176 protein-coding genes, 21 pseudogenes and 3 CRISPR repeat arrays (2 of these 200 only partly in view) are annotated in these 230,686 nt (G+C 68.4%); of the genes and pseudogenes, 102 read left to right on the top strand and 95 right to left on the bottom strand.

Going from position 1 to position 230,686, the window contains the following annotated elements; genetic code table 11:
• A protein-coding gene (locus RI578_RS40340; protein ID WP_310869071.1) for a Twin-arginine translocation pathway signal crosses the window boundary here: on the top strand, positions 1–653 show its end. 769 nt of this gene lie to the left of the window's left edge; 653 of the gene's 1,422 nt are visible here — the last part of the coding sequence; its start codon lies off the left edge, out of view; the stop codon is at positions 651–653.
• Positions 654–784: 131 nt separating this feature from the next.
• On the opposite strand, the gene RI578_RS40335 is transcribed toward RI578_RS40340, so the two are convergent.
• Together RI578_RS40335 and RI578_RS40330 are read right to left on the bottom strand one after the other, a co-directional pair.
• The gene (locus tag RI578_RS40335) at positions 785–1,486 is read right to left on the bottom strand and encodes a restriction endonuclease (RefSeq protein WP_310869072.1); all 702 of its coding nucleotides are present in this window, start codon (positions 1,484–1,486) and stop codon (positions 785–787) included.
• Entirely contained in the window at positions 1,483–1,749 is a 267-nt protein-coding gene (locus RI578_RS40330; protein WP_310869073.1) for a hypothetical protein, read from the bottom strand. Before RI578_RS40330 ends, RI578_RS40335 begins: the two co-directional genes overlap by 4 nt.
• Positions 1,750–2,172: 423 nt before the next feature.
• Between RI578_RS40330 and RI578_RS40325 the strand changes: the two genes are divergently transcribed.
• The gene (locus tag RI578_RS40325) at positions 2,173–2,445 is read left to right on the top strand and encodes a hypothetical protein (protein ID WP_310869074.1); all 273 of its coding nucleotides are present in this window, start codon (positions 2,173–2,175) and stop codon (positions 2,443–2,445) included.
• A gap of 433 nt (positions 2,446–2,878) precedes the next feature.
• Here RI578_RS40325 and RI578_RS40315 read toward each other — a convergent pair whose 3' ends face one another.
• The 5 genes from RI578_RS40315 to RI578_RS40295 all read right to left on the bottom strand — a co-directional run bounded on the left by RI578_RS40315 (position 2,879) and on the right by RI578_RS40295 (position 12,825).
• Positions 2,879–5,131, bottom strand: coding sequence for a Helicase associated domain protein (locus tag RI578_RS40315; RefSeq protein ID WP_310869075.1), 2,253 nt, complete (start codon positions 5,129–5,131; stop codon positions 2,879–2,881).
• Positions 5,132–5,255: 124 nt separating this feature from the next.
• Positions 5,256–6,290 carry a hypothetical protein gene (locus RI578_RS40310; RefSeq protein WP_310869076.1) on the bottom strand — a complete coding sequence of 345 codons (1,035 nt, stop codon included), beginning with the start codon at positions 6,288–6,290 and terminating at the stop codon, positions 5,256–5,258.
• Positions 6,287–9,640, bottom strand: a complete 3,354-nt coding sequence (locus RI578_RS40305) for an SMC family ATPase (protein WP_310869077.1) — start codon at positions 9,638–9,640, stop codon at positions 6,287–6,289. Before RI578_RS40305 ends, RI578_RS40310 begins: the two co-directional genes overlap by 4 nt.
• Before the next feature lie 41 nt (positions 9,641–9,681).
• Entirely contained in the window at positions 9,682–10,851 is a 1,170-nt protein-coding gene (locus tag RI578_RS40300) for an exonuclease SbcCD subunit D (protein WP_310869078.1), read from the bottom strand.
• 72 nt (positions 10,852–10,923) lie between these two features.
• Positions 10,924–12,825, bottom strand: a complete 1,902-nt coding sequence (locus RI578_RS40295; RefSeq protein ID WP_310869079.1) for an ATP-binding protein — start codon at positions 12,823–12,825, stop codon at positions 10,924–10,926.
• Positions 12,826–13,389: 564 nt separating this feature from the next.
• Here RI578_RS40295 and RI578_RS40290 point away from each other — a divergent pair.
• From RI578_RS40290 to RI578_RS40255, 8 genes are all read left to right on the top strand, one after another.
• The gene (locus RI578_RS40290) at positions 13,390–14,562 is read left to right on the top strand and encodes an ImmA/IrrE family metallo-endopeptidase (protein ID WP_310869080.1); all 1,173 of its coding nucleotides are present in this window, start codon (positions 13,390–13,392) and stop codon (positions 14,560–14,562) included.
• Positions 14,559–15,098 carry a hypothetical protein gene (locus tag RI578_RS40285; protein ID WP_310869081.1) on the top strand — a complete coding sequence of 180 codons (540 nt, stop codon included), beginning with the start codon at positions 14,559–14,561 and terminating at the stop codon, positions 15,096–15,098. Before RI578_RS40290 ends, RI578_RS40285 begins: the two co-directional genes overlap by 4 nt.
• 222 nt (positions 15,099–15,320) lie before the next feature.
• A complete protein-coding gene (locus RI578_RS40280) occupies positions 15,321–16,898 on the top strand; it encodes a DUF2397 domain-containing protein (protein ID WP_310869082.1) in 1,578 nt (525 codons plus the stop codon).
• A gap of 2 nt (positions 16,899–16,900) precedes the next feature.
• On the top strand, positions 16,901–18,172 hold the full coding sequence (locus RI578_RS40275) for a TIGR02678 family protein (protein WP_310869083.1): 1,272 nt from the start codon (positions 16,901–16,903) through the stop codon (positions 18,170–18,172).
• The gene (locus tag RI578_RS40270; RefSeq protein WP_310869084.1) at positions 18,169–22,407 is read left to right on the top strand and encodes a TIGR02680 family protein; all 4,239 of its coding nucleotides are present in this window, start codon (positions 18,169–18,171) and stop codon (positions 22,405–22,407) included. Before RI578_RS40275 ends, RI578_RS40270 begins: the two co-directional genes overlap by 4 nt.
• Positions 22,404–23,723: a TIGR02679 family protein gene (locus RI578_RS40265; RefSeq protein ID WP_310869085.1), complete on the top strand. Its 1,320-nt coding sequence runs from the start codon at positions 22,404–22,406 to the stop codon at positions 23,721–23,723. The genes RI578_RS40270 and RI578_RS40265 overlap by 4 nt, the downstream gene beginning before the upstream one ends.
• Positions 23,724–23,821: 98 nt before the next feature.
• Positions 23,822–24,448 (top strand): chorismate mutase, encoded by a 627-nt coding sequence (locus RI578_RS40260; RefSeq protein WP_310869086.1) that lies wholly within the window; start codon positions 23,822–23,824, stop codon positions 24,446–24,448.
• A gap of 288 nt (positions 24,449–24,736) precedes the next feature.
• Complete coding sequence (locus RI578_RS40255; protein WP_310869087.1) at positions 24,737–24,910, top strand: hypothetical protein; 174 nt, start codon at positions 24,737–24,739, stop codon at positions 24,908–24,910.
• Positions 24,911–24,994: 84 nt separating this feature from the next.
• On the opposite strand, the gene RI578_RS40250 is transcribed toward RI578_RS40255, so the two are convergent.
• Together RI578_RS40250 and RI578_RS40245 are read right to left on the bottom strand one after the other, a co-directional pair.
• Entirely contained in the window at positions 24,995–25,762 is a 768-nt protein-coding gene (locus tag RI578_RS40250) for a transposase (RefSeq protein ID WP_310869088.1), read from the bottom strand.
• Between the two features lie 11 nt (positions 25,763–25,773).
• Positions 25,774–26,318, bottom strand: a pseudogene (locus RI578_RS40245) (transposase); the annotation flags it as partial.
• A gap of 296 nt (positions 26,319–26,614) precedes the next feature.
• On the opposite strand from RI578_RS40245, the gene RI578_RS40240 reads away from it, so the two are divergent.
• Both RI578_RS40240 and RI578_RS40235 read left to right on the top strand, forming a co-directional pair.
• On the top strand, positions 26,615–26,893 hold the full coding sequence (locus RI578_RS40240; protein WP_310869089.1) for a hypothetical protein: 279 nt from the start codon (positions 26,615–26,617) through the stop codon (positions 26,891–26,893).
• A gap of 724 nt (positions 26,894–27,617) precedes the next feature.
• Complete coding sequence (locus RI578_RS40235) at positions 27,618–28,049, top strand: tyrosine-type recombinase/integrase (protein WP_310869090.1); 432 nt, start codon at positions 27,618–27,620, stop codon at positions 28,047–28,049.
• Between the two features lie 177 nt (positions 28,050–28,226).
• Here the strand turns inward: RI578_RS40235 and RI578_RS40230 are convergent, their stop codons facing one another.
• Positions 28,227–28,691, bottom strand: coding sequence for a hypothetical protein (locus RI578_RS40230; RefSeq protein ID WP_310869091.1), 465 nt, complete (start codon positions 28,689–28,691; stop codon positions 28,227–28,229).
• A gap of 26 nt (positions 28,692–28,717) precedes the next feature.
• Entirely contained in the window at positions 28,718–35,776 is a 7,059-nt protein-coding gene (locus tag RI578_RS40225; protein WP_310869092.1) for a polymorphic toxin-type HINT domain-containing protein, read from the bottom strand.
• A gap of 610 nt (positions 35,777–36,386) precedes the next feature.
• Between RI578_RS40225 and RI578_RS40220 the strand changes: the two genes are divergently transcribed.
• A complete protein-coding gene (locus tag RI578_RS40220; protein WP_310869093.1) occupies positions 36,387–39,854 on the top strand; it encodes a DNRLRE domain-containing protein in 3,468 nt (1,155 codons plus the stop codon).
• 397 nt (positions 39,855–40,251) lie between these two features.
• Here RI578_RS40220 and RI578_RS40215 read toward each other — a convergent pair whose 3' ends face one another.
• Positions 40,252–41,628, bottom strand: coding sequence for a sporulation protein (locus tag RI578_RS40215; protein WP_310869094.1), 1,377 nt, complete (start codon positions 41,626–41,628; stop codon positions 40,252–40,254).
• A gap of 325 nt (positions 41,629–41,953) precedes the next feature.
• Between RI578_RS40215 and RI578_RS40210 the strand changes: the two genes are divergently transcribed.
• From RI578_RS40210 to RI578_RS40200, 3 genes are all read left to right on the top strand, one after another.
• Positions 41,954–43,720, top strand: coding sequence for an asparagine synthetase B (locus RI578_RS40210; protein ID WP_310869095.1), 1,767 nt, complete (start codon positions 41,954–41,956; stop codon positions 43,718–43,720).
• A 28-nt stretch (positions 43,721–43,748) separates the two neighbouring features.
• Positions 43,749–44,186, top strand: coding sequence for an NUDIX domain-containing protein (locus tag RI578_RS40205; protein ID WP_310869096.1), 438 nt, complete (start codon positions 43,749–43,751; stop codon positions 44,184–44,186).
• A 71-nt stretch (positions 44,187–44,257) separates the two neighbouring features.
• Complete coding sequence (locus tag RI578_RS40200; RefSeq protein ID WP_310869097.1) at positions 44,258–45,583, top strand: UDP-glucose/GDP-mannose dehydrogenase family protein; 1,326 nt, start codon at positions 44,258–44,260, stop codon at positions 45,581–45,583.
• A gap of 56 nt (positions 45,584–45,639) precedes the next feature.
• Here RI578_RS40200 and RI578_RS40195 read toward each other — a convergent pair whose 3' ends face one another.
• On the bottom strand, positions 45,640–45,822 hold the full coding sequence (locus tag RI578_RS40195; protein WP_310869098.1) for a hypothetical protein: 183 nt from the start codon (positions 45,820–45,822) through the stop codon (positions 45,640–45,642).
• 368 nt (positions 45,823–46,190) lie between these two features.
• Here RI578_RS40195 and RI578_RS40190 point away from each other — a divergent pair, with 368 nt between their 5' ends.
• The gene (locus tag RI578_RS40190; RefSeq protein WP_310869099.1) at positions 46,191–46,970 is read left to right on the top strand and encodes an alpha/beta hydrolase; all 780 of its coding nucleotides are present in this window, start codon (positions 46,191–46,193) and stop codon (positions 46,968–46,970) included.
• On the opposite strand, the pseudogene RI578_RS40185 reads toward RI578_RS40190, so the two are convergent.
• Positions 46,965–47,891: pseudogene (locus RI578_RS40185) on the bottom strand (IS5 family transposase). The gene RI578_RS40190 and the pseudogene RI578_RS40185 sit on opposite strands and share 6 nt — an antisense overlap.
• Before the next feature lie 97 nt (positions 47,892–47,988).
• On the opposite strand from RI578_RS40185, the gene RI578_RS40180 reads away from it, so the two are divergent.
• The 4 genes from RI578_RS40180 to RI578_RS40165 all read left to right on the top strand — a co-directional run bounded on the left by RI578_RS40180 (position 47,989) and on the right by RI578_RS40165 (position 51,770).
• Positions 47,989–48,920, top strand: a protein-coding gene (locus RI578_RS40180) for an IS5 family transposase (protein WP_399062982.1) whose coding sequence is annotated in 2 segments (ribosomal slippage) — positions 47,989–48,367 and positions 48,367–48,920 — 933 coding nt in all. Because the reading frame shifts where the segments join, the coding sequence is not laid out codon by codon here.
• 67 nt (positions 48,921–48,987) lie between these two features.
• Positions 48,988–49,320 carry a glyoxalase superfamily protein gene (locus tag RI578_RS40175; RefSeq protein WP_310869100.1) on the top strand — a complete coding sequence of 111 codons (333 nt, stop codon included), beginning with the start codon at positions 48,988–48,990 and terminating at the stop codon, positions 49,318–49,320.
• A 36-nt stretch (positions 49,321–49,356) separates the two neighbouring features.
• Positions 49,357–50,490, top strand: coding sequence for an IS630 family transposase (locus RI578_RS40170; RefSeq protein WP_310869101.1), 1,134 nt, complete (start codon positions 49,357–49,359; stop codon positions 50,488–50,490).
• A 164-nt stretch (positions 50,491–50,654) separates the two neighbouring features.
• Positions 50,655–51,770 (top strand): three-Cys-motif partner protein TcmP, encoded by a 1,116-nt coding sequence (locus tag RI578_RS40165; protein WP_310869102.1) that lies wholly within the window; start codon positions 50,655–50,657, stop codon positions 51,768–51,770.
• An 11-nt stretch (positions 51,771–51,781) separates the two neighbouring features.
• Here the strand turns inward: RI578_RS40165 and RI578_RS40160 are convergent, their stop codons facing one another.
• From RI578_RS40160 to RI578_RS40150, 3 genes and pseudogenes are all read right to left on the bottom strand, one after another.
• Entirely contained in the window at positions 51,782–52,549 is a 768-nt protein-coding gene (locus RI578_RS40160; protein ID WP_310869103.1) for a phage Gp37/Gp68 family protein, read from the bottom strand.
• A 422-nt stretch (positions 52,550–52,971) separates the two neighbouring features.
• A pseudogene (locus RI578_RS40155) lies at positions 52,972–53,575 on the bottom strand (helix-turn-helix domain-containing protein); the annotation flags it as partial.
• A gap of 348 nt (positions 53,576–53,923) precedes the next feature.
• The gene (locus RI578_RS40150) at positions 53,924–54,934 is read right to left on the bottom strand and encodes a LacI family DNA-binding transcriptional regulator (RefSeq protein WP_310869104.1); all 1,011 of its coding nucleotides are present in this window, start codon (positions 54,932–54,934) and stop codon (positions 53,924–53,926) included.
• Between the two features lie 275 nt (positions 54,935–55,209).
• On the opposite strand from RI578_RS40150, the gene RI578_RS42770 reads away from it, so the two are divergent.
• Together RI578_RS42770 and RI578_RS40145 are read left to right on the top strand one after the other, a co-directional pair.
• Entirely contained in the window at positions 55,210–55,368 is a 159-nt protein-coding gene (locus RI578_RS42770) for an adenylyltransferase/cytidyltransferase family protein (RefSeq protein ID WP_399062979.1), read from the top strand.
• Positions 55,365–55,652 carry a hypothetical protein gene (locus RI578_RS40145; protein ID WP_310869105.1) on the top strand — a complete coding sequence of 96 codons (288 nt, stop codon included), beginning with the start codon at positions 55,365–55,367 and terminating at the stop codon, positions 55,650–55,652. The genes RI578_RS42770 and RI578_RS40145 overlap by 4 nt, the downstream gene beginning before the upstream one ends.
• On the opposite strand, the pseudogene RI578_RS40140 reads toward RI578_RS40145, so the two are convergent.
• From RI578_RS40140 to RI578_RS40115, 6 genes and pseudogenes are all read right to left on the bottom strand, one after another.
• Positions 55,647–56,425 (bottom strand): annotated as a pseudogene (locus RI578_RS40140) (IS5 family transposase). The gene RI578_RS40145 and the pseudogene RI578_RS40140 sit on opposite strands and share 6 nt — an antisense overlap.
• A gap of 116 nt (positions 56,426–56,541) precedes the next feature.
• On the bottom strand, positions 56,542–56,964 hold the full coding sequence (locus tag RI578_RS40135) for a transposase family protein (RefSeq protein ID WP_310869106.1): 423 nt from the start codon (positions 56,962–56,964) through the stop codon (positions 56,542–56,544).
• Complete coding sequence (locus tag RI578_RS40130) at positions 56,901–57,341, bottom strand: transposase family protein (RefSeq protein WP_310875623.1); 441 nt, start codon at positions 57,339–57,341, stop codon at positions 56,901–56,903. The genes RI578_RS40135 and RI578_RS40130 overlap by 64 nt, the downstream gene beginning before the upstream one ends.
• Before the next feature lie 371 nt (positions 57,342–57,712).
• The gene (gene rfbB / locus RI578_RS40125; protein WP_310869108.1) at positions 57,713–58,747 is read right to left on the bottom strand and encodes a dTDP-glucose 4,6-dehydratase; all 1,035 of its coding nucleotides are present in this window, start codon (positions 58,745–58,747) and stop codon (positions 57,713–57,715) included.
• Positions 58,748–58,770: 23 nt separating this feature from the next.
• Entirely contained in the window at positions 58,771–59,655 is an 885-nt protein-coding gene (rfbA, locus tag RI578_RS40120; RefSeq protein WP_310869109.1) for a glucose-1-phosphate thymidylyltransferase RfbA, read from the bottom strand.
• Positions 59,652–59,813 (bottom strand): hypothetical protein, encoded by a 162-nt coding sequence (locus RI578_RS40115; protein WP_310869110.1) that lies wholly within the window; start codon positions 59,811–59,813, stop codon positions 59,652–59,654. The genes rfbA and RI578_RS40115 overlap by 4 nt, the downstream gene beginning before the upstream one ends.
• Positions 59,814–60,672: 859 nt before the next feature.
• On the opposite strand from RI578_RS40115, the gene RI578_RS40110 reads away from it, so the two are divergent.
• The 13 genes from RI578_RS40110 to RI578_RS40050 all read left to right on the top strand — a co-directional run bounded on the left by RI578_RS40110 (position 60,673) and on the right by RI578_RS40050 (position 74,161).
• The gene (locus tag RI578_RS40110; protein ID WP_310869111.1) at positions 60,673–61,068 is read left to right on the top strand and encodes a peptidase inhibitor family I36 protein; all 396 of its coding nucleotides are present in this window, start codon (positions 60,673–60,675) and stop codon (positions 61,066–61,068) included.
• A gap of 54 nt (positions 61,069–61,122) precedes the next feature.
• Positions 61,123–62,385: an MFS transporter gene (locus tag RI578_RS40105; RefSeq protein ID WP_310869112.1), complete on the top strand. Its 1,263-nt coding sequence runs from the start codon at positions 61,123–61,125 to the stop codon at positions 62,383–62,385.
• Positions 62,386–62,452: 67 nt separating this feature from the next.
• Positions 62,453–63,568, top strand: a complete 1,116-nt coding sequence (locus RI578_RS40100; protein ID WP_310869113.1) for a radical SAM protein — start codon at positions 62,453–62,455, stop codon at positions 63,566–63,568.
• 5 nt (positions 63,569–63,573) lie between these two features.
• Entirely contained in the window at positions 63,574–63,849 is a 276-nt protein-coding gene (locus tag RI578_RS40095; RefSeq protein ID WP_310869114.1) for an acyl carrier protein, read from the top strand.
• A gap of 107 nt (positions 63,850–63,956) precedes the next feature.
• Positions 63,957–65,153, top strand: coding sequence for a hypothetical protein (locus RI578_RS40090; protein WP_310869115.1), 1,197 nt, complete (start codon positions 63,957–63,959; stop codon positions 65,151–65,153).
• On the top strand, positions 65,150–66,172 hold the full coding sequence (locus RI578_RS40085) for a Gfo/Idh/MocA family oxidoreductase (protein ID WP_310869116.1): 1,023 nt from the start codon (positions 65,150–65,152) through the stop codon (positions 66,170–66,172). Before RI578_RS40090 ends, RI578_RS40085 begins: the two co-directional genes overlap by 4 nt.
• Positions 66,162–67,178, top strand: coding sequence for an aminoglycoside phosphotransferase family protein (locus tag RI578_RS40080; protein ID WP_310869117.1), 1,017 nt, complete (start codon positions 66,162–66,164; stop codon positions 67,176–67,178). The genes RI578_RS40085 and RI578_RS40080 overlap by 11 nt, the downstream gene beginning before the upstream one ends.
• The gene (locus tag RI578_RS40075) at positions 67,175–68,272 is read left to right on the top strand and encodes a hypothetical protein (protein WP_310869118.1); all 1,098 of its coding nucleotides are present in this window, start codon (positions 67,175–67,177) and stop codon (positions 68,270–68,272) included. The genes RI578_RS40080 and RI578_RS40075 overlap by 4 nt, the downstream gene beginning before the upstream one ends.
• The gene (locus tag RI578_RS40070) at positions 68,239–69,633 is read left to right on the top strand and encodes a condensation domain-containing protein (RefSeq protein ID WP_310869119.1); all 1,395 of its coding nucleotides are present in this window, start codon (positions 68,239–68,241) and stop codon (positions 69,631–69,633) included. The genes RI578_RS40075 and RI578_RS40070 overlap by 34 nt, the downstream gene beginning before the upstream one ends.
• Positions 69,634–69,694: 61 nt before the next feature.
• Positions 69,695–70,438, top strand: coding sequence for a deoxyribose-phosphate aldolase (gene deoC / locus RI578_RS40065; RefSeq protein ID WP_310869120.1), 744 nt, complete (start codon positions 69,695–69,697; stop codon positions 70,436–70,438).
• 316 nt (positions 70,439–70,754) lie between these two features.
• Entirely contained in the window at positions 70,755–71,957 is a 1,203-nt protein-coding gene (locus RI578_RS40060) for a Gfo/Idh/MocA family oxidoreductase (RefSeq protein ID WP_310875622.1), read from the top strand.
• 30 nt (positions 71,958–71,987) lie between these two features.
• Positions 71,988–72,935 carry a glycosyltransferase family 2 protein gene (locus RI578_RS40055; RefSeq protein WP_310869121.1) on the top strand — a complete coding sequence of 316 codons (948 nt, stop codon included), beginning with the start codon at positions 71,988–71,990 and terminating at the stop codon, positions 72,933–72,935.
• Positions 72,936–72,949: 14 nt separating this feature from the next.
• The gene (locus RI578_RS40050; protein ID WP_310869122.1) at positions 72,950–74,161 is read left to right on the top strand and encodes an MFS transporter; all 1,212 of its coding nucleotides are present in this window, start codon (positions 72,950–72,952) and stop codon (positions 74,159–74,161) included.
• 27 nt (positions 74,162–74,188) lie between these two features.
• Here the strand turns inward: RI578_RS40050 and RI578_RS40045 are convergent, their stop codons facing one another.
• On the bottom strand, positions 74,189–75,403 hold the full coding sequence (locus tag RI578_RS40045; RefSeq protein WP_310869123.1) for an MFS transporter: 1,215 nt from the start codon (positions 75,401–75,403) through the stop codon (positions 74,189–74,191).
• 499 nt (positions 75,404–75,902) lie between these two features.
• Here RI578_RS40045 and RI578_RS40040 point away from each other — a divergent pair, with 499 nt between their 5' ends.
• From RI578_RS40040 to RI578_RS39990, 11 genes are all read left to right on the top strand, one after another.
• Positions 75,903–76,205: an acyl carrier protein gene (locus tag RI578_RS40040; RefSeq protein ID WP_310869124.1), complete on the top strand. Its 303-nt coding sequence runs from the start codon at positions 75,903–75,905 to the stop codon at positions 76,203–76,205.
• Between the two features lie 49 nt (positions 76,206–76,254).
• On the top strand, positions 76,255–77,550 hold the full coding sequence (locus RI578_RS40035; RefSeq protein ID WP_310869125.1) for an aminotransferase class I/II-fold pyridoxal phosphate-dependent enzyme: 1,296 nt from the start codon (positions 76,255–76,257) through the stop codon (positions 77,548–77,550).
• A 25-nt stretch (positions 77,551–77,575) separates the two neighbouring features.
• Entirely contained in the window at positions 77,576–78,628 is a 1,053-nt protein-coding gene (locus tag RI578_RS40030) for a Gfo/Idh/MocA family oxidoreductase (RefSeq protein ID WP_310869126.1), read from the top strand.
• 27 nt (positions 78,629–78,655) lie between these two features.
• The gene (locus RI578_RS40025) at positions 78,656–79,789 is read left to right on the top strand and encodes a TauD/TfdA family dioxygenase (protein WP_310869127.1); all 1,134 of its coding nucleotides are present in this window, start codon (positions 78,656–78,658) and stop codon (positions 79,787–79,789) included.
• The gene (locus RI578_RS40020) at positions 79,743–81,026 is read left to right on the top strand and encodes an argininosuccinate synthase domain-containing protein (protein WP_310869128.1); all 1,284 of its coding nucleotides are present in this window, start codon (positions 79,743–79,745) and stop codon (positions 81,024–81,026) included. Before RI578_RS40025 ends, RI578_RS40020 begins: the two co-directional genes overlap by 47 nt.
• Positions 81,013–81,711, top strand: coding sequence for a cyclase family protein (locus RI578_RS40015; protein ID WP_310869129.1), 699 nt, complete (start codon positions 81,013–81,015; stop codon positions 81,709–81,711). Before RI578_RS40020 ends, RI578_RS40015 begins: the two co-directional genes overlap by 14 nt.
• A gap of 343 nt (positions 81,712–82,054) precedes the next feature.
• Positions 82,055–83,218, top strand: coding sequence for an AMP-binding protein (locus RI578_RS40010; RefSeq protein WP_310869130.1), 1,164 nt, complete (start codon positions 82,055–82,057; stop codon positions 83,216–83,218).
• Positions 83,219–83,301: 83 nt separating this feature from the next.
• Positions 83,302–85,404, top strand: a complete 2,103-nt coding sequence (locus RI578_RS40005; RefSeq protein WP_310869131.1) for a carbamoyltransferase C-terminal domain-containing protein — start codon at positions 83,302–83,304, stop codon at positions 85,402–85,404.
• A 19-nt stretch (positions 85,405–85,423) separates the two neighbouring features.
• On the top strand, positions 85,424–86,857 hold the full coding sequence (locus RI578_RS40000; protein ID WP_310869132.1) for a condensation domain-containing protein: 1,434 nt from the start codon (positions 85,424–85,426) through the stop codon (positions 86,855–86,857).
• Positions 86,858–86,923: 66 nt separating this feature from the next.
• A complete protein-coding gene (locus tag RI578_RS39995; protein ID WP_310875625.1) occupies positions 86,924–87,724 on the top strand; it encodes a glycosyltransferase in 801 nt (266 codons plus the stop codon).
• A gap of 982 nt (positions 87,725–88,706) precedes the next feature.
• Entirely contained in the window at positions 88,707–89,768 is a 1,062-nt protein-coding gene (locus RI578_RS39990; RefSeq protein WP_310869133.1) for a hypothetical protein, read from the top strand.
• A 4-nt stretch (positions 89,769–89,772) separates the two neighbouring features.
• Here the strand turns inward: RI578_RS39990 and RI578_RS39985 are convergent, their stop codons facing one another.
• Together RI578_RS39985 and RI578_RS39980 are read right to left on the bottom strand one after the other, a co-directional pair.
• The gene (locus RI578_RS39985) at positions 89,773–90,696 is read right to left on the bottom strand and encodes a histidinol-phosphatase (RefSeq protein ID WP_310869134.1); all 924 of its coding nucleotides are present in this window, start codon (positions 90,694–90,696) and stop codon (positions 89,773–89,775) included.
• Positions 90,689–91,048 carry a hypothetical protein gene (locus RI578_RS39980; RefSeq protein ID WP_310869135.1) on the bottom strand — a complete coding sequence of 120 codons (360 nt, stop codon included), beginning with the start codon at positions 91,046–91,048 and terminating at the stop codon, positions 90,689–90,691. The genes RI578_RS39985 and RI578_RS39980 overlap by 8 nt, the downstream gene beginning before the upstream one ends.
• A 202-nt stretch (positions 91,049–91,250) precedes the next feature.
• Here RI578_RS39980 and RI578_RS39975 point away from each other — a divergent pair, with 202 nt between their 5' ends.
• Positions 91,251–92,423, top strand: a complete 1,173-nt coding sequence (locus RI578_RS39975; RefSeq protein WP_310869136.1) for a glycosyltransferase family 4 protein — start codon at positions 91,251–91,253, stop codon at positions 92,421–92,423.
• Between the two features lie 5 nt (positions 92,424–92,428).
• On the opposite strand, the gene RI578_RS39970 is transcribed toward RI578_RS39975, so the two are convergent.
• A complete protein-coding gene (locus tag RI578_RS39970) occupies positions 92,429–93,397 on the bottom strand; it encodes an LLM class flavin-dependent oxidoreductase (protein ID WP_310869137.1) in 969 nt (322 codons plus the stop codon).
• A 93-nt stretch (positions 93,398–93,490) separates the two neighbouring features.
• Between RI578_RS39970 and RI578_RS39965 the strand changes: the two genes are divergently transcribed.
• Positions 93,491–94,393: a glycosyltransferase family 2 protein gene (locus tag RI578_RS39965; protein ID WP_310869138.1), complete on the top strand. Its 903-nt coding sequence runs from the start codon at positions 93,491–93,493 to the stop codon at positions 94,391–94,393.
• A 59-nt stretch (positions 94,394–94,452) separates the two neighbouring features.
• On the opposite strand, the gene RI578_RS39960 is transcribed toward RI578_RS39965, so the two are convergent.
• The 13 genes from RI578_RS39960 to RI578_RS39900 all read right to left on the bottom strand — a co-directional run bounded on the left by RI578_RS39960 (position 94,453) and on the right by RI578_RS39900 (position 110,861).
• On the bottom strand, positions 94,453–95,343 hold the full coding sequence (locus tag RI578_RS39960; RefSeq protein WP_310869139.1) for a fructosamine kinase family protein: 891 nt from the start codon (positions 95,341–95,343) through the stop codon (positions 94,453–94,455).
• Positions 95,344–95,397: 54 nt separating this feature from the next.
• Positions 95,398–97,191, bottom strand: a complete 1,794-nt coding sequence (locus RI578_RS39955; RefSeq protein WP_310869140.1) for an ABC transporter ATP-binding protein — start codon at positions 97,189–97,191, stop codon at positions 95,398–95,400.
• Positions 97,191–99,092 (bottom strand): ATP-binding cassette domain-containing protein, encoded by a 1,902-nt coding sequence (locus RI578_RS39950; protein WP_310869141.1) that lies wholly within the window; start codon positions 99,090–99,092, stop codon positions 97,191–97,193. Before RI578_RS39950 ends, RI578_RS39955 begins: the two co-directional genes overlap by 1 nt.
• An 18-nt stretch (positions 99,093–99,110) precedes the next feature.
• The gene (locus RI578_RS39945) at positions 99,111–100,469 is read right to left on the bottom strand and encodes a thymidine phosphorylase (protein ID WP_310869142.1); all 1,359 of its coding nucleotides are present in this window, start codon (positions 100,467–100,469) and stop codon (positions 99,111–99,113) included.
• Positions 100,466–101,743 (bottom strand): DegT/DnrJ/EryC1/StrS family aminotransferase, encoded by a 1,278-nt coding sequence (locus RI578_RS39940; protein WP_310869143.1) that lies wholly within the window; start codon positions 101,741–101,743, stop codon positions 100,466–100,468. Before RI578_RS39940 ends, RI578_RS39945 begins: the two co-directional genes overlap by 4 nt.
• Entirely contained in the window at positions 101,649–102,800 is a 1,152-nt protein-coding gene (locus RI578_RS39935; protein WP_310869144.1) for a Gfo/Idh/MocA family oxidoreductase, read from the bottom strand. Before RI578_RS39935 ends, RI578_RS39940 begins: the two co-directional genes overlap by 95 nt.
• Before the next feature lie 51 nt (positions 102,801–102,851).
• Positions 102,852–103,427, bottom strand: a complete 576-nt coding sequence (locus RI578_RS39930) for a disulfide bond formation protein DsbA (protein WP_310869145.1) — start codon at positions 103,425–103,427, stop codon at positions 102,852–102,854.
• A 55-nt stretch (positions 103,428–103,482) separates the two neighbouring features.
• Complete coding sequence (locus tag RI578_RS39925; RefSeq protein WP_310869146.1) at positions 103,483–104,790, bottom strand: glycosyltransferase; 1,308 nt, start codon at positions 104,788–104,790, stop codon at positions 103,483–103,485.
• On the bottom strand, positions 104,787–106,052 hold the full coding sequence (locus RI578_RS39920; RefSeq protein ID WP_310869147.1) for an MFS transporter: 1,266 nt from the start codon (positions 106,050–106,052) through the stop codon (positions 104,787–104,789). The genes RI578_RS39925 and RI578_RS39920 overlap by 4 nt, the downstream gene beginning before the upstream one ends.
• 11 nt (positions 106,053–106,063) lie before the next feature.
• Entirely contained in the window at positions 106,064–107,302 is a 1,239-nt protein-coding gene (locus RI578_RS39915; protein WP_399059182.1) for a glycosyltransferase, read from the bottom strand.
• Between the two features lie 64 nt (positions 107,303–107,366).
• Complete coding sequence (locus RI578_RS39910) at positions 107,367–108,746, bottom strand: FAD-dependent oxidoreductase (RefSeq protein WP_310869149.1); 1,380 nt, start codon at positions 108,744–108,746, stop codon at positions 107,367–107,369.
• Entirely contained in the window at positions 108,743–109,339 is a 597-nt protein-coding gene (gene ribA / locus RI578_RS39905) for a GTP cyclohydrolase II (protein ID WP_310869150.1), read from the bottom strand. Before ribA ends, RI578_RS39910 begins: the two co-directional genes overlap by 4 nt.
• A gap of 838 nt (positions 109,340–110,177) precedes the next feature.
• Positions 110,178–110,861, bottom strand: coding sequence for a histidine phosphatase family protein (locus RI578_RS39900; RefSeq protein WP_399059184.1), 684 nt, complete (start codon positions 110,859–110,861; stop codon positions 110,178–110,180).
• A 226-nt stretch (positions 110,862–111,087) separates the two neighbouring features.
• Here RI578_RS39900 and RI578_RS39895 point away from each other — a divergent pair, with 226 nt between their 5' ends.
• The 6 genes and pseudogenes from RI578_RS39895 (at position 111,088) to RI578_RS42765 (ending at position 116,127) form a co-directional block, all read left to right on the top strand.
• Positions 111,088–112,236: a dihydrofolate reductase family protein gene (locus RI578_RS39895; RefSeq protein WP_310869151.1), complete on the top strand. Its 1,149-nt coding sequence runs from the start codon at positions 111,088–111,090 to the stop codon at positions 112,234–112,236.
• 591 nt (positions 112,237–112,827) lie between these two features.
• On the top strand, positions 112,828–113,247 hold the full coding sequence (locus tag RI578_RS39890) for a peptidase inhibitor family I36 protein (protein ID WP_310869152.1): 420 nt from the start codon (positions 112,828–112,830) through the stop codon (positions 113,245–113,247).
• A gap of 70 nt (positions 113,248–113,317) precedes the next feature.
• Positions 113,318–113,626: a hypothetical protein gene (locus RI578_RS39885; protein WP_310869153.1), complete on the top strand. Its 309-nt coding sequence runs from the start codon at positions 113,318–113,320 to the stop codon at positions 113,624–113,626.
• On the top strand, positions 113,623–115,311 hold the full coding sequence (locus RI578_RS39880) for a WD40 repeat domain-containing protein (RefSeq protein WP_310869154.1): 1,689 nt from the start codon (positions 113,623–113,625) through the stop codon (positions 115,309–115,311). The genes RI578_RS39885 and RI578_RS39880 overlap by 4 nt, the downstream gene beginning before the upstream one ends.
• A 32-nt stretch (positions 115,312–115,343) precedes the next feature.
• Positions 115,344–115,469: a hypothetical protein gene (locus tag RI578_RS39875; protein ID WP_310869155.1), complete on the top strand. Its 126-nt coding sequence runs from the start codon at positions 115,344–115,346 to the stop codon at positions 115,467–115,469.
• Positions 115,470–115,559: 90 nt separating this feature from the next.
• Positions 115,560–116,127 (top strand): annotated as a pseudogene (locus RI578_RS42765) (formylglycine-generating enzyme family protein).
• Here the strand turns inward: RI578_RS42765 and RI578_RS39870 are convergent.
• A pseudogene (locus RI578_RS39870) lies at positions 116,099–116,399 on the bottom strand (transposase); the annotation flags it as partial. The pseudogenes RI578_RS42765 and RI578_RS39870 overlap by 29 nt on opposite strands.
• Before the next feature lie 54 nt (positions 116,400–116,453).
• Complete coding sequence (locus RI578_RS39865; RefSeq protein WP_310869156.1) at positions 116,454–116,726, bottom strand: hypothetical protein; 273 nt, start codon at positions 116,724–116,726, stop codon at positions 116,454–116,456.
• A gap of 42 nt (positions 116,727–116,768) precedes the next feature.
• Between RI578_RS39865 and RI578_RS39860 the strand changes: the two are divergent.
• From RI578_RS39860 to RI578_RS39845, 4 genes and pseudogenes are all read left to right on the top strand, one after another.
• A pseudogene (locus RI578_RS39860) lies at positions 116,769–117,338 on the top strand (hypothetical protein); the annotation flags it as partial.
• Positions 117,335–117,874, top strand: coding sequence for a GNAT family N-acetyltransferase (locus RI578_RS39855; protein ID WP_310869157.1), 540 nt, complete (start codon positions 117,335–117,337; stop codon positions 117,872–117,874). The pseudogene RI578_RS39860 and the gene RI578_RS39855, both read left to right, overlap by 4 nt.
• Positions 117,875–118,004: 130 nt before the next feature.
• A pseudogene (locus tag RI578_RS39850) lies at positions 118,005–119,904 on the top strand (SMI1/KNR4 family protein).
• A 357-nt stretch (positions 119,905–120,261) separates the two neighbouring features.
• Positions 120,262–120,771, top strand: a complete 510-nt coding sequence (locus RI578_RS39845; protein ID WP_310869158.1) for an SMI1/KNR4 family protein — start codon at positions 120,262–120,264, stop codon at positions 120,769–120,771.
• A 30-nt stretch (positions 120,772–120,801) separates the two neighbouring features.
• Here the strand turns inward: RI578_RS39845 and RI578_RS39840 are convergent.
• Together RI578_RS39840 and RI578_RS39835 are read right to left on the bottom strand one after the other, a co-directional pair.
• Positions 120,802–121,027 (bottom strand): annotated as a pseudogene (locus RI578_RS39840) (transposase); the annotation flags it as partial.
• A 143-nt stretch (positions 121,028–121,170) separates the two neighbouring features.
• A complete protein-coding gene (locus RI578_RS39835) occupies positions 121,171–121,494 on the bottom strand; it encodes a hypothetical protein (RefSeq protein WP_310869159.1) in 324 nt (107 codons plus the stop codon).
• A 194-nt stretch (positions 121,495–121,688) separates the two neighbouring features.
• Between RI578_RS39835 and RI578_RS39830 the strand changes: the two genes are divergently transcribed.
• On the top strand, positions 121,689–122,141 hold the full coding sequence (locus tag RI578_RS39830) for a TspO/MBR family protein (protein WP_310869160.1): 453 nt from the start codon (positions 121,689–121,691) through the stop codon (positions 122,139–122,141).
• Between the two features lie 36 nt (positions 122,142–122,177).
• On the opposite strand, the pseudogene RI578_RS39825 reads toward RI578_RS39830, so the two are convergent.
• Positions 122,178–122,537: pseudogene (locus RI578_RS39825) on the bottom strand (IS5/IS1182 family transposase); the annotation flags it as partial.
• A 73-nt stretch (positions 122,538–122,610) separates the two neighbouring features.
• Between RI578_RS39825 and RI578_RS39820 the strand changes: the two are divergent.
• A pseudogene (locus RI578_RS39820) lies at positions 122,611–122,945 on the top strand (ankyrin repeat domain-containing protein).
• On the opposite strand, the pseudogene RI578_RS39815 reads toward RI578_RS39820, so the two are convergent.
• From RI578_RS39815 to RI578_RS39805, 3 genes and pseudogenes are all read right to left on the bottom strand, one after another.
• Positions 122,917–123,143: pseudogene (locus tag RI578_RS39815) on the bottom strand (IS5/IS1182 family transposase); the annotation flags it as partial. The pseudogenes RI578_RS39820 and RI578_RS39815 sit on opposite strands and share 29 nt — an antisense overlap.
• A 61-nt stretch (positions 123,144–123,204) precedes the next feature.
• Positions 123,205–124,689 carry a UvrD-helicase domain-containing protein gene (locus RI578_RS39810; RefSeq protein WP_310875626.1) on the bottom strand — a complete coding sequence of 495 codons (1,485 nt, stop codon included), beginning with the start codon at positions 124,687–124,689 and terminating at the stop codon, positions 123,205–123,207.
• Complete coding sequence (locus tag RI578_RS39805) at positions 124,686–125,162, bottom strand: hypothetical protein (RefSeq protein WP_310869161.1); 477 nt, start codon at positions 125,160–125,162, stop codon at positions 124,686–124,688. Before RI578_RS39805 ends, RI578_RS39810 begins: the two co-directional genes overlap by 4 nt.
• Positions 125,163–125,209: 47 nt before the next feature.
• Here RI578_RS39805 and RI578_RS39800 point away from each other — a divergent pair, with 47 nt between their 5' ends.
• Positions 125,210–125,500, top strand: a complete 291-nt coding sequence (locus RI578_RS39800; RefSeq protein WP_310875991.1) for a hypothetical protein — start codon at positions 125,210–125,212, stop codon at positions 125,498–125,500.
• Between the two features lie 165 nt (positions 125,501–125,665).
• Here the strand turns inward: RI578_RS39800 and RI578_RS39795 are convergent.
• Both RI578_RS39795 and RI578_RS39790 read right to left on the bottom strand, forming a co-directional pair.
• A pseudogene (locus RI578_RS39795) lies at positions 125,666–125,998 on the bottom strand (DUF6083 domain-containing protein); the annotation flags it as partial.
• Between the two features lie 170 nt (positions 125,999–126,168).
• Positions 126,169–126,432 (bottom strand): helix-turn-helix transcriptional regulator, encoded by a 264-nt coding sequence (locus RI578_RS39790; protein WP_310869162.1) that lies wholly within the window; start codon positions 126,430–126,432, stop codon positions 126,169–126,171.
• Positions 126,433–126,866: 434 nt separating this feature from the next.
• On the opposite strand from RI578_RS39790, the gene RI578_RS39785 reads away from it, so the two are divergent.
• Entirely contained in the window at positions 126,867–127,670 is an 804-nt protein-coding gene (locus tag RI578_RS39785; protein WP_310869163.1) for a hypothetical protein, read from the top strand.
• 170 nt (positions 127,671–127,840) lie between these two features.
• A complete protein-coding gene (locus tag RI578_RS39780) occupies positions 127,841–128,494 on the top strand; it encodes a hypothetical protein (RefSeq protein ID WP_310869164.1) in 654 nt (217 codons plus the stop codon).
• Positions 128,495–129,476: 982 nt separating this feature from the next.
• Here the strand turns inward: RI578_RS39780 and RI578_RS39775 are convergent.
• From RI578_RS39775 to RI578_RS39760, 4 genes are all read right to left on the bottom strand, one after another.
• Positions 129,477–130,199 (bottom strand): helix-turn-helix domain containing protein, encoded by a 723-nt coding sequence (locus tag RI578_RS39775; RefSeq protein WP_310869165.1) that lies wholly within the window; start codon positions 130,197–130,199, stop codon positions 129,477–129,479.
• On the bottom strand, positions 130,199–132,301 hold the full coding sequence (locus tag RI578_RS39770) for a hypothetical protein (RefSeq protein WP_310869166.1): 2,103 nt from the start codon (positions 132,299–132,301) through the stop codon (positions 130,199–130,201). The genes RI578_RS39775 and RI578_RS39770 overlap by 1 nt, the downstream gene beginning before the upstream one ends.
• Positions 132,302–132,325: 24 nt before the next feature.
• Positions 132,326–132,922 carry a helix-turn-helix domain-containing protein gene (locus tag RI578_RS39765; protein ID WP_310869167.1) on the bottom strand — a complete coding sequence of 199 codons (597 nt, stop codon included), beginning with the start codon at positions 132,920–132,922 and terminating at the stop codon, positions 132,326–132,328.
• A gap of 180 nt (positions 132,923–133,102) precedes the next feature.
• Positions 133,103–134,212: a hypothetical protein gene (locus RI578_RS39760; protein WP_310869168.1), complete on the bottom strand. Its 1,110-nt coding sequence runs from the start codon at positions 134,210–134,212 to the stop codon at positions 133,103–133,105.
• A gap of 729 nt (positions 134,213–134,941) precedes the next feature.
• Here RI578_RS39760 and RI578_RS39755 point away from each other — a divergent pair.
• The 3 genes from RI578_RS39755 (at position 134,942) to RI578_RS39745 (ending at position 137,296) form a co-directional block, all read left to right on the top strand.
• A complete protein-coding gene (locus RI578_RS39755; protein ID WP_310869169.1) occupies positions 134,942–135,157 on the top strand; it encodes a hypothetical protein in 216 nt (71 codons plus the stop codon).
• 313 nt (positions 135,158–135,470) lie between these two features.
• The gene (locus RI578_RS39750) at positions 135,471–136,259 is read left to right on the top strand and encodes a hypothetical protein (RefSeq protein ID WP_310869170.1); all 789 of its coding nucleotides are present in this window, start codon (positions 135,471–135,473) and stop codon (positions 136,257–136,259) included.
• Positions 136,260–136,492: 233 nt separating this feature from the next.
• Positions 136,493–137,296 carry an SAM-dependent methyltransferase gene (locus RI578_RS39745; RefSeq protein WP_310869171.1) on the top strand — a complete coding sequence of 268 codons (804 nt, stop codon included), beginning with the start codon at positions 136,493–136,495 and terminating at the stop codon, positions 137,294–137,296.
• A gap of 109 nt (positions 137,297–137,405) precedes the next feature.
• Here RI578_RS39745 and RI578_RS39740 read toward each other — a convergent pair whose 3' ends face one another.
• Both RI578_RS39740 and RI578_RS39735 read right to left on the bottom strand, forming a co-directional pair.
• Positions 137,406–138,344: a helix-turn-helix transcriptional regulator gene (locus RI578_RS39740; protein ID WP_310869172.1), complete on the bottom strand. Its 939-nt coding sequence runs from the start codon at positions 138,342–138,344 to the stop codon at positions 137,406–137,408.
• Between the two features lie 84 nt (positions 138,345–138,428).
• Positions 138,429–138,665 (bottom strand): DUF397 domain-containing protein, encoded by a 237-nt coding sequence (locus RI578_RS39735; RefSeq protein WP_310869173.1) that lies wholly within the window; start codon positions 138,663–138,665, stop codon positions 138,429–138,431.
• Positions 138,666–140,102: 1,437 nt separating this feature from the next.
• Here RI578_RS39735 and RI578_RS39730 point away from each other — a divergent pair.
• Complete coding sequence (locus tag RI578_RS39730; protein WP_310869174.1) at positions 140,103–140,762, top strand: HNH endonuclease family protein; 660 nt, start codon at positions 140,103–140,105, stop codon at positions 140,760–140,762.
• Positions 140,763–140,853: 91 nt separating this feature from the next.
• On the opposite strand, the gene RI578_RS39725 is transcribed toward RI578_RS39730, so the two are convergent.
• Positions 140,854–141,357, bottom strand: coding sequence for a lamin tail domain-containing protein (locus RI578_RS39725; protein WP_310869175.1), 504 nt, complete (start codon positions 141,355–141,357; stop codon positions 140,854–140,856).
• Positions 141,358–141,565: 208 nt separating this feature from the next.
• Between RI578_RS39725 and RI578_RS39720 the strand changes: the two genes are divergently transcribed.
• Both RI578_RS39720 and RI578_RS39715 read left to right on the top strand, forming a co-directional pair.
• Entirely contained in the window at positions 141,566–141,835 is a 270-nt protein-coding gene (locus tag RI578_RS39720) for a DUF6207 family protein (RefSeq protein WP_310869176.1), read from the top strand.
• Between the two features lie 458 nt (positions 141,836–142,293).
• Positions 142,294–143,385 carry a hypothetical protein gene (locus RI578_RS39715; RefSeq protein WP_310869177.1) on the top strand — a complete coding sequence of 364 codons (1,092 nt, stop codon included), beginning with the start codon at positions 142,294–142,296 and terminating at the stop codon, positions 143,383–143,385.
• A 10-nt stretch (positions 143,386–143,395) separates the two neighbouring features.
• Here the strand turns inward: RI578_RS39715 and RI578_RS39710 are convergent, their stop codons facing one another.
• Positions 143,396–143,599 carry a hypothetical protein gene (locus RI578_RS39710; protein ID WP_310869178.1) on the bottom strand — a complete coding sequence of 68 codons (204 nt, stop codon included), beginning with the start codon at positions 143,597–143,599 and terminating at the stop codon, positions 143,396–143,398.
• A gap of 543 nt (positions 143,600–144,142) precedes the next feature.
• On the opposite strand from RI578_RS39710, the gene RI578_RS39705 reads away from it, so the two are divergent.
• Positions 144,143–144,307, top strand: a complete 165-nt coding sequence (locus RI578_RS39705; RefSeq protein WP_310869179.1) for a hypothetical protein — start codon at positions 144,143–144,145, stop codon at positions 144,305–144,307.
• Positions 144,308–144,480: 173 nt separating this feature from the next.
• Here the strand turns inward: RI578_RS39705 and RI578_RS39700 are convergent.
• Positions 144,481–145,326: pseudogene (locus tag RI578_RS39700) on the bottom strand (IS5 family transposase).
• Between the two features lie 526 nt (positions 145,327–145,852).
• Between RI578_RS39700 and RI578_RS39695 the strand changes: the two are divergent.
• A complete protein-coding gene (locus tag RI578_RS39695; RefSeq protein WP_310875621.1) occupies positions 145,853–147,079 on the top strand; it encodes a hypothetical protein in 1,227 nt (408 codons plus the stop codon).
• 422 nt (positions 147,080–147,501) lie between these two features.
• Here the strand turns inward: RI578_RS39695 and RI578_RS39690 are convergent, their stop codons facing one another.
• The 11 genes and pseudogenes from RI578_RS39690 to RI578_RS39640 form a co-directional block, all read right to left on the bottom strand.
• Complete coding sequence (locus RI578_RS39690) at positions 147,502–148,311, bottom strand: ATP-binding protein (RefSeq protein ID WP_310875620.1); 810 nt, start codon at positions 148,309–148,311, stop codon at positions 147,502–147,504.
• Positions 148,308–149,870, bottom strand: a complete 1,563-nt coding sequence (locus RI578_RS39685; RefSeq protein ID WP_310875619.1) for a Mu transposase C-terminal domain-containing protein — start codon at positions 149,868–149,870, stop codon at positions 148,308–148,310. The genes RI578_RS39690 and RI578_RS39685 overlap by 4 nt, the downstream gene beginning before the upstream one ends.
• Positions 149,871–149,894: 24 nt before the next feature.
• On the bottom strand, positions 149,895–150,539 hold the full coding sequence (gene cas6e, locus RI578_RS39680; RefSeq protein WP_310875618.1) for a type I-E CRISPR-associated protein Cas6/Cse3/CasE: 645 nt from the start codon (positions 150,537–150,539) through the stop codon (positions 149,895–149,897).
• Positions 150,536–151,345 (bottom strand): type I-E CRISPR-associated protein Cas5/CasD, encoded by an 810-nt coding sequence (cas5e, locus tag RI578_RS39675; protein WP_310875617.1) that lies wholly within the window; start codon positions 151,343–151,345, stop codon positions 150,536–150,538. Before cas5e (RI578_RS39675) ends, cas6e (RI578_RS39680) begins: the two co-directional genes overlap by 4 nt.
• Entirely contained in the window at positions 151,342–152,505 is a 1,164-nt protein-coding gene (gene cas7e, locus RI578_RS39670; RefSeq protein ID WP_310875616.1) for a type I-E CRISPR-associated protein Cas7/Cse4/CasC, read from the bottom strand. Before cas7e (RI578_RS39670) ends, cas5e (RI578_RS39675) begins: the two co-directional genes overlap by 4 nt.
• A 206-nt stretch (positions 152,506–152,711) precedes the next feature.
• Positions 152,712–153,341, bottom strand: a complete 630-nt coding sequence (casB, locus tag RI578_RS39665; protein ID WP_310875615.1) for a type I-E CRISPR-associated protein Cse2/CasB — start codon at positions 153,339–153,341, stop codon at positions 152,712–152,714.
• Positions 153,341–154,882 carry a type I-E CRISPR-associated protein Cse1/CasA gene (gene casA / locus RI578_RS39660; protein WP_310875614.1) on the bottom strand — a complete coding sequence of 514 codons (1,542 nt, stop codon included), beginning with the start codon at positions 154,880–154,882 and terminating at the stop codon, positions 153,341–153,343. Before casA (RI578_RS39660) ends, casB (RI578_RS39665) begins: the two co-directional genes overlap by 1 nt.
• A gap of 315 nt (positions 154,883–155,197) precedes the next feature.
• Positions 155,198–158,068 (bottom strand): CRISPR-associated endonuclease Cas3'', encoded by a 2,871-nt coding sequence (locus tag RI578_RS39655; RefSeq protein WP_310875613.1) that lies wholly within the window; start codon positions 158,066–158,068, stop codon positions 155,198–155,200.
• Between the two features lie 2,664 nt (positions 158,069–160,732).
• Positions 160,733–161,029 (bottom strand): DUF3732 domain-containing protein, encoded by a 297-nt coding sequence (locus RI578_RS39650; RefSeq protein ID WP_310875612.1) that lies wholly within the window; start codon positions 161,027–161,029, stop codon positions 160,733–160,735.
• Positions 161,030–161,619: 590 nt separating this feature from the next.
• Positions 161,620–162,252, bottom strand: coding sequence for a hypothetical protein (locus RI578_RS39645; protein WP_310875611.1), 633 nt, complete (start codon positions 162,250–162,252; stop codon positions 161,620–161,622).
• Positions 162,253–163,328: 1,076 nt separating this feature from the next.
• Positions 163,329–164,230: pseudogene (locus RI578_RS39640) on the bottom strand (IS5 family transposase); the annotation flags it as partial.
• Between the two features lie 5 nt (positions 164,231–164,235).
• On the opposite strand from RI578_RS39640, the gene RI578_RS39635 reads away from it, so the two are divergent.
• The 3 genes from RI578_RS39635 to RI578_RS39625 all read left to right on the top strand — a co-directional run bounded on the left by RI578_RS39635 (position 164,236) and on the right by RI578_RS39625 (position 166,774).
• On the top strand, positions 164,236–164,904 hold the full coding sequence (locus tag RI578_RS39635; RefSeq protein ID WP_310875610.1) for a hypothetical protein: 669 nt from the start codon (positions 164,236–164,238) through the stop codon (positions 164,902–164,904).
• 61 nt (positions 164,905–164,965) lie between these two features.
• Entirely contained in the window at positions 164,966–166,228 is a 1,263-nt protein-coding gene (locus tag RI578_RS39630) for a NucA/NucB deoxyribonuclease domain-containing protein (RefSeq protein WP_310875609.1), read from the top strand.
• Between the two features lie 15 nt (positions 166,229–166,243).
• Positions 166,244–166,774 (top strand): hypothetical protein, encoded by a 531-nt coding sequence (locus tag RI578_RS39625; RefSeq protein WP_310875608.1) that lies wholly within the window; start codon positions 166,244–166,246, stop codon positions 166,772–166,774.
• A 220-nt stretch (positions 166,775–166,994) separates the two neighbouring features.
• Here RI578_RS39625 and RI578_RS39620 read toward each other — a convergent pair whose 3' ends face one another.
• Positions 166,995–167,429: a hypothetical protein gene (locus RI578_RS39620; protein ID WP_310875607.1), complete on the bottom strand. Its 435-nt coding sequence runs from the start codon at positions 167,427–167,429 to the stop codon at positions 166,995–166,997.
• Positions 167,430–167,629: 200 nt separating this feature from the next.
• On the opposite strand from RI578_RS39620, the gene RI578_RS39615 reads away from it, so the two are divergent.
• From RI578_RS39615 to RI578_RS39605, 3 genes and pseudogenes are all read left to right on the top strand, one after another.
• Complete coding sequence (locus RI578_RS39615) at positions 167,630–168,892, top strand: hypothetical protein (protein WP_310875606.1); 1,263 nt, start codon at positions 167,630–167,632, stop codon at positions 168,890–168,892.
• 898 nt (positions 168,893–169,790) lie between these two features.
• Positions 169,791–170,189 (top strand): hypothetical protein, encoded by a 399-nt coding sequence (locus RI578_RS39610; protein WP_079159903.1) that lies wholly within the window; start codon positions 169,791–169,793, stop codon positions 170,187–170,189.
• A gap of 4 nt (positions 170,190–170,193) precedes the next feature.
• Positions 170,194–171,106: pseudogene (locus tag RI578_RS39605) on the top strand (IS5 family transposase).
• A 323-nt stretch (positions 171,107–171,429) separates the two neighbouring features.
• Here the strand turns inward: RI578_RS39605 and RI578_RS39600 are convergent.
• The 8 genes from RI578_RS39600 to RI578_RS39565 all read right to left on the bottom strand — a co-directional run bounded on the left by RI578_RS39600 (position 171,430) and on the right by RI578_RS39565 (position 180,926).
• Positions 171,430–171,993 (bottom strand): hypothetical protein, encoded by a 564-nt coding sequence (locus tag RI578_RS39600; protein ID WP_310875605.1) that lies wholly within the window; start codon positions 171,991–171,993, stop codon positions 171,430–171,432.
• Between the two features lie 814 nt (positions 171,994–172,807).
• The gene (cas6e, locus tag RI578_RS39595) at positions 172,808–173,455 is read right to left on the bottom strand and encodes a type I-E CRISPR-associated protein Cas6/Cse3/CasE (RefSeq protein ID WP_310875604.1); all 648 of its coding nucleotides are present in this window, start codon (positions 173,453–173,455) and stop codon (positions 172,808–172,810) included.
• Positions 173,452–173,640 carry a hypothetical protein gene (locus RI578_RS39590; protein ID WP_310875603.1) on the bottom strand — a complete coding sequence of 63 codons (189 nt, stop codon included), beginning with the start codon at positions 173,638–173,640 and terminating at the stop codon, positions 173,452–173,454. Before RI578_RS39590 ends, cas6e (RI578_RS39595) begins: the two co-directional genes overlap by 4 nt.
• A gap of 179 nt (positions 173,641–173,819) precedes the next feature.
• Positions 173,820–174,644, bottom strand: coding sequence for a type I-E CRISPR-associated protein Cas5/CasD (gene cas5e / locus RI578_RS39585; RefSeq protein ID WP_310875602.1), 825 nt, complete (start codon positions 174,642–174,644; stop codon positions 173,820–173,822).
• Complete coding sequence (gene cas7e, locus RI578_RS39580; RefSeq protein WP_310875601.1) at positions 174,641–175,816, bottom strand: type I-E CRISPR-associated protein Cas7/Cse4/CasC; 1,176 nt, start codon at positions 175,814–175,816, stop codon at positions 174,641–174,643. The genes cas5e (RI578_RS39585) and cas7e (RI578_RS39580) overlap by 4 nt, the downstream gene beginning before the upstream one ends.
• Positions 175,817–175,840: 24 nt before the next feature.
• Positions 175,841–176,515 (bottom strand): type I-E CRISPR-associated protein Cse2/CasB, encoded by a 675-nt coding sequence (gene casB, locus RI578_RS39575; protein WP_310875600.1) that lies wholly within the window; start codon positions 176,513–176,515, stop codon positions 175,841–175,843.
• A 28-nt stretch (positions 176,516–176,543) separates the two neighbouring features.
• Positions 176,544–178,154 carry a type I-E CRISPR-associated protein Cse1/CasA gene (gene casA / locus RI578_RS39570; RefSeq protein WP_310875599.1) on the bottom strand — a complete coding sequence of 537 codons (1,611 nt, stop codon included), beginning with the start codon at positions 178,152–178,154 and terminating at the stop codon, positions 176,544–176,546.
• 66 nt (positions 178,155–178,220) lie between these two features.
• Positions 178,221–180,926, bottom strand: coding sequence for a CRISPR-associated endonuclease Cas3'' (locus tag RI578_RS39565; protein WP_310875598.1), 2,706 nt, complete (start codon positions 180,924–180,926; stop codon positions 178,221–178,223).
• 571 nt (positions 180,927–181,497) lie between these two features.
• A CRISPR array of direct repeats spans positions 181,498–183,351; the repeat unit is 19 nt; unit sequence CTCCCCGCCGACGCGGGGG.
• Between the two features lie 591 nt (positions 183,352–183,942).
• A CRISPR array of direct repeats spans positions 183,943–184,825; the repeat unit is 22 nt; unit sequence CCCGCCGACGCGGGGGTGTTCC.
• Positions 184,826–185,704: 879 nt separating this feature from the next.
• Positions 185,705–187,928: a CRISPR direct-repeat array (repeat unit 29 nt; unit sequence GTCCTCCCCGCCGACGCGGGGGTGTTCCG).
• Positions 187,929–190,605: 2,677 nt separating this feature from the next.
• Here RI578_RS39565 and RI578_RS39560 point away from each other — a divergent pair.
• The 6 genes and pseudogenes from RI578_RS39560 (at position 190,606) to RI578_RS39535 (ending at position 197,022) form a co-directional block, all read left to right on the top strand.
• A complete protein-coding gene (locus RI578_RS39560) occupies positions 190,606–191,247 on the top strand; it encodes an HAD family hydrolase (RefSeq protein ID WP_310875597.1) in 642 nt (213 codons plus the stop codon).
• A gap of 104 nt (positions 191,248–191,351) precedes the next feature.
• Entirely contained in the window at positions 191,352–192,539 is a 1,188-nt protein-coding gene (locus RI578_RS39555; protein ID WP_310875596.1) for a helix-turn-helix transcriptional regulator, read from the top strand.
• A 744-nt stretch (positions 192,540–193,283) separates the two neighbouring features.
• Entirely contained in the window at positions 193,284–193,628 is a 345-nt protein-coding gene (locus RI578_RS39550; protein ID WP_310875990.1) for an ATP-binding protein, read from the top strand.
• Positions 193,625–194,029: a DUF6415 family natural product biosynthesis protein gene (locus RI578_RS39545; RefSeq protein WP_310875595.1), complete on the top strand. Its 405-nt coding sequence runs from the start codon at positions 193,625–193,627 to the stop codon at positions 194,027–194,029. The genes RI578_RS39550 and RI578_RS39545 overlap by 4 nt, the downstream gene beginning before the upstream one ends.
• A gap of 56 nt (positions 194,030–194,085) precedes the next feature.
• Positions 194,086–194,775, top strand: coding sequence for a hypothetical protein (locus RI578_RS39540; protein ID WP_310875594.1), 690 nt, complete (start codon positions 194,086–194,088; stop codon positions 194,773–194,775).
• 1,019 nt (positions 194,776–195,794) lie between these two features.
• Positions 195,795–197,022 (top strand): annotated as a pseudogene (locus RI578_RS39535) (IS110 family transposase).
• A gap of 120 nt (positions 197,023–197,142) precedes the next feature.
• On the opposite strand, the gene RI578_RS39530 reads toward RI578_RS39535, so the two are convergent.
• A complete protein-coding gene (locus RI578_RS39530) occupies positions 197,143–197,535 on the bottom strand; it encodes a hypothetical protein (protein ID WP_310875593.1) in 393 nt (130 codons plus the stop codon).
• 603 nt (positions 197,536–198,138) lie between these two features.
• On the opposite strand from RI578_RS39530, the pseudogene RI578_RS39525 reads away from it, so the two are divergent.
• A pseudogene (locus tag RI578_RS39525) lies at positions 198,139–198,878 on the top strand (IS110 family transposase); the annotation flags it as partial.
• A 43-nt stretch (positions 198,879–198,921) separates the two neighbouring features.
• Here the strand turns inward: RI578_RS39525 and RI578_RS39520 are convergent.
• On the bottom strand, positions 198,922–199,329 hold the full coding sequence (locus RI578_RS39520; RefSeq protein ID WP_310875989.1) for a hypothetical protein: 408 nt from the start codon (positions 199,327–199,329) through the stop codon (positions 198,922–198,924).
• Positions 199,330–199,352: 23 nt separating this feature from the next.
• Between RI578_RS39520 and RI578_RS39510 the strand changes: the two genes are divergently transcribed.
• A complete protein-coding gene (locus tag RI578_RS39510; RefSeq protein ID WP_399062956.1) occupies positions 199,353–199,811 on the top strand; it encodes a transposase in 459 nt (152 codons plus the stop codon).
• A 32-nt stretch (positions 199,812–199,843) separates the two neighbouring features.
• On the opposite strand, the gene RI578_RS39505 is transcribed toward RI578_RS39510, so the two are convergent.
• Positions 199,844–200,602 carry an SDR family oxidoreductase gene (locus tag RI578_RS39505; protein WP_310875592.1) on the bottom strand — a complete coding sequence of 253 codons (759 nt, stop codon included), beginning with the start codon at positions 200,600–200,602 and terminating at the stop codon, positions 199,844–199,846.
• Positions 200,603–200,753: 151 nt separating this feature from the next.
• Between RI578_RS39505 and RI578_RS39500 the strand changes: the two genes are divergently transcribed.
• From RI578_RS39500 to RI578_RS39480, 5 genes are all read left to right on the top strand, one after another.
• Entirely contained in the window at positions 200,754–201,389 is a 636-nt protein-coding gene (locus RI578_RS39500) for a TetR/AcrR family transcriptional regulator (protein ID WP_310875591.1), read from the top strand.
• Positions 201,390–202,011: 622 nt separating this feature from the next.
• Positions 202,012–203,571, top strand: coding sequence for a PH domain-containing protein (locus RI578_RS39495; protein WP_310875590.1), 1,560 nt, complete (start codon positions 202,012–202,014; stop codon positions 203,569–203,571).
• Between the two features lie 265 nt (positions 203,572–203,836).
• Positions 203,837–204,037: a hypothetical protein gene (locus tag RI578_RS39490; RefSeq protein ID WP_310875589.1), complete on the top strand. Its 201-nt coding sequence runs from the start codon at positions 203,837–203,839 to the stop codon at positions 204,035–204,037.
• Between the two features lie 538 nt (positions 204,038–204,575).
• A complete protein-coding gene (locus RI578_RS39485) occupies positions 204,576–207,263 on the top strand; it encodes a DNRLRE domain-containing protein (RefSeq protein WP_310875588.1) in 2,688 nt (895 codons plus the stop codon).
• A 13-nt stretch (positions 207,264–207,276) separates the two neighbouring features.
• On the top strand, positions 207,277–207,606 hold the full coding sequence (locus RI578_RS39480) for a hypothetical protein (protein ID WP_310875587.1): 330 nt from the start codon (positions 207,277–207,279) through the stop codon (positions 207,604–207,606).
• Between the two features lie 1,180 nt (positions 207,607–208,786).
• On the opposite strand, the gene RI578_RS39475 is transcribed toward RI578_RS39480, so the two are convergent.
• Complete coding sequence (locus tag RI578_RS39475) at positions 208,787–209,353, bottom strand: transposase (protein WP_310875988.1); 567 nt, start codon at positions 209,351–209,353, stop codon at positions 208,787–208,789.
• A 53-nt stretch (positions 209,354–209,406) separates the two neighbouring features.
• Positions 209,407–209,865 (bottom strand): transposase, encoded by a 459-nt coding sequence (locus RI578_RS39470; RefSeq protein ID WP_399062950.1) that lies wholly within the window; start codon positions 209,863–209,865, stop codon positions 209,407–209,409.
• 264 nt (positions 209,866–210,129) lie between these two features.
• Between RI578_RS39470 and RI578_RS39465 the strand changes: the two genes are divergently transcribed.
• Positions 210,130–210,450, top strand: coding sequence for a hypothetical protein (locus RI578_RS39465; RefSeq protein ID WP_310875586.1), 321 nt, complete (start codon positions 210,130–210,132; stop codon positions 210,448–210,450).
• A complete protein-coding gene (locus tag RI578_RS39460) occupies positions 210,447–210,665 on the top strand; it encodes a hypothetical protein (protein ID WP_310875585.1) in 219 nt (72 codons plus the stop codon). The genes RI578_RS39465 and RI578_RS39460 overlap by 4 nt, the downstream gene beginning before the upstream one ends.
• A 991-nt stretch (positions 210,666–211,656) precedes the next feature.
• Here RI578_RS39460 and RI578_RS39455 read toward each other — a convergent pair.
• The gene (locus tag RI578_RS39455) at positions 211,657–211,992 is read right to left on the bottom strand and encodes a helix-turn-helix transcriptional regulator (RefSeq protein WP_310875584.1); all 336 of its coding nucleotides are present in this window, start codon (positions 211,990–211,992) and stop codon (positions 211,657–211,659) included.
• A gap of 107 nt (positions 211,993–212,099) precedes the next feature.
• Between RI578_RS39455 and RI578_RS39450 the strand changes: the two genes are divergently transcribed.
• Complete coding sequence (locus tag RI578_RS39450) at positions 212,100–212,669, top strand: NUDIX domain-containing protein (protein ID WP_310875583.1); 570 nt, start codon at positions 212,100–212,102, stop codon at positions 212,667–212,669.
• Between the two features lie 196 nt (positions 212,670–212,865).
• On the opposite strand, the gene RI578_RS39445 is transcribed toward RI578_RS39450, so the two are convergent.
• The 8 genes and pseudogenes from RI578_RS39445 to RI578_RS39410 all read right to left on the bottom strand — a co-directional run bounded on the left by RI578_RS39445 (position 212,866) and on the right by RI578_RS39410 (position 219,818).
• The gene (locus RI578_RS39445) at positions 212,866–214,623 is read right to left on the bottom strand and encodes a site-specific integrase (protein ID WP_310875582.1); all 1,758 of its coding nucleotides are present in this window, start codon (positions 214,621–214,623) and stop codon (positions 212,866–212,868) included.
• Positions 214,624–214,912: 289 nt separating this feature from the next.
• Positions 214,913–215,098, bottom strand: coding sequence for a hypothetical protein (locus tag RI578_RS39440; RefSeq protein WP_310875581.1), 186 nt, complete (start codon positions 215,096–215,098; stop codon positions 214,913–214,915).
• Positions 215,095–215,445: a helix-turn-helix transcriptional regulator gene (locus RI578_RS39435; protein ID WP_310875580.1), complete on the bottom strand. Its 351-nt coding sequence runs from the start codon at positions 215,443–215,445 to the stop codon at positions 215,095–215,097. Before RI578_RS39435 ends, RI578_RS39440 begins: the two co-directional genes overlap by 4 nt.
• Before the next feature lie 16 nt (positions 215,446–215,461).
• Positions 215,462–216,178, bottom strand: coding sequence for a tyrosine-type recombinase/integrase (locus RI578_RS39430; protein WP_310875579.1), 717 nt, complete (start codon positions 216,176–216,178; stop codon positions 215,462–215,464).
• A gap of 24 nt (positions 216,179–216,202) precedes the next feature.
• Positions 216,203–216,562, bottom strand: coding sequence for a phage integrase N-terminal SAM-like domain-containing protein (locus tag RI578_RS39425; RefSeq protein ID WP_310875578.1), 360 nt, complete (start codon positions 216,560–216,562; stop codon positions 216,203–216,205).
• Positions 216,563–216,636: 74 nt separating this feature from the next.
• Positions 216,637–217,233: a site-specific integrase gene (locus tag RI578_RS39420; RefSeq protein WP_310875577.1), complete on the bottom strand. Its 597-nt coding sequence runs from the start codon at positions 217,231–217,233 to the stop codon at positions 216,637–216,639.
• 290 nt (positions 217,234–217,523) lie between these two features.
• A pseudogene (locus RI578_RS39415) lies at positions 217,524–217,799 on the bottom strand (IS701 family transposase); the annotation flags it as partial.
• A gap of 882 nt (positions 217,800–218,681) precedes the next feature.
• On the bottom strand, positions 218,682–219,818 hold the full coding sequence (locus RI578_RS39410) for an endo-1,4-beta-xylanase (RefSeq protein ID WP_310875576.1): 1,137 nt from the start codon (positions 219,816–219,818) through the stop codon (positions 218,682–218,684).
• A 458-nt stretch (positions 219,819–220,276) separates the two neighbouring features.
• On the opposite strand from RI578_RS39410, the gene RI578_RS39405 reads away from it, so the two are divergent.
• Positions 220,277–221,587 carry an SGNH/GDSL hydrolase family protein gene (locus RI578_RS39405; protein ID WP_310875575.1) on the top strand — a complete coding sequence of 437 codons (1,311 nt, stop codon included), beginning with the start codon at positions 220,277–220,279 and terminating at the stop codon, positions 221,585–221,587.
• Positions 221,588–221,681: 94 nt separating this feature from the next.
• Complete coding sequence (locus RI578_RS39400; RefSeq protein WP_310875574.1) at positions 221,682–224,921, top strand: glycosyl hydrolase 115 family protein; 3,240 nt, start codon at positions 221,682–221,684, stop codon at positions 224,919–224,921.
• Here the strand turns inward: RI578_RS39400 and RI578_RS39395 are convergent.
• Positions 224,879–225,307, bottom strand: a complete 429-nt coding sequence (locus RI578_RS39395) for a transposase (RefSeq protein ID WP_310875987.1) — start codon at positions 225,305–225,307, stop codon at positions 224,879–224,881. The two genes, RI578_RS39400 and RI578_RS39395, sit on opposite strands and share 43 nt — an antisense overlap.
• Before the next feature lie 110 nt (positions 225,308–225,417).
• Here RI578_RS39395 and RI578_RS39390 point away from each other — a divergent pair.
• Positions 225,418–226,004, top strand: a pseudogene (locus tag RI578_RS39390) (IS3 family transposase); the annotation flags it as partial.
• Here the strand turns inward: RI578_RS39390 and RI578_RS39385 are convergent.
• On the bottom strand, positions 225,923–226,585 hold the full coding sequence (locus RI578_RS39385) for a hemolysin III family protein (protein WP_399062941.1): 663 nt from the start codon (positions 226,583–226,585) through the stop codon (positions 225,923–225,925). The pseudogene RI578_RS39390 and the gene RI578_RS39385 sit on opposite strands and share 82 nt — an antisense overlap.
• 524 nt (positions 226,586–227,109) lie before the next feature.
• Here RI578_RS39385 and RI578_RS39380 point away from each other — a divergent pair.
• From RI578_RS39380 to RI578_RS39360, 5 genes and pseudogenes are all read left to right on the top strand, one after another.
• A complete protein-coding gene (locus RI578_RS39380; protein WP_310875573.1) occupies positions 227,110–227,823 on the top strand; it encodes a VOC family protein in 714 nt (237 codons plus the stop codon).
• 255 nt (positions 227,824–228,078) lie between these two features.
• Entirely contained in the window at positions 228,079–228,309 is a 231-nt protein-coding gene (locus RI578_RS39375) for a hypothetical protein (RefSeq protein ID WP_310875572.1), read from the top strand.
• Positions 228,310–228,332: 23 nt separating this feature from the next.
• Positions 228,333–228,593, top strand: coding sequence for an IS3 family transposase (locus tag RI578_RS39370; RefSeq protein WP_310875571.1), 261 nt, complete (start codon positions 228,333–228,335; stop codon positions 228,591–228,593).
• Positions 228,594–228,701: 108 nt separating this feature from the next.
• On the top strand, positions 228,702–229,424 hold the full coding sequence (locus tag RI578_RS39365; RefSeq protein WP_310875570.1) for a DDE-type integrase/transposase/recombinase: 723 nt from the start codon (positions 228,702–228,704) through the stop codon (positions 229,422–229,424).
• Positions 229,409–230,686, top strand: a pseudogene (locus RI578_RS39360) (NF041680 family putative transposase) (its annotated part continues 76 nt past the right edge of the window); the annotation flags it as partial. The gene RI578_RS39365 and the pseudogene RI578_RS39360, both read left to right, overlap by 16 nt.

Below are 230,686 nucleotides of genomic sequence, written 5' to 3'. Positions count from 1 at the left end.
CAGCGCACGGGGCGCGGACGGGCGACCGCAGGCTTGAGGCATGGGCGTGGGGCGCACAGAGCATGGTCACCCGTACTTCTGGGCGCGTGGAGGCAGCCGTCGAGCACGCCGAACGCGGAGCCGCCGCTGCTGCACCCGGGCGCGTCCGGGCGCAGCTGCATGCGTGGGCGCTGCTGCCCGCCTTCGCAGCCGCCGGCCGCGGTGACGACGCCGACCACGCCCTCGCCACGGCAATGAACGAACTCGACACCGCTGACGAGCCCGAGGCGCCGGGCCGGTTCGGCTTCGACGCTGCCGAACTCGCCCTGCACCAGGCAGAGGCCTACCTGGCGCTCGGCCGGCCCAACGACGCCCGCGCCTGTGCGGAATCCTCGCTCGCCGCATGCCCGAGCGGCACCCCCGGCTGGGCCGCAGCTTCCCTCGTCCTGGCCCAGGCCGAGACTTCCGGCACTGCCCGGGACGCGGCCCAGCGGGCGCACGACGTCCTCGACCGCGTCCCCGCCGCCCGGCTCCGCTCCACCGCCCGCGCCCGGCTCTCCCGCCTGACCGGCATGCTCACCAGCCATACCGGCGCAGACGCGAGCGCCCTGGCCGAACGGCTACGGACGCTTCCCCCACCTATCGACGCCCACGGGCAGGCTCTCACCAGCTGACGTGGACCAAAGCGTGCACACAACACCGCGACCGGGCCCGTAACTGCGTTTTGGGTTACGCCAGTTGGGCAGAGTTGCTGTTCTCGCGGATTCTGGCTGCGGGGATGGCCGACGGCAGGGACAGATGAGGTTCAGGAGAGCTGTGCGGGTTTACGGGGTGGGGGAAGCACGGGCAGCAGCTCCCACAACGGCCGCGAACCGGCAGCCCAGGAACCGAGCAGCTGGCGGTCGACGAGGTGCAGCCGCTGCTGCCGGGCAAAGACGCGGCCGGGTTGGGTGATCCTGCCGTTCGTCACCATCACCACGACATCCGCCTTGTGGACCGGGCGTCCCGTTCCGTTGAGGACCTGCAGCTCCGGGGTGCCCACAGCGGCGCCTCGCTCACCGTGTCGGCGATGCTTGCACTGGATCACCCAGCGCCGGCCCTGCGGGTCGGTCGCCTTCACATCTGCTCCCAGATCGCCCTGCCCGCCGACCTGGACGGCGTCGGTGCAGCCGTCCCGGTTCATCAGGTCGCGGATGGCGTATTCGAACTGGCGGTGGCCCAGCGCGTCCAGCTGGGCCAGCCCGTAGCGCAGGGCCCGCGCTCTGGCACGCGCCCACTGCACGCGCTGGGTCCGCTCCTGCCACCACCCGATGCCGCCCAGAACGGCGACGACGGCGACGATGAGCAGCAGCCACCAGTGCGCGAGCAGCCAGTTGACGACCATCACCACCAGGCCGGCCGCTGCGATCGCGACCACGGCCAGGACGGTGACGGGTAGGTCCTGCTGGCTGCGTCGGCGGCCGGGCCGCGGGGTCGCCTGTCGCCTGGCCGGTGGACGCCGGGTCATCGCCCACCTCCCAGGGCAGAGAGGTCGATCGGGTACGACACGCTGGGTGTAGGCGCCGCCTTCCGCGGCTCAGGGGTGTCGAACTTGATCGGGTACGACACCGTCGGACGTGGAACAGCTGCCCGTGAGGCGTCGGCGGTGACGTCGTCGAAGCGGACCGGGTAGATCGCCGACGGCGTGGGCGATCCGCTGTCTGTTCCGTTCGCGGTCGAGGTGTTGCCGAGTCCCAGTACGGCCAGGCCGAAGACAGCGAAGATGGTCATCTCCCGGCGGGCGCCCGGCGCCCATCGGGAGTGTCCGCGTACCGGCGTTCCGTCAGAGCGCACGTACGGCCGGACAAATGGCATGTGGTTCCCCCAAGGTGGTCGTGGTTTTTCCCGCAGCACCCCCATGCTGGCGGCGGCCACTGACAGTCGATCAACGGGACGCCCTCAACAGCACTGATTCTGAGGTGAGTTCAGGACAGACGAGGCGTGCTCCTCCCCGGCGGCCCGCACCTGCAGCTGCCGGGCCGTGTACGCACATCCGGTCGGCGGGCGCACCGGCAGTTGACCTCCGTACAAGGCGCTCACGAGGGCATTCAGGCCGGGCGCGGGCTCCGCGAGGCGAACAGGAATGTCTCGTGCAGGGTGGCCGACCTCACGGGCAGACAGTGACGGTTCGAGCCATTTCCGTAAGAAGCTGTGATGGCGGGGAAAATGGGGGCGCGGCACGAGCCGCTCCAGACGAGCGCCCGCGCGTATCTGTGCGGGATCGGCGACATGGCCTATCTCGATGAGGCTCCGTTCGCGGCCCAGGCCATCACCGTGACACCGTTCCGGCCACCGACAGCCCCTATCTGGTCCTCCGGCTGCCGCCTCAGTGCCCTGTGGGTCCTCTCGGCACTCAGCCCGCAGACCGTGGCCGCCCGCCTCCGAGCGCTCGCTGCCGACCACACCGTCCTGCAGTCCGCCGCCTGACCGCGGACGTCTCCCCTCCTCGAAAAGAGGAGACGTACCACTGAACGTCCTCAGTCGCGGACGACTCTGTCATGCACCACCCCGTACGGATATCTGTGCTCAGCCGCTTGTTCGACTCTCCCCGGGCCAGCAGGAAGCGAGATGACGTTGTCCGGGGTGCCAGGGGCCGAAGGCGGCAGTGGGCCCTGCTCATGAATGAGGACGGCGCTGGCGAGCGCCAGGTTGGTCACCATGGCGGAGCTCGTCGAGCTCCGCCTCCTTGTTGGCCAGGCCTTTCCTGAGCCTGGTGACGGTCTCCCGTAGCCGCTATTCAGTCTCCGGGACCTGCTGGGTCTCGACGCGGACATGCTCGTAGAACTCATTCTTCAGGTCCGCATGCTGCTTGAGGAGAGCCATGCGATGGACGCCGCCCCGGCCACGAGAGCGACGACGGTTACACACCCAGCTCTGCCAAGGCAGCCTGCCGCTGCGGGCTGAGGCTGGAGCGGCGGCGGCGCAGGTTGCTCAGCCACTGTCCCAGGCGTACGTGGTCGCCTTCGATCTCTTCGATGTGCCGCTGGGGAACGTTGAGATGGCCCTCCCGCTCACGGAAAGCTCGTGCGGCAGCCAGTCCGCGCTGGAACGCGCGCTCACGTGCCGACAACTGGCTGTCCTCACTGTAAGGAACGGGCGCATCCGGCAGGTCGAGTCCCAGGCCCTTGAGGAGGCGGCACTGCTCGGGGTGCAGGACGTCGGCCCGAGCCTGCTGGGCCGTGAGCCACTCTTGTACCGATGAGGCGGTCGTTTCCCTTTCCGCTTGCTGGCGGGCGGCGTGATAGGCGCGTTGCCAGGTGATCGGCCAGGGCGGGTTCCACCACTGGTCCAGGGAGGTGAGGGCGGCGGTGCGTTCGTCGCTGAGGTGGTCGGCGCGGGTGCGTTGCGTGGCCAGCCAGCGGCCGAGGGGGAAGTCGTCGTGGACATGGTCGATTGGAACCGCGAGGTGGCCGTGGTGGGCAGCGTATGCGGTGGCGTGGGCAAGGCCCCGGTCGAAGGCCTGTTGGCGGGGGTCCCAGATGATGCCGAGGCGTTCGAGTGCCTGGGTGCGAGCCGCATCGAGGCTGCCGGCGGTGTGGAGGTGGCGTTGCCAGGTGAGCCAGCGGCCCAGGGCGTACCCCGTGGAGTCTTCGTAGTTCTGGGGGACGTCGAGGTGGTGGTGGGTGCGGTGGTAGCGACGTGCCGCGGTGAGGCCGCGGCGCCATTCGGCGCTCTTGGGGGCCAGAACCCGTAGGGAGAGGGCGAGGGCGACTTCCTCGGCCTGGGTGGGGCGGTCGAAGTGCAGCCAGGCGTCGGGGTCGTGCGGGGGCATGGTGGGCCGGTGGGTGCGGGGGTCGGCCAGGCGCGCTTCGAGGCGGTCGTCGTGGGCGCGCAGGGCCTGGATGGTATGCCACAGCGGGGTGTAGGCGTCGGCGCCGAGGAGGTCGTCGGGGTCTTCGCCGGGGGTGAGGTAGACGGGGACCACGAGGGTGGCCTTCTTGCGGGCGCCGGGTTGCTGGCGCAGGGCGCGGCCAACGGCCTGGACGGTGTCGACGGGGCTGTTTTTGGGCTCGGCGAAGACGACGGCGTCGATGGCGGGCACGTCGATGCCCTCCCCCAGGACACGGGCGTTGGACAGCACGGAGGGGGCGTGGGGGCCAGTGTGGGCGGCGAACTCGAGCAGGAGGCGGCGGCGGACTTGAGGGGAATGGCTGCCGCTGACCCAGTCCGCCCATAGTCCTTGCGGACGCAGGTCGGCGGAGAGAGTGGCGGCTGTGTCGGCCAGTGTGGTGGCGAAGGCGCGGGCGTCGGCGACGCGGTGGTGGAAGGTCAGGATGCGGCGCAGCTGGTGGTCGTGGATGGCGCGCAGAGCGGCGACCTGGCGGCCTGCCAGGCGTAGTCCGTCGACGCCAGCGCCGGGTCCGGTGGCCAGCCAGTCGCGGAGGTCTTCGTCGGTGACCACGGGGACGAGGATTTGGTAGTCGGCGAGCAGACCGAGGTCGATGGCGTCGGAGAGGGTCAGCCGGTAGGCGACGGGGCCGAAGAGGGTCTCGTCGTCCATAGACGCCACTGCGTCAGTGTCGTCGTCTGGGTTTTCTGCGGGGTCCCAGATGCGGGGGGTGGCGGTCAGGTAGAGGCGGCGGGCGGCGGGGATCTGGTCGTCGTGGTGGACGGCGGCCCAGGCCTTGCCGAGGCGGCCGGCGGTGCGGTGGGCTTCGTCGACGACTACTAGGTCCCAGGGGGGCAGGTGGTGGTCGCGGTGGGCGGCGATCACGGCGGGCAAGGAAGCGTAGGTGGCGTATGCGGTGATCGGCCCCGGGCGGGGTGCGGCGATGAGGGTGGTGAGTTCGGCGGGGTCCGTGGTGAGGGGGATGTCGGCGCCGAGCGGCTCGTGGTCGAGGGCCTGGCGGGCCGAGCACACCGCCACGGTGGTGCCCTTGCGGCCGGCCATGTGCCAGGAGCGGATTGTCTGCGACAGCAGGTCCAGCGTCGGCAGCAGCACCAGAGCACGGCCGCGCCGGGCGATGCGGGCGGTCGTGCGGGCGGCGATGAGGGTCTTGCCGGTGCCGCATGCAGCGATCACGCTCGCGCGGGGGTGCTCGCCGAGGATGCGGGTGGTCGCGGAGACGGCTTCCCTTTGGTGGGGGCGTAGTTCGATGGGTGCTGTGGCCATGTGGGACGCCGCTCCGGGAGATGAAACTGGTGAGGCGGTCATTGGGGGCGTTGCAGGAAGATCTTTTCGACAGTGTGGGCGGGCTGGTGGTTTTGCGGACGTGGAGCTGGCGGGCGTCTGCGGCTCAGCCTGCCGATGCTATGCGGAGGGCGCGGCTGAGTAGGACGGGGTTGCCCAGGTGGCGGCGTAGTTCTCTCTCCAGTCCGGCGACTGGCACTAGGTTCTGCGGGGCCCGGGTGTCTTTGTACTCGATGCTGGCGTATCGCGGCAGGATGACCTGGGAGAGGTTTGCCATTTCGATCGCCTCGGTCGCAGAGATGTCGGCGGCGCATTCCAGCCGCACTACCCCGGCCCACGGGGCACCGGGTGTGCACGGCAGCCGGAGGTACCAGGCGTGGCGGTCCCAGGAAGTGCCCATCAGGAACACCGGGCTGCGCTCGCCGGGGGCCAGGGTGGAGATCATGGCGTGGAGGTCGGGCGGCAGGTAGGCGGTGCGGTGGGACTTGATGAATCCCAGTGCGCGCGGCAGGTGGGTGCGGCCGCGCAGCGGGCCGTCCACGACCAGTAGGTCCGAGCCTTCGGGGACGCCATGGTCGGACAGGGCGGTGCGGGCATGGGTGGCGACGAGGACCTCGAGATCGGCGAGTTGGCGTTGCAGCGCCGTCGAGAGCAGCACGGCGAGGTTCTGGTCCTGGTCGTCGGGGGTGATGTGGGCCTTGTAGGTTCCGGCTGCGGTGGGCACGTCGGCGGCGTTGGTGGCGGTGGTGAACAGACCACGTCGGTAGTCGATGGTCAGCAGATGGGCGCCGTGGCCGGGGCAGCAGCAGACAGTGCCCGCTGCGTAGGAGGCGCATAGCGCCATCAGGGCGTGCCGGGCTGTGTTGCTGGTGCTTGTGGCCGGTTCGGCGGATGGGGGCTGCTCGATCCAGATACGGGCTTCGACGCGGCGGACGCCGTCGATGAAAAGGACTGCGCCTGGGGCGGATACTTGTGAGGGCGAGATGGGCTTCCAGTCGGCTGGGGCGAGTTCGATGTGGGGGGTGACCTTGGCTGTCGAGTCTTCGATGCCGTTCTCGGCGTTCTCGACGCTGGAGCCGTAGGTGGGGTCCCAGCCGTCGACGTGGAACCGCAGGCGGGAGGCCTGTGCTGCGCTGGTCATGTGCCCTGCCGGGTGACGGTGGAGGTGCGGGTGTCACGCTGGACGTGGAACTGGACGGGGATCTGTTCGGCGAGTGCAGTGACGTGGGTGATCACTCCAACCATCCGCTCTCCCTGGGCAAGGTTTTCCAGGGTGTCGGCGACGGTCTGGAGCGAATCGGTGTCGAGGGTGCCGAACCCTTCGTCGAGGAAGATTGATTCTAGTTTCGTGGCGCCACCCAGTCCGGCCAGTTGGTCGGAGAGGGCCAGTGCGAGGGCCAGGCTGGCCTGGAAGGTTTCGCCGCCGGAAAGGGTGCGCACCGAGCGCGGCGAGTCGGCGTCGAAGTGGTCGATGACGTAGAACTCGCCCTTTTGGTGGCTGAAGTCGAAGCGGTCGCCTGACAGTTGGCGCAGCGACTTGGAGGCGCCGGCGACCAGGGTGTCGAGGGCTGAGTTGGCGAGCCACTGGGGGAACTTGTTGGACCGCATCAGCCGGGCGAGCTCGGCGGCCACCTGTTGCCGGGTGCGGGCGTCGTCGATCTTGTCTCGTATCGAGGCAGCGTCGGCACGGCTGCGTTGGATCGTTTCGACCTGGCTGCGGGCGCGTTCGGCGGTGACCGCGACTATCCGCGGGGCCTGTGCGGCACGCGCTGGGGCGTCGCCGAGGCCGTGGGGATCCAGGTCGTTGTCGCGCAGGAGTGTCTCCAGGCGGGCCAGGAACTGGTCGGCTTCGGCCTGGGCGGTCTGGGCGTCGGATTCTGCACACACGGTGGCGGCCTGACGGTCGCTGACCGACCGGCTGGCCCAGCCGGTCAGGGTGGACCAGGCGACGGCGAGGTCGTCGGTATCGAGACTCGGTGGATTCAGCGCCGCCACCGCATCACGGCTGGTGGTCAACACGGACCGGGCTTTCGCGGTGCGCTCTTGCCACTGCTCCTGTTCGGCCGCCGCTGCCTTGGCTGTCTCTCGTGTGTGGCCGGCATCAGCGGCGGCTGTCGTCACGGCCGCCTCGAGGCGGGCGCATTCCTCGAACAGGGCCGGCAGTTCGTCTTCCGCAGGCGCCTGGTCCAGAAACTTATCGAGTTCGCTCAGGCGGTCGGTCAGCTTCGTCTTTTCAAGGTTGGCGGTTACGGCGTTCCGAACGGCTGCGGTGAGAGCGCTTTGGGCGTCGGACTGCGCCCGGTCGGCTGCCTCCCGCGCAATGGTCGCGTCCGAGTGGGCCTTTTCGGCTTCGGTGGTTTTGGCTGCGGCGGCTTCAAGATCGCGTTCTGTGGTGGCGGTCTGGGTGCGGGCCCAGGCCTCCAGGCCAGCCCAGTCAGCGGTCAGGTCGTCGGTGTCGGCTGCTGGCGGATCGAGGGCGGCCACCGTGCCCAGTGTCGAGTGCAGGGCGTTGCGGGCCCGGTCGAGTTCTCGCTGCAGCGCGGTCGCCGCCGACGTGGCGGAATCCTGCGCGGTTTGGGCCGTCTGCAGCGCGTCGCGGGCCTGCTGCTCATCAGCGGTCAACTGGTCGCGGGATGCAGTGAGTTCGTCGAGTTGGCCGCGGTCGGCGGTGCAGTCACGGTCGGCACCGGCGGGGCGACCGGGCAGCAGCGTGGCCAGCCTCGTGTCGAGCAGGGAGCGCTGGGTGGTGAGTTGGTCGACGGTCCGCTGTTTGTCGGCAGCCTTCGTTTTGGCTTCCTCGTGTTGGGCCAGCAGGTCACGGTGTTCTTCTGCGGCCGCGGCCCGCGCCTCCTCGGCTGCGTGAAGCGCGGGGTCGGACAGCGGCGGCGGGAGGGTGGTGACGTTCTGCTCGCAGACCGGGCAGTCATGGCCCACCTGAAGCTGGGGTCGCAGCTGGGCGGCACCAGCGAGGGCTTGGGCCTGCTCGAGCGCGGACGTGGCCGCGTTCAGGCGCGCCTGCGCGCCGGCCACCGCCTCCGCGGTCCGGCTGGTCGCCTCGGCACAGGCGTCCAGTTCGCCGGTGGCGTCGGTGAGCATGCCGATGACGTCGATGAGTTGGTCGAGCGTCTGGTGCGCGTCCGTGAGACGGCTGCCATCGCCGGCGGCGGCCAGCGCACGGGCAGCCTGCTCGTGCCGGGCCCGGGCCGCGGCCAGCTGCCCGGCGGCGGCTTCGACTTCGTCGGCATGAGCGGCCGAGCGGCTGGTCAAGTCGGTGACGCCGTCCGGGGTGCGGACGGCCACCAGCAGTTGGTGGCGACGCTGCAGCTTTTCGTGCGTCTGTCGAGCGTGGTCGCGACGCTCACGGGTCTCCTCGGCGACGCGGCGTGCCTCGTCGACGGCGTCCTTCGACGCCTTCAGCTGCTCTTCGCGCTGCGTCACCTCCCCCTGGGCGCGCTCCGCATCGGCGATGACGCCGTCGCGGCGCCCCGCCAGGGCTGCCCTCTCGGCGTACCGGTCGCGGGCGGGGGTCAGGTCGGTGCGCTGGGGCCCGGACTGGGCCTCTTTGGTGGCGTCGGAGAGGGTCTGGGCGGCCGCGTCGGCGGCGTCACGGGCCTGCCGGGCCGCTGCATGTGCCTGGGTGGCCTGACGTTGCAGCTCTTCGATGCCGTCGGGGGTGCGGATGGAGGTCAGCAGAGTGGCCTCGTCGCGCAGCGTGTCGGCTCGGGCGGCGGCCTCGTGCGCGCGGGTGTGTGCTGCGGTGATCTGGGGCACGAGTTGGTCGACGGTGACGGCCAGCTGTTCAAGGGCCTCGACACGCGCCTGTGCGGCGGCCTCGGCTTCGGGGGTAGCGTCGGCGTGCCGGCTCAGCTGGTTGTTGAGGACCTCAGCTTCGTTGGCTGCTTGGTCGGCCTGGGCGCCGGCGCGCTTGCCGATGCCTTCGTACTGGGCGGCGCCGAGGAGTTTGAGGAGGATCTGCTGCCGTGCGCTGGCATTGGCGGACAGGAAGCGGGCGAAGTCGCCCTGGGGCAGGACGACGCACTGGCAGAAGTCGTCGAAGGACAGGCCGAGCAACTGCTCGATGGCGGGGTTGAGTTCCTTGATCTCCCCGGCCAGTACTTCGGGCTGCGGCCCGTCTGCCTCGACCGCGGTGACGGTGGGGTCGGTGAACTGCACCAGGCTGACGGACTTCTGCTGGATGGTCTGGCCGCTGCGGCGGACCTCGCGGGCGACCCGGTAGCGCTGCGAGCCGACGTCGAAGGTGAGCGAGACCGTGCACCGGTTGCTCGTGGGGGCGAGCGCGTAGGCGATGGCGTTGCTGCGTCCCCACCGGTACGCCGAGCCGTACAGGGCGAAGGTCAGCGCGTCGAGGATGGTGGACTTGCCTGAACCGGTGGGGCCCACGAGGGCGAAGTAGTCGGTGTCGGTGAAGTCGACCACGGTGGGTGCGCGGAAGCCGGCGAAGCCGTTGAGCTCCAGGCGAACGGGACGCATCTGTGGGACTCCTTTGCGCGGGCGGAGGCAGGCCTGTGGTGTCAGGAACGGGCGGTCGAGCGGGTCAGGTCATCGTGCAGCTGGTTGAACAAATCCGTGACCCGGTCGTCGCTGACGCCGACGCTGTGGCAGTAGTCGGCAAACAGCTGCGCAGGTGTCCTGACCGGCTGGTGAACGCCGATCCCCGCCGTGGCGCCGGTGCTCGCGTGATCGGGGTGGATGAGGATCTGCAAGGCGTTGGGGAGGGCTTCGTACAGGTCCTCCCGCATGCCGGCGTAGGCGGGCTGGGTGACCACGAGCCGCAGGTAGTCCTCGCCGTAGCCGGCGGGATCGGCGGTCAGCTGGGCGACGGTTCCCTCGACGGTTCGCAGTCCGCGGCCGGCCGTGACGGGGATGTCGGTGATCTGGGCGGGGGTGCCGGGGGTGGCCTCGACGAGGCAGACGACGTTGGTGTTGTTCTGCTCGCCGAAGTCGATGACGTAGGGAGAGCCGCTGTAGTGCACCGGGCAGGCTGCGGGGATCTGCTGTCGGCGGTGCAGGTGGCCCAGGGCCACGTAGTGGGCGTCGACGGGGAAGATGGCGGCCGGCACGTGGTATTCCATGATGGATTGGGCGGATCGCTCGCCCCCGCCGAAGGTGCCGCCGGTGCAGGTCAGGTGGGCCATGATGATGTTGACGGCGTCCGGGGTGAACGCCCCGGTCAGGTTGGCCAGGACGTCACGGACGAGCTGGTCGTAGGCGCCGACGTTCTGCGACGGGGTGTTGGCGATGATCTCCGCGGCCCGGACGGCGTAGCGCTGGGAGAGGAACGGCAGGACGGCGACATTGACGGGCTCGTTGGTGGACTTGGCGCGGAAGGTGTGCACGCCGCCCTTGGAGGCCGCTCTGGCCTGTCCGTAGACGTGGATGCCGGCGACGTTCATCAGCGGCCTGTAGGCCTCGAAGGTGGCGCCGTGGTCGTGGTTGCCGGCGATGACGATGACCTCGATGCCCTGCTTGGCCAGGTGCAGCAGGGTGTACACGATCAGCCTCTGGGCGTCCGCGGTCGGTGCGGCGTTTTCGTAGATGTCGCCGGCTATGAGGACGGCGTCGACGTCGTTGTCGATCGCGATCTTGGTGATTTCTCGCAGGACGCGTGACTGCTCCTCGAGCCGACTGCGACCCTTGAGGGTTTTGCCGATGTGCCAGTCGGAGGTGTGAAGGAACTTCACGAGGCGGGGTCCTTTTCGGGTGGCTGAAGCAGAGCAGCGTGGCGCGTTGGTGCGCCGAGGAGGTGGCAGACGTCAGTAGGGTGGCTCGTCGATGGCGCCGTCGTCGGTGTCGTCGGGCCACGGATCGCTCTCTGGCTGGGGCAACCTGCTGAACGGGTTCGGTCGTGTCGCGCTGCCGGTGGCCTGGCCGGCTGCGCGGGTGCCGGTGGTGAAGGTGGGGTCGGCGACCTCGGAGAGCCGGGTGGCCCAGGCGGGGAAGGGAAATTCGACGGCCAAGGGCACTGGGATCTCCGGTTGGGAGATGAACATGGTGCCGGGCCTGGCGAGCGTGGCCCGCTGGCGCTGCGAGGTGGGCAGGAAGCCGTACTCGGGGCGGCTGGCCTCGGCAGCGTCGAGCCGGCCGACGATCTTGATCGAGGAGTTCGACACGATGCGCCGTTCCACCTCGGAGGCAGTCTGCTGGGCGCCGATGAGGATGATGCCGAGTGAGCGGCCGCGTTCGGCGATGTCCAGCAGTACGTCCTTGATCGGGGAGGATCCCTCGCGAGGGGCGTACTTGTTGAGTTCGTCGACCATCGTGAACAGCAGCCCGCCCGGGCCGGCTTGCTCCTTGCGGGCGGTCTCCGCGGCCAGCACGACACCGACGACGAACCGCTGGGCCCGTTCCGGCAGGTTGTGCAGGTCCACCACGGTGACCTGCTGCTGCGAGGTGTCGATGGAGTGCGAAACGGGGTGTTCGGTGACCGTGCTCAGGTCGCCGCGCAGCAGGGGCCCGAGCGGCCGCTGGGACGACCGCAGACGCCGCACGAACGCGTTCACCGTGCCCAGGCCGATGGCCGGGCCCGCCCAGTCCGAGCGGGTGACGTCGTCGGTGACCTTGTTGCAGATGAAGTCGATCAGGTCCGGCCAGGTGCGGAGGATGTTCCCTTCGATGGTGACCGCGCCGTCGTTGCCTGCGGGCTGGGCGTCGCGGCGCAGCTGGCTGGTGACCTGGTGCACGACGACCGTGTACTGGTTCTTCTCGTCCTCGACGTCCGCGAACACGTAGGGCAGCAGTTCGCGTTCGCAGAACTCGGCCAGGGTCCACCAGAACGCGGTGACGCCGCTGGTCCTGCCGGTGACGTGGGGGCGGCCGGTGGTGTCACCTGGCAGCGGCGGAGCGTAGAAGCCGGCCGAGGCAAAAGGGCGGGCGGGCAGGCCGAGTTGGGCGTACGTGGCGCTCAGCTCGCCGTCGAGGCGGGTGTTGGGCTGGTCGATGAACAGCAGGTCCTCGCCCTTGACCGAGAAGATCAGGGCCTTGGCGTTGACCGCGCGGGCACCCAGGGCACCCGAGGTGAACAGCGAATGCATCAAGAACAGCGCGAAGCTGGTCTTGGTTGCCACCCCTGAGATACCCGAGATCGACACGTGGGCGCCGCGGGTGCCGTCAAGGAACTCAAGGTTGAGATAGATCGGTTCGCCGTCACGGCCGATGCCGGCGGGAACACGCGCGTCCATCCGGTCGAAATACAGCGCGGCGTCCCGGGCCGCGCCCGCGGCCCGGATGGCGACCTCGCCGGGACGGGGTGGGACATAGCACTCGGGGTCGACGCGAGTGGTGGTGACCTCGGCGATCTCCTGCACGTTCGCCGGCAGGATTCCATCGGCGATGAGGAACACGTCCGAGCCGAACGCGGCACCCTCGTGGCGGGCAACCACCTCGGTCACCACGCCCGACGTGACAACCGTGCCCCGCCCGGGGATCTCCCGGCGGGTGCTGACCACGTCGTCGAGCTGCAGATAGGCGTCAGAGGAAAGAGCAACGTGGAACTTCAAAGGAGTGGAGTCCTCGGTGCCGGCTACCTTCCCTACCTCCTCTGCGGCGTCGTCGCTGGCCAGGAGGCCTGCAGAGGACTGCCATCTGGTCGCGGGTGCGGAGACACGGCCGAATACGGTGCTGTCAGCGCCGTGGGGCTCGGAGTCGGAGTCGGTCATCGGCCGTTCCCTGGATCGGTCTTACGGTGCCGGGCACTGCCGACTGGCGGTGGACACCGGTCGGGGCACCGAAACATCGGGCGCTATCTAACAAGTACAGACCGTAACTAACGGGATGCCTGCTGCGTGAGGTTTTGTCGATAACGGAGAGAAATCGGAGCAGGCCGAGGACAGTGCGCGAGCGCGGCAGCGTCCGATCCCCTGGCCGTTGGCGGCAGCGCGTCCGGCACTGCGCCGGGTCCCAGAGCCAGGCGATCACGGTGCCGCGGTGGCGGGTGGGGCGCCGTTCGGAGAGGAAGGATCACGGAGGCCACCTGTAGCGGCGGTGCACGCGAGACCCGGACGAGGCAGGGAGGGACTTCGCCGAGGGCTTCCCTGGCGCGGGTCTTGCCGCAGACGCTTCAGGGGACCAACGGCGACGCCACGCGAACCGGCGCGGATCGTTCTCCACGCGACCACTTCGCCATCCGATGCCTTGGAGCACCGCCGTGACCGCACTCCCCCCGCCGGACAGGCCATGATCAAATCATTGCGATTTTCGCAACCCCTGCTTACGGTGGAGTAATGACGGAATCGTTGAACGCGCGAGTGCGCCAGGTACTCGACGGCGTCGGCGACCACCAGGCGGAGTTCGCCCGGCGCATAGGAATGTCCGCCGACAAACTCAACAAATCCCTCCACGGCACACGCCGTTTCACCTCCCTGGAACTGGCGCTCATCGCCGAAGAGGGACACACCACGGTCGACTGGCTGCTGCACGGCACCGAACCGCGCAGGGCCACCGCGCTGGCCGCCCGCACCCGCGCGGGCGGCGGGGCAGCGCCGGACGACAGCAAGGCGGCGGTGCTCCGCCATGCCGAGATCATCGATGCCCTGGCCGGCGTGGGACACCACCTGGCTCTGCCGGAGCTCCCCGCGGTGCGCAGTGAGCCCGATCTGCTCGCGCAGGGGTCCCGGCTGGCTGAAGACGCCTCCGCCGTGATCGGCCTCAGCCCGCGTGGCGTCACCGTGCGAGGGCTCGCCGAACAGTGGGAGAAGGCCTTCGGCCTCATCGCTGCGGCCACCGACCTTCCCGACGGCCTGGACGGGCTGTCGTGGGACACCGGCGACTTCCGTCTCGTGCTGGTCGGCCGCACGGATGTGTGGACCCGCCAGCGCTTCACCCTCGCCCACGAGTTGGGCCACATCCTGGCCGGCGACGCCACCGACCGCCCCCTGACCGAACACATCGCCCCCAGCATCGACCAGGGCCAGGCCGAAATCAGGGCCAACGCGTTCGCCGCCGAACTGCTCATGCCGCACAAGGAACTGGTGCAGAGCGCCGCCGACACAGGGAGCCTGGACAAAGAGGGACTGCTCTCCCTGTCCTGGGAGTACCAGGTCTCCCCGAGCGCGATGGCAACACGACTGCGCGCGCTCGGCATCATCACCGACGAACAGCGCCGCGCGTGGTCGGCTGCCACCACCCGGATGGCGGCACTGCACGCGGGAGACCCCGGCCGGCACCTGCGGTACGCCCAGCAGGCCGGTGACGGCTGGTACTCCGCCAGCCTGGCCAAACTGGCCATCTCCGCCTACGTGAAAGGTGACATCAGCATCCGGCTCGTCGCCACCGTGACCGGACTGGACTCCGACCGGCTGCTGGATCTCTTCCATCCGGGCCCCGGTGCGCAGGAAGGGCCCCCGCCGCCCGACGCCCCGGCGGCCAGCCCTGCAGAACTGGCCTTCTTCCCGTGACCTCATGGTGGTTTCCCGACAACACCGTACTGTGCAACTTCGCTTCCGCCGACGCCCTCGGACTGCTCGAGAGCATCCTCAACGGGCGCGGACGGTGGACTGAAGCTGTCGCCTACGAAGCAAGCAGGTCGGCCCAGAGCGCCTACGCCCGGCTCGCCGATGTGGCTGCGGCGGGATGGCTCGGGGATCCTCTGGAAATCCAGGATTCCGAGGCCGACCTGGTCGAACGCGTGCGCCGGGCCGCGTTCGGCGGCTCCGCCAGTGCACCCTTGCAGCATCTGGGAGAGGCCCAGACACTGCACATCATCCAGCGCTGGCCGAACTTCAGGAGCTCCTTCTGGCTCAGCGACGACCGCGCAGCGTGCGATCACGCCCGGCGTCAGGGCATCACGACGCTGGAGACGCAGGACGTGATGGCCCATGGGTGCAGCGCGGGCGACATCACTCACACCGATGCCTACAAGCTCCTGAGGCAGATGCGGGATGCGGGCCGGTGCCTCTCCGTACCGGACGGTCCCTCCAGCTTGCTCCGCTAGTCCGCATCCCGACTGACCCCCTGTCAAAATTCGATCATTTTCGGTCTTTGTCGATCGATCGCCGGGAAGCAGGGGCTTCCCGCCCTAATCTGACTATCGGTACCTTCCTGGCCCCCTGCGGCCCAGAAACAGCCTGAGGGGACGGGAGTGGAGGAAGGCTACTTCGGGGGCGAAGACAGCCCCGAAGACGAGTCAGACGAGCGGCGCGATCTCTTCAGGTATGTGACGGTCGACAATGTCGATAATGCGGCCGAATACCTCGCCATCATGGACCAGTTCACGCAGACACTGCTGACCGACCTGTCCGCCGCGGAGGTCAGCGAGGCCCTGGCGAAACGCGGCATCACGCTGTCCCCGGAGGATGCGGAGGCCCGCTGCGCCAGCCTGGTCCGCTGGAAGAACCTCATGCCGTCCGCGCGCGACCCCCGTGTCCCCACGGTTGCCGCGCTGCGCTATACCCGGGCCCGTTTCCAAGTCACCCGGCTCGGCGGCACGGTCCACCGGCAAGTCACCAAGGTTCTGCAGATGCGCGACGGCGCGCGGGAGGTGGCCCGCGAACTGCTCGGCAGCATGGCCGCGTTACTGTCGAAGATCCTCCGCCAGGCACACCATCCCCGCACTATCGACGCCGAGGCCCTGGCGGCCGATGTCACCACCGTCTTCACCAACCAGGCGTACTTCGCTGACAGCATCCGCGACTTCTACGCCTATCTGTCGTCCGTGCTGGTCCGCTACGACCTGGCCGGTGAGGAGTACGCGTCGTTCAAGGGCCTGTTGCTGGAATACGTCCACCTCATCGACACTGACGTCTCCCGGCACTCACCCGCGGTCCTGAAATGCCTGGAAGACCTCCAGCCGGTCCTGGACCATGTTCTCAGCGCCCTCGACAGTCTGCCGGGCCTTGCCTCCGCGGACGGCGCCCCCGTCGAGCGTCTGCCCGGACGGCAGTACAACGACTGGGCGGAGCTGCAGGCCTGGTACAGCGGCGGCGAGGGAGGCTTGTCGGGCCCGGCGCAGCTGCGGGCCGCGGCCGAGTCCGCTCTGGGACAGCTGCTCACCAACGCGCGGCGCATGCTCACCCCCGGCGGCACCGGAGGAGCCAGGCGCAGCGACTTGATGCACCTGGCCGGCCTGTTCGCGCAGGCCAGTGTCGAAGAGGCGCACCGCGGCTTCTCGGCCGCCTTCGGTGCCTACCCGGCGCGTCATGTGAGTTTCGGGCCCGAGGAGGCCGACCCCCGCGACACCGCTTCGACCTCGTGGTGGGACGCGGGCCCGGTGGATGTCCCGGTCTCCTTGCGGGAGCGCGGCGACCGCACTGCGCGCGGACGCACCGCGCGGGTGCCCGACCCGGGCATGGACATCACCCGTCTGCAGGAAGAGGCCTCCCAGGAACTCGCGGCCCGGCGGACAGCCGGAGCCGAACTCGCCGCTGCCGGTGTGCTGGACGGAGCGCATCTCACTCCTGCGGCCCGTGACCTGCTGCTGGAGCTGGTGTCCATGGCTCTGGCCAAGGAACTCAGCCTGTCAGAAGCGGTGCGCGTGGACGACGTGGATCTCAACGTCGCCGTGGACGTCGCGGAGTCGGACACCGACACCGTGATCAGATCGGACGACGGAGGCACGACCTTCGTGTGTCTGGCTCTCAAAGCCTCGGCCGCCGACGAGGCCAGCCCCGGTGATGCAGGGGGCGAGAGCACGCCGGACGAAATCGCTGCCGACGCGGGTGAGAGCATGGCAGACGACGCTGCCGACGCGGGAGAGGACCAGCAGCCGCCCTCGGCCGCAGGAGGCGTCCAGTGAGCGTGGACAACAGGCCCCCCGGCTCCACCGCGCAGCACGAGGCGGCGGAGCGGCGCCTGGCAGCCCGTACCCTGCTGGCCTGCCCTGTGCTGACGTCGCACCAGCAGCCGGACCAGCTGGCCTTGGTTCGCAGGCATTCCGCCGCGCTGCGGTCCACCTTCGCCAAGCTTCTGAGCTATCACCTCATCGTGGAGACCTCCTTTGCCCGGCTGGTGAAGACGCCCCCGAGCCCGGACAGTCCAATGCGGCCCGTCCAGCGGGGAGACAGCCCGCCCTTCACCCCGCAGACCTATGCGCTGTTCTCGCTTGCCTGTGCCGCGTTGCTCACGCCCGGTACCGGGGAGTGGCTGCTGATCTCCTCGCTGGTCGAACAGGTACGGGCCGATGCCGCCTCGGCCGGTGTCGAACTGCGCGACACTCCCTCGGAAAACCGCCGCCTGGTCCAGGCCGTCGGACTTCTCATCGACTGGGGGGTGCTGACCGAGACCGACGGATCGCTGTCCGCGTGGAGTGAACGGCGCGAGGAGGGTGTGCTGCAGATCCACCGTCCCCTGTTGCCGCATGTGCTGCCCCGCCCGTTGCGCAATGTGGTCTCCCTGGCCGACCTGGCGGCTCAGCTGCCGAGCGGGGCGTCCGAGCCCCGGCGCAGTCTGCGGCGCCGGCTGGTGGAGAACCCGCTGGTGAAGCGGGAAGAGCTCCCGGAGGACGAGCGTGATGTCCTCTCCCGGGAACGGTCGGAGCTGACACGCCTTCTGGAGGAGCACTTCGGGCTGACGCTGGAGGTCAGGGCGGAGGGAGCTTTGGCCTACGACACCGAAGGGGCCCTCAGTGATGTGGCCTATCCGGGTCCGGGCACCGTGCGCCAGGCAGCGCTGCTGCTGACCGATGCACTGACCGATCTGGCCCGGCCGACGGCGGGTCACCACGTCCCCGGGGCGGCAGCAGATGTCCCAGGCCTCCTGACGCCGTGGGACACGGTCCGCAGCGAACTGGACGGCCTGGCTTCGCGCTACGCCAGGGCCTGGGCCGGTGCGTACATCGCCGATCCGGCGCGTCTGCAGAAGGAGGTTGTGGCCCTGCTGGAATCCATGTCGCTGGCCCGCAGTCTGCCCGAAGGTCTGGTGCTGCACCCGGCAGCGTCCCGCTACCGGCCCGAACCGCACGCCCAGCCGACGCGTGCCGCACGACGGCTGGCCGATACACCGCCCGACAGCGCCGGCGCCCCGCCTTCCGACGCGCTGTTCACCGAGTCCTTCCTCAGGGAGGCATTGTGAGTGCCCTCGCCTTTCCCGGCCCGCGCAAACCCGACAGCCCCGCGGGCGGCCGAGCGCACACCAGTACGGCCCATCCGTACCGGTGGCGGCTGAACCGGGCGGGAATCGTCAACGTCTGGTTCTACTTCGACCAGCGCTTCGATCTCTCCGGCGGCCGCCTGGTGCTGCGGGGATCGAACGGGTCGGGCAAGTCGAGGGCCCTGGAGATGCTGTTGCCGTTCGTGCTGGACGCCGACCGGCGTCGCATGGATGCCACCGGGTCCGGCAAGGTCCGGCTGGAGGACCTGATGCGGGCGGGCGGCGACGGCCAGGCCAACCGGCTCGGATATGTGTGGCTGGAGCTCACGCGTGACGTGGAGGACGCCGACGGTGAACAGCGCACAGAGTTTGTGACCACAGGAGCCCTGATCCGCTTCTCACACAGCACCGCGGAAGCAAAGGCCTGGTACTTCCTCACCCCCCTGCGGGTCGATGAGGACCTGGTCCTTCTCGACACCAGCCGGGTCCCTCTGTCGAAGGAAGGTCTGGCCGCCGTCATCGGAGCGGACCGTCTGACCTCATCTCCCGACGTCCACCGGGACCGGGTACGCACGGCCGTCTTCGGGCTCCACGGCGACCAGGGACGCGAGCGGTATACGGGACTGCTGCAACTGCTGCACACGCTGCGCTCGCCCGACGTGGGCAATCGCATCGACGAAGGCCGCCTGCCCCAGATCCTTTCCGACGCCCTGCCCCCGCTGTCCGACAAGGCCATCGCTACAGCGGGTGAGGAACTCGACGGGCTGGAAGAGACCCGGGCCGCGCTGGCCCGGCTCGAAACCGCCTACGGACACGTCGCCGACTTCCTCAGGGTCTACACCCGCTACGCCACGGGCGTCTGTATCGCCGCCAGTGACCGCGCCCAAGCCGCGGCCGTTCTCGCCCGGGACACCGACGCGACGGCCAGCGGACGGGAGAAGACACATGTTCAGCTCGTCCGCGACCATGCCGACGCGGTAGCCGAAAGCAGAGAACTGGACGGCTACCGAGAGGAGTTGGAAGCAACCGTTGACGGAATCCGGCAGTCGAGCGCCTACAAGGCTGCCCGGGAGCTCAGCGAACGCCTCAGCACCCTGCAGGCTCTGGAAGCGGCCGCCCGCAACGCCATGGCCACCGCCGAAGGGGCCCGCGAAGAAGAGCAGCGCGGCGTCGACGCGTGCAACGAAGCGGCCCAGGACACCAAGAGCGCGGCGGACGAGGCGGCCGAGATCGCCCAGCAGGCCGGTGAACTGCTGGTCCGCGCAGGCCTCAATACCCCGCTGCCCGCTGCTGCAGGCATCGAGGTGCGGCCGCCGGATCCCGTGGTGGAACCGGTGCGCACCACAGCGGATGCCGACCCGGAGCCCGTCAGCCGCCCGGCGGCACTGCACCTCGTCCCCGCCCCGGACCGCATCACCGCGAGTGTCGACGAACTGCTCGCGGCGATCCCAGCCCTGCGCTCAGCTGCGGCCACCCGGGCCCAGCAGGCAGCCGCGCGCGCCGGTGAGGCCAATGAGCTGGCGTCCTCCCTCGAGAAAGTACGGCGCGCACAGGACCGGGCCGAAGACGCCGCCGAAGACGCCACCGCGGCCGAAGACAAAGCCGAGCAGGCGGAAACCAGCCGCGATGAAGCGGCAGCGAAGCTGGCCGTGGACTGGCGGGCCTGGACCGCATCCTCGCGCTCGCAGCGCCTGCTGGGCGACGTCGACTGGCACAGCACGGCCGTCGCCGCCCTCCTGGACGACGTCGAAGCCCTGGCCGGTGACGTGCCAGCAGGCCCGGAAGCCGACCGTGAACTGGCCCGCCTGGACGCCCTCGCCCACCAGGTGGCCGCGCCTGCCCGGGCCCTGCACGCACAGCAGACGGCCGCCCTGGCCGCACAGGCGCAGCAGGAACAGGCCCAACGCGAGCATCTGCTGGCCGAAGCCGGGGAACTGCGCCGGGAGCGGGATGTACCGCCGGCGGTGCCCGACTGGCTGGACAGCCCGCCTGCCGGTGCACCGGCACTGTGGCAGCTGCTGGAGTTCCGTCCCGAGGTCGACGCACCCGTACGGGCCGGCGTGGAGGGCGCTCTGCTGGCCTCGGGGCTGCTGTACGGCGTACTCACGCAGGACGGCGACGTGGTCGCCGAAAGCGGCCAGCTACTGCTGGGGACCGGCGGTCCCCCGGCACTGCGCTCACTGCGCACACTGCTGGTCCCGGCCGGGAGCGACAGCAAAGAAGTGGCGCGCGTCAACGCCGTCCTGGATCAGATCGCCCTGAGCCCGGGGCACCCCACCTGGGTGTCGTCCGGCGGCTCGTGGGGCAACGGTCCTCTGACCGGATGTCACCGGCCCGCAACCGCCCGCTACATCGGCGCCACGGCGCGGGCGGCCGCCCGCGCGGCCCGTCTCGCCGAGATCGATGTCCTACTCAAACAGTTGCAGCAGGCGGCCCAGGCACGCAGTGAGCAGCAAGAAGCCCTGGAGACCAGGCTGCGGGACCTGGAGGCCCATCTGGTGGAGGCTCCACGTTCCGTGCAGCTCGCGACGCTGCGCCTGCAGGCCACCTCAGCCCGCGCAGACGCCGTCGCCGGACGCAGGCAGGCAGGAGCGCTCGCGGAGGAGGCAGAGCGGATGCAGCGGGCCTGGACGGCCCGCCAGCGCAGCCACCGCGAGGTCTGTGCGGCCCTGGGAATGCCCGACGACGTAGACGGTCTGCGGGCCATGCAGGCCTGTGCGGAGCAGTCGCAGACCATGTGCCGGGATGTGGATCGCGCCGGCGAAGCGGTCAAGAAGCATCTCGCCCGCCGACAGCTTCTGCTGGCACGCCTGCGCACCGTCCGCGACCGGCGCAGTGAGGCAGAGGGGCACGCCGAGTCGGCCGCCCTGGACTGGTCGCGGGAGGCCTCCGCGCTGGCCGCGTTGCGGGAGAGCCTCGGATCCAGTCCTCAGGAGGTGCACGACCGTCTCGACGCAGCCGAGCGGGAGCTGAAGCAGACCAAGGAGGTCCTGCAGCGCACCAATAGCCAGGTACTCGACCTGACCGGCCAGGTGGCCGCGGCCAAGGAGAAAGCGCAGGGCGCCCGGGAGAAGGCACACGAGGCCCGGGCGGCTCTCGTCCGGCAAGCCCAGGCGTTGCACCGGCGCCTGAGCCATCCGGCTCTGGCCGTGGCCCTGGTGCCGGGCACGGTTGCTCCTGCGGTGCTGCTGTCGGCGAGCGTCAGTGCGGACGATGTCCTGACGGCGGTGCGCGAGGTCCGGGCAGCGGTGCAGCGGCCGGACAGCACCGCCGATGCCACAGCGCTGGTACGCGCCCAGTCGGTACTGGAACGCAACACCGCGGGCGCCTACGACGTGACCGTCACGATCGAGGACGAACTCCATGTCGTGGAACTGACGGATGCCGGCGGGCGGCGCCACATCGCCGATGCCGCAGCCGAATTGCGTGATCGACGCGACCGCGGACGCAGCGCGCTGACCCAGCGTGAGCGCACGGCCTTTCACAACTTCGTGCTGGGCGGGATGGCCGAAGAACTCCGCAACCGCATCCTCGAGGCCGAGGATCTGATCAAGGCGATGAACACCTCGCTTCAGCCCATCACCACCAGCCACGGCATCGGCGTCAAGATCCGCTGGCGCCTGGCCGATTCGGCCAATGAACACATCACGCGGATCAAGGAACTGATGAAACGCGACGTGCATGTCCTGCGGGAAGCGGAATCCGAAGAACTCATCAGTCGGCTCAAGGCACTCGTGGACACCGCCTACAGCGCTGACCCCCAGGCCGGATACGCCACCCACCTGCACACGGCTCTCGACTACCGGGCCTGGCATGTCGTGGACGCCTTCATCACCGGTCCCCAGCCGGGCCAGGAACGCAAGATCAGCCGTCGGGCCAAGCTCTCGCAGGGCGAGACCCGCTTCGTGTCCTACGTGACCCTGTTCGCCGCCGCCGACGCCTACCTCAGCAGCCTGCCCGACACCGGCCGGGCCCTGCGGCTGATCCTCCTGGACGACGCCTTCGCCAAAGTCGACCACCGCACCATCGGAGAACTGATGGCGCTTCTGGTCCGCCTGGACCTCGACTTCGTCATGACCGGCCACGCCCTGTGGGGATTCTTCCCCGAGGTTCCCGCTCTGGACACCTACGAAGTGCGCCGCGCCGAAGGCACCGCGGCCGTGACCACCCACGTCCATTGGGACGGCCGCACCCGCCACCTGCGCGCCGCATCATGACCACCCATTCCCTCCCCCAGCTGCCCGCCCCCGTCCGCAGCTACCTCAACGACCCCAGCCTCACCGCGCTGTGGGCGGAGGCCCGCAAACGGCTGGAGCGCAACCGTCTGTCCCCCACCGGCACTGTGCAGGCCCAGCTCGACGCCGAAGGCGTCAAGCGGCTCGGAGGACTGCTCGGCACCCGGCTCGAGCCCGGCCTGCGCCGCATCCAACTGGGAGCACTGGACGCGGCCTTGAGGGCATCGGCCGCTCAATGCGGCCTCGTCAGCGTCGTCGCGGAGCTGACCGGCCGGCCCCTGCAGGACCGGACGTCGGCCAAAGAGGCACAGCAGACAGCGTGGACAGCGCTCTGGCAGCAATTGGACGGCGACCTCACCGGTGCAGGCCTGGCCCAGGCGGGCTGGATCGCCGACTGGCTCGGGGAGTTGAGAAGCACCGGCATCCTCACCCGCGCCGGCATCGAAGCGGCCTCTACCGCCCTCAGCGGCGCCGTACGCACCATCGCCACCCTCACAAACACCCCTCTTCACGCCCCGGTCGGCACCGGAGCGGAGGCCGTGAAGCAGTGGGAGCTGAGCGAGCTCGCCGCGCACACGACCGGCGACGCCCACGGACTCGACGAGGGCCGTCTCACGGGCATTCTGGTCCTCAAGGCCATTGCCGCAGCCTGCTCACTGCCGTCACCCGACTCGGCCGCAAGCCGCCGGCTGCTGTGGGAACGGGTCGGCGTCAGCACAGACTCCCTGTCGGGCACCATCATGGTCTGGCGGCTCGCCCCGCCCGGACCGCACCCCTGGGCCCAGATGATGCGCACCCGACGTGACCTTGCGCTGGTAACCCATCTGACCCTGCAAGAACTGCGCACCGTCCCGGATGCAGCCCTGACGGTGCCCGGGACGACGGTGCACTTCTGCGAGAACCCTCAGATACTTCAGGCCGCCGCACGCTACGGCCTGCCTGGCATCCTGGTGTGCGGCAGCGGCAACCCGTCCGCAGCAGGATGGGAACTACTGCGACGACTCATCGCCGATGGAGCAGACGTCATCTACCACGGCGACTTCGATTGGCCCGGCGTCGCCATCGCCGCACGGGTAATCCGGCTGGGAGCTCATCCCTGGCGCATGCATGCCACCGACTACCTCAACGCGCTTGCAGAGCTGCCCGCCGACCGCCTTATCCCACTGGCAGGGGCCCCCGCGCCTACCCCCTGGGATCCGTCACTCAAGGCCACGATGGCTCAACGCGGTCTCGCCGTCCACGAAGAAGCACAGCTAGACCATCTTCTTCGAGATCTGCGTCATGAAACATCCGTGTGACGCCCCCCAACTCTGGCAGTAGAGACCCCCGTTCGTGTCGCCGCAGGCCTGGGGGCGCTCATACCGCTCCTTTACCAGAATGCGCTTTCATGTACACCATGCGCATCACCACCCCCCTGCGGCACACCTTCGCCGTTGCCGCCGCGACCGCGGCCGTCGTGTTCGCCGCCCCACCTTCCTCGGCTGCCGATGGCGCGCCCGCCTCCACCGCCACCGAGCAGACGACTCTCCCCCTCCACTCGATCGCCGCTCTGTCCGCCGAGCGCATAACCACCGCCGACCTTGTCGCGGCCGCCAAGTGGGGCACCGGCAGCCCCATCGACGACCCCACCCGCGAACAACAAGTCCTCGACGCCGTGGCCGCCCAGGCCCAGCAACTGGGCGCCGACCCAGACGAGGTCCGTCAAGTCTTCCGAGACCAGATTGAGGCCAACAAGATCGTCCAGCGCGGCCTGTACCAGCGCTGGACTGCCCACCCGGACCAGGCGCCAACCACCCGGCCGGACCTGGGCGTCGTCCGGCAAGAGATCAACCGAATCAACAAGGAGCTCGTGCAGGCCCTGGCCGACACCGCCTCTGACCGCGCCGGGTTCTTCTGCCGCCCGGAACTCGCTCTCGCCGCCACCCAGGTCCACTACGACAGTCACCTGGACGGCCTGCACACCAAGGCTCTGGCCCGTTCCCTGCGCTCGGTCTGCACCGACAACCAGGTGACGCGGCGCTGAGCGACGGTTCGACCCTCCTTTCCCCTCGCCAGTCTTCTCGTTGAGCTGAACGAGTGATCCGGGCGGGAGGGAAAGGCGAGTACGGCAGGACTGGAAGCGATGCGATCGACGAGTCCACGCTGGTGCGAATCCTGAGCAGATCAAACCTGATCATGTTCTGCCCAGGTGGACACGCAGGGCACCTCCGCCCCAGGGCGCCGGGCCTGTCCGGTGATCACCGCCCCGGCTCGCCGCAGGGCTCTACCCGGGCGCAGCAGAAGTGGCTGGTGCTCGCTCCGGAAGCTTGCGGTGAGCGGCGACGAGGGCGTCCTGCTGCACCGGGCCGGGCAGAACACGCCTCCCTCCCGACGGCTCCCGCAAGTGACCGAGCCACCACGGGCCTTGGCGGCAGCGCGCATGATGACCGCGCTGGTGTCGGCCGACGGCGCGCAGCGGCTGGCCGTTCCCACGGCCTGCATGTGAATTCTGTCTCGACTGAGGACCTCCGAGCAGGCGAGGTAGGGAGCCGTCTCTCTTGGACCTCGCTGGTCTCGTATGCGGCGGGAGTTATCCCGTGAGAGCGAGGTTGTGCAGCCGGGCGATGCCGAGCATGGCGTGGTGGACGCCGTCGCCCTTGAGGCGGCAGTCGCGGAGGAACTTCCAGGTCTTCATGCGGGCGAAGACGTGCTCGACGCGGGCGCGGACCTGTTTGTGCGAGCGATTGTGCTCCTGCTTCCAGCCTGGCAACGCCTCGCCCGGGGTGCGGCGGTGGGGCATCAGGAGACCGGTGCCCGGATAGCCGCCGTCGGCCATCGTGAGGGTCTTGCCCACGGCGGCCTTCGCGCCAGATTCCTCCCATGCCCTGCAGTCGTTGCGATTGCCTGGCAAAGGCTCACCGACCACAACGACCAGGCGGGTATCCGCGTCAATGACGACCTGGTGGTTGGTGGAGTAGCGATAGTTCTTCGACTGTTCAGCGATGCTGTGGTCCCGGGTGGGCACCAGGGTGCCGTCGACGATCAGCACGGCGTCCTTGGCGAACCGGCGCCGCGACTGAAATGCGATGAGCGGGCCGAGCTGGTCGATGATGCGGTCGGCCGCCGACTTCGAGATGCCAAATAACGGGGCGAGTTGGCGCATCGTCAGGTTCGTGCGCCAGTAAGCGACGACCAACAGCACCCGGTCCCCCAGCGGCAGTCCCCATGGCCGGCCCTGGACCGGGGAGCCAGCGCCCTCACGGCGCAGCGCGGTCACCAACTTGCCGAAGGCGCGCGGGCTCAGCCCGGTAAGCGGGGCTATCAGGGACGGCTCGGACGCCGTGATCGCACCTGACACAGTCAAGATCATCACAGAGCAAGATCACTTACGGGACAGCCCTTAGCCATCGCCCAGTGGATCATCGCCCTCGCTCTTTCGGGGAGGGCTTCGTAGTCCCGCGCGAGACGGCGGTGCTGCATCAGCCAGCCGAAGGTCCGCTCAATCACCCACCGTTTCGACAACGGTTCGAACCTCTTCGCCCGTGGCCGCTGTACCACCTCGACATCGATGCCCAGCCGGGCTCCGTGGTTGAAGATGCTGTTCTGGTACCGCCGTCGGCCCAGACCTTGGTCACGCTGGGATGTGCCGCGGCCAGGTCGTCGAGCAGGAGCTTGCCGCCGGTGGTGTCGTGCACATTCGCGGCGGTGACCAGGACGGCCAGGACGAGACCGAGCGTGTCGGTGATCACGTGTCGCTTGCGTCCTTTGATCTTCTTGCCGGCGTCGATGCCCTGGCTGGTCTCGGCGACGTTTGCCGAGGTCTTGACGCTCTGCGCGTCGACCACGGCCGCGGTTGGCTCCGCTCGGCGGCCATGGAACCGGCGGGTCCTGTCGCGTAGCAGGTCGTGGACCTGCCTTCGCTCGTGTCATCCATCATGAACACAACGCTGGGAACGGCCCGTTCGACCCACCAGCGGTCCAGCATCACCACAGGGGTGGACCGTCGACGTGCTGGTGTGTGCCTGCACGGGGCTTCAGTCGACCGATACGTCCCGGTCGGGCGGGCCACGCTGCGTCCAGTGCGGCTTGGCGGTCAGCGCCGCCGGCGTTCTGTGAGTGCCATGCGGCCCGTCTTCGTACGGACTGCGCGGTAGTGCAGCGGCGTCAGGCGTGAGTACCGCCACGGGAGTGCCTCCGTGAAGCCGTCGACATGGCGGAACTGTTCCCTGGCTGCTCTGTACCGGCCCTGCAGGTACAGGAAGTACCCCAACAGGTGTCGTACTTCCGCAAGCCTCGGGTGATCTGGCTCAGCGAGTGCTGCGTCGGCGAGCGCTGCGTCGACCAGTACACGTACATCAGGGTGAAAGATCCGACACGACCCAGCTCGTCCACGTGGCTCTCATACCAGGCGATCACCGGCAGCACTGCCAGCAGACTCCCCGGCGGCGCACCGGCGGCCGACTTCTCGGCGAACTCCCGCGCGAGCTGATGCGAGCCTCACCATTTCGCGGTCCAGTACTGGAGGGCACTGGTGTGCGCTTCGAAGTGATGCGGCGCCAGGCCCGTGATCTGCGACCACAGCGCGTCCGTCTCCGCGTGGGAGTAGCCCAGTCCGCGCGCCCTCCAGAGCTCAGCGACGAGCGGTGTGGGGTCGCCGGGGCATAGGGCCACAACCCGCCCGATGTCGTCTGCGAGGCAAGCAACTCCCGGTGGAATGACTCGAACTGGCTTTGCGACGTCCTGTCCGTGTACGCACCGCCTCGCAGCTCCCACGCATACGAGATTCTGGCGCGAGCCACCACGAGCGCGGCGTCCGGGTCTTCGGGCCGGGCCTCCTCCCATGCCTTCAGCCAACGGTCGCTCCCTCTGGCAGCGACGTCCCCCAACCGCTGTGCGTACAGGGAGCGGCGCTCCCAGTCCTGGCCGGCGTCCTCGAAGAGCTGGGCCGCGGGCTCCCAGCGGCCCCGGGCGGCAGCCCTGCACGCGCGTTGCAACGGGCATCGGGGCCAGCGAGGTAGGAGTTCTGCCACCGCAGCGGCAGCAGGCCGTACTTGAGCCAGCACCAGAGCAACAGCAGACAGGGAAGGACAAGGAGTGTCATGGTTGGGCGAATCCCTCCAGGAAGAGTGCTGCGACGCGCGAAGTGGGGGGTGCCGGCAGTATTCCTGTCGCAACGGCAGGGACGACACGCGGAGTGCCGCTGCTGAGCGCGAATGGGCGCACCAGGCAAGGCGGGCTCACCACACTGCCCACCAAGACCGGGGCCTCCGAACGCCGCATCGCCCTCCCCACCCGCTGCGTCCAGTCGCCGAAGCTCCACCACGAGCAGCAGCAACGCGAGCGAAGGAGCACAAGGAGCGGCAGGACAGGGGGCGAGAACAGGCCGGATCGGCCTGGAGCGACAGCGGCTCGTCTTCGCCACGCCGACCGGACAGCCTCTCGACCCGGCCAACCTCACACGCCGCTTCCGCAGCCTCCTCGACCAAGCCGGGCTCTGCCGCATTCGCTTCCACGACCTCCGATATTTGACCGCCGCCCTGCTCCTGGAACAGGGTGGCGATCTCGTCGTGATCAAGGAGCTGCTGGGTCACGCCCACATCGGCATCACCGCCAGCGGCTACGCTCACGTACAACACCGACTCTAGCGTCACGCTATCGACGCCCTGGGCCATGCTCTCGGCGGCCAGGACGGAAACCCTGACGCCCCACCTGTTGCAGCCGTCGTCCGCTGACGTTGCCGTCAAGCAGCGCGAAGACGCCGTCGGAGATCTCCGGCGGGGTCTTCGTACTTCCCCCCCCAATTCTCCAGGGGGTGAGATCTATTATTCCGGAGAGAATCCCCGAATCACTGGATTAACCGCCAGCCCAGGAATGAACTCGATCAGACACGAGTGCGCCTCTCGCAGAAATTCAGCGAATACACCTACGAGCTCTTCGTGATCGGCAGAGACTCGCCAGTCATGCTTCGATGACGTAATCACGACGCGATTCTCCTCACGCCGAAGTCGAATGACTTCATCGTTCTCTGTGAAGCCGATCGCTGAATCTTCTCCCGAAGAAAGGCGATTCAACGCATGACGAAGAGACAAGGCCAAGTCCACAAGGGTCAGGTAACCCTGCCCAGATATGACCTCAACTCCATCGACCACTAGCTCTACGTGCACCCCGAAGTACTTGTAGCAAAGGTCGATCTCGCTGATGGCTGCCGGGCTGACCTTGCACGCCTTGTCCCAGGTGTCGCGCCAAGACGACCCAGACCCCGGGGGCTCAAAAGAGAAGTAAATCACGGATCCCTCAGCTTTTCGCTGCTCGTCTAGAACGGGAACGCCGTCACGACTTTACCGTCGTTGACGATGACGCGGATGCTTGTCAACTCTCCACCGCCATTCGCCGGACCAGCCCTGCCCACAGGAACACCGAAGTCCCATTCATATATCTGCCCGGCGCGGGGCCTACCGGTCTCAGGGTCCGGCGTGTTCGCTCTCGGCGTCCCTCGATTTATGGTCTCCGCTATTCGACCGCGAACATGCTTGGCCTTGCCCGTGAGGATTCCGGCCTTATCGTCGACCTTCGCACCGCCAGGCCGGTGCCGATCCACGATGTGCTGCCAGTCCCCATTTTCCAGCGCTGCGGTTCCGCACAGGCCATTCGAATTGTGAACGAGTACCGGTGTGGCGCCCGCCAGTACATAGTACGTGTGCAGGTCTTCGACTGTGAGGTTGTACGTCCGAGCGTGCTTGGTGTACGCACGGTTGCTGATGACGCGGACGGTGGTGCCGTCAGGGGTTCTGAGGGTCGTGCCTGCGGACAGGTTGCGGGCCTCGACCCAGGCGCCGATCTCAGGGACCCAGAAGGGGTGTTCGTGTGTAGCGGTGAGCTTCTTGGGCCCATCGGGTGTTTCGATGGTCAGTTCGTTGAAGTGCTTGTCGTCTTCGGTGACGATCAGGCGGGTGACCTTGCGGAGGCGGGTCTCCCCTGTTTCCGGGTCTGTGGCAACGACCTGGTCGCCGACCTCAACCTTCTCGATGTTCTCGGTCTCGCCGTCGGCCATGAGGACTTGGGTGCCGGGAAGGAAGCATTTACACCCCGACGGCTCTTCCTTTGACTTCTTCTTGAGCCATTTCTCGACAGCCTCTTTACCCCTTTTCGCAATCGAATCGGGTACCAGCTTCAAGATTTTCAAGAAGGGGAGATCCGTGGCGACGCCAGCGTAGTCCGAGCCGCTTGCCTCTCCGGTGAGCGTATTCTTCCACGATTCGACGTCGGGGAAGACGAGGGAGGCCATGAACTTGAGTGCGTTGTTCTGGGCCTTTAGGTTGTACGGCTTGACCTCGGTTCTTTTGCCCATCTTCGGGTGGAAGGTGCCGAATCGGTTGACGCTGTGGAGGTCGCCCTCGACGTCATAGGTATAAACGGAGGTTTCGTGAGCGTAGGACCAGGTTCCGTCACCGTTCGGCCTCATCCAGTCCCGGTAGGTGCTATTTCCGTCCTGGCAGCCTCTGTCGCAGTCGGTGACCGGCCTCAGGCCGTCGGGGTCGCTGGTGCTGATGGGGCTGTTTTTGGCGTAGGAGTAGCCGTTCATCTGCAACGGGTCCGTGATGTCCAGCAGCGGATCTGCGCTGATGAAGCGGCCGTTGGTCTGGTCGTACTCGCGCGCGCCGATGTGCGTCAGTCCGGTGGCGGTGTCGTCGATGCCGGTACCGAGGTAGCTACGCCTGTCTGGCCATGAGGTCGGTTTGGGACCGCGGGCCTCACCGAATGGTTTGAAGGCTCGCCTGGTCACCGGCTGGTTGGCTGCCATCTGGATGGTGGTGTTGGCGGTACCGAGATGGTCGGTGAGCTGGATGTTGCGGGTGTGGCCAGTGGTAGTGCCGTTTGAGGTGCGGACGACTGTCGGGGCGCCGGGGTGAGCGTAGTTGCGGGTTGCCTTGGTGATCTTTCCGGTGGTGTCGGTAGTGAGTTCCCCGCCAGGGAGGTAGAGGGTGGAGCCTTCGCTGGAGCTCTCCAGGAGGCGTTGGCCGCCGGTGTCGTAGGTGTAAGCGACGGTGGTGGCGCCGGTGGTCACAGTGGCCGGCTTGTTCTCGGCGGTCCAGGTGAGGCTCTGGGTGTCGTTGGCGAGGTCGCGTTTGGTGGTGTTGCCGGCCAGGTCGTAGGTGTAGGCGCTGCCGGTGCCGATGGGGGTGGTGGAGACCCAGCCCAGGGTGTGGGGCTGGGTGATGACCGCTCCGGTTGCACCGTTTCCGCCGATGGTGCCGTAGCCGGAGCGGTAGGTGATGTTTTTGGTGGAGTCGGTGATGTTGTGCTCGGTGAGAGTGGAGCGGTTTCCGAGCCAGTCGTAGCTGAATGCCTGGCGGTAGGCGGTGGCGGAAGTTGCCACCGTGCCGGGGGCCGGGGCGGCTGCGGCGAGCGTGCTGGTCAGTGAGGCGTCCGGGCTGGAGGTGTCGGTGGCCGCGTTCGGGGCGTCCGCGACTGGGCCGGACGAGTCGGCGTAGTCGGTGCGGTAGCCGAAGGTGGCACCGCCTGCGGTCTTGCAGCCGTTGCCTGTGCCGGTGGGGGTGATGTTGGAGGTCCAGGCGTGGACGAGTTCACCGAGGGCGTCGTAGGTGTAGCACTGCGTGTCCCACGTGGAGCCGGAGGCTTCGCTCAGCTTGCGGGCATTCGATGTGATGGTGCCGGTGGCGTCGTACGAGTAGTAGCTGTCGGTGATGCGGTGAGGTGCAGCGGTTTCGCGGTCGGCGACGGTGCGCTGGAGGCGTCCGGTGTGCGGGTCGATGAAGTTGGTGGTCCACACGCGGTAGGGCTGGGAGCCGGAGACGGTGCGGAGGACTTCGCCGAATGGGGAGTAGGTGACGTCAGCGGTGTACCAGCTGGAGCCGGCCGTGGACTCGGGCAGGCCGTCCTCGTTGTAGCGGGTGACTACCTTCTCGGAGGAGATGCCTCCCTTGGAGGGGTAGGTGACCGAGAGAGGCTTGCCGGTAGGTGTGTAGCCGTAGGTGTAGCTGTATGTGCCGGAGAGTCCGGTGGTTTTGGGGTTGGCGGGGATGGTGATGTCCCGCCCGGTGGGTTGGTAGTCGGTGGTGTAGCCGGTGATCTTGTCGACGTAGTCGCCGTCTGCGGTGTGGCGGGTCGAGGCGACCGGCATGCCGAGGGCGCCGGCGGCGTCGAACGTGAAGGACTTGATCGGGTTGGCCGTGGCTGACCCCTCGCGGACAGCGGTCACTCGCCCGAGGGCGTCGTAGGTCGTGTGCAGGGACTTGCCGTTGGCGTCGAGGGTGGCGAGGGGACGGTCGGCGCCGTCGTACGCGGTCGTCTTGGTGATGCCGGTGTCCGGGTCGGCGGCCTCCATTAGGCGGCCGCGGACGTCGTACTTGTACGTCCATTTGTTGCCGGCCGGGTCGGTGACTTCCGAGCGGTTGCCGCGGACGTCGTAGGCGTAGCGGGTCGACCGGGTTTCCGACTGGTTGGCGTCGGTGTACTGCTCGATCTCAGTGACCCGGCCGAGGGCATCCGTGGTGGTCCAAGTTGCCGGTGAGGTGTTGCCCGGGGGGTTCACGTGGACGGTGTTGGGCCCGTACGACGTGAAGGTCTCGTGCTGGAAGTCGCCGTCGTGGTAGGTCGCTTGGCGGATGGTGCGGCCCATGCCGTCGTACTGGGTCTTGACGTAGCTGGGAATGAGCGTCGTGGACCTGGGCTGGAACAGAGTGGTGGTCGGCTGGTCCGCGGCAAGGTAGCCGCTGGTGACGATGCTGGTGCGGCCGTGGTCGTCGTAGGAGGTGTCGGTGATGATGCGGCCGGGGCCGTGGGCCTCGTTCTGGGTCTGGACCGGGCGGAGGAGACCGTCGTAGATGGTGACCGAGGAGGCGTAGCTGCCGTCATCCTTAAGCGTCTTGGTCGTGACAGCGGCAGGGCTGGTCCTGGAGGGGGTGGCGGCGGCCTGTTGGTAGCTGATCTGGACGTCGGGGGTCTGCGAGCCGCTGGAGCGGGTCGGGGACCAGCCCTTGAGCAGGCGTCCGAGGTCGTCGTACTCGTACCGGGTCACGCGGCCGTTGGGGTCGGTGACGGTGAGGGGGAGGGCGCGGCCGGGGTCGAAGGCGGTCGTGGTGGAGTGGCCGAGGGCATTGATGGTCTTGAGGCCGGTGAGAGGGCCCCCGGTATCGGCCGGCGTGTAGACGTTCTCGGTCGTTCCTTGATTGGGCCTGGTGACCTTGCGGATGCGGCCGAGCGGGTCGTACGTGGTGGTGGTGACGATGCTGTGTGCGTCGCCGTCGCCGTTGGATTCGGCGACGGTGGTGGGCGAGCCTTTGATCGGCGTGGCGGTGTAGGCGAGATTGTCGTAGCTGGTGCGGATGGAGCGCAGCAGGTGGGTGGCGTAGTTGGCGCCGACGTACTGGGTGCAGGGCACGGCGATCGTGCGGGTCTGGGAGATCAGGCCGATCAGGTGTGCGTCGGTGTTGTGGACGTAGGTGTTGCGGGTGCATTCCTGCTCGGAGCGCGTTTCGCCGCCGTTGCCGTCGGGTTTGACGACGAAGCTTTCGACCTCGGTGGCCAGGCCGTAGGTGTCGTCGGCGGTGGTGAGGGTGCGCTTGGACTGCCATCCGTCGTCGAGGGACTGGATGTCGTCGGTGCGCTTGATGCCGACGCGGTGGGCCAGGAGCGGGTCCATGGCGGAGCCGTCCTCCGCTTCCCGGGCGCGGGAGGCGGTCTGCTTGGACCAGGGGAAGTTCAGGGTGCGCTTGACGAGTTGCTTGCCTGAGTCTTTGTAGGTGAGGGCTTCGGCGACCTGGCCCGCGTACTGGCGGCCGTCGTCGCCGGCCAGGGTGTAGGTGCCGGTGGTGTCCTTGACCTCACCGCCGGTGCCGAGGAAGTAGCGCGTCTCGGAGTAGGACTGCGACTGCGGGTCGTCGTTTCCGGTCTTGCTGGAGGTGGTCTTGCTGCCCTTGGTCACGGCGACCTGACGGTATCCCTGCCAGTCGCTGTACGTGCGCAGGGCCGGTCGCTGGAACTCGTCATCGGACTTGGCCCAGGCCGGGCCGGTGTACTTGTACTTGGTGACGATCGGCACGCCGTGGTTGGTGACCTTATCGGTCTCGACGACGGAGGCGACGACGTACTTGTTGAACCAGTGCTTGGGAGGGTTCCGCTCGTCGCCATCCGGGGACCAGCGGACGGGGTAGCAGGTTCCGTTCGCCTTCTCCTTGTCCTCAGAAGGCGGGGTGGCACAGCCGCCGGTGTACTCGACCTCGATGTCGGCGCCGGCCTCGGTGGCGACGGTGCCGATGCGGGGGCGGGTGAAGGCGGGTCGCTGGTCCTTGGGGCCGGTGCGGACGAGGTTGGGGAGCTGGCGGTCACGCAGGCGGGACTGGAGCGGTGAGGAGGAGCCGACGCGGTACTCGGCGAAGCTCACGCCGTCCTTGGACTGGACGGTGCCGGTGGTGTCGCCGGGGCCGAATCCGGTGCGGGTGATCGAGTTGAGCCAGAGTCCTGGGGAGGTGTCGTACCAGTCGGCGGGGAATGACTGGTGGAGGGTGTAGACGTCGACTTTGGCGAGGCCGGTCACGCCGGGGCGGGCGCCGAGGGTGGTGATGGTGTCCAGGCGCATCTGTGTCCAGAAGGACGGGAAGCCGGGGCAGAGCTTGGATGTGGCTTTGCAGTTGAGGTTGCCGGGGGTGTCCCACCAGGGGCGGTAGGCGCCGGGGTCGTCGGTCTTGGCGAAGTTCGCCGCGTCACAGGCGGTGGTGGACTTCAGGCAGCGCTGCTTGACGCCGAAGCTGATCTGCGCGGAGGGCTTGGACAGGTCGTCCGAGCGCATTCCGTAGTCGATGGTGGTGGGGTAGGCGAAGCGCTCGTAGCCTTCCGGGGTTTTGCGCTTGTCGCGGACGGCGTAGTAGTTCGTCTCCTGCTTCCAGTTGACGACCATCACGTTGCCGTGGACGTCGGCGACCTTGTCCAGGCCCCAGCGCCATGCCTGCTGCTTCCCCGCTCCGCAGCGGGAGTCGGCGAAGGCGGTTGCGTGGCAGGGTTCACCGGGGTGGTTGCCGAAGACGGGAGCCGTGGAGACGGAGTTGGTGTTGGCGTGGCCTCCGCCGACCTCGTGGCGGCCGAAGGTGTAGAGGGTTCCGTCGGTGGTGGTCACCTCCCAGTACTCGCCGTCGTTGTCGCCGTTCGCCGCACCGGTCTTGAGCGTGATCCGGGTGCCGTCGTCGGACGCGGGGCGGTAGGTGTTGGTAGTGCCGACGCGGACCAGTTCGGTGGTCCGGCCGGCGAGGGACATCACCGCATTGTGCGAGACCCAGCACAGGTCGGAGGTCTTGTTGGTCTTGGCAGTGTTGTTGGGGGCGCCGGCATCAAGGGTTCTCCGGTCGTCCTTGCAGCTGCGGTAGCGGCGCTCGATGTGGCCGGGGTCGTAGTCCCAGCCCTCGCCGATCCACGAGGCCTGCGGGGAGGAGACGCCCGTGCGGCCGTCCACGGACTGCGAGTTGTAGGTGAGCCCGACCGTCGGAGCGGGACCGGCCGGGGGCGCCGGAACGGTCAGCGGGTAGGACCAGACGAAGGCCCCGGAGCTGCCGGCATGCGACCAGGAGCCGGTCGAGGCAAGGGGCGTCGCCTTGAACGAGCCACCGGGGCCGGCTCCGGAATCGACCGCGCCGATCACGGTGGAGTCGCCGCTGCCTTCCGCGCCGAGCAGGCGGGAGCCCGCTGACTGAGCGGAGGTATCTTCGGACGCCGTGGCGAGCGCGTCGTCGGCGGCCGGATCAATGGTCGCGGAGACCGTGTTGGTGTCCGGGTCGTTGACCGTCTCCAGCTCCGTGTATGCCTGGCACTCCTCGACATCGGGAGTGGCCACGTAACAGGCAGGGAACTGGACCAGACGCAGACGGGAGCCCCAGTCAGCGCCGTAGAGGTTCTCGAAGGTGTCGTAGTCCAGCGAGAGCGAAACCGGCACCGCACCCGTGTCCGGCGGGTCCACGCGGATGACCGCACCATCCACACCCTGCGTAGTGACGTCGGTACGGGCATCCACCGTGACACCCCACGCACCGGTAGGGGTGGGCTGCCCCTCGGCAGGGGCGAGCGTGACCGGGACCTGGCCCAGCGACTGCGACTCGGCGGCGAACGAGCTCCGGGCGGCACCGGACGCAAACGTGACTGTCGTGGTCGACGCGGGAAGCGGAGTGGCGGTGCCGGGCGGCGCCGCCTCCCTGTCCTGCGGAACATCGGTCTTCAGGCTCTCGACATCCTGATTGACCGGGTTGCCGTCGGCCGGAACGACTTCGGCAAGTGACTCAAGGCGCAGCGCTTCGCGTCCCGGTCCGTTGACTGGCGGGACCGGCGGCACGGCCACCGCCGTCGCGGGCAGCAGACCGACAAGCACCGCGGCACCAGCTGCAGCGACAACAGCTCTGCGGGCGCGCAGGCTGCGGGAAAGGCGAGATCGACCGAACACGGAGGGTCCCCCCGGACCACTTGGAGCGGGGCCGGAGAGGGACCTCGCGCAGGACGAAACAGATCGGGCGAATTCTGTGAGAGCGATGTGAAGAAACGCTAGAGGCTCAGACCATTAGTGATCATCGTCACGGTTCGTAACGTGAGAATCACTCGCGAAGGGGAGCCGATCGGGTGTCATCCGCCTGATAAGCGACACATACCGACATGGACCCGGTCTCACTTGATTGAGCCTGATAGCGCTCAAATACCGAAATCCAGGGGGAGTTAGTGCCGATATGAGACCCGCTCTCGGCGCGGTAGACGCTCATCAACCTCAGCAGGGTGACTCCCGGAAGAACGGACATCGCCCGGCACGAGTTCCTGGCGCAAGAATCCACAGGGTGACGACAGGCGGCTCATGAGTCATCATCAGCTCGCCCCGCCATGCCCGCGCCCCCGTACGGAACGGTCCGCTTCGCCATGGCCGGCCACATCGTTCCGGAGGAGCCCGCACACGTTCATCCGTATGCCGGGCATGGGGAAAGGGACCTCTCACGATGCCAACCAGTCAGTTCCGTATGCCCGGACGCCGCACCCTGGCGTTCGCCCTCGCCACGGCAATCGCGGCGACCGGCATCGGTTACGCCGGCTACACGCGCTCCGACGGAGATCAGCAAGCTGCACCTCAGCGGACGAAGGCGGTCACCGAGTCCGCCGCCTTCGTCGAGGCCGCCCGCACGGGCAAGCAGATCGAGGTCACAGCGGACCGCACCGAGCGCTCCACCACCTGGGCCCGTCCGGACGGCCAACTCGCCACGCGGTTCCACGCCTCACCGATCCGGGTCCACAAGGACGGCGCATGGCGCGCGATCAACACCGACCTGCGGCGCACCGAGGCCGGCTGGGAGACCACAGCCACTAGCACCCGGATGGTGTTCACCGCAGGTTCAGGCAAGCAGAACGCGGAGCGGCCCTCCCGGGCCGGGGTTCAGCGTGTGTCACTGGCAAAGAATGCGTCGACCGCGGCCGGAGCGAGCGACCTCGTCACGCTCTACGTCGGTGATGCCGGCGAGTACGCCATCCAGCTCACCTGGCCGGGCCCGGTTCCAGCACCCATCATCGACGGCTCTCGCGCCCTGTACCCGGAGATCTTTCCCGGCGCCGACCTTGTCCTCACCGCGGACAACGACGGCTTCGCCCAGCTCCTCGTCCTCAAGAACCGGGCGGCCGCGGCCAACCCGCTGGCGCATCAGCTCTCGTACGGCATCACCTCCGAAGACCTGACCTTCCGCCTCGACCCGCTGTCCGGCGTCCTCACGGCCGAGACCTTCTACGGCAACGACGTGGCCAGCTCCGGCACCCCGCTGATGTGGGACTCCACCGGCCAGCCCGCCATCACCGACGGACAGGTCGGAGCCACTGACCAGCCGACCGGCTCGGAGAGCCCCGAGCCCAGCGCCTCGGCGTCCTGGATACCGGAAGAGGTGCCGGCCGAGGAGGCGACGAACGACTCCGAGTCGGACGAGCAGACCGACCGGGAATCCGAAGCCCCAAGCCTGCCCACACCCACCGACGGACCAGAGGTCACCCCCTCAGAAACCGCCCCGACCACCGCACCCGCCGAACCCACCCCCGGCCCGTCGCAGACCGGGTCAGCGGCAACGCTCTCGCTCCCACTGCTCGACGGGCCATCGCCGGACTCCCTGGGCAACACCGTGGAGTCCGACCTTTCGGGCGACAACTGGGTCATCACCCCGGACCTGGACTTCCTCAACGCTCCCGAGACCACCTACCCGGTCTTCGTCGACCCGTCCGTCACCAAGCACATGGACAACTGGACGACCGCCTACAGCCGGCACCCCAACGCCACCTTCTACAACGGCAAGGGCTTCAACAAGGGCGGCACCCACGAGGCCCGGGTCGGCTTCGAGTCCGACACCTGGGGCACTTCGCGCTCCTTCTTCAACATGAACTTCGACAAGAACCTCAAGGGCGCGAAGATCAGCAGCGCCAAGCTGCGCCTGTTGGAGACGTACTCCTGGTCCTGCAGCGCACGGTCGATGAGCGTCCACGTCACCGGAGCGATCAGCAAGAAGACCAACTGGAAGAACGCCCCAAAGCTCACCGACGGCAACAAACTGCAGACCCGCAGCTTCGCGCACGGCTACAAGTCCGGCTGCCGCGACGCCTACGAGACCTTCGACGTGAAGAAGGCCGCACAGAACTACGCCGACCTCGGCCGCTCCAAAATCACCTTCGGTCTGCGCGCCCGCGACGAGAAGTCCCGATACGCCTGGAAGAAGTTCCAGGCCAACGGCGACAACGGCCCAGCACTCGAACTCGTCTACAACCGCCGCCCTTCGTCCCCCACCAACCTCGACCTGTCCCCCGACGCCAAGTGCACCACCACCGAGCCGTACGTCCGGATGGGCGCTGGCAGCGTCACCTTCACCGCGCGGGCAAAAGACAAGGACAGCAACCTCGACTACCTGGACTTCGACCTCTGGCCCACCGGCAAGTGGGGCACCACTGGCGACGTGCTCGGCTCCACAGGCAAGGTGTCCACCGGCAGTGCCGGCGGCGACGCCCTGCGCTCCACGCCCGCCTTCTCCACCAGCAAACTGACCAACGGCACCCTGTACTCCTGGCGGGTCCGCAGCATCGACGACAAGGGCGCCACATCCGGCTACTCGCCAGCCAAAACGCCCTGCCGGTTCATCCTGGACACCAGCGCACCCAAGCGTCCCAAAGTCACCTCCACCGACTTCCCCGACGCAGACGGCTCGGAAAACGGCTTCGGCAACGACGCCGAGGACGCCAACTGGTCGAAACTGAAGTTCGGTACCGCGGGCGCTTTCACCGTCTACGCCGGCTCCACCGACACCGTCCGCTTCGAGTACTCGTTCAACGGCTCCAACTACAACTTCTCCAAGAGCCGTACCGCCGGCACCGCCGTCACCACCCCGACCACCATCACAGACGCCAAGCCCCCGACAGCCGGACCCAACGTCCTGTACATCCGTGCCGTCGACGCGGCAGGCAACGCCTCCACCCCGACCCTCTACTTCTTCTACGTCAGCCCACGTGACGAAGCCGACAACGCCGGCGACTTCACGGGCGACGACCTCGCCGACCTCATGGTCGTGACCGCCGCGGGCAATCTCGCACTCTATCCGTCCCAGGCCACCCCCGACCTCACCCGCGCCAGCGGTGACCTCGACTACTCCATGCCTGGCGCCTACCGAGCCAATCCCGCCAAGGACCCAGGCTCCGAAGACGGTCTTCCCAGCTTCGTCGCCGCACCCTCCGGTCACTTCAAGGACTCCCTGATCACACACAACGGTGACATCTACGGCGGAGACGGTCTCCAGGACCTCGTCGTCAGGGTCGGCGGAAAGCTGTGGGTCTACCCGGGCGACGGCTACGGCGCGGTGAACGTCGACAAACGAAGAGAGATAATCCTTCCGGCCGGCGCCCCGTCACCCGCGTCCATCGACCAGATCGTGGCAGCCGGTGACATCACCGGTGACGGAAGGACCGACTTCTTCGCCCGCGCCGGCACGGAACTATGGGCACTGGTCGGGTATCACGGGGCAACGATCAGCAGCGCCACCCGGCTCACCTCAACCCTCTGGGACGAGCGGGACATCGTCACCGTCGGAGACGTATCCGGCGACGGAGTCGCCGACATGATCTACCGCACCGACCCGGGCGCCTCCCTCCGTCTCCGCAAGGGCATCGCCCACGCCTCGGGCAACGGCGTCGACCTACAATCACTGGCCTCCGGGGCCAACTCCGCCGGCGGCACGGACATCGCGTACTCCGGAGGCGGCTGGTCCCGCGCCTCCATCCCTCACATTCTCGGCACCCCCGACGTCACCGGCGACTCCGTCCCCGACGTCTGGACCGTCCGCGCAGACGGCTCGGTCCGCATATACGCCGGAAAACCCGACGTACTCCCCGGCGCAGGAGCAGAAATCATCACAGCCCGCTCCTACTGGAAGGACCGCATCGCCATCGGATGACCCGCCGACGCCGAGCGCCCGGACCCCATCCTTGCAAGGGGGCCCGGGCGCGCTGCGCAGGACACAGACCGAGACCTGGGAGCAACTCAGAGCCGACCGGCAAGCGCTGCTAACGCGGACGACCGATTCGCTGCCAGTGAGGCCCTTATGTGCGATCGCCCTATGGTCTGCACGCAAAGCGCTGAGATCATGTCAACGCAGCTTCTTTCATCTGCAGTGCTGTTCGGTTCCGGAATGGGCATCATCGGACGCCCGGTGACGGCATCGCGCTACCCGATCGTTGACGGGCCCTGCTCTGCACGAGCTGGCCCGTATCTGGGCATACTGGAACATTAAGTGTCCTTCCTGCACCGCGCGCGGTGGTGCGCGCCGCTCTGCGATACCGGTATCTCCGGGTTCAGGCGGCGACGCCGAGTTCTTTCCGGGTTCGTTGGATGAACTCACGGACGGCCGGTTCCCGGCGCCACGGGACGAGGGCGGAGTTGAATTCGCGGACGTAGTCCTTGGCCCGGCTCGACTGGACGCGGGCGAGGATGTCGACGCTGCGGTTGCCGAGTTCGAGGCCGTGGTCGAGGTCGCGGGCCTGGAGGTGGGCGGTCCCGACGATGGCGAGCCGCATGCCGACGGACCGGGTGAACACGCCTGTCGGCATCGCGGCAGCCTGCTTGTTCCAGTCGAGGGCCGCTTTGGGATTTCTCAGGTCGCGGAAGACCTCGGCGGCATCCGCCGAGAGGCGGGCATGGTGATAGAAGTCGATCCACGCGGGTTCGTCTCCGCTGGCGTCCTTGACCTGTCCCAGCAGGTCCTCGGAGGCTTTCAGGGCCCGGGAGGCCGCTCGGGCATCGTTGTCCCGGGCATGGGCTCGGGCCTCGATCAGTTTGGTGAACGCGAGCACTCTCGGGACAGCCTGCCCCTTGGCCCGCTCGAAGGCGCCCTGGGCCATGTCCACGGCCTCGGACGCGAAGCCCCGCATCAGGGTCTGCATGGCCATGGTGGTCAGGACATAGCAGCCCAGCTGCACGTCACCGCCTGCGCGGGCGAGGCGGAGGGCCTGGATGAAGTACCGCTGGGCGGCATCATGCTGACCGACGTCGAATGCCGTCCACCCGGCGAGCCTGGACAGCTCGGCGGTCACCGAGAAGAGTTCACGGCCGATCTCGTCCGAGAAGGATCCCTGCAGCAGCGGGCCGGCCCGGTGGTCGAGGCAGTCGGTGACGGAGTTCGCCTTCCAGTTCCCGCCGCCGTATTTGGAGTCCCACCGGCGGGCATCGTCGGCGGCCTCGCGCAGTTCGTCGAGGTCGGCCCGGCCGACCTGCTTTCCGCCGCGATGGTCGGCGGTCTCGTCGGCGGGGGTGACGAGCCACCTGGTGACGGGGGTGGTGAAGGCGGATCCGGCCAGGAAGTCGCGGCGGTTCACGGAGCTCCAGAACGAAGTGGCGACGCGGACAGCGTCGGCGGGGTCTCGCGGGAAATCCAACCCCACATCCGCGTCGATTGTCTCCGCCTCGCCCATACCGATCTCGCCCAACGTGACCGGCCGGCCGAGCCTCTCGCCGATGGCCTGCGACAACAGCTTCGGGACCGGCCACTTCGGCGTCATCCCCCGCCTGCACCAGTTCGCCACGGAAGTATGCGAATAGTCGGTCTCTATCCCGGCGGCATGGGCGAGCTGGTTGACGCGCAGAGCCAGAGACTTGTGGCTCGCGCCGCTGGCTTCGATGAGCCGGGCCAGGTCCGCGTTGGGCGGACGGGTCCGGCGGGTAGTCGATGCCACGACCTTCTCCCTTGCCGGTGACAGGCCGGACCACGCACGACTCGAACAAGCAGTTGAGCACGTATGTCTGTACTTGATGGAGCACGGGGCCCGTACTCGACCGGGGATGAAGAGCCGTACATGTTCCGCGTGTTGGGCTACTGACGATATGCCTCCTGGCCCAGCCGCGAACCGCCTTTGCGAGTTGTGAGCCCCCCTGCGAGCCCTCCCGGCGATCTTGTCGGGCGGCTGTGATGAGAGCCCAGGCCGCCGCCGGGACCGGAACGGATCTCCTTCCGGCGGCGGCCGCCGCCAAGGCACCACCACACTCGGGGGTGAACCAGATATGTGCGGAATCGCAGGACTGGCCGGAGCCGACGCCGTCCGGCACGAGCACACGGTCGGCGCGATGGGCGCCTCGCAGGCCCACCGGGGCCCGGACGGCACCATGCACGCCGCTGCGGCCGATGGCCGGGCGGTGCTGGCCATGAACACGCTGCTGATCGTCGACCCGCAGGCGACGCCGGAGCCCTACCTCGACCGTAAGAGCGGGGTACTGCTGGCCTTCAACGGCGAGATCTACAACTACCGCCAGCAGGCGAAGGCCTGGGGCATCCATCTGGGCCCTCGGGACACAGACGCGCACTTCGTGCTGCGGGCCTGGACCAGGATCGGCCCGTCCTGCCTGGACGGGCTGGACGGCATGTTCGCCCTGGCCGTCTATGACCCGCGCGTCGGGAAACTGTTCCTGGCCCGCGACCGGCTCGGCGAGAAGCCACTCTACTGGCGGCTGGACGGCAGTCGGCTCGCGTTCGCCTCCGAGGTCACCACACTGACCGGCTACGGCTCCGCGCCGCTGGTCCTGCGGCCCGAGGTGCTGGCGATCGAGACGCCGGTCGGCGTCGACACCCCCTACCAGGGGATCCAGCTGCTGGCCCCGGCCACCCTGCTGTCCTTCGATGTCGCCACCGGCTCGCTGGACCAGCACGTCTACTGGCGCCTTGAGGACCGGCAGCCGTTCACCGGGACCTACGCCGAGGCCCTGGCGAAGTTCTCCGTTGTCCTGGCCGAGCAGGTTCCCCTGCGGGCCCCGGCCTGCGACTTCGCGCTCCTACTCTCCGGCGGGCTGGACTCGTCCGTGCTGGCCTACCTGCTGCGACCGCCGGTCTGCGTCACCGTCCGCTACCCCGGCCAGGACCGGCTGGATGAATCCGTGATCGCGGCGAGGGTCGCGGCCGACATCGGGGCCGAACTCGTGGTGGTCGAGCCGGGCCCGATCGACTTCACCAGGGCCTTGCCGCACATGATGTCCGCGCTCGACTACCCGATGGGCAACGCGTCCACGTTCTCCGAGTACATGGCCTACCGGAAGATCGCCGGCCTCGGGCTGAAGGTCGCGGCCGGCGGGCTCGGCCCGGACGAGTTCTTGATGGGCTACATCCGCCACGCCCTGGTCCTCTTCGACCCGGACGCCGTCCTGGCCGCCGGGATGGACGCCTACCGGCCGTTGGCCGCGAAACTTATGCGCACCGCCGGAGACAAGCTGGATCCGGCGGAGGCGGTGACCCGGCTCGTCCTGCGCGGCCCCGACCCCGAGGGGCGGATCCGCGACCTCATCGCCACCGCGATGGACAGGTCCGGCGGGGATCTGGCCCGTTGCCTCACCCTCGCCGACCTGGCGACGGCCTGGCGGCCGCTGGTGATGACCAGCGACAAGCTCGCCTCCGCCTACGCATTAGAGCGCCGCTCCCCCTACCTCGCCCGCGACCTGGTCGAGCTGTCCTGGCGGCTGTCAGCCGAGCACAAGATCGCCCACCCGGCCGAGGGCAAGCGCATTTTGCGGGACGCCGCGAAGGCCCTGGGTCTGCCGCGGGAGGTCTGGGGCAGCCGGGACAAGCTCGGCTTTGCTTCCCCGGCCCCCGCCTGGCTGAACGGGCCGCTGGCTGCCTGGGCCGACGCCCAGATCCACACCGCCCTGACGGAGGCCCCGGCCGCGATTCGGCCGCTGCTGGAGGGCGGCCTGAAGCCGGGCGGGCGGTTCGACCGCACCCAGATGCAGGCCCTCATGGCAGCCGTCTGGTTTTGCGGCCAGGCAGTAAGGGCTGCCGCATGACGATCCCCCACCTCACTACGGTGTCCGAATGCACCAGGACACCACTGCCGACAGCCCGGCCCCCGCCCGCGGAGCGGTCGCGATCATCGCCAACCGCCGCGGCGAGCTCCTTCTCCACCTGCGTGACGACCTGCCCGGCGTGATCGCCTGGCCGGATCACTGGAGCGTCCTGGGCGGCGGCTGCGATCCCGACGAGGACCCGGCCGCCGCGATCGTCCGCGAACTCGACGAGGAAGCCGGCCTGGCCGTCGACGACCTCACCGAGTTGTTCGAGATCCGCGACGAGCACGGATCCGGCCAGGTGATCACGTTCTTCGCCGCTTCCTGGGACGGCGACGAGACCACGCTTCCCCTCGCAGAGGGCGTCAAGCTCCAGTTCTTCGCCCCTGAACATCTCGGCATCCTCACGATCCCGCCGTTCGTCCGGGACGGGATCGACCGCTATCTGGCCACCCGGCCGACCTGATCACCCCGCCTTCACGGACGGGGTATGAGGTGGGCCGTCAGGGCGGCCCACCTCGGAAGGAACTCCCGTTCATGAAGCTCACGGTGATCGGCTGCGGCTACCTTGGCGCCACCCACGCGGCCTGCATGGCCGAGCTCGGCCATGAGGTCCTCGGCATGGACTGCGACATGGACAAAGTCGCGATACTGGGCTCCGGCAAGGCGCCGTTCCACGAGCGCGATCTCGACGAGATGCTGGCCCGCCACACCGCCAGCGGGCGTCTGAAGTTCACCGCCTCCTACGCAGAGGCCGCCGCCTTCGGCGACCTGCACTTCATCGGCGTCGGCACCCCCCAGAAGCCCGGCGAGCACGCTTACGACCTCGACCACCTCTTCTCCGCCGTCCGCCAGCTCGCACCCCGCCTGACGAAGCCGGCCGTCGTCGCGGTGAAGTCGACCGTCCCGGTCGGCACCGCCCCCCGCGTCCGCGATCTCCTCCATGAGTTCGCACCCGCCGGCGACCGGGTCGAGGTCGCCTGGAACCCGGAGTTCCTGCGTGAGTCGTTCGCCATCGAAGACACGCTCCACCCCGACCGGCTCGTCCTCGGCTTCGAGTCCGAGCAATCCTGGGCCGAAGCCGTGCTGCGGCAGTGCTTCGAGAAGACCATCGAAGCGGGAACACCGACGATCGTCACCGACTGGGCGACGGCCGAGCTGGCCAAGGCGTCCGCGAACGCTTTCCTCGCCACGAAGATCTCTTTCATCAACGCGATCGCCGAGATCTGCGAAGCCTCCGGCGCCGACGTCGGACAGCTCGCTGACATCCTCGGTCACGACGCCCGGATCGGACGCCGCGGCATGCGGCCCGGACTCGGGTTCGGCGGCGGCTGCCTCCCCAAGGACATCCGCGGCTTCATGGCCCGCGCCGGCGAACTCGGCGTCGACCAGGCTCTGACGATCCTGCGCGAGGTCGACGCGATCAACAACCGGCGCCGCGAGCGCATGGTCAACCTCGCCCGCCAGCAGCTCGACGGCACCCTCATGGGCAAGCGGATCACCGTCTGGGGCGCCGCCTTCAAGCCGAACACCGACGACATCCGTGACTCACCCGCCCTCGCGGTCGCCCAGAAGCTCCACGAGCTCGGCGCCACCGTCACCGTCACCGACCCCCGGGCCCTCGACAACGCCCGCAAGACCCACCCCGAGCTCGACTACGTCGACGACCCGATCGCCGCCGTCCAGGACGCTGATCTACTGCTGCACCTGACCGAGTGGCCGCAGTACTCCCACATCGACCCGCACCGCCTGGCCGCCCGCGCCAACGCCCCCAGGGTCGTCGACGGCCGCGGCACCCTCAACGCCGACACCTGGCGGGCGGCCGGGTGGGCCTTCCGCGCTCTGGGGCGGCCCTCCGCCTGATTGTCCTACTGGTCGGAGCGTTCGTTGCAGGAAAAGCCCGGCGGCCGCTGCCCTCGTCAGCGGTCGCCGGCGCTTCGGCGGCCTTCCCCGATCGTGCCGCCGCGTCCAGCTCGCCCCGGATGCGCCGCCTGCCGGTCCTCGGGGAACACGCCCAGCCGCAGCCTCGTCCCCCTCTGCACGTCCTCGCCCGGCACCAGCCAGGAGGCCGACGAGAGCCCGGCCGACCGCCACCTGGACACCGAGGACCTCCTCACCGTCATCCAGTACCTCCGCCCCGTCAGAACATCGAGGTCCGCGAACGCATCCTCACTCCGCTCGTACGAACTCCCCTATCTCACCTGGCAACATGCTGTCACCAGCGGAGTTCGCCATCCAGAGCGCCTCTCGGTCCGAACGCACGCCATACGACCCAGCTGTGACTTCGGTTTGCCCGGCTCTCCCGCCTTCACCGCATGCGGGGCGGCGCTCGCAGCAGCATGGCCACTGGCCAGTCCTAGCTTCTCTAGGCCGTGTCTCTTCGATCTATGGCTGTCGTCTGTGGGGTGACCGATGAGTTTCACGGGCCGCTACGGTCTATCGCGCAGTGATCATGACGAAAGGTGATGCGATGAGCTACGCAGAGGTCAACGGCCTGTCCCTGCACTTCGAGGAGCACGGCTCCGGTCAGCCCCTGATCCTGCTGCACGGCGGGCTGGGAGCGGGAGAGATGTTCGCGCCGCTGGTGCCGGCATTGTCGGAGAGCCGCAGGGTGATCCTGGTTGATCTGCAGGGTCACGGGCGCACGGCGGACATCGACCGCTCGCTGCGCCCTGAGCTGATGGCGGACGACATCGTCGCTCTGATCAAGCACCTCGGCGTCGAGCAAGCCGACCTGCTGGGCTATTCCACAGGTGCGGATGTCGCACTGCGGGTCGCGATCCAGCACCCGCATGCGGTGCGCCGGCTCGTGGTTGTCTCCACGCCCTGCCGGCGGGACGGCTGGCACCCGGAAGTCGTCGCGGCGATGGACCAGATGAGTTCCCAGGCCGCCGACACGATGAAGCAGTCCCCGATCTACGAGCTCTACTCCCGGCTCGCGCCCCGGCCCCAGGACTGGCCTGTGCTGGTCGGCAAGATGGCCGAACTCAAGCACCAGGACTACGACTGGAGCACCGAGATCCCCGCCATCACCGCGCCGACCCTGCTGGTCTTCGGTGACGCCGACGCCATCCGCCCCGCGCACATGGTGGAGTTCTTCGCCCTGCTCGGCGGCGGGCTGAGGGACGCCGGCTTCGACGGCTCGGGCCGCTCCGCCGCCCAGCTGGCCGTCCTGCCCGGCGCCAGCCACTACGACATCCTGGCCCACCCCCGCCTGGCGGCCACCGTCATGCCGTTCCTGGCGTCATGACCTGAGCCAGACGAGCAGCGCGGCGGCGGTGACGGTGCAGAGATAGACGTAACCGCGCTTGTCGTACCGGGTTGCCACGGCCCTGAGCTGCTTCAACTTGTTGATCGCCCGCCCCACCGAGTTGCGCGCTCGGTACCGGGCCTTGTCGAAGCCCGCGGGGCGCCCGCCGCGTGAACCACGCTTGCGGCGGGCGGCCTTGTGATCGATCTTCTCTGGGATCACGTGTCGGATCCCGCGACGCCGCAGATCTGCGAATCACGCCGTTGCTGTACGCCTTGTCCGCCGCCACACTGTCCGGCAGCCGCCGTGGACGCCCAGCCCCCAGCCGCGGGACCCGGATCTTGTCCATGACCGGCTCGAACTGCGTGCAGTCCGCCCGCTGCCCCGGCGTGATGACCAGTGACAACGGACGGCACTTGTCGTCGGCCGCCAAATGGACCTTGGTGGTCAGCCCGCCACGAGACCGGCCGAGAGCCTCGTCTGCCGCACCGCCTCCTCCCAGAACAGGCGTAGGCGCATGTGCGCGCGCACGTGAACTGATCTTTGTGCGGCCCCCTTTGGGACGGTGGATGGCGGGGCCTTCGGCGCCCCGGCGGCGTGCTGATGGGCCCGCACCGAGGTGGAGTCGACGTTGATGTCCCAATCGACGTCACCCTCGGCATCGGCGACGGCCTGAACATGCTGGAGCAGCTTCTCCCAGGTACCGTCGGCCGACCACATCAGATGCCGCTTGTGGACGGTCTGCCATGGGCCGAAGCGTTCAGGCAGGCTGCGCCACTGACAGCCGGTGGCGAGCCGGTGAATGATCCCGTTGATCACCTGCCGGTGGTCCCGCCACCGCCCACAGCGGTTATTGCTCCTCTGCAGCAGCGGCTCCAGCACCACCCACTCGCCGTCTGCGAGATCCCCCCTGCTGAGCATGACCACAACAACAATTCAACTGATCGAAGAGACACGGCCTAGGCGCTGTTTCTCGGATCTCCTGACTTGGGCGGGGTGTTGGGGTCAGGCTGGCTTCATGGGTCGTGGGGATCTGACGAACGCGGAATGGGCTCGGCTGGAGTCGTTCTTACCTCCTGGCGGTGCGCGGGGAGGTCGGTGGAGCGATCACCGTCGGGTGATCAACGGAGTGCTCTACCGGGTGCGGACGGGGGTGCAGTGGCGGGATCTGCCGGAACGGTTCGGGCCCTGGGAGACGGTCTATAAGCGGCATCGCCGCTGGTCAGCGGATGGAACGTGGAAGATGCTGCTGTCCCGTATCCAGGCCGCCGAAGATGCCGCGGGTGGGATCGACTGGGACGTGTCGGTGGACTCGACCGCAGTGCGGGCCCATCAGCACGCCGCCGGTGCGAGGAAGAAGCCGTCGGCCCTGGATGCTCAAAAGGGGAACGGCCGGGGGACGAACCAGGCCGATCCGGTGCTGCGGAAACTGGCCTTCCGCCTGGAGGAGGTGGTCAGATCGGCGAATGCCTGGGCCGCTCCCGCGGCGGATTCACAACCAAGATCCATCTCGCCGCCGACGGACGATGCCGGCCCCTCGCCTTCGTTCTGACGCCGGGACACTACGGTGACGGCCCTCAGCTCGAGCAGGTGCTGGAGCGGATTTCCGTACCCCGATCCGGAGTGGGACGGCCCCGCAGCCGGCCCGACCACGTGCTGGCCGACAAGGCCTACACGTCCCGAAGCAACCGGCGCTACCTGCGACGACGCGGAATCCGGCACACCATCCCCGAACGTCTCGACCAGCAAAGGCACCGGCACAACCGAGGATCTCAAGGCGGTCGGCCCATCGGATTCGACCGCGAACACTACAAGAAGCGCAACACCGTCGAACGTGCCATCAACCGACTCAAGGGCTTCCGCGCCGTCGCCACACGCTACGAGAAACGCGCCTACATCTACCTCGGCACCGTCGCCCTCGCAGCCCTCATGGTCTGGCTCCGCACATGATCCGAGAAACAGTGCCTAGTGCCGCATCAGGCAACGTTCGCCCTGGGCGGTCTGCGACGATGGCTCTATGGACGAGGAAGTCATTCCCATTCTTCGCGTCGAGGACGCTGCGGCGGCGGTCGCTTGGTACGAGCGGCTGGGCTTCGCCAAGCAGTGGGAACACCGTTTCGAACCGGGACTTCCCGCGTTCGTCGAGGTCGCCCGGGGCGGGGTGCGGTTGTTCTTGTCTGAGCACAAGGGAGATGCCCGTCCCGACACGTTGGTCTACCTCCGCGTTCATGATGTCGAGGCCATCGCCTCCGAGTTCGGTGTGCAGGCGACGGACGCTCCGTGGGCGCGTGAGATTGAGCTGCGCGACCCTGACGGCAACCGGCTTCGGATCGGCACGCCGACGGAATGACACTCGCCGGCAGCGCGCGGCAGGGAAGCTGTGCTGGTGGCTGAGCGAGTACGGGTCCGCGAGATCGATGACGACGAGGGGCAGCGCCTGCTGCGGATCATCCGTCGGGGCAGCGGGTCGGTGGTGACGTGGCGGCGGGCGCAGATGGTTCTGCTGTCCGCGCAGGGCATGCTCGTGGCGAAGATTGCCGAGGTGACGTTCACCAGCGCGGACCGGGTCCGGGATGTGATCCACAACTTCAACGCCGACGGCTTCGACTCCCTTTACCCGAAGTACAAAGGCGGTCGGCCCCGGACATTCACCCTGCCCGAGCGGCGTGAGATCAAGAAGATCGCCAAGTCCAGGCCGGCCGAGCACGGTCTGCCGTTCTCGACCTGGAGCCTGGCCAAGCTGGCCGACTTCCTGGTCGCCGAGGGGGTGGTCGACGACATCAGCCACGAGGGCCTTCGGGTCCTGCTCCGCGAGGAGGGCGTGTCGTTTCAACGCATAAAGACCTGGAAGACCTCCCGCGATCCCGATTACGCCGCCAAGAAGGCCCGCGTCGAGCACCTCTACTCGATCGCCGACGGTGAGGTCATACCCGAGGACGGCGAACCCGAAGTCGTCTTATGCCTGGACGAGTTCGGCCCGCTCAACCTTCAGCCCCACCCCGGCCGGCAGTGGGCCGAGCGCGGAGGACGGCACAAGGACCCCGGCCGGGAGCCGAGGCCCCGCAGGCGGGCGACCTACACCCGTCCGCACGGGGTCAGGCACCTGTTCGCCGCCTACGACCTCGGCAAGGACAAGCTCTACGGCCACATCAAGCCGACGAAGAACCGGACGAGGTTCCTGGAGTTCTGCCGCTACCTGCGCAGCCTCTACTCGCCGGAGATCCGCGTCGCGATCGTGCTCGACAACTTCTCCCCGCACCTGACCACGAAGAAGGACAGCCGGGTCGGCGACTGGGCCGCGGCCAACAACGTCGAGTTCGCCTACACGCCCACGAACAGCTCGTGGCTGAACCGCATCGAGGCCCAATTCACCGCCCTGCGCTACTTCACTCTCGACGGCACCGACCACGCCAGCCACAAGGAGCAGGGCAGCATGATCCGCCGCTACATCATCTGGCGAAACCGTCATGCCGACGACCAACGGCTACGGGCCGTGGTCGACAGGGCGAACGTTGCCTGATGCGGCACTAGTCCGGCGCCTCCCGCATGAGTGCGGTGAACGGAGATGCCGAACGGTGCTTCCCGCGTGGCCAGGTTTCACCAGACGGGCCCGAACGCCCTCTGGTGCCTGACGGGCACTCAGCGGACAATCAGTGCCACATTCTGTTGTCCGAGGGGGCCGGCATGGGTGTTCTGTGGCCGTTGGAGCCTGCTACGGCAGCCAAGCACCGCCTATACCAGCGGTACCTGGATGCTTGGTGGCCGATCCTGCTGCAGACCTCCCAGCGCACCGGCTACAGCAGGCCGCGGGTGACACTGCTGGACGCGTTCGCTGGCCCGGGCCGCTACGAGGGCGGCGAACCGGGGTCACCGGTGTTCATCCTGGACCGGCTTCTGCACCACACCGCCGTCGACCGGATGAACCTCAGCCCGCGACGGGTGCACCTGGTCTTCATCGAGAAGGACCGGGCCCGCCACGAACATCTCCTGGCCGAGCTGACGGACCGCTTTGGAAAGCTTGCCGACCTGCCGGTGCGAGTGGAGGTCCGGCGCGGCGAGGCGGGCCGGGACAGCCTGCCGGTGCTGACCGAACTGGGTGCCTGGGGCAATCCGATCCTCGGCATCTTCGACAGCTGGGGCAGCGTGAACGTGCCGCTGGAGGTGACCCGCCGGATCGCCCACAACCGCTCCAGCGAGGTCATCACCACGTTCGGGCCCAACTGGTTCAGCCGCCGCGAAGAGTTGAACGCCGACATCCTTGACGAGGTCTTCGGAGGCCGCGGTCACTGGACGCCGGCCGCGGACGAGGCACGGCCCGATGAGCGGTGGCGTGCGTGGCTGGGCACCTACCGCAGTGCGCTGCGCCGGGCCGGGTTCGGCTATCAGCTGCAGTTCAGGCTCGTGCCCCGTACCGGTCAGCCCCTGTACCTGGTCTTCGGCACCGGCAGCGACACGGGACTGAAGGCAATGAAAGAGGCGATGTGGAAGGTCGACGACCGTGACGGCGAGAGTTTCCAGGACCCCCGCACCCGCGGCGCCACGCCAGCCGGGCAGCTCGATCTCTTCCAGGCCTTCGACGCCTGTGACCCGGAACTGATCGAACTGGTCTCCCAGCGCCTCGGGGCCGGCATGGCCACGGTGGAGACTGTCGGCCAGTGGCTGCTGACCGAGACCGCCCGCTGGATGCCCACGCACGCACTGAAGGCGGTGCGGCAGATGCGGCAGGACGGCTCCATCGTGGTCCAGTCGTCGGGCAAGCTGACCAGCAAGAGCTGGATCGACCTGCCCGACGCGGCTTGACACGGCCCCGGTCAGACCGGGGTGCTGTCCCTGAGCTGCGGGTACTCCCGGACCTGCAGGGCAGCGGGAAATCGAGCGATGTCCTTGTGGTGCGTCTTGTCCCAGCAGGATCCGAGTTGTTTGACGAACGGCGCCGTACCGAAGCGCCGGCACCTGTCGACAATGCCAGCGGCCCACTCCTCACGCATCGGCCGGGCGCCCGGCCCGGACTCCCCGCCGACAATCGCCCAGTCAATGCCAGTCAGATCCAGGCTCGCGAGCGGCCCGAGCAGCGGCTCGCACGACAGGAACCGCACAACTGCAGGAACGAGCCTCAGGTCGTCCACGCGCGGCAGCTCTCTGGCAGTCTCCACCGACACACCCATCCACAGGTTGGCCGGCCACTCAAGACGGTCGGCGACCAACCGCAGCCGCCGCGCCCGCTTGGTCAGCACCTGATACGTGTGCTGCGGAGTGTCCGCGATCACCTCGAAGACCCGCCGCACGTAGTCCAGCGGGACTCGCGCGTGGAACAGGTCGCTCATGGAGTTCACGAACACGGTCCGCGGACTCTTCCACCCGTACGGCACGGCAAGCGCATCCGGGTGCAGCGTCAGCCCGAAGCCGGGGCCAGAGGTACGCGGGTCGCCGTCGTTCTGGTACTTCGCCGACCCCATCGCCTTGAGCCTCTTCGCCAGCGTGAGTGCATAGCAGTGATCGCAGCCAGAAGACACCCGGTCGCAACCGGTCGTCGGGTTCCACGTCGCCTCGGTCCACTCGATGGAGCTGCGGTCGCTCACCGGTCCCCTCCCACCCTCATGTCTCCGACATCACTGCACTGGCCGACGGCCACCGTGCGCTGCCTAACGATGCCTCCCCGGCCGGAGTCGCGGGACACTTACGCCGGTATCCGACCGCATCCGACCCCACACTTCCACATTCGAACCTCAGTCTGAATATCGCTGCGGTGACATTCCAGCGCTCAAGTCGGCTGCCCCAGCTCGGCTGTAGTCCGTCCGGCCTGTTCCCGGCGCACACGGCGCAGGGCAGCGATACGAGTGGCCTCAAGTTCGTACGCGACCCGGGCACGGTCAGGATGCGCGAAGGGCGCCCGTGCCGTCACCGGCGTTCGCTGTTTTCTCCGGACAACGGCGAGGACGCCACGGAAGCGGAGAGCGCGAAGAGCCAGCGGGAGCACACCTGCAGGTCAGTCGGTGACCTGCTCGGCGTAGGCGACGCGGGAGTGGTCGTCGACGACGGTGTGGACGAAGGCGGTTCCCAGCAGCGGTCCGCGGTACTTGTTGCGGGGCCTGTCGGGTGTTGCGGCACGGTTTCTGCGGCCCTGGACGCGTCCGACGTAGCGCCATCCGCCGCCGTCAGGGACGTTGCCGAGTTTCTTGACGTCGGTGTGGAGCATGGCGCCGGGGTGGGGGGTGTTCGTAGCGGCGGACCGGCTCCCCGGTGGCGCGGTCGATGTGGGAGAGGCGGTTGATCCGGCAGCGGGTCAGGACGGCGTGGACGGTCGAGGCGGGCATGCCCAGCCGTCCGGCGATCTGGACCGGTCCCAGTCGCTGCTTCCAGCGCAGGTGCACGATCTTGCGGATTTGTGGCTGAGTGGTCCGGGCCGGGCTTCGGTGAGGCCGTGAGGACCGGTCGGCCATCGCGGCCGGCCCGGATTGGGCGTACCGGTCGGCCCATCGCCTGGCGGTGGGCCAGGACACGGTGTAGCGCTCGGCCGCACGGGCGACCGGCCATCCCTCATCCACGATCAGACGCGCCAGGCGAAGTCGGGCACGGGGCGTCAGAGCGGCGTTAGCGTGAGACACGAAGGCCTCCTGGTTGGCGGAGCGGTTCCTCGACAGCTCCACTCCACAACCGGAGGCCTTCGTCGTCCTACAGATTCAGACCGTGTCGTCGCACAAACTCGACCAACCTGGCTGGGCAGTACATCTAGGACGCCAGCGCCTGGCAGTACCGCATCACCCAGACCGGACAGTCCTATCTAGACGCGCACTCCCGCCGAACACAGGGCGAGGCCAACTGACGACAACCTACCGACAGGGCCCAGCGCCTGACAGATGCACGGCCATTGAACCGAACCGCACACTCTCGCGCTGGAAGAACAGGCCACGACCAGGCTGAACACGCCTCACCCACTATCACGCACCAACTCGTTAGGAGGACTGTCGGATGACCAGTGCGGGATTCAGAACCAGCTTGGTTTCCGCCACGGGCTCGTTGTTGAGCCGGGCGATCATCAGGCGGGCCATCTCCCGACCCATCTCTTCCAGGGGCTGACGAACGGATGTCAGTGGCGGGTCGGTATCGGCGGCGACGGGCGAGTCATCGAACCCGACCACGGCCACGTCCTCGGGTACCCGGCGCCCCGCTTGCCGCAGGACGTGCAGTGCTCCGGTGGCCATGCTGTCGGATGCGGCGAACACAGCGTCCAATTCTGGTGATTGATCCAATAGTTGTCGCATCGCTGCGACACCCGAAGCATGCGTGAAACTGCCGTGCGCCTGTGCCAGAGGGCACAAGCCGCTTTCCAAAAGCACGTCGTGGAAACCAGCACAGCGGTCCATGCCGGCCTGGATGTCCTGGGGTCCAGTGATGGTCGTGATCCGGCGCCGGCCCCGCTCGACGAGATGTTGGGTAGCCAACCGGGCGCCTGCAATGTTGTCTACGTCGACGGACCAGTCCGGGATGTAGCCGGTAGGCCGGCCCACCAGCACAGTGGGCGTCCCGGACTGCTCGACGTCAGCTGGCAACGGGTCGTCGCCGCGGAATGAACTGAGCAGGGCCCCGTCGACGTGTCGGGCCTTGAGGAAGGTGGCCAGCCGGTCTCGGTCCTGCTGGGACTCGGCGATGGCCAGCAGTAACTGGATCCCCTCGTCCGCGAGACCCGCAGTTGCACCCCGCACGATGGCTGAGAAGTAGGGCTCTTCCCAGAAGACCCGCTCCTGCTCGACGGCGACGACGAAGGCGACGGTGTCAGTGCGCCGGCGCACCAGGGCGCGGGCCGCCGAATTCGGAACATAGCCCAGTTCGCGGACAGCCCGGAGTACGGCCTCACGCGAGGCGGTACTGACCCGCTCGGAACCGTTGATGACGCGCGAGACCGTGCTCCGGCCCACCCTGGCGCGCGCCGCGACCGCCTCGAGCGTCGCCCGTCGTCCCTCCACTGCCCCACTCCCTCGTCATCTCGAACGGCACGGACCGCTATGGCGCCGTCCGCGCCGACTGATCGCCGCAAGAGGCCGTGGTTCAGGTTATCCGGTGGGTTCTTCGGCGCCCGGCCGGACCGGCAAGCCGGTGCGCAGAGGCATACCTTAAAAGCTCGTAACAGGATCTCTAGTGAGCCTTCCCTAGCCGCTTGGGCGTCGACCGCGAACGGTTGACGGAGCCGGGCGATTAGCCCAGTCCTGGTCGACTCGGCACCAGCGAGACGGCAACAGGCATGGCTGAGCACGGGAACGTATACGTCGGCATGGTCGGGGACCTGTTCCACCCGGGACACGTCGCGCTGCTCAGGGCTGCGCGAGCTTCCGGGGAGCGGCTGATCGCCGGGGTGCTCTCTGACAAGGTCGTGGCCAGGTACAATCGCAAGCCATCATGACGCTCGCGGAGCGGGTCGCGGTGATTGAGGCATGCCGGTACGTCGACGTGGTACTCGCGAACGCGCCCTACCGTGTCACGAACGGGTTCCTGGACCTGCACGGCATCGACGTGGTCGTACACGAGGACGACCTCACGGCGGAGGCGCTCAAAGAAGTCTTCGGCCCAGTGGCCGATGCAGGGAAGCTACGCCTTGTGCGGTACACAGCCGGCGTCTCCACGACCGAGCTCATCCGACGGTGTCGCACGGCGGCCCCTTCGTCAGGGGGCACGGCGACGTCATAGGCGCGTAACACGGTCTCGGGGTCCGGCCTTCTTGAGTCGCCTCCAGCAAATCAGACTGCAGGCCAAGGAGAGAAAGGCGTCGTGGAGTTCAAGGCGGCGCTCCCATCGGACGGCGAGGCGTTTGAACTGGTGGAGCAAGGCCAAGCTTTGCTCGACGACGTAGCGGCATTTGCCCAGGCCCTTGATGTCCGGAGCCCCCTGCGGGAGATCACCGGCATGATCCGGCGTTTGCGCAGTTCGCGCTGGACGGCCCCCTTGTCGCCCAAGACGGAGCCGGGACGCCGGCGCGGTCGGCCGGGCCGCCCGGCAACGGGCGGGATACCTCGACGGCAGCGGTCGTGATGACGCGCAGCGGGGTGCCCTTGCCGTCACAGATCAGATCGTTCCTGCTGCCCGACTTCCGCCGGTCGACCGGCGACGGACCGGTCGCAGCACCCCCATTTGCGCGCGGACGTGGGAGCCGTCCACGCACGCGCGGGACCAGTCGAGCTCGCCAGCCGCGTTCAACTCGGCGAGCAGCACGCGGTGCAGTTGCTCGAAGACGCCGACTCTCTGCCAGCGGTCCAGGCGCCGCCAGCACGTCCGTCCGGAGCCGAATACCAGCTCCATAGGCAAAGGAATTGCCAGACAATGTCCTGGTGCAAGACATACAGGATGCCCTGCAAACACAGTCGGTCATCCACCGGATTCGGCGCAGGCGACCGTTCCGGCCAGGGCGGGAGCAACGGTTCGATCTGCGCCCACAAGCCGTCGTCCACGACCCACGGCCGAATCGTTACACGACACGAACGGCCGGTTCATCACCTCGGTCATGCCCGACCAGGACAAGTCGGGCCGGACAAGTTACCTAACGAGCTCGTGCACCGTAAGCGGTGAGACGTCGAGGACCTCAGCGGTACTTGGTGATCACACCTGCCGTGCCGGGATCAGGTCCGCGGTCTGCTGATGGGACAACAGACCTGCGACGGCTTTTCACGGTGTCGCTGATGTGCTCGCGGCGGCCGAGGTGGCGGGCCAGCGCCCGCCAGTTCTTCAGGTGCGCAATGCCGTGCTCCACGCGGATGCGCCGCGAGGAGTGCGCTTTGCGCTGGCGCTCGTGCATCTCCTCGTACCAGTCCGGAGCCTTCTTCTTGAACTTGCGGTGCGGCGGTGTCACTACGCGCCCACCGGTCTGGGCTCCCAGGCCCTGGTAGCCGGCATCCGCGAGGATCTCGGCTGCCGGGCCGCCCTCCAGGAGCCTGACCAGCCCTAACTGGCGGGCATGGGTGATGTCCGCGCAGCTGCCGTACTGAGTCGGGCTGCAGAAGAGCATCCGGCCGTCGCCATCGTGACGACCATGGTCTTGACCGCGTTCTGCTTGCTCTTGCCGGAGATGAACTTGTCCCGGTCTTTGCGTCCGGCAGCCGGGCGCCTGACCCGGATCTCGGTGCCGTCGATGATGCCGGTCTTCCCGCTGGCGCCGATATGGTCGATGACCTCGGCGAGGGTCCGCAGCCGCACTCCGGTGCTGATGGTGCAGCCTCGCTCGGCGAGCAGGGGTCGCACCTCGCCGATAGCCCGGGTGATGGTGGAGCGGTCGACGCCGAACCAGCTGGCCAGCACGTCATGCGTGGCGGCGTGACGGAGATGCACGAGCGTGGCCAGGAGACGGTCGACGAACACCAGCTGGTGCTTCGCGCCGGCGCCCACTGCCCGCTTCCGTGGCCGGGACGCGAGCTTGGCCTGGTGCCGCTCGTGCCACAACGGACCTACCTCAGCAACGAGTTCAGCAATCACAGCAGCCGAGAGGCCCGTGATCCTCCGGTTGCTGATGATCGCTGCACGAGACGCATTCCCCACCACATGACCATGATCGACCATCAGGAGCTCGACGTCTCACCGCTTACGGTGCACGAGCTCGTTAGGACGACGCTGCGGCTTTCGGACGCTTTCGAAAGCTGGCAACGGGGGGCGCACTGGCGGCGAAAGCCGTGTGAAGCCATCGTGGAGATGGCCGGTCTCTCAAGCCGGAATTATGTTGACAATCGAGGAGGTCACCGACACCGCTGCTGGGCGCACGTTCACGGAGGGGGCAGGGGCTCTTGAGCCTCTCGAAGCCGGGCGACTCCTTGGTAGGTGTCCACAGCGCGTAGCGGTTTCCACCACTCCGGATGACGCGTGTACCAGGCGACGGTTCGTGCCAGGCCGTCCTCGAAAGGCACGGCAGGTCGATACCCCAGCTCCCCAGAGATTCTGTCGGTCGTCAGGGCATAGCGCAGGTCGTGGCCCTTTCTGTCGGGTACGTTGTCAACCCGGGACCAGTCCGCGCCGAACAGCGCAAGGATATGCTGGGTGAGGTCCCGGTTGGTCAGCTCAGTCCCGCCCCCGATGTTGTACACCTGCCCCGGCCGACCATCCGCCGCCACGAGGGCCACACCCTGACAGTGGTCGTTGACGTGCAGCCAATCCCGGACGTGCGAGCCGTCTCCGTACAGCGGGACCCGATGCCCCTGGAGCAGTTGTGTCACGAAGCGGGGGATGACCTTCTCCGGGTGCTGGTAGGAGCCGTAGGTGTTGGAGCAGCGGGTGACGCAGACAGGCAGGCCGTGGGTCCGGTAATAGGCGAGAGCGAGAAGGTCGGAGGAGGCTTTGGAGGCGGAATAAGGGGAGTTGGGGGCCAGCGGAGCGCGCTCGTCCCAGCGGCCGGTCCCCCCGATCGATCCGTAGACCTCATCGGTGGATATGCACACGAAACGGGTCAACTGCGCTTTCAGTGCCGCTTCGAGTAGGCGGTGGGTACCGATGACATTGGTGCGCACGAACACGTCCGCTGCGGCGATCGACCGATCGACGTGCGACTCAGCTGCGAAGTGAACCACGAGGTCACTGTCGGCCAGCAGGCGATCTACCAGAGGGCCGTCACAGATGTCGCCCTTCTCAATGGTCAGCAGCGGATGATCGGTCACGTCACTGAGGTTGGTGCCGCTGCCCGCATAGGTGAACTTGTCGAGCACGGTGACACGAGCGGCGCGGAAAGCAGGGTACGCGCCGCCGAGCACGTGCTTGACGAAGTGCGAGCCGATGAAGCCGGCTCCTCCGGTGACGACGATGTGCACGAATCGCCCTTCTCATCCGATTATCAATCGCTAGATGTTCGCTCTTCATTCATGATGTCGTGGAGGTAGCGGCCGTAACTGGTATGTCTCAAGCGGGAGGCCAACTCCTGGCACTGCTCCGCGGTGATGAAGCCCATCCGGTAGGCAATCTCTTCGAGGCAGGCAATCCGCACACCCTGCCGCTGCTCCTCTACTTGTACGTAGTGCGCGGCCTGGAGCAGAGAGTCGTGTGTGCCAGTGTCCAGCCAGGCGAACCCGCGCCCCAAATTGACCAGTTGCGCTCTGCCCTGGTCGAGGTAGGCGCGGTTGACGTCGCTGATCTCCAGCTCGCCGCGTGCCGAGGGACGCAAGTTCTTGGCAATGTCGATGACGTCATTGGTATATGCGTACAGCCCCGTGAGTGCAAGGTTGGACCGTGGCTGGGCGGGTTTCTCTTCGATGGAGAGCAGGCGCCCGTCCGCTGCGACCTCCCCCACTCCGTACCGCTGGGGGTCGCTGACGGAGCATCCGAAGAGAAGGGCTCCATCGACGTGCGGCAGCCGGCTCCGGAGCAGTCGGGAGAAGCCGGGGCCATGGAAGACATTGTCGCCAAGAACCAGCGTTACGGGGTCAGTGCCGATGTGATCAGCGCCAATCACCAGGGCTTGCGCGATGCCGTCAGGCTGGGGTTGTTCTGCATAGGAGAGGGACAGACCGAGTCTGCGACCGTCGCCCAACAGCTCATGGAACATGGGCAGTTGCTCCGGCGAGGAAATTACCAGGATGTCGCGGATGCCGCCCAGCATCAGCACCGACAGTGGGTAGTAGACCATCGGCTTGTTGTAGACCGGCAGGAGCTGCTTGGAGATGGCGTGCGTGAGTGGGTACAGCCGGGTACCACTTCCGCCGGCCAGGACTATTCCCTTCATGGCATCGGCTTCGGCAACAGCTCCTCGATCCGCGGGACGGCTTCGCCAGGCAGCCCCGCCGCTCCCTCGAGGAGCCGCCGGTCGAGGGCTAGGGAACCGGAATGGCCGGAGTCGTCAATAGGGTCGAAGGTGTCACGCAGCTCGGTGAAAACTTTCATGACCTTCCTGCATCCGTCCGTCGGGTGACCGCCGCGGGACACTAGTGAGTCGCTACGGATACTCCCTTTCAGGGAATGCGGAAGCCCCGCTACAGGGTCCCGCCACGCAACAGAACAGCCCTCAGAAAATATCGCAGGTGCAACAAAGGAGTAGGCACGCTCTGCACATGGACACGGTCAAGCTCTTCATCGCCGAAGAGTTCGTACAGCAGTTTCCCTTGGAGGGCCACATCACACGTGGTGAGATCGAGAAAGTCTCTTCTCTTGATGATTCGCCATGCCTAAGAACGTAGATGTCGCAACAAAAATTCACAACAACTTTCACGCCACCTTCGCCGTGCCCGATTCAGGACTCTATGGTGCGGTTTGACGGTTTCTCGTCAGGCGCCCTGTGGGCACTCGGTCGGAGATCATCAAGGAAGTTGCGTAAAACGTTGCAGCTCAGCGCTGTGACGCCAGCATGCGCAGCCCCATCGGCGTGCAAGCGACAGCGCCGGTAAAGATGACCGAGGAGTGCTGCGGGATCGCTCCTCGGTCACAGTTTTTGAACACTTGCGAACACCTGCAAGCACCTCGGACGTACTGACGTCGTATTGGTCTGCGGGTCTCGAGATCTGCTTCATTCCGTTCAGGGGGCACTGTTGACATGAGGAAATCGGCGCGCTTCACTTCCGTGAGGTGGCAAGGAGGGCGCCCGCCCCTTCTGCTGACGGGCCACGGGCTCACGGCCGGTCTCAATCCCGGATTCGCCGGCTCGAATTATCCGGCCGTCATCGAGCACGCCGCTCCATTACGAAACGGCGCGTCGCGCTTTCGTGCCACCTCACTCGAAGCCAACGGGCGAGGGGGAATCATCAGCATGTTCTCAAGCAGCACGGGTAACGGGGCACGGTTAGCTCGTACCCTGGTCGGCTCCACCACTTTGGCCGGCCTCCTCTGGGCCGCGCCCGGACTGGCGCATGCCAGCGCCGAGGAGGATCCCGGGACGGCGTGTCCCTTCAATCGCACACTGTGCCTGTTCGAAGGCGCTGACTACTCAGGCGAGCGCTTCACGGTGCAGTCCCTCGACCCCTCCGCGAGCGTCTGCGTCGACCTTGTGGAGCATGGGTGGGGCAACAGAGCCCGATCGGCCGTGAACACGGCGGCGCGAACCGCCGCGCTCTTCCCCAATCCTGACTGCACCGGCAGAGCGGTGGGCGTCACCGATGCAACGCCCTCGCTGCCCTTCCAGCCACAGAGTGTGCAGGTCTACTGAGACTACGCCCCGCCCGGCCCCACGGCCCCCGCGACGAAAGGCGAACGCTCCACCATGAGGAGAGTTCTCGGGCGTGACTTCGGACTGCGCAGGTTCGTCGTAGCCCGAGCGCTCTCCCGGGCCGGCGACGCGGTCTTCCCCATCGGGCTCGCCGCCGCCATGATCCAGCAGGATTTCGGCGCCTCCGACGTCGGTGTGGTCATGGGTGCCTCCCTGGCGCCCGTGGTACTGCTGATGCCATTCGGAGGAGTGATTCTGGATCACTTCAGTGCCCGGACCCCCATGGTCGTCGCGGACGTTGTCCGCGCCGTGTTCCAGGGGTTTCTGGCGCTGCTGCTCCTGACCGGACGCCCGTCCTTGTGGCAGATCCTGGTGCTGTCGCTCGGCTCTGGGGCGGCGCAGGCGTTCTTCCAGCCGGGCGTCGCCAGCATGCTGCGGCAGTTGGCGCCGGACCGGCTGCGGCAGTCGAATGCCACGGTCCGCACCGTGGAGTCCGTCGTGTCACTCGCCGCGCCCGCCTTGGCCGGTGTGGTCATTGCAGTCACGGACGCCGCGATCGTCATTGTCCTGGACGCCTGCACGTTCGCCGCGAGTGCCTGGCTGATCGCACGCATCCGGCTGAAGAGCTCCGATCCTGTCGAGGCCCCGCCAAAAGTCTGGAAGGAACTGCGTGAGGGCTGGGACGAGTTCACCGCCCGGCCTTGGTTGTGGTCCGTAGTGTCGGTGTTCTCGCTGTTCGGCCTGGTGGTTTTCGGCCCGTTCGATGTGCTGAAAGCCATCGTGCTCATCGACCGGTTCGGCCCGTCGGCCTACGCCTGGCTAATATCAGCTTTCAGTCTGGGCGCTGTAATCGGTGGGCTGCTCGCTCTGTGGACCGCTCCCGTCCGCCCTTTACGGACGGGACTGCTGGCGCTGCTCGCATTCACGCCGCTCCCGATCGTGATTGGTTTCGACCTGTCGGCGGCCCTAGTGGCAGCGGCGATGGTAGCGGGCGGCGCCGCCAATGCCTACTGGGCAGTTGTGTGGGCGACCTCGGTGCAGTCGCACGCGCCGCCACATGCTCTGAGCCGTATTCATGCCTACGACGTGATCGGCTCCATCGGGCTCATGCCCGCGGGTCGAGCGCTCACCGGTGCGGCCACGGCCTTGACAGGCGCGACGACCGTCCTGCTCATCTCCTCCGCGGCCCTGCTCTTGGGCTGTACGGCGCTGCTACTGGTTCCCTCCGTACGCACCCTGCCCGCCGTGCAGCCGCCCAGGGAACGGAGCGATCCGGCCGGACCGACCGCTGACACTCAAAAAGCCCGCGACACCTAGGAGCAGCATGCACCCGCGAACGAGTCGCACGCTCACCACCAAGGAGTTCTCCGACATCAAGCACACGGTGTCGATCCGGTCGCAGTCGCGGGCGCGACTGCGCCGGGACGCAGGCTACGCCTCGGACGTCCCCCGCGAGGTCAGTCTACAACTCACCTACAAGTGCAACCTCCGCTGCACGCACTGCTACCAGTGGAACGAGCAGGGCTTCTTCCGCGACTGGGGGATCGACAAGCAGCGCACCGAACTCGACCTGTCCATCGTCGAGGACGTGCTGGCAGCCACCGCACCGGTACACGGCAAGCTCTTCCTATGGGGCGGCGAGCCGCTGATGCACAGCCGGTTCACTGATGTGTCGCGACTGATCGAGCGCTTCCCGCGCACGGTGAACATGTGCACTAACGGGTTGCTGTTCCAGCGCCGGATGGACGATCTGCTACGGATCGGGCAAGACCTCAACCTGCTGGTCAGCCTGGACGGTCTTGGTGCGGATCACGAGGAACTGCGCGGCAGGGGCACGTTCGAGCGCACCACGCGCAACATCGAAACGATGCTCGACCTCAAACACAGGGGGGACTTCCATGGCGAACTGTCTCTTTCCTGCATGGTCTCGCACGTGACGGTGCACCGTATGTATGAGTTCATGGAATGGGCAGAGGAACTCGACGTCAACACCGTCTACTTCCAGTTCCCCTGGTACATCAGCCCCGATGTCGCGCAGTCGATGGACTCCGTCTACAGCGAGCATTTCGCGTGGCTGTCACCCGACACCGGTACCGCACGCCCCACCTGGCACTCGTATACGTACCAACTGCCTCCCGAACTGCTGCCGGCACTGCGTGACTCCATGGCACGGCTGGCCGGCCGGGTCTGGCGTCCCCGGGTGCGCTACCAGCCGCAGCTGGAGCCTGACGAGGTCGAATCGTTCATCCTTGGCACCTCCCGGCCGGCACAGCGACGCACTCGATGCCTCGCCGTGACCAACCGGATGGAGGTACACGCCGACGGAAACGTCAGTTCGTGCAAGTTCTTTCCGGAGTTCGTGGTGGGCAATCTCTACCAGCACTCGACGGCGGACCTGTGGCAGAGCGAACGGTTCCGCCGTGTTCGCTCCGTCCTCGCCGAGACCGGCATGATGCCGGTCTGCTCCAAGTGCATCCTTCTCTATCTGAACGGAGTGTGACGCCCATGAACAGAGCGGCCCAGATCACCGAGCTGGAGTCCCGAGTGCGGAACGTGCTGACGGAGGTACTGGCGGGCAAGATCCTGCCGGAGCAGGTCACGATGGACGCGGACATGGTCCAGGAACTCGGCCTGGATTCCCTGCAGGCCATCCAGTTCCTGCTGCGCGTCGAGGACGAGTTCGACGTAGAGCTGGACTACGAGAACCTGCGGCTGGACCACCTGAGGTCGGTGAGGTTCTTCACTGTGGAGGTCCTTATGCCGCTGGTACGCGAGCAGTGAGCCATGGGTGCCCGTCCAGCGGAGAGGCCGTGCACTTCGGTTCCTTCGACGCTGAACGGCGCTGGCGCCCGGGCGGCCTCGCGTCCCTGCCCATGCTAACCGACCCGATGGCCGACCGTCTCGTGGCCTGCATGGACGAGGCACTATTCGCTGCAGCCACGCCGGGTGATCTGCTGATCACCCGAAGGGCGATAGACAAGGCTCATCTTCGGGCCTTGGAAGCGGCGGGATTCGGATGCGTGCATCGCTACGTGGGTGACGTGGACGGTGCCGCCGACGTTGAGCACCAACTGCTCGAGAACCCCGGACTCCTGCGCGCCATCAGCGAATACCGCCGCCTGAGCCCTTACGCGATCCTTCCCGCGACCGCCGAACTCGCCCGACTGACCGGGCACGCGAACGCCGTACCGTGCGAGGATGACGTGGTCCAGGTCAACAGCAAGGCGTGGTCCAGCCGCCTGTCCGTCCGGCATGGACTGGTGGGTGCCGGTCATGTTGTCAGCTCGACAGCAGAGCTGCACACGGCAGTGCAATCCGCCGCTGACCAGGGCCACCCGGTCATTCTCGTCAAGGATACTTACGGGGTAGCTGGCCGGGGCACCTTCGAGGTGACCTCCGACCGGCGGCTGGCCCGGCTGAGCAAGCACTTGCGCGGCCAGGAGGAGCGAGGGCTGCGCGTCGAGCTCGTGGTGCAGCCGCGCTACGACCGCGTCGCGGACTTCTCCACCCATTTCCATCTCGACCGTGACGGCTCCTGGCGGCTACTCGGTGTGCAGAGCCTGGTCAACTCTGGCTACCGCCATGAAATGTCCGGGCCGGCACCCCGCGCCCTCACGAGCGCACTGCGGCACCCTCCCCACCCGGACGTGTTGGAGACCGTCGCACGCGAACTGGCGGCGGCAGGGTACTTCGGCCCCGTGTGCGTGGACTCCATGGTGCTCCGGAGCGGAACTTGGGTCCCTGTTCTGGAGATAAATGCCCGAATGTCCATGGGCGGTCTGAACCTTCGGCTCGATGAGCGTGTGCGAGAGTACGGTCTGCGCAGCCACCTATGGCAGGAGAACGTGGCCGTCCCGGACGGCTTTGCCATGGACCACTTCCTTCGGGCATTGCGCGCGGAGAAACTGCTTTACGCGGGCGGGAGCGCACCCGGCGTCCTTCCCCTGGTGGGCGGCTCGCTCGCCGCCTCCCGGGGGCGCCTGGTCTGCGCTGTCTTCTGCCCGCCGGAGTCGTTCGCCCGCCTGCGGATACGCACCCGGGCCGCTGCCTCGTCGGCCGGGGTCGTCCTCGCGGGGGCAGCATGACCTGGGGCATCGGCCTGATCGGCGCCACCGGCATCGCCGTACGTGCGGTGATCACCCCGAGCCGGGAACGACGCGACATCACCGTGCGTGCTGTGGCGGCGTCCGACAGGGACCGTGCTTCGGCGTTCGGACAACGGCACCGGGTCAGGGTGCTCTCGAGCTACGAGGACGTGGTGACGGCACCGGATGTCGACATCGTCTACGTCTCGCTGCACAACTCTGCCCACGCCCACTGGGCCCGGATGGCCATCGCTGAAGGAAAGACGGTGCTGGTTGAAAAACCCCTGTGCCTGGGCCTCACGGAGTGCGACACGCTACGGGACGCCGAACACTTCGGCGGCGGGAAGGTCCTGGAGGCGCTCCCTACCCTCCGCCACCCCTGGAGCGACGTCGTACGGCACATGCTGGAAGCGGGGCGGTTCGGCCGGCTCCACGGCCTGCACAGCCGTTTCGGCTTCCAGCCACCCGCTTCCGGCGGATTCCGCCTACGACCCGAGCTCGGCGGCGGCATCTTCCTCGATTCGGCGAGCTACTGGCTCCAGGCGCTCCAGGACACCGTCGGACTGCCCCCGGCCAGCGGCGCTGGCACTGGCACGGCGCGAAGCGTAGAGCCCCATGGCGTCGACCACGCGTTCGAAGCGGAGCTGTCCTTGCCGGGCGCGGCAAAGGCCACCTTGTCGTGTTCCTTCGCTGCACGTCACACCGCTGAGCACGTCTTCGAGTTCGACGAGGCGCGCGTCCGCGTCCGCGGTGTCCTCCTGCCCACAGCGGGTGCGGTGCCGCTGAACGTCGCCGTGCGCACCACAACGGGCCGTACGGAGATCACACGCACGGAGCCGGTGTCGTACTACGTACAGCAACTCGACCGTGTCGCCGACCTGATGAGCGGCCGAGGGGGGCACTGGGGCGCTCAGTTGGCGGCGGCCCGGCCCAGAATCGTCACGATGGAGCGCCTCCACCGGACTGCGCGACGTGAAATCACACCGTCATCTTTGACTGGGAGCAGACATGAGACCTGAGGACCTCGCCCCAGGGGCCGCCGCCCTGCTCGCATCGGTCTCGGTCACACCGGCGGACGTGGCGCAGTGCGCGCCGCTGGCCGGAGGGACCTACAACTCTCTTCTCCGCGTGGTGCTCCGAGACGGCCGCCGATGGGTCGTGAAACGACCGCCGTCCCCGGGCAGCGGGGCGACGCTGGCCTACGAGCACAATTTGCTGCGCGGTGAGACCGAGTACTACGCAGCGGCGCTGAACATTCCGGACGTACCGGTGCCCAGGTTGATCCATGTGGAGTCCGTCGGTGAGCCGCCCGTCGTGGCGGGCCTCGTCATGACCGAATGCTCCGGTGTCCCATGGCACGAGACCGACGCATCCCTCAGCCCAGGTGAACGGACGCGACTGCGGGCGGAACTAGGCAAAGTCGTCGCCCGGCTGCACACCGCAACCGGCCCTGAGTACGGCTACCCCGCCCGGCCCTTCGGCCCGCCGGCCGCCAACTGGAGGCACACATTCGCGGCCATGACAGCCGCCGTCCTGGACGATGCGGTGCGCTACGACGTCCAGCTGCCCCATCCCGTGAAACGGGTGCGCGAGGTGTTCGCCGCGGCCGAACCCGTGCTGGCCGACGTGCCCCGTCCAGTCCTGGTCCACTTCGACCTGTGGCAGGGAAACCTGCTGCTCGACGGCGCGCCGGGAGCCCGGAACCTCAGCGGAGTGATTGACGCGGAGCGGATGTTCTGGGGCGACCCGGTCGCCGAGTTCGTCTCCCTCTCGCTGTTCGGTGACATCGAACAGGACGAAGACTTCCTGGCCGGGTATGCGGCAGCGGGGGGAAACGTGACGTTCACCGACTCCGTACGCCTGCGTCTTCACCTCTATCGCTGCTACCTGTACCTGATCATGCTCGTGGAGGTGGTGCCCCGGCGCTACTCCGCCGAACAGCGGGCTTGGACCCAGCAGCACGCAGGACGCCACTTGGTAGTGAGTCTCGACGCGGTGGCTTCCGCCCTGGTCGGCCGCTCGTGATCGCGATACTGACCTCGGGTGTCGCCCTCGGCGTTCACGTACCGGGGCTGCTGCTCGCCTCCCGCCTCGGCGAACGTGGAGCGAAGGTCGTCGTGGAGGTGATCGAGCGGCTGCTTCCCGATGACCGGCTCCGCATGGTCGAGGCTTCCCGCAGCCTGTTTCACCGGGACTTTCGCGTCGCCCGGGCAGGGCAGCGTCTTGCCGCCGACCCCGCCCAGGCCATCGACGACGCGGCGCTCGTAGCGCTGCACCGGCGCTGGAGGCAGCTCGGCGTGCAGCGTGTGGTGGTGTTCTCCGGATTCTGGCTTGGGGCGCTGGGTCGCCTGTCCGCCCTGGGGCTACGGGTGCCGGAGGTGACCATCTGCCAAGTCGACTCCGTGGAGTCCCCGTCGTTCCAGCGCGCCGCGCCCTCCCCGGTCGGCACGCAGGTCTTCCGGCTCGCCTCGTCGGCCAGCAGCGACCTGCCCTGCACGATCCCGGTCACCCGCCGGCCGCCGGTGCGGTGGCCAGAACGCGGCGGACGGCTCCTTGTGCACGGCGGCGGCTGGGGTATGGGCACCTATCGGCAGCGCGCGGCAGATCTCTCCGCCGCGGGGCACGCTCTCGACCTCGTCGTCCACGAGCTGGATGAGGCCGCGTCCGCGCCCGCGGGAACCCGCGCGTACCTGATGGACCCGTCCTGGCATCCGTGGCACGACGACGGATATCCGCCGCTCGGCCACCTCGCTCCCGGACAGGACCCTCGCACGGTGAAATTCCGGCGCGGCACCGCTCACCACTCCTCCTTCGACCTGGCCCGCGAGGCCATAGCCATGGTCAGCAAACCTGGCGGCGGTACTCTCTTGGACTCCCTGTGGTCCGCCACGCCCCTCGTCCTGCTCGAACCCTCGGGACAGCACGAGGAGCACAACGCCCGCCTCTGGTGCGACCTGGGCTTCGGCATCAGGTTCGAGCAGTGGCAGGACGCCGGCTTCGTCGCCGAATACTTGCGGCCCCTTCACGAGGCTCTGCTCACCGCAGGCACGGGACCGGCGCGCCCACTCGACATGGTGGAGGCGCTATGCGCCAGGAAGGGATCCTCATGTATGCGATGAAACTGGTGCACGCAGATCGCAGAGCGGCATTGCAGGCGTCCTTCACGCAGGAGGAACGGCTGGCCGCCGGGCGGGATGTGCACCTCCAGAACAACGTACTGACGTTCGGTTGCGTCGTCGAAGGCCCGCTGGACACAGGACGGCTCCGGCAAGCGTATCTGGCACTCCAGCAGCGTCACGAGAGCTTGCGCCTCGTCTTCCCAGGCCGCCCCGGGGGCGATGAGGCCGCGGAGTTGCGCGCACCCCAGGACGCTGGCTTCCAAGTCGTCGATGTCGGGGCCGACGACTCCACCAGCCTCCATCGTGCCCGGTCCGTGATCGCCGAGGCCGCTGCGGTGCCGTTCGACCTGGCGAAGGGCCCGCTCGTCAGGTTGCTGTGTGTGCGGATCTCTCCGGCTCTGCACGTCGTGGGGTTCGTGATCGACCACATCATTGTCGACGGTGAGTCCTGCCGGATCATGGCCGAGGACCTGTTCAGAATCTACGCGGCGGACACCGAGGCGCTGGCCGCCATCAGCACGCAGTTCCTCGACTTCGCCCACTCTGAGCGCCTCCACCTGCGGGGACCGACCCTCGACAGACTCCTGTCGTACTGGCGCCGCAAACTCGACGGTGTCGGGGCCATTCCGCCCTCCCACTTACACGATCCCCATGCAAGCGACGCACTCCAGCCGGCACCGAGCCATCAACTCTTGGTGCGCCGGGCCACGATCGAACCGTCGTCGTGCGGTCGGCTGCGACAGGCCGTGCGGCGACAACGCGTGACCCTGACGGCGGTGTTCGCCGCCGCCCTGAAGGACGTCATGCGCCGACGCCGACTGACTCTCGGCATGAACCCGGACCAGGCCGGTGACGTGGCAGTCATGGGTTCGATCAGCAATCGCCATCGCGACGATGTGCTGCACTCAGTCGGGTACTTCGCCACGCCGTGCGTCCTGCGTACCGACCTGAGCGACGCGCCCCCCTTCACCGAACTCGTTCGGCGTGAGACCGGAACGCTCCTCGGCGTCCTGCGGCACCAGGAGTTGCCGCACGCCTTGATGACCCGGGAACTTGATCCACAGCGCTACGGCGTGCGCCATCGGGGCGACCCCGGCGCAGTGCCCGCGTACGTCAACTTCGACGTTTCACAGGCCGGGACCGGCTGGTCGTTCACTGACGAGTCCTTGCGCGTGACGATGATCCGGATTCCGCGCAACGAGGTGCCCCGAGGAGGGGTGCGGTTGCTCGTGCGGGACGGGAAGGAGCATGTCCTCGTGGAACTGCGCACGGACGAATCCCGGTTCGGGCCGCGCTGGGCAGACGCGTTCCTCACCGATTATCTGACGCTGCTCAAGGCCTTCACCGAACAGGCACCGTAGGGCCAGCCAGGCGAATTCCCCGTACCGACCATGTATATCCAGACCTCCGGAGACAGCCACGATGACCGACGACCTCACCCTCGCCGCCCTCACGCGTACCAGCGGACTCGGAGTGGCCGAGGTGGCCAAAATGATCGACCACTCCTTGCTGCGGCCCGAACTCACCTGGCCCGAGGTGCGCACAGGATGTGCACTGGCTGCCCGGTACGCGGTGGCTTCCGTCTGCGTCAAACCCACCGACGTTGGGCCAGCAGCCAGGGAAATGGCCGGGACAGGCACTGCGGTGGGGACGGTGATCGGCTTCCCGCACGGTGCGTCCGTGACATCGGTCAAGACCGCTGAGGTGCACGCAGCGCTGGCGGACGGTGCTGTGGAGTTCGACATGGTCATCAACATCGCCCGGCTCCGAGCAGGGGACGAAGCCGCTGTAAGTGCCGACATAGCGGCCGTCGTCGAGGCCGCTCAGGGCGGACTGGTAAAGGTCATTCTGGAAAACGCCTACCTGACGGACCGGGAGAAGATCCGGGGCTGCGTCGTAGCAGAGTCCGCCGGTGCGCACTTCGTGAAGACCTCTACGGGCTTCGCCCCCACGGGAGCCACCCTGAGCGACGTACGGCTGATGCGCTCGCAGGCCCCTCCCCACATGGGTGTGAAAGCGGCCGGTGGAGTGCGTAGTCTCGACGCCCTGCTGGACATGTTCGAAGCGGGTGCCAGCCGCTTCGGAGCCACGGCCACTGCCGCCATCCTCGACGAACTGGCTATGCGCCACACCGGGCAACCGGAAGCGAGCCAACCGACCGAGTGAGGCCCACCCGTGGCGCCAACAGGCGGACAGCAGACGGCGGAATCGAGTCAACTCTCGGCGGGAGTCCTGTCCAGCCAGGACCGGCGTTCCGCGAGCCGTGACGGTTGGCCAATGCCCACTGGTATGCCGGTCGGCGGCGCCCTGTCGAATGCGATCCCCGCGACGGGCCCCTGCCCTTTCCCCTCCGGACAGAACCCACACAAGGTCACCATTTCGGGCGGCTGTTCCAGGCCGACAAGTGATGCGATCACCGAATAACAGCATTGACCTGAAGGTGGCGTCCGAGGTTGGATGATTCACACCCACAAAGTCAACTGTGCTCAGTTCTGCCCGGCCTGGACGAGTCCTCCCGACCGGGGCATCATGGGGGAGAATCTTGACTCGTTCCATCGGTATTGCGTTAGTGGGGTGTGGCTATGTGGCCGACTTCTATATGGCCACCCTTCCCAATTATGCGCACCTTCGGCTCATCGGTGTTTACGATGCCAGTGCAGAGCGTGCGGGAAAGTTCTCGGCCCATTACGGTGTGCCGTTGTACGTTTCGCTGGAGGAAATACTCCACGACACCTCTGTAGAAATAGTTGTCAACCTCACTAATCCGCACAGCCACTACGACGTGTCTCGCCGTGCTCTTGAGGCGGGTAAACACGTCTACTCGGAGAAGCCTTTCGCACAGGAGTGGGAGCAGGCCAAGGAGCTGGTGGCGCTTGCCGAGCAGCGGAGCCTCATCCTCTCGTCCGCGCCCTGCTCCCTGCTCGGGGAGACCGCCCAGACCCTGTGGCGGGCATTGCGGCAGGACACCATTGGCCGACCGCGTCTGGTTTACGCGGAGCTTGACGACGGAGCCATCCACCAGATGCCCTACCGAGACTGGATCAGCCCGTCGGGTGCCCCCTGGCCCTACGCCGACGAATTCCGCGTCGGCCCCACGCTGGAGCACGCGGGGTACTACCTGACCTGGCTCACCGCGTTCTTTGGGCCAGCTGCGGAAGTCGTGGCGTTCGCGGCTCTCGTGCAACCGGAGAAGCTGGACGGTTCGCGGCCAGGCTTCTTCGCCGCCGACTTCACGTCGGCGTGCATCACCTTCCATTCCGGGGTCGTGGCCCGGCTGACGTGCAGCACCGTGGCCCCCGAGAACCACACCCTGCAGATCGTCGGGGACGAAGGGGTGCTGGCCACCTCGGAATGCTGGGACTACGAAGCCGAGGTGACCCTGCGCAAGCGGGTGCGCGGGACCGACTCTGCGCACCATTACCTGACAGAGCACCAGGTGGTTCCCCTCGCCCGGCCCGCCGGCCGCCGCTTCCGGTACCAGGACACCCATGACATGGATTTCGCACGCGGGGTCGCGGACATGGGCGCGGCGGTGGTCGGAGACGGGGCTCCGGTACTGGGGGCCCGGCACGCTCTGCATGTCCTGGAGATCACCCTGGCCATCGCCCAATCGACGGGCGGCGCCAAAACAGTGATCACTTCCAAATTCGATGAACCACGGCCGATGCCGTGGGCTTTGCACTGACGACTCTCCGTGAATGGAGGCAGTAAGAAGATGATTTCTCCGGCAACTGCGACCTTCGTCATGCCGCACTATGCAGACGCCGCCAGGGCGGAAGATTATCTGGTGCAGACTCTGAAGAGTCTGCACCAGCAGACGGACCCTGATTGGCAGCTCGTCATCGTTGACGACGCCTCACCGGGGGCGCGGGACCGAAAACGGATCAAGATACTCCAGGACCTACACCCGGATCGTATATTCGTCATTCAGCAGACGGTGAATCGCGGCCAGGGATTCTGCAGAAATGTCGGCGTTCAATGGGCCAAGGAGCGCGGATCGCGCTTCGTGTTATTCCAGGATGCAGACGACATCGCCCACCCCAGGCGTCTGGAGGTGACCCGCCGCGCCTTCAAGCAGCGGCCCGACGTGGACTTCGTGTACTCGACGTTCTCCGTCATCGACGAGCACGGCAGTGGCGTTCCGACGACGCGTCTCACACCGTCGCTGCTGGAGATCATCGAGTCACACCGGGTGGATCCGGTCGAAGGCCCCCGTGCATGGATTCGCATGGGCGTCGACACCGGTTACACCACGCTCACTTCGACAGTCGCCGTGCGCACCGAACTGGCTGTCAACCACCCCTTCCCTCATGTACGGGCCTCCGAGGACGCACACGCCTGGTTCAGGATGGCCGCGGGAGGGACCTCGGTCGCTTACCTGCCGTCCATAGGCTGCCTGTACCGGGTGCCGCAGGAAATAGCGGGGTCGTCCGACCGTAACCGCATCGGCGCGGACTACTACCAGCGCAAGGCCGAGGTCGACACCGACGGGTTCTTCGAAGCAATCTCCATATCCCTGCAACGGCAGACCATCCAGCTCCACGAGGTGCGCGGTCTCAAGAACGCCTTCCTGCGGCGCCTCGCGCTCACGATGGAACGGGAAGGCCAGCACAATGTGGCCAGGGAGATCCTCGGTGCGGTCGGCCAGGTCGGCGTCCGGTAGCCGTCGATCTCATCATGGCACTGCAGTCATCTTCCCCCGCCGGGCAGCTCAGCCGTGCGCGCCGTTCGGTCTCGGGCTACTTCTTCATCAACGGTGTCGCTTTCTCCTCCTGGGTGGCCCGCATCCCCGACATCAAGGAGCGTCTCGGGCTCAGCGACGGGCTCCTGGGCGCCGCCCTGCTGGTTGCCGCGGTGGGCACCGTGCTGGGGCTCGCCAGCGTCGGGCGCTATGTCGACCAGCTGAGCGCGGACTCCGTCAGCAGGTGGGCCTCGGCCGCCGTGTCAATCGGTCTCGTCGGGCCCGGCCTGGCACCGAACCTGACAGTGCTGATGGCCTCGCTGATGTTCTTCGGCCTCGCGGGCGGTGCGTACAACGTGTCGATGAACGCTCAGGCCGTCGCGGTGGACCGGGCCTATGGTCGACAGATCATCACCTCATTTCACGCCGCCTACAGCGTCGGTGGTCTGCTTGGATCCGCCCTGGGAAGCCTTGCCGTGCGCCTCGATGTCGCACCGGCCGTGTCCTTCCCCGTTCTGGCCGGAGCCCTAATGGCAGGTGCGCTGGCATGCGGGCGCGGCCAGGTGCGGACCGCCGCCTTTGGGCAGCCCCCGGCGCCGGGTGGCGCGCGGCAGCGAGTGCGACGGCTAGACGGCCGTCTCATGCTGCTCGGCGCCTGCTGTTTCGCGTGCCTGCTCGCCGAGGGAGCGATCGCTGACTGGAGTGGGGTCTATCTCAGGGAGGATGTCGCGCTGTCCGCGGCGCTCGCCCCGACGGGCTACATGTTTTTCTCCGTAGCCATGGCGAGCGGCCGGCTCGTCGCGGACCGGCTGGCGGCGTCGATCGGTGCCAAGCGCCTGGTCACCTGCTCCGCGCTGCTCGCGAGCGGGGGGTTGTGTACCGGCCTGCTCAGCAACCAGGGCACGGCGGCGGTCATCGGGTTCGGGGTCTTCGGCGCGGGCCTCGCGTGTGTGATGCCGCAGATGTTCAAGGTGGCAGGGAACCTCTTCCCGCACGAGACGGGCCGGGCGGTCGCCGCCGTTGCGACGCTGGGTTACGCCGGTCTACTCAGCGGCCCGCCGCTGATCGGGCTGCTGGCCCATCTGCTGGGGCTGCCGACGGCCTTGGGTCTGCTGGTCCTGCTCATGCTCTTCGTCGCTCTCGCTTCTCGTATCATCACCACCTGGTCCTCCAAGGACTCCCGGCCCGCTGAGCGGCCCTCCGGGTGATCGGTTGGGCCCTGACCGCACCGCCCGCTACTGCGGTGACCCCACGACTTCACCGGGAGGCTGCTCTGGGGAGCGGTCGACGTACCGAATCCGCCCGACCAGGGCAGCAAGCAGGATGCTCGCTATTACGATCGAGCCCAGCGCGGCGCGCAGACCGACTGCACCGCTCAGCACACCGATCAACGCCGGCGCGGCCACCGTCGCTCCGGGCATCTGCCCTATCTCCACGACCGAGACTCCTTCGCTCGCGGTGAGGTCCTCCTGGTTCCCTGCGAAGGTGTAGACGTTCGGGTTGACGCAAGCCATCCCCACACTGAGGACGATGAACCCGATGATCGCCGCCACTGGGTTCGCGATGATGAGGCAGAGTCCGAACCCGGCGGCGGCGAACAATGTGGAGAGGCGGACGATGCGTACCGCGCCGAGGCGGGCCGTGGCGCGGTCGACGAAGAGCATGGCAAGTGTCCCCGCCGTGGCGGCGGCCGTGTAGGTAGCTCCGCCGAGAACCGGCCCTCCTCGCATGGTGTCCGTTACGTAGATTGCGCTCCACAGGATCGACGACTCGGTCACGTATCCCGTCAGAAAGGCCATCATGGCGATGGGCAGCATCCTTCGGTTGAACCGTCTGCGCAGGGGGATCCGAGCGGTCTTCGCCGAGTTGGTGGCCTCCTCCGGAAGCCACCGAGCCACCGCAGCCAGGCACGCTCCGAGCAGCCCGCTGGAGACAGTGAACTGCACCCAGGGCGGAACGCCGAACGCCGCCGCCGCGGTACCGGTCGCTCCGCCGGCCAGCGTTCCCAACCCGAAGCAGGCATCGAAGCTGCCCATGAGCGGCCGTCCGTAACGGCTCTGGACTTCCAATGCCATGGCGCCCATGGGGATGTCCATGATGTGAGCTACCAACGCCCACGTTGTCAGCCCCAGAACCACCGCACCGAAGCTGGGCGATGCTGCCATGAGCGGCACGGTGAGCAGGACGAGACAGGCGCCAGCCAATGCGAGCACCACGTTTCTCACCCGGCCGACGAGCAACACGATGGTGCAGAGGCCGACGATATTCCCGATGCTCGGGACAGTGTTGGCCAGCCCCCACAGTGCGTCGTCCGCGCCTACCTGTCGGCGTACCTCCGGCACACGAGCCGCCCACCCTCCGATGGGCATGCTCATGATGATGTAGAGCAGGCCGACGGCCAAGCGCGCGCGTCGCTTTGCGCGCGCGGATGTTGTCTCCTCCAGCTCCACAGGGCTGCCTGAACGGCGCACCGGGGGATTATTGTCTCGGCCTAATTCCGACATGCTGAAATAGCCCTTCACGCCGTTTCGCCGGCGTTGCGTGAGGCGCAGTACCGTGAAAAATCCGAGATCGTTGAGCGATACGCTACGAACGGACTGTGCGTCCCGTCAAGAAGCGCTCCGGAAGTCCGCCATGCCCCGACTTGCGCCACGGGCGATCTGGCCGGATAAAGCGTTCAGGCTGGTCAGAACCGGAGCGGAGTCGCATGGAGGCCAATATCCTTGGCCAGAACTCGACTTCCTCCCCCTGTGACGGGTAGGTACTGTTGGGCCCCAAGATCCGATCGGTGTCGAGCTGACCGTTGCGAAGTCTGACAATGACGAGTAAATGACCTCGGAGCAGGCCTTCCGTCCCATCGCCCTCAACCGGAAGAGTGCCAACGGCGTGTGCCTTGCGTACGGCGCCGGGCACCCCGTTTAGGGCGCCGCCGGTTAACACGGTGAGTGCATGTCTCCTTTCCGGGCATCAGAAAGCAGCGCGCTTGTGGGTACTACATCCTCACGTCTGGCCGAGATTCGCGTGATACTCGAGGAGGAGTTCGCTTGCGACCTCACGGATATCAGCCTGGAACCGTCTTTGCCGCTTGGTCATGACGGGGTCGGCCTGGACTCGCTGATGATCGTGGACCTACTCGCCAGATTGGAGTCGCGATATTCCACCGAAGTGGACATTTCCGACCTGATGGCTGGCGCTACCAGTATTACTGTCCAGGACCTTCTCCGGATCACTGACGGCTTGCCGCAACGGTAGGAACCGCCGATCGAACTGAGCCGTTCTCATCAGACCAGCAGGAGAAACGTTGCCTGACCGTACTCTGCTCGCAGATTTTGGCGGGAACCCCGTAAGGACCTCAGAATGGCCGTTATGGCCCAGACTCGATCCCGATACGAAAGCGATCCTTGCAGACGTCCTGGAGTCGGGGCGGTGGGCGATCAGCGAGGACCACAACGGCCAGCAGTTGTATGAGCGGCAGTTCGCCGACGCCTTCGCGCAGTATCACGGCGTACCCCACTGCGTCCCCACGAGCAGTGGCACTGCGTCATTGACCATCGCGTTCGAAGCGCTCGGCCTCTCGCACGGCGCCGAAGTACTCGTGCCGGGCCTCACCTGGGTGGCGTGCGCGTCGGCGGCGGCGAACCTGGGGCTCGTGCCGGTCCTGGTCGACGTTGACCCGGAAACACTCTGCATGGACCCGAAGGCGGCCGAGGCGGCTATCACGAACAGGACCGAGGCCGTGCTCCTCGTCCACTACGGCAGCAGCATCGCCGACATTGACGCGTTCATGTCGCTTTGCGAGCGGCGCGGTCTGGCACTCATCGAGGACTGTGCCCAGGCCCATGGCGCCATGTATCGAGACGCGCGCGTAGGCACCTACGGAGTCGTGTCCGCCTACAGCATGCAGGAGTCGAAGCTGCTGACCTCGGGGGAAGGCGGTGCGTGCCTGACCCGGGACGCGAATCTCTACGAGCGTCTCGTGGAGTACCGCGCCGATGGCCGGCGATACGCCGACGATCCCGGCGTGCGGGAGCCCAATCTCCGAGATGTCGGCACGGTGCAGGGCCGTAATCTCTGTCTGACGGAGATCGGGTCCGCGCTGTTGCTCGGTGGTCTGCGGCGCCTCGACGCGGAGAACGAACGGCGGTCGGCGAACGCGGCACATCTGTCTTCGCTCATCGAGAAGACGGGCTACGCACACTCGGTCCAGGCCAGGCCAGGGGTCACCAAGAGGGCCTACTACCGGTACTGCATCCGGCTCGACCCGGGAGTCATCGAGGGCGTTTCCGTCGATCGGGCGCTGAGCACCCTGAGCAGGGAGCTGCGTCTGCACTGCGAACCGCTGCACGAGCCACTCAACGCCTGCCGCCTCTACGACCCGCGACGGTCTCCGCACAAGTACGACCCCGCCCTGCTACCGCTACTGGACCCCACCCGGTTCGAACTGCCGAACGCACACGAGGCCCGCTCGCTGTTCCTCACCATCCCGCACCGGGCCCTTCTGGGCACCGCGGCAGACATGGACGACATCGCCCAGGCCATCGACAAGGTCATGACGAACGTCGACGCGCTCCGTTCCGAAGCGCTGATGGTGCCATGAGGCGTGCAGAGGAATGTGAGGTTGCATGACACTGCCGGACAAGCCGACAGCGGTCGGGGTCGTGGGCTGCGGCGAAATAGCGCAGATCATGCACCTACCGAATCTGCGCGAGCTGGATGACCGGTTCCAACTGCTCTCCGTATGCGACAACGACCCTGAAGTCCTGAAGTCGGTCGCCCACCGGTTTGGTGTGGAGAACGCTCACACCGACGCGCGGTATGTCCTCGAGGACAGAGCCGTCGAGGCTGTGGTGATCGCTACCTCCGGTGATCACGCCGGCCTCGTGGAACAGGCATTGGACGCAGGGAAGCACGTCTTCGTCGAGAAGCCGCTTTGCTACTCGGTCGCCGACGCCCGCCGGATCGCCGAGCATGCCCGGGCGGCGGGGCTGACCGTCATGGTGGGGTACAGCAGAATCTTCGACACGGCCTTCGACGAGTTCCACCGGCTGGCGAATGAACAACCGCCGGGACGGCTCATCACGAGTACCGCCGTGCTGCCGGACGACTACTTCTACCGGGCACATCACAGCGTCACGCACTGCACATCACCCGCCGCAGACAACACTGCGGCGGCCGAACCGACCTGGCCGTACTTGTTCGAGGAAGTGCTCCACAACCTCGCCACACATGAGCTGTACTGCCTGCGGCATGTTTTCCGGTCCGGATTCCACCTGAAGAGTGCCACTCCTCTCCTCGGACGCCGCGGAGTTCACGCGCTGTGGGAATCCGAAGACGGCGACACTGCCTCGATGACGTTGGCCGTGATGACCGGGTTGTCGGGCGGTTACCGCGAGGAGTTTCACGTTTCCACCCCTATGTCACAGACCACGCTCACGTACCCCTCGGTGTATCTCAAGAACACGCCGGCGACCGTGCACCACTCGTTCTCGGAAGGGTCGCACGGACCGCTACGTTCGCAGGTGTACGAAGGATCGTACGAGGATCCGTTCAAACGCGAGCTTGAGCACTTTGCCGACGTTCTGGCGGCGAAGAGGGTGAGCCGGTGCAGCGCGGAGGACGCAATTCACGACATACAGATGATAGCGGAGATCTACGACCGGGCCAGAAATGCGTAGATGCCACATCCTCGGAAAGTCCGTACAATGACGAATCGCATCTCAGTGGATCAGTCAGGTAACCTCTTTCCTGAGCTCCTCCCGCCGTTCACGTTGGACGGGCAGGAGCGATCGGCGCTGACGGCGGACTGCAGAAAAATTGCCGAAGGTACTCCGTTCACAGATCTGGACAGCAACGCCGCGCTCTCGTCCATGGTGTCCGGCGCCCGCCATCTGCCCGCCCGACTGGTGGAAGAACTCACCCATTTCCGCTGGACGAGCAATGATCACGGAGCCCTGGTGATAAGCGGCTTGCCGCTGGATCCGGTACTGCCGGACACACCGACTGACGAAGATAAGTTGCCGTCGAGACAGCCTGCCGACATACCGATATGCACGACGGTACAGTTGCTTATCCTCAGCGTACTGGGTGATCTCATCTCGTACGCTGAAGAAAAGGCTGGAGCGCTGGTTCAGGACGTCGTCCCGAAGCCGGGAATGGAAGCTCGGCAGGAAAACGTCGGCAGCTCACTCCTGGAACTGCACACAGAGAACGGATTCCATCCCACCAGACCTGACTTCATCACACTGCTGTGTCTCCGACCTGACCGCGACGATCGCGCCCAGACGGTGGTCGCCGGCATGCGCCACGCTCTCCCTCTGGTATCGCGTGACGCCATCGAGATCCTCCGGCAGCCGTACTTCCGGGTCGCCTACAGTTCGTCTTTCGTCGGCCCTGGCAAGCGTGTTTACTGCGATCCGATCCCCGTTCTAAGCGACTCGGGCGGAGCCGAGAGCATGGTCGTTGATCTGCACGGTATGGAGGCCACGACGGTCAGCGCCCAGACGGCGCTGACCGAGCTATTTGATGCTCTGCGGCAGTCCGTGGTGGGTGTGCGGCTGCGTCCTGGCGATTTACTGGTGGTCGACAACCGCACGGCGGTCCACGGCCGGACGGCATTCGTGCCTCGCTTCGACGGCTGTGACCGCTGGTTGCGCCGTGCTTTCGCGATCAACGATCTTCGTCGATCCGAAGCCGGGCGACCGCCCTACTCCCGGGTGATCCGTCGCAGCGTTCCCCCGCACGTTTCCCGCTTGTCCGGTGCCGACACCCATACGAGGGAAGGGAGCCGCGATGCTGCTCACGACGAGTCTGGAGGACCTCTCGGAGAAGGTGCCTGATCGCCCTCTCGTCCTCTACTCGGGTGGCGTTGACGGAACGTATCTCCTCAAGTGGCTGGTGGACCGTTCCGCCAACCCTCTGGCCCTGGTGATCGACCTGGGAACCAATGCCGACCCGGCCGCGACAGCACGGGCCGACGCCCTCGGTGTGGAGGTAGAGCGAGTCGATGCCACAGAGGAGTTCTTCCGGGAATTCCTGCCAGCCGCGATTCACGCCGACGCTTATTACGAAGGGCTCTACCCGATCGGCTCGAGCATCTCCCGGCCCCTGATGGGACGGCTCGCGGCGCAAGTCGCCCGGCAGCGCGACTGTGACACTATCTGCCACAGCGCGACAGCCATGCAGAACAGCGGCGTACGGCTGTCGGCCGCAATCGCCCACTTCAGCCCTGAGCTGCCACTCGCAGCTCCCTTTCTGCAGTCGGCGGTGTCCCGGGAGCGCATGGTCTCCGAACTCACTTCTATCGGGATCGAGTTCCCCCACGGCGTACACAGCATCGACACCAACCCGTGGGCCCGAGTCATCGAGTGCGGCAGCCTCGACAGCCCCGAGAACGAGCTGGACTCCGATGTCTTCCAGTGGTCGGCCACGCCGGATACCGCCTTTAAGGCCGGACCAGAGGTGATCGAGCTGGCATTCGATCGCGGCCTGCCAGTCTCGCTCAACGGCAAGGGCATGCCCCTGGCGTCGTTGGTCCCACAGCTGAACGAAATGGCGGGCGCCCGCGGGGTCGGCCGGTTTTCCGGACTCGAAGACACCTTCATGAGGGGCAAGAACCACGAGGTCAGGGAAGCACCGGCGGCATCCGTCATCACCACCGCGCATCGCGCTTTGGCCAACGCGGTCTTCGAGGGAAAGGAGTACGCCGTCCGGAACTTTCTCGCGACGGCTTGGACGCACTCCGTCGTGGAGGGCGGCTGGTACAACCACACGACCCAGTGCGTGCGGGACGCGCTGGAACAACTGGACCGCATCGTCACCGGAGTGGTGCGCCTGCGCATCTTCGCGGGAAGTGTTGGCGTCGAGCGGCTGGAGTCGCCGCACGGCCTCTATCGCCACCGGCTCACCGGCCCCGGGTGGCCCAGCGACCACACCGGCGCGCACGGGTCGCTGATTGCGACGCTGGCGCACATCGAGGAACTGCGACGCGACGACACCGACGACGGACCGGATCACGGCCGCACGGCCGAGGACGTACACCCCAGCGAGAGGAAACCGAAGTATGACGGCCGCTGACATCGTGGACCTGAGTCACCCAGTCCGCCACGGCATGGTGACCTACCCTGGGCTGCCCGGTCCGGAGGTCACGACCCAGATGTCCCGCGAGGAGTCGCGAACGCGGTACGCCGACGGCGTGGAGTTCCACATAGGCCGCATCAGCATGGTGGCCAACACGGGAACTTACCTGGACGCGCCATTCCACAGGTACAGCGACGGTGCAGACACATCCGGGGTCGCCCTCGACCGAGTCGTCGATGTCGAAGGTGTCGTCGTACGTACCAAGGAGACGGGTGAGGTCGGCCCGGAAGCCATCGACAGGGCAGCTGTAGCAGGCAAGGCCGTCCTTTTCCATACCGGTTGGGACGCACACTGGGGCACAGGCCGGTACTTCTCGGATACTCATCCTTTTCTGGGACGCGCCGCGGCCGAGCTCCTCGTGGAACTGGAGCCCGCGGTCGTGGGGATCGACTCCGTCAACATTGACTCGATGACCGACAGGTCGCGGCCGGCGCACTCATTGCTGCTGGAGCAGGGAATCCCGATCGTCGAGCACCTCCATCACCTGGACAAGTTGCCGACCTCCGGGTTCCGGTTCTTCGCGCCGCCGCTTGCGGTGGTGGGACTCGGTACGTGCTCCGTTCGGGCGTTCGGGGTCGTCGACCGGGACGGCGCTCCGCACGCCACCCCGAAAACCCGTTGAAGGGAGGAGAGTCATTACACTGGTCGATTCGATCCGCCGGGCCTTCGAGGATCAGCCGGAAAGTGTGGCGCTGGCGACATCCGACATGACCATGAGCTACGCACAACTGCACCAATTGACCGACCGGCACGCCGACGCGCTCATATCGGCGCGAGGCCCAGCGGGACCAGTCGCCGTCGTGTGTGACACCGACGGTGGTGCGATCCCCTTGGTACTCGGGGCCCTACGCACCGGTCGTCCGGTCGTACTGCTGCCCGGTCGGGCGACGTCTTCGGTTAGGGAGACATCGCTACGGGACACCGGCTGCTCTCAGATCGCCTGGCCCGGCGCCCGGCCGGAGGATATGCGCATCGAGCGGCTCGAACCGTCCGCAGAAACGCTCTGGCCTCGGGCGTCCCTCGTGTTCTGCACCTCCGGTTCGACCGGGCATCCGAAGCTGGTACCCCTGGGTGATCCCGCGCTCTGCCGATTCGCGGACTGGGCGGCCACCATGTTCGGTATCGGTGATGGCACCAAGGTGCTCAGCTACGCCCCTCTCAACTTCGATCTGTCACTTCTCGAAGTATGGACGACATTGTCCCGCGGCGGCACTGTGATCGGGGCGACGGGACCGACGCTGCGCGACGCCAAGCACCTGGCGCAGCTCGTCAGGAGGTGGCAGCCGGACGTGATCGAAGGCGTTCCGGTCCTGTACGAACTGCTCGCCCGCGGGTTGCTCTCACTGGCAGCTGGCGATGAGCTGACCACTCGACACGTCATCATGACTGGCGACAACACGCCGCAACCGACGCGCCGGGCCGTCAGGGACATGTTCCCCTCGGCCACCTATTACAACGTGTACGGAAGTACCGAGACGAACGACTCGCTCGTAGCCATACTGGACGATGAGCAGATGGTGTCCGACCAAATCCCCCTCGGCGAGCCGCTACCGGGTGTCGACATCCGGCTCGTCGCCGACGGCGGTGGCGAACTTGTCGGACCTGGTGTCGCCGAACTGTACGTCGCCACGCCGTTTCAGGCAGCCGGGTACATCGACCCGGCGGGGAGAGACGAAGGCAGCTTCGTCGAGGGCGCACAGATCAGTCCCAGTGCATCCGGCAGCACCTACTTTCGTTCCAGAGATCTCGTCGAGCGCCAAGACGACGGAACACTGTGCTTCATCGGCCGGCGCGACTGCCGGGTGAAGGTGCGAGGGGTCAGCGTTGACCTTGAAGATGTCGAGGACGCGCTTCTGCGGATGGAGGCCATCGTGGAGGCTGTGGCGCTGCCGTGGAATAGGAACGGCGACACCAGCGTCGCCGCGGTGATCAGGACGGACACGGACCACACGGTGTCGAGCGTCGACGTCCGACGATTCTGCGCCTCCCGGATCGAGCCCGCAGCCGTACCGTTTCGCATCGTGTTCGCCGACCGACCACTCCCGAGAACGTCCACCGGGAAGATCGACCGGAACGCGGCTGTGCAGTTTCTGCCGGCACCCAAGCCAGCCACCGCACCAGCCGATTGAGTCCGCAACAGTCTGTGTTCCTTCCGACGATACGACGAATATCGCCTGCGGGCAGACTGCTGCCCACGGCCGAAGGGTGCTCAATGCTCAGTCTCGGGGTGTACACCGGCCCGCACGACCCAGGCGCTTGCCTCATCGCCGACGGGAGCGTGGTCACGGCCATAGAAGAAGAGCGGCTCACCAGGGTGAAATACGGGGCCATCAGGAACTACCACGGCCTGTGGGAGGAGTTCGGGGAACGGTTCGGGTACTACCCGTGGGCCTCAATCAGCTACTGCCTCCAGGCGCGTTCGATCGGCCTGGACGATGTCGACCAGATCGTGATCGCCGACGACTACCTGGCGCCCATGGCCGGGCTCAACCTTCCAGTCCGCGACCCAGAACGCCTGGTGGTCGCGCGTGAGCCGAGCGGTAGCGTGCACCATTATGTGCACGCCCTGTCCGCGTTCTGGGCAAGCGGGTTCGAGGAAGCAGCGGTCTTGGTCGTCGACGGCGACGGCACGTGGACGGAGGAAGGCTACGAGGCCGAAACGGCGTACACGTTCACCCGAACTGGACGCCACTCCACCATTCTGAAGAATCGGTACGCACCGGTCAGGACCGACTTTGGAGCCGAAAACCTGTTCAACCCGGGCCTCGGCTGGATGTACGAGTACATAACCACGTTCCTCGGCTTCTACAACACCAGGGCCGGCGTGCCGGATGCGGGAAAGACCATGGGCCTCGCGCCCTATGGTGGCCCCCGTCCAGAACTGGCCGGCGAATGGTTCCACCTCGGCGAAGGCCGCTTCGACTTCCGGCCGTTCCTCGACTGGATCGTCGGCATGGGCTACGCCGAATTTCTGAACGACCAGAGCTTCAGTCTCGTACCGGACTCGGCGAATATCAGCTCCTTCGCGAAGGATCTGGCATGGAAGGTGCAGAGCGAGCTCGAGCGCGGAATGCTCGGCCTGTGCGGGGAGGTGCAGCGCCGGACAGGTCAACGCAATCTTTGCATCGCCGGCGGAGTGGGCCTGAACGCGGTGGCGAACGGAGTCCTCGCCCGTTCCGGGATCTTCGACCGGATCTTCGTCCAACCGGCCGCTGGTGACAACGGCCAAGCAGTCGGGCTCGCGTACTACGGCTACGTGAACGCAGGGAAGGCACGCGACCTCAAGCCAATCTCGCACTCGTACACGGGGCGGGGCTACGACACCACCGCCATTGTCGAGTATCTGGACGCTGTCGGTGCGTCCTACGAAGTGATCGATACCGATGGCCTCACGGACCGGACGGCCGCCGAACTGGCGCAGGGAGCTGTGATCGGTTGGTTCCAGGGGGGCAGCGAGTACGGGCCGCGTGCTCTCGGCCACCGGAGCATCCTCGCCGATCCGAGGCCCGAGGACATGCGTGACCGAATCAACCAGCAGGTCAAAATGCGCGAGATGTTCCGGCCCTTCGCGCCGAGCGTGCTCGAAAGCCATGTGAACAAGGTGTTCGACACCAGTACGGCCGCTGACACACGGTTCATGCTGTCCTGCTGCCCCGTACGCGAGGAGTGGCAGCAGATGGTGCCGGCGATCTGCCACGTCGATGGGACCGCCCGCATCCAGATCGTCGCCCCGGACGTCGACGAGCAGTACCACCGGCTTATCGCGAGCTTCTTCGAGACGACCGGTGTCCCCTTGGTACTCAACACATCGCTGAACATTCGCGGCATGCCACTTGTGGAGACACCGGCGGACGCAATCCAGTGCCTCCTGTCCTCTGATCTCGACGCCCTGTACATCCACAATATTCGCGTGGTGTACCCGGAGCACGAGCGGATCCGTCCCGACCTCGCCCCGGGCTGGACCGTTGCGGAGAACGAAGGCAGGTCCGTCCTAACCAACGGTGAGCGGACGCTGAGCGTGACGGAGGAGGAAGCCCGCCTGCTGTGTCGCTTCGACGGTGCGCGGAGCCTGCGGGATGCCGTCGAGGCAGCCGGACTCAAGCCGGACTCGGAGCCGCCCGAGCGCATCGCTGAACGCTTGGTCAAGTACGCCTACCGGGCTGGAGCGGTGACACTGCGGGCCGGCCGCCTGCCGTTCGAAACGCGGTGGACGTTCGGGCGGCTTCCGTTGGCCGACGGAGCCCGGCGACACACCCCGTATCCCGGCCCGGTCGGACCGGACAAGCTCATACTGCCGCGGTCGGTAGGGCGCTGAACAACCTCCACATCGGGCAATGCGCCGGCTGACGGGATTGGGGACTTACAGCATGTCGTTCACAGGCGTGGTCGGGCCGCTGCCTCGGGGATACGAACTGCTCTGGGAGCGGATGCACGAGATGTCGCCGGGGGATCCGGGTGGGTCTCGATTCACGGCTCTGCTGACGCGTGGCCTCGGTGGTCAGGTCGACGCGGACGCGTTGGAGAAGGCTCTCGCGGATGTGACGCGACGGCATGAGATGCTGCGGATGCGGTTCAAGACCACCGGTCTCGATCCGCTGGTGGAGATCGTGGAGGACGTCGAGGCGGAGTTACACGTCGAGGATCTCCGGCATCATCCGCCATCCGAGCGGCAGGCACTAGTAGCGCATGTCCTTTACCTGGAGAGCGTGCGTGCCTTCGACCTGGTGGCGGTCCCTGTGTGGCGCGCGTGTCTCCTCCGGTTGTCGGAGGACTACAGCATCCTGTGCGTCAGCTTTCCAGACTTCCTGTTCGACGCCTGGTCGGACCGGATCCTGGTGCAGGATCTGATGGCGTGCTATAGCGCACGTCTCGGGCTGTCTCGCCCGCCCACGCCGGTGTCCTACGGCTATCGAGACCTGCTGAATCTGCACGAGCGACAGTACGGGGGCCGTGGCCCGCGCATTCAGGAGCAGGTGAGCCGGCTCCATCCGCTGCCCCGGCCCCTGTCCATCGACCCCCGGGACACAGCCGCTTCCGACCTGCTGATTGACCCGGCCGCCATCGACTTCAGTGTGTCCTCCGAGGTGTCGGCGCGCTTGGACGACTGTGCGACCAGGCTTCGCACGACGCAGTACGTCGTCCTGATGGCGGCCTACTACCTCGTGGTCGCCAGCGTCTCGGGGTCGTCCAAGGTGGTAGTGAGCACGGTGACGCTGGGCCGTCACAGCAAGGCTGAGCGGGCGCTGGTCGGACAGTTCGGCCAGGACGTGTTCGTCCCCGTGAACATCGACTGGAAGGGGTCTTTGGAAGCCTTCGTGCAACAGGTGCACCGAGCACTGGCCGATGCCAGGCTGGCGCGGACGGGCTACCGAAACCTGGTGGAGTTGCTCGGTGAGGCCCATCGACCCAGGCCCTGGTCGGACCTCCATCTCTTCGACTCCTACTTCCAGTCCGTCGTACCCGAGTCGAGTGAGTCGTTCCCCGGTCCGCTGCGGGTCGACCATGAGCTCGAGGTCATACCGGCGCCGCTGCCGGGTGTGGACGAATACCCCCGGCTGGGTGACGTTCCGAGCGAGGCGATGCCGGTCTGGTGGCGACAGGCGCAGCCCTGGATGCTGGTGGACAGCCGCCGCCAGGGCGGGACTCTGAACTTCAACCGCACCTTCTACGACGAGTCACAGGTAAAGGGCCGTATCACCAGCTTTCTTGAGGTCCTGCGAGCGATAGCCGACGACAGCGGGCAGCCCGTGTGGAAAGCGGTCGGCTAATTGGCCGACCGGACAGAGAAAGCCAGCACACTCGGGCTGGCGAGTCGCCGAGGCGAAGGAGAGACGGTGGGGGGATGCGCATCCCAGCTGGAAGGCCTGGTCACTGTTGTCACACCGACGAGGAGACGGCCAGCCCTACTGAGCCGGGCGATCGAGTCCGTCCAGCGGCAATGCTGCCAGCATGTGCGAACGCACATCATCATGGTGGACGACTGCTCCGACACCTGGCTGGCCCTTGGGCGGGACCTACCCGCGACCGTGTGGCCGCGCTGGGCGCAACGAGGTCCGGACGACAGGAACGGGCCACGGCGCATCGCGTCCGTCCGGGACGTCGGGACGGAGCTGGCGCAGACACCTTGGGTTGCCTATCTCGACGACGACAACCAATGGGACGAAACACATCTGCACAGCCTCCTGATGAAGGCACGCGAGTCCGGCAGTCCGGCGGTGCACTCGTGGGCGCGTGTGATTCACCCGGACGGAGAGCCATATCTCGAGCAGCGTGACCCGTGGGCGTTCGGTGAGGAGAATGGACGCCGGGAGTATCAGCGGATGAAAGAGCTCGGAGTAGTTGAGCCAGGTTCTAACGTATTCAAGGATCGCGTCGACGCACACGACGGGCCCACATCAGTCCGGTCGGTGGACCAGAGTGCGTGGCTTCTCGAAACGGAGTTAGTACGGGGTATCCGCTTCAGCAACATGAGTAGACCGCCGGACCGGACGATGTCTTTGGGCGAGGATGACCTTTTCAACGAGAACTTGCTAGCCAAGAACATCAGAATCTGTGCCACGGAACAGGCGACACTGATTTACCAGCTCGGCGGATACTCAACAGCGCCGGAGGCAAACGAGCCGGCGGATTGGTGACCCGTCCGGCATCCTCGCCCCCTTCCCTGCCGCCGGTCCGTCCGGCGGCCGACTCCCCCTCCCCGTCCGGGGCACGGGGCACCACATCAGCCCGAAGCGGGCCGCAGGCCGCAGGGCTTGCCGACTCCTGGGGGCGGCGGAAGAGTTGTCTGCCCATTGCCTTCCTGGAAGGTGAGGGACCCACGCGCGGTGGGCGGTGGTGAAGACGACATCGCCCCTGCACCGAGAAACGCGGCATCGGTGACGTCCTGATGAGCGGCCAGGACGTCGGCCAGGCACAAGATCTCCCTCATCGAAGGCAGCCAGCGGGCTCTTGTCCCAGTCGTCGACGAGCCTGGCGCCGCGTTCAGCGGCACAATGAGGTACCAGCGGGCCGTAGAAGAGAGCCTGGATCTCCTCCGGGGTACCTGGCTGTGGGCCCAGGGCCGGTGCCTGGTGTGCAGCGTGTCGGTCTCCATCCGCAAGCTGGTCCGGACCTTTGATTCAGTGTCAACTAAGCTGCTCTGCAGGGCTGTTGAGATTCGAGCGGTGGGCTCATGACGGAGACACGGCGGGCGACGGCGAACACCGGGACGGCGGAGGCACCCCGGAGAGTACCTGGTGGGGGTGGCCGCCGCGATCCTCGGACTCCCGGCACTGGCGGTGACCGGATTCTTGGCCTGATGGCGTTCTGGGTGCTGTTCGGCGAGTCCTGAAGGGGTCCCCGCCGCGCCCACCCCCGGCCACGCCCGCCCGGCAGGCCGCCGGCCACGCACTGTCTGCGGGGCGGCACATCCGGTCTGCCGGACGCACGGGGCCACCGCATGCTTCGAGCGGGAAGTCCCGTATGGGAGAACGCCGTTGTGCATGTCGGCTCGGTCCGCACTGCCATGTCTTCACCGGAACGGTCCGAGCCGCGACAATCAGGAGGTCGTGCGGTGTCGTTCACTCCTGAAAGGCTGGACAGTTGCCCGAGCAGAACTGGCGGTTATCCATCGCGGTCATGACCCACGAGCTGCGGCTGGGCATGGCCGAGCGACTGCGGGACGCCCACCCGCACCTCGACATCCGTGTCGTCTGCGACACCGGGCCGCTGGGCGAGCGTGGCTCACTGCGGTCCGCCCGCAGGGCGTGGGCCGCGGCGGCGCCCTGGGCGACCCATCATCTGGTGCTGCAGGACGATGTCCGGCTGACCGGCAACTTCCTCGACCTCGTGGGCGAGTTAATCGAGCACTACCCCGAGGGTGTGTCCTCCCTCTTCGTCGAGTGGGGCTCCTGGACCGCCTCCGTGGCGCGCGTCGCGGCGCTCTGCGGGGCGGGCTGGGCCGAGGTCGTCGACGACTACGTGCCGACACAGGCCGTCGTGATGCCGGTGGCCCTCGCGAAGGACGTCAGCGCCTGGTTCGAGGAGGCGCTCGGCGGGGACGAGCCCGACGACGTCACGCTGCGCCGCTACCTCCGTTCGGCCGGCCTGACCCCGCAGGTCGCCGTGCCCAACGCGGTCGAGCACCGGGACGCCACCAGCCTGACCGGCAACAGCCGTCACGGCATGCGCTGCGCCACCTGTTGGACCGCGGGCGCCACCTCCTTGTCCGGGGTCGACCCACGGCGGTCGGTCACGGGCATCGACGCGGTTCCCGTGCTGGCCTGGTGGGGCGAGCCCGGCGCCTACTTCCGTTTCCGCGACCCGACGACGGACGGGGGCTGGCGCAAGGTGCCGGCTCTGGCGGCGCTCGCGGACCTCGGCTTCGGCGAGGACCACGTCCTGCGGCTCGCCGGCGACGCCCTGCGCCGGGAACGCGACACGGGACACGCGCGGCGGCTGATCGGTGAGCACCTGTTGTCCGAGCTGTGGCTCGCCGCGTTCGGCCTCGGCGTCTGTGCCGCCGCTGCCGGGGCGTCCCCGGCGGGGGAAGGCATGGAGACCCGGGTGGGGCGCCGCGCGCTGGGCACCATGGCGCTGGGCGCGGTGCGCAACCGCGTACCGCGCCCGCTGTTCGCCAAGGCCGCCGCGGTCCTGACGCCGGTGGTGCGCGACGCCGTCCGCGTGGGTCTGGCCGTCTGACGGCTCACGAACCGTCCGGTGGCGGCCAGGCGCCGTCGTCGTCCGGGTCGGGCAGGGGCACGAGTTCCGGCTCGCCCCCGGTGCCGAATTTCAGTCGGCTGCGGTGTCCGGCGGCGCGTGCGTAGCGGACGAGCGTGCGGAACCGGTCCGCCGCCTGGTCCGGGTAGTGGGCGTCGCTGGCCAGGGTGATCGGCACGCCCGCCTCGTGGCACATCCGCAACAGGGTCGGCGCCGGATACGGTTCCCCCGCCTCGTACCGAAGACCCGCACTGGACACCTCGAACGCCACGCCGCCACGCCGTGCGGCGTCGACCACGCGGCGGTACAGGTCGACGGGCTCCTCTTCGCAGCGGTGACCGAACTTCTTGACCACGTCGGGGTGGGCCAGCACCTGGACAATGCCGGATTCGGCGAGGTCCGCGACGAGCCGGAAGTAGTCCTCGTACGAACGCCGCACCCCGCGGCGCTCGAACTCGTCCGTCATCCCGTCGTGGTCCACGGCCCAGGAGCCGATCCAGTGCACGGACCCGATGAGATAGTCGAACGGGTACGAGGCGAGGATGTCGAGGATCTTCTCCATCCGGCCGGGCAGGAAGTCGACCTCGAGCCCGAGCAGCACCGGAAGCCCTCGGTCCCGGGCGCCCAGGACGGCCTCGGTGTAGCGGTCCAGACGGAGATTCAGCTCGTCGTAGTAGTACCGGCGGGACCGCTCGGAGAGATCGGCCGACTCACCGGTGTCCCAGAACCCCGCGGCGACGGGTTCCAGGTCCACGAAACGGTGCATGTGCTCGGTGAAGCCAACCTCGGTCGCTCCGCGCGACAGGGCCCGCTCCACATACGCGTCGACGTGCCCCTTCGGATACACGCCCGGCGGCGGGCTGTCCGGGCGGGGCGTGTGCGGATGGAGATGGACGTGATAGTCACCCATGCCGCTCGGCCGTCCTGCCGGAGAACCGCGCCTCGTACCGGTCGAGCGTCGCGGCGAACTCGGCGCCCGCGTCCAGCCCGGCCGCGTCCGCGAAGCCGAACAACGCGAACAGGACGTCGCCGAACTCCGACCGCACCTGGTCCGAGGGCGGGGTGCTGGTGGCCGAGGGCGCGTACCCGCAGTTCTTCAGGTAGGCGCCGGCCAGCTCCCCCAGCTCGGCGGACGCGTCGAGCAGGGCGACGTCCGCGGTGACCGGCATGTTCACGCGCCGGCGGAACGCCCCGGTCAGTTCCTGGCACTCGGTGAGGGTCGCGCCGACCGGAGGTCCGGCCGGATGCGCGTCGCTGATCATCGGTGGTGACCTCGCCTTCGTACGGGAAGGGCATGGCGGAACACGGCCGCTCGGCGGCCCGTATATCAGTACCACGTGCGTGTGGACATGGTGATCCGAATATGTGAACCGGCTGATCGAGAAGGGCCCGGCGACTCGGCGTAAGGCCATGGGGAAGGGGGCATGGATCGGTGCGGGATGATGCCGGCGGTAACGGAGTGACATGAGAGTGTTGATGATCGCCTCCAGCTTCCACCCCACCATCGGAGGTGCGGAGACGTACGCGCATGTGATCGCGGAAGGGCTCGCCGGCCGGGGTCACGACATCATGCTGGTGACCGACGCGCCGCGGGAGGACCCGGCCGGCCGGGCCGTGGAGGGGGATCCACGCGGGGTGGCGGTCCACCGGCTCACCGGGTACCGGGAACTGCTCGCGGACCCCAGCAAGGTGTTATGGGAGCAGATGGCCTTCTCGCTGGCACCGGAACTGGCCTCCTGTTCCGAGAAGTTCCGGCCGGACCTGGTCTTCACCAACACCCTCGACGCCGCCCTGGCCGGCAAGTGGATCGCGGTGGACCGGGGCATACCGTGGGTGGCGACCTTCCATGAACACGAGCCGGAGGCGCAGCCCCTGGGCAGTGCCCGGCTGCGGGTCGTCCACGAGATCCTGCGCCCCTCGCTCGTACTGGCCTGCGCGGAGAACTACGCCGACCGCGCCCGCCGGCACGGATCGGCCGCAGTCACCCGGCTGATCCCGCACGGGGTGGACACGGAAAGATTCCGCCCGGACCGGGACACGGACCGGATCCGCCGGCGCTACGGATACGGTCCGGACGACCTCGTCGTCGTCTGCGCCGCGCAGCTCAAGCCGCGCAAGGGGATCCTGGAGCTCATCCGGGCGTTCTCGCCGGTGCACACCCGGCTGCCCCGCACCCGGCTGCTGATCGCGGGCGCCGTCAGTTCCTCCTCGGGCGACTATCCGGGGAAGCTGCGAGAGGAGATCGACCGGCTCGGGATCGGTGAGGCGGTGCGCATCGACAGCGAGGTGACGTTCCACCGGATGCCGGACGTGCTGGCCCTGGCCGACGTCGTCGCCCAGCCCAGCACCGGGGAAGGGCTGAGCCTGGTCATGCTTGAGGCCATGAGTTCCGGACGGCCCCTGCTCACCTGCAACTTCCCGGGCATCGACGAACTGGTGCGGGACCGGCGATCGGCCTTCCTCGTGCCGTCCCCGGATCCCTCCCACCTCGCCGACGCCCTGTTCGAGCTGCTCTCCGACGAGTCGCTGCGCCGCCGCACGGGCGAGCTGGCTCGCGAGCAGGTGCTGACGCACTTCACGCTCCAGAGGATGGCCGAACGGACGGAGAAGGCCCTGCTCGCCGCCCTGGACCGGTAGCCGCGTCACCCCCGCAGCCGGGTGGGTACCTCGCTCAGCCGCTTCAGCGCTTCGGCACCGTCGACGGCCGCCACCTGCAGGGCCAGTATGTCGGGGGCGATCCCGTCGATGATCCCCCGGCACAACTCCACCACCCGGGAGACGTCGTCGTAGCGGGGGAACCGCTGGAGGACGCCCTCGTGGCCCATCGCGTCGGCGTCCTCGCGCAGCCGGCGCGGGCTGCCCTCCTGGAGCCGGCGCGGGGTGCGCATACCGCGCCAGGGCCGCAGGGCCTCCCATGCCTCCGCGTCACTGCGGGCGAAGACGAGGAAGCAGGTGAGGACGACCCTCGGCGGCCGGCGGCCGGCCGCCGCCGCGGCCTTCCGGGCCACGTCGACGACGGTCCGCCGGGTGTGGCCGACGTCCTTCACCGACGTGATCACGCCGTCCGCCAGCCGCCCGGCGGCCTCGGCCGACCTCGGCCCCGACGCGGCCAGCAGAACGGGGACCGGCCCGGGGGGCGGACTGTGCAGCTTCATCGACGACACGGGGTAGTACGGCCCGTCGGAGCCCACCTCGGCGCCCGCCAGCAGCGAATCCATCAGCCGCAGGGCCTCCTCGGTACGCGCGAGCCGCTCGCGGTACGGCGGCAGGGACCCCACCAGGGGCTGCTCGTTGACCGCCTGCCCCATACCGACGCCCAACTCGAACCGGCCGCCGCAGATCCGCCCGACTGTCGCCGCCGCCTGCGCCACGAGCACCGGATGCATCCGGAACAGCGGGCACACGGCCGCCGTCATCAGCGTCGCCGTCCGCGTGGACGCGGCCAGCGCGCCCAGCGTCGCCCAGCTGAATCCGGCCGCTCCGCCGACGTCCGTCCAGGGTTGGAGATGGTCGGACACCAAGAGCGCGTCGAAGCCGGCTGATTCGGCGAGCACTCCCTGCTGTATCAGCGCTTCGGGCTGCCATTCCTCATGCGCCAGAAACCATCCCATTCGGACATTCGGACTCACACGTCCTCCTCACCGCACGGGCCGTCGCGGAGTACGGCACCACCTTGACAGAACACCCGGGACGCCCAGAAAGTAATGGGCGTGACTTTACGCTTCGTTTCTGTGGTGGGCGGCGACCTTTCCCTGCTGCCCTATTCCTTGGATCATTATCGGGAACTGGGGGTCGAAAGCTTTCATGTGATACGCCACGTTGAAAGCCGCGCAGACCCGACGCTGGGTCCTTCCGTGGAAATGATGCGGGAGGCCGGGCACGAATTCGCCGACGTCTGCGTGGCCCCGTGGCACGAGGATCTCAACGCCGCGCTCATCCGGAAGCAGATGAGCGTCTGGCCGGACGACTGGTGGATCGTCGCCGACCTTGACGAGTTCCATGTCTACGACAGATCACCGGCCGAGGTCGCCGCCTACTGCGAAGAGCACGGGTTCGACTTCGTCGAAGGGGCCTTCCTCGACCGGGTCAGCGCCGACGGCCGGCTCACCGGCCCGCTGCCGCACGGCGGGGAGCCGCTGTGGCGCCAGTATCCGCTGGCCGGCCAGCTCACCCTCGGGCTGCTGGACGGCCGGCCGACCAAGGTGACTCTCGTCCGGGGCACGGTCGAACTCGATCTGGGCCAGCACTACGCCTGGACGGGCAGGGGCGTTCCCGTCGAGGAGATCTACGCCCAGGTTCACCACTTCAAGTGGACCGCCTCCGCGCGACCTCGCCTGACCCGGCGGGTGGCGGCCTACTCGTCGGGCGAGTGGCGCCTGCTGCACCGGTCGATCGTCGGGGAGTCGCAGCGGTTCCTCGATCATCTCGGGAAGAACGGCGGCAGGATCGACGTGGACGACCCCGGGTTCCGCTTCGCGCACTGCTCCCTCGACTACACGGACTACCCCGGCTGGGAGGACACGGGGCCCGCGCTTCGCCACCGGTTCCGGGCGTACGACGCCGCCCGCCGGGAGAAACGGCGCACCGCCGAGGCGGCCCTGGAGTAGGGTGGCGGCCCGGTACCACCGGGTTCTCCGGGCAAGGGAGTCCGGCGGTGGCACGCCGGTCACACCGTCGCCGGGCCGCCGTCCCGCCGGAACGGGGCGATGATCTTCCGTACGGCCTCCGCAGCTCCCCAGTCGTCGTCGTCATGGGCGATGACGCTCAGGAGTTCCCTGAGATGGAAGAGGTCCATCCGGTCCCGCCAGCCGTCGTCGATCCCGGTGATCTCCTCGTACACGGCGAAGAAGCGGTCCGAGGCGGGCGGGCGCGGGGAGCACCACAGCATGCTGAGGTCGATTTCCGGCCAGTTGTAGGACACCGCGGGGTCGATGAGCACGGGCGCGCCGTCGGCGGTGGCGACGATGTTCTCCTGCCACAGATCGCCGTGGGTCAGGCACGGGGGCCGGTCCGGCACGAGCTCGGGCAGGGCCGCGCAGAGCCGTTCCAGAGCCTGCCGCTCCGCGGCGTCGAAGGCCGCCTCGACCAGGGGTTCCGACAGCCAGCGCAGGATGCGCCGCTCCGCGAGGAACGCGTGGCCGTCGCTGTCCCAGGTGTTGTCCTGGCGCAGCCGGCCCAGCCAGCCCGGACGGTGCCAGCCGAACCGCTCGGCGGTCGTGGAGGTGTGCAGGGCGGCGACCGTGCGGGCGAGCCGCTCCCAGAAACGCTCGTCGTCGCGGCGCGGCAGCATCTTCTCCAGCACGAGCAGCCGAGGAGAGGCGCACAGCACCTCCGGCGTGATCGCCCCGCCGGTTCCGCGAAGCTCCGTCAGACCGGCGGCTTCGACGGGAAAAATGTCCCGTTCCGGCCCGAGAAGCGTTTTCGCGAATAACTGGGAATCGTCCTCCAGGGTCACCAGTCCGGCAATTGCGACCACTCCGCCGGTGGCTTTCTCCACCTCTTTGGCCGCGTATCCCGCTTCATGGAGACGCTTGATGAGTATCTCTTCGTCAGACACCCGGAAATCACACCACATTTTCCCCGCACACACCAGGGAACCGTTCCGGCCAGTTCATCGGTAGCCGCGGGCCTGAAGCGTGTACAACTCCGCGTAGAGACCGCCGCGCCGCAGCAGTGTGGCGTGGTCCCCGGATTCCGCTATCCGGCCGCCCTCGACCACGACGATGAGGTCGGCCATTCCCACCGTGGAGAAACGGTGGGAAACCAGCAGCGTGATCCCGCCGTCGGCCGCCGACCTTCCGGCCTGAGCCGCATAGCGCTGGAAAAGGGCGTGCTCCGCCTCGGCGTCGAGGGCGGAGGCCGGTTCGTCCAGAACCATCAGAAGCGGCCCGTCCCGCATGAACGCGCGGCCGAGCGCCAGTTTCTGCCACTGGCCGCCGGAGAGTTCCGCCCCGTCGGTGTAGCTCCTGCCGAGACGGGTGGCCAGCCCCTCCGGCAGCGCGTCGGGCACACCGGCCGCCCGCGCGCGTGTCAGAGCCGTCCGCACGGCCTCTTCCGAGCCGGCACGGGGCAGATCGCCCACGCCGACGGCCTGCCGGACCGTGAACTCGTACCGGACGAAATCCTGGAACGCGGCCGCGGTCCGGGCCCGCCACTTCTCGGGCGGTATCCGCCGAAGATCGACGCCGTCCACGAGAACGCTCCCAGCGGTCGGCCGGTAGAGCCCGCACAGCAGCTTGACGAGCGTCGACTTGCCCGCCCCGTTCTCGCCGACGACCGCGACCACGGAGCCGGCCGGCAGGTGCAGGTCCACGTCCCGCAGTGACGGCCTCGCGGCACCCGGATACGCGAACGACAGCCCGCTCAACGTGATGCCGTGCCGCAGCCGTCGCGGCACCGCCGCCGCACGGGCCGCGGCGGGCGGCGGCTGTTCCGGTTCGCATGCCTGCCGCAGCTCCCGCATCCGCCGGTCCACCCCGGTCAGGCGCTGCAGATCGGGCACCAGCGCCACGGTCTGCGCGACCTGCGTGTTGGCCTGCGCGGCGAGCACGACGACCAGCACCACGTCGCCCACCGACTGTCGTCCGGCGACCGCCTGACGCAGCATCAGCAGCACCGCGCCCACATAACAGGCGGCGAACACCAGCTGGCTCAGGCCCCGCAGTACGGCGGCCCGGCGCTCCGCCCGCCACAGGATGTCACCGGCCCGCTCCCACAGCTCCGCGTGGCTGCCACGCGCCTCCTGCTCCAGCCGGTAGGCGAGAAGTTCCTTGGCGGAGGAGGCGTCGGTCGCCAGGCGGACCAGGTTGAGGGCACGACGGGTCGGTTCGGCGGCCGTGCCTCTGGCGTCGTCCATGAGCCGTTCGGCGTGCCGCCCCGCCAGCAGCGGCGGTACGGCGGCCAGCGGGAGCAGGAGCAGCAACGGATGCAGCAGGGCCAGCACGACAACCGTGAGCAGCAGCCCGCAGCCGAGTCCGGCCAGGGACAGCAGCGCCTGCAGCGTGTTGCGGGTCTGCGCGACCTCTCGTTCCAGCACCCCGAGCAGGTCGGCGCGGCGCGGGTCCTCGTGGCTGTCCAGGCCGGCGGTCCCGTTGGCGAGGACGATCAGTTCGTCGCCGTAGTGCAGCATGTTCAGCTCGGCGAGCTCGAAGTACGCGATGTGCGCGAAGTGTCCGCAGGTGAGCGCGGCGACGAGCAGCACGGCGACCAGCACCCCCAGCGCCACCGCCCGCCCCGCCGCGCCCTGCTGGGCCGCGTCGAACAGCCCACGCAGCCCCAGCCCCGCCAGGGGCATCGCGACGCCGCCGGCCAGCATCAGTCCGAGCGCTGTCAGCGTCCTGGCGCGGCTGTGCCGCCAGCACGTCCTCAGCAGGTCCGCGGAAGCCCGGTGCAGACCGCCGCTCATCACCGTGCTCCCGGCAGGGTCGACGGGGGGCGCATCTCGGTGAAACGGTACGCCTGGAGCCGGAACATCCGGGCGTACTCGCCGCCCGCGCGCATCAGTTCGCCGTGCGAACCCTGCTCGCTCACCCTGCCGCCCGACAGGACGACGATGTGGTCGGCGTGCCGCACGGTGGCGAAGCGGTGGGAGATCAGCACGGTGGTCACTCCGGGGCGGACGAACTCCTGGTAGAAGCGGGCCTCGGCACGTACGTCCAGACTGGCCGTGGGCTCGTCGAGGATGAGGACCCCGGCGCCGTGCCGCAGCCGGAACAGGGCGCGGGCCAGCGCCACCCGCTGCCACTGCCCGCCGGACAGCTCGGTGCCGCCGGTCAGGTGCCCTGCCAGCGGGGTGCCGAAGCCGCCGGGCAGCGCGTCCAGCACATCCGCCACACCGGCTTCGTCCGCCGCGGTACGGATCTCCCGCCGCGCCCCGGTGGTGTCCTTGCGGTGGACGCTGCCGTAGCCCACGTTGTCGAAGGCGCTGGTCTCGTACCGGTTGAAGTCCTGGAAGACGACCGCGAGCTGGGACCGCCAGACCTCCGCCGGACAGTCCCCGAGCGGTGTGCCGTCTATGGTGATCCGGCCCTCGTCGGGCTCGTACAACCGGGTGAGCAACTTGATCAGCGTGGTCTTCCCGGCGCCGTTGGCGCCGACGATCGCCGTGCACTTCCCGGCTTCGATCCTCATGTCGAGGCCCTCGAAGACGCGCCGCTCCCGGCCGGGGTAACCGAAGGAGACCCCGGAGAAGGCGATCTCCCGCCGGAGGTCGAGCGGCGGCGCCTGCGGGGTCTCCGGGTTGTCCGGCCGTGCCGGGTGACTGGCCACGCCCTCCTCGAACGCCGTCAACGCGTCATGGGCGTTCGTCCCGAGGATCGTCTGCATGTCGGACTCGGGGTAGAACTCACCGAGCCGGACGCCGATCAGCACGGCCTGCGTCGCCAGCGCCAGCCCGGTGAGCGTGGCCCCGCCCGCTCCGGCCGCCGCGACCGCCGCCAGCACCGTCGCCGTGACCACCAGGCCGAAGGCGGTGTACCGCAGATGGGGCCACAGCAGCAGGCGACGGCGCTCCGCCCAGGCCGGTGCCATCCACTCCAGGGCCACCGCGCGGTGCCGGTCGCGCAGCCAGCCGGCCAACCCGAAAATCCGGATCTCCTTGCCCGCCGCGGCGCGCGTGGCCAGATCCCGCAGATAGCGTTCCTCCCGCCGGCGCCCCACGAGCGACGCCCAGCTCGCCATGTGACCCCGCAGTCCGTGGCGGAGCGAGTGGCGCATCGCCAGCACGGCGACGCAGACCGCGAGCCCGGCGATCCAGGAGAAGCAGAACCCGATGACCCCCACACAGCCCGCCAGCTGCATTCCCCGTGCCAGCAGATGCAGCAGGCCGGCGCACGCCTTCCCGGGGCTGTCCGCGCCGGTCTCCAGCTCCCGCCGCGCCTCGCTGAGCCGCTCCAGCAGCCGGGGGTCCTCCAGCGGACCGATGCCCGGTCCGCGCAGCGAGGCCGCGATGATCCGGTCGAAGAGCGCCCCGTCCACCCGTCTGGCGACGAGCTCACCGAGCATCCCCTGCACCGTGGCGAGCACTTGCTGCGCGGTGAACGCGGCGGACGCCACCACGAACGCCGTCAGCACCCCCGACCACCGTGCCGAGCCGGTGCCCGCCTCCAGTGCGGCGGGCACCCGGCCCACCATCACACTGCTGCTGACCACGAACACCACGGGCAGTACGCCCAGTAACACGTCGCAGGCCACCGTCGCCGCCACCGGACCGCGTCCGGCCGCAGGCAGCAGCCCCGCGATCCGCCGCAGCCCGGCCCGCCGCGCGCCCGGCGCTGCCCGGCCGGAACCGGTCAGGCGGCGCCCCATCGGGCACCTCCGCGCATCTCAGGCCGCTCCCGGCTCGAAGACCCGTTGCACGGTCGCCGGCGCGACGACCCTCGTGTCACCGAGCCGGAACGCCGACTCCACCAGCGACCGAGCGGCGGCGACGTCACCGCCGTCGTAGCACAGCTCCGCGAGGACATCGCCCTTGTCGACGCGGTCCCCGACCCGGCGCCGCAGCAGCACACCGGCGCCGTGGTCCAGGGGCGCGTCGTACGTCAGCCGCCCCGCCCCGAGCAGCAGGCTCGCATGGCCCACGGAGCGGGGCTCGATCCCGGTGACCCAGCCCGATCCGGGCGCCGTGACCGTCATCCGCCGCCCGGCGGACGGCAGCCGCTCGGCCTCCAGCGCGGCGGCGTCCGCCCCCTGCGCGACCGCCCACCGCACGAACATCTCGTACGCCGACCCGTCGTCGAGGACCCGGTCGATCCTGTCCATGGCCTGCTCGTCGGTGAGCGCGGCGTCGACGCTCCGCAGCATCAGCCGGCAGACCGTCGCGCACAGGTCCCACAGTCCGGGGACGCGCTCCCCGCGGAGTACGGCCAGCGCCTGGCGGATCTCCAGCGCGTTGCCCACCGCGGGTCCGAGCGGCTGGCTCATGTCGCTCAGCACGGCCCGCGCGCTCAGCCCGAACTCGGCGGCCAGGTCGAGCATCGTGCGGACCAGCTCGGTCGCGCGGTCCCGTTCCTGGATCAGCGCTCCGGCGCCCGTCTTGACGTCGAGGACCAGCCCGTCGGCCCGTACGGCGAACTTCTTGCTGATGATGCTGGCCGCGATCAGCGGGATGCTCTCCACGGTGCCGGTGACGTCGCGCAGCGCGTAGGTGGCGCCGTCACCCGGTGTCAGATCGGCGCTCTGGCCGGTGAGGACCATGCCGACGGAGGTGAGCATCGGCACGATCTCTTCGATCGGGATCGTGGTCCGGAGTCCTTTGATCGACTCCAGTTTGTCGAGCGTGCCCCCGGTGAAGCCGAGGGCCCGGCCGGTCATCTTCGCCACCGGGACACCGCACGCCGCGACCACCGGCACCACGATCAGTGTGGTGGTGTCCCCCACGCCGCCCGTGCTGTGCTTGTCCACGACCGGGCCGTCCACCCGGCTCAGGTCCAGCCGGCCACCGCCGATGGTGTGGGCCCGCGTCAGGGCCGCCAGTTCCGCCGTGGACAACCCCTGGCAGGCGATCGTCGCGAGCCAGGCCGCCATCTGGTAATCCGGAATCCGGCCGTGGACGTAGTCCGTGACGACGCCCTCGATCTCCCCGGCGTCCAGGACCGCTCCGGCGCGTTTGCGGTTGGTCGAGCCGATGACCCGGGCGGACGCCGCGGCGTCCTTGAGGTCACCGGCCGACGGGACGGGACTCATGCGGGCTCCTTCCGCGCTCCGGACGCCAGATGGGCGGCGACCTTGTCGGTGACGGCCCGTACGGCGGCCAGGTACCGCTCGTCCTCCTCCTCGAAGCCCGCCGGGGCACAGGGCACCGAGATCTTGAAGGTGCGCGCCGCGAGACGCTCGGCCACCGGGAACTCCGTCCGCACACAGGCCCGGTCGTAGGTGGTCACCGGCGACATCGGATGCCGGAACAGATGCAGCGTGTGCAGCGGCGACGTCGCCTTCGGGATGTCGACGTCGTCCAGCCCCTCGGCGTTGCACGCCGCCACCAGCCGGTCCCGGCCGCCCGGAACCCGGTCGGGATCGACGTCGAAGAGCAGCGCGTAGTGGGCCGAGGTCCGCTCCGGCGTCGACAGCGTCAGCGGCATGACCCCATCGATCCGCCCGAAGAGTCCCGCGATCTCCTCCGCGAACACCTGCTTCCCCTTGATCCAGGACGGCAGTTCGGCGATCTGGCCCACCGCGAAGGCGACGCCCAGGGGATGCGCCCGGTACTTCAGGCCCAGACCGGTCACGGAGTACGGATAGAGCGGCCCCTGCGGATCCATCTCCTTCATCGCCCGTTTGTTGAAGTGCCCCAGCAACTGCGCCCGGTCGTACACTTCCCGGCTGCGGGTGGCCAGCACGCCGCCCTCGCCGGCGGCGACGAGCTTCTGGGTCTGCAGACTCCAGGCCGCGGCCGCGCCGAAGGTGCCGACCGGGCGCCCCCGGTAGGTCGCGCCGTGCGCGTGGGAGCAGTCCTCGACCAGTGCCAGCCCGTGCTCCTCGGCGAAGGCCACGACAGCGTCCATGTCACACGGCAGACCCCACATGTGCGTGATGACGACCGCTTTCGTGCGCTCGGTGACCAGCCCCGCCGCGGCCTCCGGGTCGAATGAGCCGTCGGGCCGGCAGTCGGCCAGCACCGGCAGCGCGCCCAGCTGGAACAGCGAGGCGGAAGTGGCGAAGAAGGTGTACGACGGGCAGAGAACCTCGTCGCCGGGGCCGAGGCCGATGCCATAGAACGCCGAATGCAACGCCGCGGTACCGGAGTTGGTCACCAGGCTGTACGGAAGGTCATGCGCGGTCGACCAGGCGTCCTCGAACTCCGCCACCACACCGGAGCGGTCGTACAGCGACAGCTTGCCGCTCTCCAGTTGCTTCAGAACGCGCTCAGACCACTCCGATCGCCGCTTCGGCCATGGATACTCCGTCGACCGGCTCAGTACCGGCTGTCCCCCGTCGATGGCCAGATCCGAAACGGGCATCCTGAGTCTCCTCGTGCAGCGGTCGTACGGAGGTCTGTAGGGAAATGGAGCGGTAGAGCGACTCGATGGTGGCAGTGACGCGTACACCGTCCTGCACTTCGCGTTCGGTGAAGTCCGGGTCGGAGAGGTGGTCGAGCGTGCTCACCAGCACGCCGGACGCCGGATCCCAGGAACGTTCACCGGTCAGCCGCTCGACCAGGTGATGCGAGCGGTCGAACCGCTCGAGACGGTCCCGGGTGAGCTCGATGTGCCCGTCGGAACCGTAGACGCGTATCAACTCGCTCTTCCTGGACTCACAGAGCGAGAGACGGAGCACCCCGGTGACACCGTTCGGATAGGTCAGTGTCGACAGGGTGGTCTCTTCGATGTCGTAGGCGGCGTCCGGAACCAGCTTGGGCGCCGCGCTCGCGTAGACGAGTGACGGCATGCCGAAGAACCAGTGGAGCAGATCGATGATGTGGTACCCCATATCGATGATGGCCCCGCCGCCGGAGGTCTTCGCCTCGGCCCGCCAACCGGACTGGTAGGCGTCGGTACTGAGCTGGTAGGTGGCGTCGAAGTGCCTGACGGCACCGATCCGTCCCAGCGCTTCCTTCGCCCCCAGGTACAGCGGGTGATGGCGCCGCTGGACGCAAAGCCTCAGGTGGCCGTCGTGTTCCCGGACGGCCGCAGCGAGATCCCGGGCCTCCGCCAGCGACAGGGCGAAGGGCTTCTCCTTCAGCACGGGGATACCGCGGCGGCACAGCTCCAGAGTGATCTCGTGGTGGGTGTGGTGCGGTGTGGCGACGATGACGAGGCCGGGGTCCACAGCATCCAGCAGGGACGCGTGATCGGAGAAGAACCTCGGACGGGCGGCGTGTCCGTTCCTGGCGAGTGCCTGCGTCAGACGCGTTTCCGCGGCCGGATCCACATCACACGCCGCGACCAGTTCGATGCGTGAGGACAGGCCGACGAGGGCGGGTACGTAGTCGTCCACGGTCCTGTGGCCGGCGCCGATGACGGCACAGCGAATGACAGGTGAGCCTGGCAAGTTGACCGACCCCTTCCAGCGAATCATGTGACATTCATGGAGAAACCTCAGCCGGTGAGCAGGAGAGGGCGCGGGCGGTCAGGCCCGGGCCCGCTTCAGTTCGCTGAAGGCGGTGACGGCGGAGAGGGCGGCGATGCTGTCGTAGAGACGGGCGGACTCCTCCCCCGCCGGTACGGCGGTGAGGATCGGGCCGAAGAAGCCGGGGGTGTCACCGAACGCCACGATGGGGGTGCCCGACTCCTGGCCCACCCGGCCCTGCCCCTCCTCGTGGGACGCCCTCACGGCCGCGTCCCACGCCGGGTCATCGGCCGCGTCCGCCAGTCCAAGGGGCAGGCCGGCCGCGGTCACCGCCCGGCCGATGGTCCCGTCGTCCCACTCTCCGGCCTTGTCGTGCACGCGGGTTCCCAGTTCGGTGTAAAGGGCGTCCACCACCTCGTTCCCACCGTGCTCGGCGGCCGCTGCCAGCACGCGCAGCACGCGCGCCCCGCGCCGGTGCCCTTCCCGGTACTGGCTCGGGACGTCGTCCCGGTCCTCGTTGAGGACGGCGAGGCTCATCAGCCGCCAGGTCACCTTCTCGCCCCGGACGGCCGCCTCGGACCGCAGCCAGCGCGAGGTGCGCCAGGTAAAGGGACAGGTGGGATCGAACCACATCATCGCGCCCATTGTGCGCCCTTCCAGTTCGGAGTTGTCGTTCTCGGCTGTGGGCCGGTCAACGGCCGGCGCCTCGGGAAGCACCGGTGAACGCGGCCGTTTGACGCAGCGTTCCGGCGCGGGACAGGAAACGCTCCTCGACCGTGGCCCGCGCGGCCTTGCTCCAGCGGAGCCGGCCGGCCTCGTCCGTCAGCGATCTACGGACCGTCTCCGCCCACGGTCCACCGCCGTCGGTGTAGGGCGTGAGGAGACCGTTGACGTCGTGCTCCATCTGCTCGCTGATGCCGTCGATGTCGGATCCGACGACCACGGCGCCCCGCCACATCGCTTCGGCCACGGTCAGTCCGAAGCTCTCCCGGACACTGTTCTGCACCACCGTCCGGGCGTACCGCCGCAGTACGTTCAGCGCGAGGTCCTCGCCGGTGCGCCGCAGCGGGCCGAACCGCCAGACGTGGACCCGTTCACGCACTGGTCCCGCCAGTTCCTCGCGGGCCCGCATGAGTTCTCCCCACACCTTCCGGTTCACCGGGTAGTTCTCCCGGTCGTCGATGTGCGGGCCGACGAGTACGAGCTCCACGTCCGGCTCCTGCCGCGCCAGGTCCGCGAAGGCCCGGACCACGCCGAGTTGTCCCTTCAGCGGGTCCCAGCGGGACACCTGGAGCACGAAGGGCGACTCGGGGGCGCGCAGGCCACCGGTGCCGTGATCGTCCAGGAAGATATGGGTGTCTTCCCCGCCGATGTCCGCCGGCCCGGCGGTGCCGCGGGCCGCGTGGACGTCGGACCACAGCGCGGCGTAGGTCTCCTCCGGCAGGTCCCGGTTCTTCCACGATCGCGGGTCGATTCCCGGCGGGACGACGAGGATCCGCTCGTCGTCCTCCCAGCCCGGCCAGATCAGGCCGCGATGCGGGAACAATAGGTGGTCCACGACGTCCAGTTGAGGCCGGAGGAAGGAGACGGCGTCCTGGTCGATCATGTCCAGGTGCTCGGAGCCGACGTGACAGCGCCAGGCGATCCTCGGCGTCACGGGGCGGATCGCGGCCGCCAGGTTGAGCACCATGGGGTCGTGCAGGACGACCACGTCGGCGTCCCGGGCCGCCGCCACCACGGCTTCGGCGTTCGCGCCGAGGAACCGTTCGACGCCCGAACGCACCCGGTCCTCCGGGAAGTCGCCCACCGGCACGCCGTACAGGGCGTTGTGCAGGACGAACGCGGCGTCGTGGGCCTCGTCCAGATCGTTCGCCGTGACCCATCGGGGCTGCCATCCGGACTCGACGAGGTAGGGCAGCTCGCTGCGGACGACCTCACTGACCCCACCCAGCTTGTCGGTGGTGCTGACGTGAAGGATGCGCGGTCCGTCCGAGGTCATGTGTTGCTCCTCTTCGATTCGGGATACAGGACACGTGCGGGAAACGCCCTCTCGCAGGCGACGAAGCCCAGTCCGCCGAGCGCGACGAGTGCGCCCAGTACCAGCCACAGGGCCAGGCTGTTCCACTGCAGGAGCGCGCCGACGACGGCGGGACCGCCGACGCTGGAGACGGTCCACGACATCTGGAAGACCGACGAGTACCTGCCGCGCAGCGGCACCGGCGCGGCCTCCATCGACAGCGACTGGGCCGGCGGACCGGCGGACATCTCGCCGACGGAGAAGAGCATGATGCCGACCAGCGCGAGCCCCGTCGCGACCGCCCGGGAGCCGCTGCCCGCGCCCGCGAACACGGCGAAGGCGAGCAGGAAGGCACAGGCCCCGACGAGCACCGCCCGGGTGCGCCGCAAGCCTGCCAGGGAACGCGAGACGACCGTCTGGAACAGCACGGTCATGGCCGTGTTCACCGCGAACGCCACGGAGGGCACCCACGGAGGCAGGCCCAGCGTGTCGACGAAGTAGAACGGCAGCACGACGCTGGGCAGCAGCCACGCCACGGTCAGCGCGGTGTGCGCCACGGTCATCGCGACGTACGGGCGGTCTCCCAGAACCATCCGCCATCCTCCGGACCCGGCCGCCGGTTCCGCGTCCGGGCCCCCGGGGCCGTCCGCGTCCCCCACGGCGTCCTGCGGGTTCATGCGCAGCCGGAAGAACACCACGGCCGACAGGAAGGAGGCGGCCACGGCGACGATCAGGATCGCCCGGAGCGTGCCTACGTCACCGGCGGCGAGAGCGACGGCGGCGGTCGCCGCGCCGAGGCCGAGGGCGGCGCTCTTGAAGGCGTTGACGACCGCGAACCAGCGGTCCAGCGTCTCCCCCTCGGCGACCTGTTCCGCGATGAACACCGGCCAGCCGACCCAGTACAGGCGCTGCGAGAAGGAGATGAACGCGACCGCCGCGACCAGCTGGAACCAGCCGTGGATGTCGACGAGTCCCAGGTAGCCGAGCCCGCAGCACGCGTTGGCCAGCACGAGGGTTCGCTGGGCACCCCAGCGGTCGGCCGCACTGCCGGCCACGGGATTCAGCACCAGGGCGACGAGACCGCCCCCGGTCAGGATCAGGCCGATCTGTGCGACCGGCAGATCGGTGCTGAGCGTGAGGTAGAGGAATGTGAGGGGGTAGAAGGCCCCGGCGGCGAGCGTGTCCACGAGCAGGACACCGAGCATGATCTTCCGCTGGGGGGTGTCGGCCAGTGGTCTCCGCATGGCCTTTCCGGTCACCGTGGGCCGTTCCCGTCAAGGAAGGCGACCCGCACCGCGCCGCCGATCCGGCGGGCCTCGGTGAGGAGGTCGCCGGACCAGCGTTCCCACAGTCCGCGCAGCCGGGACGTGATCACCACGAGGTCGGCGGAGCCCGGTTCGAGCACGGTGCGCAGGCCGACCGCGTGCAGGGCCGTCGCGCCGTCCGCCGCCACGTCGTCCTCCGGCCACTCGTCGAAGTCGACGAACGTGCACGCCACGCCGCTGCCGGAAGCGCCGAGGGTCCGCAGGCCTCCCGCGCCCATGACCACCACCCGGGTCGGCCGGCTGCCGTCCGGCAGCGGTTCGGCCACCAGACGCGTCACCTCCTGGCGTACGTCGATGTCGCGGGCCTGCTCGGTCCAGTCGAGCAGTCGCCGGTACTCGTACTCCAGCGGCGGGTCGTAGTGGTTGCGGGAATACATCGCCCCGTACAGCTCCATGACCGGAGAGGGATGCTTCTCCCACAAGGTCCAGGAGTTGGCGCAGTTGCTGCTGCGATTGCCGTCCAAGTCCCGTTCGTGCGGGCTCTCCAGGGCCCACGCCCGGTGCGACAGGACGATCGGCATTTCCCGCCGGTGGACGCGGAACCCGAACTCCAGGTCCTCCCCGCCCCAGGAACGGAAGTCCTCGTCGAAGCCGCCGACCGCGTGGAAGTCGGCTGCGGGCAGGGACATGTTGAGCGCCCACACGTTCATCCAGGGGGCGGCAAGACGCCTCAGGTCGAAGCCCACCTTCTCCAGGTCGTCGTGGCGCAGGTCCCGGAACTCGGCCTGGTCGGCGTAGGTACGTACCACCTCCTCGGGTTCGTTGCCGGCGATGGCCTCCGTGAGCCCCGGGAACGGCCGGTACGGGTTGTAGCCGTAGGTGTAGCCCAGCACCAACCGGCCGACGGCCTCGCCGTGTTCGTGTGCCGAGACGTGCTCGGCGATGAAGTCGGGTCCGACCAGGGCGCCGGTGTCGAGGAAGACGAGCAGGGGGGCGCCAGCCAGCCGGGCGCCGCCGTTGCGTACGGCGGCGGCCCGGAAACCCAGGTCCTCCTGCCTATAGGAGACGATCCTCAGTCTGGTGGCGAACGATTCGACCACCTCGGCGGTGTGGTCGGACGACCCGTCGTCGGCGACAACCACCTCGAACCGTTCCGGCGCGAACCGCTGCCGCGCGAGCCCGTGAAGTTGCTGCCGGAGAAGTTCGGCCCGATTGTAGGTCGGTATCACCACGGAAACCTGCGCATCGGGTGGTTGCGTCATCGCTGTCCTTCGCTGTGGGTCAGAGCCGCGCTCAGGCGGGAGCGGGTACCGACAGGGCGGGATGCGCCGGTCCGAAGACGCCGTCGGGATCCACGCGTCGTCTGACGTCCTGGATGGACCGGCTCGTGTCGTCGGCCATCCGGCCGGGACGGTCCAGGTCGACCGGATCGCTGGCGTAATTGACGTAGTCGGCGTGCCCCTCACCGTGGAGGGACCAGGGACGGGTCAGCCGGCTGATGCCGCGTGCCCAGTCCCGCCGGGCGTCGTCCTGGGCCGGATCACGCCAGATCGCCATCGCCAGCACGGTGTACGCCGCGTCGCGGAAGGTGATGGCCCCCGGTTCCTCGGCGTCGGGCACGGCCCCGCCGAGCGGTGTGATGATGACCGTGTCCTCGACGCCGTCTCCGCAGCCGCCGCTCGCGTACTGGTCGACGAGCCCTTCGGCCAGTTCTCCGGGCAGCGCGGTGAGCGAGGACGTGGACCAGTAGTGCCGTAGGCCGAAGTCGGTCTCGCCCAGTGAGGCCTGCATGGACAGGTAGGAGCGGGGACCGAAGTCCTTGCCGGTCAGAGGCGCACAGGCCATCATGCGCTCGATCCGTCGTACGACCGCCTCGTCTCCGCCGGAGTAGAAGACGTTGGCGACGACGGACCGGACGGCCGGGTCACCCCAGGGTTCGAGCATCAGCAGGCAGGTCATGTCCGCGGGCGCGTCCGCCATCAGCTCGGTGAACGCCGCCATGACCGGGGTCGCGTACCGCAGCGGATAGGCGAACCGGCCTCCGTACACACGCGGCACGGGCGCGAGCCGGAAGGTGAACTCGTCGACGACCCCGAGGCCGTGTCCCGCGCCTCGCAGCAGCCGGTTCAGCTCGGCGTCGTGCTCGGCGTCGATCCACCGTCGTCGTCCGTCGCCCGTGACCATCCGGTACGACTCCACCCGATCGCAGGCCAGGCCCAGGCTGCGGGTGAGGTAGCCGAGCCCGCCGCCCAGGGTGAGCCCAGCGACGCCCGTGGACCCCACCGTGCCTCCCGTGGTGGCGAGCCCGTACCGCGCGGCGGCGGCGTCGATGTCGTCCCAGGTGGCACCGCCCTGTACACAGGCGAGGGCCCGTACCGGGTCGACCGTCACACCGCGCATCAGCTTGAGGTCCATCACGAGGCCGCCGTCGTTGGAGCCCGATCCCGCGACGTTGTGTCCGCCTCCCCGGACGGTGACGGTCGTACCCGCTTCACGCGCGGCCAGGACGACAGCCGCGATCTCGCGGCTGTCGACCGGCAGACAGATCACGGCCGGCTGTCGGTCGTGCATGCCGTTGAACATGCCCCGCAGTTCGTCGTAGCGGGGGTGTCCGGTGGTGACGACCCGTCGGGGACACAGTTCCTCGAGGCGTTCGGCCAGCGAGGGGTTCACGAAGCGGTCCTCGGTTCGAAGGCGATCCGGTGCCCCGCGAAGTCCACCTTCGTCCGGAGGTAGTGGTCGTTGAAGGGGTTGACGTGGCAACCCGTCGGCACGGACTCGGCCACTCTGATGCCGTGCTCCGACAGTTGCCGTTGTTTGTCGGGGTTGTTCGTCACCAGCCGGATCTCGTCGTGGCCCAGGGCGGACAGGACCGCGGCCGCGACCCCGTAGTCCCGCGCATCGTCCGGCAGGTTCAGCTTCCGGTTGGCCTCGAAGGTGTCGACGCCCGAGTCCTGGAGGACGTAGGCGTCCAGCTTGTTGTAGAGGCCTATGCCCCGGCCCTCCTGACGGAGGTAGAGAAGAATTCCGCCCTGAGCCGCGAACATCGCTAAGGACTCGGCGAGTTGCGGACCGCAGTCGCAGCGCAGCGATCCGAAGACATCACCCGTGAGGCACTCCGAGTGCAGGCGGACCAGCGGCACGGGGCCGGGGTCGCCGAACACGAGGGCGAGGGGTTCCTTGTCGACGGGCCAGTCGGGCGGCAGCCCCCGGAAGGAACGGACGGTGGGAATGGCCTCCGATCCGTCCGGAAGGGCGATCGGCATCTTCACCGTGGTGCGGATGGTTAACGAAAACCTGTCCTGATCGCCTTTCACCGCATGCGTGACCTGGGTCATCCGTGGTTCCTTTCTCACAGAACGGCGTTGTGTGCATCTCGTGCGTGAGTGAGTTCATGCCGGGCGGGCGGCAGCGGCACCGCGACCGGCCCGTCCCGGCGGTCACCGCATGGAAGCGAAGGTGACCGCGGGACGGCATGGGTGGCCGTGCTGGGCATGCGCCGATGCCACGGGCGTGCACGGCCTGGAGGCGAACTGCGTCATCGGCCGGCCTTGATCGGTGCGCACACCAGTGCTCACCAGGACTTCCGAGAGTTCGTCCGGTGCGGGCCGGGCCAGTACCGACGCGTGATGGTGAGGGTCAAAGACAGCAGGCGGACGCGCCTCTGAGGCGTGGCGTCACTCTGCTGACAACGGCCGTCAGGGACCGTGGGAAAAGCCGGCCAGGGGCAGGTGTCCCCGTGTCCGACGCGTACGGAAACCTACGGTGCTGAGATGATCATGATGTTCTGGTGCAGCCATGACAGCGTTCGATTCCCCCGTCGACAACCAAAGTGACGCTACGTCAATGCATGGGCCCCGATACGGACATAGAACACGCGCTCCCGCAGCCTGCCACTCGGGAGCGCTCCCACGAGCCTTGCACGGAGGTTTTGCCCGCGTCAACAGACCTTGTCCCGGCCTCTGTTCGGCCGCCCCGGCAGGCCGGACCCGCGGACCCGGAACACCCCGGGTCGGAGGCGTTCGCACGGCTTCACGCGAGCACCGGCGGAGCACGGCGACAGGCCGCGGCCCGCCGGGGCACCGACTTCCCGTAGCGGCGCTTTCAGCGCAGATGCGACGTGTCGTTGAAAACGCGCATGGATGCCTTCAATCCGACGCAAGAAACACCCGAGAAGGACGCCGGGGCCAGCTCCATGGCGAACAGCGATGCGCCGGGTGCTCCGAGCGCCAGCTGTATCAGCACCTTGATCGGCGTGACGTGGCTGACGACCAGGATCGTCCGGCCCCGGTACCGGGAGATCAGGTCGTCCCTGACCCCGGCCATCCGCCGTGCCACATCGGCGAAACTCTCCGTGCTCCCGGTGGGCGCCGTCCCGGTCGACGCGTGCCACGCCGCCAGGTCCTCGGGGAAACGGGACCGCACCGCGTCGTAGGTCAGCCCTTCCCAGTCTCCGAAGTCGGCCTCCCGGAGTCCATCCTCGACCACCAGGTCCAGGCCGAGCCGGCGGGCGACGACCGCGGCGGTCTCACGGCAGCGCCGGAGCGGGGAGCAGACCACCGCCTCGACGCCGGCGCCCGCCAGGAGCGTGGCCCCGGCGGCGCGGTCCGCTTGCCACCGCCCCACGTCGGACAGCTCGGGGTCAGTGCCGCCGCTCCCGGAGAAGCGCTTCTCCGGAGTCAGGGCGGTCTCGCCGTGACGCAGCATCAGCAGGGTCGTACGGGGCTCCGCGCTCTCCCCCGGGGAGGCCCACCCGCTGCCGCCCGAAAGGACGTGCGTCGGCGTCACGGGTCCAGCGTCCGGATACGGATTCGTTGTCGAGGTCATCCGCACAGGCTAGCCCTGGGTTCCAGCCATCAAGGCGACGCAGACCGTTTCACCAACTCCCTTATGGTGCAGGCTTGTTACCTTCTCAGAGCCCGGGATCCCCGGCCGTACCCGGACACCGCCCGTACGTCCGCCGCGGCGGACCGGGCTCCAGCGTGAATCCTCACAGAACAGAACGGATGATCCGATGACCAGCCGCCCGTACGTCGTGCTGTCCGCCGCGAGCAGCGTCGACGGCTATCTGGACGACCCCACCGACCAGCGACTGCTGCTGTCCAACGCTGAGGACTTCGACCGTGTGGACGAAGTGCGGGCGGGCGCCGACGCGATCCTGGTCGGCGCCACGACCCTGCGCCGCGACAATCCACGTCTCCTGGTGAACAGCGAGGAACGCCGAGCCGCCCGGCTGGCACGCGGCCTGCCCGCGCATCCGCTGAAGGTCACCGTCACGGCTTCCGGCCGGCTCGACCCCGGCCTCATGTTCTGGCGGCACGGGGACAAGAAGCTCGTCCTCACCGTCGATTCCGCGCTCGAGAGGGTCCGGACGGATCTGGACGGACTGGCCGACGTGGTGAGCACCGGCGCCGAGCTCGACTGGGGCCGGGTCCTCGACGAACTCGGCCGCCGGCACGTCAAGCGGCTCGTCGTGGAGGGCGGGGGCACTGTGCACACCCAGTTGATGGCACAGGACCTGGCCGACGAGCTGCACCTGGCCGTCGCCCCGCTGCTCGTGGGACAGCCAGGGGCGCCGAGATTCCTCGGCCCGGCCGACTACCCCGGCGGCCCCACCGCGCGGATGCGGCTGCTGGAGACGAGGGCGACCGGCGATGTCGTGCTGCTCCGCTACGCGCCGAAGGAACGGGTCCCGGCAGCCGGCCCCACCCGTGAGCGTGACCTCCATTGGATGCGCAAGGCGATCGAACTGGCCGGGAAGTGCCCTCCTTCCGAGGGCGCGTACTCCGTCGGCGCGGTGATCGTCGGTGCCGACGGCACCGAACTGTCCCACGGATACAGTCGCGAGGGCGATCCGCACGTCCATGCGGAGGAGTCAGCGCTCGCGAAGCTGCCGGCCGGTGATCCGCGGCTGCGGACGGCGACGATCTACACCACCCTGGAACCCTGCTCCCAGCGCCGGTCGCGCCCGCATCCGTGCGCTCAGCTCGTGCTCACCTCCGGTCTCCTGCGGGTCGTGATCGCCTGGCGCGAACCCTCACTGTTCGTGGACGACTGCGTGGGCGTCGAGCGACTCCGGGCGGCCGGGGTGACGGTGGTGGAGCTGCCCGAACTCGCCGTGGACGCGAAGGCGGCCAACACGCATCTACTCGGCACTGGCTGACCGCGGAACCCCGGCCATGCCGCACCCACCGGTTCGCGGACACCGGCCGTATCCGTCGTCGGTGTTTTCCGGAGGTGAGCCTCGGGGCCGGGGCCGAACCCGGTGCGGGCCGCGCCGCCGACGCAGTGCTCGGAGTCGTCAATCAGCCAACCACGTAAGCACACGCCTTTTCTTAACCCACAAGCGAAACATGCGGGTCGCCGTGTCTGGCCTGAGCTGCGACGACGCGGCCGGACTTCCTCGGTCCGCAGGGCGCGACCACCTGGCCACCGAGCCCGCCGGAAGCCACCCCATAGCGAAGAAACGGGAAATCCTGCCCCCAGGCGCCAAGGCGGGAAAGTCGCTGTTCCCGGCCCGCCTCCGCGATCTACGTTTGCGGTCGTGCCGGGGTGAAAGACACCTCGCTGCCGCACCGCTCACCTTCCCGCGGAAGTGAGCACGAGGAGCTCACCCGTCACCCGCCGTGTCCCGCTCTGCGGACACGAGTCTCTCCAAACCCATCGGTTCAACGGTCACGGCTGCCACGGAGCCATGGCCGTCATCACTGGCAACAACGACCATTGATCGCCTAACGACGAAGGACTTCACGAGATGAACAAGCTCGCCGCAGGCAACCGCACGTCCGCTCGCCCCTCCCGAACGCGCCTGGCAGCCACCGGAATCGTGTCGGTGGCCGCGCTGGGCATGCTCGCCCTCCCCCCTGCCACGGCCCACGCCGCCCAGTCGGCCGACTGCCCCTCCAGTGCTCTGTGCCTGTACTCCGGGCAGAACTTCGGAGGCGAACTCCTGACGTTCTCCTCGCTGACCAGCAGCGGCACCTGCGTCAGCCTCGTCGACCACGGATGGGCCGGACGGGTCGAGTCCGTGACCAACACCCACACCACCAGTGCGGCCCTCTTCCCGAGCGACGACTGCCTGGGCGGCCCGAGCCGCATCGACGCGGGGGCGAGCATCGGGGACCTCGGCTCCTTCGTCCCGCTGAGTGCCTGGGTACCCGGCCGGACGAACTGACCGGCGCCCTGAGTAGCTGCCCCGTCGTCCTGGTCCCGAGGGACGGGCGGCAGCCGGGAGGCTCGACCGGGTGATCACTGCCGGCCGCGGGCAGGGAGACAGGGCTTCCTGGCAGCTCGGGGTGGTGAAACCGCAGCTCGGGGTGGTGAAACCGACCGAGATCCAGGAGGCCCTGTCGCCGCGGCTGTCCTTGATCGCCCTTCGAGAGCGTGCGAGTGATCTGGTGGTGCGCGAACCCGGTCTCCGCGTCGGCACGGCATCCGCCTGCGCAAGGTGCTGTCCACCGTCGCCGCACGTGAACCCCGACAACTACTGGGATCTGAAGGCCAAGGCAGCCAAGACCTGTCACACTATTGCTCTCGAAGGGATACTCCCGTGATACGCCACCGCGGCCCCATCAGCGGCATCGCCGCATACGACAGCACCTATGTGGCCACCGCCGGATACGACAACCAAGTCGTGCTCTGGAACGCCGCCGACCGGCAACCTCTGGCCCGCGGGGTCCACGACCACCTGGCCAACCAAGTGTCCTTCAGCCCCGACGGCAAGTACCTGCTGACCTCCTCCAGCGACTACACGGCGCGGCTGTGGTTGCTCCCAGACCTGAAGCTTCTCACGGTCTTCTCGAAACATGACGACGACGTGGAGATGTCGGTCTTCCACCCGACCGAGCCACTGATCGCCACGGCCTCGCGCGACCACCGGGTGCGGGTGTACGCCTTCGACGGGGAGCTGCGGGCCGTCTTCGAGGGGCACACCGCGGACGTCATCTCCGTCGAGTGGGCCGGTGCTGGGGACGAGCTGATCTCGTCCAGTGACGACGGCACGATCAAGCGCTGGTCGCTGAGCACAGGCGCGAAGGTGGCGGACGTCGACCTGGGCGGAGTCGAGACGGACACAGTTGCCCTGGCCTCCAACGGCATTGTCTACGCGGGTAACGACGACGGTGAGATCGTCCTGGTCCGGGACGAGGGCACGACCATGCACCCGGCGCACGAGGCGGGCATCAAGCGGTTGGTCTACAACTCGGCCCGGGACCTGCTGGTCAGCCTCAGCTACGACCGGACACTGCGGGTCTGGGACACCTCCGACGGGCTGGCCCCCGTCGCCTCCTCGTCGCTGCCGAGTGACGTGTGGCCCCGCTCGTGCGCGTTCCTTGACGGCAACACGCTGGTGTTCGCGACGTTCGGCACCTCATACGCTACCTACCGCATCGACGACGCCTCCTGGGATCTGGACGGGGTGGACGACACGCCCGGTGTCAACGCCGTCATCGCCCGCCGAGGAGCCCGCCTCACCATCGGCGACGCCGGCACCCTCCGGGAGGACGGCACGGAGCGGGCCAGGACCGGCAGTCTCTGCAACTTCCTGACCGAGGTCGGGGGCCGCGTGGTCACCGGCGGCCAGATGGGGGCGATCTTCGACGCCTTCAGCGGCAAGGTGCTGCACCAGCACCGCTCGCCCCTCAACTGCGGAGCTGCATGGGTTCGCGACGGGCTGCCGCACGTGGTGATCGGCACGTACACGGGGGAGGGCCTGGTCTTCTCCCTGCAGCCCGACGGAGAGTTCCGGCTGGAGACGACGCTGAACCTGCACGGGAACGCGGTCAAGGGCATCGCGGTGAGCGGCGACTCGATCTTCTCGGTCTCGGCGGACGCCGAGGCGGCGTGGTTCTCCATCTCCTCCCTCACCGAGACGGGACGCGCACCGGAGGCCCACGACAAGATCGCCAACGGCTGCGTCGGCCTCGGTGACGGAGCCTTCGCCAGTGTGAGCCGCGACCTGAAGCTGCGGATATGGACCGGCAGGGACGCCGTTACGCTTGACACCCCGCACGACCACTCGATCAAGTGCGTCAGCGCCTCGGCGGACGGCCGCTACATCGCCACCGGCTCTTACAACGGGCTGGTTGCCGTCCACGACCGCGCCGACGGAACCTGGCCGACGGTCACCCGCCCCACCACGGCCGGTATCTCCTCGCTGCACTACGACGGCGAGGCGAGGACCTTCCTCGCCGGCTCCTACGACAGCAACGTCTACGAGATCCCTCTGGGGCAGGGATGACGCAGGCGGGGCTCCCGGCCAATCCCAATGACGTGACCGACCGCGAGGCGATGGGACTGCCCTGGTCCTTCGTCTCGCGCACGGACGGCCTCCTCTTGGCCGAGGCCCACCGCAAGCTCGCCGACCGGGAGCCGGAACACCTGGCGGCCGCGGCCTAGGACCGCTCACTGCCGTTCGTCGAGCGGCTCTCAGCCGGCTCCCTCCTCGGTTTGCTCGGGGACCCCAGGATCTCCGCGACGGACCCGGCGATGGTTGAGGTGCCGGCCGGTACGTTCCGTGTGGGGCTGGGATCCCGCGCGGGTGGCAGCGGTGGCCGAGAGGTGGCGCCATGTGGGCGTGCTGCCCGAGTGGATCCGCAAGGAGACCCCGAACACGTCGTTGACGTGGCGCAGTTCAGGATCGGGCGGTACCCAGCGACCAATGCCGAGTACCGGGAGTTCCTGGAGAACACGGACGCGCAGTGGCTGCCGACGTCGTGGCGCTTCGGGGGTGTACCCGGCTCACCTCTCCAACCGCCCGGTGTGGACGATGCCGCCGGAGGAGGCCGACGCCTACACCCGGTGGCTGGCCGAACGCGCCGGCCGGGCCTTCCGGCTTTCCACGGAGGCAGAATGGGAGTACGCCGCCTCCGGTGGAGACGGCCGGGAGTATCCGGGGGAGAAGAGTTTCGCCCGGAATGTGCCAACACCGCCGAGGCGGGACCCACTGGAGGCCCCCGTCGGGATCTACCCCGACAGCCGTGCGCCGTTCGGTTGCCCCCCCGATCGCGCTGTCGCGTCCAGCTCGCCCCGGATGTGCCGCTGCCGGACACGCTGACCAGGGACAGGTCCGTCGCACCCCGATGGGCGGCTTCGGCGATCAGGCCTTCCAGCAGCACACTCCGGCGTCCCTCCAGACCCGGAAGCGTCCGTAGACGGTGGGCCAGGGGCCGAACTCACCAGGCATCTCCCGCCACTGGGCACTGGACCGAAACCGCCAGACCACCCCCTCGAACTGGTCCCGCAGCCGGGGTATGGACCGTACTCACCGATCGGCAGGTAAGGCTCGATGAACTCCCACTGCACGTGGCTCAGTTGCCTCCGCGTCACACCCAGCGTCCTACCAGGCCCCATCCCCCGACAGGGACGGAACCGGAGTTTGGTTCACACCCTCGAACAAGCCTTGTGCCGTCGGTGGTACGACCAGGTCACCGCCGCCAGGAGCGGGCCCCACAGCAGCAGTGGGGCGTGGGCGGCGGCGAAGAGCACTTCACCGGCCGAGATGCTGGGGTCCGGGCTGGGCGAGGTCAGCAGTCCTCCGAAGAAGAGGACCCACCACAGGACGGTGACCGCGAGGGCTCCCAGCGAAGCGGCGAGGACCGCGAGCCCTCGGTCGACCGGGCGTCCTCCGAGGAACGGAATCCAGCAGGGCAACACCTCTTTCCAGGGTGACTGGGGAGAACTACAAGGCCGTTGACAATGGGCCGACCCGCCGACGCGTTCGCCGCCAATGACGTCGCTCGCAACCTGGACATCACGCGCCGCGACCCGATGTTCGCTTCCCTCGGCATGGCCCGGCAGGCGGCGATCCACGGCGCGGCGCACGACCGCACCGGCACTCGTCGTGCGTTCGACCAGGCGCAGGACGCCATGCTGCGTGCCGACCCGGGCGACTACCGGCCTGTATGGATGCTCGCCTTCTACGACCAGGCCGAGCTGCACTCCCTGGCCCTGTCCGCCCACTTGGCACTCGGCGACCACCCGACCGCCGAGTACCACGCCCACCGCTGCCTGGCCGCTCTGCGCCCCCACATGGTCCGGTCCCGGGCCATCACCACCACCCGTCTCGCACACGCCCAACTCGCGCAAGGCGCCGCCGACGCCGCCGCGACCACCGCGATGAAGGTCCCCGCCGACGCGGCTACCCAGCACGCCCGGGTAACGCGCATGTTGCAGGAGTTCGGAGCCGCGCTGCGTGCCACCGCGCCCCGCAGCTCCACCGTGCAGGCCTGGACCGAGCACACCGCCACCTGGAGGATGGCCGCATGACCACGGCTCCCGCCATCGAACTGCGCACGTTCACCACCCTCGACACCGCCCGCGGCGACCTCCTCGACGTCTACGCCGATGTGCGCGCCCCACTCCTCCACCTGCCGAACTACGCGGTCACCGCCTTCGGCGAGCGCCTGGACCGACACGGCGGCGAGCCGGGTTTCACGGCCGTCCTCGCCTACGCGGACGGACACCCGGTCGGTTACGCCTACGGCAACGCCATCGGACACGGCGACCGCTACTGGCAGCGCACCAGTCCAGCGCCGGCGGACGAGTACACCGAGCGTCCGGCCGTGGCCCTCAAGGAGATCGGAGTCCGGCCGGCGTGGCGGAAGACCGGCGCCGCCCGGCGCATCCACGACGCCCTCCTCGCCACGCGCGACGAGCCGTTCGTCACGCTCATGGTCAACCCGGCCGCTGGGGACGGAAAGGTCCACGCGCTCTACCGGTCGTGGGGGTACGAGGACATCGGGCGAAGCCAGCCGTCACCGGCGTCGCCCGTCCTCACCGTGATGATTCGCGCCGTTCGCTGATCGCGGCGAGGGGGGCTGAAGTCTGCACGCGCTACGGCTTCGGAGGCCGAGCACGTCATCGCCACGCCCGCAGGCCGGGCGGCGCGGCCACGGTGCCGCCGTTGTCGGTGCCCGATGGCACCATCCGGCCATGAGCAGCGACGGTTTCAACTGGCACGCTTTCCTCGGCCGGTGGCAGGAGGAGTGGGTTCCGCGCACGGACGCCGACCAAGACAAGGGAAATGAAGAGGCCCTCGTTCCCCTGGGCGGACCCGGCGCGGACGAAGTGGCGATAGCCACAGCCGAACGGCGACTGGGGCGGCGCCTGCCACCCTCCTACCGGGCCTTTCTGGCCGCGAGTGACGGGTGGCACGTCGACCAGACGGCCGGGATCTACCAGCTCGGCGGAACCTCGGACGTCGACTGGTTCCAGGATCCGTACGACATGACTTCGCTCTACGAGGAGATGCTGGGCCCCGATCCGAGCGAGGAGGAGGCCCTGCTGGCCGGGATGTGGAAACGGGCGCTGCGGCTCGAGACGGATTCCGACATGTCGTACGCCCTGCTCGACCCTGGCGACACCGATGAGGACGGCGAGTGGGCGCTCTACGTCTACCACGGCTGGGATGGTGAGTTGCCGAACCGCTACCCGTCGTTCCGCGCGTACATGGAGGCCATGTACCGCGGCTTCCACTCCGCCCGGGTTGGACAGACCCGACTTCGTGAACGCCACCACGCGCGCTCAGGACGCCAACGTGGAGGAGGCCCGTCGGCTGGCCCTGCGTGGACGGTACGAGGATGCCCTGCCCCGGCTCGAGGAGGCGCTGTCCTTCGGACGGCCGCGAAGCGCCGTCCTGCTCCACCAGATCCGGCACCTCCTGGATCCGCTCGGCTCCTTCGGCTACGACAGCCTGTCGTCGGACCCTTGCTACCTGCCGGAGGTCCTGCCCGTTGAGGCCATGAGTCCGGCGAGCGGCGCATGGCGGCTGGGTGGGGACGACCACTGGCTGGGGATGATGGCCGCCCGTGGGGTGGCCCGGGAGACCGCGGAGGCCGTACTGAGGGCGATGCGCGAGGGCACTCACCGCTACGCGCCGCCCGGCACCTGGGGCGAAGCCGTCGCCGAGGCCCGGGAGCAGGCCCTGTGGGGCGCGGGCGACACGGCGTGGCGGCTGCTGCGGAACGCACTCCCTGCGTGGGAGGCACCGGGCCCCTTGCTGATCGCCCCGATCGGGCTGCTGGCCGATCCGGTCCTGGGTCCGCTGGTCACGCCCGAACGGGGGCGCGAGCTCCTCGGAACACCGCGAGCCGGACAGACGGGACCCGCTCCCGAGCCGGTGCCCGATCTCGACCCGCCGGGCCTCGCCTGGCTGACCGGCCCGGACGCGAACCGGCAGCCGTTCGACGGCTACCGCTGTGTCTGGGCCGACGGGATCGACCCGACCCGCCTGCCTTCCCTGATCGGCGAGGAGGGCGCCGAACTGAGCGCACCGGTGGATCCGCGAAGGGCTTCCTGGCGGGCGCCCAAGCCCCATGAACGCGAGGGTGTGGAGCTCTGGGAGGACCGGGCCGTCGTCGCTGTCGGCCGCACGGGTGAAGGATGGGCCTTCGCATTCGACGGCCACTCCCACCACCACCTGAACGAACGGTTCGTGTCCCCCGCAGCGGCCGCGTCCCTCTCCGGCCGCGCGGTCGTGGTGTGGCGCGAGCCGGCGCCTTCTTCCCTGCCTGACCAGCCCGCCGCGTTCCACCTGTCGGTGGCCGAACACGGCGAGGAGCTCTACGCCTTCACCGTACGGGGTACGCAGATCCAGCGCTCCGGCGCGATACCGGAGGCCCTGGAACCCGCACACCTGTTCCGCCCGGAGGGCACCGAGCTGGACGGCGAACTGCGCGTGCTGGAGGCCCTGCACACCGAACTCGGGCTCTCCCTCCCCCGCTTCGCGCTGACCCGGGGAAGGCTGCGCACCTTCACCACCCGGTCATGGACGAGGGCGCCACGCGCGGGCGAGGGCTACGCCTACATCAGGGTCGGATGGCACCCCTCCTGAACGCGGTGTGGGACACGGGTCCACCGGCGCCGACGACGCCCCGACCGTGGCCCACGACTCAGGCTGATCGCGGATCGCGCACGACGCTCTTTGAGGCCGATCACTTCGCTGAGCTGAGCGGGTCGGCCACGTCCACGGCGAGGGCAACACTGCCGGATGCGACGTCGAAGCCATAGGGGCCGACTTCGATCCGTCCTTGACCGCACCTGCGGCCAGGTCAAAACCCGGATGCGAGCCTTCCTGTCCCAACGTAAACGCTGTACTGGTTGCCCATGACTCACACAGGTTTCCTTGGGTGCGGTGGCAGTCCAGGGAACGGCAGTAGACAGCCGGGATCTTGGCCTTGATCATCGGTGGGTGACCGACGACGAGATCGTGGAACGAGTTCGGGCCTATGCAAGAGCCCATGAGCTACCGCCGCCTGTGCCTCCCCAGGCAGTCGCTGAGGTTGAGGCCGTCGTGGGGTATCCCATGCCGGAGTTGCTGCGGCGTTTGTACCTGGAGGTCGCCAACGGCGGCTTCGGCCCTGACGGGAGCATTCTGTCCCTTACCGACGCGGGCGAGTGGTACAGCGATGAGGAGTCGCTCCTCCAGCTTGTACGTGACCGCGATTCCGTGTCCGAGCCGGAAGCTCCGCTCCAGCCGCGTCATGTACCACCGTTGGTGACACTGGGCTGCGCGATATGGTGGCATGTCGACTTCAGCACGCCAGAGGGCCGCATGTGGGGGTGGGACCCGAATGCGCGCTGTGAACAGCACCGCTTCTTCGTCGAGCGGTTCACCCTGGCGGAGTGGTTGGCGGACTGGCTGGAGGGCAACCGCACCTTCCCACATCCGCCACCCGTCGTGGACTGCCCCAGTTGCTGAAGGACTGCCCTAACGGTCCAGCCGGCGGTACCGGCCCTGGTTGAGCCCGCCGTAAAGAGCCCCGTGCCCACGGCGGTGTTCCGGCGCGAGCGCGAGATGGACCAGCGTGCGGACCGGCCCGTCCGTGCACAGCAACGCGTCGCACAACTCGAACAAGGCGTCGCCCCCGCGCGGTCATGCACGCGTACAGCTCCGACCGGAAGTGTGACACTTCCGCGAACGCATCCCGCAGGACACCCCGATGCACCAAACTCACGACCACGGCCTTCGCGCTGATCCACTCTGTGACGGAGCACAGGATCAGACGAAGGCCGCCTTCACGTCCGCTGAACTGCGAAAATACCGACCAAGTTCGAGGCATCGTTCGATGACCCGGCGCGGCATGGAGGCAGGCATCTGTCACTCGTCGTCCGTACGCTCCGCGGGAGTGTCGAGGTGCCTGTCGAGAAAGCCGTTGATGAACTCCACTCCGAAGGCGTGTGTGTCCTGCGAGACATCGGAGGGCGACTCACCGAACCACAGAACGGTCTCCGGGTTGCGCTTGGCCTCATCCAGCCACATGCGAAGCCTGCCGAGTCGTCCTCCGCTCAGCCGGACAACAGCCTGATGCACACGTTCACGCTCCGTGCCCGCATAGAGATCGAGGAGCGCCAGAACGCTCGCTGCTTCGGCATCCGGAAACGTGGCATTGCAAAGCTGACGTGTTGCTGGTGACACAGCCATGCCCGTCATCCTGCCGACCGCTACCGCGACCGGCAACGGCCAAGATAGGACGCAGGTTAGACGACAAGGTCAGTACCTGTTTCTCAACCTCGTAGCAGACAGTGATGTCCTTCGGCTGGTGCCGATGAGCGGAGGGATTGGCTACCACTCCAGATCGGAGGCTGGAAGGTTGCTGCACGGTTAGACTGCGGTTCGTGGATTGGATCGCGGCGTTGGTGACGATCAGCAGCGTGGTGCTGTCGGCCGTACTGGGGAACCTTTGGGTGCCGAAGGACGCTCTGCGCTGGTTTCGGGAACTGCGTCGCCCTGGGTGGATGATTCCGTTCCAGGGATTCCTGGTGGTGGGCTTGATCTATTACGTCCTGATGGGCGTGGTGTTGTACCGGGCGTTCGACCGAAGTGACGTGGCTGCGATCGTGCTGTCGTTCGTGGTATTGGTCGGCAACGAGGCTTGGAACTGGCTCTTCTTCGGCCGCCGCAGCGCGCGGGCAGCCTTCATCGGCATGATCGCGTTCGCAGTCCCGGTGCTCGCTCTACTGGCAGCCGTCGCCGAAGACCCACTGTCCCTGGTTCTCGTCAGCGTCTATTTCGCGTGGGTGCTCTACGACGTTGCGTGGACCCGCGCTCTGTGGCGGCTTAATTCCTGACGCTGGCGGTGGTGACCGTCACCGCCGGATTGATCAGTCCCGTTGCGCTTCGCGAGAGTTCGATTGCCCGCTTCTGCGGGAGCTTCGGCGGGTGATTCGCCTGGTCATGAGCGTGATCGCAGCCCAGGTGATCAACAATTCAGGATGCTGGATGAGCCGTTCGTAGTCGCGTTCGTAGTCGCGTGCGTGCATGACCCAGACGTGTGAGCGTTCGACAACCCGGCGCCGGGGCAGAACGACGAATCCGGAGGCGTCCTTCGGGCTGCTGACGGTCTTGATCGTCAGGTTCAGGTGAATTTTCGCCTAGGTCACGAGCTGTCCGGCATTGGCGGAGTCGGCCCAGACGATGGTGATTTCAAGGCGCGTCAGCCGCAGCCGGAAGAGGACTTCTTTAGACGTCATCTCAATTGGTGGTTTCCGGTGTGGATAGTCGCTGGCAGACGCATTGCGGTGGCGGTTGAATGCCTTGGTGAGCGCCTACTGGACGCCTGCCCATCACGCGGTGGAGCACGAGGATGCGGAGACCTTGGCCCGGTTGCTGGCCAATGGTGCCGATCCCAATGAGGTCTTCAGCAACAGGACGCTGCTGACGCATGCGATCGACGTCGAGGGCGATGGCTCGCTCCAGAGCGGCCAGCCGTTGGCCGTGCATACCACTGCGGTGCTGCTGTCCTTCGGGCTGACCCGGAACTTGCAGGTCCTGATGGTCGCACTCCCATGGACATGGCCGATCATTACGGCCACGACCTGGCGGTGCAGCTGCTGCGGGCCCACGTCAGCGGGCCAAACGCCGGTAGCAGATGAGGGTGCAGGCGATGCTCGTGAATGCGAGGAAGTGGTCGGCCTCGCGTTCGTAGCGCCGTGGAGTCGTCAGCAGCCGGCCAGCCAGGCCATGGTGCGTTCAACGCTCCAGCGGTGTCGCCCGAGTCGCTCTGAGTTCTCGACGCCCTTGCGCGCGATGCGGTGTCGGATGCCGCGCTGGGACAGCCATTTCCGCAGGTGCTGGCTTGCGTCGATGCGCCAGCGGACAGGAGTGCGCAGTCCACTGGCCGGTCGCGCCCCTCTATGAGCGCTGATCGGGGTATGGCCCGGTGCCGTCAGGATGGTTGTGAATCCATGACAGGCCTCCCAGATCGAGACGCTGGCGTGCGCGGGTGACCGCCACGTACGCCAGGCGGGCTTCGGCGTCGTCGACGGGGTCGGCGGCAGGAGATGGGGCACAGGCGGGGTCGGAGTGGGTGACCTCGGTGCGGTCGAAGTCGCTGGCGACGAGGACTCGCTGCCACTCGCGGCCCTTGGCCTTGTGTGCCGTGGAGACGGTGACCTGGGCCTGGCGTTCCGGGACGAGGTGTGCGACGGCGGTGAGGATGGCGTCGGCGCCGTGAGTGTCGACGAGATTGACCAGAGGCAGAAGGTCGCGGCCTGCCGGGTCGTGGGTGGCGTAGTCCTGCAGATCCCCCCAGCAGGGAAAGAGGACGAGTTCGGGATGGTTGGTACGACGTCCCTCCTTCAGGTCGCGGGCGGCGAGGGCCAGAGCCTGGAGGCTGTCCCCGCCACCGGCGAGGGCAACCCTGAGCCCGGAATCCATGTGTGTCATGACTTCGGCCATGGCTCCGACGTTGGTGCGGCACAGGATGGCGTCCGGGTCGGTGACGGGGCCGAGGTCGGTGGGGACCGAGGGGGTGCCGGTGAGGCGGATCGGGGCGTCTGCCAGTCGTAGCCAGCGGTTGGCTTCCTCGGCGAGGTGAGGGCCGAACCGGAAGGACTGGGACAGGGCGAGTTGGGTGCCGTGGAAGCCGGTCATGACGTCTTTGGCGCCGCGCCAGTGGTAAATGGCCTGTGCGGAGTCGCCGACCATGACCAGCTGGGCGTGGTCGCGCTGGTTGAGGAAGATCTGTTCGACTACGGGGTTGGTGTCCTGGGCTTCGTCCAGGAGGAGGAAGTCGGCGTCGAGCCGGGGGCGGGTGAGCGCCCAGATCTTCAGGTAGTGGTCGTGGTCGAAGCGGACAGCGCCGTCGTCGGGGTGTTGGAGGTCAGCCCAGGCTTTGTGAGCGAAAAGCACGATGTGCTCGGCAAGCTGGGTGTGGTGGTCTGTGTCTTCCAGGCCGCGCAGGTGGGGTACGTGGCAGTGGGTGATGGTCTCGTCGGCTGTGTGGCAGAAGCGGCTGACGGTGCGAAGGGCGGCGTTGGAGAGGGCTCTCTGGGTGATCTCGCGGTCCGCGATGCGGACAACTTTAGTGATGCCGAGGGCCTGCCCGGTCTGCCAGGCGGGACGGCGAGGGGCGTTGAGGCGGCGGGTGTAGCGGTGGCCGAGGGCGGCGTAGGCCAGGGAGTGGGCGGTCTTGCACCGGACGTTGGAGGGGAAGCGGGCGGCGGCGTCCTGGGCGATGGCCCGGTTGTAGGCGAGGTAGCGGCCTTGGCGGCTGGTGGTGCGGGCGAGCAGGTTGAGGGTGGTGGTTTTGCCGGTCCCGGCGCCGGCCTGCAGGGACAGGTGGTCGCCGTTGCGGAAAGTGTCGGCTGCGGCGGTCTGCTCGTGTGTGGCGGTCACCATGGTGCTGCTCCGGGGGAACGGGTCAGCGCGTGGCCGACAGCTGTCAGAAAGTGGGCGGGGGTTGTACCGGTGAGGAGGTGTTTCACAGCGCGATTGAGACGGTCGGTTTCCTCCCTGTCGTACTGGGTCAGCTTGTGGTGCAGCATCCGTTCCAGCGTCTGTTCGGGGGTTTGACCGGCCTCCTCTGCTGTTCGGCCGAGGATGGCTCGAGTGGCAGGCGGCAGAGAGACGTTGAGCAGAACCTGTCCATGCGTGTCGGGGTAGCGGGTGGTGATGACGTCGATGGGCAGGTGTGTGCCGATTCGCTGGCGCAGGCGGTGGGCGGCTCGCCGGGCGGTCTTTCCGGGGCAGAGTGCCATCAGGCGTGTGGCGTCGTGGTTGGCTGCGAGTGGGATGGAGCGGGTGGCTGCGCGGAGTTCGGCCGGACGCGCGGAACGGGTGAGCACGACTTCCAGGGCGTGGTGGGGCATCGTCACGTTCCTTGGCAGGGTCGGCGGGACGGGCGTGGAAGATGGGTGTGGATGTGATCGGCGTGCAGGAGGGGGTCGAAGACCTGCCATTCGGTCTGGTCGAGTTCGACGGGGACGGCTACGTGGTCCGGGCAGTGTTGAGCGCGCCAGCGCAGTTGCTCGACCGGGTCAAGTCGGTCGAGGTCGTAGACGGCCATCGGGGGCGGAGACTGGCCTCGGCTGTACTGAGGACCGACGGGCAGGAGCCGCCAGGTGCCTGCCGGGAAGCCGGCGTCCAGGACGCGCTGGCCACACAGGGGACGGTGAGGACGCTGTGTGATGCAGCGGATGTTGTCTAGTGGTGCGCTGGCCAGGTAGAGGGTCAGTAGGGCTCGTACGACCGGGCGGGCAGGGGTGGTGGACGGTTGCTCTGAGCGGTGCGGTGCGGGGGTGAGCAGGCCGGTGTCGATCAGGCGGCGGGTTCGCAGGGCGAGCCGGAGGCGGAGGGCGTCCAGATGGGGCCGGGACTGCGACGCGTCCGTTCGGCGGGGGCAGACGAGCCGGTGTGGGATACGGCACCACGGGCTGCCGTCACCGCTGGGGTGGGCGATGCCTGCGCTGAGGTGCCAGCGGCAGTCCTCGGGGATTACGGCAGAGGCCAGTTCTGCGGGGTGCAGGGCAATGAGTCGGTGATCCGCGCGCGGAAAGAGCTCGATCGGGTTGCCGCAGGCGGAGCAGCGGCGGGTTTGCCCGGCAGTCGGAAAGCGGCCTGGGCTAGTGGCGGTTGTTCGTAGCGGTCGCCTGCGGGGGCGCACGGTGTGAGGGATGCCGTGCAGGCGAGTGAGGTGGGAACGCATGCGCGGACCGTGTCAGGCGACACACTGTAATCGGCGCAACGACAGCCGAGGACCCCGCGAACGGCCCAACACTCGCGAACGTATGAGCGAAGGTACGTATGCGGGTGCGACTCTCTCTCGCCTCTTCGGGTGATTCGCTGCGGCGCGAATTTCAGGGCGTGGCCGGTTGGTCAGGTGTCGTTGCCGCCCGGCGGGGTGTGGTTGCTGCAGAGCGCCGCAAGCAGGTGCTCGATGGGTACGTCGAAGACGTGGGCGAGGGCGTGCCAGGTGGTGAGGTTGCCGGGGGTTCGGCCGTGTTCGAGGTCGATGAGGGTGCGGCGGGCCAGGCCACTGCGGTTGGCGAGTTCGTCGAAGGTCCAGCCGCGTTCGCCCCGCAGGCGTGCGAATTCCACGCGTAGTGCGCTGAAGTCGGGATCGGGGGGCAAGATCGTCACTCCACCATCCGACGGTGCAGAACCCTGCCCTGTCAGTGCGGGTTTCTGCACTATCTGCGCTGATGAGGGTGACATTCACGGTGCGGAAATCTGCACTAGCGTTCTGGCCGTCCTGGCGCCTGCTGCCAAGACGCCTGTCACACCAGTTGTGTTCACGGGAGGACGACGAGCCGATGAGGCTGGCCGGTACACAGGCCGCGGTGCGGCGCGTCTGGACAGTCGAGCTACGCCCGCGAGCGGGAGGGCCGAGACTGTTCTGCATCCAGTGCAAGGCCCACACACCCCCGGTGGATGTGTCCTCGGCCCGTTCGGCGGCCCTGACACATCTGGCCAGCCACGCTCGCGCCGAGGCGTTGCCCGGGCACCTGCGCACGTGCCAGTGCCGCGCCCTGGGCTGTACGTGGCATTCCCGCAGCCGAGGCTGCGGGGGGCCGGTGCTCCTGGCGCTCACCCGCCAGGCCGGCGGGCGCTCCTGGCGCCTGGCCGACGCCTGCGCCGCCTGCGCCGCAGCAACCAGCGAGACCGCCGTCGTGCCGGATACGCTGCTCGGCGCACGCCGGCCCAAGCCGGCGGGAGGCATCTTGCGGCGCGCCCGCCACGGACTGTCTCCGGGGCCCGACGAACGGGCCCGTGTGCGGGAGATGCTCACCTACCTGTCCGCCACGCTCCCCCAGTTCACCTCCCCCGCTGCCCGGCTGCTCGCCCTGCAATGCGCCCTGCGCTCGGACACCCGGGGACATGTCACTGTCGCGGACGGGATGCTGCGCAGCATGCGGCTGCGCGGGCGCCGGGAACTGTGGCTGGAGCTGGCTCAGGCCGGATGGCTGGAGACGGCCAGTCCCCGGCCCGGATCCGTGGCCGTACGGCTACTGGACGCCACCGTGCTCGACCAGGCGCCAGGCCGCGGCGCGCGGCGCCGCGCCGCTCACTGGGCGCTGCACCCGACGCCCCTGGTGGTGCCGGCTGCGGCTCCCGCTGTGTTGCAGCTGACCGCTCTCGCGCTCGCGTCACATACCTTACGCACGGAGGATTTGGACGCTGTGTCCCGCCTGTGCGGGCACTCCCCGCAGCAGACCATGGAGTTGCTCGACCGGCTGGTGTCGGCTCGCACCCTCGCATCTTGGCATCACCACCATGACACCGGTGAAGTGCTCTGGCAGTTCCCGCAACAGCTACCACAGTGCTCGGCAGACCGGACAGCTGAATACTGCAACCCGCGGCGTCCAGAACGGCGGTGAGCATGGATGCGGTCCGAGAGGGCCAATCCTCATCTCTCATCCGTACTATCTCCGCACGGGGGTATGCACGACTGGTGCTGCGGCTTTCCTCTCAGGAGCAGCCAGCGCATCCGCGTCCGGCAGTCACCTTCCCTCTCCACGTCCCTCACGCAGCCAAGGAGAACAGCACCATGTTGGAGACATCGAACACAACCGAAGTGGCCTCGCAGTATGCCGTCCAGGTGGCCAGCGACCTCGAGCGCAATGCCAAGGAGCAGGAGCGCATCGGCGCGGACATCGCCACGCTGCAGGAGAAGCTCACCGCCCTGCAGCAGGACCACAATGTTCTGGTGAACATCCAGCAGGCACTGGCCGGCACTGTGCCCGCGCCGGCTGCTGAGAGCACCACCGTGCCCTCACCCCGCAAGAAGACGGCCGTTGAGCCTACCGGCAGCAGGCGCTCGCAGACCGCGAGGACCACGGCCTCGCGGGGTCGCACAGCGGCCAAGGAGCCCGTCGCCGCCAAGAAGGCACGTGCCGCCAAGGCTCCGGCCAAGGCAAAAGCGGCGAAGAGCGACGCGCCCACCCTCGTCGAACTCGTCCGCCGTCACCTTGCCGCGCAGAGTGAACCGCGGTCCGCCGCAGAGGTCTCTGCCGGGCTGAACCAGGCCCATCCCGAACGTGCTGTCCAGACCACCGTGGTTCGCAACACGCTCGAAGGTCTCGTTGCCAAGCAGCGTGCCCAGCGCACCAAGCAGGGCTCCTCGGTCTACTACACCGCCACCGGTGGGCCCGAGCCCGTTGCTGGTTCCGAGGGCGCTGCACAAGCCGAGAAGATCAAGTAGAAGCCCAAGCCCGCTGCGCTCACCGCCCGCAGACCGGGCTGTGTCGTTGTCACATCACCGGCGACATAGCGTTGGCACGACGGGCCTGGCCCGGAGCGGGCGGCGGGGAGCCAAGGACGTCCGCCCTCTCCGGCTTGTGGCCCTGCTTGATATCACGGCTGAGCCACCCACCTGGGTCAAGCAGGCCGGCCACGGCTGGATCGCGCCCGATGCACTGCGTCATGACGTCCATCGCTTGCGCTTCCGCATGGCGGCAGCCGTCGTTCCGCCAAAGTCCCAAGGGCCCTGGCCGGTTGGGTTCCCTGTCCTCCTCGTGAGGGGATCATGCCACCATTCTGGTGGCGGCCGTCTTCTCACCTGATGCGGTGGCGGCCGTCATCGCACTTGCGACTGCGCCACTGGGCTACTTCGGTGCCCGGGCCGACGCGAAGGCCACTGTGCAAGCCGTCCGACGAACAGACCCGAAGCGCCGCCGACCAGCAGGCACTCACAGCCCGCCGCACTGTGTATGCAGAGTTCGCCCGAGGCGCGGTCCGAGGCGGTCCTGCACGTGGACCAGCAGGTTGAACGGATCCGGCGCGCCGCTGGGAAGAGGAACGAAGCCGGTTCCCGCGCGGAGCTTCTGAGCTTGAGGATTTGGCCGCGCTGGTCGCTCTGCTCAGAGACGGCGTGCACCCGAATGCGCTGAAGGAGGCCGTCCAGCTTGGCCTTCTGTCCCCGAGGGATGCTGAACGGATCGCGTCGTACTCGGTCCACTGGCCCGATGATGAGCCGCTGGAACGGGGTCGGCAGCAGCTTCAGCCCATGAACGAGGCTCTGGGTGCGTTCATACGAGAGGCTCACTTGGTTCTGCATCCGCCAGAGGTGGAACGGACCGCCCCGTGACCGACCGATTCCCTTCCAGTTCAGACGGGAGGAACCTTCGCTCTACGCCTCGCACACGGTGGGGAGCCGTTGGCCGCACGAGTACACAGGGCCGCCGTCAGCGAGAACGCCAAGTGCGTACTTCAAGATGGAGAATCTGGGCTTCGGGGCGGATACGGCCGGTCTCCGAGAGCCACTGGTGCACGGCGGCGGTAACGTCACCGCCGGCGGCGTCCACGCGGCGGGCGAAATCGGTCGCATCGAAGCCGCCGGTCTGGGCGGAGCCGTAGGAGCGTTCTTCGGTGTGGTCAGCGCGCTGGGTGACATCGCGGCGGATCCCGGGTGAGTCGGTGCGGCTGCCGGAGGGATGCACATAGGCGGTCTTGGCGAGGCGGACCGTGAAGGCCAGACGCAGGCCGCGGCGTGCCGCTTCGGCGATAAGGGGGCGCAGGCGGGCGGACCCGGAGGCGATGGCCTGGGAGGCGACGCGGCCGGTGCCGGAGCCGGTCGGGGTGATCAGCAGGGCTTTGGTGCGGACGCGGGCGCGGGTGCCGGAGGCGGTGGTACGGCGGGTGGTGTGGCGGGCCGCGATGGCGGCAAGTTCGGGCAGGTCGGTGACCCCGCCGGTTTCGACGGCGGTGAGGACCTGGCGCAGGGCGGGGACGAAGGCTGCGCCCTTGTTCCTGGAGTAGAACTGCGAGACCAGGGAGGGGTCGCGGTCGATGATGCGGGCGATGTCACGTTTGGTGTAGCCAGCCTGCTGGAGCCGGTCGGCGAGCTGAGCGGCTTCGTTCCTCCCTGTGTCCTGCGAGGAGCGTCGGCGACGAGTGCGGGACGGCATCAGGCCTCCTGCCGGGTGATGGCGTGGGTGGCCCTTCCAGCGTCCCGAAGGGTGAGGAGTTCCTCCTCGGTGGTGGGAGCGGTGACGGGGCCGGTGAGGTGGCCGCGCAGAAGGTAGTCGCCGGGCTGGTGGTGATAGGGCCAGTTCTGGTGCTGGGTGAGGTAGAGGGCATCGGTACGGAAGGCGACGACGGTGCCGGGCGGGGTGTGCAGGGCTCCGGCGTAGGCGTTGTCGTCGCGGTGGCGCTGGCTGAGGAGGGCAGCGCGGGCACCGGACCAGATGGCGGCGGCCCATTCTGGGTGGGCGTTGGGGTCGCGGCTGAAGCCGGTGGGGCGCTGCCAGGTGATCTGCTCGTCGTCGAAGCCGATGATCTCAGCGTCCGGGGGCAGGTCGCGTTCCATGGTGCGGGGAGTGGTGCCGGTGACCATGCGGGGACGCTGGGCGAAGGAGCCGATGCCGTACAGGAGGATGGCGCGTACGGCGCGGGAGGCGAGGTGGGCGGCGCGGGCCTGCTGGGGGTCGCCGTGGATCTGGGCCTGGGCGGTGAGGTTGGTCCAGGTGTCTTTGAGTTTCTTGGCCCAGTCGTCGAGGGGCTTGCCGTCTTCCCAGAGGATGCCGTCGAGGATTTCGATCTTCCACGGCTGAAGGGGGTTGGTCAGGGCGGTGTGGAGTTCGGGGCCTCCGGCCCAGGTGGTGAAGGTGGTGCCGGCAGTGGCGGGGTAGTGCCAGGCCCGGTCGCCCGGGGCAGGCGCCGGGAGGAGGCCGACGTGGTTCCAGCCGTCGGGCACGGTGACGCGGACGTGCCAGTGGCCGCAGCCGTACAGGGCGCGGATCTGTTCCTTCTCGCTCCAGGAGGCGAAGGTGGCGGCGGTGATGCGGCGGGGGGCGCCGACCGGGGACTTCCAGGTGTGCTTGGCGTAGGCGAAGGTTCGGTCGTACTCGACAAGGGCGGGCAGTTTTTCGGGGACGCGGGGCGGGGTGATCAGTTCGTTGCGGCCCTGGCCGGCGGTGGCGTGGAGCAGGCCGCGCAATTCTTCGGACAGGACGGGAAAGCCGTCGGCGTGCTGGCCGCGGATGGGGATCGTGCGGGTCCACAGGTCCCGGCCTGTCTGGGAGGGCGAGCCCATCAGGACGGCGTCGCTCCAGTGGCGGCGCAGGGCCTGCCACAGCAGGACGAAGGCGTCGCGGACGGTGGCCGGGGTGTCGTGGTCGTCGAGGTCGAACCACTCCCCCACCGAGCGGATCTCGACGTGGGCCTTGCCGTCGTCGCGCTGGTATCGGCCGACGGGGTTGCGGGCGTGGACGAAGTGTCCGGCCATGCGGTCGCGGCCGCGGCCGGTGTCGGTGCGCCAGCCGGGAGTGGGGGCGTTCAGCCAGGCGGTGACGGCGTCGCGGAGGTAGGGGTAGCGGTCGGCGTCGCGGTGCCAGGGGTCGCCAGCGGTGATGTAGATCCGCTCCACGCCGTCGGGGACGGCGTGGAAAACGGCGGTGAGGATATCTGCAGCAGTGCGGCCTGCGAGGTCCAGGTGGTGAATGTGCTGACGGTGGGCGAGGACGCCGGTGGCGGTGTCGAGGAAGACGGTGGAGCGGGCCTGCTGCGTGAAGTTCGGGCGAGTGGAGGCAAGGCTTGAGGTGTGGGTGAACCAGGCATCGCCCGCCTCCCCTGTGGGAAGGGCCGGCAGGGCCCGCGGCGCGTCCGTGATGGGCTTGGCCGAGGCGTCCGCTGGTTCTGCGGAGGGCCGCGGGGTTGGTGGGGTGCTCTGTGCATCGTTGATTGCGGGCGCTACTGCCTGCGGGGAGCCAGCCGGCCGGGCGTCGGCCTCAGCGGCGGCGGCCTCGGGGGGCGTGGCGGGCTCCGGGGCCTGGCCGGGTGCGGCGAGGTCGTCCGGGGCCAGCTCCGGAGCGAGGGCGACGATGTCGGCGACGCTCATCCCTGCTGCCGGGGCGATTCGCTCGGCCTTGGCTTTGCTGTAGGCGGCAAGGCGGGTGATCCGCTGGTCGCGGTCGGCTTCCAGCTTTGTCAGTTCCGCCCGCGACTTCTTGATCCTGTCCCGCACAGCGCGCAGTTCGGCGAGCGCGGCGTTGTAGCTCTGAGCGTCCATCAGCAGGCCTCCTTGACCGGCAAGTCACGCGGCTGTGCGGGTGGGAACGTAGGCGACGGCTCCGCCTGAGTGGGAGACGAGCCGCGTGCCGAGCAGGAGCTCGGCGAGCCACCGGTCGGCTGCCGACTCTGCCGTGATGGTGGTGTGGGGAGTGGCCAGGTCGGTGACGTACCCGGCCAGGCGGGCGTCGGGGAAGGCGTGCCGTCCCTTGGCGTTCTTCTCCCACCGCTGGAGACCGGTCAGGACGGCCACGACGTAGCCGGACAGGGTGACCGGCAGCACCTGTCCGGCTGCTACCCCGGCGGGGTCGCAGCGCCACCAGCCGCGCAGGGCTCTGACGAGGTCGTCGGGGGTGAGGGAGGAGGCGAAGCCTCTCCAGGCGCGGTCCGGGTCGTCGGCGGGCCGCGCAGTGTCGACGCGCAGGACGGCGACCTCCGGGGAAGACAGCTGATCCAGGGGGGCGTGGTGGCGGGTGCTGAGTGCCTGGACGGTTTCGAGCGGGACCATGACACGGACGCCGCGACGGGACAGTCCGGGCAGGAGTCCGGCGTTGACGAGTCGCCGGAAGGTCGTGATGGCGCATCCGAGCTCTTCCGCGGCCTGTCCCGTTGTCAGTAGCACCTTTCCCGCCCTCTCCTGCATGCCTAATCACTTATCTGATTGAGGATGCTAGTGGGCGTCCGAAGAGGAGTCAAAGATGAGCCGTGCATGCAGCGTCTGCCCCCGCTTACGCCGCTGGCGTCCCCGCAGGGCGCCAGCGGCGAGTGGGCCTCATCGGGTGGACTACGGCCTGCTGCGGTGTCAGCAAGCGGGTCCCGCCACGTCCTCGACGATGCGCACCACGCCTCCGGTGGACACGTGCTCGAGGGAGACCGTCTGGGCCCAGGCCATATCGGGTGCCGCGTCCGCCTTCGGCACAGGAGGGCAGCCGTTGCCACGCAGTTGCTGTTTCAGGTGACGTCCGAAAGCCCAGGCGTCCTGGGCTGCGGCCAGGTGCCAGCGGGCCAGGGGCCGCCAGGAACGGCCGATGGAGTGCAGACGGTGCCGGCCCTGGGCCACCGCCCACCCCAGGGCCCGGAGGTCATCGTGGACGGCGAGATAGAGGTAGCCCGGCTCCACCGGGCTGATGTCGAGCCGCGCGCAGACAGGGCAGGCACGGTGGTGACCGGGGATGCTCCCCGGCACGGGTGCCGAGTCGCTGTCACAGGTGGTGCAGCGTGACCTCCAGGGGGCGTTGACGTCTCCGGAGTACGGCTCCAGCGGCTCCAGTCCGTGCGTGATCATGCAGGCCACCGCCTGCTGCTCGTCCAGGGGGTGACGAACGGGGAAGGCGGCGGCCTTGCAGGCCCAGCACTGGTGGCCTCGCAGGCGTACCGACGCGAGGGTGGGAGTCCCGAGGTGGCCGCAGCGCAGGCATCTTGAGAGCCAGGGTCTCATCTGCTGCCCCGGATAGGCGGTAAGAGGGGCCAGTTCGGCGGACGTCATGATCTCCGCTGCCGCCACTGCGCCGAGGGCGCGCCCGGCGCAGTGGTTGCATCGGGCGTGTCCGTTGCGTACGTGGGAGAGGCGTTTGATCTTGACGGCGGCGCATTGTGCGCACCGGCTGCGCCACGGCTTGGCTGCGCCCGGGTACGGCTCGAGGGGCAGCCAGCCCCAGCGCTGCATGGTGGCGGCGGCCTGCGTGCCGTCACGCCTGAGCCTGTTGGAGATCTTCCGGGAGCGGCAGGTTCCGCGGCAGACGCCGCTGCCCTTGTTGACGACGTCGCTGTAGCGGGGGGTGTGGACCTCGCCGCAGGTCAGGCACTGGCACCGCCAGGGGTGCTGGGTTCCCGGGAATGCCTCCAGGGGCCGCGCGCCGCGTTCCATCAGCGCCTGGACGGCTTGGGCTTCTGTGATTCTGCGTGGTGCCATGCGCTCCCCCGATTCGGACTGCCGCCGCACGGCGACCTGCTCGATCGCCCTCCGTGCCGCGTCGCCCCATTGTGGCGGTGCCGGGCGGGCGGCGAGCGCGATCGGCCGAAGGTGCATCACGACGTGCCGGTGGCGCTCTTGTTTTGCGTGGACGGGCGGCGGCCGGACGGACTCTGCGCGTCCACCGTTTGGAGCAGGGGGTTACCTGAGGCAACAATGCGAAGGGGCAGGCCTCGGAACGTGTCACGGAGCCTCTGTTTTTTGCATCTGCACGTGCAGATGAATGGAAGATCGTCCTCCGCTGGACTTTGCATCCCTCCCACGGGTGAATGCGGAGATCTGCTGCTGACGAGCACCCTTCGGCCCCGCATTGACTGTCCGTCAAGGGTTGGCCGGTTCTCTCGCCTTATTGAACGGAAGGGTCGAGATCTGTCCGTTCCAGGGGCGTCAGATGTGTCGCGTGGACAGATTTTCACCAGACCGGAGAACTGGGCCGAACGGAGCGAGACTTGCACGTGCATTTTTGCGTGACGGTTGCCTTCTGGATCTCCGGGTTAACGTGACGACGACGCACGGGAGGGGGTAACTTCCTCCCCAGAAAGTGCCGTACGCCCCCAAACGCGGGCGGGCCCCGGGGGTGTCGCCACACCACCGGGACCCTGTTGCGGACGCTCAGTCAGAAAGGCTGCTAACCATATGAACGCCCGCTTCTTCCGGGGTATGCCTTGCATGCCCCGCGGACGCGAAAATACCATTTCGCGCTCCGTCATTCCACAAAACGCCTGCCTGGATGCCCTGGACGTCCGCCTGCGGCTGAGCTTCGTCCTGGTGGTGATCATCGTCGTGTGGGTGCTGGGATCCGGCGGCCGGGACGCCTGGCTGCTGCTGCCGGCCGCCGGCCTGGCGGCCCAGTCCTCCTTCCGCTACCTGCGCGTTCGGCTGTAGGGATCTGCTGCCTGCCGGAGCCAAGCGCTCCGGCGGCGGTGCCTGCGCGGTGCGCCGCGCAGGCACCGCCGTGCATCGACTTCACACGGAGGGGCGGAAGAGGGCAGTGCGAGCTCCGGTTCAGCGGAAGAAGTGCGGACACTGCGGGCAGCCGCTGCGTCTGCGGGAAGGGCGCGGACGGCGCCGGGACTACTGTGACGAGCTGTGCCGCAGGCGCGCGCAGCGGGCGCGCAACGCGCAGCGCGGTCAGCCGCTGGCGGTTCCCAGTGCCGCGCGCAGCGCACGTCACCTGGCGGCTCTCACCGGACGGCTGATGGCCTCCCAGAGGCTGCAGCTTCCGCTGCGGGCTCAGCTGGAGATCATCGACAGTGTCTACCGTCAGGCGGAGCGCTGTACGGCGGCAGTGGTGCATGAGGCACAGCAGGCAGGCGCGAGCTGGGAGGAGGTGGGCGCGGCCGCGGGCATCACCGCGGCGCAGGCCAGCGCCCGCTGGAGTACGCCTGCGCTGCGGGCCCTCTTCCCGCCCCGGCAGGCCGCGGATCGGCGCGGCGCCGTCCAGCGCCTGGCGGACGCCCTGGCTTGTCTGCAGATCAGCTCAGGCGTGGTGGTGGACGAGGCGGCCGAGCGGGCGGGGCTCCAGCCGGAGTACGTGCTCCAGGCATTGAACGGTGACGCCGTGCCGTCGTGGCCTGAGGTGTACACATTAGCCGGTGTGTTCGGTGGCACGGCGGAGGATCTGCGACTGTTGTGGGAGAGTGCCGCCGGCACGCTGATGACGTCTCGGTTGCCTGCTCAGGGAGCTGTCGGCTGCCTGGCGGCTGCACTGCGCGGTCTGCATCTGTCAGCCGGTTCCCCTGCTTTGCACAGGCTCGGTGAGCAGGCGCTGCTGCCTGTGGAGTGTCTGCGTCAGGTCCTGGCCGGCCGGCACGCTCTGCCCTGGCCGGCGACTGCCCGCCTGGTGCGTGCTCTGGGCGGGCGCATTGATGACGTCGAGCCGCTGTGGCAGGCGGTCCGTCAGGCTGCTGTGAGTCTGCACGGTTCCCGTCCTGCGGAGTCGGTCTGCGGCCGTTGCCGGGCGCAGACCGTGCCGGAGCGCGACTGAGATCACTGCGGCTTGTGGCGCCTGGGCAGCGGTCGGGCCAGCCTCAGCGGGTCCTCCGTGACCGTCAGCAGGCGGCGTGCGCCCCGGAATGCTCCGGGGCGCCTTTTTTCGCGCCAGAAAGGGCTCATTTCACGATGGGGTCTTTTTCCGCCGGTCAGCTTGGATGCCGTCTTGTGCGGTTCTAGCATGGGCGATTCACCGATGCGGACGGTTGGGGGCCCTTCTTGACGTACATGGCGGAAAACAACACAACTGGTATTGACGTGAGCGTGCCAAGCGTGGCGCGGATGTACGACTGGCTGCTCGGAGGGATCGAGAACTACGCCTCCGACCGCCAGGAGTGCGAGAAGCTCATGCAGATTGCGCCAGGCACCAAGGTACTGGCGCGCAACAACCGCGAGTTCCTCCAGCGGGTCGTCCGCGTACTGGCGAAGGACTACGGGATCCGCCAGTTCATCGACCATGGATCCGGCCTGCCTACGCAGGACAACGTCCATCAGATCGCCCAGCGCATCGACTCCAGCTCCCGGGTCGTCTACATCGACAACGATCCCAGCGTGCTGGCTCACGGGCACGCGGCGCTGGAGGAGAACGACAGCACCGTCGTCATCGATGCCGACATGCGCGACACGGAAGCGATCTTCACTCACCCCGAAGTGCGGCACCTGATCGACTTCACCCAGCCCGTTGCCGCCCTGTTCATCTCCGTGCTGCACTGCCTGCCCGACCGCGACCGTCCCGGGGAACTGGTGCGCGATGTGGCCCAGCGGCTCGCCCCGGGGAGTTTCCTGGTGGTCTGCCAACTCGTCAGTGCTGACGCCGGGGTGCGGGAGAGAGTGACCTCGCTGATGGACGGGGCGACCCATGGTCACTGGGGCAGGGTGCGGGAGGAAGAGGAGGTCCGTGCCTTCTTCGAGGGGATGCAGGTCCTGGAGCCGGGCCTGGTGGACGTGACCGACTGGCGGCCGGACGACAGTCTCCCGCCCCGCGCTCACAGCGACGAGTGGGTGGAGTGGGGCGGGGTAGCCCAGCTGTGACGGTCTCGCGCCAGCCGCATCCAAATCCTGTGAACAAGTGGCCGATCGGGCAGGCCGGCGCTGGGGAGCAGCTGGATACCCGCCTGCAAGGCGGATCTTCAAGGCGGGGTCAGACTGGCTCCTCGGCGTGGGCCGCATAGCGGTCCCGTGCCTGCTCCAGCATGGCCCGGCTGTCTTTCCTTCGGGCCGAGGCCTTCGCCAGATTGAGCAGGACCAGCCGGTACTGCTCAATCTCGGCGGTCCTGCTGAGGTACATCGCGCTGTCGATCAACTCCACATAGACGAGCTCCGAGGGCCCGCCGTCACCGAAAGTCAGGTGGGTGATGGGGTAGCTGGGTGCTGCGCTGGCGCTGCGGTCGAAGGGCACGACGCGGATGTTGATCCGGCCTTGGTCCGACAGCTGGATGAGATGGTCGAGTTGGCGGCTCATCACAGCAGGCCCGCCTACGGGCCGCAGGAGGATCCCTTCGTCCAGCATGGCGATGATGTCGGGCCGCTGAGGGCTGCGGATGATGCGCTGGCGTTCCAGGCGGAGCCGGACCCGGCGCTCCACCTCTTCCGGCCCCGCTCCGGGCAGACCGTTGGTGACCAGGGCCCGCGTGTATTCCATGGTCTGCAGCAAGCCCGGGACGACGTGGTTCTCATAGCAGTAGATGCGGGTTGCGCCGGCCTCGAGACCGATCAGCCGTTTGAGCCAGTTGGGCGTCACGTCGCTGTACTGCTGCCACCAGGCGTTGTCCTTGGCCTGTTGCAGGAGGGCTTCGATCTCGTGCACCCGGTCGCCGGCCAGCCGGTAGTGCGCTACCAGGTCCCGCACGTCGCGGTCCTTGGGCGGGCTTTCACCCCGCTCCAGACGGCTGAGCTTGGAGACCGAGCCGCGGATGACCGGGGCCACGTCCCGCAGAGCGAGATTGCGCTCCTTGCGGGCCTGGCGCAGCGCCTCCCCCAGCAGGCGGGCCGCCACCTCCGGCCTGGCGTTCTGCCCGGTGCTCCCGGGCACCGGTGCCGCGGCGGCCTCATGCAACCCGGAACCGGAACCGTCGGACATGCCAGCCCCCCTGCGAAACGGCCTTGGATCCGCGCCAGTTTCGCAGACTCGCATACTGCGTGTCCGACGGTTGCGGTCGGCCCGTCAGCCGGTCAGGTGGTCGAACTCGCCGGCCTTGGCCCCGGCCAGGAACGCGGTGATCTCCGCCGGGGAGTACACCAGTGCCGGACCATGGGGGTCACGGGAGTTGCGCAGGGCCACTCCCCCGCCGGGCAAGGCCGCCACTTCAACACAGTTGCCGCCCGTAGCGTTGCTGTGACTGCTCTTGATCCACAGCGCTCCGCTGATGTTCTGCGCCGGAAGCCCGTTGCGGTACTGCACAGCCGTCACCTTCTCTGGTCGCTCGACGATGCCCCACCGAACGAGTCCCTCGAGGGCTCCGCACACGGACCTCTGCATTGCTTCGCGGGACATGGGATCCCATATGCAATTGCACGGAGGGTGGGTTGCCAGGATCGTAGCCGCCTCAGCGGCGACGCGGTGTCCCCCGAAAGAGGCACACGGTGAACAGATATCACCGCGCCGACCAGGCGTGATGCGACTGAAGGCATGCCAGGGCAACGACCGCGCCCTGCGCCTGTACATGAGCAGGCGCGGGCTGTTCGTTCAGGCAGGGCCGAGCACTCAGGCAGCAGAAGACGTACCGATGTTCGATGAACACGCTGACTTTCGGGTCTCTGCGGCGCGATGAGGCTCCCGCAGCGCGCTGGCGCTTGAGTGCGTGTCCAGTTGAGCGTTCTCAGGCATGCGGCAACGCTAGCGGCCGGCACTGACAACGGCTCTGACGTGCGGCTGCACTCGTACGGGCCGACTGCGCCGGCTCCACTCGATGTAGACCTCCACCGGATGCTGGGCGGCCACCCGTCCTAGGTCAAGATCACCCGCTGAGAGGGAGGCTCGCACATGAGACTCCTGGTCGAACAGTATGGGAGCCCTCCATGGCCTTCGCTTCATCGAGGCAGAGGATGCCGACGCCTACCTCGACGACGCAGCCGCCATGGGCTTCGCACGCCAGCTGGTAGTGGCCGGGAACGGCTACCATCAGTAGCTCTACAGCTTTCAGGCGAACACTCCGGCCAGGTCGGCATCCGTATCCGGGAGACCCTCCCTCCGCTCCGGGCGAGGTCGAAGGCCGCCTCTTAATCACCCTCTCAGTCCGAGACCGGAACCCTGGTCGTCAATCAGCTCGGCCTTGGCCCCGCAGAGAGACGGACTTGCCCCGCCCAGGTGTGCGTCGGGGAGCTGCCTGATGGACCTGCCGCCAGGCCATGGGCAGCCTTCGCGAAGCGGCACTGCGAGATCTGGCCGCGTCTGGACGGCGGCCCCCCTGTCGGACAGCTGGCGGCACACCGCACACACCGAGCGCTACGTCCTCGACCTGGCATGGGAAGACAACCGTCCCCACGGGACATCGAGGACGACCGATAGTTCCAAGAACGGAGTTGCCGACGTTGCGGCATCCAAATCCGTCCGCGGCAGCCCTATGCACAGCAGGCCCCAGGAGATCATTCCCGCGCCGGGCGCCGGCGCACTTCGCAGGGCACAGGCGCTTCTGCCACGCCGAGTACACCGTGGCCAGGGCCTGCTACGGCCGTCGCTCGAGCAGCTGCGGGCACTCATGGAGGAAGCAGCTCCATTCATTCAGTGATCAGCTGCGGCTGGATCGAGGCTGGAGCCGGTATGACATTTCCACTCACACGGGCGGCGCACTCGGCAAATGGCTGATCGCGCCCCGGCGTTGGCCGCTATCAACGGTCCATGGTCATCTCTGTGCTGCGCGGCCTGGCCGCCGCGTCCCTCGCCCTTCTGTCCGTCGCCGCTTCCACGCCGGTCCACGCGGCGGAGACGCTGCCGCTCGCTGAAGCGGTCAGCCGCCTGCCGGTCGCGGCCGAGTCCCGTGAGGGCTACGACCGTGACGCCTTCCGCCACTGGAACACCGGCGACGATCCGGCCGACGGCTGCTCCACCCGCAACGAGGTCCTGCTCGACGAGGCCGTCGAGCCGCCTACGGTCGGGCCCCGGTGCCGGCTGTCGGGGGGACAATGGTGGTCCTACTACGACCAGGTGTGGGTGACCTCGGCCTCCGGACTCGACATCGACCACATGGTGCCCCTGGCGGAGAGCTGGGACAGCGGCGCCTCCGCATGGACATCCGAGCGGCGTGAGGCGTACGCCAACGACCAGGGCTCGGCCACCAGTCTGGTTGCGGTCACGGCCCGCTCGAACCGGTCCAAGGCCGACCAGGACCCGGCCCAGTGGCTGCCGCCGGCCACCGAGGTGCACTGCCGGTACATCGCCGAGTGGGTGGGCACAAAGCTGCGCTGGAACCTGAGCGCGGACGAGACCGAGGTGGCAGCCCTGCAGGAGGCTGCGATCGGCTGCCCGGAGCAGAGCGTGGCCTACGAGCCCGTCGCATAGTTCCCAGCTCGCCGCAGGGCGGGCGGTGATACGCAAGCGGATCGGCCGCCGGGCGTGTGCCCGGCGGCCGCTTTTCCCGTGGGGGGCCGATTCAGCCGTGGTAGGTGATGTAGCCGTTGCGGTCCTTGTCGTTGGCCTTCTGGGTGTAGGCGTGGACGTCGGCGCGGGCCCCGGTGGGCTTGTAGAAGTAGATGGTGTCCTTGTCGTTGTTCCAGATGAAGTTGCAGTTCTGGCGGTAGACGACGTTCTTGGCGTCCGAGTCGGTGCCGCGGCCCCCGCGCAGGCTCACCTGGTCGCCGGGATGCAGCGTGTGGCTGTTCTTGAAGGTGAAGGAGTTGCCGGCGGCGTCCTTGACCTTGTAGCCCTTCAGGTTCACGGTCGCCGTCTTCGAGTAGTTCTTGATCGTCAGGTACTCGGCAGCGGTGTTGCCGCCAGAGCACTTGTTGGAGTCCCGGCCCGGGGCGTCGTACTGCACGCCCTTGATCTTCAGGGCCGAGGAATACTCGGCGGCCTGCGCCGGAACGGCCATGGCCAGGCCGAGAGCGGTGATGGCCGCCGTGGTCGCGGCAGCGGTCAGAGTGCGCCTGATGCGCATGAGGAATCCCCCCTTCAGTGGTGCGAATGGAGCGCCCGGAGCCTACCGGACGTGATCAGGTAGTGGAGGTCGAGTGGAGAAAACGTGACTACTCATTGCCCGGACGAGGCGGATTCCTCCTGCGACGCGTCCCCGGATAAACGGCGATGCACGACGTATCCCGCTCGTAAACTGATGCGGCCGATCCGGCCCAGGCACGCTCGTGAGGGTGAATACAGACAGCATCCAGAACCGCCGTGTTGAGCGAGGCGTCGTCCCGGGCATGGAAGCGATCAACGAAGTACACGTGTCCGAACCCGGGCTGATCGTGGTCGATGTCGCCGCAGCCGACGACGCGACTGCATTCGCCTTTCACACGGCCCTGGCCTCCCGATGGGCCACAACATCCGTGGAATGCACAACTCGCGAGGCCGGGCAGCCGGGTGTGCGACTGCGTTGTTACCTCGACCTGCGCCAGTCGCCCCTCGATCCGCCCTGAAGCCGCCCACAGCTGCTATTGAGGCGGCTACGGCGTGACCGCGGTGATTGGCGCCGGGTCCTCACCACCGACCACACATCTCACTCTCTGGCTGCGCCCTGGGCATACCTCAACTTGTCCCGCAGCAGCTGTGGGCTGCCCTGACCCCACCGATGCCCGCTTGCAACCACATACTGCCCAGTGGAGCCGAGAGAACGAGATATTCCACCAGGGACGCCGCCCTGGCGCCGGCGGTGGAGTCTCGGGTTGAACCACAGGCCTCTGAGCGTCCAAACGACCTTCACGACAGTTGGGCGGACGAGCCTGACGCCGAGGATGTCCATCGACGACCGAGAGCACCGCCGATGCGGGCGCGGTACCGCCAGCTGGCACAAGGCCGTCGGGTAGACCGTCCATGGCGTCCAGTGCCCCGCGCTGACGCCCGCGGATTCGGCTATGCCCTTTCGTACCTTGAGCACATGGTGAGAACACAACCTGGCGCGGCCGACAGCCACTTGATCCGGATCGTCGCCGTGTCCGGACTGAAGCTGAGCCCGTACCAGCTGGAGCGATGGCGTACGGCCGGGCTGGTACCCCGGCGTTCAGAGACGCAGGTGACGATCGGTGGACGCACGGTTCACGCGCCGCAGACAGTCGCTCTCGTTGCGGGCCTTCTGGTTTGCGCTCCGCGGTGCCGGAGCAATGATGATCTGGCACTGCTGGCGTGGTTCAACCAGGTCCCGGTGCCCTTGGATCCTGTACGTGCAGCCCTGCTCAAGGCCTACTTTCCTTACTACAGCAAGGCCCGTGAGAGGGAGAACGAGGCATTGCAACGGATCCCGGCCGAGCACCGCGGGCAGGAGGGGCCGTGGTACGACTGGGCAGAGGCGGCAGCCTCCGTGGACATGGACAACAGATCGGCTGTCCAGCAGATGAGGGCCAATCTCCGGCGCCGCCGGGATCTGGTGACTGCATCACGCACCGAGCTCGATGGGCGGGTCTGCGGCGTGCTCACCTGGCTGAATGCGCCGGCCCTGCCGACGCACGACGGCGTGTTCATGGCCGACTTGCGGTCGGCCATGGCCTTCGACGGACCACCCGAGCAGTCGCGTGCAGCGTGGCTGCTCGCCGCGCACTACCACAGCGAACAGCTCGCGGACCGCGGCGAGACATCGGGGGCAGAGCGGCTTAGCACCTTCCTGGCCGTGACCGACAAGGAACTGGGCTTCCTGCGGGAGCAGGTGTGTGAGTCTTTGGACGCTGTGGGACGCATGGCGTCGGAGGGACGCCTTCGCCATGTCGAGGTGGAATCCGCCGGGATGGCTCGCATGGCGGGCCGCATGCTCGTGGAATGGACGACCGCGCGCCGGGCTCACCCGCCGGGATCACGCCCTGCCCAGGTGCTTGTGGACAGTCTGCGCAGCCTGTGGTCCCTGTGCTCGACCGATTCCGTCGGGGAGGGCCGCGGAGCGTTTGAGCGCCGGACCCGGTCCGGCTGTGAGGGGGGGGCCGGCACCCTAAAGGAGGCGGCAGACCTCTCCGATACGGAGCGCCCGGATGGTGGCCGATGACGGCGGGCCTCTACCCGTCCGTCTGCAGGTCCAGGACCTTACGGACGGCGACAGCGAAAGCCGAGATGAGCGTGTCGAGCCAGTTCTGCTGTTCAACCAGGTCTTCCCGCAGGCTGCTTACGTCGAGACCGTTGCCGCGTGCCTCAAGGATGTCCATAAGAACCATTGCTATTTCGCACGATGCGTCCCGCAGTTCCTCGGCTGCCGCGACCACCTAGTCTGGTCCTTCCACCATGACCATGGGCAGGGCGCGTAGTACTACGTCCACGGCTTGCCACAGCGGGAGGAAGAAGGAGGGTTCTCGGTCCAGGACCTGAACGAGGCATTCGATTTTCAGCCAACCTGATATTGCCTGATGTCGGCACCCGTCGTTCGTGAGTGCCAACCGTAATGATGTGGGGCCTCAAGGCTGAGCACTCTTCGGCTGCCCTCGAAGAGCAACCCGCACAGCGGACCCAAGTGAGGAACAGGACGATGCTGGAGGGTGCGCTGGTAGCGGGCGAATGTATCGCCCGAGCTGCCATGTGCAACAAGTAGATGTAATCCACACCTCAACAGGACGATGTCAACTCGCTGCATCATCAGGGAGCGGCCCCCCGCTCACGACGGAGGGCCGCTGATCGATGACCGTCCCGATCGAGGAGGAATCATCAACATCGAGCCTACGCGGCGAGAATCCGCTCAGCCGCCTGCAGCCAGCGCGACGAACCGCATCAGCCTCCCAGGTCCTCTCACAGTCGCAGGTGGTGGCGGAATCATGGCGCTCCTGACAGGCGCAAGCAGTGGCCTGGTCCCCGCCCTCACCATCGAAATCCTCATCCTCGTCCTGCTTCTCTTGGTCGCCGTGCCAGCCGTCTGGTCCCGCAACCCCGAACGGCGCGCGGCCTCGAAGGAGGTGCTTAGCAGCCTGCTTGGTCGATGACCTGGAACTCTCGCCAGCTGGGCCCGCTGCGCTCACTGGGCAGGTGTCACTGCCACACCGTCAGCACACCTCGCCCATGGGGAGGGAACCGCGAATGAGTGCCGCTGCTAGATGCCTAGTCACAGCACTGTGCCTAGCGCCGCGGCCTCTAGAGGGTCTAGGCCTCGTTTGGATCAGCGGGCGGACCAGAGGAAGATACCCGCAATATGAGGTCCGGCGAGGTAGATGGTGGCGGTCTCCTCGTAGCGGGTGGCGATGCCGCGCCACTGCTTCAGGCGGTTGATGCACCGCTCAACGGCGTTGCGTTGCTTGTATGCCTCGCGGTCGAAGGCCGGCGGTCTGCCGCCGGCCTGTCCGCGCTGTCGCCGGTTGGCCTGCTGGTCGGCCCGTTCCAGTATCACCGTGCGGATGCCGCGCCTGCGCAGGTGGTCGCGGATCGCGCGGGAGGAGTACGCCTTGCCGGCCAGGAGCAGGCCCGGCCTGGTGCGGGGCCGTCCAAAAGGGCGGGGAACGCCGCAGGCGGGCCGTGACGTCCGTGAAGGCGGGTGCGTCGCCGGCCTGGCCGGCGGTGAGGACGAACGCCAGCGGCCGGCACCGGCCGTCGGCCGCGAGGTGGATCTTCGTGGTCAGTCCGCCGCGAGACCGGCCGATGGCGTGATCGTTCGGCTCGTCGGCTGGCGCCCCTTCTTGCGGGCCCCGGCCGCGTGCTGGTGAGCGCGCACGATGGTGGAGTCCACGGACACGGCCCAGCTGACGTCTTCATTCGCGTCGGCCTTGGCCACCAGGGCGGTGAACACCCGCTCCCACGTGCCGTCGACGGCCCACATCCGCAGCCGGTTGTAGACGCCCCGCCAGTTGCCGTACTTCTCTGGCAGGTGCACCCTCTGGGTACCGGTCTGGAACTTGAAGGCGATCGCGTCGATCACCTCCCGATGGTCCCGCCAGCGGCCACCCCGCTTCGGCGTCCGGTCCGGGAGCAACGGCTCGATCCGCGCCCACTGCGCATCAGTCAACGGCACACCCGGACCAACGACCGGCTGATCCAAACCAAATGGCTTAGCCGGACTCCAAGCCGCGCACGGAGGAGGCCAGCGAGGGCTGTGCCGGTGACCGGACTCGCCCACCGGCACACCGGCGAAGGGCGCCGACCACGAAGGGCATGCATGTCAGGGTGCGCTCCGGCGCCCGTCCTGGAGGCCTGTCGGCGAAGTTCACCCCATGGTGCGGCGACAATACGAACGTGAGTTCGGGATTGGAACGTGAGCGTCCTCTTCCGGGTTGTTCACAGCGCCTGCGCGGCGCGGCCCGGTCAGGAAGCAGGTCGCGCCTGGCAGCCTCCGGCCCATGTGCTCCAGCATTGATGTCGCCGTGCGGGCCGACGGTGCGCTCTATACCTCCCCGGCGCTACGGGTCTTGTGGAATGTGCGTTCGTGCGAGGTCGCAACGATCGTGTGCCCGACCTGCGGGGCGGCCAGGCGCGCCCCGTGCCGCACTCTGCGGGACCGTCCCACGGCCGCCCTGCATCGCGGCCGCACCGTCCGCTATGTGAAGATGCGCTTCGCCCTCGACCTGGCCGAGCCGCACGAGCGGCCTGTCCGCTACCGGGCCGGTCCCGTGCTCTCCGGAGTGGGTCTCAAGGCCACCCGTGTGCCGCACCAGCAGCCGTGGCGGCTCCCCCTGCATGAGCTGGCGGATCTGGTCAACGTGAGCTTCTTTGACCTGGCAAAGGTGGTCACGGCGCACGCGTGCGGGCTTCAGCGCACCGGTCTGGACGAGTTGCTCTTCGGTCCGGACCGCATCGAGCAGAGTATCGATGCCCTTACCTACGCGATGCACGACCGGCAGATCCGGCGCGAGGTCTGCGTCCTGTCCGGCAGGCGTCGCGAGGAAGTGGAGGATCTGGCCGTGCAGGAGCGGGCCGTGCGGGACAGGCTGCGCGATGCGGAGCGGCGCCTCAAGAGACACCGCATCGCGGAGCTCACCGCCGCGGGGGTTCTCCCCTTCCCCGCGGCCACCGACGACTCCCGGCGTCTGGCGCGGGCGTGGCTGGGCCGGTACCTCCCGGACGAGAAGGAGGCGCTGGTACGCCGCCTCGCTGCGGACGCGGGGGTCGCGCCCTCGGCAGCCGTCCACATCCGCTCCATCCCGGAAAAGATCACACGCTGCATCGACAACGGATGGCTCGCCGCCCCTCTCACCGACGCGGTGCGCGAGCTGATCGAGCTCGACGGGCTGGCCTTCCGGCGGCGTCTCATCGCCGACGCCGCACAGCAGGACGCCCGCGACGACGCACTGTGCCACCCTCTGGTGCTCAACCGGTGGCGCGACCAGCTCACCGAGGCCCTCGCCGAGACCGCCCCGAGCGCGGCCAACCCCCACACCAAGCACCTGCACGACCTCACGCTCACGAGCCCGCCGCGAAGCGCCGCACAACTCGGACAACTCCACGACCGGCGACGCCTGTTCGCCGCACTGCTGCAACGCCGCTCCGAGTCCGTCCGGCTGATCACCGCGCTCAACGACGGCATGTCCATGGCCGAGCGCCAGGATCCCAGCTACGAGCTGCTGAAGAAGGCCGGGGACCAGGCCTACGACGAACTCGTGCGCCGCCACCCCGACCTCTACCAGCACATCCGCACGCATCTGGCCCGGTTCGAGACGCGCTACGGACGCCTGCAACTCACCGTGCCGCGGGCCCAACTACGCGCCCAGATCTACGACGAGCTCGACCGCATGCGCCCAGCGTGCCCGACCGCGGCCGCGCGCCGCTGACGTCCTGCGGGGCCAACTCATGAGCGAGGGTCCGGTGGCGCATCAGTGCTGGGGGAACCGGCGCTGTGACTGACCACGGCCAGCGGTCGACGACCTGCGTCGCCTGGAGTGCCCCGGCTGGGGTGCCTTCCACGAAGAACGGCGCGCAGTCCCGGCAGGCGATCTCCATCTCGGGTCGGTTCGCCAGCCATGCGGCCAGGCTGGACGTCTCCCGGTCAGGCAGCAGATCTACCGGCCGGCGGGACTCGACGTCGACGAGCACCATCACCAGTAGCGTCCGGAGGGCGGACCCAGACGCTCCCACACGGTCTGGGCGCATTCGTCTCAAGGTTTTGTGAGGAGCGGCCGCGGTCGGTCAAACGGCGGAGCCGCTGCGGCACGTCCGCACTCCGACTTCGCTCTAAATAGGGGCCCCGGTGCGGTCATCTGCGTTGGGGGGTGTGGCGAGTGGTGGGGTCGATACGGCTGAGTACCCAGCGGATGAGGTCCTTGTTCAGGGTGAGTCCGGGGTTCTCTTCGAGGGCATCGTGGAGGAGGAGGGTGATTCTTGCCCAGTTCCTGAATGATCCGTGGCCTGCCATGTCGTCGGTGTACAGGATCAGTTCGGGCTGCGCATCGGCCCAGATCCGCTGGTAGGCGGGGATGACGGCCTGGACTTCGGTGGGGGTGAGGGAGCTGAACTGGTACCAGTCGAGGATACGGGAGTGCAGGGCGGGGTTGTTGAGGATCTTCTGCCGTGCGTTGCCGCTGCCGACGAGGATGATGGGGGCGCGGCGTGCGTCGTCGCCCCACAGGGTGCGGAAGTACTCCAGTGCTTTGGTCCCGAGGCCTTGCGCTTCGTCGATGAGCAGGACGCGTGGCTCGGCTTCGAGTGCGTCGTGGATCTGCTGGTCGCAGGGGCCGACGGACTGCGGGGGTGGTCCGGGCAGGTCGAGGCGGCGCCAGAGCTGGGTGCGGATCTCGTTCATGTTGGCGCCGTTGTTGTAGCGCAGCCGTACGGTCGTTTCGGGGGCGTGGCGGCGCAGGACGGTGTGGACGGCGAAGGTTTTGCCGAGGCCGACGTGTCCGTGGATGCAGACCAGGGCGTTGTGTTTGATGGCCTTGAGGATGCGGGTTTCGGTTTCGGCTACGGCTTTGGTGGCCATGGCGTTGGCTCCGGTGAGGCCCAGGTAGTGGTCCTGGCTGGGTGGTGGGAGCTGGCTGGGGCGGGGCGCGGTGGCGGGGGCGGTCACGGCTGCTCCTCGGGTGGTGCGGACGGGGTGGATGGCGGTGTGGTGCGGGGGTCGAGGGGCCGGGTCAGCGCGGCGTCGGGTTCGGGCAGCTTGATGAGGTCTGGCAGTGCCTCGGCGGCCGGGGTGAAGCCGTCGAGGGTGCGCAGGTGCTCGAGGGCCTCTTCTTCGGGCATCGTGTCCAGGGGGACGGGTGGTGTGGGGCGGGTTGCGGCCGCGAAGCGTTCGTTGCGGTTCCTCTCGGCCTTCTTCAGTTGGGCGCGCAGGCGGTCGGCTTCGCGGCGCCGGGCTTGTTTGAGGCTGAGGGCTTGCTCCCGGGTGGCTTGTTGGGCCATGACGGCGGCGCCGAGGTGGCGGCCGGTGTGGGGGTCGTAGAGCTCGACGCGGTGGTCGTGGTGCGGGAGGTAGCGCAGGTGGACCTTTTCGCCGACGCGGCCGTGCATCCAGTCGGCGATGTAGTTGCGCTTGCGCCAGCGGACACCGCCGTTGTTGATGGTCAGGGGCTTGCCGTGGCGTTCGAGGGTGTAGGTGTGGAGGTCTTCGGCAGTGACGGTGTCGATGAGCGTGGGGTCGGCGTCCCAGGCTTGGCGGGGAGTCTGGCCTCCCAGGCTTTTGGGGGTGTTCTCGTGGTTCCAGTGGTGGACCCAGGTGAGGACCCGGTCGACGAACGCTTCGAAGTGAAGCAGTGGCTGGTCGGGGTCTACGGGTTTGCCACCGCGGAGGGCGGGGGCGTGGGTGTAGCCGGGCATGCCGGCGAACAGGGTCTTCTTGACGGCTCCGTTGACTGCTTCGACGTTGCCTTTGCCTTCGGGGGTGAAGGGAGGCAGGGCGATGATTTCGGTTCCCAGGACGCCGAGTGCGTCGGTGACCGTGGCGCACAGGAATTCCTTGCCGCCGTCGACGCGCACGTACCTGGGGATGCCGCCGAAGGGGCCGTGGTGTTCGTCGATCAGGATGGCGTCGCGGATGGCGACGAGGACGCCTTCGCGGCTGGGGCGTTGCGGGCTGATGGCGAGGCCGCAGATGGCTGAGGTGGCGCAGTCGACGAAGAAGGTGATCCAGGGTTTGCGGATGTGGCCTTCGATGCGGACTTTGACGCTGGCTTCGACGTGGTCGGTTTCCCAGGCGTAGTTGCGGTGGTGGCGTTCGCGTTCACCGGACACGTCGAAGCGCCGGCGGGCCTTCTCCCCGGCGCGGAGGCCGGCCCGCATGCCGGGGGTGAGGGCCTTGTTCGTGGCACGGTGGAAGGTGGGCAGGGACGGGACGGGGTGGCCTTCGGCGCGTAGTTCTCTCCAGGCGGCGGTGGCGTTGCCGCGCCAGCGGGCCACGGCGTCGAGCATGTGCGGGGTGAGGACGAAGCTGGTGCGGCGGCTTGGGGGTTGGTAGGTGCCGTGGTTGGCTCGGGCGTTGGCGAGCCAGCGGTCGACGGTGCGGGGGTCGACGCCGAAGGCGTCGGCGACGCCGACGATCCGGGTGCGGGTGAGCCGCTCTGACTGCTCGAGGGTGTAGAGGCGGTAGATGGCTGCGGCACGCAGGGCGTCGTGGTCGGGCGGGTGGGGCATCCGGGGTGTGCTTTCTGGTCGGGGTCAGGCCGGGGCGAGGGAGAGCAGGCCGGCTCCGTAGCTTTTTGCCCGGCCGATGCCGTTCTTCAGGGCGTCGGTGAGGGGGGTGGTGTCGGTGATGCGGGCGAGGCCGTCGAACTGGGTGAGCGTGAAGTAGGGGGCCGAGCGCGTCACGCGGGTGCGGGGAAAGGGGCGTGGGAGGGAGGTGATGGTGACGGGTTCGAGGCCTGCGGCGGTGGCGCGGCGCTGCCACCAGGCGAGGGCGTCGTCGCCGGTGAGGTGGGTGATCTTGCCGCGGCGCTTTCCGGTGACGGGGTGGGGGGTGGGGTTGCCTGCGGAGCGGGCGACGGTGGGGGCGGCGGTGATGCGGTAGCGCACAGTGCGGCCGAGGGTGAGGGAGTTCAGCAGAGGGGTGAGGTCGAGGGTGCGGGCGGTGCCGTAGTGGGCGGGCAGGGCGGTGAGGTCGGGCGGGTTGGCAGTCTGGACGAGGAGGACCGGATCGGGTCCGGGTTCGGTGCGGAACAGGAGGCCGGCCCTTGCCCGGGGGGTGGGGCCGGCGTGGTCGGGGACCAGACGCATCAGGGTCTTGTGGATGCTGTCGACGTCGGCGAGGTCTGCTCTGACCGCGGGATGGCCGGGGTCGAGGATGAGGCGGGAGAGGCTGGTCACGCGGGTGCTCCGTGCTTGTACGTGGTGAGGGCGTCGAGGGGTCGGGGGCCTGCGTAGAGGTGGGCGGGTAGGGCTTCGGTGGTCATCCACAGGGGGCGTGGCACGTGGCGTCGGGCGTGGCGGGTGAGGTTGAGGGGTTCGCTGGTGCTTTCCCGGTCGGGTGGGGTGGTCGGTTCGGCGCCTGGGGGTGGGTGTTCCCAGACGAAGGTGGTGGGCAGGTGCGTGTCGGCGGGGGCGGGGGGCCGGTTGCGGGTGAGGGGGGTGCGGGTGAGAAGTTCGTTGACGGGGTCTGGGCTGTCCGGGTTGAGGACGAGGGGTTCGTCGGGCAGGCAGGCGCGGCGGCCGAGGAAGAGTCCGAAGCGGGGACGTTCGAGGGTTTCGGCGATGTGGCTGATGAGGGCGACGGGCCCAGTGACGGCGACGGTGAAGACGGCGCCGGTGAGGTAGTCGCGGTGGGAGACGAGGGTGGAGGCGGCAGGTTTTCGCCGGGTGCCGTTGCCGGTGAGGAGACTCTGGTCGCGGGGGTGGCCGCCGCCGACGGTGTGGAAGTCGCGGTAGGGGGTGCCGGGCTGGTCGATGCGGATGGTGACGGTGAGGTCGCGGTGGCTCGGGGCGGTGGTGTCGCCTGATGTCCGAAGGTGGGGGTAGGGGTCGAGGGCGTGTTCGCGGGGGCGGCCCTGGGCGGCGGCGAACATGCCGATGAGTGCGGAGCGGGTGGGGAAGGCGCAGGTGTCGCGGTAGTGGAAGACGCCGCGTTCGCCAAAGGACTGCAGCAGGCCTGCCAGGCGCAGGACGAGGCCGGTCACGGCCGGCCCGCGGGAGTGAGGTCGGCGGTCGCGGCGGCGGCGCAGGCGGCGGCGAGGTCGTCGAAGGATGGGTGGCGGGCGCCGAGGTCCTTGATGGGCTTGGCCTGGGTGCTGGTGTGTCCGTGGGCGACGAGGTGGCGGGTGCCGAGCAGGCGGCTGATGGTGGCGGCGTAGTCGGCGAGCGCCTGGCGGGCGGGGGCGGTGTAGCCGCCCTGGGCGGGGGCGGTGACGGGCTGTTCGAAGGCGGCTCCGTAGGAGACGGAGCGGCGGTCGCGGACGGCGTAGTGGACGAGGTCGGGGACGGTGTGCGGTGCGGTGGCGGTCTTCTTGCCGCCGGGCATGCTCAGGATGAAGTGCTGGACGAAGAGCTCGACGAGAGCGTTGACCGTGGCGGCGGTGGTGGCGGGGCCGAGGTTCGCGTGGAGGTCGGTGATGTTGATCGTCGCGAAACGGTAGAGGACGCTGGTGGTCAGGAACGCGGTCTGGAGGTGGGCGCTGCCGAAGTCCCCGCTCTGGGGGAGGTCTTCCACCGCGGTGAAGAAGTCGGGCTGCGGGTCGCTTGGGTGCACGGAGAAGGCGGGGGCCATCTGTACGGCTGCTTCGACGTGGCCGGCGGGCAGTTCGGCGAGCATCCGTCCGAACAGGTTGATGCTGGCGGTGCGGCGGGTCAGGTGGGCGGCGAGGTCTTTGGCGGGCAGGACCGGCGCGATCTTCTTCTTGGGGGTGTGGGCGGCGAGTGCTTCTTCGAGGTCGGTGCGGTGCTTTTCGCACAGGGCGACGAGGTCGTCGATGACGTCCGTCGGGAGGTAGAGCATCGCCTGGGTGCGGTAGCCCTCCTGGTCGTTGTGCTGCAGGCCGTCCTTTTTGGCCGAGTGGACGATCTGGGCCGCGGCGAACGTGGCGAGGTCCTCGGGCCACTGGGCTTCCTGCAGTTTCCGGGCGACCAGGGGCGGCACCATGCGGGTGCGGGCGGCGTGTTCGCCCAGGTCCTGTTCGACGTTGAGGCGGATGGGGCGCTTCCATGCCTGGGGTGAGACGAACGCCCGGGTCGTGTTCCCGAAGGAGATGGTCTTGGGGTCGTTGTCGGCGTCGCGGTTGAGGTTCGCCGCGGTCACGGGCTGGAGGACGTGCAGGTCGAGGAAGCGTGCGGGGGTGTGCATGAGAGGGCTCTTTCGCGGTGGGGCGGCGGGCATGCCGCTGGCGCAGCCCGCGGACGGGGCTGCCGGAACAAGAGAGGGCGGTGCGGTGAGGTGCTGGTGACCGGTAAGTCATGCGCCGTCGGGCGATGTGGCGGTCGGGCGGGCGCCGGAGTTGCCGGCGGCCTGTGCGGGGTGTTGGCCGGAGCGAGCTGTCGCCGCTTCGTGCTTCAGGTGCGCCGGGGTTCGGGGGCGGCGAGGTAGAAGGCGTCGCGCCAGCGCAGTCCTACCTGGTCACGGCGGTAGGGGCGTTGCACCAGGTCGTGCAGGAGGACTCCCCAATCAGGGGTGATGCCGTCTTTGAGGAGTCGTGTGACGGGTGCGGGCAGCCGACGGTGGAGTTGGTCGTCGCTGAGGCGGGTCAGGAGGTGGAGAAGGCTTTCGGTGCGCTCAGCTCCGTGGCCTGCCCGGTGTACGGCGGTGGCGAGGGTGGCGCCGAGGTTCGGCCGGGCGAACCAGGCCGCCGGGTCCGGCTCCGCCGCCGGCTGGGTGGGGGCGACGAGGAGGCCGGTGGGGTCGTCTTCCGGGCTGAGCGGGCCGGGGTCGTGGTCGGGGCGTACGCCGGGGGTGTGGGACTGGGGTCCGGCCATCGCGATGAGGCTCGCGACGGTGTAGTAGGCGCGGCGCCCTTGGCGGTGTGCGGTGCGCCGGGCCAGGTAGCGGTCCATGGGGGCGCATTCCTCTACGGGCCGGCCTCTGCCCCGGCTGAGGCGGACGCGGACGCCGGTTTCGGCGCACAGGAGGTGGATGTGAGCGACGAACGCGTCGCAGGAGGCGCGGTGTTCGGTGGCGGTGGGCATCAGGCGGCTTTCCGGGGTGGGGCGGGCCGGCGGTAGAGGTCTTTGACGGCGTGGGCGACGGCGCGCGCCGCCAAGGTGTGGCGGGTCCGGGCGGCTTCGGTGGTCTCGCGCAGTGCGGTGGCGGCGGCGTCGGCGAAGGCGGTGGCGGCTGGAGTGTCGGGTTCGTCCAGGAGCCGCCGGAAGACCGTCTCGGCCTTCGGCCAGTACCGGGTGAGTGCCCTCTTCGCCCAGGATGGCTGTGTGGTGCGGCTGTGGGTGGCGGTGTCCCAGGCTTGTTTGGCGACGGTTGCCAGCCGCTGTGCGGTCTGTTCGGCTTCCCGGCAGCATTCGGCGATGCGCTGGGCTTTGACCGGGTCGTGTTCCTGGGTCCAGTTCAGCAGGGGCGGGGTGAGGGCGGTGTACCACTGCCGGTCGACGGCCTTGCCGTCCTGGTCGAATCCGTGGACGCGGATCCGCAGGCTGCGGCGCACGGGTTCGGGAAGGTCGTTGAGGGTGTCGAAGACGGCCGGCCGGCGGTGTGTGCCGTGTTCGTCGGGTGCCAGGAGCAGCGTCTCCAGGTCACGCCACCACGCGCGGGATGCGTCGGCGCGGTGGACGGTGCGGCGCCGGGCGACGTTCTTGCGTTCGGGGGTGATGCGGTAGGCGAGGTAGGGGTCGGTGGTGATGGGTTTGGGCTGCTGGGTGGCCCAGGTGAGGTAGGCGTCGGTGACGGTGGTGCCGTCTTGTCCGGGGACGAGGAGGATCGCGTGGCGGCTCAGTCCGGTCAGTTGCCGGCCGGGCCAGGTCACCGGGCGGTGGGAGGCGGCCTGCGGGCCGGGTGGTGCGGCCTCTTCCCAGGGGCAGGCGTCCGCGCCTGGCGGCTGGTCGTCGCCGGTGAAGGCGGGTACACCGGCCAGGAGCGTTTCGTGCAGGGTGCGGCCCAGAGGGTGGAAGGACACGCTGGAGCGCAGGGGCCCGCTGGTCTGCTTCTTGCTGGTGACGCCGTCCAGGGTGCGGGGGGTGCCGGTGCCGGCACGCCCGTAGTAGTGGTGGATGAGCAGGAGTTGCAGAGCCTCGGCGGTGGGAACGGGCTCGGCACTGTGGTGGCCGTGCGGGCTGAACCAGGCGAGGTTGTTGCCGGCGGGACGCCCGGGCACGAAGACGTTGATGCCGGTGCTGTGGTCGCACTGGGTGCGCAGCGAGGGGTCCTGCAGCCAGGGCCTGATGGGGTCGAAGACGTCCCAGACGTGCCGGCCGAAGTAGGCGTGGACGGCGTCCGGGTCGAAGCGGCCTTCTGCCAGGCGGCTGCGGCGCAGGGCGTTCCACTGGGATGCGGTGAGTTCGGGGTCGTCGAGGCCGGTGATGCGGGCCGCGACGGCGACCGCGATCCGCAGGAGCGCTGAGGCGGCCGGGGGGTGCGGCAGAGCGAGGTCGTCGATGCGGTGGGCGTTCAGGAACAGGGCACGCAGGCCTACTTGGTCGTACTGGTAGCCGGTGCGGACGTCGATCCAGGGGGCATCGGCCGCGCTGAACGTGGTGGTGGATGGGGGTAACGGGGACAAGAGCGTGTCTTTCGCAGAACCGAAGGGGCGGATGATGTGGTGAGGGGGTGCGGTCGGCCATGGGCCGGGGTGTTCTCGCGCGGCCCGTCGCTGTCGGGGCACGACGGCAGCATGTGCCGCGCATGGCCGGCTGCTGCGCACGGGCCATCACCAATGCCCTTGTCGGGCAGCGGAATGATGTGCGAGGTGCGGCCAGGGGTTCGATGGGCTGCGGGTACAGCGAATCATGCCGCCGCCGCGTCTCACGACCGGTAAGAAAGTCCGACGATCAAGCAATGGCGTAATGCTTTCGGCGCCATGCTTCACGCTCTGTGATTACTGCTGTTTGCGGTGTTGGAGGCCGAGTTCCTCGTCCAGGCGAAGCCAGTGGTGGCCGAAACGGTGTTCACTCTCACGGGTTACGGAATCGGTGGGCAGCAACACGATGTCGGCGAGCAGGGGGTGCTGCTTCCAGCTGGCGGGCGGCTGATGCCGGGCGGATGTGCGGGTGACCCAGGCGGCCGGGACGGGCAGTGAGTGGTCGAGGATGCTGCGCAGGTGGCGCGGGCTGAAGTGTTCTTGGTCCGGGAGCGGCAGCAGGCCTGCTGCGTCGAGCGTCAGGGTGCCGTCGGCGCTGCGGTAGCAGGGCAGCAGCCGGCGGGGCAGGAGGCCGGGCCGGGTGGCTGCCTGGGCGGTGGTGAGGTGCTGGCGGTGCAGGTCGGCCAGGGAGGAGACCCGTTTGGCCGGGGGCACCAGGTGGACTGCGCTGAGCTGCTCCTGGCGGCCGGTGCGGGACTGGTGCGCGGCGGCCATCTGCTGCAGCCGTGTCGTCTCTGCCGCGAACCCGGAGGTGACGCCGTGGACGTGTTCGACGAGAGCCTGGACATCGTCGGGAACGACGAGCGGCTCCTTCTCCAGGGACGGCAGGAGCCGGGCGGTCGCATGGAGAGCGACAGCGGGCTCGGCCGTGTCCCAGCCGGGCGGCAGAGCGGTCACACCGCGGGAGTTGACCGGATCCAGCACCGTCAGCGTCGGCATGTTGTCACCGTCCTCCCACCAGACGGGCCGGCGCTCCTGTCCGGTCCACAGGCGTGTGAAGCGGCCCAGGCGGCCCAGACGCTGCAGCAGACGCGCCACAGAAGCAAGATCGCTGACCATCAGGTCGACGTCGATGTCCAGGCTCACGTCGAGGAGGCTGGTGGTGACGACAACGCGCCGGGCCGGGCGCCGGCCCGTCGGCCCCAGTCGGCGGCGGATGGCTTCCAGCGTGTTCTGCCGTCGGCGCCCTCTCACCCGGGCGTGGACGAGGACCAGGTCGTCAGCAGGGCCGGCCCAGATGCGGCGCAGGGACGCGTAGGTGTCCTGCGCGTCGGCGACGGTCGCGCACACCACGGCCGCGCACCCGCCGTGCCGGATGACCGCCTGGAGCACGTCGGCGATCACCGCCAGCCGCTCCCCCGCCTCGACCGCACGGCCGGCCGGCCCCAGCCGCCGGTAGGTGACGGGGCGGACGCGGATGCGGGCGGTCCTGCGCTGGGCGGCCCGCTGCTCATCCTGGGCCGGCCCGGACATGCGGTGGGCGGTGGCGGTCGCCGCGTCCGCGAACAGCCACCCGGGGTAGCCGGGAGCGAACGAGGCACCGTGCAGACCGGTACGGCCTGCTCCCGACAGGTAGGCCCGCACCAGCTCGGTGGCGGTCGATGCGGGCATCGTCGCCGACAGCAGAACGACCGGGCAGTTCAGGGCTCCCAGCCACTGCAGCAGGCGCAGCAGCTGGAGCTGGCTGAACGGGTCCAGTGCGTGGGCTTCGTCGACCACGACGGTCTTGCCCGACAGGGCCAGCATGCGCAGCGCACTGTGGCGGACGGGCAGGACGGCCATCTGCGCCTGGTCGGTGGTGGAGACGGTGTACTGGGCCAACAGGGCGTTGTCCCGGCCGCGCAGCCACCGGTCGGGCCCGGCGGTGCCCGGGCCGTACTCCCTCTCGTCGTCGGCGCCGAGGTCGTCCTGGCCGTCGGTGAACGGGACGTCGGGCGGGCCGTCCAGGACAGTGCTGTCATCCGGGGACAGGCGCCGGCCGGCGTATGCCTCGTTGAGGTCGCTGTGGTGGTGCACCAGCGTCACCGGGGCGTACTCGACCTGGTGGGCGCGCACATACCGGTCCAGGACCTCGTAGGCCTGGTCGGCGGCGGCCGTCGCCGGCAGCAGCCACGCCACCCCCTGAGTACCGCAGTGCCCGTTGAAGATCCGCGCCATCTCCAGCGCGGCCACGCTCTTGCCCGTGCCCATCGCGTCCGTGACCACCGCGATGCCGCTCCCCCGCTCGGCGACCAGGTGCGGCAACTCCTCCATCACCGAACGCTGCAGAGCGGTGGGCTCCGTGAGCCCCGGGTGCGCGGTGGTGAACGGAATCTGGTCCAGTGCGAAGCGGGCGAGGCCGAGCCGCTCCACTTCCTCCTCGGCCTGCCGACGGGCGCGGCTATGGTGCTCGGCAGCGCCGAAGGACGGCGTGTCCGCGTTGGGCACCCAGTACCGGCGCTGACTCGCGACCCGGTCCGCGACCATCGTCAGCCCCGTGATCAGCACCGCAGCCTCCACCGACAGCCGATTCGGAGCCTCATCGACGCCGAACAGGTGCCACAGCAGCCGGGCGTAGCGGCGGCGCAGATCCTGCCACGCGGGCCCGCCCAACGTGGCCTCCACCCGCCGGGCGGACGCCGCCCCGTCCACGTCGAGTTGCAGGAACCGGCCGTGATGCCCGCCCAGACACTGAGCTGCACGCACAGCGGGACTGTCGTTACCGCCAACGGCGAATCCCAGCTCCCCCAGCAGCTGCAGCCCCACATGCATCGACGCACGCGCGTGCGGCACATGCACCACCGGGCCCGTGTCTGCCAGCAGGTCCTCCCCCAGCCGCACATACGCCGCAGGCTCGAGAGCCTGGAAATACGGGATCAGCTTCCCGATGTCGTGCATGGCAGCCACGAAACACACCACTGAACGCGCCTGCTCCTGCGGCATGTTGAGGCCTGCGCTGACGACCCGGCGCTGGCTCGGGGTCACAAACCGGTCCCACAGCACCCCGGCCACCGCCCCCACATCGATCAAGTGGAACAACAGCGAGTACACCCTCAGCGTCGTGCGGTCGAACTTCCCCCACGGACGACGGTCAACGCCGTCGTACCGGGCATCCTCAACAACTCCCATCCCCCAACGCTGCCACCCCGTGCTGCTCACGAGACCACGAACGCCAGAAAGCAGAGATTCCTGCCGTGCATCCAGTCCCGTGTGCCATCATCTCCCAGCCAGTCAGAAGCAAATGACAGGCACACCATGCCAGAACGGCCGGGCCGGAGAGGGCAGCGCCCGCGCGAGCGGGAGTGACCCGCCGCTGCTCGCGATGGCCCACAGCGCCGACCAGCAGCGCCCGCGCGAGCGGGAGTGGCCCGGCGAGGTAGACACGGCGGCCGCCTTCGCAGTCGCAGCACCCGCGCGAGCGGGGGTGACCCGCGCACCGGCAGCAGCTCTACGTAGCCGGCGCCGCAGCGCCCGCGCGAGCGGGGGGACTCGGCGACGTACTCCAGTGCGTTTCCACAATGGGGTGGAGCCTGCGTGAGCGGAGTGGAATTGGCCTTCCGTGGCTGCAGACTTTGCACGTAAGTAGTACAGTCCGTGCGTATCAGAGTTGCTCAGCCAGCGACTCATGAACCAGGCCAGTGCAGCCCGCGGAAACGTGAATGACTCGACGACCGCGTCCCGGCCCACGATTCGCCACCGGTAGCGCCCGCGCGAGCGGGGATGACTCGACGGGCACGATGATCCGCGCGACCTTGGTGGAGTAGCGTCTGCGCGAGCGGGAGTGACTCGGCAGGATTCGGGTCGGTGACGTCGATGATCAGGTAGCGCCCGCGCGAGCGGGAGTGACACGACCATCAGTAAGAAGACGAACAAGCAGAAGACGCAGCGTCCGCACGAGCGGCGGCACCCCGGGGCGCCATCGGGTTGCCACTCTCCCGGAACGGACGGCGGACACCGCGGCCGGACACATACATGCGGCAGCCCCTACCGTGGCCTGGAGATCGCTCGCCTGCGCCACGGAAGAGCGGAACGCCCGCGCGAGCGGGGGCACCGCGTCCAGCGTCTTTGCCGCGTTGGCCGTGGGAAACTTCGTGATCTATCCGGCCGCGGAGGCGGCGGGCTGTCGCTTCCGGGGGCCAGCAACAAGGTCATCGGCTGGCTGGCGACTTCTGCAGTATGCCTGGAAGCAGTACGAGATCGTCGGTCGCATCATCATTCCTCTACCCAAACCCAAGCAAAAGACGGGCAAATGCGCTAGGTTGCCCAGGTCAGAGAGGGTGACGCCCGCGCGAGCGGGGATGACTCCCGGCTCTCGCTCAACACCCGTTTCGATACGCCGTACCGCCCGCGCGAGCGGGAGTGACTCGACTTTGCCTCGGTCGACGACGAGTGTCTTGGGCGTGGAGCCCGCGCGAGCGGGAGTGACTCGAGGGTGGCGAACCGGATCGGACGGAGCCCGCAGTAGCGCCTGCGCGAGCAGGAGTGACTCGGCCCGGGAGGTGAGCATGTTGTCCGCCGTCTCGTACCGCCTGCGGGAGCGGGAGTGACCCAACGCTGGTGTCGATCCGGGTGGCCAACGGCCTGAAGAACCCGCGCGTTTGGACGATGAGATAAAGCCTGCGGAAGCGGGGATGATCCAGACTTCCTGTCCAGGACGGTGACCGCAGCGTTGCCGAGCCCGTTGAGCGGGAGTGTCCCTGTACGACCCTTACCGGATCAGCCGTCGTCTGCAGAGCCCGCGCCAGCGGGAGTGACTCGTCCATCGAGTGGGCCCGCGCCCTTCTGACCAGAGAGAACCCGCGCAAGCTGCGTGGCCTCCAACGGCCTCGTCTCATCCTCGTTGCTGTACTCGTAACGCCCGCGCGGGCGGGAGCGACCCGTGCTGCCCAGCCCTACCAGGTGATCACCCGGCTATCAGAGACGCGCGAGCGACCTTGAAGCAGCACTGCGTTCCGCAGAGAGGAGCTGGCGGAAGCCCGCGGTAGCGGGAGTGCCTCGTGTAGCAGGGCCGACTCTGCCGCAGCATCGGTATAGTGCCGGGCAGAACCCGACCGGCTAACACTCAAGTGCGACTTCGTGATCTATCCGGTCGCGGAGGCGGCGAATCGTCGGTGCCGGGTGACAGCGACAAGTTCATTAGTGGGCGGGCGGCTTCCGAAGCACGCCCCGGAGGCAGTACGAGGTCTTCGGTCGCATCATCCTTCCTCTACCCAAACCATGCAAAAGGCGGGCAAACTGCGCTAGAATGCCCAGGTCAGAGAGGGTAACGCCTGCGCGAGCGGGGATGACTCGGTGGCCGCGGGCACGAGTATCTGTCCGTCGGCGTAAGGCCCGCACGAGCGGGGATGACTCCCCGGCCACCACGATGCCCACGGTGATGAGATAGAGCCAGCGCGAGCGGGAATGACTCGTACGCGTACCTGCTGAACGGGCTGAACGCCAGGTGGCGCCTGCGCGAGCGGGGGGACTCTCCTGGAGCTCTTGGCTGGCAGGGCCCGACCCGTAGTGCCCGCGCGAGCAGGGGTGACTCGGCCGTCGTCGGCCGAGTCACCGAGACTTCCTGGCAGCCCCGCGTGTGGGGTGCCTCATTCTCAGCGGCTAACCAGCACACAAGGCCCGCTAGAGCCGAAGTGACTCATAGTCGACCGGCCCATGTGCAACACACGCGAACGCGGTCGGTATGAAGCCTGTGTGGGAACCATCTCACTACACCTTCAGAAGGAAAAAGCAGGTCACAGCTGCCCGGTCCGTGTGGTCCTCGAGGGTTTCTGAGGCTTGGTCGACTTCCGACCGTTACCAGACCTGGGTCGGCTGGTCCAGCATCAGGATGCGCGGAACGGGACGGCCTTGCGGGGAGGAGCAACGATGCAGAGCGAGATGGACGTTGACGTGGGAGCCGACCCAGTTCTCTCCACTGCCGATGCGGAAGAGGGGGGCCGGTGCCTGTTCAGTGTCGGTCACGACGGTCAGGCGGCTGACCTGGCCGGTATCGGACGGGGCTCGGCATCGCGCTCTGCTCGGCGCTGCGCGCCGGTCCTCCTCCGCCTTGGCGATGACTGCCCACTGCCCCGAGCCGCAGTTCGGACCCATGGCTGCACGATCAGCCCTCCGAGGCGGTGGCCTGGCCTCGTGTGGCAGCCGTCCCGCGATCACCTGAGCCTCGGTGCCTGCAGACCCTTTCAAGGGTCAGGTCGAGAACGCACGTCGGCTGGTGAGCCCGGTGCCGCGGCCTGGTCACCTGCTTCACGGACCGCCACCGTCCCGGCCGTAGGCGGGCTCGCCGAATACGCCAACGCATGAGCAGCGCAACGCCCGTTGCCACAGCACAGAGTGCCAGGCCAGCCGCTGCGCTGTGCTTGGCGGCGCGGTCTGCGGCATGCCTGCGGTCCCGCGCCGCCGCCTTCTGTCACTGCCTGCGTGTGGGCGTGCCGGCCCCCTCCGCCCCTGCGGCGTGCGAGAGTCTCACCTCTGCGCCTGCCCGCCAGGCCGTCCGGATGCGGTGACGGTGGTGAGTGCAGTCGCACCGACCGCCACAACGGGAACGATCGCTTCTGAACAGTGGGCGAGCGCCAGAACTACGACAGCGACCATTGACGTCAACGCGGTGAGGGCGCCGATCAGGCTGAGCCACCGCGAAGTAGACGCCGGCACGACGTCGTGAGGGGTCACGACGTCCTCTTTCATGCCTCCTCCGCCGATCGTGGCTTTCCAGCGGCCCCATGCTTGCGCTGCCGGTCACCGAGCCGGAGCAACCTGCGTCGCACCCGCTCACCGAACTGCTTGGGGTTTGTGGCGCCGCTGCGTCGCGCGGCCTCGGTCCAACTGCGAACGGAAGAGTCACGGACATAGAGGAGGGCGACATCCCGCTCATCCGGGTCCAGCGCGGCCAGGATCTCCCTTACACGCGGATCATTGATGGTCTGATCGGTGCAGGATCCGTACGGCCGGACCGTGTCGGCCGCCAGGTCGCCGAGGGTGAGTCCGTCCGTGGTCGGCGCGTCGAGCAGGGCCACCCGGCGGCCCTTGACCTTGTGCTCCCACAGTGGTTGGAGCTGGGTGTGGGGGCGTTCGGCCTCCCGTTTGACGTGCCGGGGGATCAGGAGTCCGGCGTCGTCTTCGTGCAGCATCGGCACCCAGTCGCCCATCAGCGCCGTGGAGGCGGCCTCTCGCCACTCGGGACTGTTCACGCCGCGGATGCCCAGCGTGTGGCGTGCAACGTGTTCGACCACCTCGTGATGCCCGTGCACTGCCGAGTGCTGGCCCTCCAGCAGGCTGGTCACCGGCCCGTAGAACAGTGCGTATCTCCGTGCCATCTCCACCGCTACGGCCCCCAGTAGCGCCTGCTCGTGGCCGGAGAGAGATGTGCGGGGCGGAAAGGTATGCGTCCGTGTCGAGAGCCGAGTGGTGATGTTGGCAACGGGGTACTGCAGATCGATGTAGTCGAGACCCTCGACTCCCACGGGCGGCGGCACGGGACGTAATGGGTCCACAGTCTGTACTCCTCCTGGTAGGTAGCGGTCTGGAAGGGCGGTGAAGCCCTACTACAAGGCCCGGCAGATGTCTCTTTCAGCACTGTCCCGTCAAAAAGTGATAGATCACACACATCCCGGTCGCGCTGGACCGGACGTGACACTCTCCCCCGCCTAAAGGCGGGGGCTTCTCGGCTTACGCCGGGAGGTTTCCTGCTTAGTCGCCGACTGCCCGCCCGGCGTACTCCGTTGAGGTCTTCGAGCAGCGTGGGCGTGCGGCCTTCCGTCCACCGTCACGGTTGCCGCTCCTACGCTCCAGCACACTGGATCCCGATGTACTGGGGAGGGATCACCACGCTGTACTGAGCGGATTCGAGCAGCAGTTGGTCAAGCGACTGCCGGAGGTGCGGACCGGGCGGGACGCGCTCGAGCGCACGAGGTTCGAACTTCAGCTTCCCGACGAACGGTGGTCAATACCGTCGCACCCCGGCCTCGCCCTGGAGTACGCCCAATAGCCACAACAACCAGCCATGCACTCCATCGAGCCCGCCTCGAACCGCCCGGCTCACCACGGCTCGAGCGCAGATGCGCCACCACTCCCCTACCCCGTCCTAAGCAAAAGCGGAGCAGGCCGCGTCAAAATGACCAAGTCACGAAGGATAGCGCCCGCGCAAGCGGGGATGACCCCCGCGCTGCGGCCTGGCTCGCCTCGGTACTTCGTAGCGCCCGCGCGAGCGGGGATGACCCGGTCATGGTCGGCTCCTACTACCGCGAGGACCTCTGGAGCTCGCGCGAGCGGAAGTGACTCGCGCCGCAGCTCTTCGCGGGACGTAGCGCTTGCGCGAGCGGGAGTGACCCGCGTCCCTCGTCAGTGGTGCCGATTGGTGCGGTGGAGCCCTCACTAGGCACTGTTTCTCGGATCATGTGCGGAGCCAGACCATGAGGGCTGCGAGGGCGACGGTGCCGAGGTAGATGTAGGCGCGTTTCTCGTAGCGTGTGGCGACGGCGCGGAAGCCCTTGAGTCGGTTGATGGCACGTTCGACGGTGTTGCGCTTCTTGTAGTGTTCGCGGTCGAATCCGATGGGCCGACCGCCTTGAGATCCTCGGTTGTGCCGGTGCCTTTGCTGGTCGAGACGTTCGGGGATGGTGTGCCGGATTCCGCGTCGTCGCAGGTAGCGCCGGTTGCTTCGGGACGTGTAGGCCTTGTCGGCCAGCACGTGGTCGGGCCGGCTGCGGGGCCGTCCCACTCCGGATCGGGGTACGGAAATCCGCTCCAGCACCTGCTCGAGCTGAGGGCCGTCACCGTAGTGTCCCGGCGTCAGAACGAAGGCGAGGGGCCGGCATCGTCCGTCGGCGGCGAGATGGATCTTGGTTGTGAATCCGCCGCGGGAGCGGCCCAGGCATTCGCCGATCTGACCACCTCCTCCAGGCGGAAGGCCAGTTTCCGCAGCACCGGATCGGCCTGGTTCGTCCCCCGGCCGTTCCCCTTTTGAGCATCCAGGGCCGACGGCTTCTTCCTCGCACCGGCGGCGTGCTGATGGGCCCGCACTGCGGTCGAGTCCACCGACACGTCCCAGTCGATCCCACCCGCGGCATCTTCGGCGGCCTGGATACGGGACAGCAGCATCTTCCACGTTCCATCCGCTGACCAGCGGCGATGCCGCTTATAGACCGTCTCCCAGGGCCCGAACCGTTCCGGCAGATCCCGCCACTGCACCCCCGTCCGCACCCGGTAGAGCACTCCGTTGATCACCCGACGGTGATCGCTCCACCGACCTCCCCGCGCACCGCCAGGAGGTAACCAATGTCCCGTCCATCGCCAACCGCATGCAGTTCATGGACGAGAACAAGACCTGGCGGCGCGTTGCCCGGGCGAACACCGCCACCAGCGTGACCCTCCCGGCCTGCGGCACGGCCTACAAGCCGCCGAACTGCTTCACCACCAAACTCACCGACAGCACCTCCTTCACCGAGTGGAACGTCAGCAAGCCCCGCAGCACCACGACCAGTGCGCAGTTCGGCCCCGCGGCCGCCGCCACATCCGCTTCCGCTCAAACCGTCCCCGCCGTGTTCAACGGCGTGGACCAGCGCGCGCTCCAGACCTGCATGGAGGAGGACCCGGCAGGCTGCCTCGATACCGTGCCCGGTCTCGCCGAATGCGTCATGACCCAGGACGCCTGTAACGCCGAGGCTCTGCAAGCCACCGACGCGCCTGCCATACAGCGCCGCAGCGAACCGGACGTGTCCGCCGCTCAGATCCGCTCGCAAGCTGCCAAAGCGTTCGGCGTGGGGAAATCCGACCTTACCGTCACGGCACCGCCCACCGCGGTGGCTTCCTTCGACGCTACGAGCAGTGAGACGGCCTGGACCGTCTCCTCGACGCACACGACCGCAGGTCTGCGCCCCAGTGACGGCCGGGAATACGAAGGTTTCCAGGCTTCGTACTCAGCCCAGGGTGATCTTCTCAATGCTTGCTGGGGTGACCTGTGCCCCTGACACAGCCTCTTCGCTCCCCAGCCGACCGATCGAACGCCACCGCCCCGCAAGGAGCCCTCCGGTGAGAATCCGCCGCCGTCTCACGCGCGCCGCCGCCACCGTGTCGGTCATCAGCCTGCTCACTGTCGCCCTCACCGCCGCTGGCTCCGGCGCCGAGCCAGTCTCCGCCCCTGACGGCGACCAGTTGGGATTCGTTGATGCCGCGACGCTGCCGGCTGACGAACTCAAGGGGCTTGACCGGCCACAACCGCTCGCCGCCTACACCGGTGACCCCGCTGCCCGAACAGCCGCCGAACCCACACTCGCCGCGGATGAGGACCTGCGCACACAGTGCGAGGCACAGGCTGAGAAGGCCAAAACCGCACAGGGCTGGATCAAGAGCCGTTTCGAGAGCTGCCAGAAGCGCCCCTACGACCTCGTGCTGCGCAACAAACAGGGAACCCAGTCCATCGGCCGTCTCTGGTTCGACATGTGGACGCTGGGATTCGCCTACGACGGCTCTCGTCGGGTGGACTATACGGCCAGCATCGAGAACATCCGCGTACAGACAGTCGGTACCGAGGATGCCACCAAGTGGCGTGTAGGCCAGCACTTCCGTAGCACGATCAACGCGAGCAGCAGCGACCCCGACCCCAAGCTGACGCCCCCGCAGACGACGTCGCGCGACGAACTGCTCGGGGCATGGGACAGCACGCCCTTGTGGACGCTGACCTACACCTCCCCCGACAAGGGAGCTCTGTACAGCAGCGGCAACCAGCAGCGTGTCTACGCCACCGTCGTGATGGACGTGACCGCGGACTCCCCCAACGCCACTTCATATACAGAAGTCGACGCCTACCGTTCGGGCGTCCGCTTCGACTACGCCGGACCGGTTGCCGGCAAGTACAAGGGAACCGTATTCACCGAGGCCCGCGTCGAACTGAGCATGAGCCAGAGCGACCCGGATGTCGACGAAAGCGCTCTGCACATCGACGACGCGCAGAAACGGCCGGAGCGGACGTTCCCATCCTGGCCGAACAAGACCGTCCCCGGCGCGAGCGAGCCGCTGCACCGGCTCATCGACGCGGATGAGCAGCAGAAGAACCGCAGCAAGTCCATCGCGACCTGCAACAACGTCTGGGGTGACTACAGCGGAACGTCCCTGCAGTGCGACGAGTACCCCTTCGCCTCAACCAAGGAAGGGTCCAACAAGGGCGACGACCGGTACTCCGTCCGTCTGATCGAGGGAGCCGACAATGAGGAAGGAGGACGTCGGCTCAACACGATGTATACCCTCAACCGGATGCTGGACGGCGACCCGTTCTACGTGAAGATCACCCGCTGAGAGAAAGGCCCGTTCATGGGGCTCCTGTCCGAGTACAGCGTCAACGCCGTTCCAGGTCGTCGCTTCATCGAGGTGTATGACGCCGACGCCTACCTCGACGACGCAGTCGCCATGGACGCCGCACGCCGGCAGGTGGTGGCCGGCAACGGCTACCACCTGTACCTCTACAGCCTTCAGGCAGATATCCCCGCCCAGGTCGACATCCGCATCTGGGACGCACCGCCCCCTGCTCCGGGCGACGCCGAAGGCCACGTCGCCATCACCCTCGAGTCCGAAACCGGAGCGCTGGTCGTCAACCAGCTCAGCTACGGTCCCGCCGGGGACATGACCTTGCCCCGCCCAGGGGTGTACCGGGGAACCGCCTGGTGGACCGGCCGCCAGGCCATGGGCAGCTATCACGAAACGACACTGCGCGATCTGGCCGCATCCGGGCCGGAAGCCCGCCTGGCGGACGACTGGCGGCACACCCCGCACACCGAACGGTACGTCCTCGATCTGGCCTGGGAGAGAGACCCGTCCCCGCTGGACGTAGAAGACGACTGGTGATCCTGCGGAAGGGAACTACGCACGTCGCGGCATCCGATCCCGCCTGCAACGGGCCTTCTGTACAGCGAGCCTCTGACCTCGCACCTTCACGAGGTGGGCTGTCCCAGGCTTGATCAAATAGGCGGAGAGTTTCTCCTGGCCCGCAATGATGGGACTCGTCTAAGGGCCTGTTAGCTGGACGGAAGGAAGCACTCTCCAGGTGAAGAAGCGTATCGGGTTGTCACCGCGTGTCCGCATCGAGAGTCGCGGACGGGCGGTGGTCTCGCAGGCCGGGAGTGTGCTGCTGGTCTCGTGCGAACGGCCAGGTGCTGCGGCGCAGGATCTGCGGGCGAGGACGGCCCTTGGTCTGCAGGCGCCGGGTGAGCTGGTCGAAGACGGCGTCCAGGTCGAGGAACTCGTTCGGGGAGGCGACGCCGCCTCGCAGCAGCTCGAGGAGTTCGCCGGTGAAGGCGGTGTGGGGCTCGCCGGGCGGGGACAGTGCCACAGCGGTCTCCGCCGCGGCCGCCATCAAAATGGTGCCGTCGATCTCAGCGAGGGCCGCGACCGACTCGGACTGCACGCCGAAGGCACGGGCGCTGTAGCAGCAGTCGAGGATCACGATCCTACGGGTGGCACCGCTCGTCTCGATGGACCGCTTGAACCACTCATAGGGCACGGCCGTGCTCGGCGGCCAGATGCAGCACCGGGTCACCCAACAGGCCCTACCTGGCCGAACTGAAGGTGGACCGCCTCGCAGTAGGCTCCGTTGCCCGGCGGACGGGAGGCCTGCGCCCGGCGGCTTCACCGCGGTGCGGCGCGGACGCCCTCCTCGCGGTCCTCTTTCCACGCCCTGCACCGGGGCCTACTGTCGTTGCCATGGCCAACGGGGTGTTCCACACCGGGCACGGCATCGAGATCAATCTGACGTATGAGGATCTCGGCAACCCGGGGTATGCCGGGCTGCTGGAGGAGATCATCCAGCCCGTCGATCAGCGCGCCAGGAACCTGCTGCAGTGCCTGAAGGACTACCGGGGCGAGCATTGCCAGTGCGCTCTGGCCGGCAAATCACCGTGGATGTTCGTGCGGCGCCGACGTACCCGCGGGCAGGTGACGTGGGTGGCGGCGCATCTGCCCCTCACCCATGTGGCGACACCGCAGGAGAGCGACAAGCACAAGGCGATGAAGGAGCGGATCGCGCGCACGGCAGCGCGGCACGGGCTGGGTGTGGAGACCGAGGCCCGGTCGCCCGACGGGCGGGTCGTCACCGATGTGCTGGTGACGGGAGCGGGCGCACGCGTTGGATGGGAGGCCCAGTACTCCCCCATCACCGCCAACACCGTACGGCGGCGCTCCGCCAAGGCCCGCGAGCGCAACATCGCGCCGCTGTGGGTGACGTCCGACGACTCTTCTGCCCTGATTGACCGTGCCCCGTGGACGCGTGTGGACGACGTGCCCTGGCAGCGCATCGTCTCCCCGCTTGCCCTCATCATCCGCGGCGGGGTCCGGCACCTGCAGATCTGGAAATGCACTCCCAGCAGCGAGCGCCCCTGCCCCACAGCAGGTGGCGCCTGCAGGATGTGGCACAGCGGCTGGTTCCTGCCCGCCCTGTGCATTCCCCAGGAGCGTGCCACCGCACTGGACGAGCTCGTCGTCACCAGCGCTGACGGCGAGCACTTGCCGGTGCGCTCCCGCGACCCGCAGGACGCGCGGCGCACCTCCTACCTGTGGGCCCTTGCGCGCGACGTCGGCCGCTGGCGCGAGATCACCGCAGAGGCCGGCGACACCTCCGAGCCCGGTCCGGTCGACGACGAGCCGGTCACCTACCGCGAGCAGGAACTCGACATGTCCTGCCGCTACGGGGAGGAGGGCCCCCACACCAGCAGTCCGCGGCCGCCACGCGACAGAGCCTCGGCCATCGGGCTGCACACCTTCGGCCACGCCCCCGCCGATGCCCTCCTGCAGCCCTCGAGGCCTGTTGCCCTGCGCCTGTCACCGCGCGAGCGTCTCGTCGTCGCAGCGGAACTGAGGTGCCCGTCCTGGGAGGTTGGGCCCTGCATGCTGTGTGCTGCCCCCATCCACCGCTACGGGCCCCGAAGCCCCAAGGTATGTCCCGCCTGCCGCATGCCTACCAGCTCCTGACCGTGTAACGGTCGTGGCGCACCGCCCGAGCACGCACAATCACAGTGCTCAGCCCTGCCGAACTCGCCGACATCTTCCGGGCCGAGCAAGCGCTGCCATCACAGTGGCTGCCCCTGCTGAAAGCGACCCCGGTCAAGGAGTAATGAAACGGCACGTGGGTCCCTCATGCCGACGGGCATGAGGGACCCACGTCCGCACCGGCTCCCTGCCAGCAGCCTTCCAGACAGGAACGACTTCGTGATCTATCCGGGCGCGGAGGCGGCGGGCCGTCGCTTCCGGGGGCCAGCAACACGGTCATCGGCTGGCTGGTGACTTCTGCAGCATGCCCTGGAAGCAGTACGAGATCTTCGGTCGCATCATCGTTCTCTCTACCCAATCCCACGCAAAAGACGGGCAAACTGCGCTAGAATGACCAGGTCAGAAAGGGTAACGCCCGCGCGTGCGGGGATGACTCGCCGCAGGCGAGAGCGACGATGACATGCACCGGTAACGCCCGCGCGAGCGGGGATGACTCGGTGCGTAAGAGCCCGACCAAGAGCGCCACTGCCCAACGCCCGCGCGAGCGGGAGTGACCCGTCGCCGTCGGTACGGTCGCCGAAGTGCGCTCCATGGTCTCGACGATGAGGCATGGCCGACGCGAGCGGGCTGATGCGTCGTTCGTGGCACCAACCTCGGCGCCCAGGCCGTCGAGCCCGCAAGCAGGGGTGACTCGTGCTGTCAGCCCTGCCGTGTCGTCATTGGCCAGCAGAGCCCGCGTGAGCGGGAATGACTCCGCGGCTCTGTTCAGCTTGCTGCTCCGGCCAGGTGCCGTAGGCCGTGTCTGACAAACGATCACGATGGGGGTGACCGCGTCGTCTAAAAAAGCCATTCGTCCAAGCCAACGATCTACGCTGGCCCGATGGGGAACGATCGACGTGTCCGCCACCTCGTGGTCGACGAGGCTGTCTGGTGTTGGACTGTCCGGCAGCGAGTGAAACCGGACTACGCTGACTGCCGGCTGACGCTTTCACTCTTCCCAGAGGTCACGGCGCAGGGCGTTCGACGTCGATTGGCCTTGGTCTTTGCCCCGGGCCCGGACAGAATCGTTTCGAACTCGCACTTCGAGGCGGGCACGGTCGTGCGCCTCCCGGACCGCGCTTGGCTCAACCTCTACGAGCCCGGAACGGTTCGACGCCTGCTCGACGCCGCGGCGCCTGCTCTGGACACCCGGCCATCGGTGCAGAACCTCAAAGTGAACGGCTGGCCCTACTTCGCTGAAGTCGTGGACTGCCCCAATGCAGCGAAGTCTCATACTTGATCTTGTGGCTGGTCGTGGTGAGTTGACGGATGCGGCGTGGGAGCGGATAGCTCCGCTCTTGCCGGCGCTGGATGTCGAGGGTGGCCGTGGCGGGACCACCGGCAGGTGATCGACGGGGTGCTGTGGCGCTTGCGGACCGGGGCTCCGTGGCGGGACCTGCCGACGCGCTATGGGCCGTGGCAGACGGTCTACGAGCGGTTCGCCCGGTGGGAAGCCGACGGCACGTGGGCCCGGTTGCTGGAGCACGTTCAGGTCCGTGACGATGCGGTCGGCCGCCTGGAGTGGACAGTTTCGGTGGACTCCACCATCAACCGGGCTCACCAGCACTCCGCCGGAGCCGGGAAAAAGGGGACTTGGACGGGGACAAACTGGAAGATCCACAACGCTCGGCGGCGCGGCAGGCCCTCGGCCGGTCCCGCGGCGGACTGACCACAAAGGTCCACTTGGCAGCGGACGGCCGTGGCCTGCCCCTGTCGTTTGTCGTGACCGCCGGGAACGTGAACGCGACTCCACGATGTTCGACGCGGTACTGGACGCCATCAAGGTACCCCGCGCCACGGTCGGCAGGCCGCGACGCCGTCCCGACCGGGTGCTGGCCGACAAGGCGTATTCCTCACGGGCCATCCGAGCCAGCCTTCGGAAACGCGGCATCCGGGCCGCCATCCCCGAACGATCAGACCAGGTGGCTAACCGCAAGCGACGCGGCACCCGCGGCGGACGACCACCGGCCTTCGACAAAGAGCAGTACAAAGGCCGCAACGTGGTCGAACGCTGCTTCAACCGACTCAAGCAGTTCCGCGCAATCGCGACCCGCTTCGACAAGCTCGCCGTCCGCTATAAGTCAGGACTGCACCTGGCCTCGCTCATCTTGTGGCTCCGCGACACCACAGCGTGATCATTTGTCAGACACGACCTAGCGCCCGCGCAGGCGGGGGTGCCCCACACTTCCTGCCCAGGGCGGTTACCGCGGCGTTGCATAGTCCGCGCGAGCGGGAGTGACTTTATCGTCGGCTGATCCAGGTACAGCACGTGCGAGCGCAGTCGGCTGCGAAGCCTGTGTAGACCATCTCGCCACCGCTCAGCGCGAAACAGCAGGTCACAGCCGGCGTCGTATTGTGATTCTCAGTGGACTGAACTCGTGATTCTCAGATGCCTGCATCAGCAGTTCTCATGCTGCGTCTGAAGCAAACTCATGACACCCCTACAACTAGCGGGCCACGGACATCTCTCAGATGACATCTCAATGAGAATCGCGTGCGGCGCGGACGTGAGAGTCAGCACCCTCACTACCGCAGCGCACGAGATCGGCGACAGTGACCTGCCAGCCGCTCCGGTGGGTGCTGATGTATCCGAAGATCCCCTTCGCCTTGAAGCCCAGCCTGCCGTCGCGGAACAGCGCGTTGGAGATCTGGGTGAACTGATCACCCGCCATCACGCCCCGTCGGATCCCCCCGCCGAAGCCTCCGGTGCGACCGGCCTCCGGAACCGTGATCACCGAGTCGGCTGCGGCCAGCGTCATGTCCAGGACGGCGGGGTGGTCGGTGATGCAGTAGACGCTCTCGCCGAGGGTCCCGTCCCGGTGGCGCAGGCGGTCACAGATCAGATAGCCGTGCTCCTCCAGTTCCCTCAGGCCAGCGCGTACCGCGTCCCTGCCGTCGGGGCCCACTCGGACGAGGTCGGCGATCGTCACCTTCCAGCCGCTGCGGTACGTACTGACGTACCCGAAGATTCCCTTCGCCCGGTACGACAGCCGACTGTCACGGAACAGACCGTTGGCGATCTGCGTGAACTGATCAGCGGCCATCGCGCCCCGGCGAATCCCCGCCCCGAAGCGACTCACCGCGACTCCCCGCGCACCGGGTACACGCAGCCGCCGAGGCCCGGCAGCCGGACCAGGACAACAAGCTGGCCCAGGCCACCAGATGAGGCGACACACACAAGATTCATGACGGTCAGCCCACCGGCCAGCCCCGACCAGACAGGCGACCACAACCCCCGACCACAGGTCACGATCCGACAACAGGCGTGCTGAACAACCGTGGTCGGTCTCATGGTCGGCCCGACCAAGGAGAGCCTTTCGCGTGCCAGACGGTGTGCACACTCGCGGCTGCGCACTAGGCTCGGCGCTCAACGTGCACGCACCTGCACAACGAAGGCGGGGTCATCCACACTCGGCGAGCGCGCCTAGTGTGCACAGCGGGACTGCACAGTCACGGAAGGCTGCACAGTCGATCCGCTGCTGCACCGTCGGCATGCCACCACGTGGCTTCCCATCCTGGCTGCAGATCCTGCCGTGGACCGTGGTCGGCCCGACCAGACGGGCGGCCACCATCTCCGGCTCCGGCCCCCCGGCACGAAACGCCGGCATGCCCCCTGACCAGCCATGGTCGGACCCATGGTCGGGCCGACCAAGCCGGCCTCTCCAACCACCGACCAGACAGGCGGCCACCACCCCCGGCCATCCACCACGAAAACCGCGGTATGCCCTCTGACCAGCCATGGTTGGCGCCATGGTCGGGCCGACCAAGGATGCCTGTCGCGTACCAGGCGGTGTGCACACTCACGGATGCACAGTGCGGCCACTTGCTTGTGGGCCTGGCCGCTGTCGGAAGGTGGGCTCATACGGCTGCGCGGGCAAGGCTGAGCAGGCCGGCGCCGTATGACTTGGCTCGTCCGATGCCGCCCAGTACGGCCTCGGCGAGGGCGTCGGGGTCGGTGACGGTGGCGGTGCCGTCGTAGCGCACCAGGTGATGCCGCACGGCGACGGTGTTGTTGCCGCGGCCATGCACGGCAGCGATCGGGGTGGGCAGTGCTGTGGTCAGGTGCAGTCCGGCCTCGTGGGCGCGGCGTGCCCACCACTGGTCGGCGTCGGGTCCGGTGAGGGCGATGCGTTTGCCACGCTGGCCCTTGTTCTCCAGTGGCAGGCGTTCGGTTTTGACCGGGTTGACGACGATGCGGTAGCGGACGTCGAGGCCCTTCTGGAGGGCGTTGAGCACGGGGGTGAGGTCTTTGACGTCGGCGTGGCCGTAGTCGTCGGGCAGGCGTGTCGGGTCGAGGATGGAGGCCTGGACCAGGAGCGTGTTGAAGGTGTCGGACACGTCGAGGCGGTACAGGAGCCCGGCGGCTTGCCGGGGGCTGTCGCCCAGGCCGTCGGGGACCAGACGCATCAGGGTGCGGTGCATGTCGGTAGCGTTGCGCAGGTCGCTTTGGACGGCGCGGCTGTGGGGATTGAGGCGGATGCGGGCGAGGGCCGCGCGGGGGCTCATGCGGCGGCCTCCTTTTTGGCGTAGTCGCTTGGGTTCGTGTGGCGGGTGATGCCCTGGGCCGCGGTAAGCGGGCTGAGCAGCGCGGAGCGTATGGGGTAGGGGGTGGGGTCACCGTCGGGGGTGAACATCGAGCGTTCGTCACGGGACTGAATGGAGCCGGCCAGCCGGAGCCGGAGCCTGTTCACGTGCGCGCTCTGGCGGGGCAGGTGGCGGTGGTGAGGGTGTAGAGGGGGTAGTGGTTCGCCGCTTCGGGCACGTCGGGGCACGTCTGCACTGTGCGGTGGCACGGTCGGATGCCTTGCACGTTGCAGCTCAGTTCGGCGGGCCTCGCGCGCGGTGGGCACGATGGCGAGTGGCCATACAGTCACCGGGTGCTCCTCTCCACCGTGGCGAAGTGGGTGTCGATGTACCTTTGGAGCGTTCTCAGGTATCCGGTGCCGAGGCCTCCGTAGGCGGCGTTGGGCAGGTGCACGGCACGCCGGTACAGCGGCCGAGGCCGGTATTGGCGTGCCAGGGGGGCGAAGGACATCGGCTCGTCGGTGACTTCGCCGCTGTGGTGGTCTCCGTCGCCCTTGTCCGGGGTGGCGGAGTTTATGGGGAGCGCATCGAACGGTCTGTCGCTGTAGAAGTCGATCGGCTGCGGGCCGTTGCGCGGTCTCTTGGCCGCCAGGGGCAGCTGCAGTAGGTGGCGCAGGGGGTCTTCCGCGCAGTCCAGGAGGATCGGGCCTTCTGGTGGGCAGGAGCGGCGGCCGAGGAAGAGGGGCCAGTGCGGGTTGCGCAGGGCAGCGGCGCATGTGTGCAGCAGCGTTTGGTCATCGGAAGTCAGGGCGAGCGTGAAAGCTGCGTCGGCCAGGTATTGGCGCTTGGATACCAGGGTGCCCTTGCCCTCGGGGCGGTGTTTTCCATCGACGGTGATCACTGTCTCATCGGCTGGCAGTCCGCCGCCGACGGTGTGGAAGTCGGACAGCACCAGGCCGGGTCGGTCGACACGTACCGTCATCGACAGCTTTGTGAGGTCGTCCAAGGGCGCTTGGCGTGCTCGTCCGAGAGCTGCGGCGAGCATGCCCACGATGCCGGACCGGGTGGGGAATCGGGCTGTGTCGCGTCGTGTGTACTTGCTGTGCGTGCCCCAGGACTGGAGTGGGCCTGCCAGATGCAGCAGCAGTCCTCGGGAGGGACGGTCGGTCACTGTGGGGCCTCGGCGAGAGCGAGGTCGACGGTGGCGGTGACGAGAGCCGCGAAGGAGGAGTGACGCTCGCCGAGGTGCTCGAGCTTGTCGAACTGGAGGGAAGCGTGTGCCGCGTGCAGTACGCGGTCGGGGCCGAGGAGGGTGTTCGCGGCCTTGGCGTAGGCATCGATGCCTTGCACGGAGCGCCCGACGAAGCCGCCGTGTCCGGCGGAGCGTACGGGTTCCTCGAAGGCTGCGGCGAACGACAGGGGCCGGTCGGAGCGGACGGCTACGTGGACCAGGTGCGGGATGGTGTGCGGGGCGGTGGAGTTCTTCTTCGCCTGCGGCAGGGACTCGATGAAGGAGTGCAGGAACTGGCCGACGAGTTCGCGGGCGGCATCGAGTGCGATGTCGTTGTCATCGCTCAGGTTTTTGATGAGTTCTTTGAGATCGACGGTGGCAAACCGGTAGAAGGTGCCGGTGCTGAACTCGGCCGTGCCCATGTGTCCGCTTCCCGTCTCGTCGCCCTTCGCCGCGGTGACATCGTCGACGGCTGCGAAGTAGTCGAGTTCGACCTCAGTGGTGTGCGTGGTGAAGGCGTGCGCGACCTGGACGGCGCCGTCGACATTGGCCTGGTCGACCTCGGTGAGCATGCGGCCGAAGAGGTTGATGACCCCGTTCTTTTTGATAAGAATTTGGTCGATCTTGCCTTTCAGGGCGCTTTCTGGCTTGTTCTTTCCTTTTCCGGTGAAGTCGGTCGTGAGCGCGTCCTTGTGGGCTTCGGCGATGTCGGCCAGGTCCTCGACAGCGTCTTCGGGAAGATAGACGAGCGCGTTGGTCAGGACCTTGTTCGTGATGGGCTGCTTGTCCTTTCCCTTGGCCACCTCCCACTTGATGCTGCTCCCTGCCGCGACATGTGCACCCGCGCGTTCGGCGAGCGCCTTGTCCCACCCACGCTCACGCAGCACCCCGGTGACCCGCTCGCCGATGCGGCGTGTGCGCAGCGCGTTCTCGCCGAGCGTGTCCTGGAAGTGCTCGCGGATGGCCCGTTTCCAGGACTGGCTGGAGATACGGGTACGCAGGACGTCACCGTAGAGCATGCTTTTCACCGAGTTGGTGTCGTCCCGGTTCAGGTTCGCGTAGGGAACTGGTTGGACGACGTGGATGTCGATGAAGCGTGGCTTGAGGTTCATCGGGGATCTCCTGTGGGTGAGGGTTCAGTCTCGGTCGGCGCCGGCCGTGATCCGGTAGAAGTCCTGCAGCCAGCGGCGGCTGATACGCCCTGACTGGTACTGCCAGTCGATGAGGTCTGCCAGCAACTGCCCCCAGTCGATGAAGACTCCGGTGGTACGTACCTGATTGACCGCAGCGGGAAGGTGCAGGTGGATACCGCGGCGGCTCTGCCGTGTGAGGAGATTGATACGGCTTTCCGCGGCGCTCATCCGCATCGGCTTGCCCTTCGCGGTGACGGCTTGGCCCAGGGTGGCACCGAACGAGGAGCCATACGGGGTCGGCCCGGGCGGAGCAACCTCCTGGTCCGGTTCCGCCTCCTCTCGCAGAGCCTGCTTTTCTGCCGTTCGGTGTTCGTCGGGGGTGTCTTCGTCGTCTCCCTGGTCGGGTGAGAAGGCATGTCGGGGTTGGGCCGCGATCAGCGAGGCCACCGTGTAGTGGGCCTGGGCTGTCTTGTCGTTGCACCCTTCCGGCAGCCGCGGTGTCAGCAGGCGGTGCATGGGGCGTGTGCGCGGGTGGTCCAGGTCGCGGCGCAGCCCGGCACGCAGCGCCGCGCGGGCACCGGGGTCCGTGCGGCACAGACGTTCGATGTGCGCGGTGAATGCGGCGTACGCGGCGCGATCGCTCTGCCGCTTGCTCGCTTCGAAAGCTTGGAAGGTCACGGCTTGTCCTCGGGTTGGCGGGCGACGGTCACGGCTTCTTGGCCGCTCTTTTCGTCGCCGGTTGTTCCATCGCCTTGAGGGGGTCTTTCAGGGCGGCGAGGATGATGGCCTTCGCCCGGGTGACGGCCTTCGCGCCCCGTGGTGTGCGTGTCACGGAGCTGGTCACTGTCTCGTAGGCGTCGAGTGCGTGCCGCCCGAAGGCCCGGCAGGCGGCCTCGAAGTCGAATGCGGGGTCCATGGCGCCGCCCGAGCGTGTCAATGTCCGAAACCGCGACCAGAACTCGTCCTCTGCTGCCGGCCAGTACCGTGCCGCGGCGGCGTCCTGCCAGGCCCGTGGATCGTTCTTCTTGTCATCCGTGTACTTCAGCCAGGCTTCCTTCGTGGCCTGCTCCAGGCGGTTGCCGAAGAGCTCGCCGAGTTCACGGAGCTGGCGTACGGGCCGCTCGGTGCTCGGGGCATCCTCTTCCACCCGGGACAGGAGCACCGGGGTCACGGAGTCGACGTACTGGTGGTTGGCTGCCTGGCTGGAATCTTGTTCGAAGCCGAGGGCGCGTACCCGTAAGTACTCGCTGACGTCGAAGGCGTGGTCCATGACCTTCGGCTGGATGGGGCTTGCGTCGTCCAGTTGCTTGAGCAGGAGGGCGTCGATGTCCCGCCACAGAGAACGGGAGGAGTATGCGAGCCGGGGAGATGTCTTCCCGTCCTTGGTGATGTCCCAGATCAGGTAGTCGTCTTCCGGCCGGATCCGTTCGGCGTCATAAGCCCAGGTGATGTACGCGTCCGCCGTATGCTCGCCGTCCGAGGTGGGGACGAGACAGAGCGCGTGCTGTGAACATGCGGTGAGCTGTGAGCAGGGGCCCTGCGGCTCGGGCATCGGCCTGAGCGGGTCCGGGAGCTCTTCGCGCTCCCAGGGGCACAGGTCCGTGTGCCGGCTGACGTCACCGCCCGGCGGTGTGAGACCGGCCAGCAGCGTCAGGAGCAGGTTGTCGCACTGAGGGTGGTACGACAGCGCGGCTCGCAGTGGTGAAGCTTTCGCATAGTGACTCCTCACGTGCCCGACCGCACGGCTGGAAAGGGCGCCGGGGTCTCCCCAGTAGTGCCAGGTCAGTAGGGACAGCGCTGACTGCGAAAGATCGGGAGGTAGAGGGCTGTCGTGGCTCCAGTGCTCGAACCAGGAGTGGTTGTTGCCCGCTGCCCGGCTCATGACCAGCTTGTGGACGCCGGCCGTGCTGTTCCTGTCGCACTGGTCAGGGAGGCGCGGGTCCTGGAGCCAGGGACGATCGCCGTCGAACAGGTCGAAGCGGTGGTACCACTGACCGAAGTAGCCCTCGATGCCGGCTTTGCGGCCGTCAGACAGGTCGACGCTCCGCTCGGCAAGCCCTTGTTCGAGAACAAGTTCCCGCCGGTCGCCCCAGCTTCCGGGCCCTGCCTCGTCCAGAGCGGTGATCCGGGCCGTCAGCGCGTACAGCAAGCGCAGCAGCGCCGAGTGAGCCGGAGCCTCCGGGATCAGCAGAGTGCGGATCTCCCGGGCGTGCACAAACAGGTCCCTGAGCCCCACTTCAGGTGGGCCTGACTGCCCCTCCACCCATGCGACCGGAATCCATGGCTGGTCGATCAGATTGGACACAGACGTGGTCACGCGCCCCTCCCCCCTCTTTGCGCGTCACCGAAATACTAGAAGGACAACAGGGGAGAATGTAGGTCGTTAAGGCAACCGGTCGACCGTCAGGCCGAGTTCACTCACGTGGAATCGGTGCCTCTCACCGGTTCGCACCCACGTACCGTCTTCCCGGGTCATGTTCAGCCGGAGGACAGTCTTGAGGGCGGCCATGCCGCGCCAGCCGCTGTTTGCATCGCCCGCCACGCCGTCGACGAGCCGCTGCGGTACGGGGATCAGGTAGGGGACAAGCTGACCCGGCCTCGGTCTGCGCTTGCGCTTGGAATCGAACGCAAGCCTCTGTCCGAGGGCCCCGGCCTCAAGGAGAGACCCCGGGTACAGGCACACCACATGCACCATCTCCTCGCCAAGAACGGAAGAGAGCAGTTCGGGCTCCATACCGGGGTGGTCCCGGCTCAGCAGGCCGAGGTCGCCGTCAAGCTCCCGCGGCCCCGGCACCTGCAACCAGCCCGCAGTACCGGTGGCCCTTCGTTCTCGGACCGTCCGCCGGTTGTCAAGCCGCTGAAGCTCACGGCCCGCAGCCTCCCCCTGCCTGTCGACGAGTTCGTCAGCGTACACCGCGTCCAACAGCAGGGGCACGTCCTCCGGCATGGAAATCGTCCTGCCGGCCCCCAGGGCGATCTCAGTACGCCGCACCAGCGCGACATCGTCCAGGCCGGACCTGCTGTCGGCTCGGAGCACCACGAGCCGCGGCTGGCCCCCCGCGCTCTGGCCCGCACGGGCCAGCAGGTCCACAAGCGGTGCCGGCCCCGAAACGACGAGGTCGAAGCTCAAGCCCCTGACATGTTCCAGCATCGGCGTCGACACCAGCACGGAAGGGCCGCTGACGCCGCCGTCGGGAGAGAACGCGCTCCGGCAGGCCGCGAGACGCCACCATCGGTCCTTGTTGCTCATCTGTTCATGGACCAGGGACACCTCGAGGCCGGGCAGCTCCTGTGAGAGCAGGAGAAACGTGCGGATGGCTTCCGCAGGCGTCGACCGGTAGACGACGGCCCTGCCATGGCCGGCCTCGACCAGGGGTGCAAGAGCCGCCCGGATCTCGTCGTACGGCTCACCGTCAACGACCTCGACGCTGAGCGTGCTGTCACGCGCGGCGTCCGCAGTCTGCCGGGGCAGGTGCCCCCTTCCGGACTGAGCATCCACGAACGACCACGCCGGCAGCCGGCGAGGCTGCACCATCGGCTCCGCTGCTCCTCCAGAGCCACGGCGATAGGCCGCCAGCATCGCATCCACCGACTTGTCCGCAGACATCGCGGCCAGGACCACGGGAATCCGCAGCGCAGCGGCCCACTCCAGGAACCGGAGCATCAGCTTCTGTCCCCAGGCACCGCGGGCATGGGCCTCATCCACCACGACGACCTTGCCGGAGAAGGCAAACAGCCGCATCACGTTGAACTTCACCGGCAGGACCGCCTGGAGAAGTTCGTCCACCGTCCCCGTGCCCAGCGCGGCCAGGAGCGCGCGGTGGTGGGAATTGAGCCAGCTGTTCGCTGCCGGGACCCATTCCTCACCAGGCTCCGCGCTGACATCACCGGACGCATGGGCGTGCGCCCACTGCTGCGCGGCTTCCGCCGGTTTCAACCGCGAAGAGCTGTGAAGCAGCAGCGACCGCCAGGGGCCCGTCAGGGCCTGCTCAGCGAAAGCATGCAGCTGCGCCATGTGGCTGTCGGCCGCCGAACCGGTGGGCAGCGCATAGAACAGACCGCGCGCTTTCGCCGCATGCCCGAGGACCGCCGCTGCACGAAGAGCCGCCTCCGTACGCTCCTGCGACGGCGAAGCCGTCACCACCACCAAGCCCGGCCCGTGCTCGGCCACCAGACCAGGCAACTGGGCCTCCACACTGGCCACAAGACTGATCTCGCCGGCACACTGGGCCGGCTTGGGCCGGGCGAAACCCGTCCCGAGCAGGTCGCTGTGCTCCACCAGACGGACAGCTGCTGCTCGGGCGACCTGCCAGTAAACGTCCAGGTCCTCAGGGGTCCCGGCCCATCCCTCCTCCCTGAGCCTGGCCTGAATCTCTTCTTCGATACTGGCCAGCCAGTCCGACAGGGTCACCAGCCCCGTCAGAACCACAGCCGCTCCCGGTGACATCCGCCCCTGCGGAACCGACACCGCCCCTGTCACTCTGCGCACCTCATCGAAGTGGGCCCGCCGCTGCTCCTCCCACCGGCCCGTGCCCAGACCGGGGTGACGGGCGACAGGGCACCGGTAATCCTTGGCGTAGACAACCGGATGGAAGCGGCCGCCGTGCCCACCGAGCAGCTGGGCCACCGCGTGACTGAGCTGGGACTGCGGACGCCGCTTCGACGACGGATAGCCGATCTCCTCGAAGATCCCCGCCAGCCACCAGTGCGCCGCCGCCTCGTGTGACTGCCTGTCCAGCGCGGCGCCGGCCGCGGACTCGTAGCCTTGCTCATCGCCCAGCTCCTGCGTCAGCAGCTCGCCATCCGCGCTCTTCGGGCCGTTGCGGTGCAGTTGGAACGGCACGCTGATCTTCCCGATATCGTGCAGTCCCGCCCAGAACGCCGCGAGCGCCCGCGCCTTCCCGTCCGGAACCTGCAGCGCCCCGACCACCATGCTCCGCTGGTGCGAGGTCAGCAGTTCGTCCCACACGACCTCCGCCACGGCTGCCGTATCCAGCAGATGACAGATCAAAGGGTGCGTGCGGTGAGCCCCGCGGGCGTTCTTGCCCAGCCCGGCAGCCTTGCCCCACAGGCGGGAGTCCAGGGACATGGGGGTGCTCCTTGTCGCGGATCCAGCGCAGGCGCGGCCGCGGCAGGCACATCCGGCCGCAGCTCCCCCTCATCTGCTTCACCTCGTCGAAGGCCGACGGGGGCAGTTCCCGCAAGCACTGCCACACCAACGGGTTCCCGCCGTAGAGTACATACCGCTGCACGCCTCCCTGGGAGGTGCGCGGAACCTCATTGCCTCTCCAAGCGACGGCACAGCCGAGAAGAACGCACGACCCTCCCGAGGGATGTGGCGCAACCTCGGCCCAGTCTGCGCTCTGGAGATACAGTGTCCCGGTTCCTGCACAAGTTCGTCCTGCGCCGCGAAGTACTTCTCGGTACCTCGCGCGTAGTGATCAGCGCCACTATCGGTGCCCTGATCAGCGAACTCGTCAGCTGGCTCATCTGAGCCAACGGTGACGGACCCCAAGGGGTCCGTCACCTCCTGTTTGCAGACGATCCCCACAGGCTGAACACCCCTCCGCGCAACGGGGATACACCACAGGACGAGAAGCCCGGCTACAGCGGACGCCGTCAAAACCGCGAACGGAGAAGACCCCGCCGTCTCAAGACGCCCTCCCCACTAAAGCGGGGGTGTTCCGGTGGTGGCAATTCCGGAAGTTCACATCCTCTCGCCCTCCCCGCCGACGCGGGGGCCGGTCCGTATGTTGAGAGGATGGAGCCATGCTCAGCCTCGTCCACCGTGCCGACGCGGGGGTGTTCCGGCACGATCATGGCTTGGCACCCCGGCGCAGTGGTCCTCCCCGCCGACGCGGGGGTGTTCCGTCCAGCGCAAGGGCGTAGGAGCTGCGGAATCCGTCCTCCTCGCCGACGTGGGGGTGTTCCGGCCATTCGCCCTGAGCAGCTTGTTGTTGCCACGCCCTCCCCGCCGACGCGGGGGTGTTCCGGCCTCGGACAGCTCTTCGGCGCGGGTGTTCTCGTCCTCCCCGCCGACGCGGGAGTGTTCCGACCTGCCAGGGTCGCGCGGCCTGGGGCCCGTGGTCCTCCCCACCGATGCGGGGGTGTTCCGGCCTCCGCTGCGGCCCCCAAGCGCTTCTCTGGGTCCTCCCCGCCGACGCGGGGGTGTTCCGGCGCCGGTGCCGGAGTGCATGGTCTACGTGGAGTCCTCCCCGCCGACGCGGGGGTGTTCCGTCCAGGCCCGCGTTGTACATCCGCCAGCCCTGGTCCTCCCCGCCGACGCGAGGGTGTTCCGCTGTTCCGGCCCGTGCACGAGGGCGTGTGGTGGTCCTCCCCGCCGACGCGGGGGTGTTCCGCCCTTGCGGATGAGGCCCTCGTCCAGCGTCTCGTCCTCCCGGCCGACGCGGGGGTGTTCCGGCATGGGCCTGTTTCCTCCGTGGGCTTCCCCTGTCCTCCCCGCCGACGCGGGGGTGTTCCGTCGGCGTACGTGTCACCGGTGATGCCGATCCGGTCCTCCCCGCCGACGCGGGGGTGTTCCGTAGCGGGCGTGGCTCACGCCGTTGCGGGCTCGGTCCTCCCCGCCGACGCGAGGGTGTTCCGCTGCACAAGCCCAACTACGTCAAGGCCATTGAGTCCTCCTCGCCGACGCGGGGGTGTTCCGGTCGGCCCGGCCGCGGGCCTGATCCCGATTCTGTCCCCCCGCCGACGCGGGGTGTTCCGACGATCCGCCGCGTGCTGGACGACGCCGGGGCGTCCTCCCTGCCGACGCGGGGGTGTTCCGAGGAGGGCGTTGCCGTCGTCGGTGAACGTGTCGTCCTCCCTGCCGACGCGGGGGTGCTCCGCTCGAAGCCGAGGTCGCCCTCCCGGCCCTGTTGTCCTCCCCGCCGACGCGGGGGTGTTCCGTCCCAGTCAGTGTCGACGAAGGTCTGAGCCATGCATGTCCTCCCCGCCGACGCGAGGGTGTTCCCAGGACATTTTCGACGCGGTGTGGAAGACAGACGTCCTCCCCGCCGACGCGGGGGTGCTCCGCCGTAGTTGTCCAGGCTCTCGGGCTCGTCGTCGTTCTCCCCGCCAACGCGGGGGTGTTCCGACGGAACTCGGGACTGCGCCGGGCCTCACGGTGTCCTCCCCGCCGACGCGGGGGTGTCCCGACCTGCTGCGTGTACCACTCGATCGCCTCTTGGTCCTCCCCGCCGACGCGGGGGTATTCCGAGGGCGTGGTCGCTGTCGCGCTCGCCGCCGCGGCCCTCCCCGCCGACGCGGGGGTGTTCCGGCGGTCGCTCCGCACACGGAGCGTGCGGTGTAGATCTCCCCGCCGACGCGGGGGCCGATCCGTAAGTTGGGAGGATGGAGCCATGCCCAGCCTCGTCCACCGTGCCGACGCGGGGGTGTTCCGGAGGCCCGCGCCGCCGCCAGGGCCGCCCGCTTGTCCTCCCCGCCGATGCGGGGTGTTCCGCCACCGCCGGGGGTGCCTGATGCCCGTCGCCCGTCCTCCCCGCCGACGCGGGGGTACCCCGGATGGGCTACGGGACCGAGGCTTGAGGCACGCGCGTCCCGCCGCTGACACAGGGAAATGTTCCAAGCTGAACAAGCTCTTCCTCGCCCTCGGCCTAGTCCTCCCTGCCGACGTAGGGGCGTTCCGGTCAAGGCGACTCGGACCCAGTTCCAGGACACGCCATCCCCGCCGACGCGGGGGTGTTCCGATGCTGTGCGTGGACGACCATTCCACGGTGTCGTCCTCCCCACCGACGCTGGGGTGTTCCGTCGTCGCGGGCGGTCGAGGCCGTACAGGACTTGTCCTCCCCGCCGACGCGGGGGTGCTCCGTTCAGGTTCACCGTCACGAAGCCCGCCTTGAGGTCCTCCCCGCCGACGCGGGGGTGTTCCGGTTCCGCCGACGTGGACGAGGTCGTTGTACCGTTCCTCCCCGCCGACGCGGGGGTGCTCCGCACACGACCCAGGCTGTTCCGGAGCGCACCGCGTCCTCCCTGCTACGCGGGGGTGCTCCGACGGTGGGGAGCACGATGTACAGGAACGCCAAGTTGCCGGCCGACACCCGGATGCTCCGGTCAGACAGGATGGTGCTCGTGGCCGACGCTGATCTTCCCCGCCAACGCGGGGGTGTTCCGACGCCGCAGGCCGTGATGTGGGGCCGGCTGTCGTCCTCCACGCCGACGCGGGGTGTTCCGCTGCGTGAGCATCATCCAGTGCCGGCGCTTTTGTCCTCCCCGCCGACGCGGGGGTGTTCCGCGTTCCTCATCAGCCTCGGTCTGATGCGCCGCGTCCTCCCCGCCGACGCGGGGGTGTTCCGCACACGGTGCCGAGCACCGTGTCGCCGTGGAGGTCCTCCCCGCCGACGCGGGGGTGTTCCGCCCCCCAGGGCCTTGATGTTGGTGTAGTGCTGGTCCTCCCGCCGACGCGGGGGTGTTCCCGGGTCCAAGCCGGTGCGCGGCACAGGTGCAAAGTCTTCCCTGCCGACGCGGGGGTGTTCCGCTGGGGAACGGCCGGGCGACCTGTGCGTGCACGTCCTCCCCGCCGACGCGGGGGTGTTCCGCCGATTGTCGAGAAGCGGGACGCGCTCGAAGGGGCCTCCCCCGTCGACGCGGGGGTGTTCCGGCCAGTGGAGCCCTGTCCGCGCTCGGGCCGATGTCCTCCCCGCCGACGCGGGGGTGTTCCGTTGTAGACGGTGGTGAGCTGGTGGGTGCCGGAGTGCGCGGGGGTGTTCCGTCGACGGCGGTGTCGGCCGTCAGGCCAGCCTTGTCCTCCCCGCCGACGCGGGGGTGTGCTCCGCCCTCGTTCAGAATCCGGGCCTGCGGGTACAGGTGCTCCCGCCGACGCCGGTGGTGTTCCCGAGTCCAGGCCGGTGCGCGGCGCAGGTGCAAAGTCTTCCCTGCCGACGCGGGGGTGTCCCGACGCTGTCGATCGCGTGGAACCTGCGGCTGGCGTCCTCCCCGTCGACGTCGGAGAGGCCGACGCGGGGGTGTTCCCGTGCAGGTCGCCGGGAAGGTCGAGTTCGTGCAGTCCTCCCCGCCGATGCGGGGGTCCGCTGGCGCGGATCGCTGCGCTTCGCGGGCAGTCGTCCTCCCCGCCGACGCGGGAGTGTTCCGTGGCTGTCCGATCCGAAGGAGAAAGCGCCGCTGTCCTCCCCGCCGACGCGAGGGTGTTCCGTACATGGCGGAGATCGCCAAGCGGGTGCAGCGGTCCTCCCCGCCGACGCGGGGGTGTTCCGTACGTCAAGCCCTGGCGGGATGACGTGGTGGGGTCCTCCCCGCCAACGCGGGGGTGTTCCGCGGCCCGGCCGGCTACTCGTCGAGTACTTCGGGTCCTCCCTGCCGAGGCGGGGGTGTTCCGGCGTAGCCGGGCCGGTCGCTGCCCCACGAGGGGCCCTCCCCGCCGACGCGGGGGTGTTCCACGCGTGTGGCGTCTGAACGTCGTGGAGACGACGTCCTCCCCGCCGAAGCAGGGGTATGCCCTGGGCACAGCAGCAGCTCACCACCGCGCGGGGGGTCCTCTCTACCGATGCGGGGGCCGTCGCTTTGCAGCCACGTGACGGCGTCTATGCCCTCCCCGCCGACGCGGGGGTGTTCCGACGATCGCCCACCACAAGTCGCGCGCCCCGAAGTCCTCCCCGCCGACGCGGTTGTTCCGGCGGTGAGGCACAGACCGGCGGCTTCGCGGGCGTCCTCCCCGTCGACGCGGGGGTGCTCCGCACACGACCCAGGCCGTTTCGGAGTGCACCGCGTTATCCCTGCCGCGCGGGGGTGCTCCGACGGTGGGGAGCACGATGTACAGGAACGCCAAGTTGTCCCGGTCGACACCGGGGGTGCTCCGATCAGACAGGATGGTGCTCCTGGCCGACGCTCGTCCAGCCCCCCGCCGACACGGGGGGCTCCGAAGTCCCGGCTCGGGAAAAGCACGTAGGTCTTGTCCTCCCCGCCGACGCGGGGGTGCTCCGGTCGCCCTGATCCCGACCAGCATCGCCGCCGCGTCCTCCCCGCCGACGCGGGGGTGTTCCGAACGCCGTCCTGTACGGCGCGCGAGAGACCGGGTCCTCCCCGCCGACGCGGGGGTGTTCCGTCGCTCGTCGTCGACACGTGCACTGCGACGTGGTCCTCCCCGCCGACGCGGGGGTGTTCCGGTGGCGGACATCCTGGATCAGGTCGGCGCCGGGTCCTCCCCGCCGACGCGGGGGTGTTCCGCCGTCGACCTGGTTGCGGGCGGTGCCCCAGACGTCCTCGCCGCCGACGCGGGGATGTTCCGACACTCTTCGCGTCTCCCCCGGCCGGGATGGTGTCCTCCCCGCCGACGCGGGGGTGTTCCGACGATCCGGTACACGGGGGTGCCCGGCTCGGAGTCCTCGCCGCAGACGGGGGGGTGCTCCGGTGGCCGACCAGTCCATCTACGTGCAGGATGGGCCTTCCCCGCCGACGCGGGGGTGTTCCGTGCTGGAGCAAGTCAGCTTCCAGTTCCTCCGGGTCCTCCCCGCCGACGCGGGGGTGTTCCGTGCCTGCCCCGCTCGGCGTCGTCCCTGGGCTGGTCCTCCCCGCCGACGCGGGGGTGTTCCGCCGGGCCAGGTATGGCTCACACACAAAGCGGAGTCCTCCCCGCCGACGCGGGGGTATTCCGACATCGTTCGACCCGGATGTGGACGAGTCCCGGTCCTCCCCGCGGAGGCGGGGGTGTTCCGTCGCGCAACACCCCGGCGATTCCGCCCCGTTCGTCCTCCCCGCCGACGCGGGACTGTTCCGGGCCCGGTCGGCGCTCCGGGCCCTTCCCCCTTGTCCTCCCCGCCGACGCGGGGGCGTTCCGACGACGACGGGGGTGTCCTTGGCGGTGTCATAGTCCTCCTCGCCGACGCGGGGGTGTTCCGACAACCGACCGAGGTGAAGAAGCGCTCGTCGTGCCCTCCCCGCCGACACGGGGGTGTTCCGGAGTGGGGAGAGGTGGTCACCCTCGGGGTGGCGTTCTTCCCGCCGACGCGGGAGTGTTCCGCCGGGATCGCTGCACGACGCCATCGCCGCCCGGTTCTCCCCGCCGACGCGGGGGTGTTCCGCCTTCGAGGGAGGCCCCCGCTAATGGACTCCGGTCCTCCCCGCCGACGCGGGGGTGTTCCGGGCTGGCACGCGCACGAGCTGCCCATGCCCGGGTCCTCCCCGCCGACGCGGGGGTGTTCCGTACTCACCGACGGTGGGAGCCAAAGCCCCACCGTCCTCCCCGCCGACGCGGGGGTGTTCCGATCCCGGCCAGGTGCTTGCGCGCGGTCACGTCGTCCTCCCCGCCGACGCGGGGGTGTTCCGTCCCATGCCGCCGCCAGAGTGATCCGGTGCCAGTCCTCCCCGCCGACGCGGGGGTGTTCCGACGGCGCAGGGCGGGAACGTCGCCCCCTTCGAGTCCTCCCCGCCGACGCGGGGATGTTCCGAAGGCCCGCCCGACGTTCACGATCGGGGGCGAGTCCTCCCCGCCGACGCGGGGGTGCTCCGTCGACAAAGCACCTCTCGAACGTGAGGTCGCCGTCCTCCCCGCCGACGCGGGGGTGCTCCGCGCCGGTCCCGCACGATGCAGTGGCCGTGTCGGTCCTCCCCGCAGACGCGGGGATGCTCCGCAGCTGTGCCGCCGCGGGGCCTTTCCTGGTCTTGTCCTCTGCGCCGAGGCGGGGGTGTTCCGCCGCGTGCCACCGTGACGCTCCACGTGAACAGGTCCTCCCTGCCGACGCGGGGGTGCTCCGCCGTTCGTCTTCGGGTAGAAGGTGTCGAGCGGGTCCTCCCCGCGAAAGCGGGGGTGTTCCGTTCTTGAAGCTGGAGTTCCAAAAGGACCGGTGGTCCTCCCCGCCGACGCGGGAGTGTTCCGCAGCGCAAGCACGACGCGAGGCTGGCCCCGCAGCCCTCCCCGCCGAGACGCGGGGGTGTTCCGTCCGCCGTCGAGCGGGGCTTCACAGCTCTCCGGTCCTCCCCGCCGATGCGGGAGTGTTCCGACGATCCGGTACGCCGGGGGGTGCCGGGTTCGGAGTCCTCCCCGCCGACGCGGGGGTGTTCCGACGGAGCTGAGTGGGGGGTCCCGCCGTAGGCGGTCCTCCCCGTCGACGCGGGGGTGTGCCGATGCGCGGCGCCCTGGTCGTCGCGTTCCGTCATGTCCAGATTCCCAAGCCTCGGCCTGTCCTTTCACCGAGCCGGGGCGCTCCGCTCGGTGGCTGCCCGATGATGTGCTGGGCCGAGCCCTCCTCGCCGACGCGAGGGTGCTCCGAGCTCCAGGGACTACTCGGGTGAGGCCAGGCCGGGACCGGCGATGTCCTCCCCGCCGACGCGGGGGGCTCCGGCCCGGACGGCGTCCGGCTGGTTCGTGATCAGGGTCCTCCCCGCCGACGCGGGGGTATTCCGCAGGCTGGTCACCGACGGCGTGCGTCGGTTCTGTCCTCCCCGCCGAAGCGGGGGTGTTCCGTCCAACGGGGCGGGCCCGCCGCCGATGTTGCCGTCCTCCCCGCCGACGCCGGGGGTGTTCCGCCCAAGGTCGTCCCGCACGACACCGGCCTCGCGTCCTCCCCGTCGACCCGAGGGTGCTCCGGCGTGCCCCACGCGGCCGGTGGCCTTGTCGACGTCCTCCCGGCCGACGCGGGGGAGTTCCGTGCCAGGGCGCGATCGTGAAGCATGAGGTGCTGTCTTCCCCGCCGACGCGAGGGTGTTCCGGGCGCCATGTCCGGGCTGGTCGCCGCGGTCGAGCCCTCCTCACCGACGTGCTCCGGTCAGACAGGATGGTGACCGTGGCCGACGCTGGTCCTCCCCGCCGACGCAGGGTGTCCCGGCAGGAGGTGACCGTGGCCGACCAGTCCTTCCCTCCTTCCCGCCGATGCGGGGGTGTTCCGACCCCGGATTGCTCGAGACGCTGGAGTCCAGGTCCTCCCCACCGACACGGGGGTGTTCCGGTGCAGGGCATGGCGCAGGCCATCACCCTGTGGGCCTCCCCGCCGGCGCGGGGGTGTTCCGGCCCCGCTGGTGGGCGGGGCCTTGGGTGTCTCGTCCTCCCCGCCGACGCGGAGGGTGTTCCGACCGGTGGTGTGTACGACTACGACGGCGTCCTGTCCTCCCCGCCAACGCGGAGGTGTTCCGCTGCAGGCCCTCTACGGAGACGGCGGCTCCGGGTCCTCCCCGCCGACGCGGGGGTGTTCCGGTCCGTGGAACAGTGCGGAGCGCGGCGCGGCGGCCCTGCCCGCCGTCGCGGGGGTGTTCCGGTCATCGCCGACAAGGGACGCTCCCTGCCCGCGTCCTCCCCGCCGATGCGGGGGTCTTCCGCGGCCGTCGATGTTGGAGTAGATGGCGCCCGGGTCCTCCCCGCCGACGCAGGGGTGTTCCGGCGTGCGAGGAACTGGGGCGCAGCATCGCCGCGTCCTCCCCGCCGACGCGGGGGTGCTCCGGTGCCCGCCATGATGTGGAAGACGACGCCGCGGTCCTCCCCGCCGACGCGGGGGGGCCGGGTGGAGCACGCGTGACGACGACCGGAGAGTTGTCCTCCCCGCTGACACGGGGGCGTTCCGCTCGGCAACAGCCTCGGCACGCTCAAGGGCCGGTCCTCCCCACCGACGCGGGGGTCTTCCGTCCTGAAAGCCGCCGCGATCGCCGGGGCGATCGTCCTCCCCGCCGACGCGGGGGTGCTCCGCCCGCCCTGGACGCCATGTCGGAGTTGCTGGGGCCCTCCCCGCCGACACGGGGCTTCCCGATCGGCGCCCTGAACGCCGTCGTCCTCCCCGGGCCCTCCCCGCCGACACGGGGGTGTTCCCATCCCCCGCTGGTGGGCCTCCTTCACGGGCTGGTCCTCCCCGCCGGCGCGGGGGTGTTCCGCCCTAGGCGTCGAATTTCGGGACGAAGTCGCCGTCCTCCCCGCCAACGCGGGGGTGTTCCGCAACTCAAGGAGCTGCGCGACCGGCTCGTACCGTCCTCCCCGCCTACGCGGGGGTGTTCCGTTGGCCAGACGTACCATCTTGCCGGTGCCCGGGTCCTCCCCGCCTACGCGGGGGTGTTCCGTCCTCGCCGGTGTGATTCGGCCCCATGTAGTAGTCCTCCCCGCCAACGCGGGGATGTTCCGGCGAGGTAGCCCTCGACGGTGCTGCGGTCGTGGTCCTCCCCGCGCCGACGCGGGGGTGTTCCGCAGGCGGCCTGCCCGGCGAGGGTGGCGTTCTTGTCCTCCCCGCCGACGCGGGGGTGCTCCGCGGTACCAGTGCGGCGGCAACGGAAACCCGTCGTCCTCCCTACCGACGCGGGGGTGTTCCGCGCTCGGGTGCCCGGTACACGGTCGCCGTCGAGTCCTCCCCGCCGACGCGGGGGTGTTCCGGTCATGGGCCAGGTCGAATCCATCACCGTCCGGTCCTCTCCGCCGACGCTGGGGTGTTCCGCCCAGGAAGAGCGCGAGGGTGCCATGGCCGAGGTCCTCCCCGCCGCCGCGGGGGTGTTCCCTCGCCGAGGGCGTTGCTGGAGTGGAGGTGAGTGTCCTCCCCGCCGGCTCGCGGGGGTGTCCCGCACCAGCCGACCACCACCACGGCGGCCCGACCGCCTTCCCCGCCGTTGCGGGGGTGCTCCGGGTCCGGAGTCCCTGGACCGCATGCTCCTCGTGCCCTCCCCACCGATGCGGGGGTGTTCCGCCCTGGGTGCCGTCGCCGGTAAGGAGCTGGGGGCCTATCCGCCGACACGGGGTGCTGTGTCCAGAGTCGTCGACACGCGGAACTGAGCCGCGTGGCAGCCGGTTCGATCGGCAGGAGTATTCGGGGCCTAGGCTCCCAGTCGTGATTCAAACCATTACTTTCGACGTTGGCGAGACGATCACCCGAGACGATCGGTACTGGGCGTCCTGGGCCGACTGGCTGGAGGTCCCCCGCCACACCCTGTCTGCGCTCGTGGGTGCCGTCGTCGCTCAAGGGCAGGACAATGCCGAGGCCCTGCGTCTCGTGCGGCCGGGCATCGACGTTGCTGCCGAGTACCGCGCCCGCGAGGCCGCCGGCCGCGGCGAGACCCTGGGCGAAGACGACCTCTACAGCGACGTACGGCCTGCACTGGCCGCCTTGCGCGACCTAGGCATACGCGTGATCGTCGCGGGCAACCAGACGACTCGCGCAGGTGACCTGCTGCGCAGCCTCGCCCTTCCGGCAGACCTCGTCGTCACCTCCGGCGAGTGGGGTGTTGCCAAGCCGGACCCAGAGTTCTTCCACCGAGTGCTGGAGGTGGCGCAGGCGGAGCCGGACGAAACCCTGTACGTCGGCGACCATCCAGCCAACGACGTTTTCCCCGCAAAGGCTGCCGGCCTGGGCGTCGCACACATCCGCCGAGGCCCCTGGGGCCACCTGTGGGCGGACTCCCGTGAAGTGGCGGCCGCGGCGGACTGGCGGATCAACAGCCTCACGGAGCTGGCCGACATCGTCCGCGGCTGACCAGTGCGAAGCGGCCCCACTGCTCGAAGCTTGGGACCGTTCGTGTGCACGTGACGTGTGGACGCGAGTACCGTTCGAAGTGGACGCGCCGAACTGGAGTCTATATGCCCGCACCTACGGACAGCGGGGTAGGCCGCCGGATTGCCTACTACCGCAGTGTGGTCCGCCCGAAGATGACGCAACAGCAGCTCGCCGACGCCGCCTGTGTCGCCCTCGGGACCATTCGGAAGATCGAACGGGGCGAGCGAGGCGTCACTGGCGCCACCCTGGAGGCCGTCGCTGACGCCCTCGGGGTAGACCCTGCCCGTCTACGGACCGACCGCGGCGCTGCGCAGACGCGCGTGCATGCTGCGCTGCCTGCGCTCTCTGACGCGATCGCCACCTACGACCTTCCCGACGACGGCCCCACTCGTCCCCTGCATGATTTGCGGGCTGCGGTCGCCGAGGGCGCCAGGTGGCGAGTGGCCGCCCAGTACACGCGGATTGTGCGTGCGCTCCCCGACCTGTTGACGGAACTCGCCCGCGCCTTCCACACCGCTCCAGCCGAGGACCGCTCGGAGATCGCAGGTCTACTCGTCAGGGCCTACCGATCCGCTGACGCAGTCGCCTACAAGTTCGGGGCCCGGGACCTGTCCGCCCGCCTGGTCGACCTGATGCGGTGGGCTGCCCCCGAAGCCAGTGACCCGGTGTTGACCGCCACCGTGGCCTACGTGCGGACCGAGACGTTTTTCGCTGCTCAGGCTCACGAGGCCGGTCTCAGAGCCCTCGAACAAGCTCTGGACGCCGCCCCCTGCGCATCGGCAGCCCCAGCCATCGCCGTCCGGGGCGCACTCCACATGCGGGCAGCGGTCATTGCAGGCCGGGCGCACGACGACTCGGCAGCGACGCGACACCTGGACGAGGCCCGCACATTCGCGGACCGGATTCCGGAAGGCGTGTACTGGGGCACCGCCTTCGGCCCGGACTCCGTGCGCGCACACGAGGTGTCCGTCGCCGTTAGCCTGGGAGACGAGCACATCGCACGGGCTCTGGACGTCGCGAGCGAGTGGAAGCCACCCAAGGAACTGCCGGCCGAGCGACGCAGCGGCTTCTACATCGAGCTGGCCCGGGCGCAACTGTGGACCGGGCTCGCCGACGATGCCTTCGAATCGCTGAAGGTGGCCCGGCACATCGCCCCGCAGCATACCCGGGAGCACCCGTGGGTCCGTGAGGACGCTGCCCGACTGCGCCGCCTCAAGCGTGCCGACTCGGAGACGCTCACGAACTTCGCTGAGTGGTGCGCAGCCACCTGAACTGAGCCGCCAGCTACCCCTTGCTGGGGTACTTGTGCCTCCCGTCGGCCCCCACCATCTGTTCCACGCGCAGGAACCAGCAGATGGGAACCGGGATGCCGCACAAGCTCCGGCCCGTGCCCGCAGTCGTCGAGGGGCGCGTGAGCATCGTCCGACTACACGGTGAGGCGTGCTTCAACTGCGGAGCCGTCAACCGGGCCCTTCGCGCGGCTGGACACCTCGTGGTGCGTGGCAACAACCGCGTGTGGGAGATCTTCACGTGCGGGTGCCGCAATCAGAGGGCCACCGCGTGACCGGTGTACGGATGTCCATAGACCCCGGCGGCCGGGCGAACGGCCCCGGGGCATGGCCCACGCTTCGAAGGAGCGTCGACACCATGGAAGTTACCGCCCGCAGGGAGCGTCCTGCCAGGATGCGCCTCGGCCGTTGCCGAACTCACCGACACGACACGTTGCCAGGCAGCATGGCGATGGGTCTCATGGGCACCTGTCCTGGCTCCGCGCTCCCCCCGCGCCAGGCGTGCCTGATTGACCGATTCGGTAGGGCGGTGACGAGGTGAAGAGGGCTCATTGCGTTACCACTCCGCCAGCTACCGGCTTGCGTTTGCACCCCAGCCTCCGCGAGCCCACCCATACACCGCTCGCCCCGCGCCGCGGCGGGGACGTGATGGATGAGCGCTTCGAGGTCTCCGCCGAGCGCAGCAGCCTACCGCCGCACCGTAAGGACGCCTTACGGGTGGGGACCATGCGTCGGATCGCGGCAGCGCGGCTGCGCTACTGCGGACTTGAGGCCATGACGGATGACGTCATGCTGATCGTCTCGGAGCTGATGACCAACGCCCTGCAGCACAGCGGCACCACAGAGATCAGCCTGATCATCACCGTGACCGACGGGGCTTTGCGGGTGCGAGTCCGAGACGGCATGCCGACTCCCGCCGCACCCCAGCGCCCCGGGCTCACCGCGGAGTCCGGTCGGGGGCTGCTGCTCGTCGACGCCGTGGCCAAGGAGAACGGCGGCACCTGGAGGACCAGTGACGCCGGCGCGGAGACGTGGTGCTGCCTGCCGATTCCCCCGCAGGGAAAGCCATGACCGTCTTAACCGCCCCCTCGTGGTCTGCACCGCTGGCCCCGTCAGAACTGGCCGACGTCTTGACGAAGCTGCGGCAGTGGACCCCCTACGACGGCGAGGCGGTCCTCGACGACGTCGGCGCAGTACTGGACGACGTCCTCCCACCCCGGGACCTGCTCGCTGACCTTGCGGTGCGCCTGCGTGGGCACCTGGCCCGGCTCGCGGACATCGCCGTCGCCACCGAGGCCGACCAAGCGGATCATGAGGCGAAGCGCCTGGTCCGCCAGGCCCGAGCAGTGTGCGCTCAGCAGGCGCCCGTCGCGCACGCGCCGACTGTGGGCCAACTGCGCCGACTGGCCTGGGCCGTCAACGAACTCCTGGAGCGCCTGACAGTCCTCGGATGTCTCAGGGAGACGGCATGAGGACTCCCCAGCTCCCATCTGGCACGACGAGAGAGAAGAACCGCACCGTGTATGCCGTGTCCGATCAGGGCCTGGTCCCCTTCATCACCCAGCGCGAGGGCGAGGAAGCGGCGCCGGACAACCTCCTCATCCACCAGCATGCAGCCGGGCCCCGGCTGTACTACGGCGACGAAGACCCCAGAGACCGGCCCCTGCGCGGCATCCTGTGGGCGCGGTGCGGCTTCAACCCCATCGACGAGCGGCAGATGCCCACCGGCACCCCGCTGTGGAAGCTGATGCACCCCTACCGGCAGATGCTCTGCATGCAGACACTGCACTGCCAGGTCTGCGCACGGCCCGCCCGTACTCCGCTCGGCTTCATCTTCCTCACCGGCCCCCGGGACGAAGACCCCGCCAGGGCTGAGATCCTCACCAACCAGCCGCCGGTGTGCACCAGGCACGTGCGTACCGCGGCCGCGCTCTGCCCCCACCTGGAGAAAAACCCCATGGTGTTCCTGGCCCGGAGCGCGCCCCTGTACGGCGTGCACGGCACCCTCTACGGCCTGAACGCACAAGCGCAGGTCCAAGTCGTCGCCCAACCCGACCACGCCCTGCCCTTCGCCCACCCCAACCTGACCACCCTACTCGCCTCCCAGCTCATCCGACGTCTCAGCTCCTTCCGCGTCCTCGACATGAACGCACTCCTGCAGGAACTCGCCGACCACGCCGCACCAGGTTCGGCCCGTGCCCCGGCGGCTCACCGCTGAAGTCCAGCCGGCCAGGCCGGCACCGTCACTGTCCCGACCCAGGATCCAGGCGTTGCTGCCCCCAGTGGCCAGGAGCGTCGCAGCGCAGGGCCTCGAAGACTCACCGGTCGGCCACGCGAAGGACAGGCGGCCGGTGAACAGGGGCGGGTCCGCGGAGTTCCCCCGACTCCACCTCTGCACGGACCCGCCCCACCCCAACCACCGCCACAAGGACGCGCTTCCCCAGCGTCACCCCTAAGCCCTCCCCTCGTTTAAGTGTGAAGGAGTTCCACACGTGAAGGCCCCAGAGGCGACCGCCCCGGTCGTTCGCACAGCCACCCTGAAGCTGCCCGCAGACACCGGCGCAATGACCATGGCACGCATCATGGTCCGCACTCTGCTCACCGTGCTCCACTGGCCCGGCAACGTCCACGCTGCGACCGACGTCCTGGGCCACCTCGTCGACAACGCCGTCCAGCACGGCCACACCCTCGAAGCGACAGGCCGCCTCCGCGAGATCCGCGCCTGGCTCCGGGTCACCGAAGCCCACGAACTGATCATCGACGTCGCCGACACACACCGCCTTCGAACACTTCACCGACGCCGTCAACGGCCGCTCAGGGCGCAGCCTGTGGCACGTCAGGCAACACGGCGCCCACCTCAGCTAGTTCCTCACCCCCCAGTGCGGCGGCAAAACCGTACGCGCCACCATGACCGCCACATCCTCGCCCCCGTGACCACCGCCGTTCCCGCCTTCGCGCCGGTGCCGGCGCGAGGCAAGCCCCGGCTCGCGCCCCCCGTTATGTTTTTCACGGTCCTGCAAGAGGGCCGCTGGCCTCCGGGCCCGGCATGACTGGTCCCCCCCCCTGTCGAATGCATGACCTGGGGGGTGGTGTCACCGGGCCTGGGAGGCGCCGTTGGAGACGCTGATGAGAGGTCCGACTACCGCCTGGCCGGGCGCAAAGCCCGGCTGTTTGCGGGCGGCAGGTCTGCATAACGTGGATGCGCGCATACGACGCCAACGCCCTGGCCAGCACCGCATGATTCCCGTTCAGGAGGATGGGTTGGACGACATCGACAACGTGGGTGTCTTCCTCGGCCTGGACGCCGGCAAGAGCGCCCATCACGGGCACGGACTGACTCCAGCTGGGAAGAAGGTCTTCGACAAGCAGCTGCCCAACAGCGAGCCGAAGCTGCGGGCCGTCTTCGATAAACTGGCCGCCAAGTTCGGCACCGTGCTGGTCATCGTGGACCAGCCCGCCTCGATCGGAGCCCTGCCCCTGACGGTCGCCCGGGGCGCCGGCTGCAAGGTCGCCTACCTGCCCGGTCTGTCCATGCGGCGGATCGCCGATCTCTACCCGGGCGAGGCGAAGACCGACGCGAAGGACTCGGCGGTGATCGCGGACGCCGCACGGACCATGCCACACACCCTGCGCTCGCTGGACCTGACCGACGAGATCACCGCCGAGCTGACCGTGCTGGTGGGCTTCGACCAGGACCTCGCCGCCGAGGCGACGCGCACCTCGAACCGGATACGCGGCCTGTTCACCCAGTTCCACCCCAGCGTGGAACGCGTCCTCGGCCCGCGCCTGGACCACCCCGCCGTGACCTGGCAGCTGGAAACGCTACGGTTCCCCAGCCGCCCTGCGCAAAGCCGGACGCCGCAAGCTGGTTGAGGTGATCCGGCCCAAGGCCCCGCGCATCGCCCAGCGGCTGATCGACGAGGTCTTCGACGCGCTCGACGAGCAGACCGTCGTGGTCCCGGGCACCGGCATCCTCGACCTCGTCATCCCGTCCCTGGCCCGTTCGCTCGCAGCCGTCCACGAACAGCGACGAGCCCTGGAAGCGCAGATCGGACAGCTGCTGGAGGCCCACCCTCTTTCCGCGGTCCTGACCTCGATTCCCGGGGTCGCGGTCAGGACCGCCGCCACGCTGCTGGTCACCGTCGGCGACGGCACCAGCTTCCCCACCGCCGCCCACCTGGCCTCCTACGCCGGCCTTGCCCCGACCACCAAGTCGTCGGGGACCTCGATCCACGGCGAACACACACCCAGAGGCAGCAACCGGCAACTGAAACGCGCGATGTTCCTGTCGGCGTTCGCCGCGCTGCACGATCCCGCCTCCCGCACCTACTACGACCGATGCCGGGCCCGCGGGAAGACCCACACCCAGGCACTGCTCCGTCTGGCCCGACAACGCATCAACGTGCTGTTCGCGATGCTCCGCGACGGCACCTTCTACGAACCCAGAACCCCACGTCTCACTTGACGAAAGACATAGAGGCACCCCGCCGGCCGCCTCAGCTCACGAGCCGCGGCCTTCAAACCCATGGGCGTCAGATTGCGCAACCTGTCTCCGCCGGAAACCGAGCCGGGGCATGCTTGCCTGTCAGCCGCAGCTGAGGTACTCGTAACCCGCCTGGCGTGAGTCGTCGTTGGCATCGGGAAAGACGTACTTGCCTTCGGCGTTTCGGCGCAGGTCGAAGCTGTGCTTTTTGCCCTGGTACCTCAGATACAGCGTCTTGCCGCGAGCGGCCGAACCACCGATCTGGTACATGTGCTTGTTGGCCAGGCCCATGGTCTCCCCACCGACCAGGCCGTCCCTGTCGGCCCCCAGCTGCCTCTGCAGGTGGATGGTCGAGTAGTAGGTGCGCCACCCGAAGTACCCGTCGATGTCGCTCTTTTCGAAGATCTCGCCGTCGTAGTTGGTGGCGTACGCGCCCTCCGCCCACAGGATGCGCTGCCACAGACACGTGGCGTTGGAGTTGGAGTAGGGCTCCAACCTCCCGAGATTCCCTTCGTCGTCCCAGTCGTCGGAGAATCTGTCGTATCCACGCACCCACCCGTCGGATATCTTCGCTGAGGCAGGCGATGCCGACAGTCCCAGCACGGTCACGACGGCGGCGCTCATGACCGCCGCAACTACCCGCGAACGCTTCCCGTGAAAGCCCATATCTCCTCCTGTGCCTGCGTCTGTACCGTGGTCATGCGCATGCTCGCAGAGGTGTGGGTCCAGAGGACCCTAGATAGTTTCAGGGTGTTCCGGCCGACCATTGGGTCGGCCGATCACCGCTCCTGGTTCCTTGCTGGGTGTGGGCATCGGCCACACCCAGCTGGGGCTCACCCGCAGAGCTGCATCGGATCTACGCCGTCCTTGAGAGCGGCCGGTCGAGCCCGCATGACTCAACCCGGCGGGCGCTTCAACGGTGGCTTGCGCGGCGCCGCGGACGTCGGCCAGCTCGCTGGCGAGCTGGGCGAGGTCCGGCTTCGGGCGCAGCAGGGCGAGCACAGCTTCGTTGACCGTCATCAGGTGGGAGGCGCCCGTGCGGCCCGCGCCGCGGGCCGGGTTACCCATCCCCCCATTACCTTCTTGGTGGCCCCGCAACGGCTCTCCAACCGGCTTCGCGGCCTGTTCACGCAGGTCCACCCGCACCTGGAACGGGTACTCGGCCCGCGCATGCAGAACCCCGCCGTCCTGGTCCTGCTGGAGTGGTTCGGCTCGCCGGCCCAGATACGCCAGGCCGGACGCCGCAAGGTCACCACCTTGATGCAGCCCAAAGCCCCGCGGATGGCGGCCCGTCTGACCGAGGACGTCTCCACCGCGCTCGACGAACAGACCGTCGTAGTCCCGGGCACGGAGGCGGCGGCGCTGATCGTCCCCAGCCTGGCCCGGTCCCTGACCGCCGTGCTTGACCAGCGGCGCCTGCTGGAGAAACGAATCGACGAGCTGCTGGAGGCACACCCTCTTTCCGCCGTCCTGACGTCGATGCCCGGCGTCGGCGTCAGGACCGCGGCCCGTCTCCTCATCGACATCGGGGACGGCACCAAGTTCCCCTCCGCTGCCCACCTCGCCGCCTATGCGGGCCTCGCCCCGACGACCCGCAGTTCGGGCTCTTCGATCCGCGGCGAACAGCCCTCTCGCAGAGGAAACAAGCAGCTCAAGCGCGCTTTCTTCCTCTCTGCGTTCGCCGCTCTGTCCGATCCCGCCTCCCGCGCCTACTACACAAGAAGATCAAGGAGGGCAAGCACCACACCCAGGCCCTGCTCTGCCTCGCCCGACGCCGAGCCGACGTGCTCTTCGCGATGCTCCGCGACGGCACATTCTACGAACCCCCGCGCACCCCACGCGATGGCTCCATGAACCAGCCCACAGGCCAATCGACTCACATCAGCACCTCGTGCCGTCCATCCACGCCGAGACCTCCGCGGCACCCTGCCGGACAGCTTCGTCCTGGTCCCGAGCGAGCTGCCCGCAGATCGCTGCGATGTCCAGCACACCGTCCGGCCCCACGAGCGCGTCATGCAGCCCGGTCTGCAGCCAGTCAGCCTGATGGTCGTCAGCCTCGGCAACCGCGAGAGCAATGAGCCTCACGGCGGCCACCGTCCCCACCCGGGCCAGCGCCTCTGCCGTCTGCCGGGTCACCGTCGTGTCCTTGGCGTCCAGCAACAGCCCCACCAACGCGTCCGCAGCCTCATGAAAATCAGCGAAGGAAGCAAGGTCACGCCCGGCACGAACACGCTGCGACCACGAAGGAGACGACGCCTCAGCCAAGGCCGACTCCAACCCACTCATCATCTCCGCCACGACCAGACAGTCTCATGCCCCACTCAGATGATCGAACCCCGGGCCAACGCTGCCCACCGCTTGACCAAGGACATAGAGGCATCCCCCCGACAGGCCGGCCCCAGTGCGCACGACGGCGGTCGCGGCCGACCCCGCGGGCTATGCACAGATGTTCATCGACGCGTGGCTGCGCAGCAGCGCGGACGAGGCGGACAGTGCGCAGGCGCGTAACCCGCTACGCGGTCCGCTCCGGAGTGGAGGACACAGTCAACGAGTTCGCCCACGGACACGGCCTGCGGTGCTGCCGCTGCCGAGGACAGAGAAAGGCCCACATCCAGCACGTCCTGACGGCCATCGCCGTCAACATCGAGCGTCTCAGCGGACTGTCACCAACCGAGGAAGCCTCCACGGCCCGCCGACCGACTGCCTTCCAGAACTACCTTGATCAGCGCGAGATACCCCGGCCGAAGTCCTGGCGAACCCTGGGAACCTGACCGGCATCTGCAAGATCCCCGACAGAGTCAAGCTAGAGCAGGGCGCCGCCGGAAACCTCGATGCGCTGGGCAGTGGCCCAGCGCAGTCCGTCGGAGGCGAGCGTGGCGATGGCGTCGCCGATCTCGGAGGGCTCGCCGACGCGGCCCAGAGCGGTCTGCGCCGCCAGCCCCGCTCGCATGTCGCCGTCATCGCGCATGGCACCACCGTTGAAGTCGGTGGCGGTCGGCCCCGGCGCGATGGAGTTGACCCGGATGCCGCGCGGGCCCAGTTCCAGGGCCAGGGTGCGGCTGAGCGCTTCGACAGCTGCCTTTGATGCCGAGTAGACGGCGGTGGCCGGGCTGGTGTGGCGGGTCAGGGAGCTGGAGACGTTGATGACGCTGGCGGGGTCGGCCATCAGCGGCAGCAGTGCCTGGATGAGGAAGAACGTCCCACGGACGTTGGTGTCCATCATCGCGTCGAAGTCCGCGACACCGACCTGCTCCAGGGGGCTGAAGATCCCCACACCAGCGTTGTTGACCAGGATGTCCAGCCGCGTGGCGTCCCAGGGCTGCAGGTGCTCGCTGAGCTCGGCCGCGAAGGGCAGGAGCGAGGCGACATCGGCGATGTCCAGACGCAGCGCGAGGGCATCGGACCCGGCTGCCCGCACCGCCTCGACCGTCTCCTGCGCCTCGGCCTCATCACCCCGGTAGGTGACGATGACCTTGATGCCCCGCTGTGCCAGGGCCAGCGCCGTGCTGCGGCCCAGCCCCCGGTTGGCACCGGTCACCAGCGCGATCTTCTTGCTGTTCATGGAACTGCTCCTCGGATGGGAACGCGAGAACGCTGCAGGGCTCGCCGCCCGACGCAGGAGGCGAGTCACTTGACTCGCCTCTTTCCACCGTAGGTCCGCCCTCGGAGGCGAGTCAAGTGACTCGCCTCGCAGCGGCGGGCATACTGACTCCATGACAGAAGGACTCTCCGACCACCACCGACGGCTCGCCCAGCAGAAGCGGGAGGCGATCACCTCCTCCGCCACCGCCCTCTTCCTCGACCACGGCTACGCAGGCACCTCACTGGCCCGCATCGCCGAGGCGGCCGGGGTGTCGAAATCCACGCTGTTCAAGCAGTTCCCCACGAAGGCGGCCCTGTTCGAGGCCATCGTGAGCGAATCGTGGAAGCAAGGGTCCGGTCACGCCCCGACCCCGCCCCCGGCCGGCGACCTACGTGCGGGCCTGGCAGCCATCGGCCGCGGCTACGCAGAGCTGGTCGGCCAGCCACGGATGACGGCCCTGTTCAGGATCGTCATCGCCGAACTGCCGCGCCTGCCCGAACTGGGCAGAATGCAGTTTCAGCTGGGCAAGCTGCCCTACTTCGACTCCGTACGGCTCTACCTGCAATCCGAGCACGAGGCCGGCACCGCGCGAGTGCCCGACCCAGAAAGCGCCGCCAACCAGTTCCTCGGCATGATCGCCAACTTCGTCCTGTGGCCCCGCATGCTGCTCACCGACTGGGACCCGGCCGCCGACGAGACCGACCGTGCCGTCGACGAGGCTGTGGAGACGATGCTCGCCCGCTACGCCACCGCTCACCACAAGTAGTTGCCCTCGCTCGCACCCCCGACGCTTCGCACGGGTGAGCGCGAGCCCCACCGTGCGGTCAGTGCCGGGCAGGGCACGCGTCATTGACCTCGATCAGCGCACCGTCGGGGAGACGAACAGTGTGCCCGCGCATCCTCATCGCCGGACGTGCCGCACACCAGGCCCTGCGGCACGTCCGGCAGCCGCTTCCACGGGTCGCGGTGCGAGTCGTAGACGTAGCCGACCCCCTCGGAGAGCTGGGGGTTGTCCCTCCACCACATGATCGATGACTGTGGACAGTCAACTAACTCGGCTTTGTACCTCCCCCGGCGCACGTGGGCTCACCGGGCTACTCGAGTGGACGGCTGGGTTTGTTCCCAGGGAGCGCTTTGTAGCGATCGCTATTCGCGAGCCGCTGTGCGATACGCCCAGGCGGTTCGGACCAGCTCCGCAGGCCTGTTATGAGTCGGGCATCGCGGCACGTGACCAGTAGGCCGCACTTGGTAGGGCCCGCGTCACCTCCCGGGGCTTTGGGCCGTTCTCTCACCACCCGCCCTTGACCCACCCCCGGCAGCCTCAAGGACCGGAACACTGCCGGGGGCCGTACAAGCGTCTGTGGTGGCATCGGTGGCACGCTGCACACATGACTGCTGGCGACGAAGTGATCTGCCGCCCCCCGCGTACCCGGCCCTTGTGGGTGTTCGTCGGGCTGGGCGCGGCCGGCGCTGTCCTGGCTGCGGGACGCCTGGTGTACTCGGGCGAGTTCGTGGACTGGTGGGTGGGCGGCGGACTGCTGGCCGCTGTGGTGGGTGTCGCGTTCCTCCACGCTGTCACCCTCGAGGTGAGAGCGGACGCTTACGGCGTGCACACCGGCTCGCGGCTGCGCCGCCGCAGAAGCGTGCCGTGGCGCGACATCGCCGATCTGCGCGTCCACATCCAGTACGGGCGGCACGGGGAGGAGTACTTCCGCGTCGGCATGGTGGGGCGCAACGGCCGCACCCGACGGCTGCCCCTGCCGCTGTCCGTATCCCGGGGGGACCGGGCGGACTTCGACGCGACGCTGGACGCGTTGCGAACGCTTCACCGTCGTCACGGGAGGCCCGAGTCTGACCATCTCGCTGTCATTTCCAAGCGCACCAGCGGGCGCGGGGTCGCTGTGCCGTTGGTCCTGTGCGTGCTGTTGCTCGCGGGCGCGGGGCTGGCTGCGTGGTTCGTGCCCGTCACCGGGGCGACGAAGGAGGCATGGACGTCGGCCGTCCCGTGTGCCGCTGGGATGGCGTCCGCCGAGAGTCGCGAGTGCCTGACCACCGAGGACGCCGTGATCGCGCGGACCGAGGTGGGCGAGGCGAAGCAGCCCAGCCGGCTGTACTTCGCAAGCGGCCGGCCCCTGGACCGGATCACGGTCTCCCGGGAGGGAGCCGAGGGATTTCGCGCCGGTGACCGCGTCGAACTCACCTGGTGGCGCGGTCAGGTGAGAGTGGTCGCGGGGAACCACCACGTCTGGCGCGAGCACTTCACCAGCGCCGGATCGGTGGCCGTCATCGCGGCTACGCTCGCCCTCGCCGCCGGCTGGCCGGCCGCCCGGCTGCTGGTGCACCGGCGCGGGCGGCGGCTTGCCGACGACGAGGTGCTGCCGTCGGTGCTGCCATTCCTCGGCGCCCTGGGCGCCACAGCCCTGTGGCTGCTGCCGCTCTGCTACCACCACCCCCTGGGGCCGCCGACCTCCATCAGGTTCCTCGTCTGGGCGGCCGCGGGGACGCTCGCCACGTCGGGCCTGTTCGCCCTGGCCTGGCGCGCGACCCGGATCCGAACACCCCTCCAAGCGGCATCCGGGGCCGCGCCCCGGGAGCCCGCTGCCGCAGACGTGTTCCTCGCTGCCCGCTTTATGGAGAGCACCGACTACAACCCGAACTACTTCGGCACCCATATCGTGCTCGGCGACAACCCGCCGGCGGTCGTTCCGCACCCCGGCCCGGGACGGTTCGCGGCGCGACCGATCCCGGTGCAGCGGCTCACGCTCCAGGGCGTACGGCGACTGCGCGGCGGCGACGGCGAAGCCGTTCCCCGCAGCTGGCACGTCGCCGAACTCGACGACGCGGGCGAACCGGTCCGCCTCGCCGCCGCCCCCGCCGACCTGATCCGCATCATCCAGGCGCTCAACGCCACACGAGCATCCCAGAAAACCACGCTCACCGAGGCCTGACAGGAACTACGCGAAGGGAAGCCGGACCCCGGGGTGCGAATGGCATCGCTGCGTGGGACGGAGGCGGCGCGTCTGGTCCTCTCCGACCTCGATCTGCCGGGGTGCCTGTTCGCCGGGACCCCTGAACCAACTTCGCCTGGAGGGCGCCCGCACCTTCGACAAGGCCCCGCCCGTAGTGCACTGGCGACACTGGCCACCCTCGCGGTTCACCGAGCGCCGCGTCCTGACCGAAGAACACCACCGGCGTGCCAGCCAGCCGGAAGCGATGCGAGGCTGGAACCACACCGTCCAGTCCACCGAGTGGATCATCGCGCAGGGCATCCTCGACGAGACCAACGCCGCCGCCCAGGGCGCCGACGTCGTCCTCATCGACCGCGCCGCCCATGACGCCGTCGTCTACTTCGAGGCCGCGATGGCGTTCCGGGCCGAGACGCCGCCCCGGCTCTCGAACGCGAACGCCTTCTGACCCTTGCCTCCACGCAGCTGCCCAAGTACGACCTGCTCTTCGCGACCGTGCTCGACGAGACCGTGCCCGTCGACACCGGTCACGACTACGACGCCGGATTCCGGCGCCTCGTCGACGACCGCGTGCACATTCCCCTCGCCTCATGGAGCGGCTCCCCGCTGCGGCTTCCGCTCCCGCACAACAGGTGGGTGCGGCGCGATCGTGGGCAATGCGGCCGCCGGCGGTGGGCTGCGGCGTCCTGATCGTCATGGCCACCAGCGGGTGTTGCCGCAGCTTCACAGCCCCTGCCTGACTCCGGGGAGCACTGCGGCACCGAGGAGTCACCGTCCCGCATCGCTGCAAGTCGTCGTTTGCCACGGTCTGTTGCCGGGCGGCCCAGTGTCGCTCAGAGCGCTACATCTGTCCTACTCAACGCCTGAAGTGGGCATTTTTGTAGGACATGTGTTTCTATTACACCGCTGAAAGATCATTTGCAGCTCGATCCGCCGGGGGGAACGACATCGGCGGGTCGCGTGCTGCGACCATGGAAAGTACACACATGAGAACCACCTGGCATGCCGCAGGCATAGCCATGCTGACCGCCACAGCCGTGCTCCTGGCCACGCCGAACGTCGCCGTCGCAGCCGGCGGAACCAGCCCTGCGGACGCGGAGGCGGAGCGTGCCGTCTCTGGGCTGCTGGAGGCGGTCGACCAGCTCAGAACCCACCCGATCAAGGAGGCCGAGAGCGTCGAAGCGGCACAGACCGCCGCACGGATGCAGGACCACCGGGTCGAGGTCCTGCAGATGCGCACGGAGACTGACACCGTATTCGCCAACTCCGACGGCACCCTTACCCGAGAGACGTCCGTAGCGCCCGTCCGGATGCTCAAGGACGGACGCTGGACGGACGTCGACGTGGACCTTCGACGCGAGGCCGACGGTGACATCGTCGCCAAGGCCCATCCGCGGGGGCTTTCCCTCGCCGGAAAGGGCGGCGCCCTGGCGCCCTCGCTGCGCAGCGCCGCGGCGGCACCGCGGACGCAGGCCCGCGACCTGGTCACCCTGGGCAGCGGCGACCACAGGATCGCCGTCCAGTGGAAGGGCGGCCTGCCCGCCCCACGGCTGTCCGGCAACACCGCCACCTACGAGAACGCCGTTCCCGGCGGTGACCTGGTCGTCGAGGCCACCCGTACCGGTTTCGAGCAATTCCTCCAACTGCGGCGGGCCCCGCGCGGCGGCGCGCCCCTGGTGCTGCCGATCGTGCTGCCCGAGGGTATGACCGCCAAGTCCGGCACTGACGGCGGCGTCGACTTCGTGGACGACTCCGGCGAGACCGTCGCGACGATGCCGGCCCCCACGATGTGGGACAGTCAGGTCGATCCGCGCTCCGGGGAGCACGTCAACCGCAAGCGGGTCGCCATGGACGTCACCCAGTCCGGCACCACCATACAGCTCACCCTGCACCCGGACGCCGACTGGCTCACCGCCCCCGGCACGCAGTACCCCGTCACGATCGACCCGGCGACGGATGCCCTCGACGTCCTCTTCGACACCTTCGTGCAGGGCGGCGACACCACCGACCAATCCGCGAGCACCGACCTGAAGGTGGGCTGGCCCGGCAACCTCGAGGGCACCACCAAGCGCGTCGCGCGGTCCTTCCTGACCTTCCGCACTGCGAACTTCGCCGACGCACTGGTGTCCAAGGCGTCACTGAAACTGTGGAACTACCACTCCTGGTCCTGCGCGAAGCGCGGCTGGGAGGTGTGGGCGGCGGGGGCCGCCGACACCAACACCCGGTGGACCAAGCAACCGGCGATGACGGAGAAGTTCGCAACCTCCACCGAGACCAAGTCCGCGACCTGCAACAACGCGGGCTGGGTCACGGCCGACATCACCAAGCTCGCGCAGACTTGGTCCTCCGCCCAGGCGGAGACCGGATCCCTGGCGCTGAAGGCCGCCGACGAATCCGACACGTACGGCTGGAAGCGATTCTACTCCGCCAACGCCGTCAACGAGGACCAGATCCCCACCCTGGAAGTGACCTACAACTACCGCCCCTACAACGGGGTCAACCTCCAGGCCGGCGCACCCTTCATCTCCTCCGGCGGCATCTTCCGGGTGAACACCACCACGCCGGTCCTCCGGTTCTCCACCGTGGACACCAACGGCGAGGACGAGGTCACCGGCACCTACGAGATCACCGACACCGCGACCGGCAAGGTGGTCACCACCGTCAACGCCGTCCCGGCGCCGGCCAACAGCACCTCGCAGGTGAAGGTCCCCGCGGGCAAGCTCTTGTCGGGCCACACGTACAGCTTCCGGACCACCGCCTACGACGGCACGCACTACGCCAACGGCTGGTCCGCCCCGGTCCGCTTCACTGTCGACACCGCGTGGAAGCCGACAGCAGCGGAGAACGCCCTCGGTCTGGCGAACACGTACTCCGACGCCGCCGACGTCACCGCCGCGACCTCGTCGGACTCCACCTACGCGTCCATCGCGGTCACCGAGGACAACGTGGTCTCCGTCCCCTGGGACGGCAGGAACAACGCCATCGCCATCCGCAATGACCTCATGCCCAACAAGCTGACCATCCCCGCGGCCGGCACCAAGGGCACCCAGGTCGGCGGCAACGTCGTCTACACGTCGACCGGCCCGGTCGAGACCGTCGTACAGCCCACCGTCGACGGCGGATCGCGCACGCTGAACATCCTGAAGAACGGCAGCGCGCCGCACGACTACGAGACCGGCTTCACCATGCCCACGGGGATGAAGGCCGTCACGCACGACGACGGCTCGGTCTCGCTCTACGCAGCGGGTGACGAGAACGCCGGGAAAGCCCCCGCATCGAACACCGCCGGCTTCTTCGACGCCCCCTGGGCCAAGGACGCCGCCGGCAATGACGTGCCGACCAGCTACAAAGTCGTGGGCAACAAGCTCGTCCAGCACGTCGACTTCGACATGAACAGCTCGTTCCCCATCGTGATCGACCCCTCCTGGTGGTCCACCACGAAGAAGATCGCCAAGTGCGCGCTGGCGGTGTCCGGCTTTATCTTCACCTTCACGCCCGCGGGCAGCTCCAAGCGCGTCCTGACCGCCGTGAAGCTGGTGAAGAAGATCGGGGTCAAGAAAACCGCGAAACTCATCCAGACCTATGCCAAGCGCCGCAAGCTGACCTCGGCGCACCGCAAGGCGGTCGCGGCGCTGCTGGGCATCCCGGCCCTGAAGAAGGCCTGCAAGTTCTGATCATGGAGGACCAGTGATTGCGATAGCGGCGGTCCTCGCGGACATCGTCCTGATCCTGACGCACCGCGTACGCGCCTCGCCGGAGTCGGCGAAGTACACGCCGTGGCCCTACATGGCCGTGGGCCTCGCGGGATGCGCGGCAGGCTGGCTCGCCATCGGCCGGCCGGATACGGCCTGGGACGACCTGTTCCTGACGCTGGTCTGCGGCGTGGTCGTCACCTCCGAGGCCGCACATGCGACCCGGACCCTGTCCGGGCGGACGTGGGCGGGCTGGGCGACAGCCTTTGTGAGTGGAGCGGCAGCGGCCACCTGGCTCCTGCCGGACCCTCTGCCGTTCACCTGACACCCCACCTCGGCCACTGGGCCAGGCAGGCCCCGCACCGGCGGCCGACCCCGGTGAACCGGGGCCGGCCGCCGGTCTGCGTGGGGGCCAGGCCACAGCGGTTGCCCGGTCCCCCACGGCCAGCGGGGCCGGACGCGCGCCAGGAATGCCGGAGCGGGCCGTACGTAGCGGGCGTCGGACGCGTTCGCCTGCCCCCTCCTGGGGCCGGCCGCTCTGCGCCACCCGCTGCCCGAACCGGGCACCGTCACCCCCGAGGACTGCTACGACGACGCCTGTGAACAGGTGGCGGAGCAGCGCAGGCAGGACGCCTCGCGTCTGGAAGCCGCCAGCGATGGCCTCAAGCCGGACCCGCTGCTGCTGACGCTCGAGGGCCTGACGGCGCCAGCCCCACCAGCACACGCCGGGCGTATCGGAGCTTCTCCACCTGGCGGCATAGCCCGCCTGCTGGATGCCGCACCAGGGGGCCGACGGCCCTGGCGCGAACTCTGCTCTACTGCTCGTGCGGACGGCGGCAGTGCCATGTCCATCAACCCGCGCCGGATCTCCGGGTGCGGCAGTGCGGCATCATCCTGCCGAACCCTTTTGCGGTCTTGAAGTTCGAGTTGCCCTGGCGTTCGGCATGCAGACCATGACGTACTCGCCGCCGATCAGGCAGCACAGCCGTGCGGTTGTGCTGCCTGGTCGGCGGCGTGGGCAGAGTGTCAGCAGGCTGCTGCCAACCGTTCAAGCCGGGCGGCCAGCGATGGGTCTGGCTGGGGAACGAGGCCGTAGTCGTCGTCGCAGACGGAGTTCAGGTGCCCAACGGCATCTCGTAGCGGTTCCGGGCGGGGATGCTGCGGGCAGCTGCTGCAGGTTTGGAAGTCCATGTGCAGCTCCAACAACTGCATGGCCTGGGGGCGATAGTGCCCGGGTTCCCGGTCGAGGAGCGTGGCCTGCTCGGCCCACAGCTCTGCGTCCCGGGCTTCGCCCCGGCGTAGATGGAGCAGGTGCAGGCAGTAGGCGGAGGTGGCGTTGCCTGCGCCGGCGGCGAACTGCCACCAGAATCAAGCGCCGTCTTCCTGGTGGGCCAGGTCGAGCAGGCAGGCGAGAATGAGGGCGCCGTCGGGTTCGATGCGGCGGTCATTGACGAGGCGGGCGACGTAGGAGGGCGTCTCGGTGTCGTGGATACTGACTTCGGCCGTCAGGGTGGCGCTGGTTCGTCGAGTGGCAGGCCGGTGCCCGCTATGAAGCCATCGAGAGTGCCGGGCCGGCACTGAAGACGCTTGAGTCGGTTGCGGACGAGGGCTTCGAGTCGATCCAGGGCGGGTACGGCGAGGTTGGCCAGGCTGCGCTTGACGTGCGCCCATACCTCCTCGACGGGGTTGAGGTCGGGCGAGTAGGCGGGCAGCAGGAATACCGTCAGCCATTCACGCTCGGCGATCAGCTCACGCACGGCGTGGGAGACGTGAGTGTTCAGCCGGTCCCACACCAGCACGATCGGCGCTTTGACGAGTGGGTGGACGCCGTCGATCGGCGCGATGAAGTCGCGCTCGCCCACGCTGCGGCGCTTGCCCTTCCCTGCGGGGTGGACGCGCAGGCGGTGGCACAGCCGGGTACGGGAGCCTGGCCGTATCGCGATCAGCCCGGCCACTGACAGGCGCCCCGAGCGGCGGCCACTGACGGTCACGACCGGTGTGTGGCCGCGCCGGCCCCAGGTTCGTCCTGTGGGCGGCCGTCGGGTGAACCCGGCTTCGTCCTCGAAGCAAATGGAGCCTCCGCAGGCCGCCCGAGCCCTTTTACCTCAGCCCACGTCGCCTCCTTTCACGCGGCTACGGCCTGCTCATCGCGTTCGGCGACCCGCCGCGCGGGGACCTGCGGGCTGAAGCCGAGCCGGTGCATCAGCCTCGTCGCCCCAAAGACGCTGTAGGAGACGTGGAGCTTCCTGCCGATCAGCGTGGCGACCCTCGCCGCGGTCCACACCTGGTCCTCCACCCAGCCATGCGGGGCCGGCCTCTGCTCGAGATACCCGGCGAGCTTCTCCAAGCAACGTGGAGACAGACGGCATCGCGACCCGCTCGGGCCACGGGAGGCCAGAGCCTCACGACCGCCGTCCCGCCACAGCTGGTGCCACTGGTAGGCCGATTCCAGGCTCACCCGCAGGCGCTTTGCGACCTCCGGCGGCTTGATCTCCTGCCCGAACAGCTCGGCTGCCTGCACCCGTACCGTTTCACGGCGCTGCCGCCCCGCAGCGGTCAGCCCGCCCCCATCTGCATACGTCACACAACACGGAAAACAGCCACCGCTCCAGGCCCTTCAGGGGCTTAACGACCGCCCCCCGCCACAACGGGGATTGCGTGGCGGGGCGGAAGGCTGGACTGACAACCATGCCCGGCCGCGCCCGCGGGCTTCACGGCTACAGTCCAATCACCAACATCGCGGGAGAAGTGGGGACGCCGTGATCTTCACTGGCATGTGCTGCCCGCTCCCGCCACGGAGGCGACAGCGCTCGGCAAGCCGTACATCGGCCTGACCTAGACTCGCGGCGTGCACCGGGTCGTGCCCGAGTGGATGCACTGCACGCTGGTGCACGCGATCGGCGCCGATGCCGACTCGGACCCGGTCAGCGGCGGCATCGGCCGCCTGGTCGAGGACGTCGAGCCGTTCACCTTGACTCTCGGTCGGCCGGACATCGGGCAGGTCGCGGTCGAGGCGGCCGGCTGGCCCGGCCGGCCACACCAGGCGCTCGTCGAGCACGTCGTGGCAGCCCATCAGCTGACGCGTACCGGCTGTCGCCCAGCCAGTACCCCCACATCTCCCTCGCCTACGCCGGGCAGGGCGCGGAGGACGTCGACCGGCTGGGATTGAAGGCGCGGCTCTCCGACATGGAGGGCCCGCAAACGGTCGACGTGCACGTGGACCGTCTCCACCTGGTCGCTCAACAGCACGACGGTGCCCGCATCGCCTGGCAGTCTCTCGCCCAAGTGTCCCTCAAGGGCGTCGATGACGAGGCGTTTCTCGGCAGCCTGGAGGTCGCGACGGGCCGCGCTGCCGTTCGCCAAGGACGGTCCGGCAAACCGTAGTTGTCGCCAGGTAGAGGCGTCGGTGTCAGGTCCCAGGCGAAGGCGCTGTCGAGTGCAGTCGCGGCATCGACCGTTCCGAAGAGGAAGCGGCCCGGCGCCACACCGACCGCAGCATCCTTGCTGGTCAGCGTATACGCGACGCCAGTGCCTACAGCCGTCGCATATCTGGTTTCGGCCCCACGAAAGGCAGTGATCGCAACTCAGTGGCTGAGATTGGGGGCGGGCCCGCTGGGCGTGCGGCAGCAGGACCACCTCGCGGTCCAGGTCAGGGGCGAGCCAGCCAGCCTTGTTCAGGACCCGGGTGACTCCGACGGGCCGGTGAGGCAGGGCGTCAAGGATCGCGGCGTCGACCAGGTCCTGGCCGGCCGCGTCGCGCGCCGCCAGCGCAAGGGCCAACATGTTCATGGCACTGGCGCGCCATACACGCCCGAGGCAGTGCTCGGCCTGCACTTGGCCGACCAGCGGTTTGAGTCGGATCAGATCGTCTTGGAATCGGCTGCGAATCGCGACGGCGTGGTGCTCCAGCAGCCGGTACGGTGCAGGGAACAGGGCCACCTGTCCACGCACTGTCGGCGGACAGATCCGCTCGTCGTCCACGATGAGGGCGGGGCGCTGGGCGCGTGCCCAGCCACGTGCGTGGTAGCGGCCGTCAGTCTGCAGGCGGTAGGTACCGGTGGGCAAGGCAGGCCGACGGACGGAAGCAGGCAGACAGAACGCGAGCTGGATCCATGTCGGCTGCTCTGCGGCATGTGCGGGTTCGAAGTACCAGGCCGCGTCGTACTCGGTGACAGCTACGACACACGCCCGGCAGAAGCCTTCATCATTGATGCGCCACAGCCGCTTGCACCGTCTGCACTCGCCCTCCGGGTGGTTCCGTTTGGAGCGCCACTGGTGGCAGGGGGAGCAGAACGGTGACTGGACCCGCAGCCCCCAGCCGAGGCAGCCGGCGCACTGCCCCAGCGAGGGCAGGCGCTTTCGTCTTGGAGCCACCTCAGTTCGGTGGGAGTGACCTGGGCCACCCCCTCCCGATGGACCTGCGCGGCACCGGCCTGGGCGACTCGCCCGCAGCCGTAGCGAGCCCCTCGTCCTGGGCCACCGGTGTCTTCCCGGCTACAGGTTCGGCGACGAGCAGGTCCGCGACCGTGCACTGAAGAGCAGCGCAGATCAGGTCCAGGTCGTCCAACCGCACCGTTACCGGTGTGCCCGACCAGAGCGCGGAGACCTTCGACATCGACGGAGTGAAGCCGGCTTCTTTGAACACGGGCATCAGGTCACTGGGCCTCCAGATGTCGCGGTTGGCCGCCGCCCACCGTAGGTTCCACTTCACGACAGACCCCCCGTGTCCACGCGCAGTCGTTGTGCGGCCCGAGCCGACGAACGTCGGCTGGCCATCTCTGGATCGCTCTGAGCGGACAATAATGGTGGGCTCGGGTATTGGAACTCTCCGAATGCCGGGCCATGGCCTTGATCGACAGTGGTGTTCAACGCTGGCAGGCTGGCCCGATGCGGATACCCAGACGAGCAGCCAGAGTCGCGGTCCTGGACCCGGCGGGGTCGGTTTTCATGCTCCGGTATGACAACGAGGAAGTCGGCGTCCACTGGGCGATGCCCGGCGGAGGGCTGGATCCGGGCGAATCGCCGCTGCAGGCCGCTGAGCGCGAGTTGCGCGAGGAGACCGGGTGGACCGACATCGAGATCGACGGCACCCTGCTGTGCCTGTGGGAACACGACTTCACGAGGGCTGGGGTGCCGGTTCGCCAGCACGAGCACATCTTCCTCGCGCATGGTCCCCGCCGGGACCCAGTCGGCGACCTTGCTGCTTCGCATGCCGCAGACAAGATCCTGCGGTGGCGATGGTGGTCGCCAGCTGATCTGTCCGGTGGTTGTGAGCCGTTGTGGCCGCCGCAACTGCCCGAGTTGCTCGCCGACGTGCAGAAAGACGGTGCGCCGGCGACGCCTGTTGACCTTGGTTTCGTCCGGAACGGGTTGGTCAGCGGGAGCTGATCGGGGGCGGATCTCAGGAGCTGTTCCGGCGGCTGATCTCGGCTGCGTAGGCGCCCCAGTCGCCGGCGGCGGTTCGCTGCCATTTGACGGCGACCGTGATGTCGATGCCGAGCGTGCGGGCGAGGACCGCGGCGGGCAGCTCGGTGGTGAGCTGGAACAGGGCAGTCGACCGGGTCTCGGCGAGCCGGATGCCGAGTTAGCGGAGCCGTTCGCCCATGGCCCAGACGCTGATCGGGCGGCCAGGCTGGCCGCCGGGGAAGAGCCAGGGTGAGTCTGTCCGGGCGAGGACGGCATGGCTCCGGCGAACCGCAACCTGCTGAAGGGCGAGCTCAGCGACGGGACTGGGCAAGTCGACGGGGACGGCGCCGAGGCGGAGGCGGACTGCTCCGTCGGTCTCCTCGACGTGGTCGACGGTGAGCCGGGAGATCGCCGCAGGCCACTGGGCATAGAGGAGCAACAGCAGGCCGGCGAGGCGGTCTTCGGACTTGAGGGTGTCGTCGTGCAGCAGACGGCGGGCGGTGGCCCAGCGGGCCTCGTCGTCCATCGCCTGGGACGGGCCGTTCCATCGGACGGCCGGGAAGCTGAGATCGCGAGCAATCTTCTGGGCGAGAGCCCAGCGCACGAAGTGCCCAGCCTCTCGGCGGTGACGGACGTCGTCGCTGGTCAGCCAGCGTTCAAGATCGGCCTGACGGCAGGTCGCCAGTGTCAGGCTCTGGGCCTCGATCCAGTTGAGGAGGTGGACGGCTGCCCGCAGGTGCTGGCGGACGACGGTGAGCTGGGTGTGTGTGATGTCGTTGCCGCGGCTGCGTCGGCGAAGCCGCCGCAGGAGGTGCCAGGTCGCGTACCGGTGCAGGATTTTCCGTCCCTCGGCGGTGGTGTGGGAGGTGACGAGATCGTTCACGTGCCGTTCCAGGCGGACCATCTGCTCGTCGCGCTGGGACAGCGTGCCGGTGGCCACGAGCACGCTGCGGATGTGCTCGACGACCTTGCCCGCCGGGAGTTCGTCCAGCGCCTCGTGTGTCAGGGGCCGACGGCCGGAGCCGAGATCGGACAGGACGGTGGAGACGATGCCGCCGGAGAGCCAGCGCATCGCCGTGCCGGCCCGTTCCGTCTCGGCCAGGGCGTCGTTGAGGGCCTGCAGTTTCGGGGGTATGGAGCCCGAGCCGTCGGCGAGAAGCTCGTGGAGCCGCTGCCTGAGAGTGCAACGACGGCATGGCCCCGGTGAACGCAGTCGCTCGGCCTGCCCGCAGGTGGGGCAGGGGTGCCAGAGCTCGGCGTCCGGCTTGGTGCAGGGGCCGCAGATCGGAGCGTCCGTGGTGCCGGAATGGATGCCACGGACGTGTCCGCAGGTGGTGCAGCGGGCTTGGCGCTGGAAGCAGCCGCGACAGCGGGGCAGGCCGGTGAGCTTCGAGTGACTGCCGGGAGCGGTGAGGCCGCAGATGGAGCAGACCAGGACTGGCAGGGGGCAGCAGTTGGGGCAGAGCGGGCCCTCGTCGGTGCGGGTGTGTACTCGCCGCCGCTCCTTGCATCCGATGCAGACCTCGGCGTTCGTGGGGTCGGTGACCAGGCAGTTCGGACACAGCGGTCGCCCTTGCTCGTCGCGGGTGGCAGGCTCGCGGCGGGCTCCGCAGCGTACGCATTCTTCAACGCGGGACTTGGCGATGCAGTTGCGGCAGACCCGCTGACCGTCGAGCGGCTTGTCGATGCGAACCACCCGGTGGCAGCGGGGGCAGGTCGGTCGGACGATCCCGGCGACACCGGCCTCGTGCAGAAGGTCGATGAACCTCAAGATGGCGCGGTGCGGGGCGAGATGGGCCTCGCCGGTCAGCAGGCGAGGGTTCTCCTCCAAGGCCCAGACCACTCGCTGGCGATAGTGGGGACGGTGGGGCGCCGACCGGTGCAGAGCCTCGGCGACCACGTCACGGTCGGCGCCCGGGGCGATCGTGTTGATCACCGTGTGGACGACCGTGGCCGGGTCACGGTCATCGTGGTCGGGACACACCGAACAGCGTGGCAGGCCCTTGCGGTCCCGGAAGGTGACGCGCCGGGTGTTGCCGCAGGCGGCGCACTCGGTGGTCTCCTTGATGCAGACCGAGCAGTACCAGTCCTGGCCCTGCCGCTGGAGGCTTCGCAGCCCCTTCCCGCAGTCCGCGCAGACCGGTGGCGAGACCGCCGTGGCGCCGGCCTTGCGAGGGCGATGAGGAGGTCGCCGACGGCCCGTGGCGCCGGGGACCGGCCGTCGGTCAGGACGGCGGGCCGTGTCGCCAGGAACTTGGCCAGGTTCGTGACTTCGCGCGGCCGCCCGCCACCGCGATGACCACGGTCCGGATGGTCTCGGAACCGAGTTCGCTCTCGGCCTCCGCGACCAGGTCCGTGATCAGGCCGATCGGGTCCGCGACGGCGCGGTCGAGAGAACCAGTGTTGGTCACGGCCGGCCAACACTCTTGATCCGGGCCCGCTTTGGCCGCAGTCCGCCGAGTCCTTCTGTGTCGGGGGCCGTGCCGCCGACGGCTGCCTTCTTGGGCTTCTTCATGGCCCCGGCCACCGCGATGGGCTCGATGAGGTCGTCCATGGTGCAGTCCAGGATGTCGAGCAGGGCCATGAGGATCTTCAGGCTCAGTCGCTCCGGTCGCTCGACGACGAGCCGGTAGATCTGGCTTGAGGACAGGGTGATGCCGCGCTCGGCGAGCGGAGGGATGAGGTCGGTGGTGGAGAACATCCCGCGGTCGGCCATGACTTTGCGCAGGTGCCAGTGGTAGTCGAGCTTGGCGGCCATCGCCGGATCCCTCCTGTCAGGCTCCGGCGAACGCCGGGGCCAGTGCCTTGTGCAGGGAAGTGTTCATGAAGTCGTCGCTGACGTGCGTATAGATGGCCAGGGAGCTGTCGCTCTCGTGGCCGACCTGCTGCTGGATGAAGCGGCGGTCCACCCCGTCCTCGGTCAGGTGCGTGACGTACGAGTGCCTCAAGGAGTGCGGGACCAGCTCCTTCGGCAGCTTGAGGGCGTCGCGGTATGCCTCGAACCGGTCGTTGATCGAGCCGGGCCGCAGGCGTCCACCGCGTTCGGTGATCCACAAAGCGGGGTGATCGGGGAATCCGAAGCGCGGACGGACGTTCTCGACGTAGTCGGCGACCCCCTCGACGGCCCAGTCCATCACCGAAAGCACGTTCCGGCGCCGCGGCGGCTGGCCCTTCTTGGCCTTGCCATAGCGGACGTTGAGTGTGCCGTACCGGCCGAACTGCCGGGCCTGCGGGTTGCGCCCGAAGTCGACCACATCGAGCTTGGAGGTCTCGGTCCGGCGAAGCCCCCACCCGTAGATCACCTTGAAGAGGGTGGCGTCGCGGTAGGCCGCCAGGGCGCCCTTGCGTTTGGCCCGCAGGGCTCGTTCGACCTGGTCGTCGGCATAGTCGAGGAAGAGCTGCAGCTGTTCGCGGGTGAACGGCTTCGCCTCCGGGTCGACCTCGTAGTCGTTGAGGTGGGCGATGGTGTTCCACTCATGACAGACCGCCACCGGGAAGGTGCCGAAGGCTTCCTCTCAGGCAGGGCCCCAGCCGTAGCGGCCGTCGATGAGGAACTCGCTGAATAGTCGCACGGTGCCCTGGTAGCTGCGGATCGTCGACGGAGCCAGATGCTTGTCGCTGGTCAACGAGACCGACCACTCATCCATGTGGGCCGGCGTCCACTGCCACGGGTAGTCGTTCGCGAACTCCAGGAACCGGCGTATGAGTCGTTCCCGCGGCCCGATCGTGTCGTCCTTCAGCCCCCGCGACTTCTGCTGAGCACGCCAGCCCCGCAGCATCGCGTCGAACATCGCGTTCTCGGGACGCAGCTGGACCACCCCGGAGACGAGCTCCAGTTGAGCCGACCCCTCCAGGGCCACCTTGCGCTGATGCACCACTCCAGACCCAGACCATCCCTTCTGGAGGGAGGATCATGCATCAGAAGGGATGCGATCGGCAACATGCCTGGTCAGGCAGCTAGGTCGTAGTAGCCTCGGAGTCCTTCAAGCCCTCGCCGCGACCTGGCGACCTGCGACTTCTCGCCCATCTGATGCAATTCCCGAGGGTTAATGTACCGAACCGTGGTCGTCGTCCAGTCATGACCGAGCAACTTCTGCACCTCCCACAGCGACATCCCCGCCTCGTAACGGTGTGTGGCACAAGCATGCCGAAGCAGATGAGGAAAGATCCGCTCGACCGGACCTGCCAGGTGGGCCTCCGAGGCTCTCGCCAGGGCCTTCCGTAGCGTCGACGTTGTCACCGCCGGGCCGACAGGGCTCGGCATGCCGCCAAGACCTCGCGCCAGGCGCTCCGAGGGCCAGACCGGCGACTCAGGGTGCTCCGGGTCGTCTGAGAACAACCCGCGGACCTCCTCCACGTACCACCACAGCAGCTCACGTCCCTCGGCGAACAGAAACGCCTCTCGCTGCCGCGGCCCCGACCCTCGGGCGCCCTTGCCCTGGACGACGAACCGCCCGAAGTCGCCGGCCTTCCAGTGCAGGTCCTTCATGCGCATCTGGCACAGCTCCGAGGCGCGTACTCCGGATATGTAGATCAACTTCGCCATCCGTAGTCCCTGCACGCCACCGCCTCCTTGCGAGCGTGCGCCAGCCGGCGAAGAACTCGTTGACCGCCTGGGCCGACGGTGGCACCCGAAGGCCGAAGTCACCGCGGTGTGCGTGTCGGTTGAACGGATCGATCGGCGACTCGACCGCCGCCCCGAACCGCTGGAAGATCTCTTGCGCGTAGCGTTGCTCCAGGAATGCGAAGAAGCGCATGGGTGCGAAGTAGCGGGCGGGCCGGTGTGCGGTGCCAGTTGCCAGGAGCCGGCGGACTTCTGCCACGGTGAGCGAAGGGTGGAACCGTTTCTGCATCCCCCTTTGCCGCTGCCTGTGCTGCCGTGGCCGCGAGAAAGGCATGCGCGAGCATGGCCAGGGTGATGTGCCTCATCCAGCCGACGTAGCGGCGGACTTCGTACTGGTCCACGCCGCACTCGTTCTTCGCGGCCTGGAAGCATTCCTCGATCGCCCACCGGCGCCCGGCAACGCGCACGAGCCGGTCGACGCTGGTGCCCACCGGCGCGTATGCGACGTAGTAGGCGATCTGATCGGGCCTGCTGATACTGCGCCGGGCTCTCACCGCAACGCACCGTCGTCCGTTGACGGGCGCCACCGCCTCGTTGAGCGCTGCCGAGCTCGCTCCATCGCTCACGTCGCCGCTGAGAGCCCGTGAACAAACTGATCATTTCCGGTGCTTGGCGTCCTTCGCGCACGCCAGGCGCCGGGACATCATCATGATCATGGATCACTCGGCCACGGCTTGTGGTGCTCGGGCAACGTGCGTAGTCGCGTACGCAGCGGCGACGCTGGAAGATCCAGGACCGTGGGCGCTCCACCACCCAGCTGGGTGGGAGTACCACGAGGCACCACGCATCCGGCCACCTGGTCGCGGCGGACGATGGCGGACTCCAGCGCGGCTGCGGCGCGGCGGGACTGCATCCGGGCGTCGATGGAACAGCCCCCGATGCGGCCGGAGTACGCGTCCGGTCCTGGTGGTTGACGCTGATCACCCTGCGCGCGATCGTTGTTGTGCCTCGTGATCTTCTCCGACCGGGCCGGTTACATCGGCGGCGATGGGCCCGAGGACCCTGAATGCAGATCCCGCGGCGGCACGTCACGGAAGCCGGACTCCGCCCGAACTCCCGTGTCCAAAAGGGCTGAACGGCCTGGTCGCATCCCTCGTACCGTCGGTCGTCGTCGCTCGCGCCCCTCTCCGCCCGGGGCGGCTGAACCGGGACCAGTTGCCGCACAGCAGCGGCTGGCACCGCGGTTCGTCGTCCGCCAGGCACGAGGTCACCACCGTGGTCATGGTGGCCGCCGCGACGGGCGGCGGCCACCTCGCCAACGTCACCGCCGCCGGATTCCCCGGCGGCCTCGCCGGCACGCTCGCCGCAGCCGGCGCCGCCTTGGCCGACGTTCCGATCGGTGGTGAACCCTGGGCGGCGGACCACAGGGATCAGTCTCCCCGAGCCGCTTGCAGCGTGGACCGCAGAGCGTGGAAGGCGGGCTTGCGGCCGAAGTCCTCGGTCATGACCGTCGCGGCCCCTTCCCCCTGGAAGAACACCGGCACCCATGAGTACTTGTCGGTGAAGCCCCAGATCGTGAACGAGTTGCAGTCCTCGACGGACAGACACGCCGACAGCGCTCGTTGGTAGTAGTCGGCCTGCTGCTTCTGCTGCGCGTCGGTGGGCATCCCGGTCTCCGGCAGGTCCATCCGTACGTCCAGTTCGGTAACGGCCGTCTCCAGGCGCAGCGCGTCGAACCGCCGCAGGTTCGTCTCCAGATCCTCCGGGAAGGCGTACCGCGTGCTCAGGTGTGCCTGCACGGAGAACCCGTGCACGGGCACCCCCTGCCGGATCAGGTCCTGCGTGAGGGCGTAGTAGGCATCACTCTTGGCGTTGACGCTCTCGACACCGTAGTCGTTGAAGAACAGCTTCGCCTTCGGGTCGGCCTCGTGCGCCCAGCGGAAGGCGTCAGCGATGATGCCCGGGCCGAGTTCGCGGATCCAGATGTTGTCCTGCGTACGCAGATCCCCCCGGTCGTCGAAGATCTCGTTCGCGACGTCCCACTGCTGGATCCTGCCGGCGTACCGGCCGACGACGGTGGTGACGTGCTCGCGCAGGATCGCGCGCAGTTCCTCCTTCGAGAAGCCGCCCTGCTCCAGCCACTGCGGGTTCTGGCTGTGCCACAGCAGCGTGTGCCCCCGCACGACCTGACCGTGCCGCTCGGCGAAACCGACGATGGCGTCCGCGGCCTCGAAGTCGTACCGGTCCCGCTCCGGGTGGACGAACTCCCACTTCATCTGGTTCTCGGGCGACACCGAGCTGAACTGGCGCCCGAGGATCTTCCGGTACGTCTTGTCCGAGGTGAACGGGTCCGGGTAATCCTGCTCCAAGTGGTGGCCGCCGCCTGCCACGGCGGTGCCCACGACGAAATCCTCGGGGGCGGCGTCGCGCAGCCGGTCGAGCCTGGCGTTGGAGTGCGGGACGGACTGCCGGTCGGCCGCCGGGTCGGCCCCGGCCACGCCGGCCGTGAGCGGCAGGGACAGGGCGGCGGTGGCCAAGGCCATAGTGAGGAAGCGGAGACGCCTCATACGGAAAGCCTCATTCCATATCCTTCGAAAGATTCGATACTTGGGTCGAAATATTTGCAGTGACGGCAGCTAAGCGCCTGCCCGGGGCAAGGTCAATACCCGTACACACGGACTCACCGCCAGAAGCATCGTTCCCGTATCAGTGCTCATCACAGAACGGTCTGAAGCGCTGCAAACCAACCTCGACAGGAGTCGTCTCGAGTAATTGGTTCCTGCGGCAGGGACTTTCAGTCAGCTTGCCCTGTGACTTTCGTCGGCAGGCCCCGAGTACCGAAACGTTTCGACGGGTACACGTCTTGACGTCCCGAAAGTAGGTTGCCTAACGTCGTCGTCGCTCCATGGAAGACCGCGTGGAGGCACCTTTTCGGGAAGCCTCGTCGTCGTACCCGGCTGTGCGGTTCACGGGGCTGCGCCGCTGACGGTCGGCGCCATGAAGGGACGGCACCGCCGTGCGAAGAATGTCATGGATCAGCAGTCTCACCGCCGTAGGCCTGCTTGCGATCTCACTCCTGACCGCCGCCTCCACCGGCGGAGCGGCGGGCGCGGCCGACACGGAAAACACGACCCGGGAAGGGCGGCACTGGGTGAACACCTGGGCGGCCATGCCGCAGTTGACGGAGCCCGGCAACATGCCGCCGCCGCCGTTCACCCAGGAGGATGCCGTCCTCGTCGACAGCACCCTGCGTCAAACGGTGCGGGTCACGGTCGGCGGGGAGCGGATCCGGCTGCGCTTCTCCAACGCCTTCGGCGGCGCTCCCCTGCCGATCACCTCGGTGTCGGTGGCACGCCCGGTCGACGGCCGGGCCGGGGTCACCAGGATTGAGCCCGGTTCCGCCCGCACGGTCACCTTCCAAGGCGGCTCGTCGACGACCGTGCCGGTGGGTGCGCAGGCCGTGTCCGACCCGCTGCCGTTCGGCGTGGCGGCGGGGAGCAACCTCACGGTGACGGCGTACCTGGCCGAGGGCCAGGCGTCGCGCGACATCACCTCGCACCCCGGGTCGAGGACCACGTCCCACCTCCTGGCCGGTGACCACGTCGATGCCGTGGACCTGGCGGGGGCCACCCCCACCGACCACTGGTACTTCCTGAGTGGGATCGAGACGTGGGCGCCGACGCGCACGGCCGCTGTCGCGGTCGTCGGGGACTCGCTGACCGACGGGCGGGGCTCGACCACCAACATGAACAACCGCTGGCCCGACCAGTTCCTCGACCGTCTGCTGTCACGGTCCGGCGGCACGGCGGGCACCGCCGTCCTCAACCAGGCGGCGGGCGGCAACCGTGTACTGAACGACGGTCTGGGTCCGAACCTGCTCGCCCGCCTCGATCGTGACGTGTTGGCGCAGAGTGGTGTGGAGTGGCTCGTCGTCTTCGAGGGGATCAACGACATCGGTACGGCGTCGGCCACGCCCGCCGCGCAGAAGGACGTCGCGGCGCGGTTGATCGCGGCGTACGAGCAGATCGTCGTCCGCGCGCACGCCCACGGCATCGAGGTGTACGGGGCGACCCTGCTGCCGTTCGGCGGCAACGAGACGTACGACGACGCGGAAGGGCTGCGGGAGGAGGCCAGGCGGACGGTGAACGCGTGGATCCGTGACAGCGGCCGGTTCGACGCGGTGATCGACTTCGACGCGGCGGTGCGGGATCCAGCCGCTCCGGAGCGGCTGCTGCACTCCGCCGACGGGGGCGACCACCTGCACCTGAACCCGCACGGCTACGGTCTGCTGGCCGACGCGGTGCCCGTCCGGCTGTTCCGGGACGCCCGCGGATAGGCAGCGCCCCCCGCACGCACTCCGCCGCCCCCCTGCCACTCCTTGTCTCACACTTCACGCCCTGTCCCGATCATTCCGTTCCGGAGGTCGAGTAATGAGCAGGTCTTTCGGAGGCGTCACCCCCGCTTCCCCGTCCCCGTCTCCCCGTCGGCGCACGGTGCTGGCGGCGGCCGTGGCCACCGCGGTGGCCTCCGTCGCTGCCCCCTCCCCCGTGGCGGCCGCCGCCCCGGCATCGCCGTTCGGGCCGGGTGCCGCCGCCGGGAGACCGGGGTCCGGCTCCGGCCCCTACCGCCGGTTCGTGTCCTTCACCCCCGCCCGGGACGCCTTTCCACTGGTGGCGGGCGGACGGGCGGCGCCGCTCGTGGTCGACGAAGGCGACCACCCCGGCGTGGTGCGGGTCGTCGGGGATCTGCGTACGGACATCGGCCGGGTGACCGGCACGGAGCCCGCCGTTGCACACGGCCTGTCGGAGGCGGAGTCGCGGGACATCGTGCTCGTGGGCACGCTGGGCCGCAGCCCTCTGCTCGACGGCCTGGTCGAAACCGGGAAACTGGACGTGTCCGGTATCGGAGGAAAGTGGGAGACGTCTCTCCAGCAGGTCGTGCGCGATCCGCTGCCGGGCGTGCGGCGCGCCCTCGTGGTCGCGGGCAGCGACCAGCGCGGGACGATCTTCGGAGCGTACGAGGTGTCGCGGCAGATCGGGGTGTCGCCGTGGCACTTCTGGGACGACGTGCCCCCGCACCGCCACGACGAGCTGTACGTGCTGCCGGGCCGCCACACGCAGGGCACTCCGGCGGTGAAGTACCGCGGCTTCTTCATCAACGACGAGAACCCGGCGCTCGGCACGTGGGCCCCGGCGTACTTCGGCCCCGGCCTCGCGCCCGGGTATCCGAACGGCTTCAACAGCAAGTTCTGGGAGAAGATCTTCGAGGTCATGCTGCGGCTGAAGGCCAACTACCTGTGGCCCGCCGTGTGGGGCCGGGCCTTCGCCGAGGACGATCCGGAGAACCACGCGACCGCCAAGCGCTACGGCGTTGTCATGGGCACCTCCCACGAGGCGCCCATGATGCGGGGCATCGAGGAGTGGAACCGCCACGCCGTCGCCGCGCGGCGCGACGCCGCCGGGCACATCACCGTCCCGGGCCGCGACCCGTACGGCGGCACCGGCGAGTGGAGCTACCGCCGCAACCGCGACGCCATCGAGGCGTACTGGCGCGACGGCGTCCGCCGCATGGTGGAACAGGACTTCGAGGGCGTCGTCACACTCGGCATGCGCGGCAACGGCGACGTCAGCCTGCCCGACGGCGACGGCATCGAGCTGATGGAGTCCATCCTCGCCGCCCAGCGCCGCATCCTCGCCGAGGAGGCCGGGGCCGACCGGCTCACCGCGATACCCCAGGTGCAGACGCTCTACAAGGAGGTCCAGCGGTACTGGGACGAGGGCCTGCGCCCGCCCGAGGACGTCACGGTGATCTTCTGCGACGACAACTGGGGCAACATGCGCAAGCTCCCGGACCAGTCGATGGAGCCACGCGCGGGCGGATACGGCATCTACTACCACTTCGACTACGTCGGCGGCGGCCGGAACTACAAGTGGGTCGACACCACCAACCTCACCTCCACCTGGGAGCAACTCCACCTCGCGTACACGTACGGTGTGGAGCGGCTGTGGGTGGTCAACGTCGGCGACATGAAGAACCACGAGCTGCCGCTCCAGTTCTTCCTCGACTACGCGTGGGAACCCGAGCGCTGGCCGCTGGAGCGCCTGGAGGAATGGGAACGGGCTTACGCGGAGGAGAACTTCGGCCCCCGGTACGCCGCCGCGATCGCCGGGGTGCTGCACGCGTACGGTGTGCTCCAGGCGCGCCGCAAACCTGAACTGCTGAACCGCCGGATCAGCCTCGACCCGGCGAAGAACCCGGCCACCGACCCCTCCGCGGTGGCTTACGACGACCGGCAGAGCCCGTACCACCTCAACCACTACCGGGAGCTGGAGCGTGTCACCGACGAGTGGCGGCGGCTCGCCGGGCGCGCCGAGCGGATCGGGGCGCTGCTCCCGGCCGAGCGGCAGGACGCGTACTTCCAGCTCGCGTTCTACCAGGTGAAGGCGACGGCGAACCTGTACGCGCTGCGCGAGGCGGAGTTCACCAACCTGCACTACGCGACGCAGGGCCGGGCGGGGGCGAACGCCCTGGCAGACGTCACCGATGCGCGCTTCGCCGACGACCAGGCCCTGTCGGACCACTACAACGAAGAGCTGGCCGGGGGGAAGTGGAGGGGCTTCCAGACCCAGCCGAAAATCGGTTATGGAAATGTGGCGCGGTACGGCCCGGACGCGGCCTGGCAGCAGCCGCAGACGCCGGACCACGTGGCGCTGCCGGACGAGGTGTTTCCGGCGGTCCAGCGCGTCGAGGTCCCGGCGGGGGCGGAGATGGGCGTAGGGCTCGACGGCTCGGACGCGTGGTGGCCCGCTTCGGACGCGCCCGCGGTACTGCCGGCGCTGAGCCCGTACCGGACCGCGCCCGATCCGTACGTCGAGGTGTTCAACCGGGGCCGGGAGCCGTTCGCGTACCGGATCGAGTCGCCGGTGGAGTGGCTGACGGTGGACCGCGCGCGGGGCCGGGTGACGCACCAAGTGCGGGCGACGGTGCGGGTGGACTGGCGGCGTGCGCCGCGCGGGACCACCGAGGTGCCGCTCACGGTGCGCGGACCGGGTGGCCGGGCGGTGCGGGTGACGGCGCGCGTGGAGAACCCGCGGCTGGGCGCGCGCGGGGGGCGCCGGGGGTTCGTGGAAGCGTCGGGGTACGTGGCGATGGAGGCGGCGCACGCCACGCGCGCGGTGGAGACAGGCGGGGTGACCTGGCGGGAGATCCCGGACATCGGGCGGACGGGGTCGGGTGTGACACCGTGGCCGGTGACGGCTCCGAGCCGCGCGCCGGGCGGGAACGGCCCGCGCCTGGAGTACGAGGTGACGCTGACGACGGACCCGGGGACGGTGCGGGTGCTGGTGTACCTGTCGCCGCGCAACAACGTGCTGCCTACGGAGGGCCTTCGGTACGCGGTGTCGTTCGACGGCGCTGCGCCGACGACGGTGAACGTCACCCGGGTCACGGGCGCCGACGACACGTCGATGAACAAGCAATGGGAACGAAACACCTCGGACAACACCAACCTCACGGTCACCGAGCACACAGTGTCCGGGCCGGGCACCCACACCCTGAAGTTGTGGATGGTGGACCCGACGGTGGTAGTGCAAAGGCTCGTCGTCGACACGGGCGGGCTGAAGCCGAGCTACCTGGGGCCGCCGGAAAGCCACCGAGCCGGCCGCCGCTGACGCCGCGGCGGACGGCCCCGACTCCGCTCGCGCCCCGGCATCCTCATCCGCCCCCTGGTGCCCGCGATGCTCGCCTCGTCTTTGCTCATCTGGGCCCAGACGATCCGCGAGTACGCCCCCGCCCTGTTCTTCGCCGGGGCCGGGTCACAGGTCATCGGCACCACCGCCATCGTCCTGGGGACGCAGGGCGAGACCGGCTCCGTCGCCGCTCTCGCCACCCTCCAGATCGCCGTCGTCGCCGGCCTCGCCGCCCTCCTCTTGCGGATCGCTTTGACCAGAGCGCTGTGGCTGTCGGAGATGCCCAGGCGGACGCAACTCAGTCCGCGTTCTCGCAGGTGACGCAGGAACTGGGCCCAGAAGACTTCGGTCTCGCTGTCGCCGACCATGACACCGACGACCTCGCGGCCGCCGTCCTGGGTGACGCCGATGGTGAGGCTGATCCTTTGGAGTGGGCACCCTGGCATTGGATCTTGACAGTTCAGGGAGGGATGTCCACGTGGGACGCAAGTCTCCGTACCCAAAGGAGTTCGGGAAGGACGCGGTCGCGCTCCACCGTGCCGCGGCCGGGAAGCGGACGTACGCGGCGGCGGCCGCGAATCTCGGCATCACCGCGGAGTCGCTGCGGACGTGGGTGCGCAAGGACGAGAGAACCAGGACGTGCCCGGACGTCGTGACACGGGCGGCGAGGTGGATGAGCCGGCCCTGCTGCGGGCGGAGAACACCCGGCTGCTGAAGGCTGAGAAAGAGTGGCACCTCGAGCGCGAGATCCTGCGCCGGGCGGCCGCGTATTTCGCTCGGGAGGTGAAGTGAGCCCTCGCCGCTGGGACTTCATCTCCGACAACCGCGCCGACTTCGGCGTCAAGCGGATCTGCCGGGTGCTCGGTGTGTCCCACGCCGGTTGCTACCGCCATCTGGCCACCGGGCAGGCCCGCGCCGAGCATCGGGCCGAGAGAAGTGGGCCGTGAGCGAGATCCGTGCCATCACGCCGCGCACGATGGCGTTTACGGCGCCCCGCGCGTCCATGCCGAGCTGCGTGCGAGGGGACGGCGGATCAACCGCAAGCGCGTGACCCCGCTGGTCAGGAAGTCGGGCAGGTAGCGCATCGGCGCCAACCCCAGGGCCAGGTAGCAGGGGGTGTACAGCCAGCGGGGAGCACTGACCCACAGGACACGAAACGCGACGCCGGCCAGCGCACCCGTCCACACGATCCACAGCAGCAGAGCTTGCCGGTCAGGGGGAAGGAGCACGGCCAAAGGAGTGCAGGTTCCGGCGATGATCAGAAAGATGTTGGCATGGTCGAGGCGACGCAGAACGGCCTCGCCCAGCGGCCCCCAGGTGCCCAGATGGTAGACGGCACTCGTCCCGAACAGCAGCCAGGCAGTCACGGCGTACACGGCGCAGGCCCAGGTCGCCGGCGTCCGGGCCAAGCAGATCAGGACGACGCCGGCACTCAACGAGGCGGGGACCATCACGGCGTGCAGCCAGCCACGCAGCTTCGGCTTGACCGGCTCGACCAGGTCCGCCGCCCACCCGGCCAGATCGGCGACAGGATGAGGGTTCTCCTCCGCACTGCCACTGTGTGTTCCGCCGGGGAGACCGCCTACGGCCTCTCCAGCCACAGCTCCCCGTACCGTCTCGGACCCATGGGCGTCATCGAAAACCATCTGATCATGCCAGGAGCCTGCCCGAAACAGCCTGCCGAAGGTCGAACTCCCACCGCCAGACCGGCATCGCCGGGCGGGGACAGCGCCGGGCAAGATGTGGACGACTCCCCCCCGGCAGCTCTCGTGGACAGCCAGCAGGCGTACCAGGCTGCGGAACGCGGCGCGGTGTTTCTCACCCTGAGTGGCATCTTCGGCGGGCATCCTGAACGGCAACTGCAGCCTCGACCTCGTCGCAGAGACCGCTACCGCGCCTCCTCCCCAGGCGATTGACGCGTGCAGATGGCGCCATGCACCGGTGCGGGCTCCGTACGGCTGGTCCCGGCCCATGGCCGACGGCTCAGGGCTGACTCACCCGCCTCAGCCACCAACTCGCAGCTGAGCCCCGAAGGGCGCAGCTCCGGCTGCGGGGCCGCGGAATACTCGGCTGCAGCTGAGGTCGGCCCGCTTATAGGATCCTCGTTCGAGGCGCTGACACGGCGCCCTGCCGACCGTTGGCAGTCAACGGACCGAGGATGCGTGGCGCAATGAGCAGCCGACTTTCCGCAATCTCCTTCGACGCGCACCAGCCCGAGCGCCTGGCACATTTCTGGTCCGGTGTCCTTGGCTTGGAGAGAGCCGACGACTCCTACGATGGCGTCGCCCTGCTGTCTGGGAATGACGCCGGCTACCGCCTCGGCTTCCGTCCCTCCCAGACGCAGAAGGCCGCCCAGAACCGGCTGCACTTCGACCTGACCAGCTCCTCCCCGGAGAACCAGCAGGAGACCGTGGCCAAGGCCCGTGATCTCGGTGCACAGTACGCTGATGTCGGCCAGGGACCGGACGCGTCCCATGTGGTACTCGCCGACCCCGAGGGCAACGAGTTCTGTGTCCTTGAGCCGGGCAACAAGTTCCTCGCAGGCTGCGGCTTCATCGGAGCGCTCGCCTGCGATGGTTCGCAGACCGTGGGCTACTTCTGGAGTGAGGCGCTGGGCTGGCCGCTGGTCTGGGACCAGGACGAGGAGACTGCCATCCAGTCACCGAACGGCGGTACGAAGATCACGTGGGGTGGGCCGCCGCTCATGCCGGACCCCTGCAAGGACCTGCACTTCGACCTTGTCCCGGACGAAGATCAGCAAGCGGAGGTCGAGCGCCTGCTCTCTCTCGGGGCGAAGCGTCTGGGCCCCGCCCACGGCGGGGACGGTGCAGTGCTGCTGGCCGACCCCGATGGCAACGAGTTCCGCGTGCTCATGCGCCGGTGAAACGGGACGGTGGTAGGCGGTCTCTTCTGTGAAGAGTGCAGCAGAGAGTCGGGCAGACCCACGTCCCCCAACGGGCAGCTCAACCCGTGCTGCAAGGAGCGAGCTCATCTGAAGCGCTCCGGGTCTGAGGGAGGCTCCATTCCCTGAGAGGGTCGAGTCATGGCCCGTCCGTCCCCTTACCCTGCCGAGCTTCGTGAGCGTGCGGTGCGCATGGTCGTGGAGGTTCGTCCCAACTACCCAACTGAGTGAGCCGCGATGAGTGCGGTCGCCGCGAAGCTGGGCATCGGTTCCGCCGAGACGGTGCGGACGTGGGTCCGCAAGGCCGAGGTCGACGCCGGTCAGCGTCCCGGGGTGACGTCGGAGGAGGCCGCGGAGATCAAGCGTCTGCGGGCCGAGAACCCCGAGCTGCGCAGGGCGGACGAGATCCTCAAGGCGGCCTCGGCTTTTTTCGCGGCCGAGCTCGACCGGCCGTCGAGGCGCTCGTAGCGTTTATCGACGCTCACCGGCAGGTGTTGGGAGTCGAGCCGATCTGCAATGTTCTGACCAGCCACGGGCTGAAGATCGCGACGAGTATCTACTACGCCGCCAAGAACCGCACCCCCAGCCCGCGGTCGGTCCGCGACGCGGAACTGAAGACGCAGATCAGCCGCGTCCACGCCGACAACTTTGGTGTCTACGGAGTGCGGAAGGTCTGGCGGCAGCTGCACCGCGAGGGTCTCCCCGTGGCCCGCTGCACGGTCGCCCGGTTGATGCGTGACCTCGGGTCTTGAAGGTGCCCGACGCGGGAAGAAGATCCGCACCACCGTCCGCGACGACGACCATGAGCGGGCCGCCGACCTGCTCGGACGCGACTTCACCGCATCCTGTCCGAATGAGCGGTGGGTCGCCGACTCACCTATGTCACCACCTGGTCCGGCATCGTCTACGTCGCGTTCGTCGTGGACGTGTTCTCCCGGGCGATCGTCGGCTGGTCGGCCGTCACCAACAAGCGGGCCGAGCTCGCCCTCGACGCCCTCGGCATGGCCCTGTGGCGCCGCGACCGGGCCGGCTCCCCACGGGCCCCCGGGCTCGTTCATCACTCGGACGCGGGCAGTCAATACACGTCATTCGCGTTCACCGCCCACCTACTCGAGGCCGGCATCGACGCCTCGATCGGCACCGTCGGCGACTCCCTGGACAACGCCCTCATGGAGTCCCAGATCGGCCTCCACAAAACGTACAGAGCCCGGCACGCGGTCGATTGCGGAATCAACCGGCTCAAGCGCAACCGGTCGGTAGCCTGCCGCTTCGACAAACACGCGGGCGGTTTCGAGGCCACCGTCCTCATTGCCGCGATCAACGAATGGCTGCCACCCACCAGAAGGTGTTGGCCGGACCAGCCGGAGATGATGCTCAGCTTGTCATTTATGGACCGGTCTAACGCCGCTCGAACTTGGTTGGAGTTTTCGCAGTTCGGCGGACGTGAAGGCGGCCTTCGTCTGATCCTGTGCTCCGTCACAGAGTGGATCAGCGCGAAGGCCGTGGTCGTGAGTTTGGTGCGTCAGGGCGTCCTGCGGGATGCGTTCGCGGAAGTGTCCGGTCGGAGCTGTACGCGTGTCTGACCGCGCGGGGCGACGCGTTGTTCGAGTTGTGCGACGCGCTGCTGTGCGCGGACGGGCCGGTGCGGACGCTGGTCGATCTCGCGCTCGCGCCGGGACACCGCCGTGGTCACGGCGCTCTGTACGGCGGCCTCAACCAGGGGCGGATCGATGTCGCACGGTTGGGTCGTGCCCTGGTCGGGGTGCCGCTGCCGAGGGCGGCGGACGGTCGGCTCGTGCTGGCGGTGGATGTCTCACCGTGGCCGCGGTCGGACGCCAACACGTGTGCCGACCGGGCCTTTTGCCACACGTTCGGCCGGGGTGAGGGCAAGCATCAGATGGTGCCCGGCTGGCCGTACTCGGTGGTGGCCGCGCTGGAGACCGGCCGCACGTCCTGGACTGCAGTGCTGGACGCGGTCCGCCTGGAGCCCGGCGCCGACGTCGGCGCGGTCACCACTGTGCAGATCCGCGAGGTCGTCGAGCGGCTGGTCGCCGCGGGCCAGTGGAAGCCGGGCGACCCGAAGGTTCTGGTCGTGCTGGACGCCGGATACGACGCCCCGCGCATCGCCCACCTGCTCACGGGGGCTGCCCGTCGAGATCCTCGGCCGGCTCCGCTCCGATCGCGTGATGCGTCGGCCGACGCCGCCGCGGGTTTACGACCCCAAGGGCGGCCGACCACCCAAGCACGGTGGCGAGTTCGTCTTCGGCGATCCCGCAACCTGGGGCACCGAGCAGGCCGTGACGGCCATGGAGACCCGGCTCTACGGGAAGGCGACCGTGCAATCACGGGGCCGGCTGCACCCGCGGCTGACCCGCCGGGCAGCATGGCTCGACCACGACGGGCCCCTGCCCATTATCGAGGGCACCGTCATCCGCCTGGTCGTGGAGAAGCTGCCCAGCGGCGGGGTCAACAAGCCCGTCCGGCTGTGGTGGTCGGGCACCGACGCCACCGAAGCGGACGTCAACCGCTGCTGGCAATCCTTCCTCCGCCGCTTTGACATCGAGCACACGTTTCGCCTGTTCAAGCGGACACTCGGGGGGACCAAACCCCGGCTTTGCAGCTCGGAAGCGGCCGTCCGGTGGACCTGGCTGGTGATCGCCGTCCATGCCCAGCTCCGGCTCGCCCGCCCGCTGGCCACCGACCTCCGCAGGCCATGGGAGAAGCCGACGGAGCCGAACAAACTGACACCCGCACGCGTCCGCAGAGGGTTCAGAAACCTGCGCACGAAGGCCGGCTCTCCGGCTGGTGCACCGAAACCATCTCGTCCCGGGCTCGGCCGACCACT

Origin of the sequence: Streptomyces sp. BB1-1-1 (genome assembly GCF_031597775.1) — a bacterium.
Lineage (GTDB): Bacteria > Actinomycetota > Actinomycetes > Streptomycetales > Streptomycetaceae > Streptomyces > Streptomyces thinghirensis.
The sequence above is the reverse complement of the archived record's forward strand: the minus strand, read 5'-3'. Positions and strand labels throughout refer to the sequence as shown.

Coding starts and splice junctions, on each gene's coding strand:
- RI578_RS40335 (WP_310869072.1), bottom strand. CDS start 1,486: ATGACCCGGCGTCCACCGGCCAGGCGACAGGCGACCCCGCGGCCCGGC.
- RI578_RS40330 (WP_310869073.1), bottom strand. CDS start 1,749: ATGACCATCTTCGCTGTCTTCGGCCTGGCCGTACTGGGACTCGGCAAC.
- RI578_RS40325 (WP_310869074.1), top strand. CDS start 2,173: ATGGCGGGGAAAATGGGGGCGCGGCACGAGCCGCTCCAGACGAGCGCC.
- RI578_RS40315 (WP_310869075.1), bottom strand. CDS start 5,131: ATGGCCACAGCACCCATCGAACTACGCCCCCACCAAAGGGAAGCCGTC.
- RI578_RS40310 (WP_310869076.1), bottom strand. CDS start 6,290: ATGACCAGCGCAGCACAGGCCTCCCGCCTGCGGTTCCACGTCGACGGC.
- RI578_RS40305 (WP_310869077.1), bottom strand. CDS start 9,640: ATGCGTCCCGTTCGCCTGGAGCTCAACGGCTTCGCCGGCTTCCGCGCA.
- RI578_RS40295 (WP_310869079.1), bottom strand. CDS start 12,825: ATGACCGACTCCGACTCCGAGCCCCACGGCGCTGACAGCACCGTATTC.
- RI578_RS40290 (WP_310869080.1), top strand. CDS start 13,390: ATGACGGAATCGTTGAACGCGCGAGTGCGCCAGGTACTCGACGGCGTC.
- RI578_RS40265 (WP_310869085.1), top strand. CDS start 22,404: ATGACCACCCATTCCCTCCCCCAGCTGCCCGCCCCCGTCCGCAGCTAC.
- RI578_RS40260 (WP_310869086.1), top strand. CDS start 23,822: ATGCGCATCACCACCCCCCTGCGGCACACCTTCGCCGTTGCCGCCGCG.
- RI578_RS40240 (WP_310869089.1), top strand. CDS start 26,615: ATGGCGGAACTGTTCCCTGGCTGCTCTGTACCGGCCCTGCAGGTACAG.
- RI578_RS40235 (WP_310869090.1), top strand. CDS start 27,618: ATGGGCGCACCAGGCAAGGCGGGCTCACCACACTGCCCACCAAGACCG.
- RI578_RS40220 (WP_310869093.1), top strand. CDS start 36,387: ATGCCAACCAGTCAGTTCCGTATGCCCGGACGCCGCACCCTGGCGTTC.
- RI578_RS40210 (WP_310869095.1), top strand. CDS start 41,954: ATGTGCGGAATCGCAGGACTGGCCGGAGCCGACGCCGTCCGGCACGAG.
- RI578_RS40205 (WP_310869096.1), top strand. CDS start 43,749: ATGCACCAGGACACCACTGCCGACAGCCCGGCCCCCGCCCGCGGAGCG.
- RI578_RS40200 (WP_310869097.1), top strand. CDS start 44,258: ATGAAGCTCACGGTGATCGGCTGCGGCTACCTTGGCGCCACCCACGCG.
- RI578_RS40190 (WP_310869099.1), top strand. CDS start 46,191: ATGAGCTACGCAGAGGTCAACGGCCTGTCCCTGCACTTCGAGGAGCAC.
- RI578_RS40175 (WP_310869100.1), top strand. CDS start 48,988: ATGGACGAGGAAGTCATTCCCATTCTTCGCGTCGAGGACGCTGCGGCG.
- RI578_RS40165 (WP_310869102.1), top strand. CDS start 50,655: ATGGGTGTTCTGTGGCCGTTGGAGCCTGCTACGGCAGCCAAGCACCGC.
- RI578_RS42770 (WP_399062979.1), top strand. CDS start 55,210: ATGGCTGAGCACGGGAACGTATACGTCGGCATGGTCGGGGACCTGTTC.
- RI578_RS40145 (WP_310869105.1), top strand. CDS start 55,365: ATGACGCTCGCGGAGCGGGTCGCGGTGATTGAGGCATGCCGGTACGTC.
- RI578_RS40135 (WP_310869106.1), bottom strand. CDS start 56,964: ATGCTCTTCTGCAGCCCGACTCAGTACGGCAGCTGCGCGGACATCACC.
- rfbA (WP_310869109.1), bottom strand. CDS start 59,655: ATGAAGGGAATAGTCCTGGCCGGCGGAAGTGGTACCCGGCTGTACCCA.
- RI578_RS40115 (WP_310869110.1), bottom strand. CDS start 59,813: ATGAAAGTTTTCACCGAGCTGCGTGACACCTTCGACCCTATTGACGAC.
- RI578_RS40110 (WP_310869111.1), top strand. CDS start 60,673: ATGTTCTCAAGCAGCACGGGTAACGGGGCACGGTTAGCTCGTACCCTG.
- RI578_RS40105 (WP_310869112.1), top strand. CDS start 61,123: ATGAGGAGAGTTCTCGGGCGTGACTTCGGACTGCGCAGGTTCGTCGTA.
- RI578_RS40095 (WP_310869114.1), top strand. CDS start 63,574: ATGAACAGAGCGGCCCAGATCACCGAGCTGGAGTCCCGAGTGCGGAAC.
- RI578_RS40090 (WP_310869115.1), top strand. CDS start 63,957: ATGGCCGACCGTCTCGTGGCCTGCATGGACGAGGCACTATTCGCTGCA.
- RI578_RS40085 (WP_310869116.1), top strand. CDS start 65,150: ATGACCTGGGGCATCGGCCTGATCGGCGCCACCGGCATCGCCGTACGT.
- RI578_RS40080 (WP_310869117.1), top strand. CDS start 66,162: ATGAGACCTGAGGACCTCGCCCCAGGGGCCGCCGCCCTGCTCGCATCG.
- RI578_RS40070 (WP_310869119.1), top strand. CDS start 68,239: ATGCGCCAGGAAGGGATCCTCATGTATGCGATGAAACTGGTGCACGCA.
- deoC (WP_310869120.1), top strand. CDS start 69,695: ATGACCGACGACCTCACCCTCGCCGCCCTCACGCGTACCAGCGGACTC.
- RI578_RS40055 (WP_310869121.1), top strand. CDS start 71,988: ATGATTTCTCCGGCAACTGCGACCTTCGTCATGCCGCACTATGCAGAC.
- RI578_RS40050 (WP_310869122.1), top strand. CDS start 72,950: ATGGCACTGCAGTCATCTTCCCCCGCCGGGCAGCTCAGCCGTGCGCGC.
- RI578_RS40040 (WP_310869124.1), top strand. CDS start 75,903: ATGTCTCCTTTCCGGGCATCAGAAAGCAGCGCGCTTGTGGGTACTACA.
- RI578_RS40030 (WP_310869126.1), top strand. CDS start 77,576: ATGACACTGCCGGACAAGCCGACAGCGGTCGGGGTCGTGGGCTGCGGC.
- RI578_RS40025 (WP_310869127.1), top strand. CDS start 78,656: ATGACGAATCGCATCTCAGTGGATCAGTCAGGTAACCTCTTTCCTGAG.
- RI578_RS40020 (WP_310869128.1), top strand. CDS start 79,743: ATGCTGCTCACGACGAGTCTGGAGGACCTCTCGGAGAAGGTGCCTGAT.
- RI578_RS40015 (WP_310869129.1), top strand. CDS start 81,013: ATGACGGCCGCTGACATCGTGGACCTGAGTCACCCAGTCCGCCACGGC.
- RI578_RS40010 (WP_310869130.1), top strand. CDS start 82,055: ATGCGCATCGAGCGGCTCGAACCGTCCGCAGAAACGCTCTGGCCTCGG.
- RI578_RS40005 (WP_310869131.1), top strand. CDS start 83,302: ATGCTCAGTCTCGGGGTGTACACCGGCCCGCACGACCCAGGCGCTTGC.
- RI578_RS40000 (WP_310869132.1), top strand. CDS start 85,424: ATGCGCCGGCTGACGGGATTGGGGACTTACAGCATGTCGTTCACAGGC.
- RI578_RS39990 (WP_310869133.1), top strand. CDS start 88,707: ATGACCCACGAGCTGCGGCTGGGCATGGCCGAGCGACTGCGGGACGCC.
- RI578_RS39985 (WP_310869134.1), bottom strand. CDS start 90,696: ATGGGTGACTATCACGTCCATCTCCATCCGCACACGCCCCGCCCGGAC.
- RI578_RS39980 (WP_310869135.1), bottom strand. CDS start 91,048: ATGATCAGCGACGCGCATCCGGCCGGACCTCCGGTCGGCGCGACCCTC.
- RI578_RS39975 (WP_310869136.1), top strand. CDS start 91,251: ATGAGAGTGTTGATGATCGCCTCCAGCTTCCACCCCACCATCGGAGGT.
- RI578_RS39970 (WP_310869137.1), bottom strand. CDS start 93,397: ATGGGATGGTTTCTGGCGCATGAGGAATGGCAGCCCGAAGCGCTGATA.
- RI578_RS39965 (WP_310869138.1), top strand. CDS start 93,491: ATGGGCGTGACTTTACGCTTCGTTTCTGTGGTGGGCGGCGACCTTTCC.
- RI578_RS39955 (WP_310869140.1), bottom strand. CDS start 97,191: ATGAGCGGCGGTCTGCACCGGGCTTCCGCGGACCTGCTGAGGACGTGC.
- RI578_RS39950 (WP_310869141.1), bottom strand. CDS start 99,092: ATGGGGCGCCGCCTGACCGGTTCCGGCCGGGCAGCGCCGGGCGCGCGG.
- RI578_RS39945 (WP_310869142.1), bottom strand. CDS start 100,469: ATGAGTCCCGTCCCGTCGGCCGGTGACCTCAAGGACGCCGCGGCGTCC.
- RI578_RS39940 (WP_310869143.1), bottom strand. CDS start 101,743: ATGCCCGTTTCGGATCTGGCCATCGACGGGGGACAGCCGGTACTGAGC.
- RI578_RS39935 (WP_310869144.1), bottom strand. CDS start 102,800: ATGATTCGCTGGAAGGGGTCGGTCAACTTGCCAGGCTCACCTGTCATT.
- RI578_RS39930 (WP_310869145.1), bottom strand. CDS start 103,427: ATGATGTGGTTCGATCCCACCTGTCCCTTTACCTGGCGCACCTCGCGC.
- RI578_RS39925 (WP_310869146.1), bottom strand. CDS start 104,790: ATGACCTCGGACGGACCGCGCATCCTTCACGTCAGCACCACCGACAAG.
- RI578_RS39920 (WP_310869147.1), bottom strand. CDS start 106,052: ATGCGGAGACCACTGGCCGACACCCCCCAGCGGAAGATCATGCTCGGT.
- ribA (WP_310869150.1), bottom strand. CDS start 109,339: ATGCCGATCGCCCTTCCGGACGGATCGGAGGCCATTCCCACCGTCCGT.
- RI578_RS39895 (WP_310869151.1), top strand. CDS start 111,088: ATGACCAGCCGCCCGTACGTCGTGCTGTCCGCCGCGAGCAGCGTCGAC.
- RI578_RS39890 (WP_310869152.1), top strand. CDS start 112,828: ATGAACAAGCTCGCCGCAGGCAACCGCACGTCCGCTCGCCCCTCCCGA.
- RI578_RS39855 (WP_310869157.1), top strand. CDS start 117,335: ATGACCACGGCTCCCGCCATCGAACTGCGCACGTTCACCACCCTCGAC.
- RI578_RS39835 (WP_310869159.1), bottom strand. CDS start 121,494: ATGGCTGTGTCACCAGCAACACGTCAGCTTTGCAATGCCACGTTTCCG.
- RI578_RS39805 (WP_310869161.1), bottom strand. CDS start 125,162: ATGCCCCACCACGCCCTGGAAGTCGTGCTCACCCGTTCCGCGCGTCCG.
- RI578_RS39780 (WP_310869164.1), top strand. CDS start 127,841: ATGTTGGAGACATCGAACACAACCGAAGTGGCCTCGCAGTATGCCGTC.
- RI578_RS39775 (WP_310869165.1), bottom strand. CDS start 130,199: ATGCCGTCCCGCACTCGTCGCCGACGCTCCTCGCAGGACACAGGGAGG.
- RI578_RS39770 (WP_310869166.1), bottom strand. CDS start 132,301: ATGGACGCTCAGAGCTACAACGCCGCGCTCGCCGAACTGCGCGCTGTG.
- RI578_RS39760 (WP_310869168.1), bottom strand. CDS start 134,212: ATGGCACCACGCAGAATCACAGAAGCCCAAGCCGTCCAGGCGCTGATG.
- RI578_RS39755 (WP_310869169.1), top strand. CDS start 134,942: ATGCCCCGCGGACGCGAAAATACCATTTCGCGCTCCGTCATTCCACAA.
- RI578_RS39750 (WP_310869170.1), top strand. CDS start 135,471: ATGGCCTCCCAGAGGCTGCAGCTTCCGCTGCGGGCTCAGCTGGAGATC.
- RI578_RS39745 (WP_310869171.1), top strand. CDS start 136,493: ATGGCGGAAAACAACACAACTGGTATTGACGTGAGCGTGCCAAGCGTG.
- RI578_RS39740 (WP_310869172.1), bottom strand. CDS start 138,344: ATGTCCGACGGTTCCGGTTCCGGGTTGCATGAGGCCGCCGCGGCACCG.
- RI578_RS39730 (WP_310869174.1), top strand. CDS start 140,103: ATGGTCATCTCTGTGCTGCGCGGCCTGGCCGCCGCGTCCCTCGCCCTT.
- RI578_RS39725 (WP_310869175.1), bottom strand. CDS start 141,357: ATGCGCATCAGGCGCACTCTGACCGCTGCCGCGACCACGGCGGCCATC.
- RI578_RS39715 (WP_310869177.1), top strand. CDS start 142,294: ATGGTGAGAACACAACCTGGCGCGGCCGACAGCCACTTGATCCGGATC.
- RI578_RS39705 (WP_310869179.1), top strand. CDS start 144,143: ATGGCGCTCCTGACAGGCGCAAGCAGTGGCCTGGTCCCCGCCCTCACC.
- RI578_RS39685 (WP_310875619.1), bottom strand. CDS start 149,870: ATGCCCCACCCGCCCGACCACGACGCCCTGCGTGCCGCAGCCATCTAC.
- cas7e (WP_310875616.1), bottom strand. CDS start 152,505: ATGCACACCCCCGCACGCTTCCTCGACCTGCACGTCCTCCAGCCCGTG.
- casB (WP_310875615.1), bottom strand. CDS start 153,341: ATGCCCACCGCCACCGAACACCGCGCCTCCTGCGACGCGTTCGTCGCT.
- RI578_RS39655 (WP_310875613.1), bottom strand. CDS start 158,068: ATGGGAGTTGTTGAGGATGCCCGGTACGACGGCGTTGACCGTCGTCCG.
- RI578_RS39650 (WP_310875612.1), bottom strand. CDS start 161,029: ATGGGTCCGAACTGCGGCTCGGGGCAGTGGGCAGTCATCGCCAAGGCG.
- RI578_RS39645 (WP_310875611.1), bottom strand. CDS start 162,252: ATGGCACGGAGATACGCACTGTTCTACGGGCCGGTGACCAGCCTGCTG.
- RI578_RS39635 (WP_310875610.1), top strand. CDS start 164,236: ATGCAGTTCATGGACGAGAACAAGACCTGGCGGCGCGTTGCCCGGGCG.
- RI578_RS39625 (WP_310875608.1), top strand. CDS start 166,244: ATGGGGCTCCTGTCCGAGTACAGCGTCAACGCCGTTCCAGGTCGTCGC.
- RI578_RS39615 (WP_310875606.1), top strand. CDS start 167,630: ATGGCCAACGGGGTGTTCCACACCGGGCACGGCATCGAGATCAATCTG.
- RI578_RS39610 (WP_079159903.1), top strand. CDS start 169,791: ATGGGGAACGATCGACGTGTCCGCCACCTCGTGGTCGACGAGGCTGTC.
- RI578_RS39600 (WP_310875605.1), bottom strand. CDS start 171,993: ATGGCCGCTGATCAGTTCACGCAGATCGCCAACGGTCTGTTCCGTGAC.
- cas6e (WP_310875604.1), bottom strand. CDS start 173,455: ATGAGCCCCCGCGCGGCCCTCGCCCGCATCCGCCTCAATCCCCACAGC.
- cas7e (WP_310875601.1), bottom strand. CDS start 175,816: ATGAACCTCAAGCCACGCTTCATCGACATCCACGTCGTCCAACCAGTT.
- RI578_RS39565 (WP_310875598.1), bottom strand. CDS start 180,926: ATGTCCCTGGACTCCCGCCTGTGGGGCAAGGCTGCCGGGCTGGGCAAG.
- RI578_RS39555 (WP_310875596.1), top strand. CDS start 191,352: ATGCCCGCACCTACGGACAGCGGGGTAGGCCGCCGGATTGCCTACTAC.
- RI578_RS39550 (WP_310875990.1), top strand. CDS start 193,284: ATGCGTCGGATCGCGGCAGCGCGGCTGCGCTACTGCGGACTTGAGGCC.
- RI578_RS39545 (WP_310875595.1), top strand. CDS start 193,625: ATGACCGTCTTAACCGCCCCCTCGTGGTCTGCACCGCTGGCCCCGTCA.
- RI578_RS39520 (WP_310875989.1), bottom strand. CDS start 199,329: ATGATGAGTGGGTTGGAGTCGGCCTTGGCTGAGGCGTCGTCTCCTTCG.
- RI578_RS39510 (WP_399062956.1), top strand. CDS start 199,353: ATGCCCCACTCAGATGATCGAACCCCGGGCCAACGCTGCCCACCGCTT.
- RI578_RS39505 (WP_310875592.1), bottom strand. CDS start 200,602: ATGAACAGCAAGAAGATCGCGCTGGTGACCGGTGCCAACCGGGGGCTG.
- RI578_RS39500 (WP_310875591.1), top strand. CDS start 200,754: ATGACAGAAGGACTCTCCGACCACCACCGACGGCTCGCCCAGCAGAAG.
- RI578_RS39495 (WP_310875590.1), top strand. CDS start 202,012: ATGACTGCTGGCGACGAAGTGATCTGCCGCCCCCCGCGTACCCGGCCC.
- RI578_RS39490 (WP_310875589.1), top strand. CDS start 203,837: ATGCGAGGCTGGAACCACACCGTCCAGTCCACCGAGTGGATCATCGCG.
- RI578_RS39485 (WP_310875588.1), top strand. CDS start 204,576: ATGAGAACCACCTGGCATGCCGCAGGCATAGCCATGCTGACCGCCACA.
- RI578_RS39435 (WP_310875580.1), bottom strand. CDS start 215,445: ATGGCCGCCAAGCTCGACTACCACTGGCACCTGCGCAAAGTCATGGCC.
- RI578_RS39420 (WP_310875577.1), bottom strand. CDS start 217,233: ATGGCGAAGTTGATCTACATATCCGGAGTACGCGCCTCGGAGCTGTGC.
- RI578_RS39410 (WP_310875576.1), bottom strand. CDS start 219,818: ATGAGGCGTCTCCGCTTCCTCACTATGGCCTTGGCCACCGCCGCCCTG.
- RI578_RS39405 (WP_310875575.1), top strand. CDS start 220,277: ATGTCATGGATCAGCAGTCTCACCGCCGTAGGCCTGCTTGCGATCTCA.
- RI578_RS39400 (WP_310875574.1), top strand. CDS start 221,682: ATGAGCAGGTCTTTCGGAGGCGTCACCCCCGCTTCCCCGTCCCCGTCT.
- RI578_RS39395 (WP_310875987.1), bottom strand. CDS start 225,307: ATGGTCGGCGACAGCGAGACCGAAGTCTTCTGGGCCCAGTTCCTGCGT.
- RI578_RS39385 (WP_399062941.1), bottom strand. CDS start 226,585: ATGGTTTTCGATGACGCCCATGGGTCCGAGACGGTACGGGGAGCTGTG.
- RI578_RS39380 (WP_310875573.1), top strand. CDS start 227,110: ATGAGCAGCCGACTTTCCGCAATCTCCTTCGACGCGCACCAGCCCGAG.
- RI578_RS39375 (WP_310875572.1), top strand. CDS start 228,079: ATGAGTGCGGTCGCCGCGAAGCTGGGCATCGGTTCCGCCGAGACGGTG.